Below are 230,686 nucleotides of genomic sequence, written 5' to 3'. Positions count from 1 at the left end.
GAAATAAAATATCAAAGAAAACTGGCAGAGATTTATTTAAAGCAAATTAGCGGCACGCTTAATCTACAATAATATTTATTGTACGGGCGAAATATTTTTCGCCCCAACAGCATACTATAAACCCTTCCGTAAGGGCGAAAAATATTTCGTCCTAACAAGAAAAAATATTCAACCTATACTTTTTAAAAAAAATTATTATCTTAGAAACATGATTTTAGTTGCAGATAGCGGATCATCTAAGACAGATTGGATGGCCTACAGCCCAGAACAAACACTTTCATTTAATACACAAGGCATTAACCCTTATTTTGCAAATGCGCAAGATGTTTTTAGAATTCTGTCTAAAAACAAGGAAATGGCAACAATTGCTGATGAAGTAAAGGAAGTTTATTTTTTTGGTGCTGGCTGTCTAAACCCAGATAAACACGAAATTGTTTCTAACGGACTTTCTTCATTTTTCAAGAACGCCTTTATCAGCGTAGATCATGACTTAATTGGCTCTGCCTACGCTACCTGCGGCGATAAAAAAGGCTTGGCCTGCATTTTAGGCACAGGCTCAAATATCGCTTACTACGATGGCGAAACCGTATTTAACGGCAACCATGGCTTAGGCTACATTTTGGGCGATGAAGGTTCTGGAACTTACTTCGGCAAAAAAATGCTGATCTCGTATTTACATAAAACCATGCCTGCAGATTTAAGAGATCTTTTTGCAGCTGCTTTTGAAGTTAATAAAGACATTGTTGTTGAGAACGTTTACCAAAAACCTTTTCCTAACTCTTATTTAGCCACTTTTAGCAGGTTTATGATTCATAATAAACAGCACCCTTTTATACAAAAAACATTAAAGGAAGGTTTTCAGGAGTTTATAGACACCAATGTAAAAGATTACAAAAACTATAAAACTTTAGAATGTAATTTTGTGGGCTCTATTAGCTATTACTACCAAGACGAATTGCGTGCCGTTTTTGCGGAGAACAACCTTAAAATTGGCAAAACACTACAAAAGCCTATTGAAGGAATTTTCGAGTATATCTTAAGAAGAGAAGGAATACTAGAGAAAGCAGGGTAGCCATTAAGCTACATCTGTTTCTTTATTTTGTTTGCGTTTATCGTAAGCTTTCTTTAAGCCATAGGCTACGCCTGCAGCAATTAAAACACTTGCACCTCCGTCAACAGGAACGTCATCTGGGTTTTCAGAACAGGGTTCATCTGGTTCACACGGTGTACCCTGCGCAGAAACGTCACAAACACTACATGAAATCATCAAAACGCTTAAAAAAGCAACTCTATAAACTATCTTAACTATATTGTATCTCACTGTAGCTTTATTATAATCTTTCTCGGTAAACGGAGTTCATTTACATTTTTCAACTAGACGTTACAATTATAGGTGTTTTTTTACCGATAAAAAAATTTTTCGATAAAAAAATAGATTTTACTTCGTTAAAAATCAGAATATTACATCAATAAAAAAACTGAAGAGCCCACGTTAATAGGCAGCTTTGTAATTAATTTGTATATCTAGTTTAATTTGGTTTTCTGGCATCACACTTATCGCATTAATCTTACCACCTCCATCAAAGTTATTTGCAAACAATTTTCCATCGGGCTCTACAGTAAACACAGAGTATTCGCCTACGGGAAGCTCGCACTCGTAAAAGCCGCTTGTGGTAGATTTGACCGTTTTAACGAGCCTGCCTTTTACTTTTGTAAATAGAGGTGCTTCGCCCTCCACATCTTTAAATGTAACTACTTCGTAAATCTGTAACTCTCGTGCAACCACTTTATGTCTTGTTGTTTTTGGCTCATCTGGCGAAGGCATCATATTTCCTTCTATCCAATTCAATGTTCCAAAAACTCCCTGCTTAATTTTGGGCGTTGCTTCTTTTTTTGTTACGCACCCCGTTAAAATAGCTAACAAGCACACAAACGCCATCTTTTTAGTAGAAGTCATACAATTATCTCTAATATTGTAATTAATTTAATCATTTATTTCGATTATCAAATGAGCCGCCTAAAAATAATAAATTGTATAGCTGTCTTTACACTATTTTACTCTATAAACAATGGTAAGCTATATGCGCAGGCAAATAAACAAAACCAAACTAATCCGGTTTTTCTAAAGCAGAACGCTATAGAACTTAGTACTATCGAAAACACCAAACGTTTGCGAGCTTTCTCTCTCGCAGCAGAAAAAGGTTGGGAAACTTTTGGCATTACCAAAAAAGGTAGCGTTTTTACATTATATGGGGTAGATGATTTTGGGATGCCCTTATATAAAATTACAGAAAACAATGCTATATCGGCAGCTACAATAAACACCAATAAATTATACTCGGGTGGCTCGCTCGGCTTAAATTTAAGTGGAAGCACTATCCCTAACAATAAGGTTGCCATTTGGGATGGAGGGGCTGTTTTAACCAGCCATGTAGAGTTTCAAACCAACAGAGTAGAAGTTAAAGATGGGGTTGTGGCCTCCTCCACTCATGCTACACACGTGGCGGGCACTATGATGGCCGAAGGGAAAAACCCGAATGCCAAGGGAATGGCTTATGGACTACCAAAACTCCTGTCTTTCGATTTTAACAACGACAATTCAGAAATGTCTACCAATGCGGCTTCGCTTTTGATCTCTAACCATTCTTATGGCACCATAGCAGGCTGGTACGAAAACACAAGCGCCAACAGGTGGGAATTTAGAGGCCAAGCAGGTGCCAACGAAGATTATAAATTTGGCTATTACGATAGTGATGCCAAAGAATGGGACAGGATTTGCTACAATGCGCCTTATTATTTACCGGTAAAATCTGGCGGAAACTATAGAAGCAGCAATGGCCCAGCTATTGGCGCTACCTACTATCGATACAACGCAAGTGGCAGCATGGTAAATGCAGGAGCCCGCCCAGCAGGCATTTCAAGTAATGATGGCTACGACATTTTGGGCACCTATGCTGTGGCTAAAAACATTTTAACGGTTGCCGCAGTAAACCCATTGCCCTATGGTACAGTTAACCCTAGCGATATTGTGATTTCTTCATTTAGCGCCTGGGGGCCAACCGATGATGGCCGTATTAAACCCGATATTGCCGCCGATGGCGTAAGCGTAACTTCTACCAGTGATGCTGCAGGCAACCAAAGCTACACCACCTTATCTGGAACATCTATGGCAGCGCCCAGTGTAAGCGGTTCGTTGGTGCTTTTGCAAGAATTGTACAACCAAAAAAACAATGCTTTTATGAGAGCCGCTACCCTAAAAGCACTTACCTTAGGCACTGCAAGCGAAGCAGGCGCCAACCCAGGTCCAGATTATATATTTGGCTGGGGATTAATGAATACCGAGAATGCTGCAAAAGCGATTTTAAATAACGGAACAAAAAGCTCGATAACCGAAAAAGTGCTTAACCAAGGTGCTACTGAAACCTTTACGGTTGTTGCTTCTGGAGATGGGCCTATCATAGCTACTATTGCTTGGACCGACCCAGAAATAGACATCATTCCCGTGGCCAGTGCACTAAACAATACTACATTAAGGTTGGTAAACGATTTAGACATGAGAGCTAGCGATGGGAGTACCACCGTTTTTCCGTGGATATTAAACCCCACACAACCAGCTTCGGCCGCTACCAGAGGAGATAATTTTAGGGATAATGTGGAACAAGTTTACATAGCAGATGCCGTACCTGGCAAAACTTACACTTTTACCATTTCGCACAAAGGCACCTTACAAAGAGGTTCGCAAGCTTATGCCGTGGTGGTTACAGGCATCGGTGGAAACCCATATTGTGTTTCAGGGCCTTCTTCTTCAAACGGCTCTAAAATTACAGGTTTTAACCTCGCCAACAGTAGTTATACGGCAGCTGCTGGCTGCACTGCCTACAGCAATTTTACCAACCAAACCATCGAACTGGAAAAAGCAAAAACTTACCCCTTAACGCTATCTTTAGGTACCTGTGGCATAAATTTCAATAAAATAGCAAAAGTTTTTATTGATTGGAATGGCGACGGCGATTTCAACGACAACAATGAATTGGTGGCTACAAGCAACGTAATAAATGGCAATGGGCTATTAACGGCAAATCTATCAGTTCCTGCAACGGTTAACATCAATAGTTTTTCGCTACTAAGAGTGGTGCTAACAGAAGCTAATGATGCTAATGCTGTACAAGCTTGTGGTATATATGCCAAAGGCGAAACCCAAGATTATAGGGTTAAATTTATAGGCACCAGCACCGATGTTGGAATTAGCAAAATTAAAGATCCAATTTCTAACTGTGCAAATACCCAACAAACGGTAAGTGTAGTGATACGTAACTACGGAACCCAAAGCATTTCGAACATCCCAGTTGGTGCTACCATTACAGACGGCGGCAATACCATTGCTACCTTAAATGGAACTTATACAGGCGAAATTAAGGCTTCGCAAGAGCAGGAATTTATGTTGCCCGGATCTTATTCTACAACGGCGGGCAAAACTTATCAAGTTGCTGCCCGAACTTTGTTAAGTACAGACATTATCCTTACCAACAATGAAATAAGCAAAACCGAACAGGTAAGCCTAGCCCCTAACATTGCTAATGCTTCGGCGTTGTTTTGCGACAACAGTAAACAATACCAACTAGCTACTAGCGGAGAGGGCATTAGCTATTGGTACGAAAGCGCTACCGCTACCCTTCCATTTGCTTACGGCAATAACATCAATGTACCATCTACATCGGGCAATCAAACTTATCATGTTGGATTAAATGAATATACCAGCACCCTCGGACCCAAAGATAAATACGAAGCAAGACTAGGCAGTGGTACGTATCTGCAAACTACTAGTAGCGTAAGTGTACGGGTTAATGCACCTGTTATACTTGAGAGTGCTCGCTTATATATTGGCAACTCAGGCACTATTAAATTTTACGTAGTAGATGCTTTTGGAGTAGAGGTTTCTAATACCACGTTACAGGTAAATGCCACTAGAAATACCCCAATGGCAGGCACAGCGCCTAACGATTTAACAGACCAAGGACAAGTCTATTTACTGAACCTTCAGTTTCCAGCAGCCGGAAATTATACCATACGCACCGTGTATGAAGACGGCGCCACTATTTTTAGAAACAATGGCTTAACTAGCGACATTTATCCTTTAAGCTCGGCACTGGAAGTTTTTAATATTACAGGTAACAATGCTACCCAACCCGCATCTTTCTACTATTATTTTTATGATGTAAAGGTTAAGGCATTGGGCTGTGTTGGCGCTACTAGATTAGCAGTGCCGGCAACCAACTTTCAAATCAGCAGAAATGGAGATGAACTAGTTACTAATTTAGCTGGAGTTACAGCTTGGTATGTTAATGGCGAAAAAATAGCAAATGCTACGGCCCCAACCTATAAACCAACTAAGGCTGGCAAATACCAAGCTTGGACAACAATTGGCAATTGCACTGCCATATCTAACGAAATTGCATTTCTAAATTCGAGCAATAACGATAACGAAATTAAGCTACAGGTGTTCCCTATACCAGTGGCTAAAGAGCTTACCGTAGCATTTGAAATTACAACTGAGCAAGCCGTAACAGTAAGTTTAACAAATGCGCTAGGCCAGCAAATATACCAGCAAAGTAAGCGGGCAATGGGCACTGTTATCGAGAATTTAGACGTTTCGAAATTAGCAAAAGGCACTTATGTATTAACCATCAAAACCAATGAAAAGGTTTACTCTAGAAAAATAGTAGTGATATAGGTTGAAGCTTTTATTTATTTGAAACTGTGGTTTCGATGATAGAGATAAGAGACTTGGCTTAAGCTTAATAAATTAACGAGTTATGCGATTAATCCCGTCATTTCGAACGAGGTACGAGGAGAAATCTCACAATTAGTAATTTGTAAAGTTTGAATAGTAATGACGTTAACAACTTGCTAGATTTCTCCTATCGTAGAAATGACGACCGCCTTGCAACTCTACACAACCTAAACTATTGATAAAAACATTCATCACTCATGTTAGGTTAAGACTTACGAAGTTTTTGAAACTTCGTAAGTCTGTATAAACTTAGTTGTAATTACAAATACAAGCAGTTTAACCTTACTGCTTAATTAACTTCATTTGACCCAAGCGTTGCGATCCATTTTCATAAACTTCAACAAAGTAAATTCCAGATGGATAAGCCGAAATGTTAATTTCGTGCCCTGCTGCCAGTTGCGATTTAGACACGCTTTGCGTTAACAGTACCTGGCCAGTAACATTTACAACTTTAACGGTTTGTTGGTTTGCTTTTAAAACACCGTTAAATCTAACTGTAAAATTACTCACTACCGGATTTGGAAATATGCTTACCAACTCGGTTGTATTATTTAGTGTACCAGTATAGTTAATCACTTGCGGTAACGATTCAGTAAATGTACCATCATTATTAAACTGCACTAGTTTATAGTAGTTATTACCTAACAACGGATTTTTATCGATAAATGAGTAGCTAGAGTTGCTGCCTTTTGCTAATTCAGTATGAATTTTCTCATACACTTTATCGTCAGCGGCACGCATTACCTCGAACCTGTTATTATCTGTTTCGGTAGCCGTGCTCCATTTAGCAAGCACACCTTGGTTAGTTTTTGCCGCTGTAAAAGGCGCTTGGTAGGCTACTGGCAATGTTGTTGGCGCCTCAAAAGCCACACTAAATCTATTTACTCCGTAGCTACCTGCTTGCGTTTTATCAATGGTAAATGAATGCAAATTACCATTTTGTACCGCTGTAGAAGTACCTAAAAATGCATCATTTAATTTTACAATATAACCAGAGGGAACGTTGCTAAAATTAAGCTCTAAAGTGTAATCGCCACTAGCGTTTGCCTCGTCTAGGTTAAAATTAACTTTTGATTGAGCATTTACGGGAGGCATATAATTAATTACCAACTTGTTATTATCATTAGATAAACTAGAAAAGTATATATCGCTACCTTTCATGTAAGGCGCATCCTCTCCTTGCAAATAATTACCCGCTTTACCCTCCTTAAACACTACTACGGTTTCTACGCTATAAGGAGTATTATCTTTTTGCAACCAAGCCCTAAGTTCTGTATGCGGAGCACTACTTTGTAAGGTATTCACTTGCGGGGCAACGGCAAGCTTACCTCCTATACTGCCAAGAACAATATTCTCGTTTACTGGCATAGACATTAAATGAACTGAAGGCATACCACCCACTTTGTCTTGCTCGGTAAAAGTGAAACTTCCACCTCCGGGTTTAACTTTTACAAAAAAGCCCTGCCCAGATGGAATGATATTGCTACCCTGATTTGCCCCAACTAAACCATCGTAGGTAGCATATTGTCTCGAAGCGGGATTAAAAATAGAAATTACATTATCAGCCAAGTCTGCCTTTTGCGCAGAAGTAATCTTATTCCAGTCGATACTTGAAGCATAAGGATTGCCAATAAGATTAAAGCCAGTAACCGTAGCAGAGTAAACTAACGGCACTGTAACAGCTTGTTGGTTTAACACACCTTCGAAATCCATTGCAAAACTTTCTGGATCTACATAAGGAGATGTTACTTTAGCGCTGATATTAGATCTATCTCCCCTGTAATATAAATAAGCTCCCCTACCAACAGCCAAACTTGTGTTAATGTTGGGTAATGGTATATATTTATTGGTAGCAGCAGCGTTAGGCTCATAAGTCCAAGCACTAGGCGCACTACTTAAGTTATCGAAACCATTGCTAGCACCTCCAGTACCAGAGATAATGATATCATCAAAAAACTGAGTTAAGTAGCTATAAGTTCTATTTCCAGAATTTCCATTGTCATAAACTGGCGACGAAAACATTCGATAGGTTCGGAACATATTCTTGTCGCCACCTCGTATAAATCGTTGCACATTTACATTCCCTGCAATTGATGCCCCTGAAGGAATTTCGGCTACACTTGCCGAACTAGTTTCAGCAGACAATAATGTTAAATTGCCGTTGGCATTTAGGGTTGCGGTACCCGCCATAGTTAATACTCCGGTAGTGGCTACAGCAAATGCGCCGCTGGTAAGCGTCTTGGTTCCGCTGTTAGAGAAGCTTACATTTTGGAATGTAATTGTGCTACCCGAGTTGCTTAAACTTTGGGTTGTTCCGTTAAAGTTTGTATTTACGGTACCATTACCTAGAGCAAAGGTTCCGCCGTTTACAGTAAAATTTCCGCCAAAGGCGATATTTTGTGTACCACTAGTTTTGTTTGCTCTTACGGTTCCTGCGGCTTGTAAGTAATTTCTTGTAATGGTGGTTGTTCCGCCAACAGATCCCAAATTCAGAGATCCTTGTCCAGTAGAAGTTATGGTTAAGTCTCTAGCGGTAAAGCCTGCTAATAGAGATGGGCTACCTGCCGCAGTTTGATTAGGAGCATTCCAAACGAAATTTGAAAACGTTTGGTTTGAGCCACCTATATCGCCCGCAAAAGAAGTATACCCAATTACCTCGCAAGTTGAACCAGTTGCCCAAACCGCGGCTGGGATAGTTCCAGAAGCTGATGTATAATTGTGCTGATATCTACCCTCATTTGAAATATACAACACTCCATTTCTAATAATAGGTACAGAACTACGGAAAATACCAGAAACAATAAAGTCATTTGCGGCCGCACCATCGTTGATGGTCAAAGTTCCACCAGTGTGGTTAACAACTCCTCCGCTTTCTATCGTTACATCATCAGCAGTTTGGTTAAGTATCACGTTAATAGTATGCCCGTTTCTAACTGATATACCACTAGCCGCTTGATTGGGCACAAGCGTAGACGGTTGCCAGCCAGAAGTACCATTTACCGAAGACTCCCAACTGGTTGAGTTGCTCCAATTACCAGTAACTACATTACTTCTAAAAAAGCTATTTGATGGACTTGGGCTGAGCACCATAATAGGCCCTGCGGTATAAGGAGATTTTGTTACATCTGCACTCGTGGCTGTAACGGTAGTAGAAATTTACTAGCCGAATTTAACCGCACCGAAAAATTGGTTTTAACGCCATTTACCAATGCCGCGTTGGCAGGTAAAACAGCCAAAGGATCATTAGAGGTAATACTTACAACATCCGTAACACTGGTAATGGTATTAAAAGCAATATCAACTGCCCTAACAGTTACATTAAACGCAACCCCTATACCTTGGTTACCTATAGGTTCTTCTTTACCCGTAGGCGAGCCAGCTTTGTAAACTTCGCCAGGCAATACTACAAGCAAACCAGCATAAGGACCAATATTAACAGCAAAAGCTGCACTTTGACTTGCCGTTTTAGTACCATCTGTAATGTCGGTTACGGTTAGTCTTCTATTTTTAGTAGTACTACCAATACGATAGGTAACCGAAGCATTTAACACTCCATTTACCAATGCCGTATTCGGTGGCAGTTGGGCGTAAATATCATTAGTAGCTGTAAATCCGACTACGTGATCTACCGTAGTAACAGTGTTTCCAAGTGCATCGGCTGCTTTAACTAAAATACTAAAAGTTTCTCCGGCTACCCTATCAGTAGGAGTGCCTGTTTTTCCAGTCCCGTTACCTTCTACTGCTGTTTCTCCTGGCATTACCAATACCAATTTGGTAAATGCTCCAGCAGCAACATTAATTAGATCTGTGGTATAATTTTTAGTGGCATCTGCAACACTTGTAGCCGTAATTGTATGGTTACCAGCAGTTCTAAATCTAAAACCAGAAAAAGCTGCCACTCCAGCAACCAAAGCCTGGTCAGCTGGCACAAGCGCATTCAAATCTGAGCTGCTTAGTTGAACCATATCTGTTACGGTACTTACCAAATTCCAATGTGCATCTACCGCCCTTACGGTTACCGTTGTGCTTGTATTTATAGCTCTGCTAGTTAAGGTGTTCCCTTTTCCGGTAGCCGTACCAGGCAAATACGTTTCTCCGGTTAAAGTAATTAGCAATTTAGCATAGGCACCTACTGTTACCTCAACATCTGGACTAGTATTGGCAGTTTTGGCAGGGTTAGTTACATCGCTTGCTACCAGCCTATGGTTAGTAGCAGCCCTATTTAAAGTAACTGTAAAGTTTCCTGTACCAGCAACCAAAGCGGCATTTGCGGGCAATAAGGACGTTGCCGCATCCGAAGCTAAACTATTCGTAATAGCTACCACATCGGTAACAGACGACACCACATTCCAGTTAGCATCTACCGCATTAACCGTTACATTAAAAGAAGCACCAGCAACTTGGGCTGTTGGCGCACCAGTTTTACCAGTAAGCGTACCGGGTGCGGCCACCTCTCCCGGAAGCAGCAGCTGTAACTTAACAAAAGCACCCGCCGTTACTGCTGGTAATATTTGTGTATAAGCAGTTTTAGTTCCATCGGTATTGTTTGTAGCGGTAACCGTAGGTATTTCTCCAATAGTTCCAAAAACAAGGTTAAATGTTCTGGTTCTAATATTAGGGCCAGAGATCAACAAGCTGGCCTGCGGCGGGGCAGCAAAATTGGTTACGCCACTAGCCGACATCTCTACATTTGTAGGGTCTGGAGCCGTAGCTTTATTCCAAAAATCGTCTACGGCATAAACTACCGAAGTATAATTTACACCGTAAATAGGTGCAGTTGGCGTACCAATTTTTCCATTTGGCGAACCTGGTGCATAGGTTTCTCCCGGAAATACCGTTAATAGCTTAGTAAAAGGTCCAGCGATAACCCTAATATTAGAGCTCGTGCCAGAAATGATAGCATTATCTGTATCGTTATTTGCCGTTAGTGTAAAGTAACTGGTTGTTAAAGTAGCGCTATAAGTATTTAAAACTACGTTAAAACTGGCCGTACCTGCAGAAAGCGTAACTGGCGCCGATATATTAGCGTAAGGATTGTTTGTTGTTACCGAAACCTGATGTGAAGGCGCAGCTGTGATGATGTTATAAGCATAATCTACCGCATTTACTGTTACTGCAAAACTACTACCTGCCAAAGGTGTTTGAACGTTACTATTTGATCTTCCCGAACCCGAACCTGGGGCATTGTCTTGGCCAGGCAATAATACCTGCAACCCCACGTAAGCACCGGCAACTTTAGAAAGCGTAGCCACGGCAGCACCATTTGGAAAACCACTTATGGTAGCGTTACGAGTAGTATTAGCTCTTAAGATATAATTAGGATATGCCACAGCCCTAGAAGTAGACTTTACCCTTAAGCCCGACAGTGTAATAGCGTTACTTGCTACCACAGTAGTATTGGCGTTATAACTAATAACGATATAAGTTGCAGTAGATTCAATAACTGTAGCACTTGTAACTCTAGCTCCAGTACGGGCAGCAGAGGCAGTGCCTACCTCAAATTGCCAGCCCGAGGGTGCGTTTAGTCTAATCCTCCGATCAGTACCCGATTGAAAATCTGTACCAATTTGGTCGGTAATCACAATATCTCCTATAGCAGTAAACTGCTCAGCAGGTCCTCCTACCGATCTCTCAGTAGAAATATTCTGTCCACCAGTTGGCTGTGTAATAATTACATCAGCAAAAGCAGACCGCAAATTAGCAAATACAAATAAAAAGAGTAATACAATTTTTGCTTTAGTAGAAATTTTCATAGGCATAACATTTCAGTTTCAATATTTTAAGTAAATGAAACACAGTATTAAGTAAACTAAATAATTTTGCTAAATTCGAAAAATTTAAACACTAAAACAATACCTAAAAACCATTATATTTCAATTACTTACTTAAATATTTACAAAACCTCTAAATCATCTATCATAGAGGCATTTTTTAAGAAGGCAAACATTTACAGTACTCTTATAAAGAATAACTACAAATTCAAGTCTAAGTAGTTTTTACACACTGTAACACTTATAGCTATAAACTAAAAAATACTACCACTTCTTTAAGTGGTAAATATTACACATAAAAACACCTTTGTAAATCAAGATTGCAACTGATAGGTAAGGATAGCAATTAATTAGAAACTGTTTATATTCTTTTGGATAACACGGTGTCATTATCATGTTAAGTGACTTAAGTTCGGCTTAAGCGCCACCCTTCAACATTGTCTAATTTAAAATAATGTCAGTCTCCGACAATCGGAGCAGGCTCTACGGACTTTAGATAGGTCAGCTAGCGAAAAGCGTATTCTTTATTCCCTTTTGGCTTTAGCCAAGGGATTAGCAAATAGGCATCAATGCTTTTTAGCCTCATTAACTGCAATTCGGCTAAAGCCTTTTTACATTTATGAAACGCCTGCTAAAGCAGACGGCAATAAACCAGCAGCTCAAATACTTGGCATCGAAACACCTCTAATTTTCAATCAAAAAAAAGCTTTGGTTAAAACCTTTATACAGATTTTAACCAAAGCCTTAGTAACTTACTAGCAACGAGCTATTTCTTTATAATTTTGGCTGTGCCAATTTTATTGCCGTTCACAGAATCAAAAACGGCTACAAAATAAGCACCTTTAGGTGCAACAGACAGATCTCCAGCAACACCATTGATCAGGTCATTTTTATCGACCCCTTTTTTATAAATCTCTTTTCCAGTTACATCCGAAACTCTTAAAAGATAGCTAGTGGCATTTGCACTTCCATTGTATTTAACTGTGAAAGTAGATTGTACTAAAGTTGGATAAACAGCAATATCGCCAGGCGTGTTTCCATTCAAATCATACTTAACTACAACCAAATCAGTAAATTCAGAAGATTTTCCATTTTTGTCTACCTGAGTTAGCTTGTAGTAATTGTTACCCTTCAATGGTGTTTTATCTAATAAAGAATAAGCACCTTTTTGGTTTGCAGGCACTGTGCCAATACTGGTATAAACCTGTTCTTCTCCCGCCCTAAACACCTCAAAATATTTGTTATCAGTTTCAGAAGAAGTAGACCAGCTAAGCCTAACACCTTCATTTACAGCACTACCTTTAAATTCTTTAAATACCACAGGCAGGCTCGTTGGTGGGGCAATCAATAGTTCGAACCTATTAGCACCAAAGCTAGTAGCTTTAGCCTTGTCTATAGTTAAGCTATAACTATTACCGTTAGCAACCAAACCTGTGAGGCTGCCTAAATATTTGTCTTTTAATTGCACACTGTAACCTAGCGGCAAGTCAGTTAACTCAATTTCTAGCAAATAGTTCCCATTACTTGACGCATTTACCGACAGGGGAATGCTAGAAACCGCAGAAATTTCAGGCATATAATTGATAGCCAATTCTTTCGCATCAGTAGACAAACTTGACAAGAATACCGTTTCGCCACCAGTTCTAGGCACGTCACTATCTGCATAGTCAGACTTCTCATTTTCTCTCAATACAATAAGTGTCTCATCTGCATTTTCTGCGTTTGGCTTTAAAAGCTTTACTCTAATTTTGGTAGAAGCTAGTTGCTTCACACCTCCATTAACCGCCATAACCGCATTGTTACTGCTTAACCTTTTTTCTCCAACATTCATTACTACATTATATACCGGCGTTTGTGGAGCCGATGCTACGGTCACTTTGGAATTTTCATTAAAAGTTACGTATGGCGAGGCATTATCTTTTGTGGTAACAAAAAACGCTTGCCCAGGACCAATATAGTTAGAACCGCCATTTACACCAAACTCACCATTGAACGTTGCATATTGCCTAAACGCAGGATTCCACATACGCATTACTTTATCTATGTTGGCACTTTTAGTAACAGCATTCCAATCTATTGTAGCAGCATAGGGATTGCCCAACATGCTAAAACCTGTACTGCCATGAACCAATGGCACTGTAACGCTTTGCTGGTTTAAAGTCCCCTTAAAAGTAATGATCATGGATTCTGCATCGATATAAGGTGCATTGATCTTTTGCTCGTAATTATTTCTGTTGCCACGATAATACAAATACGCTCCACGACCAATATTTATTGAGGTATTGATATTAGGGATAGCTATAAAACCATTGTTATATGTCCAAGCACTAGCATTATTGGTTAAGTTTACGTCAAATCCATTTGCTGCACCACCAGTTCCCGTGATAATTACATCATCAATAAACTGGGTAAAGTTGTAGGTTCTGTTGCTTACTGTATTTGCATTTGTAAAATTGGCTGTATTATCATATACTGGAGAAGACCACATGCGATAAGTCCTCCACATATCTTTAGAGCCACCTTGAACGTATTTCTCTACCGTAACTTGGCCACGTATTGATGAATTAGCAGGTATAACACCTACAGAAGCCGTTCCTGAGACGCCAGCTTTTAAAGTTAGTTTACCAGCAGCATCTAATATGGTGCTAGGCCCCATGGTAAGAAACTTGCCAATAGCCACTGCAAACTTGCCAGAGCCGCCCAATGTTTTAGTGCCACCACCAGAAAACTCAACGTTGCCAAACATCACACCATTTCCAGCATCAGAACCTTGGTCTGTTATGGCTTGTGCGTTTGACCCAGTGAATTTAACGGTAACGCTCTCTGTTGTTAAATCTATTTTACCGCCAGAGGTGGTCCAATTGCCTTGCACCGTTAAGCTACCCGAGCCCAATATGGCAGAAGCCGTTTGATTGGTAAACGAGCCAGAAACAGTTAATGTATTTGTTCCATTAATTTTAATACTAGGCAACGAAGCTGTAGTACCTGCAATAATCAAATTTCCTATTGTAGTGCTTGCATTAATAATTGGCTCTTTAGAAAACGTCTTATTTACACCAATTCTTACCAGATCATTTGGCCCCGGAGCCGTGCTTGGCTCAGTGTTATTTGGATAGCGCCAATTACTAGCAGCGCTCCAAACTGGCGTAGTGCCTACCCAGTCAAAAACTTTTACCGAAGTTGTTGGAGGAGTTGGATTAGCCCCAGTAACGACATCGCCTTGCGTAGTATAATTTAAGTTTGCAGAATTATCGCCGATATAATTAGGAGATTTGATAGTAAATGTTCCTCGAGTTGAGGCGTCGCCCTTAACATCAACTTTAAAAAATAAACTTCCTACCTCTATCAAAGACCCATCACTACTTCCAAGAGAAGCAAACGTTTGCGCTTTAAAATCACTAGCCTCTAAAACTCTATAACCAATGGTAGGCGTAAATGCACCTCCCCATTTAGATTGATTGATCAGCACATCATCTGCATCGCCAAAGTAATCATTTACCGACCTAAACAACCTTGCGTTTTCCAAGATATCAGCAAAACTGTAATAACCCGTTTGTTCTATTTCAAATGCAACTCTATAAACATCGGCAAAAAGACCACGGGTTTTAAATTTAAGCCCGTAAATTACAGCATCCTTTTGCCCATCGTACAGAGGACTAGATATACCGTTTTCAGTTCCATTCGCACCGATAATTTGTATTTTTCTAGCGTACATTTTAAGCTCATCAAATTTAAACCTACCTACACTATTTGACGCTAACTGTAAACCAGAGTAATTATAAGTGTTAAACATATTATTATCACCACTATTTAGCAACTCTGCTCTAAGGGTTGTTGCTTGTGTAGTTGCAGCATTGTAAGGATCCACAAACAACCTAAAGGTATAACCATTAACATTAATGCGCTGCACCCTAATAGCGTAAGTAGTATTGTTTCCACCAATATTGGTTAAATCATAAGATAATATTAACCTTGTATCGTTTCCATTAACCCTCATATAAATATTTAGAGACGAACCTACCTGAGACAAATAATAGCCTTGTAAATTCGTAACATCTGTATTATTGGCATACAACCAATATCTCCAAGCATTTTCATTGTTGTCAATGGTGGTTGGGTCACCTGTATTTCCACCATTGTTCCTGTAGATCATTGTCCACTCCCAACCATTGTTATTTGCTTGTGTGTTGTTTAAGCTCGTACCGCTAGGTATGAATGAAAATTTATAGGTTGCAGCATTGCCAAGACCTGTACTTGCCATAGAATGCGAGCCAACAAGTGGATTTACATTTGAAACCTGCAAAGACTCATCACCGGCGCTGGTTTTTATGATACCACTCCCTATTGAATTGTTATCAAAATTGTTGTAGTAGTAATTAGTACTTTGTGCTTTTGAAGACGACACACTGATAAGTGAAACCAGTGAAGATAGAGCTAATAGAAGTAGTAAAGATGTTTTCATTGTACACATGAAAACTCAAAACATAAGCCACAATGAGCAAACACGCCCTAACTACCTTAAAACCTATATTTGTATTCTAAATTAGAGTAAACCCATTTAAAACAATAGAGAATATTACCCAAAACGGGAAAAATATTTCACAACAAAAATAATGGTCATCAAAAAAATTGCCTTTTAAAAACAAAAATAACAGCGCAGCTTAATAGGTAAATTTAAAAATGCCTTAAAGGCTAAAAACAAGAAACTTCCCAACTTCTCTCCCAAGTTTCTTTGGCGGCAAGCCGTTGCATACCTTCTTTTTCTTCTAATTGCTGGTTGTGGCTAACCCCATCGGCTATGCCACACCAAGGCTCTAAGCAAACAAAATCTGCATCTATGGCAGCCCAAACACCAAAGCAAGGGAAACCCTCGAAATGAAAATTAAGCCCCTTATAATTTTTAGTATTTAGTAAACGGATATGGTTACTTTTTAGGTTTTTAAACGCCAAGGCATCCCCATAAAAAAGCTCGTGCTTTAAAGGCAAAATTTTATCATTTAATGCTATAGTGGTAGTTTCATCAGAAATCAGGTTATCCTCAATATGATTAAAGGTAAGTTCGTCATCGTTATTAAATTGCAGATAATAATCGGTATAAACACCCTCGTTATTTAAAGGCGCCGCAAATGCGGGATGCCCACCGATAGAGAATAGCATGGTTTGGCTACCGAGATTAACCACCTGATAGGTACATTGCAAACTAGCTCCCCGCAAACGATAGCGTAACGTTAATTCAAATTCGAAAGGATAGATTTTTAATGTTTCTTCGGTATGTTTGAGCTTGAATGCTATCGCTGTAGAACCACTAAATTCATGTTCAAACTCCATATCACGGGCAAATCCATGACGTGGCAATGTATATCTCTGCCCTTGATATTCGTAAGTATTTTCTTTAAGGGCACCAACAATTGGAAATAGTACCGGACTAAATTTGCCCCAGAATTGCGCATCGCCATGCCACATGTAATTAATGGAGCTATCTATGCCCACAATACTTCTTAGCTCAGCCCCTTTTGTAGAAAACTCTACCGCTAGATGCTCATTCCTTATAGAAACTATCATGAAATAAAAATAGAATTTTTATAGATAGCATTTCTAAATTTTAACAAATGCTAACATTTTAGGCACAGATGCACAGATATATGATAACATTAGATCATTTTTGCAGCTACGGCTAAATTTAGGCTCCATAAACTTCTGAATTAATTACCTGTGGCATACGTTTGCCTTGTAATGCTGCCACCATGTTTTCTGCAGCCATCATGGCCATTTTTTCTCTAGTTTCTTTAGTGGCAGAGCCGATATGCGGCAGTACACAAACGTTTTCCATGTTTAGCAACGGATTGTTTTTATCCATTGGTTCGGGATTGGTTACGTCCAAACCTGCGCCCCAAATGATACCATTCTGTAAAGCAGCCAGCAAATCTTCTTCGTTGTGTATTGCGCCTCTAGCGGTATTAATAAAAATCGCATTCGGCTTCATTTTTTTAAAAGTATTTTTATCAAAAAGCCCTTTAGTTTCTGCTGTTAAATTCACATGAACACTTAACACATCGCTTTGCTGCAAAAGCTCGTCGAACGACAGGTATTTAGCTCCAATCAATTGCTCTGCCTGCTCGTTTTTACTCCTATTATGGTAAATGATGTTCATCCCATAGGCGGCCTTTGCCTTTTTTGCCATTTCTAAACCAATACGTCCCAAGCCAAAAACACCCAAAGTTTTTCCATATAAATCTCGCCCCAAATTTTGCATCGGATCAAAAAAACCCCATTCTCCCCATTCAATAGTTTTGTGCATATAAAAAGCTTTCCTCGCTACCGATAGCATCAACAAGAAAGCGATATCCGCAGTAGCTTCGCTCAGCACGTCTGGCGTATTGCTAATCGGCATTCGGTGTTTATTTGCAGCCGCCAAGTCCACTTTGTCGAAACCAACACTCATTAAAGCAATAGCTTTTAATTGCGGGCATGCGCTTAAAAAACGCTCATCAATTTTATTAGGACCAACGCTTAATAAACCTACATGGCCCCTACACATTTTAATTAACTCGTCTTGAGATATGTTTTTAAGTTCGGTATAAACCGTTACTTCGTAACCAGAATTTTTTATCAATGCCAAAGCATCGTCACTAATTTGACGGGTAATTAATACTTTCTCCATAATTTTTGAAATGCTTATAAAACTAACGCTTTTTATTGGGTATTGTTTAGCAAAAACGGTCATTTTCAACATCCAATCTAAGTTTTTTACTTTATCCATTTAAACTTTATCCAAAATTTAAACTCTATAAAATCATGAAAACCAACCACACTTTAAAAGCTACATTTTGGACATTGCTAATGTTCATTTCATTTAGCAAAGCTTTAGCGCAAGATTTACCTAAAACTTTAGAATGGATGATTAATCGCGAGAACAGGAAAGCACTTATTTACATTCCAGCTACTGCTAAAACTAAGCCTACTCCAATCATTTTTGCCTTTCATGGGCATGGGGGCACTATGCTTAATATGTACAGAACAAGAGGTTTCGAAAAACTTTGGCCAGAAGCAATTTTCATTTGCCCACAGGGATTAAATACCAAAGGGATGCTAACCGACCCAGAGGGGAAAAAGAGTGGATGGGTAATGAACGACGTTACCGAAAACAACAGAGATCTTCAGTTTTTTGACGCCATGCTAAAAACACTTCGCAAAGACTACAAAATAGATGACAGCCGTATTTACGCTACCGGCCACTCTAACGGAGGTGGTTTTACCTACCTACTATGGGCTACCAGAGCCAATGAGTTTGCTGCCTTTGCGCCAACAGCTACCGCTGGTGGAAAACTCGTGCCAAAATTAAATACTCCTAAATCTGGTTTTCATTTGATGGGCGAAAACGATCCCTTGGTAAAACCTAATTGGCAGAAAATTACTTACAACAAAATTTTACGCATCAATGGATGCTCGCAAGAAGGCACAAAACTAGACAGCAATATTACAGCCTACACAGGCAAAAATGGCAACGACTTTCAATTATTTATTCATGCGGGTGGTCACGAATATCCGAGAAATGCTAACCAGCCTATTATCGATTTTTTTAAGAAGTATGTAAAAAAGTAGGATAACAAAAGCTTTAACAAACTAAATCTTAACTTTAGGGTTTAGTTATTATGGCAAAAAATATTCTTATTGCGGGCGCTACCGGCTTAGTTGGCCAACAACTTGTTTCAAAATTATTGGCTAACGGATATCAGGTTTCCATTTTGGCAAGAAAACCTAGCACTAGAAAAGATGTGAAGGTTTTTACTTGGGATGTTTACCAACAAACCATAGATTACAATGCCTTTAATGGAATTGATACCATCATTAATTTAACGGGAGAAGGCATAGCCGATAAACCTTGGACCCAAGAACGCAAACAGCAAATTATTGATAGCCGAGTAAAAGCAGCCGAGCTAATTTTTAAAGCCGTTGCAGCAACCAATGCTACTATAGAAAGCTACATATCGGCATCGGCTGTAGGTATTTATGGCGACCGAGCTGACGAAATTTTAAACGAAGAAAGCTTGCCCGGAATTGGCTTTATGGCCGATTGTTGTTTGGCTTGGGAAAAAGCCGCTGACCAAGGAATTGCACTAGGCATTAGAGTGGTAAAAATCAGAATTGGCATTGTACTGAGCGAAAAAGGCGGGGCGCTGCCTACGATGGAAAAACCAGTAAAACTTTTTGCCGGTACCGCTTTAGGCTCTGGCAAACAATGGATGCCTTGGATACATCTGGATGATTTGGTAAATATTTTCGTAAAAGCTGTGGAAGACCAAAATATGTTCGATGCCTATAACGCAGCGGCACCTTCGCCAGTAACTAACCAAACCTTTACCAAAACACTCGGCAAAGTGCTGCATCGCCCCATTTGGCCAATTAATGTGCCTAAATTTATGCTGAAAATAATTTTGGGCGAAATGAGCATACTACCTTTAATTAGCACCAACACTTCTTCACAAAAAATATTGAATACAGGTTTCCAATTTGCATATTTGAACCTTGAAGAAACGCTAAAAGCAATATATGAGCGAAAAAAATAATAAGCCTGCAATTAATATTTGCTGGTTGAGAAGAGATTTAAGACTAGACGATAATGCTGCATTTTATTATGCGTTAAAATCCAAAAACCCAGTCTTAGTGATTTTTATTTTTGATAAAAACATTTTAGATAAGCTCAAAAGTAAAGTTGATGCCAGGGTAGATTTTATTCATCAGCAACTCGCTAAAATAGATGAGCAGCTTAAAGAAAAAGGCTCTTCCTTATTGGTAAAATACGATCATCCAGAAAATGCTTGGAAAGAAATTGTTAAAGATTTTACTGTAGACGAAGTTTTCACTAACCACGATTATGAGCCTTATGCCAAAAAGCGAGATGAAGAAATTGAAGCTTTACTAAAGCAAAACAATATCGCATTTCATACTTTTAAAGACCAAGTAATTTTTGAAAAAGATGAGGTAAAAAAAGCCGATGGAACGCCTTACACGGTTTTTACACCTTACTATAAGCAGTGGCAGGCGAAACTGAATGAGTTTTATTTAAAATCGTATCCTACAGAGAAGTATTTCAAAAATCTTTATCAAGCAGCTTCTTTTCCATTCCCTTCCTTAAAGGATATTGGCTTTAAAAAAAGCGACGTTAAATTTCCTTCGATAAACTTTGCAGAAAAGCTAAAGGGCTATGACAAAGATAGAGATTTCCCCGCTAAAAATGCCACCACCCATTTGGGCCTACATTTACGTTTCGGAACCGTGAGTATTAGAAAAGTAGCTAGCGAGGCTTTAGCGCAAAAGGCTGATAAATGGGTTTCGGAATTGGCTTGGCGAGAGTTTTACATGATGATTTTATGGCATTTCCCACATACTGTAAAGGGTGCTTTTAAACCTGCTTACAATCAAATCAAATGGCGTAACAACGAGAAAGAATTTGAACTTTGGTGTAAAGGCGAAACCGGTTATCCTTTGGTAGATGCTGGAATGAGACAATTAAATGAAACGGGTTTTATGCACAATCGCGTGCGTATGGTAGTAGCAAGTTTCTTGTGTAAGCATCTGCTAATTGACTGGCGCTGGGGCGAAGCTTACTTTGCCGAAAAGCTGCTTGATTACGAGCAGGCAAGTAACGTTGGTGGTTGGCAGTGGGCCTGCGGAAGCGGCAACGATGCAGCTCCTTATTTCAGGGTATTTAACCCAGAGCTGCAACTCAAGAAATTCGATCCTAAAATGGAATATGTATTTAAATGGGTACCTGAATATAAAAAGGCAATTGCCCCAATGCCAATAGTAAACCACGAATTTGCGAGGAAGAGAGTATTAGAGGCCTACAAGAAAGCTTTAAAATAGAATTCATCACATTCACAACGTGGCGAAATGAGATAACTGATCTTTTCATTGCAATACCTGTAATATTTATTTATCTTACTAGAAATTAACTCAAAAAAATGAAAAAACAAATTCTAAAAATCGCCCTTTTAATGTCGGTATTTTTATCTTGTAAAAAAGACCAAGCTGAAACACAACTCACTAATGAGACAGAGAAACAAAGCGAAAGCTATTATCCAGTAGGAACCGAACTTGAATTAAATAGTTCTTCAATAGTTAGCGGTAAGACTTCTTACATAAATCAATCACCGTATCTTCCAGGCCTGCACCAAGAAGCCGCGTTAGGAACTTATAATAAAGGAACGCTTATAGCTAAATCTCTCAATTCAGTTTATTCACTTTACTATCAACTTGACGGAAATCTAGTACTAACTAATGGTTCAACTGTTTTATGGGCAGCAAACGAAAATTACTTTAGTAGTGCAACCGTTAAATTTCAGCATGATGGCAATATAGTATGTCATAGATGGGATGGTTCAATCTACTGGTCGGCTGGAGTTAACGGAGGAACCCAATCGATATGGGTAGTTCAAGATGATGGTAATCTTGTAGGATATGAGGCTTGGACTAGTGGTTATCCTAGTAAAGTAGTATCAACTGGCCCCCCATTTGCCTCTACAAATACAGCCGGCGGAAATGTGAGTAGTTATTTTGGACGTGTGAGAATATTATGAACTCAATAGAAATCTCAATTAAAAGAAAAGAATTAAACTTGAGCACATCTACTTTTCTTAAACATCAAAATGCAAAAACGACAATTCTTAAAATTAGGAATTGTCGTTTTAATTTAAAATATTTTGTTCTAAGGTTTAATTTGACAGCTTCTAATCAAAAAGAGTTACATTAACCAATTAATTACTTAATCGTTTGTTACGCTGGTAACTTCTATATCGAAATCTAATGGTCTACCTTGCCCTAAATGAGTAGGGAGTACCATCCTCATCTTTCCGCCAGAAGTAAGTTTCGGTATCATTATTGTCCAACCCTTATATAACCCTGGCATATCTAACCGAGTCGTATAACCTGTTGCCGCCTCCAACACAAGTCCATCTAAACTTCTAACCGTATAATTAACTACCACAGTAGATTTTTCTGTTATCACATCTGTACCAGTACCTTCCGCATTTATATTAAATTTAACCCCAGAAGGATCTGTAGCTAATGTTAGATTATTTCTAGCAATAAAGGTAGAAATTTCAAAACCATCAACTTCATGTCTTTTCTCATAAGTGTACAATCCTAGCTCCACCACAATAGTTTCGTTAGATCCGATACCAAAATTTGAAAGTCCATTTTTACCAAATGCCATTCTAGAAGGTAAAAGAAGTGTAGCCCTTCCCCCTCTTTTTAGTTTAGCTAACACCTCCCTTACTGGCTTAAACAAATAAGCTGTACTACCAATAGCAAACTGGTCTGTATAACCTAAAAAAGTTCCAGGAATCATTAAATCACTAGTTTGGTTATAAACCGCACCAGTTATAGACTTAAATGCATAAGAATAATAAACAGAATCTGAATTTAGTACATGTGCTCCACTTCCTTCTTCAGTAATGGCATAACTATACCCTGCAGTATCCGTAAACGACAAGCTACTATTTGCAGCTTTATATGTTTGGATATTTTTATCATCTAACTCCTCAACGGTTTCGTACTCCTTTTTACAAGAAGTAAAAATTGTTACTACACTAACAAGTGCTAGGATATAGGTGGTTATTTTACGCATTAAATTTTTATTGTGCATTATGTAAATCGATAGTAAAATCTAAAACAGCATTTTTGGGAATGCCCGCCCCGGGAGATTCGTTTCCGTAAGCCAATGTAGATGGGATAATTAACCTGATACGGCCACCAACTTTAATTAAGGGCACACCGATTGTCCAGCCAGGGATCACTCCACTTAATCGAAAGGAAACCGTATTTGTTGCCTGATCGAACTGAGTACCGTTCAACAACTTACCTGTGTAGACTACGCCCACTGTAGAAGCCGCAGTAACACTAGCCCCATCGCCAGGTGTAATGATTTGGTAGTATAAACCAGAACTGTGCTTAATTGCTGGGATATTGTTTTTGGCAATAAAGTCTACAATTAGCGCATCATCCACTGCCAATTGCTTTTCTGCATCATAATCATCTTTACTACAAGAACTTACTACAGCAACCACTGCAACAAGCATCAGTAAAAACTTCGTTTTCAACTTCATCCAGCAAAAATAAGCTTTTAAAGCCGATGCCGCAATTTTTAACCAAATTTAACAGTTTTTAGGGTTTAGGGTGGGATTTTCTCTAACAAAAAAGGTTTAAAGCCTGAAAATATAAATTATCCAGACCTTAAACCTTATGCCATTTAGCTCAGACCTAACTCCTAGTACCTAGCAACTAATCCCTAAAAAATATACTTATTCGCTTCTGTAATCTGCGTTGCTACATTTTGACGGGCTTGCTTCACATTAAAAGGTTCCATTTTGGTAAAACGACGCAAGCCAACCAACATCATTCGTAATTCGTCGCCTTCGCCAAAAGCCCAAAGCGCTTCTTTACCTGCCTTAGCTACGCCATCTACCGCTTCCACAAAATAAATACGCATTAGATCTAACTGGCCTTTACAAGCCTCTTCGCCTTTCATGCTCACTAATTTTTCTGTTCTCAGCATCGCTGATTCTGCCACGTAAACGTAACTTGCCATATCGGCGATGTTCATTAAAATCTCTTGCTCCTTACTCAAGCTCATCATCAGTTTTTGCACCGCAGCGCCAGCCACCATCAATGTTGCTTTCTTTAAATTTTGCAGTGTTTTCTTTTCTGCGGCAAATAGAGTATCGTCTTCCTCTCCAAAATCTGGAATAGACATCAATTCGTTGGCTACCGCTGTTGCAGGCCCCATCAAATCCAACTCGCCTTTCATGGCACGTTTCAACATCATGTCCACCGTTAATAAACGATTGATCTCATTCGTACCTTCGAAAATCCTGTTGATACGGGCATCACGGTACGCTCTGTCCATTGGTGCATCGGCACTGTAGCCCATACCACCGTAAATTTGCACACCTTCATCTACCACATAATCCAATGCTTCAGATCCCCAAACTTTCAAAATGGCACATTCTACGGCAAATTGCTCTACCGATTTCAGCTTTGCTTTGCCTGGTTCCATGCCATCGGCTACTAGCGCATCGTAGGTGTCATCTATGTTTTGTCCGGCACGGTAGTTTGCTGCATCTACTGCATAAACTTTGGCTGCCATTTCTGCGATTTTATAACGGATAGCACCGTATTTAGAAATCGACCTACCAAACTGTTGACGCTCATTCGCATAATTTACCGCAGTATTAATGGTAGCTTTTGAAGCGCCAATTGCGGCAGCCGAAAGTTTGATACGACCAATATTCAAAATGTTTACTGCTATCTTGAAACCATTTTGGCGGTCGCTCAGCATATTTTCTACTGGCACAGGGCAATCGTTAAAAAACACCTGACGGGTAGAGGAACCTTTGATCCCCATTTTATGTTCTTCTGGGTTCATGGTAATGCCGCCGAAATCACGTTCTACGATAAAAGCGGTCAAGTTTTCGTCGTCATCAATTTTGGCAAAAACGATAAAGATATCTGCAAATCCACCATTGGTAATCCACATTTTTTGTCCGTTGATGATGTAGTGTTTACCATCTTCGCTCAATTTTGCTTTTGTCTTGCCCGAGTTAGCATCAGAGCCCGAGTTTGGTTCGGTTAAGCAGTAGGCTGCTTTCCACTCGCCAGTTCCTAGTTTCGGAATGTATTTCGCTTTTTGCTCTTCGTTACCATAATACAAAATTGGCAAGGTACCAATTCCTGTATGTGCAGACAAAGCTACCGCAAAAGAATGCCCTGCCCCAACAACATCGGCCACCAACATGGAAGTATTGAAGTTTTTGCCAAAACCTCCATATTCTTCAGGTACCGAAACACCTAAAATCCCCAATTCTCCTGCTTTTGCCAAGAGGTTTGGCATTAGTTCTGGATCAGCATGGCTGTCTAATTTCTCCAGGTTAGGATAAACTTCTGCTGCTAAAAAATCGCGACAGGTTTGCGCAATCATTTGCTGCTCTTCATCAAACTCTTCTGGAATAAATACATCGTGATAAGAAGTTTCTTTAATTAAGAATTCTCCGCCTTTGATTGTTTTGCTCATTGTATTTTGGATTAAGGATTAAGGAGCAAGGAATAAAGACCAAGTGCCTTAACCGAAATTGTCATTTTAAAATATTTTCATTGCCGTCATTGCGAGGCACGAATCAATCCTAAAGCATTTTATTATTCGTTGTAAGATTGCTTCGTGCCTCGCAATGACGATGTTTCATCAAATCTTTGTTCTTTGCTCCTTGTTCTTTTATCCCTAGAACACTTCAAATATCCCCGCTGCACCTTGCCCTGTACCTACACACATTGTTACCATACCGTATTTAGCGTTTCTGCGCTTGGCTTCGTTAAATAACTGCACCGAAAGTTTAGCTCCTGTACAACCTAGCGGATGGCCAAGTGCAATTGCTCCACCGTTAACATTGATTTTGCTCTGATCTAGATCTAAAGTTCTGATAATCGCTAAAGATTGCGATGCAAAAGCTTCATTGAGCTCGATTAAGTCGATTTGGCTTTGTTCCATTCCAGCCATTTTTAAAGCCTTTGGAATAGCTTCAATTGGGCCAATACCCATAATTCTTGGCGGAACGCCAGCTACACCATAGCTTACCAAACGAGCAATTGGTTCAGCACCTAGCTCTTTCATTTTCTTTTCGGAAACGACCAATACAAAAGCGGCACCATCTGACGTTTGCGAAGAATTACCCGCAGTGATGCGACCATTGGCCGCAAACACGGGCTTTAACTTCGCTAATCGCTCAATGGTAGTATCTGCCCTTGGGCCCTCATCAGTATCTACCACGTAAGATTTAGTTTTCTTTTTTAGCTGATCATCTAAGTAAGTTTCGTTGACCGTAATTGGTGCGACGCCTGCTTTCAAATGCCCATTTTTAATCGCTTCAATAGCTTTCATGTGCGATTGAAAAGCAAACTCATCTTGGTCTTCCCTACTCACATTGTATTCTTTTGCTACCGCTTCTGCTGTTAAGCCCATACCCCAGTACCAATCTGGGTTGGTTTTAGCTACATCGGGGTTCGGCACTAATTTCCATCCACCAAATGGCATACCCGACATCACCTCTACCCCACCAGCAATGATACAATCAGCCATACCAGCTTTGATTTTAGCAACCGCCGTAGCAATAGTTTCTAAGCCCGAAGCACAATATCTATTTACGGTTACACCTGGCACTTTATCGGTATCCAAGCCCATCAAGCTAATCATACGGCCAATATTTAAACCTTGTTCTGCTTCTGGTGTAGCATTTCCTACAATCACATCATCAATTTGCTCCTTATCTAAATTCGGTACTGATGCCACCAATTGCTTAATTACATCGGCTGCCAAATCATCAGCTCTGGTGAAACGAAATACACCACGAGGCGCTTTGCCTACTGCTGTCCTTAGTCCTGCTATTATGTATGCTTCCATTCTTTTTGGATTAAGGATTAAGGAACAAGGAATAAAGACCAAGCGCCTTAACCAATATTATTAATTCAATGTTTTTTTAAAAGCCGATATTTTCTTTTGTAAATGAATTATACTTTCAATACTCGACCCTAATTGTTCCTTACTTATAATTTCAAGCTCGGTTGATAGTAAAAGTTGTGTTTCCAGCTCGAATAAAGAACCTAAAGCGATAGATAAAAAGTGTGAAAATTCTTTATTTGATGACCTTGATGAACCTTCGGCAATATTAGAAGGAACAGAAATGGCACATCTAGAAATTTGAGAAATTAGGCCAAACTTTTCTGAAGAAGGAAACTTTGCTAATAGCAAGTAAACCTGTTTGGTTACTTCCATTCCTTCTTTCCAAATTTGCAGTTGTCTAAAATTATGCATCCTGTCTTTATTCCTTACTCCTTGTTCTTTGTTTCTTATTCAAATCTAGTTCCTCAACGGCTTACCTTTCGTCACTATACTTTGTATGCGCTCTAAAGTTTTTCGTTCTCCGCAAAGCGATAAAAATGCTTCCCTTTCTAAATCCAGCAAATACTGCTCTGTTACTTCCGTTGGAGAAGACAAATCGCCACCGCACATTACCCAACCGAGCTTTTCTGAGATTTTCTTATCATGTTCTGAAATGTAATTACCCGAGTACATCGTATTTGCACCAGCGTAAACAATGCCTAAACCTTGCTTTCCTAACACCTTAATGTTTTTGCGCTGAACTGGTTTCGTATATCCTGCATCGGCCAGTTCTATTGCTTTAGCTTTGGCATCTGCAATTAAGCGACTACGGTTCATGCTGATCGAGTACTTTATCCTTCTGCAAGTAACCCAACTCAAAAGCCTCAACCGCGGAGGTAGAAACCTTCGCCATACCAATAGTTAAAAAGCGATTTTTCAACGCATTTTGCACAATTTGGTCGTCGGCAAATTCATCAGACGCTCTTAGAGCAAACTCTTTTGTTCCACCACCACCAGGAATTACGCCCACACCAAACTCTACCAAGCCCATGTAAGTTTCTGCACTTAGCTGCACGTGGTCGGCATGCAGACTGAACTCGCAACCGCCACCTAAAGTTAGATTATGTGGAGCTACCACTACCGGAACCGAAGAATAACGAATGCGCATCGAAGTATTTTGGAACATTTTCACGGCCATATTCAACTCATCCCACTCCTGCTCTACGGCCATCATGAAAATCATCCCCACGTTGGCCCCAGCAGAAAAATTAGCACCATCGTTTCCAATCACCACACCTCTGTAATCTTTCTCGGCCAGGTCAATCGCTTTGTTAATGGCCGTTAAAGTATCGCCACCAATGGTATTCATCTTCGAGTGGAATTCCACATTTAAGATACCATCGCCCAAATCAATAATAGATGCGCCTGCGTTTTTATACAACACTTTTCCGCTATCCTTTAAATTTTCAAGGATGATAAAATCGGCCGTGCCAGGAATTTCTTTGTAGCCTTTAGAAGGGATATCGTAATATTTCTTCACGCCATCTTCCACTTTATAAAAAGAAGTATGCCCGGCCGCCAGCATCTCAGTTAACCAAGCCGCTGGTTTGTTGCCATATTTTTGCATTCCTTCAATGGCATCAGCTACACCTACGGCATCCCAAACCTCAAACGGCCCCAACTCCCAGCCAAAACCAGCACGCATTGCATCGTCAATTTTGTAAAGCTCATCGGCAATTTCCGGAATACGGTCAGATACATATTCGAACAAACCGAAAAAGAAGTACGGAACAGTTCACCCGCTTTATCTTTTCCTGCAGCAAAAACCTTCATCCTATCCCCCACCTTGTCAATGCTTTTGGTCATTTCTAGCGTAGCTGATTTGATTTTCTGTTTAGGTTTGTATTCTAAAGTTTTCAGGTCGAGCGCTAAAATTTCACTCTTCCCATCCGCATTTTTAATTTTTTTATAGAAACCCTGTTTGGTTTTATCGCCCAACCAATTGTTTTCGGCCATCTTTTCTACGTAGGCAGGCAGTTTGAATAAGTCGTGAGCCTTATCATCGGGCACATTATCATACAAGCCTTTGGCAACCTTCATCATGGTATCTAGACCCACCACGTCCGATGTACGGAACGTAGCCGATTTTGGTCTACCCAAGGCTGGCCCAGTAAATTTATCTACTTCTTCTACCGTCAAATCCAGTTTTTCTACCGAATGTAAAAGCGCCATAATAGAATAAACACCTACCCTGTTGGCAATAAATGCTGGTGTATCTTTACAAAGCACGGTAGTTTTGCCTAAGAACTTATCGCCGTAGTGCATTAAAAAATCCACTACTTCTGGTTTAGTGTGCGGTGTAGGAATAATTTCCAACAATCTTAAATAGCGTGGCGGATTAAAAAAGTGCGTACCGCAGAAATTCGCTTTAAAATCATCGCTTCTACCTTCAGCCATTAAATGAATAGGAATACCAGAAGTATTAGAAGTAATTAAAGTGCCCGGCTTGCGGTGTTGCTCTACCTGCTCAAACACCTTTTGCTTGATGTCCAAATTCTCTACCACTACCTCAATTACCCAATCGCAACTGCTAATTTTAGGCATATCATCCTCAAAATTACCCGTACTGATTTTTTGTACTACCGATTTCGAATAAATAGGCGAAGGGTTACTTTTTACCGCAGCCTGCAAAGCCTCGTTTACAATTTTATTTTTGTCGTAATGATTTTGCTCAGCTCCTTCAGGTGCTTTTGCTGCAATATCTAACAATAGTATTTCAACCCCGATATTGGCAAAGTGACAGGCAATACGAGAACCCATAATACCCGACCCTAAAACTGCTACTTTCTTAATGCTTCTGTTCATACTATTTTTTTACTGGCGGATAAGCCAATGTTAATTGGTTAATTTTTTCTAGTGTGTTAATTAATTGCTCTCTTTCCTTAGCACTTAATTGCTCATTCAAGTATTCATTAAATGAAACTACCACATCACGAGCGAGCTTTCTTTTTTCTATGCCAAAAGGTGTTAAATAAACCTTTACCGATCGCTTGTCTCCTTCAGATGCCTCTCTATAAATCAACCCAGATTCTTCCATATTGTTTAGCATCCGCGATAAACTTGTGGCTTTTACGCCAAGTAGCGCAGCCAAAGCAGATACCGCAGTACCCTCGGCCTCGATATTGATTAGCATATAGCCAATAGCCTGCGTAATGCCAAAACCAGCAGCAACTTGGTTGTAAGTGTTCGACACATTTTGCCAAACTATCTTTAAAAAATAATCTACGGTCTCTTTCTGCTTCATTAAATTACTATGCTTGCATAACAAATTTATAGAATTGATTTTTATTATGCAAGCAGAATATTAATTTTTATTCCGGATTGCTCTAGAGGTTAAGTTTCCCACTGATAAACGCAGATTAAAGCCGCGGATTTTAGAAGATGCGAATTAGCGAAATCTGCGAGGGCATCTGTGAAAATATGTGGGATAGTTATTTTGAAAAACAATGCCCAATATTTCCCGCTGATGAGCGCAGATAAGAGCCGCAGATTTTAGCAGGTACGAATTAATGAAATCTGCGAGGGTATCTGTGAAAATCTGCGGGATAATTATTTTGAAAAGCAATTACCCAATATTTCCCGCTGATGAGCGCAGATAAGAGCCGCAGATTTTAGCAGGTACGAATTAACGAAATCTGCGAGGGTATCTGTGAAAATCTGCGGGATAATTATTTTGAAAAGCAATTGCAGTAGTACTATGTTCCGAAAGTCCGGCTGTTCGTTCTAAGTCCGCACTCGTTTCTCTCGCTTGCGGGCTTTACACCGCCATTCGGTTTATAACACGAACACCATCACTTAGTGGGTAAAGAGATAATAAAACGTAAAAATGATTGTAACTAAGAAATATGAATAGCTAACAACCTTACCTATCAAGTATCTTTTTTTAGAGAAACTTTCAACATCGGTTATTATTTTATCACGTCTCTTATAAAGAAAAAAATAAATAGGCACAAAAAATATTATCCCAACAAAAATCCCTATAAATACGGCTTGTTCTTTAGGCATATTGAAATAGCCTGAAGGAAAACTCATTTTCAATAGAATTATAATATTCCAAAAAAATGTAAACCCTAAGATTATCGCAGTAGCGCCTCCAGGATCTTCCTCTCTCCTGCTTTTTATCAATATTTTATATAGGAAGTAATACAATACTTTCATTTCTTAGTTCATTACTTTTCATAAGATCTTACTCCACCTCTCCAGCAAACTTCCACTTTGTGGTAAAATCTTCTGTTAATGCTTGATTAGTCAACAAAGCCCTTACCATTTCTACAGGCATACAATTTTCTTTTAAAATACGATCGTGGAAATCAATATTGTTCATTTTGCCTGTTTGCACTAACTCTTTTTGCAACGCCCTAAATTGCAGTCCGCCTAACATGTACCCAATCTGATATAGCGGACCATAATTTCCAGTGAAAGACCTACGCACTTCTGCCTCTGCATTTGCTCTTTCAAAACCCACACGCTCTACTAAAAAATCGATACATTGTTTTGGTGTCCACTTACCTAAATGGTATTTAGTAGAAAAGATGATACGGGCACAACGATGCATACGCCAAAAAAGCATGCCCAACTTATCTTCTGGAGATTTCGCAAAGTTATTGTCCCATAGCAACATTTCCCAATACAGCGACCAGCCTTCTGTCCAAAATGGTGTGCTAAAAGCTCTACGATAAGGCTTGTATCGGCTTTGCATGTAGTATTGTAAGTTATGTCCTGGTATCAATTCATGAAAAACTACAGCTCTCGAGAAATGTCGGTTATTACCCCTCAAGGTCATCATCTTGGCTTCTTCACTCATGCTCTCGTGAGGGTAAGCAATCAACACCGATTCGCCGCCTAAAAAGAAAGGAGCAAAACGTTGTTCTTCTGGCGTTAACATGCGCATACGCCAACCTTCTTTTGCCATGAATGGTACGGTAATTAGTTTATTTTTCTCCACAAAGTCGATAGCTTCATTCGCTAATTCAAATACTAACTCCGGCTGTTTACCTAAAGGCGGGTAAGCGGTTTTCACTTTTTCCAGCGCAGCCTTCCAATCATTACCAAAACCCATTTCACGTGCAGCTTTTGCTACTTCCGCATCGCACCAGGCAAACTCTCGTTGAGCAATAGCTGTCAATTGTTCAGGAGTATAGGCAATCATTTCATCTTGCAATCCATCAACTAAGGCTGCTCGTCCTATTGGATTACCAACAATTCCTGATCCATCATCCGAAGCACTAGCCTGCTTCTCCATCTTGGCCAGCACGTCATTGTACGCTTTAAAGGCCGCTAAAACTTCAGCATAAGCCACTTTAGTAGCTTTTGTAAACTGAGGATCGTAACCATCGTAGAATTTGTAGGCTTCGGTAAACGTTGCTGCATATTGCGCTAACGCTTGCTGTGCCCACTTGGCCTGCATTACATTTACGGTTATATCCTTTCTCTCTACCGCTGATTTTACCGTTGATAGCTGTAATTTCAGTTGGCCAAAAGTTGCGGCAGTCGTTGCACCGTCTTGTTGTTTGCCTACCCTACGTTTCTGTTCAAAATCAGTGATCAGCGCCGCAAAAGGCAGTAAAAAATTACTTTCCTTAAATTCAGCAAAAGCCGTTTGTAAATTACGAGCGTCAGCACCAATATCCCTCTTCAACAAAATATAGTCGACTTTTTCATTTTGAGAAAGTTTGGCAAAGGACAAGCTTTTTAACTGGCGCTGCCAATCCGCATAAAAAAGTTCCATCCTTAAATAATATTCTTCAGATTGCTTTAAGGCATATTTTCTATTGAGCATATTTTTATCAGCTTGGTACTGACTGATGTAAGGCTGTAAAACGCTGGCTTCGTTGTTTACAAGTAGCGTAGCAACTTGCGCATGAGCAACTGAAACACAAATTAGTAGCGCAAAAAAGAGAGTTTTTTTCATCATCGAGTATTAAGTAGTCCAATATAAGTAATGATTATCCTAATCCATATAAATTCATTTACTTTGTAACCGATGAAAAAATTAGCACTTACGGTTTTAATCTTTTGCTATGCGAACGTTGTTTTGGCACAACTGGGATTTATCAAACGTATTTTCTCTAACGAAAAAGACACTACCCGCAAGGCAAGCTTTATGCCTATCCCAGTATTTGGCTATGCACAAGAAACAGGCTTTGAATTCGGACTAGGCAGTATCTATTCATTTTACGTAGACAAACAAGACACTTTAAACAGGAGTTCTAATTTTTTCGGAGCAGCTTCATATTCTACTACTGGAACATATAATATTACACTAAGGGGCGATGCCTGGACTAAAAACAATGATCTGCATTTTTTAGGTGAACTAAAGTTTAAAGAAATGCCTTTCAATTTTTATGGCATCGGGAATTATACGTTAGAAGACGACCAAGATAGGTTGGTGCAGCAACTGGTAAAAATGCAGTTTGATGCTGAAAAAGCCATAGCAAAAAATGTTTATACCGGATTGTCTTTAGCCTTTGAGCAACAAAAATTTACGGATAAGCTTTCGGGAGGGATTTACGATAGTGAGCAAAAGGTGTACGACAAAGATGGCGGAAAAGTACTTTCCATAGGTTTATCTCAAAGTTATGACAGCAGAAACTCTAACAATTACCCAACCAAAGGATTTTTTGGTCGCATTAGCTACCAATATGCACCTCCAATATTTGGCAGAGAAAATTTCACAGGAAGCCAGTTAAGAGTCAACATCCGGAATTTTTGGCCGCTTGCAAAAAAAATAATCCTTGGTGTTCAAGGCTTTTATCAAACAGTACAAAGTGACCGCAACACACCATTTTATCTTTATCCACAGCTGGGTAACGACGAAATTATGAGAGGCTACTACGGCGGACGCTATAGAGATGAAAACTTACTGGCCGCACAGGCCGAAATACGTTATCGTTTTATGGAGCGATTGGGACTTGTGCTATTTGGTGGCACAGGAAAAGTTTTTGCCAATAATGAATCTGTTTTGAAAGACTTAAAGCCAAACTACGGCTTGGGAGGAAGGTACTTTTTTGATCCAGAAAAAGGCTTAAGTATACGCCTAGACTATGGTGTTGGCGAAAAAGACCAAACGAAAAACGCCAAAGTGGGTTTTACATTAGCTTTGCAGAGTCTTTTTAGAGATATTGTTGGCAACAGCTATACAAAGCTTGCTTCTGTATGTTGATATTCATAAACGCTTTAAAAAAAATGCACTCGAAAATTCGGTGTATTTGTAGCTATCTTGTTAAATAAATTAAGGCTGATGAAAAATTTACTATTTTCTCTATTACTTCTACCTCTTTTCGTTTTAGCACAAGAACCAAGTAGCAAAGAAATTGGCGATTGGGTAAAACAAGCACAACGCATAGAAATTATCAGGGATAAGTGGGGCATTGCACATATTTACGGTAAAACCGATGCCGACGCTGTATTTGGAATGCTATATGCACAATGCGAAGATGATTTCAAAAGAATTGAGCTCAACTACATTGAGAAACTAGGCAGGTTATCAGAGCTTGAAGGCGAAAAAATGCTGTACAACGATTTGCAAATTCGCTTGCTGATTGATAGTACCCAAGCCATTAACGATTACAAAAAAGCAGAACCTTGGATGAAGAAATTGCTAGAAGCTTATGCCGATGGCATTAATTTTTACCTCTATAAAAACCCACGAGTTAAACCCGCACTACTTACCAAATTTAAACCTTGGTATCCTTTCCTTTGGACAGATGGGAGCATTGGCGCCATTAGCACTGGCAATTTAACTGTAGCAGAACTGAAAAAATTCTACACCAATGACCCTTCGCCTACGGGCTACATTCCGCAAATACGCGATCAATTTAGTGGCTCTAACGGATTTGCATTTGCACCAAAAATGAGTAAAACAGGTAATGCGATGTTGTACATTAATCCGCATACTACTTTTTATTTTAGGCCAGAAATACATATACAAAGCCAAGAAGGATTAAACACCTATGGTGCTGTTACGTGGGGCCAGTTTTTCATTTACCAAGGCTTTAATGAGTTTTGCGGTTGGATGCACACTTCTAACAATGTAGATGTGGCCGATATGTATGCCGAGAAAATTACCAAGCTAAAAGACACTTACTACTATACTTTCGACAAGAGACTTTATCCCTTAGAGAAAAAAAACATCGAAATAAAATACCTAGAAAATGGTGTACTGAAAACTAAAAAGTTTGAAACCTACTTTACGCATAACGGCCCCATAATGGCCAGTAGAGATGGCAGGTGGATTAGCTTAAAACACAAAAACCAAAATCCGCAAAGCTTGGTGCAAAGTTGGGTACGTACTAAAGCTGAGAGTTTTGAAGATTATCAAAAAGCGATGGATTTAACCGCCAATGCTTCAAACAATACCGTTTATGCAGATGCCAAAGGAAATATCGCCTACTGGCACGGCAATTTTATACCCAAACGTGATACCGCTTACAATTGGAGCGAACCAGTAGATGCCACTACAACGGCAACCGCTTGGCAAGGCCTACACCCAGTCAGTGAGAGTGTGCATATTTACAACCCGAGCAACGGCTGGTTGCAAAACTGCAATTCTACGCCTTTTACGGCGGCAGGAAAAAACAGCCCGAAAAAAGCCAATTACCCAGCATACATGGCACCCGATGGCGAGAATTTTAGAGGAATAGCTGCTCTAAGATTATTGAAACAACCAAAACAATATGATTTGGATGGGATAATTGCTTTAGGCTACGATACTTATTTACCTGCATTTGAAGTTTTATTGCCCGCTCTAATTAAGGCTTACGATCAGCTTCCTGCAGAAAATGCAATGAAAGCAAGCTTAAAAGAACCTATTGCGGAACTAAAAAAATGGGATTATCATTCTTCAACCACCTCTATAGCTGCCACTTTAGCCATGGAATGGGCACCTCGTTTGAGTAGAGCCATTCAAAATGTGTATGTTAACCCAGGCGAGAAAGACCAAGTAGAAAAAACGATAGAATTTTCCAAAACTGCAAAAGCCGAAACTTTACTGCAGCCACTTAAAGCTACGGTTGATGATTTGAACAAACGTTTTGGCAAATGGCAAATGCCTTGGGGCGAAGTCAATCGTTTTCAGCGCATAACAGGAGCCGTAAACGAAAAATACGACGATGCTGCACCAAGTATTCCTGTAGCTTTTGGCTCTGCTTTATGGGGACAACTTCCCTCGTACCGAAGCAACCAGTTTGGCACTAATAAACGCTATGGCTACAGTGGCAATAGTTTTGTTTGTGCCGTAGAATTTGGCACCAAAATAAAGGCAAAATCTATTTTAGCAGGCGGCAACAGTGGCAATCCAAATTCGAAACATTTTAACGACCAAGCAGAAATGTACAGCAAAGGCGAGTTTAAAGAGGTGCTGTTTTACAAGGAAGATGTAATGAACAATATGGAAAGAACTTATAAGCTGGGGGAGTTGTAAAAGCCCTCCCAACCCTCCCCGTTGGGGAGGGCTTAGTCTAATTTTCGAAACCAAAGCAAGGATGTTACTTCGAGTAATTTTTAGTAAAATATCTATTGTTCTTTAAATCTATTTCTATTACCTCGGCTTCTATTTTTAAATTGTTTTCATCTTTTACGTAACCTAAATAAACAGTTACCATTTGGTTGGTATTATCTAAATGAATAACCCTACCTTTAGCTCTATATTTCTCCATGTCAAGTTCGGCTTTACCACTAAGCAGCATGCTTTCAAAAATTTTATTTACCCTAACCGAATCTGAAGCTTGATAGCGCATTTTAGCGATAGAAACATCTTTACTAAGCTCTAAATTACCCTCCTTACCTGGACCAGAAATTACCTTTGGAAGTTTACTATCGTTAGCAGCAGCATTCTCGTAACCACCAAATACCTTCTGTTTAGTATTATAAATTACAAGTCCGTATTTTTTCACTTTTCCATCTGGGAAATAAATAGTTGCATCACTTGCATTAATCCCACCTTCTTTAAGCAAAGTGATTTTTTTCGCTTCCAATTTGACATCATCAACCATAATTACCGCATCTTCTAAATTGGCGATACCTCTTTTAGAAAATGTTTCGGCTTTTGAAGCTGAAATGATTTTAACTATGGACTTCAGTTCGTCTACCGTGGGTTCAAAGGCTTTACCATCTGACTTCTGGAAACCTTCGCTGCTGTAAAACCTACTGTACAAAGTTGAATTGATCAACTGAAACTTTTTTTGGTTGACTATACATCGCAATTAGCTTACTAGAAGTGTAAGTATTTTTTGCTATTAGTTTTTCTCCAATAAATTTAACCAGCACTTCATCACCAACTTTAAAACTTTTAGCTTTTGTTTTTAACGAACCAATATCAAAAATAAGCGAAAATGTACCATCATTCAATTGGATTTTTGTAGCATAGCCGAACGAATTTCTTTCTATTTCATTAATCTTGCTCGTTGCATATCTAGCTTTATTGCCTTCATACAGAAAAGCATGTTTTTTTATTTTAGGTTTTACAATTAACGAATCACCATTGGCATTAAAAGCCTGATCCATGCTATAAACCGGAGTTTGGTAAACAACTTTCTTGTTTTCGTCTATTTTTGCACTCTCTTTTTTTGAACTGATTTTGATAGTTAACTCATCCCCTATATTTATTTTAATAAAAGACATATAGTTGATCAAATATATTTTGCCATTTGTTTTAAAATGAATCGTTTTAAAAAACTTTGATTCGGCAGTGATATCTTCTACAGTTCCTTTGATAGTTTTACCAATGATAGGATCTGTTTCCTCTTTGGCTTTTACCAGTTCTTTTGATACCGACACCTCTACCACCTCCACCGTAAACCCCCAGATTAAACCTAAAACTATAGGCACAACCAGCATATACATTAACTTTTTCATATTCTTTGATTTTGAGTTGAATAACATTTTGATACGCTCTTTGATAGGGCTTTTCACGAAATTGTGAATTAGTGGGGTATTGCTTTTGCTTACCGCTAACCTAAGTAGTAACGAAGCATATTCTTTTGAACCAAAATGCGCAGAAGTAGCTTCGTCTGCTTCATATTCGTGCAGCTGCTCCAAGGCCTTGTCCCATAGATACACTACTGGATTAAACCACATTACCGCCTTTGCTAACATCATGATGATTTTATCTATAGAATGATATTGTTGGGCATGTACCTGCTCGTGCCTTAAAAGCACAGCTAGTTCTTGTTCGGTTAGCCTCTCCTGATCTACAAAAACGTAGTTAAAGAACGAGCAGTTTGTAAAGCCAGATCTTTTAACTACCAATTTTAATCCACAGGTAGTTTTTTGATTGCTTCTGGCATGCCACAAAAGCGAAATCAACTGCCAAAAACCGATACCCACCAAGATAAGCACTATGCCCGCATAGAGGTATGGCAATAACGAGAACCAATCGAAACTTGGGGCTACAGGCGAGGTTTGTAATGCAGTAAATTCAGTTGGCATAGCCTCAGTTTGTGCTGTCTGGTCAAATGTTGCAACCTCTTCCGCAATTGACAATGCCTGCGCTACCTGCCGTTCCACAGTAATATTCAACGCTGGTATTAAAAAACTCAATATCAACGTTGCCAAGAGGTAAAACCTATTCAGCTTAAAGAAAGTAAGCTTTTTGAGCACCAACAAATAAAAGGCGAAAAACAGTACCGAACATGCACTGGCTTTTAATAGGTCGTTAAACAATTCCATATTAAGAATTTTTATTGATAAGCGATTTGAGTTCTTCGATATCTGCCTCGCTCAGTTTCTCTTGCTTTACCATAAAAGACAGCAAACTTTTAGGCGAATTATCGAAATAGCCAGCAAACAATTTTGAGAAGCTGGTTTTAGCATACTCTTCTTTACTAATGGCAGGAAAATACTCGTAGGTTTTTCCGTAGGCTTTGTAACTCACGTAACCTTTTTCTCCAATAATCGTACTATAGACGAAATGGTATTGTAAGGCGGTTTGGGTTCATCATCTATTTGCTCAATAATATCTTTCACAAATGCATGTTCTAATTTCCATAGAATTTGCATGATACGTTCTTCTGCTTTGGTTAACTCTTCCATAAACCAAATATATAACTGATTTTTAAGTTATACAACTAAAAAATCAGTTATCACAACAAAGCATTGGTTATCAGGTAAATAATTTTCAATTTATGATGTGAAATGATTAAAAGCCGGTATGACGTGTAATAGTGGCTAGATGGCAATTTGTCGAAAAAGCCATTTAATGGTTTACTTTGATTTTTCGTCTGTAAAAGTTGCTAGATTTCTCCTCGTGAAAAACTCGTTCGAAATGACGACCGTAGAATAAACAGCTTAAAACTTCAATTTAAAATGTTCTTTGGCTTGTCCTTTTTTAAAATACACCAAACCTATCCAAAATAAGTCTACGGTTACAGTTACATCGGGATGGTTTTTAATTTCTTGCCAAGCTTGTTTCATGCCTTCGCTCCAGTAGATATCGTCGAAAATGAGCAAACTGTTTTCTGTAATTTTTGGCAAACACCAGTTAAAATAATTAAGCGTAGCTTCTTTGGTGTGGTTACCATCTATGTAAACAAAATCTAGCTGTGTGCTTTCTTCGATGGCTTTTGGTAGCAAATCGTTGAAGTTACCTACCTGCAACTCTATGTTTTGTAAGTTGAGCTCTTTAAAATTTTGATGAGCCACCTCGGCCGTTTGCGAGCAACCTTCTATGGTTAGTACATCTGCATTTGGCTGTGCCTTTGATAAGTACGCAGAAGTTATACCCAGGCAAGTGCCCAACTCTATCATATTGCTTGGCCCGTGGTTGGCTGCCAAGCGATAAATGAGCTGTGCTAAGCGTGGAGATTTTAGCGCATTCTTAGCAATTTGCGAAATCTTTTTTGTGCGGTTTTTGTTGAGATGAGAGCCTGCACCTAAGTCGGTTACGGTAATTACACGTTGGTCATTCAAAAGTTTTTTTCGCTGTGCTTCGATTGCTTTGTATTCGTTTTTTACAGAAAAATCGTAAATTACCTCATCGGCAAGCTTGTAAACAAATGGCGAGTGTGTACCGTGACGGGTTTTAGCTGTAAATTGATGTTTAAGGTAATCGGCGAAAAATTGTAGGACCATAGGGCAAAAGTAAAGGAAAAAAGAACAAGGAGCAAGGAACAAAGATTTAGCTGAACGAAGGAGGTTTACCTGTTTGTGCAGCGTTTTGAGTTAAATAAACCCGATTGAAGTGAAATCCTTTTTGGTACATCATTTCGACGAAGCATGAGGAGAAATCTGTTGGTTAAAACCGCTAACTAGCGTTTTCTCACTAAAGTTCATAAATGACGGATAACGCTATACAAAAAGATTGAAACGAAAAAGCGGGACTAGATTTACAAATGAAATTCTAGCTTTGTTTTTCGAAAATTTAAAGAATAGAAAGGTAACATACCATGAATAATGTGGCAGAAATAGATGCTTTGGTGGAGTTATTGGATGACCCAGATGAGGAGGTGTTTTCGCATGTGCAGGAGAAACTATTGGAGTATGGCAACGAAGCCATTACGCATTTGGAAAGCGCTTGGGAAAAATCTTTAGATACCATGCTGCACGAGCGGATTGAGAATATTGTACACACCATACAGTTTACGAATGTAAAACAAGACCTAAATTTATGGTACCAGAGCGGTGCTTTCGATTTGCTGCAGGGAGCAATTATTATTAACCGCTACCAGTTTCCGGATTTGGATGAACAGGCCATTATTAACCAAATTGAAGATATTAAGAGGGAAATTTGGGTAGGTTTGCAATATGAGATGAGTTCTATCGAAAAAATTAAGCTGATTAACCATGTTTTTTACAACCAATATGGTTTTGGCGGTAATACTAAAAACCATCATGACCCGCAAAACTCGTACTTAAACCAAGTACTAGAAAGCAAAAAAGGCAACCAGATTTCGCTGGCCATTATTTACTCTACCATTGCGCAAAAACTGGATATACCGGTTTATGGCGTGAATTTACCGCAGCACTTTATTTTGGGTTATATTGATGAGGGCAACCCCGACCGCGAGCATGCGGTGCTTTTTTACATCAATGCTTTTAACAAAGGCGCCATTTTTGGCAAGCACGATGTAGACCAGTTTTTACGTCAGCTGAATTTAGAACCACAGCCTGGCTTTTATGCCCCTTGCAGCAATGCGGAGATTGTACGCAGGATCATTAGAAACTTGATTTCGGCTTACGAAAATTTGGGTGCAGCAGAAAAGGTTAGCGAGCTAAAGCAATTGCAGGAAATCTTATCAGAAAACAATTAATAGATGGGCGAAAGTTTTTCTAACTACAAAAAAGCAATTTGCTTTGGGGAAATTTTATGGGATAATTTACCATCTGGCAGATTGGCCGGTGGCGCACCAATGAATGTGGCCTATCATTTAAGAAAATTAGGTGTAGATGCATCATTGATTAGCAGAGTTGGCAACGACGAGGCTGGAAAGGAACTTGTAGATTTTGTTTCGTCTATTGGCATTCCGCCCGGCCATATACAAACCGACCATGAGCAAAGTACAAGTGAGGTTTTGGGAGAATTGAAAGCCAATAACGAAATGGTTTATACCATTACTTATCCTACTGCTTGGGATTTTATTACTTTACAAGATGGCTTAACCGAGCAAGTTGCCGCTGCCGATGTTTTTGTATTTGGCAGTTTGGCCACCCGAAACGAAGTAAGCAAAAATACTTTATTAGCATTGTTGGAACATGCTAAATTTTCTGTTTTTGATGTGAATTTAAGAGCGCCACATTATAGCAAAGAAACCGTTAGTACCTTTTTGAACAAAGCTGATTTTGCTAAATTAAACGAAAATGAAATTGTGATTTTGGGTGAGTGGTTTACTTTAGAAAAAGAGGAAAATGCTATTGTTAAAGCCTTAATGCAGCAGTTTAACCTATCAGAAATATTAATTACCAAAGGTGCCGAAGGCGGAACTTATTATGGTGTAAAAGAGACCATAAATTATAAGGCGCAAAAAGTTGAAGTAGTGGATACCGTTGGTAGTGGCGATAGTTTTTTAGCTGCTTTTTTAAGTAAAAAATTGGCGGGAGAAACAATAACGGATTGCCTTGATTTTGCATCAAAGCTTGCAGGTTTTGTAACCTCACAAAAAGGTGCCTGTCCTAATTATAATGTTAATGAACTTTGATTAAAATAAAGCCTGTACAGCAAACCAAATTTAGATTTTTCACATCTTCAAACTAAAAATAGCTTTACAAAACCCCATGAGCAAGCCATCCTATCAATCGTAATTCTAAAATCTAAATTCGTAAATTAAAATGAGAGCAGTTATACAACGAGTTACCGAAGCGAGTTGCACAGTAAACGGCCAAATTACCGGAGAAATTGCTAATGGTTTTTTGGTTTTATTAGGCATTGAAGATGCCGATACGCAAGAAGATTTGGAGTGGTTAGCTCAGAAAATTGCCAATATGCGAGTGTTTAGCGATGAAAATGGCTTGATGAACAAAGCCTTAGCTGATATTGACGGCAACATTTTATTGATTAGTCAGTTTACTTTATTTGCGGCAACCAAGAAAGGCAATAGGCCAGGCTTTACCAGAGCGGCAAGGCCAGATAAAGCCATCCCACTTTATGAGGAAATGAAAAAGCAGTTAAGCACATTGATTGGCAAAGAAGTGCAATGTGGCATTTTTGGTGCCGATATGAAAATTAGTTTGTTAAATGATGGGCCTGTTACGATTGTGATGGATACGAAGAATAAGGAATGAGGGGATTGACGATGGTAGATTTACGAATTACGATTTGAGTTATTTAATAATGCCAAACGCCTTGCCTAATAAATAGACAAGGCGTTTAAGCGTTAATTTAAGCCCATTTTAGGGGTTTTTCGTTAGTAAGCACCTAGATAGAAACTACCAGATTGGTTTTTCAACTTGGCTCCTTTAGTTACTGTTTTAGTTTTGTAATTGATAATGTATAAGTTCCCATCAGTACCATTAGGTGTCATTGGCACATAAAAGTTATCTCCTGCAACACCAATGTTTTGGAATTGACCGAAAGTTCCTGTGATTGCCGCAATTCCAGCTGTGACATTTGCAGAGCGACCAGAGAAACCAATATTTGCTTGATCTTCTGTAGTTAACTTTGTAGCAGTTTTCGCATTCAAATCTATCAATGCTAAGTAGCCACCATCTACCCCTGTTTGTGTATATAAAACAAGTCCAACACCATCTTTAATATATCTCCAAGCTCTAATTGCTACGTTATTTGCAGATCCCAATGCGGTTTTCAAATCAAACAAATAAGTGTTATCATAAGTATTTGTGTTTTTGTCTATTCGCAATATATGAGCCTGACCCACAGTATTTACTCCCGTTCCTTGATAAATGTGACCATCATCTCCAAGATGCTGAATCATGGTACGGTATCCATTATTTCCGAAGTTACTTTGAGTGGAGTAAATAAGTTGAGGATTTGCCAAAGATGGATAATCTACTACCAAAGTAGCGGTACCAAGCTGACTAGTTGCACTAGTCCATGTTTGAGCTCCAGAAGTATTAACTCCAGATGGAATAGCAACATTTGTTCTAGTCAAATTACAACCAATAAAAATCTTAGTTTTAGCTGCATTTAATATTGGCATGTCTATACGACCAATCTGGTAACCGTCTTTTGTTTGAGCTGCCGTAAAAGGAATAACAAATTCAGTTTGACGAGTAATTTGAGGATCATTTAAGTTAATCACTGCTATTTTTGCTGTACTAACCACATCTTCAAATGTTGCTCCCGCACCTTCTTTATTATCAATAGTTTTAGTTTTTGAAGAAGCAAATACACCTACACCAATACCTTCTGCAGCAACTACCCAGCGTGGCGACGTACCCAAAATTGGTTCTGTATTTACCTCTTCACGAGTATCTACAAAATTCTTTTGTCCTTCCACCTTGTACTTATTAAAAATACCGCCGTCTGTACCCGTATATTGAATGTTGTACAAGAAATTTCCGTTTATAGAACCTTGCACACGAGCAGTACGTTGAGACCTCAAACTATATCCATTAGCGAAAACATTAACTTCAAAATTAGGATCTGCAGCCTGGGCAGTTGTAATTGCATAAGCCATTGTCCCACCGTTTCCAGCCTCTCCAGCAGCATCTGGAAACGCAGCAGTTAACGTAATATATTTCCTCTCCCAAACATCTGGCCCAGAAACAGGAACACCGCCAGAATTGTCGCTTTTTTTACAGCTGGTTAAAGCACCAATAGCTAATGCAGAACCAAACAATGCTGTCTTAAAAATTTTAGTATTCATCTTTTTATTTATTAAAATTATTTATGGTATAGTTTAATTTGATGTAAAATGCCCTGCCAGGTTTCTGCACGCCGAAATTGTCATATATTTCGGCATTTAAAACGTTCTTAGCATCAAGACTTGCCACCAATTTTCCGCTAGGAAAACGATAACTTGCACCTAGATCATGAGCAAACTGAGTTGGTGTTGTAAACCATTCAGATTCCATCCATATTGTTCTAAATGGGGCTACGTAACCAGAGTTGTAATAAACGTTCAGATTAGCTTTTTTTTGAAAAGCATTATTAAAACGATATTGGATGTTAGCATTTACCGTAAAAAATGGCTCGTTAGGCACCTGCACATTATACAAGCTGTGTGGTCTTCCATTTTCATCTAACTGTACCTTAAATAGCGAATTAAACTTAGAGAAGTTGAGCATCGCATTTAATTTATCATTGTAGATATAGTTAATTTCCGCTTCGAAACCAACCGATTGTGTCTTTGATAAGTTAACAAACTGTGTAACTTGTATATCTTCTACTTGGTTTTCGCGACCTTCAATTACGGCATCGGTACGAGTTTGTTGAATAATTTTATCGTAACCATTTCTCCAAAAAGCATTCCCATATAATGATAAACGATGCTTTTTAGACTTTATAAAACCATAACGAGCACCCAGATTGTAATTAACTGCCAATTCGGGAAGTATATTAGCATTTGGAAGTAAATTATTTTCAGGCTCGCCGTAGATATGGCGGTCTGTTGGCATGATAAAAGACTTCTCCCCAGAGATGATTAAAAATCCATTATTTATAGGTTCGTAAGACAGCGTACCTCCAAATCCTTTATTATCTCTTTTAGTGTTGCTGTTGCTGTAAATCAAACCACCATTAACTTCGCTTATTGGTAAGCGTTGATCACTCTGATAAACAGCGTATTTGCCAAAAAAATTGGTCTTAATTTTGCCTTTTAGCAGTTCTGCTTCGTAATTTGCGGCAAAAATGTTTGTGGTTAATTCGTTCTGGGTAATCCACTTACTTCGCTCTGGGATCAGTAAATTTTGATCATTTCTATTCGACCTTTCAAATTTATGATTGATTGAAACACGATGACCTGATACAATTGTATAGGATAGGTTAGACCGAATATTCGAAATAGTTCTATCAATGCTACTCATTACCGCTTCGCCTTGCTGCCCCATACCTGGTGCATAGCCATAAGTCTCTGGAGGTCCTTCTGAATTTTTAACTAGCAAAGTGCCATCCCAATTGTATTTTAAACTTACGGTATCTTGTAAATACGTGCTTCTGTTGCTATGCACAGCATTTACATTAAGCGCAAGACCATCTATCAACAAATTGTTCTTGGTATAATTTAAACTAAAAACATGGGCTTTATATTCATTAAATCTTCCAAAGTATGGCTTGGTCATAGTTACGCCATGAGGAATTTCTTTATAAGAATCTGAAATATTGTAGCCTACAAAAAACTGATCTGCCCATTTTACGTTGGTAAAACCAACCTCAAAGCGCCCGCCCGCAGTTTCAAACTTGTCGTTAGGTCGTTTAACCCTGTAGTTTCTAACAATTCTTCCGCCAGGCAAGGTATACTTCGAAAACTTGCCCCACATCTCATAGTTGTTGTCAGAATGACTGTAAAAACCAGAGGCACGAGCAGTGAAACCGTTCTTGGGATTGCGATATAAACCACCAAGATCTGCTCTGTAGGTATTGAAAGAGCCATAAGAAACAGCAGCAGTAATGTTATTGGCAGAAGCATCTTTTTTCATGATTACGTTGATAGCACCCCCTATATAATTGCCACTTAAATGAGCCGGAAGCACTCCTTTGTATACCTCTATCCGTTCAATCATAGATGGGGGGATGTTATTTAGGTTAAAAGAAGAACCATAAGTTGAAATCTCTATACCATCCAAAAACATTCCTATTGTACTGCCAGACATCCCGTTTAGGTTATATTCAATGGGCGATCCCTCTCCTCCGTTTTGTCTTACCCTAACACCCACAGAACGATCTAGCAATTCATTGGTCGTTAAATTTCTCAGCGAAGCTTCTTTAGTTTCGATAACCGAAACCGCAAAACCACTCGTTTCCATTTTCTTCTTCTCGGTTTTGCCGGTAACAGCAACTTCGTTTAATACACTATTATCTATAGCTTTCGCAGATATATTAAATACATTTTCAGTTTTATTTACGCTGATCTGTTGCTTCTTGGTAACAATCTCCATCGAACCTATTTCCAAAGTGTAGCTTCCTAAAGGAATATGCTTGAAAGAGTAGCTACCTTTCTCGTCAGTTAAAGTCTGTTTATTTAAGGATTTGATATTGACCACAGCACCCACTACCGGCACTGCATTTTCCATCGTTACTTTACCAGAAATATTTCCAGATTGAGCATGTGTAATAGAAGTAAAAACGACCGCCAATAGTAGTAAAAGTAAAAACTGCTTCATTATCCTTAAAATATTTTACATTTTTTATTTAGAAGAAGTCTAAATAAACGTAACTTGCCGCAAATATAGCCGCAACACATTTTTTAGCAATGACCGCATCCGAAAATTTAGTAACGCAAAACGAAAAAGCAACCGAGCTCAATTTAATTTCGGCAAGCGCTTCACATGCCATTGATAATAAGCACGATTGCAAGAAAATCAAGTTCAACAAGTTTTTATTTGAAAAAATAGCGAGCAAAGAAATTGGAGGTAATTCCATCACTATCTCATCAGACGAAAACATCTTTTTAATTCAATTTTGTTTAACAGGAAGTAGCAGCGTCTATAGGTCGTCGCAAAAGAAACCTATTACCTTTAAACAGGCAGAATATAATATCCTATTGCTACCCAAAGAAGAAACCACCACCCTAATTAACACCGAAGATTGCGACTTGATACAAATCTATTTAGAGGAAAAATTCTTTCTTCAATACCTGTCTAGAGATTATGGAGTACCGTTGTATAACCTAATAGGTATTGGAAAATTATTTCATAACCATCTTTATTTAAACCCCAAGTTAAAAAGCATTTTAGCTGAGATAGAAAATTGCGACTTTGTGGGAAACCTAAAAAACCTTTATACCAAAGCAAAAATCATCGAATTGCTAAGCCTACAATTAGCGCAATACGAAGAAGAAAAAATTACCCCCACTAAGCTAAAGCCTTTAGAAGTAGAAAAAATGATTTTGGTAAAAGAAATAATAGAAGGCAACATTGGCGCTGCACATAGCATTTCTTCTCTGGCAAGAGCAGCTGGCACAAATGAACAGTACCTAAAAAAGCATTTCAAACTACTGTTTGGAACTACGGTTTTCGGTTATATTGTTTCTTGCAAAATGGAAAAAGCTAAAAAAATGCTGTTAACAGGCGAATATAGAATTACCGAGATTTCTGAAGTGGTGGGCTACAAACATGCCACTCATTTCACTAACGCTTTCAAAAAATTTTTCGGCTATTTGCCGCAATCGCTTAAAGCATCTAAAATTATCTTAGGCACCTTTTTCTCTATGGGTATTAAGCTAGAAGCTATGGAATTGATGATGATTTAGTGGTTCTTTGGTTTTTCGTTGTTTGGAAATTGATTATTGTTCATTGGTAATTAATTCAATCCTTATATTTGTTCATGACCATTACCGAAGCTCAAGAAACCATAGACCGTTGGATCAATACCACCGGCATTCGCTATTTTAACGAACTAACCAATACAGCCATTTTAATGGAAGAAGTGGGCGAAGTTGCCCGTATTATGGCTCGCAAATACGGCGAGCAGTCTTTTAAGAAAAGCGACGAAGAGGTAAACCTAGCCGACGAAATGGCCGATGTACTTTTTGTACTGATGTGCCTGGCCAATCAAACAGGCATCAATTTAGATGAAGCGCTGGTTAAAAACTTAGAGAAAAAATCCATCCGCGATGCCGAAAGGCACAAGAATAATGAAAAGTTGAAATAGGCAGAAAGTTGAGAAATCTAAAAGGTTGAGCTTTTGTAATTCAAATCATACGTTAAAACAAAACAAGTATTTTCTGTAAAACAGAATATAATTACATATTTCAGAACAAATTTTTATATTTGTCTAATCAATCAATATGAGAATAGTAACTTTCGCAAAAATCAGTGAATTTACAAGGGAGCATCATGATGCTGATATTGCTTTGAGAGATTGGTATAAAAAAACAGAAAAAAGTAATTGGACTTGCTTTGCAGATATAAAAAATACATTTGGAAGTGTGGACAGTGTTGGGAATAACAGGTTTGTTTTTAACATCAGGGGTAACGAATATAGATTAATTGCAATCATCATCTTTGCGTCTAAGAAAGTCTACATCCGGTTTATAGGAACGCACAAACAATACGACAAGATAAAAGACTGTTCAAAAATTTAACAGATGAAAAAGGGAATTCAAACAGAAAAACAATATACTGCAACTTGCGAAAGAATCGAGGAATTATTGATGTTGGTTGGCAACGAAACTTCTGAAGATGATAAAAATTTTATTGAATTAGACTTACTATCTGACTTAGTTTACGATTACGAACAAATACATTTTGAAGTGAAAAAGCCTACATTGCCAGAGGTCATCAACTTAAGGATGTTCGAAATGGGACTTACTCAAGAAAAATTATCTAAGCTTTTAAATACTAGTCCTTCAAGAATTAGCGAATACTTATCTGGCAAAAGCGAACCCACCTTAAAAAAAGCAAGAGAAATCAGCAAGAAACTAAATATAGATGCCGATATCGTGCTAGGCGTTTAGAAAATCCGCGATGCCGAAAGGCACAGAAATAATGAGAAGTTAAATCCCTAAAGGGGACTTATTCTATAGTCGCTATGTAAGGCATCTCCCCTTTAGGGGGCTAGGGGGTTAATTCCCTTTTTATCTTAGCCGCAACCTCTGCCAATTCCTCTTGGCTCAGTTTCAGTTTCGGGTTGGCAAAATTCATATCGTTCATAGTATTAATGGGTATCAAATGCACATGTGCGTGGGGCACTTCCAAACCAATTACAGCCACACCCACCCTATCACACGGATAAGCTTTTTTAATACCCGTAGAAACATGTTTAGCAAACAACATCAAGCCTTTATACAGATCATCCTCTAGGTCAAAAATATAATCAACCTCTTTTTTGGGTATAACCAAAACGTGTCCCAAAACCAGCGGACTAATATCTAAAAACGCTAAAAAATCATCCGTTTCGGCTACTTTATGCGCCGGAATATCGCCTGCTACTATTTTAGAGAAAATGCTACTCATTTTGGTTACAAGTTATGAGTTACCTGTTACGGGTTAAGCTGCTAAACTTGCAACATTTAACCCGTAACTCGTAACAATTATCATCTAGAGATTTCCAGAATTTCGAATTCAATTTTGCCTGCTGGCACTTGTATTTCGGTTTTATCACCTACAGATTTACCCAACAAACCTTGTGCAATAGGCGATTTTACCGAGATTTTTCCCGATTTCAAATCAGCTTCACTTTCGGCAACCAATTGGTAGGTCATGGTAGCGCCATTCTTTACGTTTTTAATCTTTACAATAGATAATGCCAATACTTTAGACAAGTCCAATTTCGATTCGTCTAACAACCTAGAGTTGGCCAACACCGTCTCCAATTTCGCAATTTTTGCTTCGTGCAAACCCTGTGCTTCCTTTGCCGCATCGTACTCTGCATTTTCCGATAAATCGCCTTTATCACGAGCCTCTGCAATTGCTTTTGCAATCGAAGCCCTTCCCTCAGTCTTTAACTGATGTAATTCTTCCTTTAATTTATCTAACCCTTCTTTGGTGTAATAGGTAATATCTGCCATAGCGCTATTTCTTTTCTTTAATCCTATAAAAAACAAACAAGACTACATGGGGTGTTAAACCTACATAGTCTTGCGCTGTTAAAAACGAAGATATAAGCCTTAAACCAAAAAAGCAAATAAATACGCTAAAAATTAGTTACAGTTGGTCTAGTTATAACCAAAATCATATTTCCATTTTTTTTGAAAAGCAAAGCCTGTAGTTCTTCGTTCACTACAGCCCTGCTTTACGCTTTACTTCGCTCGTTACACTTCGCTCCGTGTTCGCTGCAATCAGGTTTGTTTTACTTAAATCCTTGCTAAAAACAACTTGTAGCCTGCAGCACTACCCAATTAAAAGTTACAAGTAAAACACAATTACAAAAAAGAACTTTGCTAATTTTATCCCATGCAAAATTCTATACAGGTGCTCCACAACTTGCCTTCCGATATCGATACCATTTTTGAATTTTATGACTTGGCCATCGAACATCAAAAGAAAGTTTCGCCTAAACAATGGCAAGGGTTTAGCAGAGCGTTGGTACAGCAAGAAATTGCCGAAGGCCGCCAGTATAAAATATTGGCAGATGGAACTGTGGCAGCAATTTTCGCAGTAACCTACAGCGATCCGCAAATTTGGCCAGGCAAAGATGATGAAGCGGCAGTGTACATTCATCGTATTGTTACCCATCCAAACTTTAGAGGCTACGGTTTCGTGAAAGTAATTATCGATTGGGCAAAAACATACAGTAAAACCATGCCTTTAGATTATATCCGCATGGATACTTGGGCAGATAACCAGCGTTTACTGAAATACTACACAGGCTGTGGCTTTAACCACGTAGGAAATATCAAAATTGAACCTAATAGCGGCCTGCCTAAACATTATGAAGGCATTACTTTGAACTTGTTTGAGATAAAACTGGCAGGTTAACTGTTTGAATTGGTTAATTGGTTAATCGGTTAACTGAAAATTGCAAGCTGATAACTGACCACTGATACCTGACTACTGACCCCTAGCTCCTGATACCTAATCCCTGACCCCTGATTAAGCTCTCGTATCGTTACCAAAATAAATACTTTGGTAACTATCGTAACGCGAAGGTTCTATCTCTCCATCTTCTACAGCTTCAATTACAGCACAACCAGGCTCGTTAATATGCCTACAATTGTTAAACCTGCATTGGTTAAGCCTTTCCCTCATCTCTACAAAAAAGTGGCTCAATTCTTCTTTTTCAATATCCACAATGCCCAACTCTCTAATTCCTGGCGTATCTACCAAATAACCACCAAATGGCAATTGGTGCATCTCGGCAAAAGTGGTAGTATGCTGCCCTTTATCGCTCCATTCACTTACTTCTCCCGTCTTTAATTCAAAATCTGGTAAAATGGCATTAATTAAACTCGATTTACCCACGCCAGAATGACCCGAGAATAAAGTAGTCTTGTTTTTCAGTAAACCTTCTATCTGAGAAATATTGGTGCCTTCTAATGCAGAAACTTCATAGCATGGATAACCGATGTTTTCGTAAATAGATTTGTAGTCGGCCAGAATTGCTAAACCATCTTCGTTGTACAAATCCAGCTTGTTAAAAATCAACGAAGTTGGAATATCATAAGCTTCGGCAACTACCAAAAATCTGTCAATAAAACCTAAGGATGTGCGAGGCGAGGCAAGGGTTACAATCAAAAAAGCTTGGTCTAAATTGGCTGCAATAATTTGCGATTGCTTGCTCAAGTTAATCGACTTGCGAATAATGTAGTTCTTACGATCATGGAGTTGATGAATTACTCCCGTATCTGCATTAGGTTCTAGCTCAAAATCTACTTGGTCGCCAACAGCAATAGGGTTGGTGGTCTGTATCCCTTTAATCCTAAACTTGCCTTTAATTCGGCACGAGTAGGTATTACCGTCTTCGGCAAATACTTGGTACCAACTTCCTGTAGATTTTATAACTAATCCCTGCATATTTTATTGTAAAGGTAGCGTTGAAAGTTGAGAGTTGAAAGTGAAAAGTGTAAAGTAATCTGAGCTAATTGCTGCTTATACGCATAGTCGTCATCCCAAATTTAGTTTGGGATCTTAAAGCGTTGTATTTTTATCGCATTACGATTCCCGCCTACGCGGGAATGACGCCGTAAGTTGTGGAGCGTGCAAAATAAAAATGCCCCAACAATTTGTCGAGGCATCTTATATTATTTTAACAGTCCTTATTCCGCAAAATCGAAAGTTTCCATAAACTTAGTGGTAAAATTACCAGCTCTAAAGTTAGGGTCTTTCATTAATTTCAAGTGGAATGGAATGGTAGTTTTAATACCTTCAATTACGAACTCGCTTAAAGCACGCTCCATAGTACAAATGGCTTCTTCTCTAGTTTGTGCTACAGTAATCAGCTTTGCAATCATCGAATCGTAGTTAGGTGGAATTTGATAACCTGCATAAACGTGAGTGTCTACACGTACACCATGACCGCCTGGAGAATGGAAATTCGTGATTTTTCCTGGCGAAGGGCGGAAGTTGTTAAAAGGATCTTCTGCATTAATACGGCACTCGATGGCATGCATATCTGGCGTATAATTTTTACCAGAAATTGGAATACCTGCGGCTACTTTAATCTGCTCTTTAATCAAATCGAAGTTAATTACCTCTTCGGTAACTGGATGTTCTACTTGGATACGGGTATTCATCTCCATGAAGTAGAAATTACGATGTTTATCTACCAAAAACTCAACTGTTCCAGCACCTTCGTATTGTACCGCTAAAGCACCTTTAATTGCTGCCTCACCCATTTTCTGACGTAACTCATCAGTCATGAAAGGAGAAGGCGCTTCTTCTACTAATTTTTGGTGGCGACGTTGGATAGAACAATCTCTTTCTGATAAGTGACAAGCTTTGCCAAATTGATCACCAATGATTTGGATTTCGATGTGGCGAGGATCTTCGATGTATTTCTCTAAATACAAACCATCGTTACCAAAAGCAGCACCAGATTCCTGACGTGCACTGTCCCAAGCATTTTCAAATTCTTCATCTTTCCAAACTACACGCATACCACGACCACCGCCGCCTGCTGTAGCTTTTAAGATTACCGGATAACCTACTTCGTTAGCTAGTTTAATACCATCTTTAACGTTTTCTAGTAAGCCTTCAGAACCTGGAATAGTTGGTACACCAGCAATTTTCATGGTTTCTTTAGCAGAGGCTTTATCGCCCATACCATTGATTTGCTCTGGCGTAGCACCAATAAATTTAATTCCATAATCACGGCAAACCGAAGAAAACTTAGCATTTTCTGACAAGAAACCGTAACCAGGATGTATGGCGTCTGCATTGGTTAATTCTGCTGCAGATATAATGTTTGGGATACTTAAATAAGAGTCTTTGCTTGGCGGTGGGCCAATACAAACAGCCTCGTCGGCAAAACGAACGTGTAAGCTTTCTCTATCAGCTGTAGAGTAAACTGCTACCGTTTTAATGCCCATCTCCTTACAAGTACGGATAATACGCAAAGCGATTTCGCCCCTGTTGGCAATTAATATTTTTTTAAACATAATTCTAATTTAAAATGATTGCACTGATTTAATGATTACACCGATGTATTTAATCTTATCTGTGTGATCTAATAATCTGTGAAATCCCTTAGATAGGTTCAACTAAGAATAACGGTTGGTCATACTCTACCGGCGACGCATTGTCTACCAATATTTTAACGATACGGCCAGAAACTTCGCTCTCAATTTCGTTAAACAATTTCATTGCTTCGATGATACAAACCACTTTGCCAGTACCTATCTCGTCGCCAACGTTTACAAACGAAGGTTTCTCAGGACTTGCAGAACGGTAGAAAGTACCAATCATTGGAGATTTTATGGTAATGTATTTAGAGGTGTCTTCTGTAGCCGGAGCTGCTGCCGCTGCAGGTGCTGCTTGAGCAGGCGATGTAACTGGTGCAGGTGGCGTCATTACAACTTGTGTTGAAGCTGACGGTACTGCTGCATTTACATAAACAGGGGCTTGGTTAGTTTTAATGGTAATCTTGAAGTTTTCTTGCTCTAAAGAAACTTCATTTACTCCTGATCGAGAAACAAATTTTATAAGTTCCTGAATTTGTTTGATATCCATTCTCTTTTGGTTATGTTAAATAATTGTTATGTCTTGTTTGAATTAGCAAAGTTAAGGTTTTGTAATTAGTTTTTTAGGTGTTTGGTTTTTTAGTTTTTAGGGGTGTTGTTCTGTTCGATACAACTTACTAAACAACTAACCATCTAACCAACCAAAAAACTAACTATTATAAGCCCACTTTAGGTAAACTGAACCCCAAGTAAAACCACCACCAAATGCTGCTAAAATAATATTATCGCCTTTTTTAAGCTGGCTTTCCCACTCCCATAAACATAAAGGAATAGTACCATTTGTGGTGTTGCCGTAGCGTTCAATGTTAATCATTACTTTGTCAGAATCTACGCCCATTCTAGAGGCGGTAGCATCGATAATACGCTTGTTGGCTTGGTGCGGTACCAACCACGCTACATCATTAGCAGAAAGACTGTTTCTTTCCATAATTTCTGCAGCTACATCGGCCATATTGGTTACGGCAAACTTAAATACCGTTTGTCCTTCTTGGTGTGCAAAATGCTCTTTGGCATCAATTGTTTCGTGGCTTGCCGGCTTTACAGATCCGCCAGCTTTCATGCCTAAAAATTTACCGCCTGCACCATCGGTTCTTAAAATAGAATCCTGTAAGCCCAACCCTTCTTCGTTAGGTTCTAAAAGTGCGCAACCGCAACCATCGCCAAAAATGATACAAGTGGTTCGGTCTTCGTAGTTAATGATAGACGACATTTTATCGCCACCCACTACCAATACTTTTTTATGTTTTCCAGATTCTATGAATTGCGCTCCGGTGGTTAATCCAAAAAGGAAACCGGAACAGGCCGCCTGCAAATCATATCCCCAAGCATTTGTTGCTCCAATTTTATCGGCAAGTACATTGGCCGTAGCAGGGAAAGTAAAATCTGGCGTAGTAGTACAAAAGATGATTAAATCAATCTCTTTGGCATCAATGCCCCTCTTCTTTAAAAGACCATTTACCGCAGGCACAGCTAAATCTGAAGTACCTAAACCTTCGCCTTTTAATATTCTTCGCTCTTTAATACCCGTTCTCGATGTAATCCACTCGTCAGATGTATCTACAAGACTTTCTAGCTCTTGATTGGTTAACACATAATCTGGAACGTAACCGTGAACTGCGGTAATAGCAGCGTGAATTTTACTCATTTTTTATTCTGTATTTAATTATTTGAATGCGGCTTGTATTTTACCTACCAATCCAGTCGTAATCATATCCCTAGACTGGAAGATCATGTTCTTTACCGCTTCTGGGCTCGATATACCGTGTCCAATTAAAACTGGGGCATTTACCCCCAATACCGGGCTGCCACCATAATTTTCGTAGTTAAATCTATCGAAGAATTCGTCTTTCAATCCTTTTTTGATAGTAAGTACGTAGAAAGATTCTGCCAGTTTCAGCATAATATTTCCCGTAAAACCATCGCAAACAATCACATCGGCTTTGTCGTTAAACAAATCTCTGCCCTCTACATTGCCCACAAAATTAAAAGAAGCTTTTTCTTTCATCAAACGATGACTTGCCAAGGTAAGCATGTTACCTTTTTCGTCTTCTTCGCCAATGTTCATTAAAGCTACTTTTGGATTGTTGATTTGCATCACATATTCGGCATACAGACTTCCCAAAACACCAAATTCTAATAAGTTGTCTGGTTTGCAATCTGCATTGGCGCCAACATCTAATAGCAACCCTGCACCACCTTTTAATTTAGGCACAATGGTACACAAGCAAGGCCTAGAAATGCCCGCAATAGGTTTAACGCTAAAAACAGCGCCAACTAACATTGCACCAGAATTACCTGCGCTTGCAAACGAATCTATTTTGCCTTCCTTTAATAATTGGAAGCCTACAGAAATACTTGAATTGGGTTTTTGAAGGATTGCTTTTGTGGCGTGTTCGCCCATACCAATAACTTCTTCGGTATGTACGAATTCGAAATGATCGGGGTTGAATCCTTTTTCGGAAAGCAGTGGTTTAATCTGCTCAGTATCTCCAATTAGCACTAAATGCTCATTTGGAGAAAGAGATTGATGGGCTTCTATAGCTCCCAAAACAATAGCTTTGGGAGCATAGTCTCCACCCATAATATCTAGACCTATTTTCATAGTAAAAAATCTTTTGTGTTAAGCTAAACTGCTTTATTTCTATCAGACTAAGTTAAACTTAAACTAACGGAAAACACAAAAATTTTTCAGAAAATTAACCTATCGAAGTGTTTTCAATAACTAATTTACCGTTGTAGTAAAGGTTACCATCAACGTTATAAGCTGTGTGTGGTACGTGTACCGCACCAGTAGTTTGGCAAGTAGTTAATGAAGGCGCTTCAGCTTTGTAGTGCGTTCTTCTTTTATTTCTTCTTTGTTTAGAAATCTTACGTTTTGGATGTGCCATTACTTGATTTTTTTAATTACTATTTTAATTTTTTCAACGCTTCCCAACGCGGGTCGTCTGTTTGTTCTTCTTGCTCTTCGTTACCTGCTGCCAGCTTATCTAAAGTACTTAGCATTTGCTCGTCGCAGGCTTGCCCAGCTTGCTCACATTTGTTAATGAAAGGTACGGCTACGGTAATGAATTCATAAATCAATTCAGCAACGTCTATAGCTGTTTCTTTCCTAGGTAAAACAATGATTTCTAAATCTTCGATCTCATCTTCTTCTACCGCCTCAACAAATTTCACAATCTGTCTTTCCTCTAGTTCAATTGGCTGATCAAAATCAGACAGACAAGTATCACAATTAAGTTTTATAGTTCCAGCAATGCGAAAACTTAAAACCAACATGGTTTCTTGCCTATCTAGTTCAACTTCTGCCTTAAGCTTTCCATCTTTTACCAAAGAATGCTCAAATTCATCAAAAAAGCTTTTGTCAATTTCAAATTCGAAATTGTGTTTTCCCAATTTTAAACCTGTAAAGGGGATAGAAAATTGTTTCAACGCTTTCATGGTGTCAATTGTAACTAAATTTTAGCCTGCAAAGGTATGAAATATTTTCTGAAAAGAAAATGTTTTTAGAAAAATGAGGAGTAGAATTTTGTTGTTAAACATCTTTCTTCAAATGATTCGAAAAACTGCGTAGGTAAATCTTGGCAAAAGCAGCCCTTCTTTCCGCTTTACTACGTTAGCAAACACATATTTTAACTATCTCTGAAATTGTACCGACTCTATAATTTCTTCAATTTTTTGCTTTGCTTTTGTCTCTTCTCCACCAGAAAATTTGAGTATTCCATGTACACTAGCACTGTATTCGGTATTTACGACATCAAAGCTGTAGTAGTTCCATTCTGGACCATGATTTCTCACGATTAGCGCTTCTTTTTCCTTATCTTTTAGGACTGAACTTGTAAAATAGCTGTCTTTAAGTCCAAGGCGTTTTCTCCTTTTTTCTAAATCCGTTTTCAATGTCAAAAGGTAGTCCGGTTGATACGACTTACGATGATAAAATAACGAAAGGTACATCCCATCAACCACATAATCATTAGATGCGTCAGATAACTTTCCAATATCTCCATTGATCTGAAATTTAGATGCTAACTTTTCTTTATCTTGAACATCCTTTAACTTAACAGCTCCTTTTGGGATAGTCAGCATTGAACCTTGTTGGTTTACCTTAGTTTGCGCATTAATGTTTAAGGCAATCAACGATAGAAGTGTTATTACTGATATTTTTTTCATATTGTTATAAATTGTTTAATCTAGGCAATCGGTTTTATACACTGGATTGGTATTCATATAGATTGCCACCTATGAAAATTTAGAATCATATGCACCTTTCAAATATAGGTTAATTGCTGCTTTGGTTGGTGCTCAGGATCATTTCGTTCCCACTTCTAGACCACTCGCTCCAAGAACCTACATATAAATTAGGAATTGGCAGACCTGCATAGTCGAAAGCCAATAAGGTATGGCAGGCTGTTACGCCCGAGCCACAATGAACAATGATGTTTTTGCTATCAAGATTTTCAAATAAGCTTTCGTATTTCTCTCTTAATAAGATTGGATTTTTAAAGCCTCCAAATTCATCAAGGTTTTCCGTCAGCGGAACGTTAATTGCATTAGGAATGTGCCCAGCAACTAAGTCTAGTGGTTCTACAATGCCATCAAATCTCTCTTTTGCTCTTACATCTACAATAGGTCTAGTTCGTTTTTCGCTAGCTACCTTAACTTCATCCATTGAAACCAATGGGAGTTGCCATTCTGAAATTGAGGTGTCAATTTTTACAGGCCTCGGAGTTTTAATATCAGCATTGCTTGGAAAGCCAATATTTAAAGCCGCGTTAAAACCACCACTTAAAACCTGCACATTTTCGTAACCAATTGCTCGCAACATCTACCAAAATCTGGCAGCGGCATTGGCTCCATTTTTATCATCATAAATAACAACATGAGTTTTAGGCCCAATACCTAGTTTACTGATAGTTGCTGCAAATACCTTTGGATCAGGCAACGGATGTCTGCCCCCATTTGCAGGATTTGCCACCGCTACAGACAGATCGGCCTCTAGGTCTACAAAATAAGCACCCTCTAAATGCTTGGAAAGGTAACGTTGTTTTCCACCTCCATCGGCATCAATAAGAATAAAGTTTTCATCGCTTTGCTTTAAATGAAGTAGCTCTTCAGGCTGTATAATCGGAGAAATTTCACCCATCTTCTTTTATGATCTAATTCGCATCGTTATTCATATTGCTGGCGACTTATATAACTTTTACCATCGCTTCTTAATTAGCAAATTAACAAACCTCTTGCTATCTACTGCCTTTACAATATGGATAGCAACAAAAGGCTACTTTAAAAACGAAGATTTATATAGTCTTATTTAATAATCGTTAAACTTCCCGATAGTTTTTGCCGGCCATCTAAAACAATCAAATAATAGTATACCCCAACGGGGCAGACTTTACCTTTATAAAAGCCATCCCAAGGCTTTTTATAGCCCTTAGATGTAAAAACTTCACTCCCATTTTTTGCAAAAACCTTTACCGTACAATTTGGAAAAACCCTCAACTCATCTATATTCCACACATCGTTAATACCGTCTCCATTTGGTGTAAAAGCATTTGGTGGAATAACCTTTTCAATTTTAATAACGTTAACTGGCAACAAATTCGACAACACCTTGTTCGAGCTTACACAAGGTGTGTTTACAGTCATTTCGCAACTTATTTTATCTCCAGCCTTGAGGGTGTTCGTAGTAAAGTTCTTTCCACCTATGTAAACTATATTGCCGTTAATTTTCCAGACATAACTTGCATCATCTCCATCGTGCTGTGTTACCGCATTAAAGCTTACTGTTAAACCTTCATATATCTTTTTTTCATTAGTGGATATAGCTATTGTGGGCGTTAAAATTGGTTTAATTTTGACAGTTAACTCATTACTGACGGCAGTTGAATTGGCTTGGCAATACATGGCGCTACTCGTAACTACGCAAGCAACTACATCATTGTGATTAAGCACATTAGACTTGAAAACACGACTATTCTGCGCTCCAATAATTGGTAGCCCGTTAAGCAACCATTGGTAAGTTGGATTAGTTCCTGCATTTTGGGCCATTGCCTGGAAAGTTTGCAAAGAACCTTTACATACATCATCTTGATCTAGGCTAATCTGAACGTTAGGCTCCTCCAAAGGATCTTGAGGCACAAGGGTATTGCTCAGCACCACTGCATTGCTTACACATTGATCAAGATTGGTTAAAGTACAACTCACTACATCGCCTCCTTTTATACTCGCACTACTAAAAGTGGCGGCATTAGCATTAGGAATATCAGCACCATTTACCCTCCATTGGAGTTTTGGGGCAGAGCCACCATTCCTAATATTGGCCGTAAATAACAAAGGGAAGTTGGTGCAAGTAATAGCTCTATCTGCAGTAATATTAATTTGCGGTACAATCTTATCTACTATTGTAATAGGATTGGAAATGCTGGTGCACCCATTAGCGGTAGTAATTTTAGCGGTATAAACCCCAGATTGTAGTGTGGTATAGCTGCCAGTATAAATATTTGAGAACTTGATTACCCTAGCATTGTCGAAATCACTTACAAATAAACTATTGTGCTCATCCATAAAAATACCTACAGGCTTAATCTGATTAGGATTGCTACCAGGTCCATTTCCACCAGCAATTATTGTTCCCGAGGAAGCCCCTAAAGGCCATTTTAAAACGGCATATCCTGTGTAATCACATATATACATATTGTCGGTTTTATCAACAAGTATACCTAACGGATTTGTACTTAATGTAGCTACCGTCCTGCCAGAACTTTCGCCAAGCACCCACTTTTGAATCCTGGTGTTGTCGGTGTCGCAGATATAAAGGTTATTTCTATCGTCTACAAAAATCCCTGTAGGACTAGCAAGCTGGTTAGCACCTCTGCCGTTACCATTCCCTCCGGCAACAACCCTCGCAGCACCGGTAGCATTAGCGAACATCAAAATTCTATCATCACTTTGAGCAGAAACATATAAGTTTCCGTTGCCATCAAAACAAAGTCTAGTAGGCGATCCAATACCAGATGCCAAAGTTACACCGCTTGTGGCTCCTGGCGCCCATTTTTGCACCCTTCTATTGTTTTGGTCGGCTACATAGATATTACCATCTTTATCAACCGCCACTCCGGTTGGCCTGTTAAATTGATGCGCACCATTTCCAATTCCATTTCCACCAGCTACAGTTGTGCCAGTAACTGCGCCTGGAGCCCATTTCTGTATTCTGTTATTTGTCATGTCGGGAACAAACAAATTACCATCTTTGTCTATGAAAATTGCCGCTGGATTTTGGAACTGATTTTGTGCAACTCCCGCTCCGTTTCCACCTGCTACCACCACCCCATTGTTCTGCCTAGCTATATTTTGCTCTAATATGGAAACACCATTTAACATCCACATGATAGATTGAACAGGCTCGGAACTGTTTACAGTAAGCACCTCTCCAACACAGCTACCGCCGCTTAAGCTTACGCTACACGAATTTTGTTGATAAAAAGCATGCTGAGGTGTAACGCCTTGATAAAAGAACGTTAGCAGGTGGGTAATGATTAAAAAAGAGAGAGGGTTAATTAGTTTCATGACTTACTTATCAATTCGCATCATCCTTAATATCGCCAGCAGTCTCTATAATTTTACCACCAGTTCTTAATTGGTTGCGCAACAAACTTTCCTGCTCCCTACGGTTTTTCACGATGTGGATAGCCGTAAAAAGTGCTTCCATAAACGAAGTAGCATCTGCCTCGCCTTTGCCTGCAATTCCATAACCCGTACCATGATCTGGCGAAGTACGTACAAACTTTAAGCCTGCGGTATAGTTTACGCCAGTTTCAAAAGCAATAGTTTTAAAAGGAATTAAACCTTGATCGTGGTACATCGCTAAAACCGCATCAAATTGTTTGTAGGTGCCATTGCCAAAAAAGCCATCGGCAGGGTACGGACCAAAACAAATGATCCCTTTATCAAACGCTTCTTGAATAGCTGGCGAAATCACTTCTGCTTCTTCGCTGCCCAACAAACCATTATCGCTCGCATGCGGATTTAAACCAAGCACTGCAATCTTAGGTTTCTCTACCCAAAAATCTTTCTTCAAGCTTTCGTTAATGAGCTGTAGTTTTTTAACGATTTTCTCCTTAGTAATGCTTTTGGCTACCTCAGTTACCGGGATATGTCCCGTTACCACGCCAACACGTAAAGTATCGCTCACCAAAAACATCAATACATCATTGCTGCCGCCACGTTCTTGTAAATATTCGGTATGTCCCGGAAATTTAAAATCATCCGATTGGATGTTATTTTTATTAATTGGAGCAGTTACCAAAGCATCAATAGCACCACGCACCAAATCATCAGTTGCCTTTTGTAATGATAGGAAAGCATACTTGCCACCAGTTTCGTTAGCCGTGCCCAGCTCAATCTTCACATCTTCTTCCCAGCAGTTAATCATGTTGGCTTTGTGCGCCACAGCCGCTTCGGCATTTGGCACTACATTAAACATGAAATCGCTCAAGTGTAAAGCCTTTCTGTGAAAAGAAGCAACTTTAGTATGTCCATAAACTATTGGTGTACAATAATCTAAAATCTTGCTCTCGGCAAGTGTTTTTAAAATAACTTCTAAACCAATACCGTTAACGTCTCCTATACTTATGCCTATCTTAACTTTGTTGCTCATGCCTGATGTTTAAAATTTAGCGCAAAATAATCATTAGATATGAGATATGAGATATGAGATGTAAGATTTGCACCATATCGTCAGACTTCTAACATCCCACCTCGGACTAATTTCGTAACTTTGAACTTTAAATTTTAAAGCCCCTTTAGGGGTTGGGAGTTATATGAGTTTAGTTAAGGCAAAGAAACATTTAGGGCAGCATTTTTTAACCGATAAAAACATTGCGCAACGAATTGTGGATGGTTTAATCCATACCGACAAATACCATCAGGTGCTAGAAGTTGGTCCAGGCATGGGCATTTTATCAGATATCTTGCTGCAGCGTGAAAATTTGGAAACTTTTCTCATTGATATCGATGTAGAATCATTCCAGTTTTTGAGAGAAAAATATCCCCAACTGGGCGATAGACTAATTAACGGCGATTTCTTAAAACTCAACTTTGCAGATATCTTTCCCGGTAAGTTTGCTGTAATTGGTAATTTTCCTTACAACATCTCTTCGCAAATTTTATTTAAAATTTTAGAAAACCGCCATAACATTGTAGAAATGGTGGGTATGTTCCAAAAAGAAGTGGCCGAGCGGTGTGCCTCTAAACCTGGCACTAAAGAATATGGCATTTTAAGTGTGTTTATTCAGGCTTATTACGATATCGAATATTTGTTTACCGTAAAACCGGGAACTTTTAATCCGCCGCCAAAGGTAAATTCTGGTGTTATCCGTTTAAGCAGAAACAATGTGGAACATTTAGATTGCGACGAAAAATTGTTTTGGCGAGTAGTAAAAGCAGGCTTTAACCAACGTAGAAAAACCTTACGCAATGCTGTTTCTGCGGTAGTGCCTAAAGACAAACTTGGCGAACATCCATTTTATGAAAAACGAGCTGAAACTTTGAGCGTAGCCGATTTTGTTGAACTCACGAATTTTTTAGCCACCAGATAATGCAACTATAACGGTTTGATATGCGTCTTTTGGTTATGAAAAAACTGATTTACTTAGTACTGCTTTTCCTTACTTTTTTAAATGCCAAAGCACAACATAACCCAAACGTAGAAGATTTAAACGCTCTATTTACTGCCATACAGAAAACCCCTTCCTACAAAAAGCTACTAAAAGGCAACAAGGCCTATCAACAGTTGTACGATGAGGTAAAACTAAAAATTGAAAACGCAGATGAGAGAACAACATTTAAGCAGTTGGCGCTATTAGTTTCTGCAATTAATGATAATCATTTAGGATTTTATCGCACACCAGATACTACACTTAAACCTGTTTTCATTTCTTTGCCCTTAAACGTAGATTCCTTAAAAAAACAATTAATACCAAAAGATAAAAGCGACTTAGAAGGTATTTATTATGCCAGCAATCATGAATTTGGATTATTTGCCAGCGGCGATAAAAGCTATCAAATTGTAAGCTTAAAGAATGGCGTTTTAATGGGCGAACTTTTTCAGACCTTTATAACGGTTACGATTTGCTCTTATACTCAGGCAAGCCAGTACCTTACAATTTAATCAAAAATGCAAGGTTAGTTAATGGAACCCTGTTAGGGACACCATTTACAAAATATAAAGAGCATAAGTTTTCTATACTTGAGAAAAGCAACGATAATTTCGAATATAAAACCCTTAATGACAACGTTAGCTATTTAAGGCTGAGCAGCTTTAGCTCAAGCAATATCAACATTAAAAAATCGGAAGAGTTTTTCGCAACGATGGCAGACAAGTTAAGTACAGCAAACTTAATAGTAGATTTAAGGGGGAACACGGGAGGCGGATATAAAACTTCGGGTAAGTTTCTAACCCTATTAAAGAAATACAAAGGCCAAATTTTTATTTTACAGAACTCGGCCACAGTAAGCAATGCCGAACAATTTATTTTAGAGCTAAAACCCTTAAAAAACGTAACCACTTTAGGAGAACAAACCAAAGGCATGATTACCTTTGGCAGTAATTATGGCACCAAAATAGTGCTGCCAAGTGGTCGCTTTACGCTCTATCCTACAGACATGAAAGGGCTAGAGAGAGATTTGGCTTACGAAAGTAAAGGCCTCAATCCCGATGTTGCCTTAGATCTTTTTAAAAGCGATTGGATTGAACAAACCTTAGATTACATCAAAAAAAGACCTTAACATGAGTAAAAAGATATTAATTGTAGACGATTTACATCCCATTTTTAAAGAAAAAGCCGAAGCTTTAGGTTACCACGTTGATGACAGACCTGAAATTACCAGAGCCGAAACTTTGGCCGCAATTAAAGATTACGATGGCATTGCCGTACGCACCAAGTTTAGGATTGATAAAGAACTTTTTGATGCAGCTCCTCAGTTAAAATTTGTAGCTAGAGCAGGCGCTGGATTAGACAACATCGATATCGACATTGCTAAAGCGAAGGGCATTGCACTTTTGGCGGCCAACGAGGGCAATATGGATGCCGTGGGCGAACATGCTGTAGGCTTGCTCTTGTCGCTAATGAACAACTTTCGCAAAGCGGATTTGGAGATTAGAAAAGGGATTTGGGACAGAGAAGGCAACCGAGGTTACGAGTTGAAAGGTAAGACCGTTGGGATTATTGGTTACGGCTATATGGGCCAAAGCTTTGCCCGCAAACTTGCTGGCTTTGGGGTTAACGTTATGGCTTACGACAAGTACAAAACAGCCTTTAGCGATGAGTTTGCCAAAGAAGTAAGCATGGAAGAAATTGTAAAACACAGCGATGTGTTGAGCTTGCACATCCCTTTAACTCGCGAAACCAAACAAATGGTTAACGATGAATATTTCTTCCACTTCAAAAAACCAATTTTCTTCATCAATACTGCCCGTGGCGAAATTGTAAACACCAAAGCGGTGTTAAATAACATAACCAACGGCAAAATTTTAGGCGCTGGTTTAGATGTATTAGAGACTGAAAAATTTCCGACATTGGCCGAGCAGCAATGGTATGATGCGCTGAAAACCAATGAGAAAGTAATTTTAACACCGCACATTGCTGGCTGGACTTTCGATTTGTACCGCAAAATTTCTGAGGTTTTAGCCGAGAAATTGGCTAAAATCAGCGGATAATTTCATAAATTGCTGCTATAAACAAAACAATTTAAGGCAGAGGTGTGAGGAGAGGCTTAGTCTCAATTCTCATATCTCCATACTCATATCTAATTTATGGCAAAGCAACATATTTACGAAACCAATTTAATTTGGACAGGAAACAAAGGTTCTGGAACAATGGATTACCGTTCTTACGACAGAGATTTTACCGTAGAAATTGACGGCAAAGATGCCCTTTCTGGTTCTTCTGATTCTATCTTTCTGGGCGACAAGTCTAAATACAACCCCGAAGATCTGATGCTGACTGCTGTTTCTTCTTGTCACATGTTGTGGTATTTACACCTGTGCTCAAAAAACGGCATTGTAGTGATAGAATATAAAGACAGAGCAAAAGGCACCATGACCGAAATGCCCGATGGCAGCGGTAAGTTTACCGAAATACTGTTGCGCCCCGAGGTAGTCATCTCTAAACCCGAAGATATTTCTTGGGCAAACTCTTTACACGCAGAAGCCAATAACATGTGCTTTATTGCCAGTTCCTTAAACTTTCCAGTAAAACATAAGGCGGTTTGTACGGCAATTGGCGGGTAATTTAACATAATATCCTTAAAAAAAGAAAGTCAATCTAGGATTTAGATTGACTTTCTTTTTTAGCTCTATTAACGTGAGTTCGGGATAATAAAATTATGCTATCTGCTAGCGATAGCGCTTCAAATCTTCGTTCAGCTAATTTTCGGTCTCTTATTTTTCGGGCCGCACCAATAAGCTAAAGCACTTTCTTTGAAAGAAAAATAAGCAACCGAGAGTTTTTGTTACTTTTTGCGGTCAAAAAGTAAGAGCCCAGCGGCGGCGAGCTAAAAAAAATACGTTCAATGCGAATTTCTCAAGAATTGTAAAAATACTTAACCCGAACTCAGGTTATTAGCAAATAAATAACGTGAGTTTTGGGTCTTGACTCGTCATTTCGAAGGAGGAACGACTGAGAAAACTTTAGAGGGATAATTCCTGACAAATGACCCAAAGATTTAGCTCTTCTTTCTTTCAGTTCTCGACTACGCTCGAAATGACGACATCCCAAATACAACTAAAAACATAAGCCACTGATAAACAAAAACAAACACCCAAAACTCACGATAAATGCTACAGAGAGTATGAAATGGATGCTTATTTCTGTCTAAAAAAGATCTGAATAGGCACACCAGAAAAATCGAAATTTTCACGAAGTTTATTCTCCAAGAAACGTTTATAAGGATCTTTGATGTATTGTGGCAGGTTACAGAAGAACGCAAACATTGGCGCCACACCATTAATCTGTGTAATGTATTTGATTTTGATATATTTACCTTTTAATGCTGGCGGCGGATAAGCCTCAATAATTGGTAGCAGCACATCGTTAAGTTTAGATGTAGGTATTTTCTTGCTACGGTTTTTCTGCACTTCTAGCGCTTTCTCTATCGCTTGGAAAATCCTCTGCTTATTTAACACCGAGATAAAAATAATAGGCACATCAGTAAACGGTTGTAATTTCAGCTTAATCTGCTCCTCAAACTCTTTAATGGTTTTATTGTTTTTCTCAATTAAATCCCACTTGTTCACTAAAATTACAATACCTTTTTTGTTCTTTTCTGCCAAGTGAAAAATATTAATATCCTGCGATTCGATGCCTTCCTGCGCATCAAGCATCAGCATTACCACATCAGAGTCTTCTAAAGCCTTAATGGTACGCATTACCGAGTAAAACTCAATGTTTTCCTTTACCTTAGTTTTCTTACGTAAACCAGCAGTATCAATAAACATAAACTCATGACCAAACTGGTTGTAATGAATATGGATAGAATCTCTGGTAGTACCCGCAATTGGCGTTACAATATTCCTGTCTTTGCCAATTAACGCATTAATTAACGACGATTTACCTACGTTTGGCCTACCTACAATGGTAATTTTAGGCAAGTTGTTTTCTTCTTCCGGGATATCTTCGAAATGTTTGATAACCTCATCTAACAAATCTCCGGTGCCAGAACCCGTCATCGAAGAAATGGTATGAATTTCGCCCAAGCCAAAACTATAAAAAACCGAAGCTTCGTTCTCTAAAGCAGTATTATCAACCTTGTTTACCACTACAAAAACAGGTTTTTTGCCTTTGCGCAGTAAATTTGCAATATCGTCGTCTAAATCGGTAATGCCGGTAGTTACATCTACCATAAAAATAATAACCGTAGCTTCTTCAATAGCTATTACTACCTGTTCGCGTATAGCAACCTCAAACAAATCTTCAGAGTTGGCCACATAACCACCTGTATCAATTACGGTAAATTCTTTGTCTGTCCACTCTGCTTTGCCATAGTGCCTATCTCTAGTTACCCCGCTAAAGTCATCCACAATAGCCTTACGACTTTCGGTTAAACGGTTAAAAAGGGTTGATTTACCAACATTTGGTCTACCTACTATGGCGATGATATTACTCATTGTATTTACGATTTTAGAATGACGATTTTAGATTTAATAGACACCTGTCAATAAAATTAGAATCGTCGATTTTTACAAACCCAGGGTTTGAACTCGCAAAGGTACTGTTATTTTTTTAGTTATGGGTTATGAGTTACAACTTGTTGGATTTATTACCCATAAAGGTATTACTGGAGTATATCGAAAATACAACTCGCAACCGTTAACCCGCAACTCGTAACCAAATTAGCTATCGTAGCCGAAGTTCTTCAAATAATTCTTTTTGCTTCTCCAATCTGGAATAACTTTCACAAAAGTTTCTAAAAACACTTTGCTATCTAAAAACTTCTCGATGTCTTTTCTGGCTTCCATGCCTACTTTTTTAAGCATAGCGCCACCAGTACCAATGAGGATATTCTTTTGCGAGTCTCTTTCTACAATAATTTCTGAAGTGATACGGATCATTAGACCACTTTTGGTTTCCTCTTCTTTAAATGAAGTCACAATTACTTCGGTACTGTACGGAATTTCTTTTTTGTAGTTAAAGAATATCTTTTCGCGAATAATTTCTGAAACGAAGAAACGCTGACTGCGGTCGGTTAGCTCTTCTTTATCATAATAGGCCGGGTGTTCCGGGATATTCTCCAAAATCATCGGCAAAATGCCATCTAAATTGTATTGATGTAATGCCGAAATGGCATAAATGTGTTTCGGGTTTAATTTTTCTTGCCAATAGGCGAACTTCTCATCCACCTCTTCTTGCGTAGCGTTATCAATTTTATTCAACAATACCACCAAAGGGATAGTAGTGTTGGTAATTTTCTCTAAAACATCATTCTCATCATGTTTTTCGTGGATATCGGTAACGAATAAGATCAAGTCTGCATCGCTCAATGCACCACTTACGGCAGACATCATCGAATCTTGCAAACCATAAAGCGGCTTAATGATCCCCGGGGTATCAGAAAAAACGATTTGAAAGTCTTCTTCGTTCACAATGCCCAATATGCGGTGGCGAGTAGTTTGCGCCTTTGGTGTAATGATAGATAGCTTCTCGCCCACTAGTGCATTCATTAAGGTAGATTTACCTACGTTGGGCTTACCTATAATGCTAACAAAACCTGCCTTGTGTGCCATGATATTTTTGATAAGGGTATTAAATAAGCTGCAATAATACGCAAAATGCACGGCAACACGTTCATGCACCTGTCTTTTTTACATCTATCGCTAAGTTTAAAACGCTATATATAGTACCCTACGCTGTTTAACCGCAGTTTATTTAGGTTTTAAAAACTTATTTCATTTTTTTTTAAAAGATTTGCATTACAAAAAAACGTTCCTATCTTTGCATTCCAATTCGGAACAAGTGTTAAGGATTTAACAACAAAAAATTGAATTGTATAGAGTGCGGGGTGGAGCAGTTGGTAGCTCGTCGGGCTCATAACCCGAAGGTCGCACGTTCGAGTCGTGTCCCCGCTACCAAAGAAGAAGTTGAAATGACACTTCTTAATTTAATGGCCCGTTCGTCTAGGGGTGAGGACGCCAGATTTTCATTCTGGAAACAGGGGTTCGATTCCCCTACGGGCTACAGGTTAAAGCATCAATCTCATAAAGATTGGTGCTTTTTTTATGCCAAAAACACCAAACAAAGAGCGAATAATTGGCGCAACCCACCATTTCCATCAATAGCACAAACCGCCACATACACCAATCAACGAACAACGACGAGCGAACAACGAATTAACAAATCCACGCATTCTCGAATAACCCAACAACGATGAACGAGTAGCGAAAGACGAATAAACAAACAACGCCCCTTCACTTCTCCTCATACCACTTCCTAAAAGCACCTACTTTGCGTTGCGATACCGCCACATAATTCTTCTTCTTCCCCTTAATTTCAGTAAAAGGCAAGGCCTTATGATAAGCCGTGTTCAAATACAATAATAATCGATGAGAAGAAGCCTTCATCGGTTTTGTAATAGATTTTCGATGCACAATAAAGCCCGGCTGTACCCTAAAAAAATCAGATTTCGGCAACAAAGCCTCTAATTCATCCATCAATAGCCCCGCATCTTTCATTTCTCCAAGCCTATTTATCGCCCAATTTACACGGTTGCTATGGTAAAAATAAACCATCTTGTACAAGCCCGATAGCTCAACGCTAGGCTCGGGCAACGCCAATACCTCCTGCTCGTTCTCCCCTTCCGCTCCGCCCTCCTCCACATGTAAAAACTGCTCGCTAACAGGCTGATAATAGATTTTCAACAGCTCAAAAAAATATCGACATACATAAAATACATTCAGCAAAACAATTAAAATGGCACTAATGCCAAAATCAACCCTAATATACTCCACAAAGTCAAGCGGCTCGCCTCTTAAGCTAAAGTAGGTCCAAACCAATAGCGGCAGCAAGCACAACGGTAAAACAACACCAAATTGCACCTGCCTTAGCAACCGTACATAAAAGCTTACTCCATCCACGGCCAAACTAAATTTAAACAGCAGTCAATGCAACAAATCACAAAACACAGGCAAAAGGCAATCATAAAACTGCCCAACATCGCCGGATAATAGCTCCGCATCATCCACAGTTCCCAAAAATATTCAGCTTCCTGGTGCGAAACCAAGTAATGTCCGGCAAAAAGAGAGAATAAAACCAGCCAAAAAAAATCTTTTAAAGTAATTGAGCTAAGCGCTTGCCGCAAAAGTTTGGCATTAAAATTCATGCGAGAGAGGTTTTCGCCGTAATGGCACAGTGAGCAGATTAGCCTAAGTTATAAAAAATTATCTAAAGCCTAGCTCCGCCATATCCTTAACAGGGTTAACGTATTAAAATTTGTAGCCTAAGCTTTCTCACAAATCAGAAACCCCTGCATAAGTCCTCTATTTTTAGCCTCAGAAATTTGACCAGTTTCTTAAACCTAACGTGAATTATCGGTCTTCGATTTTATGTCAAGCCCTAGTATTGACCTTTAAATCAGCTCAAAATCGGCCTTGGCCTTTGCGGTACCGATTTATTTGCTCTAGCTCTTACTTTAAAGCAAAGGGCGCAGCCGACGACTTTTCCTCCATTTTGGTCGCTCAAACAGCGAAGCGATCTTGAGTACCGCCGAAAAAAATAAATAGAAAACGAAAAAATGTAGTGCCGATGCCCGGCATGAGGGCAGGAAAGACTGCGGGATGGGTTATAAAAGCGATTTTAGCTATATATAATGAAAATTAGATCCATAATTCACGTTAAACCTAACCTAAATTTTGCCGCTGTAGAAAGAGCTACAAAACAGTTGGCCCCAAAAGGCAGGCAAAGCTGTATACAGTAAGTTTAACCTTCGAAAATTCAAATCCCTAACCCGGCACGGTGCTTAATCACTTGTACAATAACTTTCATCGTTCATGTAACAAGGTGCCCCAAACCTTTCAGTTTGCAGTAAAACCGCTCTAATTTTGGTCTCAACAAATGCTAGTGCACAGCAAAATCACAATTTAATTTTCACAAGAACTATGAAACACCCCTTTACAACAGAAGGCGTAGCCGCATGGCAGCTCAGTCTTCAACCATTAAACAATCAGCAGCTACAAGAACTAGCCGCACAAATTACTGCCGATTTTAAAATCTGGCTTACCCAAACTTTCGAGCTCGCACCAAGTCAGGTTAGCTACCTCTACAACTTAAACGAATCCTTTCTACAGCTTGCCGCCGCACAAGTAGGTTTTGCAGTAGCAAACAGCTTGCCTGTAAAATTAACCAAGCCAGATGGCGCCCATGCACGGGGCACAAAACTCATCCGCGACAAAAGCAAAGCCGAAGGCGATGCAGACGGCGACGGAAACGTAGACGCCAGCGGCGAAGTAGAGTTCGAAATCACTTACTGATTAAAAAACAAGGCTAGCCGTGGCCGGTGCTGGTAACACGGCTGCCCTGTTTTGCCAACAATAACAAATGTTGAGCAACGCGAAACCCAAAAGGGCTAACGAAGTAATACCGACACTTCGGTAAACTACTGAACTAACTAACCCCTAACCCCTAGTAACTAACACCTAACGACTGATAACTAAAAAGCTTCCGCCAGCTCCATGAGCCAGCCGCAGCAGGTACCAGCCCACCAAAGAGGCCATCATAACTCACGTCATTGCGAGGAGGCACGACGTGGCAATCTCTACCCTATGGAAACAATAACCTAATCTTTAACCAAAACTTTTTCGTCTGCTTTTTCAAATGCAACAAAGCAGTCAACAAACATGAAAAAGAACAAAATTCTTTTTGGCCTTGCAGCGCTGGTAGTGGCGTTCGGCCTGGTATTTACAGCAAGTGCTTTCAAGAGCGACGCCAAAAACACTCAGAAAGCGGCAATGTACTGGTACGAGGTTTCTTATGATGATCCTCTAAATTATCCTGACGGTTATATCAAATCGGGTACGCCTATTTTTGACCATGCCGAACAAGATCAGGTAGAATCTCCTTGCGACGAAGGAAATGACTTAGACTGTTTAAGGGGATTTGATAGTCCAATTACTAGTTTTCCAGATGCTACGCTTACTGAAAACAGGATTCAAAAACCTGCTAATTAGCAATGTTAGGCAGCACAAATGTGCTGCCTATTTTATTACACAAATCCCAAGGCTAATTTCGATTTAAACGCTCATCTCTACGATACGCTTTCTTCAATACTACGTCTTTACCCTGCAAAATCTCTTCCAACTGCTTTCCATTAAATCCCGAAGTAAGGTAACGTACCACACCCTTTGGGTCTGCAATGATGATGTAGGGACTTGGTCCCAAATTAAACCGATGAAACATTAGCGAATCATAAGCAATGGATAAGTTCAGTTTTTCCTCTATCCTATTTCTTTCGTAAAGGCTACGTATTGCAGAATCATCACTACGCTTGGTATACCGCGAACCATTATAGCCTACCAAAATGATATTTAACTGATCTTTATAATTTTCCTGCAAGTGGCTCAACAAAGGCATCTTGCCTAAACAAAGCGAGCAATACCTATTCCAGCCGTATAATATCAACCACTTCCCTTTAAAATCGCTATTAGCCAAACTAGATTTTTCATGGTATTGCACTTCAGGAAAATGAACAGCCGGTAAGGGCTGCCCCACTACCGGATAATTTTGCTGGGCCATGGCGGTTTGGCAAAATTTAAAAACAAGTAGTATCATCACAATTTCTTTCTTCATGTTCTCATTAATTAAAATAGCCATCATTCTGTGTCAAAAAAACATTCTTCCTGATCTCGCTTAATGGGATTGGATAAAGCTTGGCGTAAGGCTGCCAATGAGGCTGCTTGACTAGGCCCAACACTGCATCTGCTTTGCCAGTTCTCTTTAAATCTAACCACCTTGTTCCCCATTCGCAGAACAGTTCTAACTGTCTTTCTTTGTACACCTTTTCTATTAAATCTGGTTTAGCAATGTTCGGATTTAGAGTTGCCTGCAATGTTATCCCCGCTCTGCTCCTTATTTTATCCAAATCTTTGATTGCCCCCTCCAAATCATTCAACTGTGCACTGGCCTCGGCCCTGATCAAATACAGCTCTGCCAAACGTTGCACTATATAATTTTCGGTAACGGCAGTACCAGTGCGTACTCTATATTTATAGGGATAAACATAGCTCTGGCCACTTACTACATTTGTTTTTGTCCATTCTATCCTGCGTTTATCATTAGCTTCAAATTCGTTGAGCAAGAAACTGGATAGCACATAGCTAGGCCTAACCGTTGCACTTGAAGGATTAAACGACGCCCCCTCGGCCGTATTGGCATTTGGTTTCATCAAAGAAAAAATAGTTTCTTTAGCACTGCTAAGAAATACTGTATTAGGCGCTTCTAGCTGGTAGCGGTTAGAGTCAATTACTAAACCAGCATAATTATAGGCCTGCTGCCAATTACCCTGATAAAGATAGACCCTTGCCAAAAGTGCATGGATGGCATCTATGCCTGGTCTATTTTTATTGGGTGTTATGTTGTTGGCATAAGGCCACTGTTCTTTGGCTTTTAAGAGATCGGCGATAACGGCGGTGATAATTTTTGTAGCATTTTCACGAGGTATTATGCGGTTGGTTTCATAATTGGTATTTTCTATCAAAGGCACATCGCCAAATAAGTTTACCATATAAAAGTAATGCAGTGCTCTTGCGTAGCGCATTTCTGCCATGAGCTGCCCAGCTATAGCTGCACTTAGGCTTGTGCTATTTTCAATCCCCTCTATAACCGCATTGATATGGAAGATATTCTTGTAAGGATTATTCCAGAAGGTAGCTAAAATGGTGGCATTATCGGCCAGTAAGGTATTATTTCTAAAGGCATCTACGGTAACACTGGCATTTACGTTCTGCAGTTCGTCTGATGAAAGCCCGGCGTATACCGTAATGCCTCCATTGCAAAACGTAAGACTTGATGCTACCATTTGTGCATACACGCCAGCAGCTGCCGACATGGCTGTTTGATCTGTTTCGAAAATACGGCTTAGCTCTGCCAAATTTTTAGGCGGAGGTACCGCTACATAATCTTTGCAAGCTGTAGCCACTATGGCTATACAGCAGGTAATCATAAGTTTAATTTTTTTCATGGCTTTACATATTGAGTTGGATACCAAATACCGTTGTACGTAATGGCGGTAGTTTATAAAAGTTCTGTGTTTCTGGATCGGCACCGAGGTAATTGGTAATGGTAAAAAGGTTTTGTGCCTGCACATAAATTTTTAGACCATCTAGCGGCGTTTTCCCTAAGCGTGAGCCTTTGAAGGCGTAAGAAAAATTCACGTTCCTTAATTTAATAAAAGAGGCATCGGTATAAGAAGCATCTGACTGACGCAGGTAACTTAATGCCCCTGCTACCGCACCACTTTGTGCAGTAAAACGCTGTACATTACTTATATCTCCGCTACGTTGCCAACGTTCCAGTACAATTTCTGGCTGGTTATAGATACGACCGGGTGCAGCCGAAGATAACTGATGGATATAGCTTAGCCCCAACTGCTTGGTAAACTGAAAAAAGAAGTTCAATTCAAAGCCTTTGTAACTGATATTTTGTTGCATACCACCTGTATATCTTGGCCCATTTTCGCCTATGTATCTATAGTCGGCAGTGTTTAGCAGGCCATCACCATTTACATCCTCAAATTTATAAACGCCAGTTTGAGGGTCTACCCCCAAATAGTGCAGGCCCTGTAAAAGATTAAGTGGCCTACCAACGATATAGGTGTTGCGATAGCTTGAACTTTCAATAGCCGGAAAGTCGATAAGCTTGTTACGGTTAAAGGAAATGTTAAAAGCGGTAGACCAGTTCAGCTTCTTGCCTCTTATCCAAGTACCGTTAAGCATCAGTTCCAAACCCCTATTCTCTACCAAAGCTGGTAGGTTCATTACCACTTGTGAAAACCCTGTTTGTGTGGGCAGGTTATAGTTCACCAACTGGTTGCTACTTCTATTTACATAATAAGCTGTACCCAATGTTAGCCTATCCCTGAAAAAGCCAAAGTCTAAGCCCAGCTCCCATTTACGGATACGCTCCCAATTGTAATTTGCATTAAAAACATTCCGAGGATATAGCGCAGGCAACCCATCATAAGTGTTGGTGGTGTTGCTCCATAGGTTAAGGTATTTGTACTCTCCGATTTGATCGTTGCCAGTTACGCCGAAACTAGCCCTTATCTTACCTGTGCTTAACCATGGAAAGGCACTTTGTATGAATGCTTCATTTGCAAATAGCCAAGCTATACCAATTGCAGAGAAGTTAGCCATTCGCTTGTTTGGACCAAATCTGCTAGAACCATCCCGTCTTCCTGTAAGATTGATGAGGTATTTATCTGCATAGTTATAGTTTAACCTCGAAAAAAGCGCAGTGTAACGGTATGTATTTTCTTCGTTGGAGGCATTGATGGTGCCCGCGGCCGCGATTGTTTCCAATAATAGGTCGGAACTGTAATTGGTACCATATTGATAATTTAATGCGGAGCCCTTGTGCTGCCAAACACCTCCCAGCAATACACTGACGCGATGGCGACCGCTGTTCCAATTATAATTGAGTTTTGGCTCTGCTATGTAGCTTTGTAGGTTGGTATTGGCAAAAGATGCCGAAGGCAGGATGCCAAATAGCGCTGTAAGGTTAGGATCTATGGCTGCAGTGGGCTTGCCCGCATATTCTGTAGTAAACAAGGTATTGTAGCCTAAATTTAAGCTCAGCTTTAAGTCTTTTATCAGCGAGTAGCCTAGCACCATATTGCCCGTTAAATTTTGGCTAAGCGCCCTAAATCTTTCTTCTCTTAGGGCAAAGGGATTTACGATATCACTGCCCAGTGTATTGTAAACTATCCCTTCATCTGCCCAAGCGTAGCTGCCATCGTCGTTATACATTCTGATGTTTGGCGGCAGTGCCAAATAACGGCTGGGATCGGTAGTAGGCAATTTATTGTTGTCGCTGGCATAGCTTCCCGAAAACTGCATTTCGAACTTTTGGTCTATACTTTTATGACCGATGGCAAAGTTGAGTGAGGCAATTTGGTTGGCGAAGTTGGTAGCGAAAACTGAAGTCTGCCTAAAATAACCTGCCCCTAACCTAAAATTGGTTTGTGTATTACCACCATTGATAGACAGTTGTAACCTATTGTCTGTTGCGGTATGTCCTATCAGCTCCTTTTTAAAATCAGTGTACCTGCTATTGTCCCAAAGGAGCATATCGGGCGCATTGCCTGTGGTCATGGTTAACCCGTCATTCGCAAAAGCTTCTTTTCTCATGGCTAAAAATGCTTCGGTATCTAACATGGCCATGGTTCTACCCGCCCTGCTATGCCCCGTGTAGGCCGTTAAGCTGTAATTGGTTCGCTGCCCATTCCCTTTCTTTGTGGTGATCAGTATTACCCCATTGGCACCCCTACTGCCATAGATAGCTGTGGCATCGGCATCTTTGAGTACTTCTATACTTGCAATCTCCTGTGGGTTGAGCATGTTTAGGGGACTTAGCCCACCACCTGCCGAACCTAAATTAGCTGCTGAAGTGAGCCTATTGGTAGCCTCGTTACCTTGTTCAAAGGGCACTCCGTCTATAATAAAAAGCGGGTTGTTTTTAGAAAGCCCCAAGTCTAAGGCACTTTGTCCACGTATCTGCACATTAAAAGTTGAACCTGCTACGCCACTGGTTTGGGTAATGACCATACCTGGCACACGTCCCTGTAATGCGGCCAAAGCATTGCTTACAGGTTGCCGCTCCAAATCTTTAGCGCTTATCTTCGTAATGTTTCCGGTAAGCAGTTTCTCTTTCACCGTGTAATAGCCTGCGTTGATTTCTACTTCTTGCAAATGGAACGTGGTATCTTGCAGCTTGGGCTTTGTATTTTTCTTTATGGTGTCTGCTGGTTGCGCCTTATTTTTTTGTGCAACGGCACAAAAATTAAGGCAAAGCATAGCCAGTACGATGAATATCGTTAGTTTTTTCATAAGGTTTGTAGGTTATGAAAACCTGCAAACCAGTTTGTTATTTGATTGGCCTGGCTTGCAGGCTTTTTTGTGATTAAATCATTTTAGGTTGAAATGTGGGAGGTGTAAATGGCGGCCTTTATTTTAATTATTAACCATTTACCTAAATCTGGCCGCCATTAATTTATGGAAGTTTATACAGGGTTTTTAGGTTTGAGCGCATAAATGCGGTCGAAGTTGTAATAGTTGTGGTTCATATTGTTTTGTTAGTTAAATTTCAGTTTTCGTCATTCCGTACTCGATACGGAATCGTCATGCTTCTCTGCTCCCTGTCATCCTCTGCCCCCAGCACGTCATATCGACGATCAGTAGGGAGGAGATATCTCCAAGTTCATCAGCACGACCCATCCCACTTACCGTCTCCCGAACTCGCTTCGGGACCTAATGCGGTAGTCGGTGTTTTACCCACTTTATGCCGTGGGGGCATCTTCTTTTTTCTTGATAAAAAAGAAGGAAAAAATCAAGGCTTCATTGCCTTCCTTGTACTAGCCTAGCGAAACTTTTAGGGCGAAATTAGAAGGTCTTCCCTCCCCTTTTTCCTCTCGCTCGACTGCCTAATTTCTTATCTCTACTGTATGCTCGTTCCTACACAAGTTTCACTGCCTATTACTGCGGAATCCAATAAGGCCGTCCGTCGTTCTTAGCAACGGTATTGCTCCTTTGCACTATCCAAGTCCCCCTTTCGCCCAGCACGTCATTGCGAGGCATTGGTATGAGCGAGCCGCGGCAATCTCTAGGTTCCATCGCACCATCCCATTTCCCATACTTCATCTCGATTGAAGTGCAACGAAACAGAGAACTGAAAGAAAGCGTAGCGGAGAGATCTTTGAACTCTGTTACCAGTGACATCCATCACTTTTTACCCTTGTTGAAAAAAAATTAGGCCATAGACCAGCCCTAGGGGCGTGTTTTACACGCCCTTACGGGAAACCGGATTTGCTTTTTGGAAAATAATACCTACCTTGGAATTGCGATACTAAAGTAGCTGTACTTGTTTGCCTGTAAGCAAATGGGGCTGGCACTTGGCTAAATATAACCCTCAACAGACCTATTTGTGCGCTCTCCTTCACAACAGGCCTTTTTTGTTGGCTTTCTATTTATCCTAGGCGTTTTCAGCAAACAGCTATGTAGGAGAACAGATTACGTTCTTTATGATAATGGAATGGGAAAAACCATACCTAGCCTCCTTGAGGTAATGGTAAATGACGGAGCTTAATTTTTTCGTTGGCATAACGCTTAATTTAAGTTATGTAACGATGATACCCGAAAAGCAAAGGAAGAAAACCGAATTGGTAAAAAACCAATAGAGCGAACTCCGCTACTTTTGAAACTGGTACCGTCAAGAACCTACTCAGATAAATCTGAGCCCCCCAAAAGACTGACGCGAAATTCGCTCCATTGAATAAGTATGCGAAGATACAAAATTCAATAGAAAGCGAACTCACGATCGGCTCATGGAGGAAATTGACGGTTTCGTTTCATGAGTGACATCGTAAAAAGTAAGGCTTATAACCCCACTCTATTTTGTCGCTATAATTAACTGATAGCAAATATAGTAAAATAAAATAACGCTCCAAATAATCGGAGCATTTTTATGGAAAAATATTCAACAATCATATCCGAGTTAGATTATAAGATAATTCTTAAAATCAAACAATTAAGGGAAGAAAAAGGCTTTTCCCAGAGAGATTTGAGCGAAGAAATGAAGCTTAGCAAAAGTTTTGTTGGAAAAGTTGAGGCATTAGGGCAACCAGATAAGTATAGCATAAGACATTTAAACTTAATAGCCAAAGCACTAAGGATAAAATCGGTCACCGAATTAATTCCGAAAGGCATTCAAGAACACGATATGATTGAAATCACTTATGAAAAAGTTCCTAAGCTTAATAAAGACGGTAGCGAGAGCAAGCAGTTTGAAGAAAGGATAACCGAGATTAGAGAGATAGAATAAAAACAAAGCCTAAATAATACTAATTCAACATTATGCAAATCACGTCAACTATCGAAGTAATAAACCAGCATGCCCCAACAAGAGCAGACACACTTCAAAAGGTAGTTACGTCATTACAGGTCAAGGTAGACAGCCTTGAGAAAGTTGTGGAAAAGACGGAGATAAGTACAGGCTTCTTTAGTGAAATAATTTCTCTTCAGCTTGGAGTTTTTGCATTATTTGTAGGAGCGGCAGGATTTTTTAGTTGGAAGTGGTTACAATATAAACTTGAAAAAATTGAGACTGATGGCAAAGCTCACACTGATGAAAAAATTAAGGCTGTAAAAGACGAATTAGTTAACGAGCAAAATTGGTTGAGTAATGAACTGATGTCCATTGCTTATGATGTTCAAAGATCAATGTATTTTCACACTAGGAATGATGATAATAAACCAGCTTCTTTTCAGTGGTCGTTATCAGCATTTTGCACATTATACGCTTATAATCCGGACGACAAGGAGAAGTTGCTTTTTTGGGCTCAAAATTCAGTCGAATTACTTTCAAAATTACAAATTGGCGATCTTGAACCTGTAAAAGAAACACCTCGATTGGAGGAATACTTAAATATTGTCTTTGGCATAGACGATAATGATTTAAAAAATATATTTAAAGATTTTAAGACTGATATTTATCATATACTTTATGCAAAACAACAACCCCCAGAAGACTTGATTCAAGATCATCTGGAAAATATAGAAGAAGCGTCGGTGGAAAATTAGATCGTTTTCCTGAAGATTTTATGTTTGAGCTAACGCAAGAAGAATATGGTTCTTTAAGATCACAAATTGTGATCTTAAAGAAAGAGGTGGATATATTTATATTAGGAGATAGATTACGGCAAATCAATCTTTCAGCAAATCTGATATTATTTTGCTGAAACCTTCAGATCGAATAGTAATTACTGTGACTTAAAGACTTTGATCTCCTTTTTATAATATGGGCAATTCTTCGATAAGAACTCTTTACTCTTTGCATCAGTATTACTTCTAACCTCAATATATTTCCCGTCAACCCATTTAAAAATAACAAATTTAAAACTTATCAGGTTGTGTTCTGGAATATTTAGAATAGCACAATATTGGAAGAATAAGCCATGCCTAGTATGTATTTTGTACATAACAAAGCTCATCTCTTTTTTCTTAAACAGTTTAATAGGAATGTCTATTTGTGTTTTTGGAGGCATTACAGTCGCACTTACGAACGGAACTGTCAAAGATTCTAATACTGCATCATCGAAATAATCAACACCGCCAACAGCAATCAATGGTTGTTTTACTAATTCGCTTAAATCAATTTGATCGATTTGAAGATCATATAGAGGATAATTAGATGTATTATGAGTGGATACTAGGTATTTATCGATCTTGCTACCACCGATCCAAACTTCTGGGACACCATCTCCTGTTACATGCTTAAAAGTCTCGTTCTGATCTTTAATAATTTTCTCAGCTTTAGAGATATTAAGCTTTTGCAGTTCTTGTATTTCAGCATTCTTAGCATTTAGTTGCTTCAAATATTCAACAGCCTCCGCTTGGCTTTTATCCGCTTTCAATTGATTTGCATCAGCTTTTCTATCAGCTTCATTTTTTTCAATAGCTTGCCAAATAGCTCCTCCTATTGTGGCTATGGCTGCTAATATTGCTAAAAATATAGGAAACATATGTTTTCTCATTTAGTTTACAGTTAACTTTTTGTCTTGAGGCTGTTTATTAACAGAGATTGTGCTTTGGAATCAATTGGAGCCCCCTTCTGGCGCCAGCATTTGCTGGTGACTATTACGTCTACATTGAATATTAACGGTTAGCATTTGCTCCCCCTTGCGGAAAAGCATCTTCCGCTTTATAATCAACAATAAGTTTACGCACATGTCCTTTATTGCTGAAATGCTTACTTACATTAATGGCTTTATCGTGAAAATCGCCGTTATAATGAAACAGCCTTATAGATTTGCAATTTTGGTGTTCTAAAATTTCCTTAAACATGGTACGATCTGATAAACCACAGGAGTGCCCCATTACAAAAACTTGGTAAAAACCGCTATTTAAAAACCTCAATAAATTACGATAATTGGGTGTGCGCAAATATTGATAAGATTTAATATGTTCAAAAAGCGCATTGTTACGGTGCTCTTCAAATTCTAAATATTGCGTATCATGTTCATCGCCAAAACCAAAAATGATGGGGTTATCAGTCTTATTTAATTGACCGTGAATGTAATTTACTTCAATTTTTGAAAAACCTGTTGGTCTAGTACCTAACTCATCATGATACTTTTGTATTACATCAGTATAGTTAAAGTTTAAAAAGTAAAGAAGATGTTTTACAACCGGCCCTACTCTCTTATGGCCTAAACTAATCCGTGTATTTTCGTATCCCATTAATGGCTCAAAATCTGCTATATCAAATTTAGAACCTATTGCACTTAAAAGTTCTGGAATAACCTTAACATAAGATTGTTCTTGTTGTATAGTTAAATATTCTTCTAGTTGTTGCTTCAGGTAAGCAAATTCGCTATTTAAAAGCCTTACCTTTTCTTCATCAAATTCATCTTTAATTTTACAGGCTTTAAGCTGATCGAAATACTCATTTTCTATGTCAACCCAGTTATTGTCTGTGCAACAAAAAATTAAGTGCTTAAAAAAATCAGATTTAAATTTCACTTCATGAGCGACGGCATTTAAAACCCCATAGTATATAGAATTTTGTTGTTGAGTTAAACGCTCTGCGCTTTCGTTCAGCTCAGTATCTAAATATCTATGTAAAATCCCTTTACTGTGTAAGAAGCTACAAAAACTCTGCTTGTTTAACATATTCGATAGATTTGTTAATCTGTAATGATCTGTCACTCTTATATAAACGAATTCGTTTTCAAAGGGTGTTGTTGGATAAATACCAGCTTTATCAAAACAATCATCCAAATACCAAAAAATAAAATCCTTATAGCTTGTTTTTAAACCATGGGCTAAATCAAAACCGTTACCAACTAATATTAATCTGTTCATGTGGATGCGTTAAGTATAAGATTTAATTTTTAAGACATACATTAAAAAATACCCAACAAATTTATTTTAAAACAATTTTTTATTGCAGACAAAACAACGAACGCTTAAATTTTGACTTACAAAATGATATATTAAAATAATCGATGCAATTACCCTCTATAGGAAGAAGCTCTAGATTCCTTAACATATACCATTTCACCTCCTCGTATGTATTTCTTAGCCAATATACTAACACTATATTTGCTTTTCTGAAAATCGTTTTGTGGTCCAACGATTATTTCCCCAATTGGAGAGTCTGTTAACAAACCTTCTAATTTTGGCAAATAATCTATTTCTATATAAGGTATTATATTATCAATACTCTTTCTAGCGTCAATTCTAAATTTTATATTGTCATAACATTTCTCAAAATAAGCACTTGGTTTTAAAGCAACTAAGCGCCATTCTGCCTCTTCAGAAAAGACCGGGTTTTTCATAGTTAATAAATCTATGATAATACTGTTGAGAAAATCCATATATGAATTATCATAAATTTCGTCAATATACTTTTTAACTTCATGTAAACTTTTCCCACCATCTCTTAAGACTATTAAGAAAAAATCGTGTAGATTCTTTTTAATTAACTCTTTTTGTGTAGCAGGATTATAGACGACCTTGCATATGAAATAATCACGTTCAGTCTCTGTCGGAGTTAGATCAATCAAATATGATTTAAATCCAATAGAAAAGCCACATCCATTGGCTCCATATCCTCGCCATTGACTAAGCAAGTCTCCATTTTCACTAAAACTTGTAACGAATACATCGTTTAGACCAGGATAATCACCAATTTGATATCCTAAAAAATCTATCAAATACCTCTGTGCTTCTTCATCAAAAATTTGTACTTCTTCTTTAATGCACTGCTTGGTTAAGTTTATAGCATAATATAGTTCAGATTTATCATTTAGATAATTTGCATGTGTAGCCCACAGTTTTTTACATTCTAGAACACCCATTAAGCCCTGGGAGCTAGTGTATTGATACAAATATTCTGGTAATCTTACTTTATTACCCATTAGCAATGGCGAATAACCATTTTGAACAGCTAGATTAACATCGTCTTCCTTTAAATGAATTAGCTTTTCACTATCTAACTTAACATTTGTCAAAAGCCCTAATTCTTCTTTATACAAATCTCCTTCAAAAATTATATCTGTATAATATTTCTGCTGGCCATCAGTGTAAAAGTTAACAAAACCATTGTAATAAGCCTTGGAGAGAAAATAGAATTTACTGAGCTGCGTTTCATCTATCGTTTTGTAAATCTTTTCTGCCATATTTAATGCTTTAAACTCCTTTATTATTACTGTGTTTACTTGAAAGTCCTTTAGCAGCTTTCTTCTGTGTTCTAGTGAGCTGTTTTATTAGACGTTTCATTTTTATATTAAATAAAATTGGAACTAAGAATTTATAATTTGGAACGACCGCAGTAAACATCCAATCGTGCTGATTAATAACGGCAGGATTTTCACTCGAATGCCCAATCCAAACACCTTTAATTTTCTTACTACTTAGAATTGTCAATTCAAATGAACCGAAATAGTCAAGTTTACTTTCGTAGCTACTCCAATGACCAATTATTTTTCTATCTATAATCTCTCCAAATAAATAATATCTTTCCAAACCCTCTTTAGCATAAAACTCGCCGTAGCAATAATTATTAAGTTGCTTTAAGGTCACTAAACTTTGACGTTGGCATACTTTCGGATACCTTTCATTCTTTCCAATGTGCCAATACTGTTTGTAGACACCTGAAACTTTTACGCTTGTTTTTCTAAAAATGCCTCTAAAAGAAATCCAAAAAAAGAATTTCACAAAACACTTTCCTAAATTCACGTCCAAAGCTATTTTCAAAAGCAACCCTAAGACAAAAGGAATCAGCGGCTTATAAATCTCAAAATTCATTAAATTATTCATTAGATATCCTATTTACCCCCATTTATATTCCAAATCTTTTACCGTATAGAATTTAGCATCTAAACACTCTAGTTTTTCATCATTAAATACTGCTAAATTATATCCATTGGCATGCATGGCACTTTTATACTCTACGGCATCAAAACCTAATGATTTAATCAGCTCACAAAGAAATTGCGTAGGCAGATAATCTAAATGTACATCTTGCTTGCGTACAGGTTTAGACAATTCGTGTTCTAAGCTTTGTAGATAAGGTCGGTACTGTATAAACTCTTCTAATGAAAAGCCCCTATCTAAAATCTCAAATGGCCCATAATCTGCTATGTTTTTTAAAGAGACTAAATTCAGCGGCTCTTTCGCAACAAACTTACCAATGGTTATACCTTCATGTAGTGCAATCCTCGTTTCGTAAAGGGTTGTTTTTTCACTTTCTGAAACGTATAGGTAGGGAATACCTACTGGGTTGGCCCTGCCAGGTGTAGTACTTTTTTGCGGCGGTTTACCGAGTTGGGCAATAGGAAGTGGTTCATCGGAAATACGTGCCCTATAAAATGTAGTATCTTTTGGATAAGTAACCGCTAAACGTTCAAAAATAGATTGCAACTCATCTGTATCTATTTTTTCACTGAGGAAAAACCTATTCTTTTCTTTGATTTCATCAGAAAAGGATTGCCATTTGAGCTGTAAATCCAAGGCAGGCATTAGTTCAGTCTCCATTAATACCTTGAGTTCTACGGGCTGTTCAAACAAAGCTTCTGAAAAGAAACCACCGCCTCTGCCAATTTGATTGATGAGATGCTTAATGTCTTTTGCTTTTAGCAACTTGGTATTAAAGAGTTTGCTCCAATACAATTGTAAATGCTCATCCAAAAGATACGTTCTATCGGGATTTAACGAATGACTATTTTCTGCATGGTTAACATAAAGCTCAAATAATGGATCGAAATGTACTGCTAAATCTTCACATCGCACAATGAATTCAGCTTCACTTTCGCAGAAATTACATTTACCAAAATCCCAATTCATTGCCTGAATTCTGCTTTTCAATCCTTGATCAGAAAAGCAATTTGCACAACAATTCATAGCAGAAACTAAGGAAGTAGACTTTGCACCAGTTCTATGTGGTGCATAATTGATAATTTCTTAATTACACCTAAACCAGGAAAAGCACCTCTTGCATGATAATCTCTAAAGTGCTGTACTGCTATGGTATTGATACCTTCCGCATCTACAAAGGCGATTAATTTTTCTAATGCTTCCCCAAATTTACCTGCGGTATCACTTGCGTCTAAATTGTTATCAGAAAGGAAATGTTTAATTCTAATATCTTCACTTCCCCTATCTTTATAGGTTAGGTGTATCACCACCGCATAAGGTAGCATACCGCCTTCTATAAATTCGGCGCCTATGGTTAAATAATCTGCAAATGCGGAAAAGCCCTCTTGTGTATAGTAGAAATAATCGTTGGAAAAAAACTCATCATCATAATGTTCATAGTCCGCATTTCGCTTCTGCCTAACAAAAGGGTCGGCTATAAAACCTAAGTTACCATTTGTAAAACCCCTTCGCATAGAAATTAGGTGGTTTACATGGATAAGGTTATACTTTAAGTTGGTACTATTAGCGAGCTGCTTCAGTTCAGTACTGCTATGTACTTGGTTAAGGTGCACCAAGGAATAACCACTGGTTACATAATCTTCGGCATTCGCAACTGCATTAAAGAGTTGAAAATCACGCTCGCCATTAATTAAAAAGGTTGGCGTGATGTTATCTACGCCCACGCCAATTAAACGATTAATGAGATCAACAACTGGTTGAAAAGTCCTTTTTAGATCGCCGTGTTCTGGACTAACAATTAGTTGCACGTTAACCTGCTGGCGGTGTAACGCCCTAATGGCAGTTTCAACACTTTTTAGTTCTTTTTTTAAGGGTTCAATAATGGGCGAAATTTTTGATGGGTCTATAGGTAGCGAAGAAAGCTCTCGCAGCGCTAAGAGTTCAAACTGTTTGCCCCTGAGATAGGGTAGATACATGGCATTAACTAGATTTGGTTATTTAATCTTTTTGTTAATGCAAGATAATCATTTTCAGTTAAATTAGCATGATAGCAAGCTAGTCTTATATAATCTGGCAAATTAGCCTTAGTAGTAACTAAATTTGTTTCATCATTTATGCGATACTTAATTACCTTCAAAAATTCAGCTTGTACTGTTTCTGCGTCAAAAGATTTGGCAATTTCAAGGCATTCGTTAAATAAACGGATAGGCTGGACAGTTGGCACGTAACCTATTAAATTTTTAATCACACTTAAATATTCGTCTTTACGCAAAGATCTCAGCATAGTGGCATAATCCAGTTTTGAATTATCTGGAGTTGCCCTATAAACTACTTCTATCTCATTTAATGGAGAAAATGCCATGATACCTACATGCGGATCTACTACCCCCATATATCTATCTACTAGAGAGTGATGAACCAACAAATAAACCTCTGAAAAACCTTTGTAATAGTCATCTAACTGGCTTTTTAATCTAGCTGGACTATCCAATTCCGTTTTAATTTCAAAAACTTTATTAGTACCATTAACTAAAATGGTATCAGCTTTAGAATTCCCAATTTTAAATTCGTTTAGCAATACGGTATCGGAAAGCGAATGATCTTTTAGAATGAATGTGTTTAGCAATGCGCTCTTATAAACATATTCATGTCTATAATTTGCCAACAGGTAATCGTAAGAAAACTGGATAAGGTCTTTAATACTACACTTATCTTTGATAGCAGCACCATTCTTACTAAGCAGGGATTTCATTTGCCTAGCATACTTCCTATGCTCATCATTTTGCATAAGACGTTTAAAGCCAGCATTAGAGATTAATTTGGCTAATGAATTGAGATTGGCGGAAGATTGCGTTGCTTTAGTAAGCATAGAGCAAAGGTAATAAACTTAAATTTAATAATAATTTAGCTCAGTTCAATAACGATTAAAAGTAGATTAAAGTTTACTGGACTTAGTAATTTACTAAGCTTAGACTTTCAATTCCTTTCGCCCAAAAGTTATAAAATCCTGATATAAAGTTATAGACCAATGCTATAATGGCCAACAATCCAACGGAGATCAGTTTACTCCAAACGGGGTCTTTCCATATTAATTTAATTACTTTAAACATCTGGATTTATCCTTTAAACACCTCACTCCTATGCCAAGCCAAAGCTTCCTGCGCTGGGTAGTGGTTTTGTTGTTGCGGCAATAGGATTGGTCGTCCCTTTAATGCACTAAGCGCATAAGGATGTTTTTTATCTTCCGTTAAATGTTCGGAAACTAAAATACGGTAGGTTTCATCTATGCTGAGCAAGCCACGGTCAAAAGCACGGTGCATATTAGGGCAAAGCGCAATGCCGTTGGTAACGCTATCGTTTTGGGTACGGCTAAAAGGTACAATGTGGCAGGCATCTATAAAACTATGCTTGTACATGCTACTTAAGCTCATACCTGTAAAGCTACACTGCTGCTGGTAAAGTTTGGGCACTAGGCGTTTAAACAGGCCATTGCGCACAAAAACATCCTCTTCTGTGTATTTGCTGATGTGTTTGTATTTTGCTTCGGGTTCTTCGAGCAGATCGGAAGTTTGGTCGTTCAAATAGCCTTGTCCCTGCTGTTTGGCATTGAGAAGGTTATTTTTGGTTGCTGCAAAATAGGTATCAAGCAATACCTGCCTTAAATAGCTTCGGCTTACCGCATCGTTTAACAAGAGCCATAAATCTGTTGCCAAGTAACCAAATTCGCAAACGCTAGCCAATACACTTACCGATTTGATATGGGCATTAATTTGGCAGCCCAGCATAGGCTGTAAAAACCAATAGCCTTGGCCTGCTATCTTTTCATTTTGTAGGTAATAGAAAGGTTGTGTAAAATCTTCTTGATGTGCGGTAGTTACCAGCAAGAGCCAGTTCTCTTTAAAGGTACCTACCAGTTGGGCATCTACCCCTACTCGGTTATCGGTTACGATGTCTTTTTCTATGAGTTCAATGATGCTTAACAGCAAGATAGGTTTATGCGGTGCCGCACCGTATTTGGTGCCACCTCGTTTGAGTTTGGCAAAGGCTTTGGCGTATTTTTGGAGCGTTGGGTTTTGCAAGTCACTATTAATTAGATAAGGCTAAGATAAATATTTTACGGAAAAACAACCATCCAACCTAATCCTAAAATATATCGATTAAGAACACTAACCTAAACCACTACCGTTCAAAATCCCAGCATTCGAGATTTTACAAAGAGCACTACAAGTATTGAATTTCAATTTATTCTAATCATTGTTCAAATAAATAATAATTAGAATTTTATCTTCGTAAATATGCCAAACAAGACTTATAATTTTTACTGTGATGAGAGCTGCCATTTGGAAAATGATTCTTTTCCATTTATGCTCATTTCTTACATCAGCTGCGCTTACAATCAAGTAAAATTACACAGCAATAATATCAGGGCAATTAAACTGAAGCATTTCATTAAGGGTGAAATTAAGTGGAGCAGTCTTTCAAAATCTCAATACCCCTTTTATAGTGAATTGATTGAATATTTTTTTGCTACTGATTTGCAATTCAGAGCTATTGTTATAGATAAATCAAAATTGAAGCATGCTGAATTTAATCAGAGCCATAATGATTTTTACGACAAAATGTATTATCAACTATTAAATAAGAAAATTTTTCCAGAGCATAGTTACAATATATATCTTGATATTAAGGATACGCAGAGTTACAAAAAAGCCGCCAGCCTAAAGAAATACTTAAACCTTAATTTTATTGCTGTAAGAAACTTACATACCATACAATCTCATGAAAGCGAATTAATGCAACTTACTGACGTAATTATGGGAGCTATTGGCTATCATTTGAGAGGGCACAACACCGTTATTGCAAAAAATAAGATCATCGAGAAGATTCAAGCGCATAGCAAATCTCCACTTACACATTCCACAACTAAAGATTCAACAAAATTTAATCTTTTTTTATTGATCTCAAATAATTCGGCATGCCCTTAAATCTTATCAAAGTATATCCTGCATTATTAGAAATTGTACAGCTAAACGAGAAACAGAGAACACTTTCACTGTTAGGTGTTTTTAAAAATAATATTGAGGAAAATACATCCTTTAAATTTAGAGCCAAACAAATTAGACCTTTAAAAAAGGAAGAAGGAGTTTCTGCTATGGAGTTACTTTTTAGGCACTTAACTACTGTTGATGACCTTGATAATAAAGGTAAAAAAACTGGTACAAGAAGTTTTGAATTGGCTCGTTCACAAAGACTACATTGGATCAAACATCATATTGATGAGAGAAAAGTGGGCAATATTGAAGTATTTAGCTACGAAGACAGGGTTAACGGCAAAAGCATCAATAGAACCTATATTTACGATGTAGAGCAAGAATATGTAATCATCCTAGAGCCACAACGTAGTGGCATGGATTATTATTTGCTTACGGCTTATCATTTAAACCAACCAGGGGGTAAAAAGCAAATTCTTAACAAGCTAAAGAAAAAACTAAGTAATGTACTTTAAACCGCAAAGCCCGGTACATTTCGTGATGTATCGGGCTTCGAAACTCCTTTCTCCGAGTATGGCAGAATGAGCAATGCAAATGTACGTACATTTTTTTATTAACAAAAATAATTTAAACTTATTACAAACCAATGCTTTACTGTTTTGCTATTGGAATATAACATCATTACCTTAACAAATCAACCTTCCTTTTGTTTAACAAACAGCTTTATTCAAGAAAAAGTACAACGTTTAATGATAGGATAGTTATCGGGATTTTGTCACTTTTGGCTCAAGCCAAACTGAGAAGCATTCTTAAACCGAAGCTGAAAAGCTGAGTTCTTGAAAACCATCGAAGATATCAATACAATTAAAAACGCCTACCTCTAATGAAAAAAGCAATGTAAAAAACAGGTACAGTTCATCACTCTACCCTTTGCCGTACACATTGTTAATCTAAAAATTATTTGAAAGTAAGCTTTACTTTATGAGCCACAGTTTTATCTACATCTACTGATGCATCAATACCAATTCCCCAAACTTCAAATTCTACGCCTCCCGAACCCGATTTCTTTAGGCTAAAAGATAACTCTACCGAGAATTCTTTTTTAGATAGACCTGTAACCCCAGTGCTAGCACCTGCCCATTGTTGCGAAGCAGCCACAACCGCATCCTTTAAATGAACTTCAAATGATAGTGTCAGCAACCCTTTATTATTATTTTTTTCATAACTAAAGGTCAATGTAGTTGATCTTTCTAATTGCCATTTTTTTGAAGCTTTAGCAATAATCTTAAAGCCGCCACCGCCAGTCTTATTGTAAATGGTGCTTAACGTAATCTCCGCAGATTGCAACTTTGGCTGCATGCTAACATCAAGTTCCTTTGAAGCTTTTTCTAAACTGTTGTTAATTAAAGATACAATCTCTTTCAATTCAAAAGTTTCAATATCATCTTTTTGTTGTTGAGCGTGGGAACCCCCTACAAGCATTCCTGATATCACAAGGAAAAATAAAATTCTTTTCATGATTTGAGTTTTAATGGTTCAAAACAAATTTACTGAGCTTTAAGTATTTGGTAAATACCAATAAACAGGTAAAAACAGATATCACTAATCACGATATCCATTCAAGGCATAGGTTTGCTCAAGAGATAACCCATACATTTCAGCTAACACTTAATAGGTCATATAGCGCACAACAGTGAAAAACCACTACCATTCCCAATCACTCCTCCCAGCCTTCGAGATTTTGGCTTGTGAATTTGCGACAAAATCTCAGCACCTGTACCTAGGGCAAAAGCATTAAAATCAAGTATTAGGTCTGGTTGTCACTCAAACAAAAGTACAACTTTAGCCAAGCACGGATTGGCCTAGTAGATATTTTGAGGGAAAATCGTTGAAACCACCTGTAGTTCCACTCAAACCGCATTACACAAAATAATTTTCAGTGTGTGGTGGCCAAAGTACAGGGTAAAACATTAAATTATTTTCGAGAGTGGTTCGACGAATTTTTACCAAAATAGATACAAGCCTTGATTTTTGTCAAACTTTGTATCAAGACAAAGTTTAAAGTCCCAACTAATAAAAAAGTAAAACAAAAATTAAGTATTAGGTCTGGTTGTCACTCAAACAATGGTACAACCTTAGCCAAGCACGGATTGGCCTAGTAGATATTTTGAGGAAAAATCGTTGAAACCACCTGTAGTTCCACTCAAATCGCATTACACAAAATAATTTTCAGTCGTGTGGTGGCCAAAGTACAGGGTAAAACCTTAAATTATTTTCGAGAGTGGTTCGACGAATTTTTACCAAAATAGATACAAGCCTTGATTTTTGTCAAACTTTGTATCAAGACAAAGTTTAAAGTCCCAACTAATAAAAAAGTAAAACAAAAATTAAGTATTAGGTCTGGTTGTCACTCAAACAATGGTACAACCTTAGCCAAGCACGGATTGGCCTAGTAGATATTTTGAGGGAAAATCGTTGAAACCACCTGTAGTTCCACTCAAATCGCATTACACAAAATAATTTTCAGTTGTGTGGTGGCCAAAGTACAGGGTAAAACCTTAAATTATTTTCGAGAGTGGTTCGACGAATTTTTACCAAAATAGATACAAGCCTTGATTTTTGTCAAACTTTTTATCAAGACAAAGTTTATACCTCCTATCAATTAAAAACAAAGTAAAAAAACAACACCTTTCAAAAACCACCTCCATTCCAAAGCACCTAATCCCGGCCTTCGAGATTTTGGATTAAAGACCAAGCGGGGCATCGCATTAACGCTAGAGGTTGCACCTACAAGCAAGAAAACAGAGCGATCTACCAACCCAGATACAGCACCAACGCTAACGCTCCTTTTTCTTGCGCATCAATAGCCCAGCTTGTGGATTTGCGACAAAATATCGGCAGCCTTGAACTTTTGTTACTTTTGGTTCAAGCCAAAAGTAAAGTAAAGTAAAACAAAAAAAACGGGTACCGTTCCTCACGATACCCGTTCAAATTACGACTTAGGCTTAAAAAACCGATGCCACAACCTACTCACTAAAAAACTGGCACTAGCGCCAACTGCGGCTAAAAAGACCGTCTCTAGCAACTTATCCCAAGGCAAAAGATGCAAGATGCTCAATGTAGCACCAGCAAGCGTTCCACTCCTAATACTATTCATCCTTTTGGTCTTTACTAGCCTCCACTAACCCCGCCAGTAAGGCAAGATATTGCGCAACACCCTTTACAGCCTTAGGCAATTTCAGCGGCGAAGCCACAACGATAGCCGCCACAGCGCCAACCTTTTTAACCACATTTTTAACTTTTGGCCACCAACCTTTCCCCGAAGGTGGTGAAACCATTTCAACATTTACTTTTTTCATAAATTACACTCCAGCACCACCATTCCCAAGAACGCCATCCCGGCCTCATCAAATCAACGTTAAGAAAGCGGAAACCTTAGCGTTAAGAATAAAAAGCTGTCTGAGCGCAGCGAGTTCTTTTTATTTAGCTAAAGGCTTCCAGCTTTTAGGAAGATTTTATGCAGCCTTGATGTTATTCATCAGTTGTAGTTGTTTTCAATGGTATTCATGCTTTCGCTAAAGCTCAAGATTGTTTCTTTTGTATCAAGACAAAAGTAAAAGAGACAACCCATTAGGCACCCCACTTCCCCGAAGGCGGTAAAACCATTTCAACATTTTCTTTTTTCATAAATAATTAAGGATAAATCCTACCCCCAACCCTTCCGATTACACCGGAATAAACTCTCCAGAGAGCCTGCTCCGATACATCGGAGGGGACATGGCTTGAGCAAAAACCACCACCATTCCCAAGAACACCATCCCGGCCTCATCAAATCAACGTTAAGAAAGCGGAAGCCTTAGCGTTAAGAATAAAAAGCTGTCTGAGCGTAGCGAGTTCTTTTTATTTAGCTAAAGGCTTCCAGCTTTTAGGAAGATTTTATGCAGCCTTGATGTTATTCATCAGTTGTAGTTGTTTTCAATGGTATTCATGCTTTCGCTAAAGCTCAAGATTGTTTCTTTTGTATCAAGACAAAAGTAAAAGAGACAACCCATTAGGCACCCCACTTCGCCGAAGGCGAGTAAAACCATGTCAACATTTACTTTTTTCATAAATAATTAAGGATAAATCCTCCCCCCAACCCTCCCGATTACATCGGAATAAACTCTCCAAAGAGCCTGCTCCGATACATCGGAGGGGACATGGCTTGTGCATAAAACCACCACCATTCCCAAGAACGCCCTCCCGGCCTCATCAAATCAACGTTAAGAAAGCGGAAGCCTTAGCGTTAAGAATAAAAAGCTGTCTGAGCGTAGCGAGTTCTTTTTATTTAGCTAAAGGCTTCCAGCTTTTAGGAAGATTTTATGCAGCCTTGATGTTATTCATCAGTTGTAGTTGTTTTCAATGGTATTCATGCTTTCGCTAAAGCTCAAGATTGTTTCTTTTGTATCAAGACAAAAGTAAAAGAGACAACCCATTAGGCACCCCACTTCCCCGAAGGCGGTAAAACCATGTCAATATTTACTTTTTTCATAAATAATTAAGGATAAATCCTCCCCCCAACCCTTCCGATTACACCGGAATAAACTCTCCAAAGAGCCTGCTTCGAATTAAGGAGATGTGCAGTTAGTTGTACGATCCTCCCCCAACCCCCTCCAAAGGGGGACATGGCTTGTGCATAAAACCACCACCACTCCCAAGAACACCATCCCGGCCTCATCAAATCAACGTTAAGAAAGCGGAAGCCTTAGCGTTAAGAATAAAAAGCTGTCTGAGCGTAGCGAGTTCTTTTTATTTAGCTAAAGGCTTCCAGCTTTTAGGAAGATTTTATGCAGCCTTGAACTTTTGGTACTTTTCTTTCAAGAGAAAAGGACTAGCCCCGCCGGCAATGAGGCTAAGAACCTTATCAAAAAGACTGCATCTCCTTCTCCAATTCTAACACTTCCGTTTTCCGAATAGTTGGTACAGGCAGCAATGACGGAAATGAATTAGTGCTTTCGCTACGATGAAACACTTGTCACCCTTAACCACACCTCCTCCCCATCATCCAAAACCGGATATACCACCCCCTGCAAGCGCTCCAGCGCAACCCTACTATAATCCCCTTTACCGGGGCCAGTACATTTAGTAACCGGAGCAATGCAACCTTGTAGCTCTCGCAGCGCAAAGTTGGCGGGGTGTATCAAGATCAGTTCCCTTTGCGGCACATTGGCCAACATCAAATGCTCGCCACGCTGGTGGTGATAGCGCTTTACCAACCTATACCTACCCTCTGGGATACAGCTAACACTGCGTTTATTATTGCGCCACGGCAGCTCAATTGTTTCACAGATTTGCGTACCATTTAAAAAGATCGCACCATTACAGCCCTCGGCGTAATACTGCCTTTTTAGCACCAGCTCCATTAAATACCAGCCACATTTAAGATGCACACACCATTATGGGCACCATTGTTTAAAGGATAATTTTTGCCATTTACCATTTGGTAAAACTCTACGCCAAACACCAAAAAGAGAGGATCGCTAGCATTGGCAGTTAAGTCACAATCCAAGCTCAATGCCGTGCTTATGGCATCTAGCGGTTGCAAAGCACCCATTTGCAAATTCAGCTCCTTGGCGCCAGTGCTAAAATTCAAGGCCAGGCCCATCGCCTTAAATTGAAAATGCGTAGCACCCTGTGGCGTCTTCACAAACACCCTTGGGTCAAATTCTGGGAGTTCTACCTTTAAGCTTCCCGTGGCACGGTCAATATTAGAGGTGATAGTAACCGAGAGCACCGAATTAATTTGCGCATTCGCATTAAACTCAAAGCCTTTCAGCATTTCCGTTTCCGCATCCAGCACCATACGCATACCACGGTCGTTAATGGCATCTGCCTGTACCACTTTCAGCATCAACTTAGTCAGCCGATTGCTCATGGCGCTATCCTTGCCATTGCTGATGATACTCGTTAAGCTATCCCTCAACAATTTAGCGGCGCTGCCAGCCCTGCCAAACTCCGCACCGTTTTCACGGGTACGTTGAAACCTAGGGTCATTGGCAATGCGGTTACCATCAATTCCGCCTTTTTCTCTAGCGAGGTAACCACTTTTGGTTTTGTAAAAAGTCAGATCCCCGATCCTTCCTTTTAATTTAATGAAACTGTCCTGATGTGCCATAATATTTGCATTTACATCGATACAAAATTCCATACTTCACAAAAAAGCCCCTTCGCAAAACAACACATCCTGCGCAAAAGCACACCAAACAGCCTAAAATGAACACATAAGAAATCATCAATACCCAATTTAGCCGTCATTCATATATCATGCTAGATCTCTCCTTCCTACGGATCGTCGAGATGACGGTTAAGGAGCAGATATTACACACCACCTCCATTCCCAAGAACGCCATCCCGGCCTAGCAGATTTTCGCAGGAGAAAGCGCTAAACACATTTGCACTAACTTACACATAGTACTTACAAGCAAGAAAGCAGCGTGAACAATAGCCATGCGGGAAGTAAACGCCTTTTTCTTGCGTTATAGATGTGTTGGCAGCTTAATTCAAGAAAAAGTGCAAGCCTTGATTTTTGTCAAACTTTGTATCAAGACAAAGTTTATTACTGCTAAAAAAAATAAAAAACGGTTACCATTCCTCCCCCAACCCTTCCGATTACATCGGAATAAACTCTCCAAAGAGCCTGCTCCGATACATCGGAGGGGACATGGCTTGTGCAAAAACCACCACCTTTCCCAAGCACGCCATCCCGGCCTCCGAAATTTTGGAAGGAAAGACCAAGCAGGGCATCGCATTAACGTTCAAGCTCACACCCACAAGCAAGAAAGCAGAGCGATCTACCAACTCAAAATACCACTCCAACATTCACGCTCCTTTTTCTTGCGCATCAATAGCCCAGCTTGTGGATTTGCAACAAAATATCGGAAGCCTTGAACTTTTGGTTCTTTTGGTTCAAGCCAAAAGAACACGATATCATGCCTTTTTAGTTTTTATTTTCACAGGAAGCCATGCTTTCGCTAGCGCTCAGGTTGGTTAACTTTTAGTTCAAACCAAAAGAACTAGGCCAGCCGCAAAACCTGTCCCGCATAAAATCGGGATGAGGCTAAAAAACATCAAAGACTTAAACTCTCCAAAGAGCAAATTCCGAAATTGAAGAGACATTCAGACATACAATCCTCCCCCAACCCCCTCCAAAGGGGGACATGGCTTGTGCAAACACCACCTCCATTCCCAAGAACGCCACCCCGGCCTCCGAAATTTTGGAAGGAAAGACCAAGCAGGGCATCGCATTAACGTTCAAGCTCACACCCACAAGCAAGAAAGCAGAGCGTTTTACCAACTCAAAATACCACTCCAACATTCACGCTCCTTTTTCTTGCGCATCAATAGCCCAGCTTGTGGATTTGCAACAAAATATCGGAAGCCTTGAACTTTTGGTTCTTTTGGTTCAAGCCAAAAGAACACAATATCATGCCTTTTTAGTTTTTATTTTCATAGGCAGCCAAGCTTTCGCTAGCGCTCAGGTTGGTTAACTTTTGGTTCAAGCCAAAAGAACAAGAAAAAACTAGTTCATCCTAAACCTCAAACTTCGCATTATTCGCAAAACACCCTATTCTGTTAAAAACTGCGCAAATGTGCACAAAATGACCTTGCACACAAGAAAAACCAACTCTATCTTAGAGTAACTATAATTAACCCCTTTTTTATACACCATGCTCAGGTAGGTTTAGTTTAGGTTAAAGCTAGGTTTCAAGTAGGGATAGAGTACAACGAGAGTACCATATTATGCTTGCATAACAATTAGCAACACCCATACTTTCCAGCACCACCTGCTGGGGCATAAAAAACATCAACTAGCATGAAAAGAGCATGTATTTATCCAAAAGACGTAAGTATCCTTACAGGCAAGAGCGTTCGCCATGCACAAAAACTCTTGCAAACCATTAAAGACGCCATGAACAAGCGAAAAGACCAGTACGTTACCCTTACCGAATTTTCTGAGTACACAGGCATAGATATCGAGTTAGTGCAAAAAACCTGTATATAAAATCGATAAAGCGTTCTGCAGTTTACAGAACGCTTTAACCAAATCAACTCATCAACAATGATCCAACAACCATACCCAACCAAGGCATGGCACCAGTATAGCACCCCCAAAAATCAACAATCAAAATATTCTAAAAATTGCTCTTGACAAAATAATATTAAACTCCTACTTTTGCAGACCATTAGGCCAAAAGCCACATAAAATGGCCCGTTCGTCTAGGGGGTGAGGACGCCAGATTTTCATTCTGGAAACAGGGGTTCGATTCCCCTACGGGCTACATTAAACATCAATCACTAAACAAGGTTGATGTTTTTTTATGGCCAAAAACACCAAACAAAGAGCAAATAATGGATCAAGCAAATAATCTGGGGGGGGCTAGAAAGATTACGCATATATTTTGGCTAATCTGTACATAAAGAATTCAACATTTCTGACTCCTCTGAATTGAGTTCTTAGTGCTTTGATTTTAGCATTGAACGATTCTGCAGAAGCATTTGTATGCCTGTTGTCAAAGTAGTTCAGGATGGTGTGGTAGTGGTTCTGTATGGTTCTTGCCACGGTTGAAAATGCTTTTATGGCTGATTTTTCAACCTCATCATACCATTTGGCGAGCCTGGTAAAACCGATGCCCTTCTCCTTTGTGTTTGAAAAGATATGAGACAGTTTCCTGCTCAGCCGATAGGCTTTCTCTAATAAGGGATACCTGGCAAACAGCAGCTCTGACCTGTGCTGTTGGGAAGCTGTCCAGTTTGTTTCATCTTTAAATAACAGGTGCCTGCTACGGGCCAGTAATTGCTTTAAACTATCTCCGTTTTCTAATATATCAGGCACATGGGGATGGTTTAGCTGTTTTGCCAGCTCCATTTCACTGTTTTCCTGATCGATAGCTTCCCATCGGTATTGAATGCGGATTTGTTGAACAGCATCTGCTGCAAGCTGCTGCACGTGAAAGCGGTCAGATACCAGTCTTGCCTTGGGGAAGGCACGCCTGGCAATACGCTCCATCGTTGGAGCCAGATCCAAAGTAACCTCCTTTACTTCTTTACGAAGACGATAGGGAATGCGTTCAAGTATAGCAATCACCTGATCGCTGATGGTTCCTTTTACCATAGCCAGTAAAGCACCCTTTTTCCCCTTTGCATCCTTATTGGTGAGTACCGTATAGAGTTCTCCCCGGGACAGGCATACTTCATCCAGGCTTAGGTATTCTCCAATATTTTGTTCGAATAGAACCCAGTGGCCTGCATGAGAACGTTGGTCCCAGTCCATGAAATCACTTAGGTAACGAATATATTGTTCCTGCAACCGCCTGCCATCAAGCCCATACAGCTGACCCAATAGTTTGCAGCTGATAGGATGGTTATCGATCAAATTCTTTTAAAAAAGCAGCGAACTCTGCGGTTAAACGCGTGCCCTCTGCCACCGTATTCCATGAACTGTAAACGGATTCGCCGGTATCATGGTCATGCCATTTGCGACGGCGAAGATGAAGGAAACAGGCTTTGCCACGCAAGGGAAAATCACGGATAATTGCCTGATCTAAAAATCCTTTGGATTCCAACTTGTGGCTGGCAAATTCCGCAGGTGGAATATTATGCTGGTCAAGAAATAAATGATAACCATCTTCCATCGGTTCGATGCGGATAAGGTCAAAATGTTCGATAAGTTCTGTCGGTAGAAGTAGTTTGAGTAGTTCCTGCTGTTCCAAAAAAATAAATCAAGAGTGAACAACAAAAATAAAAATCTAAATGAATCCCCCCAGATTATTTGCTTGATCCGTTTACAGTTCATGGAATACGGTGGCAGAGGGCACGCGTTTAACCGCAGAGTTCGCTGCTTTTTTAAAAGAATTTGATCGATAACCATCCTATCAGCTGCAAACTATTGGGTCAGCTGTATGGGCTTGATGGCAGGCGGTTGCAGGAACAATATATTCGTTACCTAAGTGATTTCATGGACTGGGACCAACGTTCTCATGCAGGCCACTGGGTTCTATTCGAACAAAATATTGGAGAATACCTAAGCCTGGATGAAGTATGCCTGTCCCGGGGAGAACTCTATACGGTACTCACCAATAAGGATGCAAAGGGGAAAAAGGGTGCTTTACTGGCTATGGTAAAAGGAACCATCAGCGATCAGGTGATTGCTATACTTGAACGCATTCCCTATCGTCTTCGTAAAGAAGTAAAGGAGGTTACTTTGGATCTGGCTCCAACGATGGAGCGTATTGCCAGGCGTGCCTTCCCCAAGGCAAGACTGGTATCTGACCGCTTTCACGTGCAGCAGCTTGCAGCAGATGCTGTTCAACAAATCCGCATTCAATACCGATGGGAAGCTATCGATCAGGAAAACAGTGAAATGGAGCTGGCAAAACAGCTAAACCATCCCCATGTGCCTGATATATTAGAAAACGGAGATAGTTTAAAGCAATTACTGGCCCGTAGCAGGCACCTGTTATTTAAAGATGAAACAAACTGGACAGCTTCCCAACAGCACAGGTCAGAGCTGCTGTTTGCCAGGTATCCCTTATTAGAGAAAGCCTATCGGCTGAGCAGGAAACTGTCTCATATCTTTTCAAACACAAAGGAGAAGGGCATCGGTTTTACCAGGCTCGCCAAATGGTATGATGAGGTTGAAAAATCAGCCATAAAAGCATTTTCAACCGTGGCAAGAACCATACAGAACCACTACCACACCATCCTGAACTACTTTGACAACAGGCATACAAATGCTTCTGCAGAATCGTTCAATGCTAAAATCAAAGCACTAAGAACTCAATTCAGAGGAGTCAGAAATGTTGAATTCTTTATGTACAGATTAGCCAAAATATATGCGTAATCTTTCTAGCCCCCCAGATTATTTGCTTGATCCTAAATAATTAACGCAACCCACCATTTCCATCAATAGCGCAAACTGCCACATACACAAATCAGCGAATTACCAAATAAAACAAATCAACGAATAATTGACGCAACCCACCATTTCCATCAATAGCGCAAACTGCCACATACACAAATCAACGAATTACCAGATAAAACAAATCACCACCCCACTCACAACTAAGTAAATCTTTTATTAGAATTTAACCGTAAATACCTATCAAACCAAATAGAATGGTATTTTTGTTTTTCAAATAGTAAAAATGAGCAGCAACAAAGCGAAAGATTTAATCGATTCAATAAAAAACAAAGGGAAAAACCTAGAGGCAGAAATGTCTTTTTTCGACCACCTAGACATACTTCGCAAACATTTGCTAAGGGCCTTAGCCGTAATTACCTTATTGGTAATAGTAGCCTTTTACTTTACCGATTTTATTTGGCACGATGTAATAATGGCACCCAAAAACGCTGATTTTTGGACCTACCGCATGATGTGTAAATTGGTAGAGGCTTTTCCCTCAATAGGAAACGAGTTCTGCATTACCGATATCAAAGCTAAAATCATCAACACCGAAATGTCTGGCCAATTTACCCTGCAAATGAACTCCTGCATTATGGCTGGTATCATATTGGGTGTGCCTTACTTACTTTTCGAAATCTGGTTGTTCATTAAACCTGCGCTTTTAGAGAACGAACGCAAATCGGCAAGTGGTTTTGTGGCATTTGCCTCGGTATTATTTGCATTAGGCTTATTGTTCGGTTATTATATCATTTGCCCCTTATCCATCAACTTTTTGGTTAATTATACAGTAGATACCAGTATCGAGAACACCTTTACCATCTCGTCTTATTTATCTACGGTTTTAACCCTGGCATTGGGCTCTGGCATCATCTTCCAATTGCCGGTAATCATCTACATCCTGTCTAAGTTGGGCATAATGACACCAAAGTTCATGCGCTCTACCAGAAGATATGCCGCAGTACTCATTCTTATTGTAGCCGCTGTAGTAACACCAACTGCCGATCCGTACACCATGCTTATTGTGGCCTTCCCGCTATTCTTATTATACGAATTGAGTATCATGATCTCTGCCCGTATCGAGAAGAAAAAACAAAAGGCAGAACTAGCATTTTACAAGAAATAGGTTCAAAGTCTTACATGATAGGCGGTACCGCGTTCAAACTTATTACCTAGAACTCATCACTTATAACGTATCACCTAGAACCTATTACTTATAACCTAAAAGGCAACAAAATATTTACCAATCATTAGCATAATTCTATATAAATTTGAATATGTCTTCAGCAAAATTAAAAATAGCCATCGGGGCCGATCATGCAGGTTTCGAGTATAAAGAGATCTTAAAAGAATTTCTGGCCGAGCATGAAGTAACCGATTTCGGCACACACTCATTAGACTCGGTAGACTATCCCGATTTTGCACACCCAGTAGCTAGCGCAGTAGAAAAAGGCGAAGCCGATTTTGGCGTGCTAGTATGTGGCAGTGCACAAGGCGTAGCCATTACCGCAAATAAACACCAAGGCATTAGAGCTGCCGTTGCTTGGCTTACCGACATCGCTAAATTATCAAGACAACACAACAATGCCAATGTAATTTGTATCCCGGCACGTTTTGTAGCGCCAGAATTGGCAAAAGAAATGGTGACTACTTTTTTAGCAACCCCTTTTGAAGGCGGCAGGCACGCCAACAGGGTAAACAAAATATCTTGCTAAGGTGTCAGCACTAACAACGCTAAGACAAAATCTTGATACTTCATACTTAATACCTACCAACTGATACCTAATACCTGATCCCTAACACCTGACACCTAATCCCTAACACCAACAACTAACAATAACATAAAAATGAATAAAAAATTTGTTTACACCTCACTAGCTTTGGCGCTTAGTTTTGGTGCAATGGCGCAAGATAAAAACGCCATCAAATTTAGTGCGCCCGTTAATAAAGAAAGGGCCTACCAGCACCTATCTATTTTAGCATCTGATGAGTACGAAGGCCGCGAAACTGGTAAAAAAGGCGCTTGGATGGCAGCCGAATACATCAAGAAACAATTCCAGAGCTTTGGTTTAACAGGCCCAGTTAAAGGCAGCAAAGACCCATACCTGCAACCTGTTGGTATTTCTTCAAAGCAATTAGCAGACGTTACGCTAAGCGTAGGAGCGCAAACTAAAGAAAACTTAAAAGATTATTACGTAATGGCTCAAACCACCCCCGCTGGTGGTTTTAACGTAAAAGCCAACGAAATCATTTTTGCTGGATATGGCCTAAATAAAGATGATTTTAACGAATATGCAGGCATAGACGTGGCTGGCAAAGTAGTGTTAATTTTCGCTACCGGCGATCCAACCGCAAAAGCTCCTGCACCAACACAGGGCAGAAGAGCACCAAGTAGTGTGGGCAGCCAACAAGCGAAAATCAAATATTTAACAGACCATAAAGCGGCTGGCGTTTTGGTAATTAACGAGAGAGTAGATAACCTTACTGATGCGGCCAAAGCATATTTAGCAGAAGGTGTAGCTGGCTTAAAAGGGAAGATGAAGCTAAAAATTCAAATACATTACCTGTAGTGGTTGTGGGTACTGCCGTAGCCAACCAAATTTTAGCAGAGGCCAATACTAATTTAGTTGATGTAAAGAAGAAAATTACTGAAACTTTGAAACCAGCAACGGTAACAATCAAAACTCCTGTTGCCTTTGCCGCTAAATTAGTAGAAGAAGACATCAAAGCAGATAACGTTTTAGGTTTCTTAGAAGGTGCTGATCCTAAGCTTAAAAATGAAGTATTGGTAGTAACTGGCCACTACGATCACATTGGTTTAGTACAAGATCCAAATGCAACCGACAAAGTAAACAACGGCGCTGATGATGATGGTTCTGGAACCACAGGCGTATTGATGTTGGCAGAAGCTTTTGCAAAGGCGAAGAAAGCGGGCAAAGGCCCTAAGCGCAGCATCTTGTTTATGACAGTGGTTGGCGAAGAAAAAGGGCTTTGGGGTTCTGAGTGGTATTCAGACCATCCGGTATTTCCTTTGGCAAACACCATTACCAACTTAAATATTGATATGATTGGTCGTGGCGATGATGACCGCCCAGGCGATAACAACTTTGTTTACATTATTGGTTCTAACATGCTTAGCGACGACTTGGATAGAATTGGTAAAAAAGCAAATACGGATTATGTAAACATTGTTTTAGACGAAAAGTACAACAACCGTACTGATCCTAATCGTTTTTATTATCGTTCAGATCATTACAACTTTGCTAAACATGGTATTCCAGTAATTTTTTACTTTAACGGCGTACACAAAGATTACCACCAACCAGGAGACGAAGTAAGTAAAATCGATTTCCCAATGTTGGCAAAAAGAGCACAGTTAGTTTATTATACCGCTTGGGAACTAGCCAATGGCGAGAAACGTCCGGTAGTAAATAAAAACGACGACGGAACACCGAAAGCTAATTAACGTGAGTCGGGATAAGGAGATTAATACTATCGCTAGCGATAGCGCTTCAAACCTTCGTTCAGCTAATTTTCGGTCTCTTATTTTTCGGGTTGCAGCAATAAGCCAAAGTAAACTTTCTTTGAAAGAAACCTGCGAAGCAAGCATGAAAACAATTGAAAACAAAATAATACTGAATAAATAAGCAACCGAGAGTTTTTGTTACTTTTTGCGGTCAAAAAGTAAGAGCCCAGCGGCAGCGAGCTAATAAAGGACATTTTTAATACTGTTTTAAAAGAGTTTCATTTTCAAGCTTAACCCGAACTCATTCTAATTACGAAAAATACGATCCCGTTAGGTTAACTAGCGGGATTTTTCGTTATATAGGGAAACCTAAATGCTTAAATGTACCTTTGCCCACAATGAAACCTATCTATAACTTAATTTTTTCAGCAACTGTCTTACTCTTTCTATCCAGTACTTTTACTCTTGCCCAGCAAGCAGCTGTTGATAGCAATCTGCTATCCGAGCAACCCAACTTCTTAAAGTCCCGCTTAAAAGCCACCGATACGCTTTTTGTAAAGGATATCAATGTCTTAAAAAAATTTGTAGAGCTAGATAGTTTGGACATCGAAATACTAAAGCCTCAAATTTTATATACCATTTTGAGCGATAGTAACGTAGACACCACAGTTACCTACAAAACTTTGGTTGCTGCAGTAAGATCATTTAAGCAAAATATTGGCTATGCAGAGTTTAGAAAAGGAATTTTGCTCTACAAACAAATGGCAAGTATTAAAGTAAACCCTCAAAATTGGCCAAATGACCAAGCCTTGTTTAGAAGATTAGGTTTTACCGAAGCCGATTTAGAAGATTTCTTATCCTTTATCTCTAAACCTGAACACAAAAACATGAACTACAAAGAGGCTTATCTGGCTTACATGAAAGAAATTGATAGCTTGCAGTAAAACACTAAAACCAGACTAAAAAGTGGCTGGTATACGAACACTACCAACACTTAAACAAGAAGAAATCTGCCAACCCCAAGATATTACGTTAAAACGACAGATTTCTTCTTAAACTACGTGAATTACCGGGGCTTCGGTTTTATGTCAAGCCCTAGCATCAACCTTTAAACAAGCTTAAATCGGCCTTGGCCTTTGCGGAAACGATGTATTTGCTCTAGCATTTCCTTTAAAGCAAAGGGCGCAGCCGACGACTTTTCCTCCATTTTGGTCGCTCAAAATGGAGTGCCAATGCCCGGCATGAGGGCAGAAAAGACCGACGGATTGGCTTTAAAGAGAGATCTAAGCTATACGCAATGGAAAACAAGACACAATCAATTATTTATCTCCAGCTCTTATACTGATTAATCAACCCGTTAGTAGACGAATCGTGCGACGTAACCTCTGAGTTGTCTTTCAATTCTGGTTGTATTTTTTGTGCCAACTGTTTACCAAGCTCCACGCCCCATTGGTCGAAACTGAAAATATTCCAGATGATTCCTTGTACAAAAATCTTGTGCTCATAAACAGCAATTAGGCTTCCCAAACTAAAAGGCGTAACCTTTTTCAATAAAATTGAGTTAGTTGGCCTGTTACCTTCAAAAACTTTAAACGGAGCCAATTGCTTAATCTGCTCGTGTGTTTTTCCAGCTTTTGTTAATTCGGCTATTACCTCTTCTTCATCCTTACCGTTCATTAAAGCTTCGGTTTGTGCAAAAAAGTTAGACAATAAAATGGGATGGTGCTCGCCAATTGGATTTAAGCTTTGCGCTGGTGCAATAAAATCCGAAGGAATTAATTTAGTACCTTGATGAATTAATTGGTAAAATGCATGCTGCCCGTTAGTTCCTGGCTCGCCCCAAATTACAGGCCCAGTTTCGTACATCACAATATCGCCATTACGGTCTACATACTTACCGTTGCTTTCCATATCGCCCTGCTGAAAATAAGCTGCAAAGCGATGCAAATATTGGTCGTAAGGTAAAATAGCCTGTGTTTCGGCACCAAAAAAGTTGATGTACCAAACACCCAACATCGCCAAAACAACAGGAACGTTTTGCTCAAAAGGAGTTGCAGCAAAATGCTGATCTGTGGCGTGGGCACCTGCCAATAGCTGTTTAAAGTTATCGAAACCAATACCTAAAGAAATAGACAAACCAATGGCGCTCCATAACGAATAACGGCCACCAACCCAATCCCAAAACTCGAACATATTTTCCGTGTCGATACCAAACGCGGCTACATCTTTAGCATTGGTAGATAAAGCAGCAAAATGTTTGGCAATATCAGCTTCGCTAGCGCCTTGTGCTAAAAACCAACTACGTGCCGTATTGGCATTGCTCATGGTCTCTTGGGTAGTAAACGTTTTAGAAGCTACTAAAAACAAGGTAGTTTCTGGGTTTACCGTTTTTAACGTTTCGGCAATATGCGTGCCATCTACATTAGATACAAAATGAAGGTTTAACCTTGTTTTGTAATGCTTTAAGGCTTCGGTAACCATTACCGGACCCAAATCCGAGCCACCAATACCAATGTTTACCACATCTGTAATTTCTTTGCCGGTGTAGCCTTTCCATTCGCCAGAAATAATTGCATTGCTAAACTTTTCCATTTTAGCCAAAACTGCATTAACCTCGGGCATTATATCTTTGCCCTCCACCAAAATTGGCGTATTACTTTGGTTACGCAGGGCGATATGCAACACTTCCCTACCTTCAGTTTCATTAATTTTCTCGCCACTATACATCGCCTTAATAGCTTCGTCCAACTTACATTCTTTGGCTAGCTGTACTAAAAGCGCCATGGTTTCATCGTTAATCCTATTCTTCGAATAATCGAAAAGAATATCCTCAAACAAAATAGAAAACTTGTCGAAACGCTCTGGATCTTCCGCAAAAAGCGATTTGATATCTGTTTGGTTAATGTTGATATAATGATCGGCTAAATATTGATAGGCCTTAGTAGTGGTAAAATTAATTTTTGGCAACATATAATGATATTTTATGAAGTGTAAAAATACAAATTAAAACGCCACAGATGCACAGATGTAGATTTTTTAAAGGAAATAACACATAGAAGAAATCAACTGTATATTTTTTGGCATAAATGAGCTATCTTGTAAATAAAAACAAAACCTATGTTAGAAAATTTAGAACAATTAGTAAGAGAAAATTCTCAAGAGCTGGTAATTAACAACGCCCAGATACCTAATGAGCAAAATGAAAATGTAATACAGGCGGCCTCTGGCTCTATTGTAGATGTTTTGAAAGAAAAAGTTGGCTCTGGCGGCATTGGAGACGTAATCAGTTCATTTACACAGGGCGGTAACGGCAGCGGGCTTGAACAAATAACAGCAAGCTTTACCGATAAATTAGGCGCCCTGGGTATCAACGCCGAAACGGCAAAAAGCATTGGCGCATCATTAATTCCAATGGTAATGTCTAAGTTTTTCAATAAAACCGCCGACCCTAATGATAGCTCATTTGACCTGCAAGAGATTTTAGGAAAACTTGGCGGTGCCGATGGCAAATTTGATTTTAACGATGTGAAAGACCTATTGGGCGGAGGTGGAAAAGACGGCGAAGAAGGTGGCGGTTTGCTAGACAGACTAAAGGGCCTATTTTAGCAGTGAAAACAGCTTTGTGGTTTGTTTTAAAGACAAATCACAAAGCTTAGTTAAGTTTTTTTGTGCTTTATAGAAATCATCCATACATCTGTACTTAAAATGAGCTATCTTGTGTACAAACCTAAACTACATGAAGAAATTTTTATGGTTAACTACGGCTTTACCCCTATTTGCCGCAGCCCAAAGTAACCTCAAAACAGATGCAGCCAAGCGTAGCGAGGCCATTACCCAAAAAGTAATTGATTGGCGTAGAGATTTCCACCAACACCCCGAATTAGGGAACCAAGAAACCCGCACCGCCGCAATTATTGCCAAACACCTACAATCTTTAGGCCTAGAAGTAAAAACTGGAGTGGCCAAAACCGGTGTGATTGCCATTTTAAAAGGAGCTAAACCTGGCCCTGTAGTGGCCTTACGTGCCGATATGGATGGTTTACCAGTAACCGAACGAGTAAACTTACCATTTGCATCTAAAGTACGTACCACTTACAACGGGCAAGAAGTGGGAACCATGCATGCCTGTGGCCACGATTCGCACGTGGCTATTTTAATGGGCGTAGCCGAAGTGCTTACCGGCATGAAAAAGGATTTGGCAGGCACCGTGAAATTTATTTTTCAGCCAGCCGAAGAAGGTGCACCCGTTGGCGAAGAAGGTGGCGCAGAGCTGATGGTAAAGGAAGGGGTTTTAGAAAACCCAAAAGTGGATGTGATTTTTGGCTTACACATTAACTCGCAAACACCTGTTGGCCAGCTAACCTATAAACCTGGCGGCACCATGGCAGCAGTAAACGACATGAAAATTACCATTACCGGCAGGCAAGCACACGGCGCCTACCCGTGGAGCAGCATAGACCCCATTGTGGTTTCGGCACAAATTATAAATAACCTGCAAACCATTGTGAGCAGAAACTTAAATGTAACTGAAAATCCGGGTGTGGTAACCATTGGCAGCATTCAAGGTGGCGTAAGGTCTAACATCATTCCAGAGAAAGTAGAAATGCTAGGAACGGTTAGAAATTTTACCAAAGATGATGAAACCATGTTCATTGAGCGTATTAAAACCATAGCCACCAAAACCGCAGAAGCCGCAGGCGCAAAAGCCGAAGTGCAAATTCCCTATAGTGCGCATTATCCCGTAACGTTTAACGACATCGCTTTAACAGAAAAAATGTTGCCTACTTTGCAATATGCCGCAGGAGCGGATAATGTGAAGCTAAAACCACCTGTTACCGGTGCCGAAGATTTTTCTTTCTACCAAGAGAAAGTACCAGGCTTGTTTTTCTTTTTAGGCGCAATGCCCAAAGGACAAGATCCGCTTAAAGCTCCTTCTCATCACACTCCAGATTTTTTTATTGACGAAAGCAGTTTTAACCTTGGTGTAAAATCTCTATGCAATTTAACTTTAGATTATATGGGGATGAAGAAAAAATAGCTCGGTTTTATTATTGCGATTGTATTTGTGCTGTTGGCTTATTGCCGTTTGCTTTAGGTTCATAAATCATAAAAAAGAGGCTTTAGCCAAATTGCTGTGGCTAAAGCCTTAATATATAGCCGCTAATCTGTTGGCTAAAGCCAAACGGGAATAACAATATGATTTTCGCTAGTTTGGATTACAAATTAAAGGTGTTCCGAACAAAGCTTTCTTAAGTCCGAAGAGCCTGCGCCGATTGTTGGAGACTAAAATCATTATAGAAATGTAGTTGAGATAAGTATTAAACCACGAAGTAGTGACATCATCTAATTTCGACTATACAGTAAATTAAGGTTTCGAACAACCCAATTAAAAATCATACGGTAGCACTTCGCGGATAAAGCAATAGCTAATTTACTGCCATTAACTCTCCCCCACTTTCATTCCCAGCTCTATCAACCGCAGTAACTTTAATTGCTTTCAACGGTGCAGTTGCCTTAGTTTTTGGATTTACTTCAGCTACTTTTGCCACCTGAAAGAAACTACTCTTCGCATTTAGTGTCCTGTACGTCCATTTATCACCATATTGTGCGTAAACCACGTACTTAAAAACATCGCTTGCATCTTCTGGTGTCCATTTAATGTAGATGTCAGCACCTCTATCTTCCTGGGTAACCGAAGGCACCTGCGGTGCTTTTTTATCTAGCCAAGGCGAAACTGGCACTAAAGCTTCTTCTTTGTACGGTCCTGCTAGCAAATCGTTCCTTAAACTTTCGTGCTTGGTTAAAGCGCCAATACTCCAATGTGCTACACCTGGCGATTTTGGTGTAATACCTCTCGAAATCATAATCTGGTTGATGATTTCGTCGCTATTTTTTTCGCCACCACCAATACCACTGTTTAAGCCTGGCCATAAGTGTCGTCCTTTCATATTTTCGCTCTGCCACCATCCCAACAAAACAGGAAAACTCAACGGAATATTATTGATTTGCCAGTATAACTGCGGCATAAAATAATCTATCCAACCTTTGTTTAGCCACAGTTTTGCATCTGCATAAAGTTTATCATATTGGTCCATTCCTCTAATAGACTCTGGGTAGCCTGGTCGCCAAATCCCAAAAGGACTGATACCAAATTTCACATGTTTTTTCTCTTTTTTAATCTCTTTGTAAACACGCTCAACAAACTTGTTCACAGCATCTCTACGAAAATCGCCCCTAGATAATTTACCACCTTTGCTTTGATAAGCGGCATAACTTTCATCATCAGGGAAATCGGCGCCACCATTGTATTCTGCGTAGGGATAAAAGTAGTCGTCAAAGTGTACACCATCAATATCGTAACGCTTAACGATATCTTTTACTACAGATGAAGCCAAATCTTGCGTTCCTTTTTTAGCTGGATCGAACCACCAATAACCTTGCTTTAATTTTACCACCAAATCGGGATATTTTTTCACTACAGAAAACTCGCTCACTTGGCCGCCAGCTGTATGGTGTGCTCTGTAAGGATTTAACCAAACATGCAACTCTAAGCCACGTTCGTGAGCCGCATTTACCCAAAACTCTAAAGGATCATAATACGGATTTGGCGCTTGCCCTTGTACACCCGTTAAATAATATGACCACGGCTCAATGCTGCTTTTATAAAAGGCATCTGCCTGAGGTCTAATCTGAAAAATTACTGCATTAAAGTTGTTCTTTTTCAGCATATCTAACAAAGCGATAGCCTCATCTTGCTGTTGCTGCGTAGTTAAGCCTGGGTTACTTGGCCAATTGATATTTGCAACGCTGGCCACCCAAGCTGCCCTAAATTCGCGTTGTATTTTTGGCCCATTATTAATCTGAGCTTTCAGTTGTGATGATACACAAACAAGAAAAACGAGAAGTAATTTTTTAAACATGATATTTGGATTTACATTCAGTAATAGCATTAAATTTTCTAAATACCGCAAACATCTGCAAAATACTTCATTTAGTCGCAAAAACATATATCTCCAAAAAAAATCCCGATTTTCATCGGGATTTCTATTTGCTATTTAACGTGAGTTCGGGATAAGAAAATTATGCTATTTGCTAGCGATAGAGCTTCAAATCTTCGTTCAGCTCATTTTCGGTCTCTTATTTTTCGGGACGCAGCAATAAGCCAAGGCACATTCTTTGAAAGAAAAATAAGCAACTGAGAGTTTATCAGCAAAGCTGATGAGCTCCGTAAACTCCGGTTTTGTTACTTTTTGCGGTCAAAAAGTAAAAGCCCAGCGGCGCCGAGCTAAAAAAAATACGTTCAATGCGAATTTCTAAAGAATTGTAAAGATACTTAACCCGTACTCACGCTATTTAGATTTTCTCAAAGTGCTGATTTCCTTTTTCAGCGCTTCTATTTGTTGTTGTTGTTCTTTAATACTGCCTACCAAAAGAGGAATAAGTGTTTCATAATCTACCATTGGCACGGTAGCCGTTTTGGTGCTATTTTTACCAGCGGTGTAGCTTTTTTGTTGGTTAACTACCAATTCTGGAGCAACTTTAGCAACTTCTTCTACCGCAAATCCGCTTTGTTTTTGCGTGCTTAATTTTAATTTGCTAGCCCAATCTTTATCGTAGCTAAAATTAACTGGAGTTAGCTTTAAAACCGTGTTTAACGAGTTGCTGATAGAAGTAATTTCGGTTTGTTTAACTGTTTGAGCGTTGGTGTTTAGGGCAAAGCCAACCATAGCAATAGCACCTAATAAAAGTGTTTTTTTCATCGTAAAATTTGTTCATAATTTGAAATGGAAGCAACGTGATGTTACCCACTAAAAGCTTCATTTCTGTACATTTATTATTAAGAAAATTGGTATTGATTTATTTTTCTGCTAAGAAATAACAAAATCTGGCGGAGGTGTGTTCAATTGAAGATAAGCTTCTGGTAGCTTTTTCGAAATATAGCCCGCTAAATTAACTATTGAAACCACCATTGGTTTCAAGTAATACAGTGATTTTTCAGCCAAGAAAAGATGATGAGAAGCTTCTTTTACATTTTCTTCGCCACTGTCTGTATTGTCGTCATTGGTATCTGTAAGTACAGCGTGCACGGCCGCCTTAGTTTGGGGCGCAAAAACATGAGCAATATAAACCACAGCCAACAAAAATAGTAGGCTAAGCATTAACAGGCTAATGAATTTTTGCTTTTTCATTGACGCAAATATAAGAGATTGTAAATAAGCACAAATCATTTATCTGTAATAACAACACACCGCTTTGCGAAAAAGTTCTTTTATCTCATTACTTTTACAAAAAACAACTAATCCACAACAATCTATTTAGAATTATTCTAAACAAAAGGAGGGAATTTTTATATTTGTCTCCAAGATTATGCATACCGAGCTTTGGGATAAAATTCGTAAAGGTGATACACTAGCCATGAAAACTTTGTATCAGTGCTGCTACCAGCAGCTATATGCCTATGGCTTTCGGTTAATTGCAGATAAGGAACAAACGCAAGATGGCATTCACGAACTTTTTTGCGAATTATGGGAAAAGCAAAACACCCTACCACAAGTAAGCCAAGTTTTGGCCTACCTAAAAATCTGTTTGCGAAACAAATTGCTAAAACAGCTAAAAAAAGGTTTGCTTACCCAAAGCATGGATGATCTTACGGAAACAGAAAGCCTCATCGAATTTTCTTACGAAGACTTGTTAATTGCAGCCCAACAAGATGAAGCTGGTAAACGCGAACTTAGGTTAGGCATAGCACAATTAACAGCTAGCCAAAGAGAAATTATTAAACTAAGGTTTTTTGAGGGATTAGACTATCAAGCCATTGCCCTAAAATTAAACCTTCAACCTCGCACTGTTTACAACCACGTACATACGGCAATTACCAAATTAAGAGATCTGCTAAAGTTTTAAGGTACTTTGGCAACAAATATCAAAAAACTGATTAAACACAAAGCATTTTTAAAAAATATATTACTGAAAATCAGTTTTTTAAAAAATTTACACCACTTTTTTTCATTTTTATCTGGTAAAAAAAAGATGTTTTTAGCTCTTAGTTGTGTAGGCCCTTAAAAGCCAAACCTAACTAAACTAAACATGAATTTTAACCTCTACTCTGCTGAAGATTTTGCAGCAAACGAAACTTTTATTGCCTATTATCTGCAAACAGATAGTGAGGCCATTACTTTTTGGCAAAATTGGATTAGCCTGCACCCAGAAAAACTAGATGAAATTTACAAGGCAGAACTTTTACTGGCTAAACTGCATCTACAGCTTAACGATACCGAATTGAATAGTGCATTTAAGAAATTCGACGATTTTATTGATGGTAAAAAAGCTGAACCAATAGCTAAACCTCGCTATGCTAAAAAATTATTTAATTATTCTCGAATTGCCATTGCCGTATCTTTACTCATCATCTGCTCGGCAACCCTCTATCTTTTTAACAAAACAACTTATAAAGAAGGTATCATTACTTATTATAACAGCTACGGAAAAACAGCGATCATCGTACTAGAAGATGGCACAAAAATATCATTAAACAGTAACAGTAGCCTAAAATATCCAAAACATTTTGGCAAACTAAAGCGAGAAGTTAGCCTAATAGGCGAAGGTTTTTTTGAAGTTGCAAAAGATAAAAACAGGCCCTTTACAGTAAAAACCAGTCAGCTAAAAACTACTGTTTTGGGCACAAAATTTAATGTATCGGCCTATAAAAACCTTAGGCAAGTTACTGTAGCTTTGGTAGAGGGCAGCGTGGCGGTACAGCCTACCAACAAAAAGCAAACAACTATTTTAAAGCCTAACCAAATGGCCTCGCTTAATGCCGCAAGTAACCAAATCGAAACCACTTCTTTCGACGCTAAAAAAATAACCGCTTGGCAAACCGGCACCCTCAATTTCGAAAATGCCTCTTTCGAAGACATAGCCATTAAGCTCTACAATGCTTACGGCGTAACAATTATCAATAAAACGGGCAACAGCGATTGGAAATATTCGGGAAATTTTACTAAAACCGATTACCTAAGCATCATCAAAAATATCTGCTTTGCTAAACGCATCAATTACGAAATCAACAACAAAACCATAACTCTAAAACCATAAAATGAAGAAAACTTACCTAAACAACTATTTACTGCTATTACTGCTGCTAAGCCTTAGCGCATTTACTGCACCGGCGCAAAGCAACAGTAAAACAATTACCGTTAATACCAGCCAAAAGCCTTTAATTTCGGTTATTAAAGATATTGAAGCCCAAACTGGACTAACATTTAATTACGACCGAAAAGAAGTAGACCTTTCGCAACTGGTTACCTTAAATATCAAAGACCAGCTACAAGATGTACTAGCACTATTAGCTACCAGAACCAATTTAGATTTTAGCATAGATGGTAACAATATTGCCATTAGAAAAGGGATTAAAAAAACTGCCCCGCAGGTTAAACTAATTACTGGCGTGGTTACTGGCCGACAAGATGGTTTGCCTATTGCAGGTGTAAATATCTTTAGAAAAGGTAGCCGACAAGGAACCATTACCAACGCCAACGGAGAATTTACCTTGCGCTTAATAGGCGATAATATGGAAAAGGCTGTGCTGGAATTTGTATTTATAGGCATGTTAACCAAAGAGCTGCCTATTGGTAAGCAAACGTTTTTTAAAGTAGAAATGGACAATGACATTTTTGGGATGGATGAAGTAGTGGTAACCAGCTCATATACTAAAGAAAAACGCAGAGAAGATGTAGTAGGTAGTATATCGCAACTTTCGAGCAAGCAATTACAAACCTACAGGCCTATAGAAAGTTTCGATAAATTGCTCGAAGGAATGATTGCGGGAGTTTACGTAGAAACTACTACCGAGCTTAATACTCCCGTAAAAATTAACATTAGAGGCCAGGGATCTTTACCCAATATTGGCGGAAGCCGAGGCACTTCTACCCAACCATTATATGTGATAGACGGCATACCTGCTTACGAGCAGCAACGCGGTAACGAAGCCTCGGTATTTAACGGCGAAGGTTACTTAAACCCACTTTCTAACGTTAACCCGGAGGACATTAAAAGTATTTCGGTACTTAAAGATGCCACGGCTTCTTCTTTATACGGTGCAGATGCTGCAAACGGTGTAATTATTATTACCACCAAAGCGGGCGAGGCCGGAAAAACTAGGCTCAATGTTGGATATGATACGGGTATTTCAAGGTTTATCAACGAGTTTAAATGGTTAAGTGGCCCACAGTATTATAGCTTACTGAGAGAAACTTACATTAACGGCGGTCGTTCGGTTACCGACGCTACACAACTTGCCGGGCGCAACGATATCAACACAGATTGGTTTGATTTAACCACCAGAACCCCAGTATATCAAAACCTAAACTTAGATGTTTCTGGAGGAACCGGAAAAACAACCTATCGAATTTCTGGAGGCTACAGAGACCAAAAGGCAAGTTCGTTAGGTAACGATTTACAAAAAGTATATCTCCGTTTAAGGGTAGACCAACAAGTAAACGACAAGCTTAAGATTGGCTTTAACTTGAGCCCTACGTATACACAATCTAGCACTTTATCTGCTTATGGAGGTGTTATTTTACCACCAAACATTGCGGCCGTTGCCGAAGATGGCACTTACCAAGATATACTTGGCGTACCAAATCCACTGGCTATTCTTACCCAAAACCAAAATAGCGACAAAGGCTTGCAATTAATGGGTAACTTAAATGGTAGTTACAAAATTACCGATGAAATTGCCATTTCGGCAACCTTAGGTGCAGATAATTACCAAAACAAACAAACCCAGTTTTTATCGGCACAAAATGCTACTGGAAGAAATGCCAACGGCAGGTTAACTATTTACGACCGTAATTACCTTAGCTATACTGGTTTTATACAGGCCACCTATGATAAAACCTTTAAAGAGGCACACACCCTAAATTTCTTGATAGGCACACAAGTTACCGATAAAAAAACCGACTTGCTAAGGGGTAGCGGTTCTGGTTTTAGCTTTGATAGATATAGGGTACTCAACATGGCTGCCATCCAAACTTCGGCCTCCTCTACCAACTCCGATGCTACCATTTCTTACTACTCGCAACTGGGTTACGATTTCAAGAAAAAATACTACGCCAATATTAACGGGCGTATAGACAAGTCATCCATTTTTGGGGGCGATAAACAAGTAGCTTTAAATGGTTCAATTGGTTTAGCTTGGGTAATTAGCAACGAAGATTTCCTTAAAGGCAACAAAGTAATTAACCACCTTAAATTAAGAACTACCTTTGGCTCTACCGGAAATTCGAGAATTGGCACTTATGCAGCCAGAGGCTTGTATAGTTTTGGTACGCAAAGCGGAAACGCTTATAATGGCAACGTATCGTCTTTTCCTGATGTAAGCAGCGCACCTAACCCAGATTTAGGTTGGGAGAAAAACTTCAAGTTTAACACCGCCCTAGATCTTACTTTATTTAACCAATTGCAAGTAACGGCAGAGTATTACAATAACACCATTGTAGATTTAATTTCTAGCGTTGCCGTGCCTTTAGAAACAGGTTTTGCCAATATTTCTGCCAACACAGGCAAAATGCGCAACCAAGGTTTCGAGTTAAGCATCAATACACCTGTAATTAGCAAAAAGAACTTTAACTGGTTTAGCTCATTTAATTTAGGTAGCAACAAAAACAAGATCACCTCATTTAACAATGGATTTGCCTCGTTGTATGCTACCGCTGTAGACGCCGCCGCCTTAAAAGTGGGTAATAGCACTTCGGCCGTTTATGGTTACCAATGGGCAGGCGTTAATCCAGATAACGGGGCAGAAATGTTTTATGATAACAATGGTACAATTAGAACTGCCGCAGAAATTAATGCTTTACCAATTGGCAATACTATAGTTTTAGGAGACCGACTACCCGATTTTCAAGGAGGTTTTATCAATACCTTTAATTTGTACGATTTTAACTTCTCGTTCAACATCCTATATACCTACGGTGCTGATGTATTTGTAAATTATGCAGATGAATCTGATGGCAGAAACCTACAGAATAGAAACCAAAGTGTAAACCTGATAGACCGTTGGCAAAAACCTGGGGATATTACCGACATTCCTAGGCTGCTCATTACCCGCAGCATTGTAGCTAACTCATCTCGCTACCTGTACGATGCCAGCCATTTAAAACTAGCCAACGTTACCTTGGGCTATACCCTACCTAAAAAGTTAGCTAGCAGATTAACCTTAGATAGAGCCTACCTTTTTGCCAATGCAACCAATCTTTTTTATGTGTATAAAGATGCGGGAACCAAGGGCAGAAACGGCATAGCCGAAAGAAGATTTAGATTTCCGGAAACCTCGGCATTTACTTTTGGCGTTAAAATTGGCTTATAATTATCATGATAAAATCAATCGCATTCAATAAATCAAATACGATGAAAAAATATTATATACTTCTTTTTGTAGCGCTAGTGGCACTTAGCTCTTGCGAAAAACTACTGGATAAAGAACCTACCGATAAATTATCTATAGAAGATCTTTTCTTAGATGTACAAGGTGCAAAATCTGCTTTGGCTGGCTCGTATAAAGCTTTGTTAGACGAAGAGCACTACAACAAAAACACCATGGTTTACCCAGAAATATTGGCGGGTAACATTAAGTTTAGCAAAAACACCAATATTAGGCTCGAAGATGTTTACGAAGCCACCGTAGATGCACAAGAATCGAGCCTTAATGCCACTTATTCGGCGTTATATAGCGAGCTAAACAACGTTAACAACGTAATTAAGTACACGCCATCTGCGGCTGGCTCCGCTACAGAAAAAATAAAGATTGTAGCCGAAGCTAAAGCCATTAGGGCACTCATACATTTTGATTTGGTAAGGATTTTCGCCCGACCATTTAACTTTACCGCAAACGGTTCGCATTTGGGCATTCCGCTAATTTTAAACCCGCAGCTGTACTCAGACCCTGCACCAAGCAGAGCTACCGTTGCACAAACCTACAATGCCATTGTTACCGATTTAACCGAAGCCATAGCCGCTTTTGACGACACCAATGTTGGTGTATTAAATGGTGGTACCAAGCAAAACTATTTTACCAAAGCATCGGCCACAGCCTTATTAGCAAAAGTATATTTGTACCAAAACAATTGGGATAAGGCCTTTGAACTGGCAGATGAGCTAATTAAAAGCAAACAGTACACACTACTTACCAATGCCAACTATGTTACCAGCTGGACTGGTCGTGTACCTTCAAGCGAATCGATTTTTGAATTGGCTATAGAAACTGTTTTTAGCGGCACTAGCTTAGGGGCTTATTACGAAAGCACCAACCTTTCATCGTACCGAATGTACGCCGCAACTTTAGATTTAACTGGCTTATACAGTGAAACCGATGTTAGAAATATCAGCACTATGTTTAACAGAGTTGATATTAGCGGGGTAAACTACGCCTTCACTAAAAAATATCAAGGTGGTGGCACTTTAGCTACACCTATAAAAATATTGCGTCTATCCGAACTGCATTTAATTAGAGCAGAAGCTGCCGTAGAAAAAACCTCACCAGATTTTACCGTAGCCAATGCCGATTTAAACCTAATTAGAAAACGAGCAGATGCCAGTGCAGCCACACTAAACTTAACTACTAAAGATGCCGTAATTGATGCTGTACTTTTAGAAAGAAGAAAAGAATTGGCATTTGAAGGCAATTTGTTATTCGACTTAATGCGCCGTAAAAAAGACATTAACAGAGCAGATGTTACACCAGTAGTTAAAAATTTGTTGACTAACGACGACAGGCTGATTATGCCATTTCCTGCCAATACCATTAACGCTAACCGAAACATGAAACAAAACCCTGGCTATTAACCCTAAACAACATGAAAAATATTTTCTCCATACTTATTAGTCTAATTATTTTGAGTGGCTGTAAGAAAGATGAACCTGCCGCCAAAGCAGATTTATATCCAGATCAACCTGTTGCCACTGCATCATCTTCGGCTATTGCAGTTTTTCATCAGTCAACAGCTTATTATCAAATGTATGTTTATAGGAAAGATCCTGCCACGGGTATTTGGGGCAGAAGAATTGGCTCACATTTTTCTACTATTTCTAGCAGCGACCCCAGTTTTATTGGTTTTACCAACCCTTACGTTGCAGATAGCGGCGTGCCTTTGTTTGATATGGTACAACTATATTCGGCCTACACAGGTACTACGGCCATTAAAACCGTGGGCATTAATGCAGACCAAGTTTTGCAGTTTTTCCCCGATTATGAAGGTGCCAAAACAGGTATCGTAAAAGTAAAAACTCAAGACGTCATCCTAAAAAAATCAACCGCCGGACAAACCATTACCATTGGTATCAGCGGTAGCGGTACTTATGATGAAACTTCTAAAGTAATTGACTTAAAAGTTACCTTTAACGAAACCGCCATTGGTGGCACCAGCAGAACTTTCCAATACAAATTAAGCCCTAACGCACTTACCTTATAATTCCCTAAAAATGAAAAGATTAATCATACTCGCCACCATTTTGGTTGTATTTGTAGGCAGCTCTGCTTTTTTGCAGGAAAAAGCCTACACTATAGCACAACTGAGAGCGCTTTACAGTGGCGACCCTACCAAGTGGCCCAAGCCAGAGTTACATGACGAAGCCAAACCTGGCTTTAAAGACATTGGCTACCTGGGCAGACCAACTTACCCTGCAAATAACCCGTTTAGTGAAGAGAAGCAAAAGTTGGGGAAAATCTTGTTTTTTGACCCACGATTATCTGTTTCTGGACAAATTGCCTGCGCCTCGTGCCACGACCCCGAACTGGGCTGGGGCGATGGCAGACGTGTAGCTTACGGGCACAGCAGGCAAACGGGCAAACGTAACGCTATGACCTTAATTAACGTTGCTTTTTATGAAAAGTTTTTTTGGGATGGGCGTGCAACAAGCCTAGAAGACCAAGCGAAATTTCCGGTACAAGACCACGTAGAAATGGCTACCGATTTAACCATTATGGTAAAAAATGTAGCAGCAGTTGCTGGCTACAGGCCTTTATTTGCACAAGCTTTTGGTAGTGAAGAAATTACTTTAGATAAGATACAGAAGGCCATCGCTACTTTTGAACGGAGCATTGTAAGCACCAACAGTCGTTTCGATTCTTTTGTAAAAGGCAACAGCAAAATATTGAAAGATGACGAAGTGATGGGCCTACATTTATTCCGCACCAAAGCGGGATGTATTAACTGCCATAACACACCATTGTTTAGCGATAATAAATTTCATAATGATGGCCAGGCCTTGTTAGGTAGCCGCATGGAAGACAGGGGAAAGTATAATCTTACCAAAAATTTAAAGGATATTGGCTCGTTTAAAACACCATCGTTACGCGAAACCAACATTACTGGCCCGTGGATGCACCATGGCAATTTCCCTTCGTTAAAAGATGTGATAGAGTTTTACAATTTAGGCAACCCTATCAGTTATCAAAGAGCACACGTCATTCCAGATTCGTTAAAAAATCCAAAATCGGCAATGTTAAAAAAATTAAACTTAACTTTAACCGAACAACAGCAACTAGAGGCTTTTTTAAAATCGATAAGCACACAAGTGCAAAAAATTATGCCTCCTAAATTGCCAGAATAAAAAACGCTTTAATATGGATCTTTTAATACCAGAAACAGGCTTACTCATTTGGAGTATACTATGCCTAGTCTTCATGAGCTTAACTTTTTACATCATGATACTTTTAATTAAGTTATTACGAAAAAAGCTAAGAGAATAATCTTCGAAACAAAAAAGCATAGATTTGAAATCTTGGCTGACGGAAGAGTAATATTCTAATTCCCGTTTGGCTCTAGCCAACGGAGTGAATACGATTTATTAAGGCTTTAGCCTTTAATGCGGCTAAAGCCTCTTTCTTTACATCCATTAACCATCTGCTAAAGCAGACGGCAATGAACCGCTAGTATAAATACTAAAGTTTCGAACATCCCTAATTTGTTACTTCGGATGGCGGAAGAACATATTTTATTCCCGTTTGGCTTTAGCCAAAGGTTTGGAAACAATGCGTTAGGGCTTTAGCTACAATTTTGGCTAAAGCCTTTATCTTTACATCTATGAACCGTCTGCTAAAGCAGACGGCAACAAACCAACAGCACAAATACTAAAGTTTCGAACATCACTAATTTGAAATCTTGGCTAAAGGGAGCGCATATTTTCATTCCCGTTTGGCTTTAGCCAACGGATTGTAGACTATTTGTTAAGAGGCTTTAGCCGCATCAACTGCAATTTTGGCTAACTAACCACTCGCAAACAAACACTTACGATCTAAAAAACTGCTTTAGCAATTTCTTTAGTTTGGTCTGGTTTGCCCATGGTATAAAAATGCAGTACAGGCGCACCAAATTCAATTAATTCTTTGCACTGTTTAATCATCGCCTGCGTACCAATTTCCTTGGCCTCTGCATTATTTTTAGCTGTAGATAACGCCTCGGTTAATTCATCAGGTAAATCTATATGGAAAATTTTAGGCAAAGCGTTTACTTGACCCAAAGTGCTAATAGGCTTTAACCCCGGAATAATGGGTACATTGATGCCGTTATCTCTACATTTCTGTACAAATTCGAAATACTTTTGGTTATCGAAAAACATCTGTGTCACGATAAATTCAGCGCCCAAGTCTACTTTTTGCTTCAAGTATTTGAAGTCTGTATTTAAGTTCGGCGCCTCGAAATGTTTCTCCGGATATCCGGCAACGCCAATGCAAAAATCACTTTTAAAAGTCTCTACATCTTCGTGCAAGAATTTACCTTCATTGTGGTTTTTGATGTGTGATATCAAATCTGTAGCATAAGCATGGCCGCCTGGTGTAGGCACAAAAGAGCTATCCGCTTTGCGTGCATCGCCTCTCAAAGCCAATACGTTATCAATACCTAAAAACTGTAAATCAATTAATGCATTCTCAGTTTCTTCTTTGGTAAAACCACCACAAATTAAGTGTGGTACGGCATCTATTTTATATTTATGGATAATAGCTGCACAAATGGCAATAGTACCAGGTCGTTTACGATAAGATACCTTTTGCAACAAGCCATTGGGATGCTCTTTGTAAATATAATCTTCCCTTAACGAAGTTACGTCTATAAATGGTGGTTCAAACTCTAATAGCGGCTCTATTCCATTGTATATCCAATCTATACCTTGCCCTTTAATTGGCGGCAAAAGCTCGAAAGAGAATAAGGTCTTACCCTTTGCATTTTTGATGTGTTCTGTAATCTTCATACCCCAAACCCCTAAAGGGGCTTTTTATTTATTATGTTTATGCCCTCCCCCTTTAGGGGGTCGGGGGGTTAATAAGCTAAGTTAGGTGCCAACCACCGTTCCGCTTCTTCCAAATTCATTCCCTTACGCTCTGCATATTCTTCCACTTGGTCCTTCCCTATTTTCCCCAACCCAAAATATCTAGACTCTGGATGCGAAAAATAGAAACCACTTACTGCGGCAGTTGGATACATCGCATAGCTTTCTGTTAAGCGCAAACCAATTTTTTGTTCCGCTTCTAGCAAGGCAAACAAAGTTCCTTTTTCGGTATGTTCTGGACAAGCAGGATAACCTGGTGCAGGACGAATACCTGCGTACTGTTCCTTAATCAATTCGTCGTTGCTTAACTGCTCATCTTTTGCATAACCCCAGTAATCTTTACGCACCAACTCATGTAATTTTTCGGCGAAAGCTTCGGCTAAACGATCTGCCAGGGCTTTAACCATGATACTATTGTAATCATCAAAGTTTTTCTCGTACTCGGCCACCAATTCATCACAACCGATACCCGCAGTTAAAGCAAAACCACCGAAATAATCTTGTTTACCGCTTCCTTGTGGTGCAATAAAATCAGCCAGTGCATAATACGGCTGACCATCAACTTTCTCTGCCTGTTGACGCAAGGTGTGTATTTTTACGAGTTTTGGGTTATGAGTTGTGAGTTGCGAGTCTGGCTTATCTCGTAACTCGTAACCCGAAACCTGCAACTCTATATCATCGCCTATGGCTTGCGCTGGCCAAAAACCGAACACCGCTTTTGCTTTTAATAACTTTTCATCAACAATACGTTTCAACAAAGTTTGTGCATCAGTGAATAATTTCTTTGCTTCGTCGCCAACATTCTTATCTTCAAAAATTCGAGGATAACTACCACGCAGTTCCCAGGTATGGAAAAATGGCGTCCAATCGATATAAGGAAGTAACTCTTTTAAAGGAAAATCTTCCAATACCTTTGTGCCTGTAAATTTTGGCGCAGGAGCAACTTGTGTTAAATCTATCTGAAACTTGTTAGCTCTCGCTTCTTCTAAAGTTTTGAAACGCTTATCCGAACGCTTGTTCAAATGTGCTTCACGGGCTTTATCATATTCAGCTTTAATTTGCGAGATATATCCGTCACGTAATTCGCCATTCATTAAGGTGCTACAAACTGTTACACTTCGCGAAGCGTCTAACACGTGAATTGCCGGACCAGAATAATTAGGTGCAATTTTCACGGCAGCATGTATTCTAGAAGTAGTTGCACCGCCCACAATTAAAGGAATGGTAAATCCTTCGCGTTCCATTTCTTTGGCAAAATGAACCATTTCATCCAGTGATGGCGTAATCAACCCACTCAAACCAATGATATCAGCATTAATTTCTTTGGCTTTTTTGATGATTTCCTGCGCAGGTACCATCACGCCCATGTCTACAATTTCGAAGTTATTACAAGCTAACACTACCCCTACAATGTTCTTTCCGATGTCGTGTACGTCGCCCTTCACAGTAGCGAGTAAGATTTTACCGGCCGACGAGCCTTGTGCGGCATCAGGGTTGGCTTTTTTCTCCTCCTCAATAAACGGCAACAAATAAGCCACCGCTTTTTTCATTACCCTAGCAGATTTTACCACCTGCGGCAAGAACATTTTTCCGGCGCCAAACAAATCTCCAACAATGTTCATTCCGTCCATCAACGGACCTTCAATTACCTGAATTGGTCGTGGATATTTCTGACGGGCTTCTTCAACATCATCATCCAAAAACTCAACTATACCTTTTACTAATGAATGAGATAAACGCTCTTCAACGGTTCCTTGTCGCCAAGCCTCGTCTTTAACAACAACTTTTCCTTTATTTTTTACTGTTTCTGCAAACTCAACCAAACGTTCAGTTGCATCATCTCTACGGTTTAACAATACATCTTCTACACGCTCTAAAAGTTCAGGTGCAATTTCTTGATAAACTTCTAGCATCCCCGCATTTACAATTCCCATGTCCAAACCAGCGTGGATAGCATGGTACAAAAATGCCGAGTGCATGGCTTCACGCACTACATTATTTCCTCTGAAAGAGAATGAAATATTGGAAACCCCGCCGCTTACTTTAGCGTGAGGTAAGTTTTGTTTAATCCAACGGGTAGCCTCAATAAAATCTACCGCATAATTATTGTGCTCTTCTAAACCCGTAGCTACGGTCAAGATGTTAGGATCAAAGATGATATCCTGTGGGGGAAATCCAATCTCGTTCACTAGGATATTATAACTACGACTACAGATTTCTACTCTACGTTCGTAATTATCAGCCTGACCTTGCTCATCAAAAGCCATTACCACTACCGCAGCCCCGTAACGCATAATTTTACGTGCATTGGTTTTAAAAATTTCTTCGCCTTCTTTTAAGGATATCGAGTTAACGATGCCTTTTCCCTGCAAACATTTTAAACCCGCTTCAATTACCGTCCATTTAGAACTATCGACCATGATAGGCAATTTGGCAATATCAGGTTCCGAAGCAATTAAATTCAGGAATTTGGTCATTGCCGCTTCACTGTCAATCATCCCCTCATCCATGTTTACATCGATGATTTGCGCACCGCCTTCTACTTGTTGCAAGGCAACAGCTAAAGCAGCTTCATAATCTCCGCCTAAAATTAATTTAGAGAATTTCGGCGAACCTGTGATGTTGGTACGCTCTCCCACATTCACAAAAATACTTTCCGGAGTAATGGTTACGGGCTCTAAACCACTTAAGCGTAAATACGGAGCAATGGTTGGAATTTTTCTTGGTTGTGCCGCCGCTGCTTTTTTGGCGATGCAGCCAATATGGTCTGGCGTAGTACCGCAGCAACCACCCACAATATTTACAAAACCAGAGGTGATAAAATCATCTACTAAATGCGCCGTTTCATGAGGCATTTCATCGTAAGCGCCGAACTCGTTAGGTAAACCCGCATTTGGATAAGCAGAAACGTAACAATTGGCTTTTGCCGCCAATTCCTCAATGTGCGGACGCATTTCTTTCGCTCCTAAAGCACAGTTAAAACCAATACTTAAGGGATTGGCGTGTGCTACAGAGTTTAAGAATGCTTCTGCCGTTTGACCAGATAAAGTTCTTCCCGAAGCATCAGTAATGGTTCCCGAAATCATGATTTCGAGCGGCCCCTCCCTAAATCCCTCCCCTAAGGGGCGGGACTTGAGTTCCTCCTCATATTGTTTAATGGCTGCAATGGCTACTTTTGCATTTAAAGTATCAAATATGGTTTCAATCAATAGCACATCCGAGCCACCATCTACCAAACCTCTAATCTGCTCATAGTAGGCATCAAAAAGTTCATCGTAAGAAATGGCTCTAAAACCCGGATCGTTTACATCTGGAGATAATGAAAGCGTACGGTTGGTTGGGCCAATGGCACCAGCCACAAAACATTTCCTATCGGGATGCTTTGCCATAAACTCCAAGGCTGCTTCTTTGGCAATTCTCGCCCCTTCGTAACTCAACTCATAGCTCAGCTCTTCCATTTGGTAATCTGCCATTGAAATACGTTGCGTACTGAAGGTATTGGTTTCGATGATATCGGCCCCTGCTGCTAAATATTCGGTATGAATAGCTTTGATAATATCAGGGCGGGTAATGTTCAACAAATCGTTGTTCCCCTTTACATCACAGGGATGATTAGCAAAACGCTCGCCTCTAAAATCTTCTTCGGTTAGGGTGTAACGCTGTATCATGGTACCCATGGCACCATCTATAATTAAAATACGTTTTTCTAGTTCTTCTCTAATGCTACTCATTCAGTATTGCGTATAGAGATTTGCGTATAGAGACATATCGCAATACGCAATACGCTTTACTCAAATCTATTAGCTTACTCTAAAAGTATTGGAATTGGCCTTCCCTTAAACTTATCTTCTCTCGCCACTGCTGAGATTAGAAATTAGCACCTTGTTGGCACAGGTTGCTAAGACTTCGTTGGGTCTATTCCCTCCATCTTTCTTAATAAGCAATGCAAAGGTGCAACATCCGCTTATCATTTCCAAAAATATCAGTGTCACAACCAAATAAAATTACAAAGGCCACGCAAAATTGCATGGCCTTCGATATAAAATTTTGTTTAAGCGGATTATCTTCTGTCTCCGAACACTCTCAATAAAGAAAGAAATAAATTGATAAATGTAATGTAAAGTGATAAAGCGCCCATCAAAGCTAGCTTTTTGCTATCAGCTAAGGCAATTTCGTTTCCATTCTCATCTAAACCTTCGCCTATTCTTTTAATTTCTTGTACTTTGTAAGCTGTTAAAGCAGTAAAAATGGCAATACCTACAAAGCCCAAAATATAGCCTAAAGTATCGCTACCAATAAACATATTGATAATGCTTACCACCACTAGACCAATTACACCAGCCATTAAGATAGGACCAAATTTACTTAAGTCTACATCAGTAGTGTAGCCCATAATTGCCATAACTGCAAAAATGATAGCTGCTGCAGCAAAACATATCGCAATAGAAGCTGCTGTGTAGATTAATAGAACAAAGCCCAACATCACGCCAGTTAAAATAGAGTAAAGCAAGAAAATACCTACTAACGCTGGGTAAGAAAGTCTTTGCATTGCTGCCCCCATTAGCATTACTAAGCCAAGTGGTGCAAATATGGCGATGTAACCAAGTACTGTAAAACCTCTCTCGCTTACCAATTGAGATAATATTCCTGGAGAATTTACTAATCCAAAAGCTGCAACACTTGATACGGCAAGAGCCACAAACATCCATAAGAAAACGTTAGCGAAGAATTTTTTAGCAACTGATTTCTCTTGTACAAAAACTGAATCGTTCTGATATTGATAATTTTGTTGTTCCATCATTAATTTAAATTGGTTAACGGATAAAAATACAATTTTAGTTTAACCTTTTGATCAAAAGTTCTTCAACTTTTTTGTAAAATTGAAGTGGCTTAAGCTTGCGCCAGTGCAAATCATCTAGTTCTCCACCAAAGTTGATGTAATAATCGATACTATTTTCACGGAACTCGCGGATTACATGCTCATTGAAATTGATGCCTGCAATCCAACCATCTTCTACATCCTGAAACCACTCTTCGTAATAGCTATCGTCTGAAGCATGGAAGTTTAAAACGTTCTCTCCAATTAGGATAAATTTATTCAGTCCTTCGTCAACCATCAACTCTAAAATCTCCCTTTTTAACATCATGATATCATTGTTGATGGTATCATTCCATTCGCCCATTAGCTCTATAATGGCATACTGCCTATCATAATCGGCGTAGAGCACTTTAATGTAAAGGGTGTTAGAGCCAAAGGTATCCCATTGGGGATGAATGAGATAGTTATAAAGCTGTTTATCGTAGTAAAATTCTGAATACTCTGTATTGTAAAACGGCGAACGCTCATCCTCAGCGGCAATGTAGTCGTCTCTCCACTGATAATATGGTTCTATTTCATGCATGATACAAATTTACGATTTTAGAATTACGATTTTAGATTTCTACACCCAATAATCGTAATTCTAAAATCGTAATTCGTAAATCTATTTGCTTGCTTCTACAGCCTTACGTACGCTTCCGTATTTGATTAGCAATTCTGCGGCTTGTTCTTGGCCAATGTTTAATTCTTCCATTACCATGTGGGTACCTCTATCTACCAATTTATGGTTAGTTAATTGCATATCCACCATTTTATTTCCTTTCACACGCCCTAACTGGATCATTACCGTGGTGCTCAACATATTTAACACCAATTTTTGCGCAGTTCCAGATTTCATACGTGTAGATCCCGTTAAAAACTCAGGGCCTACTACCACTTCTACTGGATAATCAGACTCGGCAACTATTGGGCCGCCTTGGTTACAAATGATACAACCTGTTAGCACGCCATGTTTACGGGCAGTATTTAAGCCCCCAACTACATAAGGCGTAGTACCCGATGCCGCCAAACCAATCAAGCTGTCTTTTTCGCTAATCTCGTACTCTTGCAAATCTTTCCAGGCCTGCTCGGCATCATCTTCGGCAAATTCTACTGCTTTACGAATGGCTGTATCGCCACCCGCTATGATACCCACCACCCAGTCAAAAGGTACACCAAAGGTTGGCGGACACTCAGAGGCATCTACCACACCTAAACGACCACTTGTGCCAGCACCAATATAAAACAACCTCCCGCCCGTCTTCATTCTTTCTGCTACTGCTGTAGCCAATTTTTCTATTTGAGGCAATGCTTTTTCTACAGCCAGAGGAACTAATTTATCCTCATTATTAATGCCTGTCAAAATCTCCATTACCGACATCTTATCGATATCCTTGTAGTTAGACTCTTGTTCGGTTACTCTTTTCATTTATATTTTTACTAGCGTGTTCGTCTCACAAATTTGCACATTACCGCAATTTCTTGCAAGAGTTTTCAAATATCGGCAATAATTATTAAAAAACTAAATTGTTGATTAGACGTTTTCCTAAATAAGACACATATTTTCATAACTTTGTTGCATCCAAAACTGATGAAAAAAAATACCCGTACCAACTTATTGATTGCGTTAGCTTATTGCGTAACGTTAATTGGTGGCATGTATTTGGGTTACAAACTCTTACAAAACCAAGGCTTCAAGGTACAAGATGATATGAGGTATGCCAATACCGAAGAAGCAAAGGTGGAAGACATCATCCATATCATTAAAAAAAAATATGTTGATGATATTAATGCCGACAGCTTAAAGCATTTGCCGATAGACAGTCTTTTACACCAGCTCGATCCGCACAGTGCCTATTTACCTCCCACCGAAGCTTTTGAACTATCTGAAACCTTAGAAGGCAATTTTGAAGGTGTAGGTGTAGAATATTACATCTTAAACGACACTTTGTTGGTTACCAATGTGGTTAAAGACGGGCCAGCTTTTTTAAGCGGCATTAAACAAGGTGATAAAATTTTGAAAGTAGACACCACCGTGGTAAGCGGCAGAATGCTACCTCGCTCTGCAATGATGGGTAGAATTAAGGGAAAAAAAGGCACTACAGTGCAATTAACGGTGCTTCATCCCGGCAATACAAACCCGGTTACACTAAATGTGAAACGTGGAAAAGTTGAAGTAAGCAGTATTGATGCCGCTTATATGCTTAACCAAGAAACAGCTTACATTAGAATTAGCAAGTTTGGCGCAACAACAGATACCGATTTTACTACTGCTGTTAAAAATCTTAAAGCAAAAGGTATGAAAAAAATGGTTTTAGATTTAAGAGATAACGGTGGCGGATATTTAACCGCCGCAACCTCTTTAGCTAACCAATTTTTGCCAGAGAATAAACTAATTGTTTACACCAAAGGCAAGCACGACCCACGTACAGATTATTTCACTACTGGCGGCGGAGAGTTTGAACAAGGCAAACTAGCTGTTCTAATTAATGAAAACTCTGCATCTGCTAGTGAGATTTTTGCGGGTGCTATACAAGATTTAAACAGAGGCGTTATTATTGGCCGCCGCTCTTTTGGTAAAGGTTTGGTACAAGAACAATTTGCTTTTGAAGATGGCTCGGCACTTAACCTAACCATTGCCCGTTACTACACCCCATTAGGCAGAAGTATTCAAAAATCTTATAAAAAAGGCTACAAAGCCTATCAGCGAGAAATTGAAGAAAGACTAAACACCGGCGAACTTACCGCAGAATCCAACAAGGCTGATAGCCTAATGAACAACATGCCTTATATTACCAAAGATGGAAAAAAAGTTTTTGCTGGCGGCGGCATACAGCCAGATATCTATGTAAAACTAGACACACTTGGCTACAACAAATTTTACGCTAGCTTATTACAAAAAAATATTTTTGTAGATTTTGTTTTTGAAACTTTAGCCGATAGATATACCCAAGAATATTTGAACAGAGCAGTTGCTGTTTTCAATATTTCGGATAAAGATTATGTTGACTTTTTGAAGTACGCGGAAAGTAAAAAAATTGTTATCGATACCAAGCAGCTTATTCAAGCTAAACCATTGATCTACAAAAACCTGAAACTAATGCTTTACAAATACTACTTGGGCGACAATGGTTACTACAAAGCACATAACCAAAGCGACCCAATGATTAAGCAGGCTTTAGGCTACCTGGCAGCTTCCAATTAGTTGATTTTATTAGCCTTTAGCCAATTTTTTAAACGCTCAAACCAATCGTCTGCGGTAGTTTTATTGTTAAGGCCAAAGCCATGCCCACCTGCTTGGTAAACATGCAACTCGGCAGCCACGTTATTTTTTACCAAAGCCTCATTGTATCTTAAACTATTTTGAACTGGCACAGATTTATCGTTGTTAGCGTGTACTAAAAAAGCCGGAGGTGTTTGTGCAGTTACCTGTCGTTCCGAAGAAAAATATTTCCTTTGTTCTTCTGTAGGTGCCTCGCCAAGTAAATTCTTTACAGAGCCACCATGCGTATACTGACCAAAGGTAATTACCGGATAAATCAAGATAGAAAAGCTAGGGCGTAAGCTGATATTTTCTTGGTTTTCGATTTTCATATCGGCAAAGTGGGTACTGGCGGTAGAAGCCAAATGGCCACCCGCAGAAAAGCCCATAATGCCTACCCTGTTTACATCTATCCCCCAAACTGAGGCATTTTTTCTAACTAAGTAAATCGCTTGCAAAGCATCTTGCAGCGGGCCAGTGCTTTTATCTTTCATAATTAAATCGCTAGGCAAACGATATTTTAATACAAAAGCGGTTACGCCAATTTCCTGAAATTTCTTAGCAACATCATGTCCTTCTTTATCTATGGCCAAAATGCCATAACCACCGCCTGGGCAAATAATTACCGCAGCGCCACTTGGTTTTGCTGGCTGATATACGTACAATTGGGGTTTAGCAACCATACTTACCCTTACCACTTTATCTTCGCGAGTGGTGGTTTCTTCCACATAATCTATCGGTGTAGGCTTGGCTCCCGGAATAACGCCTCCATATAAAGAAATTGCCTGTTGAGCATTAGCACTCATAATTGCAAATAAAAGAAAAGTTAATAGTCTTAAAGCTTTATATTGTTTCATTGCTCAATTCTTGTATTGTTGTTGCCAAATCCTAAAAATCAGTATTTTATTGCTATTATCAAACTATTTCTAAAAACTAACACCTAATTCCTAATGCCTAGTACCTAACCACAATCTTAAAACTCCATCAAATACGCCTTTAAAAACTCGTTGATATCGCCGTTTAGCACCGCATCAGGGTTAGAGGTTTGGTAATTGGTTCTATGATCTTTTACACGCCTATCATCTAGCACATAACTTCTAATTTGCGAGCCCCATTCAATCTTCATCTTACTACCTTCAATGGCCGCCGTAGCTTCCATGCGTTTGCGCATTTCAATTTCATACAATTGCGATTTCAATAAACGAATAGCATTTTCTTTATTCTGCAACTGCGATCGCGACTCTTGGTTTTTAATGATAATACCTGATGGCTTGTGATACAAACGCACCGCCGTTTCTACTTTATTTACGTTCTGGCCACCAGCACCGCCAGCCCTAAAAGTTTCAAATTCTATATCAGCAGGGTTAACATCTATCGTAATAGTATCATCTACCAACGGATAAACATACACCGAAGCAAAAGAAGTATGACGACGGGCATTCGAATCGAATGGAGAAATACGCACCAAACGGTGTACACCATTTTCGCCTTTCAGGTAACCGTAAGCAAATTCGCCAGTAATCTCCAAAGTAACGGTTTTTACCCCAGCAACCTCCCCTTCCTGATAATCTTGCTCGCTAACTTTGTAGCCATTCTTTTCTGCCCACATCAAATACATTCGCATGAGCATACTTGCCCAGTCGCAGCTTTCGGTACCACCGGCACCAGCAGTAATTTGCAAAACCGCATTCAGTTGGTCTTCCTTGCTGCTCAACATATTTTTCAGTTCCAGCTCTTCTACCAGCTTTAATGCCAATGTAAACTGTTCCTCTACTTCCTCTTCTGTAGCATCGCCACTTTGTTGAAAATCATAGAGCACTGCCGTATCTTCATAAGCCGCATTAGCCTGTGCAAAACCTTCTGTCCATTTCTTTTTACTACTAATTTGAGCCAAAACTTGTTCGGCTTTTTTCGGATTATCCCAAAAGTTAGGGTCGAGTGTAATTTTTTCTTCCTCGCCTATTTGGTATAAAAGCTCATCAACGTCAAAGATACCCCCTCAGAGAAACTAATCTATCTCTTAAATCTTGCAACTGTTCTTTAGTCATAAAGGCAAATATACGTTAATAAGGCATAAGCGAAAAGGGTTAAGGAGTTAGTAGCGGCAAACAGCCTTGTTTATTTAGATGATAAAAACAAAAGTCTATATTCGATCATCGTAAGCATGCCAAACAACCTAATTAAACTAGCTTATAAACTTTTATGGATTTTGTTCGTTCTTATCATCATAGCATTAAATTGATAAAACAATAGAGAGATGAATAGCTTAAAAATATTATACACCGCAGTATTGGCTTTAATTTCAATTCAGGCTGTTGCCCAAACCGATAAAGCTACTACAGCTAAAATTGTGGAAGCTAAAACCTACACTTTTGTAGCCAGAAGTGCCACACCTTTAAATGTGCAAGATATCAGCGCTGTAATGAGCCGTATGCCTGGAGCTATGCAAGGCGGCACCATTAACCTCAACGAAACTTATTACGAAGTAAAAGTTACACCCGATAGTGTAATTGCATTTTTACCCTATTACGGCAGGTCTTTTACGGCACCAATTGGCCAAAATGAGGGTGGCGTAAAGTTCACTTCAAAGAAATTTGAGTACAAGAGTAAAAAGGGCAAAAAACGTGGTTGGGATATCCTTATCCAAACTATTGATGCCAAAGAAAACTATCGTTTGGCTTTAAATATTGGCGATGAAGGCTATGCCACTTTATCGTTAAACAGCAATGCAAAGCAATCTATTACCTACCAAGGCTACTTAAAAGAAAATGAAGTAAAAAAAGATTAGTTGCCCCAACAACAAGTTTAGCTAAGCAGCTTACTTTTTACTGGCTTTTTCTTTTTTAGAAGAGCCACATTTTTCCTTCTTGGCAATTTCAGTCCCGCTTTCTCTTCAAGTCCGCACTCGTTTTACTCGCTTGCGGGCTTTACGTTCAATCGGGTCTAATTAACGAAAGCCTATGCTAAAGCTTTGTCAATCTTATCAGCATATCTCATATTAAGATTGACAAAGTTAATTAGGGCAGTCCGCTGTTCCCCTCTTCGGAGTGTGCAACTCCGAAGTCTTATCGTCGGGTCTGTGGCCCGAGCATACATCAAATCATAAAACGGATTAAAAATCCGATGATACGGGTTCGACATTTGTAATGTCTAACAGCAAAAATGTAAAAAAGAGACTTTAGCCAAAATGCAGTTGATGTGGCTAAAGCCTTAATACATTGTTCCTAATCCGTTGGCTAAAGCCAAACGGGAATAAAAATATACCCTTCTGTTAGCTAAGATTAAAATTATTCGAAAGCTAAATTACTTCTCGCTCAATTTAATCTCGAACAAATTAGGCCATTTTTTTCCCGTTACGAACAAACGCTTTCCTGCGGCATCGTAAGCAATGCCATTTAACACATTGTTACTGATCTCGTAATCGTCCTTAAAAAAGTTTTTAGGCACTAATTTACCCAAATCTACCTCTGCTTCCACAGCGCCGGTTTTAAGATCAATCACTACAATTCTGTTGGCACCATACACATTGGCGTATAATTTCCCATCAATATATTCCAATTCATTCAGTTGCTCAACAGCACCTTTGTTGTCGTACACTTCAATAAAACCTTCTTCCTTAAAAGTGGTTGCATTCATGAGCCAGATTTTGTTGCTGCCATCGCTACGTAGCAATTGTTTACCATTGTAGGTTAAGCCCCAGCCTTCTCTGCTACTTTGATACGAAAAAGTTGTTTTTTCTTCTAAAGTGGTTGCATCGTAAACCAAGCCTACATTTTCTTGCCAAGTAAGCACCACAATCTGGTTGCCCACTTTTACCGAGCCTTCGCCAAAATACTCAGGTTTTAATGAAACAGATTTTATCGCCTTGCCAGTTTTAAGGTCTACATATTTTAATTGCGATTGCCCCTTTCTACCAGTGCTCTCCAATAGTTTTCCATCTACAAAACTCAAACCCTGGGTGTAAGAAGAAGTGTCATGCGGAAAAGTATTGATCAAAGTGTATTTCAACTTCAAAGGTTTCTTATCTGTTGTAAGGATAATGTTATTGGTAATGGTATCTGTTTGACTTCCGCTTTTTACAATTGCGGTAAGCATTCTGTAACCCAAAGGGAGGTTTTGCGTATCTAAGGTTACAAAATCTCTACTCGTTTTTTCGGCAAACTGCTTTCCATCTATTAAATAACTGATATTTTGTATCTCAATTTTCTCTGGAATATCTAATTCTATTTTTACAGGTTTACCGCTGTTAAAGCTTTGGCCCTGCAAAGGATCTTTAAATGTAATGTAGCTACCAACCTTGTTATTACAAGCAAACTGAAATAAAGTGGCAGACAATAAAATGTAAGCAATAATTTTACGCATAAGGCCAAAAAGCATCCTCTATATGAGTGATTTTAAATTGTTTATCTTTAGTAACTAACACTGCCACAATATCAAACCTAATTTCTCCGTGGTAATCCATAATCTCGATGTAGGCTCTTGCCGCCAGTTCCAATTGACGTTGTTTTGCGGCACTTACAAAGTCTTGGGGCATACCAAAAGCTACCGAGCTGCGTGTTTTAACTTCGATAAAGATAAGGGTATTTGATTTAAGCGCAACTATATCAACTTCAGATTTACCATAAGTCCAATTTTCATCTAAAATTTCGTAGCCTTGTTGCTCCAAGAAGCGAACCGCTGCCTTTTCACCAGCTTTGCCTGTATCGTTGTGAATAGCCATACTTTGAAATGATTGAATGAGAAAATTTTGAATGATAGAATAAGCAAAAAAGCAAATTAAATCTAATCTAGCTATTTAATCATTTACTCATTCAAAATTCAATCATTATTTCACAATTACCGAACCTAAAAATTTAGAGATGGTACGCTCCACGTTTTTAACCTGCGCATAACGTCCCATTAAAATATCTTGATTGGTTGCGTCTGTTTCTTCTTTAATCTGATTCATTAAATCGGTAAGCATCCTGTCTACCTTTCGCTTTTTAAGATGATAAAGTCCGCCAATGCTGCTCCTTTTATATTTTGGCTTTCGTCTTTTACGTAAATCTGGTGCTTGTTTAACCAATTTTCGCTTAAACTATATGGCGAAGTGCTTAAAGTAATAGCCAAGGTTGCAATTTCGCCATCCTCACTCATCAAAAACTGATTAATAGTTGGCAACTGTCCGTTTTCAACTTCCGCAGTATAATAGTCAACTATACGCTTGCATAAAGCGTTTTCAAAAGTCACGTCGCCTAAATTTTGAATAATAAATGAACCCACGTGCATTTCACCAACCTGCTCAAAAGTTACTAGCTCGTGCCCGAAAGTTAGTAGCAACCGCACAATTTCCTGCTCTTGCAAAATATCTGTACTTATTTGTTGGGTAGCTACTTCTGTCGCTTCGGCTGGTCCATCTTCAGCAAACAAATCATCAGGTGGCATATCTGGATGACTAGGACTACTGCTTGCTCTTTGCGGAGCTGCGGCTTTTTTGCTCTTGGCTACTTTTATGGCATTCAGCTCGGTAAGCAGCACTCGCTCTTCAATTTCTAGCAAGTGGCTACATTCTTTAATAAATACCGAAGCCTTGATGTTATCCGGAATTTTAGCGATGCTTTCTACAATATCCCTAATGATCCCCGCTTTTTTGATAGGATCTTTCCCGGCATCGGCCAGTAAAATATTGGCTTTGTAGAGGATAAAATCTTGACGCTGCTCTTCGATGTAGGTTTTAAAGGCGCCCGCACCCACTTTGTGCATATAAGAATCGGGGTCGTCTCCGTCTGGAAAAGAAACTACTTTTACGTTCAGTCCCTCTTCCAAAATCATATCCAAACCACGCAAAGAGGCTTTGATACCCGCCGCATCGCCATCATATAAAATGGTTACGTTTTGCGTAAAACGAGCAATGAGCTTAATTTGCTCTATAGTTAAGGATGTTCCAGAAGAAGCAACAACGTTCTCGATATAAGCCTGATGTACCGCTAAAACATCGACATAGCCTTCTACCAAATAACAGTTATCTTGGTCGCGAATGGCCTTTTTTGCATGGAACAAGCCATACAGCACATTAGATTTGTGGTAAATATCACTCTCTGGCGAGTTAACGTATTTAGGTATGTTCTTGTCGGTTTTTAAAGTTCTACCACCAAAACCAATTACCCTGCCCGTAAAGTTGTGGATGGGAAACATGACCCTACCACGGAACCTATCATATAACTTTCCTTTATCATTTCTGATAGAAAGGCCAGTTTTTTCTAGGTATTCTACCGCGTGACCGTTTTTTTCGGCCTCCAACGTCAAAGCATCCCAAACATCTGGCGAATAGCCTAGATTAAATTTTTTGATGATATCTTCCCTAAAACCGCGTTCTTTAAAATAGCTTAAACCAATGGCTTTACCATCGGCACTGTTCCAAAGTTGGTCTTCGAAAAAATTAGCGGCAAACTGCGAAACAATGTAAAGACTTTCACGAGCACTGTTCAGCTCTATGTTTTCCTTACTTTCAACCGTTTCTTCAACTTCAATATTGTACTTGTTGGCCAAAAATTTCAGCGCTTCTGGATACGAGTATTTCTCGTGCTCCATTACAAAACGCACCGAATCACCAGCTACACCGCAGCCAAAGCACTTGTAAATGCCTTTGTTTACCGAAACGTGAAAAGAAGGTGTTTTTTCGCCGTGAAAAGGGCAATTACCAATTAAGCTCGAACCTCGTTTTTTAAGGTGTACAAAATCGCCAACAACCTCTTCAATTCGGGCTGTTTCCTTAATTTTCTCAATGGTTTCCGCTGTAATCATTTGCTGCTAATCTCGTTCTAAATGGGACTTCAAATTTAGCAAATTATTTTACCACCTTAGACATTTAAGAAACCTTAGCATATTTACTTCAAAAAATACAGACACTTTTTCGGTGTATTTAATTTAGCTTGATCTTGTTTGTCTAAAGTTTGGGCAACTCATCTCATGTGAACTAAGGTGTCTTAGGTGGTTAGCACACCATTACTTAATAAAAGGCAACATCTGATCTGCCACAAACTGGTTTCCCTTATCGTTCAAATGCACCCTATCTCTGGTTAAAATATCTTTCTCCAAATCTTGCGGATTATTTTGTTCCTCGTAAGCTTTAAAAGCCCTTCTTAAATCGCATAGCGGAAGATTATTTTTAGCGGCCAACTCCCTTATGCCCTCCGCATACTTATCTAAATCGGCATCTAGTTCGTTAGCTCCATTTTTTTTCTCGCCAACTACCGAAGGTGTGCATAAAACTACTGCACTACCGCGTGCTTTAATTTTGTTAATTAATGCCTGATAGAATTTGAGATATTTGGGATAATCTGTCCCTGTTTTTGAAGTTTGTTTATGCCAAACATCGTTGATACCTACATAAATAAAAACCAGGTCGGGTTTTTTAGCCAATACATCATCTTCTAAGCGCAAGTATAGGTCGTATACTTTATTGCCACCAATGCCAGCACCAAACAATTCAAACTTAGTACTATCTACCTGCTTTTTAAGTAAATTGATATAGCCGTTTCCCTGCACACCCGCTTGGGTAATCGAGTCGCCAAAGAATATTACTTTTTTTGTTTTAGGTTTCATAGCAGATAGCAGAATTAGGGCACACGCCACAACTGATAGTTTTAAAATGTTTTTCATCCTTGTATTTTTATGCAGCTAATTTAATTGTTTACTCTTAAATATCAACATGGTTAATTATTTTCTATCTTTGATACAAATTATCGAACAACACTAATGAAATTACTCGCTAAATCTTCATTTACCATCATCCTATTGCTTTTTATTGTCAATATCAGCTATGCTCAAGAGAAAAAAAGAGCACCTTACACCGCTTTATTGATTACAGATGCAAAACAAAAGGTACATGGCAAAATTATAGCGATTAATGATACCGCCTTGGTTTTGGTTGACAAGAAAGAATTGACAAGGACCATTGCCTACCAAAAAATAAAGAAAATTAAGATTTTGAAACGCCATAGTGATGTGGGTTACGCCATAATTACCGGTGGGCTAGTAGGTGGCGCTATTGTAGCGGCGCAATCTGTAGATGATGGTGCAGTAGCCGTATTGGTTGGCGCTGGTGGCACCGCCGCCGTAGCTGGACTAAGTATTGCCTTACACAATGTGATACATGGCGCCGAGCTTAAAATTGATGCCAGCAAAGAGAAGATCGACTACCAAAATATGTCGCAAAAGCTGAGCAAATACATTGTCAATGATATTGCGCTAAAGCCGTAATTATTTGCCTTTTCCCAAACGATAATCTTTGTGCAAGACCAAAAAACTTGCCCGTTCTTCTTTCTTTAGTGGATAATCCCAATTCCCTTGGTAGGTAATTTTTGTAGGCAGTTTAACTTCATCGAAATAGCTCATTTCAATATTCATCTGCACATCAAAATCAAAAAGCATGTTGCTGTATTTCATGTCTACGTAGCGTCCTAAAATCTCGAAATTACGTTTATCAAAAATAGTAACCAGCTCCTTAATCATAATGCCGTCTTTGGTCCATTTAGAAAGATCTGGCTTTACCGATACTTTAAAACGATAGACCGGAATGGAATCTAAATACGTACCGCTGTAGAACGTGTAATCGTAATATTGGCGCATATTGGCCGTAAATATTTCGGTTTTACTACCAATAAACGGAATGCCTTTAATTGGTCGCCCCGGATTAAAGATTAAAGTTTTAAGTTTATCTTTATAACCTTCGTTTCCACCTTTTTTACCTGTACTTGGTGCCGAAGCAGGCGCAAAATCAGTATTGTAGGCATTCATAAAAATGTAGTCGAACATCTCTACGGTGTACAACTGGTATTTGCCGTTCTTTTTATAAACCTTGCCATCATCTTCTTTTACCAGATACTCCATTTTATAAGGCCCGTCGTTGTTGTGCCTTATCTTGCGATAAATTTTTCCATCAACTTTGTTCTTTTTATCGTAAGTAAAAACTCGATTTTCGGCGATGAAAGTGTACTTTTTCATGTTCCGAAAAGCTTCGTAAAAACTGGTATCGTTAATAATGGCATCAATAAATGTTTCGATATTTAAACGTTTAGCTTTAATATTAACTACCGAATCTAACGTAATGGTTTTTAACGTATCTGGATTAAAACGAGGAATTTGCTGAGCGTTAGCGCCAACAACAAACAACAAAAGTATGATAAAGCAAAGTTTTTTCATTTATTCCAATTTTTGAACCATAAAGACATGATTCAGTTTACAGTTGGCAATTTACAGTAGCAATAGTGGTTCAAGGAACTAGCTATTATTAACCAACAATACTGCAATTCAACAATAAAACAATTCTTTACCATAGAAGTTATAAGTTTTACGTTGGCAGCACCAAAAAAAAACGACAAACCAACTAAACAACCAATTTAATTACCTAATTGTTTTAGGGCGATATAGGCCATTAAACCTGTAGAAGTTTTTAAGGCATCTTCATCAATATCAAAATTTGGCGTGTGTACCGAGTGGCAAGTATCTTTAGCGGCATTACCCGTACCTAAACGATAGAAACAAGCATCAGTTACTTGAGAATAGTAAGCAAAATCTTCGGCAGCCATCCAAATATCTAAATCAACTACGTTTTCTTCGCCTAAATACTCTTGTGCCAATACTTTTGTGCTGTTGGTTAATTTTTCTTCATTAATTAAAAAAGGATAACCTCTGTGGATATCGAAATGACAACTTCCACCCATACTTTCTGCAATTCCTTCTGCCATTTTTTTCATCAAGCGATGTGCTTCGTTGCGCCACTCTTCGTTCAAGGTTCTAAAAGTACCTTCCAATTTTACCTCGTTAGGAATTACATTGGTTGCTCCGTTGGCAATTACTTTACCGAAAGAAAGTACCGAAGGCAAACGCGGATCGGCATTACGACTTACAATTTGCTGCAAGGCAACAATAATATGCGAAGTAATTAAAACAGGATCGATATTTTGGTGTGGTTGCGCACCGTGGCCACCTTTGCCCGTTACGGTTACGTAAATTTCATCGGTAGAAGCCATGTAAATACCCGAACGGAAACCAACTTTACCTGCATCAATTAACGGCATTACGTGCTGACCAACAATAGCTTGTGGCTTAGGATTTTCTAAAACCCCTTCTTTAATCATGATACTGGCACCGCCCGGCAAAATTTCTTCGGCAGGTTGAAAAATCAGTTTTACGGTACCTGCAAATTCTTCTTTTAATTGGTTAAGGATATATGCCGTACCCAACAACGAAGAAGTGTGTACATCGTGGCCACAAGCATGCATAACACCCGGATTTTTAGAAGCATAAGGTTTATCATTCGCTTCTGTAATTGGCAGCGCATCCATATCTCCACGCAAAGCGATGACCTGATCTGATGGCAAAGCGCCAGTAATTAAGCCTACCACACCTGTGTTAGCCATTTCTGTAAACGGAATGCCCCAATTGCTTAGCTTTTCCTTTACAAATGCAGAAGTTTGGTACTCTTTGAAAGATAATTCTGGATTGGCGTGTAAATGTTGACGAAAAGCTACTACTTCGTTAAAAATTTGAGTGGCTAATTCTTGTATTTTTTGTTTCATTGTTTCGGTTAGTTTTTTGGATGGTTAGTTGTTTCGTTTTTTAGTCGCTATTCTCGACAACTGCGAATTGAGAACTGTTAACTATTTATCTACTGTTCTAAAATTGGTGCGTTTATCTTCTCCCTAAAAATAAATAGGGTTGGATAATCTGGCCGCAATTGGTTAAGAAATTGCTGCGCCTCTAGCTTGGTACGATAGTCGCCCACTCTTAAATAATAATTTGGTTCTTTATAAGTGATATAGGTATTGAGCTTAGGATAGCTTGATTTAAACTGTGCCTGTTGTGAAAAAACTTCTCGCCTATCGGAACCGTAGTAAATTTGTACTCGGTAGCCCATAGACGAAACGATAACACCACTACTCGGATTGGTAACAGTAGGCTTTACTTTATTAAGCTCAATTCGTTTTGCTATTAAACTATCAATTAAGGGATCTTTCGCGACAATTACTTCGCCCTTTTGGGCAAAAGCTTCAGCGCCTAGTAATACAGAAATTAAGACCAAAAATATTTTCATTTTGCTTTAAGATTGCTTCGTTCCTCGCAATGACGAGGTGCATAAAGATTTGCAAAAATCGGGATTATTGCTGGGCTATGCAAATGTTTAATGTCACATAAAAAAGCCCCGATAAAATCGGGGCTATAATTATTTTGACAACTTACGAAGTTTTAACTTTTACTTGTTATTGCTTTTTCAACGGTAAAGTTGAGGGCTTCGCCTTTTAAAAGCTTACGGAGTTTTTAGACTAGGCAACTGTTAATTATTCTTTCTATAGCCCTCCTACTTTACCAATTTAATTATTTTATAATAAAATCTTTCTATTAACTTCATATCTTTTGTAACTATTTCAGCATTAGCAATCATGCCATCTTTATAATGTAAATCTTTATTGTATGTGATTGATAGTTTATTCATGAATTTAACTTTTGACAAATATCCGCTATCAGTACCTATTTTTGAAATAAAATCAATATGGCCTTCTACGATACCATATTCTTGGTAAGGATAAGATGGGAATTTAAATAATACTTTCTGACCCAGCTTAACTTTTCCAAAATTAGACTGAGGGATATACATCTCTGCATAAAATTTACTATCCTGCGGATTTATGTAGCATAATATTTGATTAGTCTGTACTTGCTGATTTACCTGCAAGAAGTTATTATAATTGACTGTTCCATTTATTGGTGCAATTAATACATATTTTTTTATCCAATCTTCTACTTGACTATTAAATATACTTAACTCTTCCTTGAAATGAAGCCTTTGTCTAAATATATTGTTCTCAAGTTCCAAAATTTCCTTTTTTTATCACTCTTTATACTCTCTGTGTTTAGCATACTGGCATCTATCTGAGGTATTGAAATCAGTTTGTTAATCAACTTGCTTTTTTCTGTCCTATACTCTAGATCCGAAATAATTTTTTTTTGTTTTAAACTTTCATTAGCTTCAAATGTCGATTTAGACAATGAAGCATCTTGCATAATCAGAGCTTTTTGTTTCTCCAAATTATCTTTTGTTTTCGAGAGATTATTTAAATCGGCTAAAAGCATCTTCTTCTTTTTCTTCATAAAGCGCTCCTGGCATATAGTTCTTATATGTCAGATAAGCTTGGAAAAATGCTTGGAAAGATTGCTGTAGTTCCCCTAATTCATTATGAGCAATTTCAAAAAGCCTTGTGTCTAAATCTTTTTGGTTGTTGTTGACGAAATCATTATTCATGACCTTAAGTTCATTATATAACGCAAGGACTTGTTCATGATTAGCAACGCTTTCTAAAAAGCCAATTAAATCGCCTTTTCTAACTGGTGTATCTTCTTTAAAATTTATCTGGACAAGCTTTCCAGATACCCTTGAAACAACAGCCTTTGGGGCATTAATAGATACTATTTTTGCATTAGTATAAGTAACTTCTGGATACTTAATTATAAAGGAAATAATAACTATACTTACAAAGAAAATTAGGATTAAAGTGTTTCCCCATTGCACTATCCATGAAGGAACTCTACCAAGTATTTCTTTTATCGGCTCATCTGTATTGTCAAGCTCATCTATTTTGCCTCTTTTTTTCATACTGATATTATTGACCTAACTCCAACTGATTTTTAATAAGCGTGTAATAAGCACCTTTTAGCTTCGTGAGTTCGAGATGACTTCCTTGTTCTATAATCCTCCCTTTCTCTAAAACAATAATTTGATCAGCATTGATAACAGTATTTAACCGATGAGCTACAATTACAACAGTCTTATTTTCGTAGTATTGTTCCAATCGCTTCATAATTATTTTTTCGTTATTGGCATCCAACGAGCTGGTTGCTTCATCAAATAATAAATAAGGTGCATCTTTATAAATAGCTCTTGCAATAAATATTCGTTGGCGCTGACCACCACTTATACCCATTCCGCTAGATCCAATTCTTGTTTTATAACCTTTGGGCAATTCCTCTATAAACTCATCAAGATTTGCGATTTGTACCGCTCTTTCTAATTTAATCTTGTTCAAAATTCCGTCAGAGTCAGACTCCGTTATATTACGAGCTACAGAATCGGCAAACAAATAGCCATCCTGCATTACAACTCCAACATTTTTTCTCCAAAAATCACTATTGTAGTTAGCAATGCTATGTTTTCCGACTTCAATGCTTCCATCGGTTGGATCGTAAAATTTTAAAATCAATTTGAGAAGAGTTGTTTTCCCACTTCCACTAGCACCTACAATAGCTGTTACCTTACCTTCTGGAATTGTAAAATTTAAATCTTCAAGAACTAGAGGACTAGCTTGTGAACCATACCTAAAATTCACATTTTTGATATATATATCCTTAGATAAAGGCAATGTCTCAATTTCACTTTCACTAACTCCTGTCTCATTATCTTTATCATGTATCTCACTAAGTCGTTCTATACTTATTTTGGCATCTTGATACGATTGTATAAATCCAGTAAAACTCGTTATTGGTGCATTTAATTGACCTATGATATATTGTATAGACAGCATAGCACCTAGTGTAAAATTACCTGCGATTACATCTTTTGCTGCAAGGTATGTCACTAAAAAGCCCATTAGCTGAATGATAAAACTACCACCTATGTCCTGCATTTGGTTTAAAGTAAGACTTTTAATAGAAAGTTTGAAAAGCCTGACTTGTATAAGTTCCCATTCCCATCTTCGTCTTTTTTCGGAACCGTTCAACTTAATCTCTTGCATACCATTTAGTAACTGCATAAATACTACTCTGGTTTCCAGCTGCTTGGTCAAATCTTTTATAATCCAGGATAGCTCGCTTTTTTAGAAAAGCATACACCCAGAAGAAATTAGCAAATGTGCAGCACAAAAAAACAATAAAAATAGACGAACTATAATAAAATAAAACCCCCGCAAAAACTAGAATGTTTAGAGCAGAGAACAATATGTTTAGAGTAGCAGTTGATAAAAAATTCTGTATTCTGGTATTATCCTGAATACGCTGCAATAAATCTCCGGTTGATTTTGTATCAAAAAATGCAATTGGTAACTTCATCAGTTTGATTAAGAAGTTACCTAGCATCGAAATATTTATACGGCTAGTGATATGTAGTAACAGCCAGCTTCGTACGGCGGTAGTTGTTGTTTGTGCTAAAAACAAGACTAATTGACCGATTAATACTAGATTGATAAAGTTGAGATTGTTTTGACTTATACCAACATCGACTATTGACTGAGTTAGAAAGGGAAGGATTAGCTGGATTAAACTTCCAATGAACAAGCCTATTATTAGTTGAACGATCAGTTTTCTGTATGGTCTGATGAATGGCTTCAAAAAAGCGATGTTACTATTTTTTGATATTTCGTCCTCGTCATCCAAGAATTCTTGCGTAGGCTCCAGAGCTAGAAGTATGCCTTCTGTATCATCTTTGACAATTAAAGAAGAACTTAGCCATCCCTTTTTAAATTCTTCTATTGTATATTTTATTAGACCGAAGGCAGGATCTGCAACATATACAAAGTTCTTACTAATTTTATAGACAACAATGAAATGTCTTTCTCTCCAATGTGCTATGCATGGTAGTGGAACCTCTTCAGATATCATCTTATAAGTAGAATGGATTACCAAACTTTGAAGTCCCACCATTTCGGCAGCTTGGGATATACCAGCCATACTAACGCCCAATCTAGTAAGCGATGCCCTTTCCCTCAAAACATCTCCAGAAATAGTTTTTCCATAATGAGCCGCAACCATTCTCAAGCAAGTAGGACCACAGTCCATCTCGTCTAATTGTTTATAAAAAGGAAATTTCTTATTCATTTCTCTTTCCCTCTAATTTCTCTTTATAGTACTTCAAAATATATTTATTTATTTGGTAAGGGTACACCTCATACATTGTGTTGGTCTCTGGTATTGTATAACCTGTTTCACAATCAAGTTCGGCTTCTCTAATTAATAATAGGGCCTCTTCTCGTCTCCCAAAGTTTTCTAAACATATTGCTTTGTAGTACTTTTGCATCAGTAAAGTTTCTATATCGCTTCAGGCACTCATCGAAACTTATCATTGCCTGCTTATAATTATCCATTTCAAAAAAACAAATTCCTTGATAAAAGAGAGCCGAGCAGTTTATCCATTTCTCACCGAGTTTTTTTCTGTCTTCATTAATATTTTTAGAAAACAATTTTTCAGCTTTGTTAAATTCATTAAGCTGCAAAAAGCATAGTCCTTTATAAAACTCATAAGTATGATCCATCACATAAGAGTTGCCTTTTATTTTTTGAATAGCATCAAAATCCCTAATTGCCGCTATATAGTTTTTTTGGAATATACATTTTATGAATGCCCTATATTCTAGATAGTGGTTTGTTTGGTCGTATTTTACCGCACTATCTAGGTATTGCATCCCAACTTCATATTTTTTTTGCTTGAAAAGCGGCATTGCCTTCTGCTGCCAGGCATAAGCATTAGAAGGTAGAATTAATAAAAAACTATCAAGATATTTTTGCCTCTTTGTAGAAAATAATGGTAAAACATCTATTTGCTCTATATATTTTTTTAATTTAACAGAGTCTTGCCTACTTACTTTTATTTTTCCTATTTCCTTTGTCTCCGCTTTTTTATTGACGCAAGAATTAATTGAAATACAAAGTGATAAGAGAATAAAACAACTATATTTTTTCATTAAGAGGATTAGATTTTAGGAAAGTAGAATAATTGAAGTTGTAAGGCTGGTCTTTTAGATTAAATCCTTTAACTATCGGGCCGTATTTTTTTATCATTAAGGAAAATTTTTCTTTAATCGAGTTGTAAATTATTAACCCCTCATCCGTGAATAAATTAGTTGCAATATTATTCTTGTCCCTTGGATTTTCAATGAGATTTAAGTCATGATAACATTTCCCTAAGTAAAATGCGACACGACCTAACGCCTCATGCTCTTTATGATTTTCGAAAACAGATGCAGTTAAACATGCGTCCAGACATATGAAGGTTGTATAGTAAGTATATAGTGCGTGAAATATTACGTGTATATCTCTCGTGTCAAGTGACTGATCTGGTAAAGGTATCTTTTCCAAAATTAAATCACTCTCGGCTTTTACAAAATAATTAAAGTTATAAATTAATGCATTAAATATTAAGTGTCCTGTTTGATGCGCTATATCATCTATAAAAAACACTTCATTATAATTTTCTTGACAGGCATTAAAAAAAGCTATGCCCTGCGCTCTCATTGTCGCAAAAGAATTTCTCAAATGCGTATCAACATTAAAAACTACGATTTTACGTGTTACAGATTCTATCAGTTCATAGTGCTCTGGAATAAATTTTTTAATCAGATCAAATGCAAGATATAAGTGATTTCTGTGCTTTTTGGTAATTTCTTCAATTTCCACATTAACCAAATTTCCAAAGGAATCGTAATAACACTGATAAAGTAGTTCGATGGGATATTTTAATAATTCTATTTGAGAGTTCGGCATATACTCAATTGGTTCAAAAATTAAATTTATATTTTCTCCAGATTTTAAGTCAACAGCTATTCTTTCTTCTAATTTTAGAAGTAGCTGTGTCTTTGATTGTGTAGTTATTAGCCAGCCATAATTGGGTAAATAAATTCGTCCTTCTTTATTCGTATAAACAGCTAATTCTCCTCTGACATTATCTTTGTAGCCTTTAAGTATTATATTTAATTCGTGAAAATCTAAGTTTGATGCATTAAAAAAAGCGAATAGGAGTGGCTCAGTATATATGAGATCATTTTCATAATCTAAGACTTCGAAAATATTAGAATTTTGTTTATACAATAAAAGCTGTATATTCTCTATTAGAAGCTGTCGACCTTTATTTATTTGGTTTTTTTGAAAATTATAAAAGTTTTCCATTATCTATATTTAATAAGTAGTAAGACTGCATTGAAAGCTATGTGCAGTAAGACCGCGTAAAAAAAACTGAATCTAATCCTTATGTACCCGATCAGCAGTCCTCCGACGATATAATTTATCAGAACTATTGGGCTTAATAATAATAGATTTAATGTTATTTTATAATTATATAGATGAAGATAGCCAAAAGCTACTCCAGACATTGTTGCTAAAATCCTTATATTGGCAGATATAAAGCTCGAAACCTCTAATGATTTTTTTACTAAAAATTGAGTTGAATAGAAAATAACTATCCCAACACTTAATAGAACAAATGCATTTAGTGGAGCATCAATAAGTCTATGATAATCAGCACTCATTAAAATTTTAAAAATAAGCACCACTACCAATGTCGAGACGGCAATAGATATATTAAAATCACTGTACACCAGCCAAACTCGGCTAATTATTTCTTCTACTAAAGGAGCTATGAGAACTCCAAAAACTAATGCTTGTTCTATTAGTGTAAACGACTTTTTTGTAACAGTTGGATCGATTAACAACCCAAACTCAATTAAAAGTGTATTGATTAAAACCCCCGAAAAAATCAAAAACAAAAAATTAAAAACTAATAAGCTGCCAGTTCCTTTTAACTTATCATAAAAAGTGTATTCTCTTACTACCTCTTTTCCTGGATTTAAATAAAAAAAAATAAAATTTTTAATGGTATTCATGTAAATATTAAAAAAACAAATGGGAGATGACCCCCATTTGCGTGCTAGTAAAAATTAAAATAACCAGTCAAAAACTTTATCAACTTGTTGATAAAATCTTTTTTCAATCTGTCCTGCTTTTCCGTGACAATCAGCCCAATCTCCACCTTGGATTTTCTCCATTACTTCATTTTTTTCTACTGTAGTAGCTTTTTCTTTTAACTCTGCAAGAGTTAATTTTTTAACTCTTTCCATTTTTTAAAAAGATTTACATGATCCTTCCCTATCTTAGCGCCATGGGATGGTTGTTCAGCGTTTGCTCTCTATGCCTTTACTTTGTATTTATACTACTTTTTAAGACAGATAGTTTAGAGAAAGTTAAACATGCAAAACCATAACTACAAATACTTAAAACCTATTGTGCTAAAGATTTTTATTTTATGGCGTAACAGACTAAAGAACAACAAAAAAGCCCCGAAGAAAATTCGAGGCTTGAAAACTATATTTTAAACTCATAAAGTCTCCCCTTAGGGGAGATTTAGAGGAGCTGTTATGCATTCACACCATGGCAATTTTTAAACTTCTTGCCACTTCCGCATGGGCAAGGCTCGTTTCTACCTACCGTTGCTTCTTTTCTAATCGGTTGCAAAGGTTGCGGTTCACGAGTATCGCCTACTAAATCTAAATCAGACTCATCGCCGTATTCTTTTTTAGTTGCATTTAGCTTTGGCTGAGGTTTTGGAGCAACTGCTTCTCTAACCTGCTCTGGCTCTTGCTGCATAGGAATACCGCCTTTAAACAAGAAGCTTACTACCTCTTTGTTCACGATGTTTAACATGCCTTTGAACAAATTAAAGGCCTCCATTTTATAGATAATTAATGGATCTTTTTGCTCGTAAACTGCGTTTTGTACCGATTGTTTCAACTCGTCCATTTCACGCAAATGCTCTTTCCAGCTATCGTCTATTAAAGCCAAAATGATGGTTTTCTCAAAAGCTTTGGTGATTTCTCTTCCGTTGTTCTCAATAGCTTTTTTCAATTCTACTGGAACTTGAATTTGGCGGATACCATCAGTAAAAGGAACTACAATTTGCTCAATCATATCGCCTCTATCTGCAAAAACCTGATTTAAAACTGGCATAGCTTGGCTAACGATGCCTTCCGATTTGCGATGATAAAAAGCCGTAACTTCTTCAAACAATTTCTCAGAAAGATCTGGAATTTTCTTGCTGTTAAATTCTTGTTCAGAAATCTCGGTATCTACAGAGAAGTTTTTAATTACTTCTAACTTGAAACCTTCGTAGTTGCTACTCTCTTTGTATTCTGTAATTACATCTTCCACAACATCAAAAATCATGTTGCTCATGTCTACATCTAAACGGTCGCCAAACAAAGCGTTTCTACGTTTTGCGTAAATTACCGTACGTTGCGAGTTCATCACGTCATCGTACTCTAACAAACGCTTACGTACACCAAAGTTGTTTTCTTCTACTTTTTTCTGCGCTCTTTCTATAGAGTTGGTAATCATTGAGTGTTGAATAACCTCACCATCTTCGATACCCATACGCACCATGATGTTAGAGATACGCTCTGATCCGAATAAACGCATCAAATTATCTTCTAACGATACAAAAAACTGCGAAGTTCCAGGATCTCCCTGACGACCGGCACGACCACGCAACTGCCTGTCTACACGACGAGACTCGTGACGTTCGGTACCAATAATGGCCAAACCGCCAGCATCTTTTACGCCTGGGCCTAACTTAATATCGGTACCACGACCAGCCATGTTGGTGGCAATAGTTACCTGACCAGCCTGACCAGCTTCTGCCACAATATCAGCCTCTCTTTGGTGCATTTTCGCATTTAACACGTTGTGCTTAATACCACGCAACTTCAACATACGGCTTAGCAATTCCGAAATCTCTACCGAAGTGGTACCTACCAATACTGGGCGGCCGGCTTCGGTTAATTTTACGATTTCTTCCGCTACGGCATTGTATTTTTCTCTTACTGTACGATAAACGTAATCTTGCTCATCTTTTCTAGAAATCACTCTGTTGGTAGGAATTTCCACTACGTCTAATTTGTAGATAGACCAAAACTCGCCAGCTTCTGTAGTTGCTGTACCCGTCATACCGCAAAGTTTGTGGTACATACGGAAATAGTTTTGCAAGGTTACTGTAGCGTAAGTTTGCGAAGCATCTTCTACTTTCACGTTTTCTTTTGCCTCAATGGCTTGGTGCAAACCATCAGAGTAACGGCGGCCTTCCATGATACGGCCAGTTTGCTCATCTACAATCTTAATCTTACCTTCATCAACAATATACTCTACATCGTTTTCGAACAAAGTATAGGCTTTTAACAATTGATTAATTGAGTGGATACGCTCTGCTTTAACAGCATAATCACGCATCAAGGCGTCTTTTTGAGCAATTTTATCTTCGTTGCTCAAGCTAGATTTTTCGATTTCAGCAATTTCAGTACCTACATCTGGCAATACAAAAAAGCTTGGATCTTCACCGGTTTGGGTAATCATTTCGATACCTTTTTCGGTTAATTCTACTTGGTTATTTTTTTCATCGATATGGAAAAACAACTCTGCATCTACTTTAGGCATGTTCTTAGACTGATCTGCCATATAGTAGTTTTCTGTTTTTAACAAAGTCTGCTTGTTGTTGCCTTCGCTTAAAAACTTAATTAAGGCTTTGTTTTTAGGCAAACCGCGATGAGCACGCAGCAATGCCAAACCGCCTTCGCCTTCTTCTGTACCAACATTACCGCTGTTAATTAAAGTTTTAGCTTGGTTTAATGCTGATTGTACGTAAGCTTTTTGAGCATTCACCAAACGTTCAATTCGTGGTTTCAATTCGTGAAACTCGTGCTGATCGCCAAAAGGCACTGGACCAGAAATGATCAATGGTGTACGGGCATCATCAATTAAAACCGAATCGACCTCATCTACCATGGCAAAATGCAACTTGCGTTGTACCAATTGCTCTGGCGTTTGCGACATATTGTCACGCAGGTAATCGAAACCAAACTCGTTGTTAGTTCCGTAAGTGATATCTGCTAAGTAAGCTTTTCTGCGTTCTTCGGAGTTAGGTTGGTGTTTATCGATACAATCTACACTTAACCCGTGGAACTCGAACAACGGGCCATTCCACTCGCTATCACGACGAGCAAGGTAATCGTTTACCGTTACAATATGTACTCCTTGACCAGCCAAAGCATTCAAATAAGCAGGCAAAGTACTTACTAAGGTTTTACCTTCACCAGTAGCCATCTCGGCGATTTTGCCGCTGTTTAGCACCATACCACCAATCAACTGCACATCGTAATGTACCATGTTCCATACTACCTCAGTGCCCGAAGCATCCCAACGGTTAGCCCATAAAGCCTTATCGCCAACAATTTTTACATTGCTTTTTCTGGTGGCAATTTCTCTATCAAATGGGGTTGCTGTAACTTCCAATTGCTCGTTTTCGCTTAACCTACGAGAGGTTTCTTTGACCACAGCAAATGCCTGAGGCAAAATTTGTTGCAACACTTTCTCTAACTCTACATTGCGCTCTTTACCTAAAGCATCAACCTCATCGTAAAGATTTGTTTTTTCGTTTAACGAAAGCTCTGGACTTTCTGCTTGTGCTTTTAAGTCTGCAATTTTACCATCTATGGTAGCCAAAGCCGAAGCAATGGTTGCTTTAAATTCGATGGTTTTATTTCTAAGTTCATCATTAGTTAATGATGATAATTTTGCGTATTCCTCGTTGATTTGTGCAACGATTGGCTGTAAGGCCTTGATATCTCTTTCTGATTTGCTTCCAAATATCTTGGCTAAAAATCCTAACATTTTTATATTGTTTTATTGATTAATTGTCCGAAGTCGGATGCCCGAAGTCGGATGATAATATATAGTTTTATAATGCAATGGTTATTATTGCTTCTTGTTTTCAAACACAGCCCAATAGACGTTCAACTTTACACAACAACCAGGCCATTAAATTGTGTTATGACAACTTGACTTTGTAGTGTTTTAAAGTTAAACTCTCGGCCTTCCGACATCGGACATCGGAACTTTTGAACTAGGGACTATTGTTTCGGGGATTTTCTAATTCAGCATCATACAACAAAGGCGAATTAGCCACGCCATACTTTTTACAGTTTTTGTTAGAAATTACGCCAATGGCGCTTAGCTGATTGTTAGATAGGATAAAGTGAGGTAGATCTTGTAAATCTTGAACCGACCGCACGGCAGATTGCTCTGCGGTAGTTTGTGTTTTAGCACAATATCTTTCCGTTAAATAGCGTAGTCCGTCTATACGCTCGGCCTTGGCCAAGTGCGAAAGACTAAAAAACACTAAAGATATGGTTACGAGATGCCTCATTATGGTGGCAAATCTAGTTTTATTCTTTTACAAACCGAAATCGGATTTACCTTAAAGCGTTTTACGATGGTTTCATCTATACAAAACCAATACCTATCGATACTTTTAATATTAATTAACTTTTGTTAGCTTGCTTTACGTATGCTAACAAAAATAAAACTACAATTGGCCATAGAGGCCATTGCGGTTATCTTCTTACTCTCTTTTCCGCTGTTGTTTTTATATGGCCAAAATCAACAACAAGTTTTAAATGTACAGATGCTGGGCAATTATGCTTTTTTTGCTTGATATTTTGTACTGTTTATTTTCTCCACTCTTACTTTCTATTTCCTAAATTATATCTGCAAAAAAGACTATTTGCCTATATTGTTTGCTTGGTGGTTATTTTAGCAGCAATTGTGATTGTACGTCCATTTGATCAATTGCTAGCCAAGCCACACCTGCCGCCAATAAATCTGCCGCCACAACATCATTCTATGCCGTTGCCCCCAAAAGTGGGCAGACCATTGGTAGATATTGTAAGTATTTTCATTTTGCTCATTATCATTAGTATTGATATCAGTAAATCAATAAACAAACAATTACAGCTTACTACAGAGCGTGCGCTAAAGGCCGAAGCGGAAAAAGCCCAAGCAGAACTTTCATTTTTAAAGGCACAGGTTAATCCACATTTTTTATTTAACATTTTAAACAACATTTATACCCTCGCTGTAATTAAAGACGAAAACACAGCTCCTTCCATTATGAAACTATCTAGCATGATGCGATACTTAACAGACAAAGCAGGGCATGATGAAGTTGATTTGGAAGAGGAAATAACCTGTATGAGCGACTACATAGATTTACAAAAATTAAGGCTTACACAAAAAACTACACTTAGTTACGAAATAATTGGCGATAGCTCGCAGAAAAAAATTGCACCCCTAATTTTACTGGCTTTTGTAGAAAACGTTTTTAAATACGGAATTAGCAACCACAAAAACAATCAACTAACCATCAGGTTGTTAATAGAAAAAAACCTTATCAACCTCTATTGCGAAAACACTATTAACCACAAGCTTAAAAATGAAAAACGAACCGGAATAGGCTTAGAAAACACCATAAAAAGGCTGCACTACCTCTATCCAAACAAGCACATTTTGGAGATAGAGAACAACCAGAAAGTATTTAAAGTTAATTTAACCATTCATACCAACTAATGGAAAAATTGAAATGTATAGCCATAGACGACGAGCCTTTGGCCCTTGCCTTAATTAAAACTTATGTGGATGCCATAGCTCAGCTTCAGCTTATAAATACTTTTGAAGATGCTATTGCTGCTGCAGAATACCTAAATCAATTTCCTGTAGATCTGCTTTTTCTAGACATCAATATGCCAGACATTACCGGAATAGATTTGTTCAAATCTTTGACCGTAAAGCCAATGGTAATTTTTACTACTGCTTATAAAAATTTCGCTTTTGAGGGCTTTGAGCTTAATGCCATAGATTATCTACTAAAACCAATTGACTATATCCGTTTTAAAAAAGCCGCTCAAAAGGCAATAGACTATCATCAGTATCAAAAGCAAAAAGAAACGGAAAATATTATTGAATGCTTATTTGTGTATACAGAATATAAGCTCGTTAAAATTGAAACCAAAGACATCGCATATTTGGAGAGTTTAGAAGATTATGTTAAAATACATTTAACTAACGGGAAAATGATTATCACTTTAACCACACTGAAAAAGCTGATAGACAAGCTTCCTATAGCTAAATTTAGAAGAATACACCGCAGTTTTGTGGTTGCAATTAAAGAGGTACAGGCCATAACAAATAGAAAAGCACAGCTAAGCAATGGACTTAAACTACCCATTAGCGATACGTATGTATCTTTTATTGAAGAGTGGAAAAACAGCTAGCATTTAACAAAAATTAACATTGCGCCAGCGTACCGACACAAAACAAACATTAGCCGACACATTTTTGCCAACGTAGCAAAGTCTCTTCATATTCGGATTGTATTTCAATCAAAAACATGCTGATATGGAAAGAAAAAACTTTTTAAGGAGCTTACTAATTGGAGCAGTTAGTACACCTGTAATTATTGATGCTTGCAAGAAATCATCAGAAACACCTACTACCACTACTGCAACGGGAGGTTCGTCGAACTCGAATTGCGTAGTTGCCCCAACAGAAACAGAAGGCCCATTCCCTACCAAAGCTCCCGCGTCTTACGTTAGAAGTGACATTACCGAAGGTAAAAGTGGGTACAAGCTAACTGCCAAAATTACTATTGGCAACAGCAACAATAATTGTAGCGCACTTGCAGGCGCCATAGTAGATATTTGGCACTGCGATGCAGAAGGTAACTATTCTGAATATGGTGGTACAGGCATGCAATCTACCAATTACCAATCTGTACATTTTTTACGTGGCAGGCAAACTACCGATACCAATGGCCTAGTTACCTTTACGTCTATTTTTCCGGGATGGTATAGCGGCCGTGCCACACACATACATGTACACATATACAATGCGGCAGGAAACTCGTTAAAAGTTACTCAAATTGCATTTCCAGAAGGCAGTGGTACAGCTGTTGCCTTGGTAAACGGCTACTCAAAAGGCATGTCGGGATATACTTACAACAAAAACGACAATGTTTTTAGTGACGATACTTCGGGTATAGAAATTGCCACCGTAACGGGGAGTTTATCGGCAGGGTTTGAATTAAAAATGCAAATCAGTGTACCGGCTTAACCCCCATCAATAATGAGAAGAAAAATAACACTCTGTTACAGAAAAATAATTAATGCAGAAAGTACCGGCAGCTGGGAAAAACTGGTTTTTACTGATACTTTTAACGAGTTCAAAATGCAATCTCAATATTACAATCAAGATGGGAAGCACCATACTTTTGGAGAGCTGCTACGTGAAGTTCCAAATGCGGAGAAGTTACATTTTTTAGTTAGCGGTGCTGTAATCAACTATGTTAAGCAACTAAACCAAACAATTCCAGATATTACCAATAATGTAGGTTTACATTTTTTGAAGTTTAACCAGTTTAGGTTCGAAATCGTTAATTCTGATTTACGCAATAGCAATAAACATGTAGTGGCAATTAATTTTTACAGTGAAGAATTGTTTCATATAGACCAAATTGGAGATCATTTGCTAACGTGTAAAACATCAAATATGGAAAACAAACCGTTGCTAACCGATATGTTTACCATCACTCCTTATCTTACCATTTATAGCATACAAGAATGAAAACTATTTCTCAAGGCAAAATATTTGTTTCAGACCAAAGAGGGACTATCCAAAACAAGCATTTAACAAGGCACAGCACTTTCTCCAATTCTGAGCACTTTTTTAACCCTGTAAAAGAACCCATTGGCAACCTCTATGCCCTACACGACGATATGCTGGCACCAATGTCCTCTTATAATTTTTACACACAAGAAAAGGGCTACATTATACTATTACCCGTTACCGGTACACTAAATTATTTAGACGACCAAGAAAACGAGACCGAAATAGAGATAGGGCAAAGCTTGACGATTTTTCTAGAGAAAAACACTTTTGTAAAATTAACCAACCCTTTTGAAAGCCACACAATTAACTACGTAGTTATTGGTATTAAAGCACAAGAAAGCGCACCCACAACTCCTATGTTTAGCGAAGTTGACCTATCAAAATTAAATCATTTACACTGTGCTACTCCCAATTTTTTACCTTTTAAAATAAGCTTAGGCCAGTTTAATGGCCGCGGAAGTACCGAATACTTTTTAAACAGTACTGCTATATTTTATGCGTTTGTGCTTTCTGGCGCCTTTGAAATTGATGGGCGTTTACTACACGACCGAGATGGAATTGCACTATGGGAAACAGAAACGATAGAGATGGAGGCCCTGAGTAATTATGCCACTTTAATTGCAATAGAACTTTGCTTGTAGCTTATTTAAGATTTTATGCCCCCAATAAGCATAAACCCATATCTTTGTGGCATGAATATCTTACTAATAGGTTCTGGCGGAAGAGAATGTGCTTTTGCCTGGAAATTAAGCCAATCGGAGCAATGTACTAATCTTTTTATAGCTCCTGGCAATGCTGGCACTGCCAATTATGGCAAAAATGTAAACATCAATCCAAATGATTTTGAAGCCGTAAAAGCGCTGGCTTTGAAAGAAAAAATAGAGCTATTGGTAGTTGGCCCCGAAGAACCTTTGGTGTTAGGTATTCACGATTTTTTTGTTAACGACGAAGAATTAAAACACATTCCCGTTATCGGACCTAAAAAAGAAGGTGCCATTTTAGAAGGAAGCAAAGATTTCTCTAAGCAGTTTATGGAGCGCCACAACATCCCTACAGCGAAATCTAAATCTTTTACCAATGAGAATTTAGCCGAAGGCCTGCAATACCTTTCTACTCATGCTACCCCAATAGTTTTAAAAGCTGATGGTTTAGCAGCAGGAAAAGGGGTTTTAATTTTAGATAACATTGCAGAAGCACAAGAAGAATTAAAACTGATGCTGGGCGGCAAGTTTGGAAATGCTGGTTCTACTGTAGTAATCGAAGAATTTTTAACAGGTATTGAACTTTCTGTTTTTGTATTAACTGATGGCAAAAACTATGTGATTTTGCCAGAAGCGAAAGATTACAAGCGAATTGGCCAAGGCGATACTGGTTTGAACACTGGAGGCATGGGTTCTGTTTCTCCAGTTCCGTTTGCTAACGCTGAGTTTTTAAATAAAATTGAAGAACGCATTATTAAACCAACGGTAAATGGTTTAGCAAGCGAAGGCATTGATTATACTGGTTTCATTTTCTTCGGACTGATTAAAGTTGGCGAAGAGCCTTATGTGATTGAGTACAACGCTCGTATGGGCGACCCAGAAACAGAAAGTGTGATCCCAAGAATTGAAAATGATTTGGTGGAACTTTTCTTAGCAAGTGCAAACAAAGAATTAGGTAGTTACGAAATCAAAATTAGCCCCAAAAATGCGGCAACCGTTGTAATTGTTGCTGGCGGATATCCTGGCGAATACGAAAAAGGTAAAGCTATTTCTGGGCTAGACAATGTGAGAGATTCGTATGTGTTTCATGCTGGTACCGCTTTAGAAGGAGGCGTAGTAAAAACCAATGGCGGCAGAGTTTTAGCCATTAGTAGCGTTAAAGACACTCAATTTGAAGCTCTGCAGTGTGCTACAGCAGATGCAGCAAGAATATATTTTGATGGAAAATATTTCCGCGAAGACATAGGATTTGATTTGATGTAACCTCAAACCGAGGCAAAGTTTTCTCATTTATCAGCATTTATTTGTAAACTTGTATTTACGAGATGCAATTACCCACATCCCGTCTAGGCCTAAAACAAGGTACTAGTCGGGATTTTTACCATCACAGCTACCTCTAGTGGTTAATTGGCATATTTTTAATTGTTAGCATTAACTCAACAATTGCAGCTTGATCAGTAACTTAAATAAGTCGGTTTTTAATGTAATCCTTTTTTGGGGGTTAATGCTACTGCCTGCACTAGGTTTTTCGCAACAAGAACAACCAAAAAGAGTAAGCGTAGTAATTACCGCCAAAGCAATTGTTACCGAAAAAGAAATTGTACAAATACCAGCAGATAATACGCCCATTGTTACATCGCCTATAAATACAGTGCCCAAAGGCAAAGCTGCACCAGCTAACAAACCTGGGTCAATTAACGCTACAACCGCCCTTCAAAAACAGCAAGCTAAATCTTTAAATACAAAAGCTCAAATCCCAAAGCCTGTTGTTGCAAGCGCTAGCAAAAAAGCGCAAATCGAAACAAAACAAAAAGCGGTAGAGCAAACCCCTCACACAAATACGGCAAGTAATGTTAGAACTGCCATTACAGATACAACTTTGGCCAAGCCAAACCAAACATCCAATCAACTTAACCGTAAAGACAGTAGCCTAGCTAAATCCGAAAGTATCCAACGCCAAAATGCGGCAGTTACAAACGGCACTAAAGCCAGCTCTTTTAGCTACATCTGGATTGGATCTTTCTTAATTATTGCGGGCTTAGTTTTAGGCCTGCTGTTTGGCAAACCTGCATTTCTAATCTCTTTTGTAGGGGTGGTTTTTGTAGTTTTAGGAATATTGATTTAGTAAGCGCTTCATCATTTAATTTCAACCTCAAGCTTGTAATAAAAAACATTCCTCTGGAGACTGTATCAAAATAGAAACAGCATAATTTTAAAAGAATTAATTTGGAATCTTCGTCATTTCCGCGTGAGCGGGGCTTACTGCTTATAACTTCCCGCTGATTAGGCAGATTTTTACCGCAGATATTCACTGATTTTGCTTTTTTTTTTGCAGAGCGATGATGTGCAAGCGCAGGGAGTAGAGAAGCAGATGAAGGAGAATTTCTATAAACTCCAATAGTTCGTCCGCAAAAGCGGGAATCGTAAAGTGGTTTAAATTAAAATAAATTTTGCCTTACAACGCCAAGTAGAGCTGGTCGTGGTAACTTTCAAAATATGATTTCGCTAGCAAATTCATATCATCATTTTCTATATCAAATACTTTTTCGTTGTTAGTGATAACACCATCAACAGGTTAAATGCAACCAAACAAGAATGCCTTCCCAATTTCTCGGAAAGGCCTTCATCAAATCTACTTAAAATCTTACTTTGTTTTTTGTCTAACACTTCGGCAAGCTTGTTATGTAAGGCATTACCTCTTAAATCTTTTGCTACAATTTTACCGCTAGGATCTATTAAAAAGTTAGCAGGAATGCTTCTAATTCCCCAAGCAGAAGAAACTGCATTGCTCCAACCTTGCAAATCAGAAACATGAGTCCAAGTTAACTTATCATCTTCAACGGCTTTTAACCATTGCTCTTTTGTTGTTCTGGTACTACCTCCGTCTAAAGAAATGCCCAACACCGTGAAGTTTTTATCTTTAAATTTTTGGAACGCCTCTACCACATTAGGGTTTTCTTGTCTGCAAGGCCCGCACCATGCTGCCCAAAAGTCTACCAACACATATTTACCTTTAAAATCAGATAGTTTTACTGGCTTTCCATCTGGATCGTTTTGCGTAAAATCCATTGCCATTACACCCACAGCTGTTTTTTTAGTCGCATCTATAGTAGCCGGAATAGATTGTCCTACTTTGGTTGCTTTTAGCTCTGGCGAAAGTGTTGCGTACAATTTCTCTACCTCGCCCACTACTTTATCATTACTAGCTAAAGCGCTTAGCTGCATTAAGCTAATGTACGATTTTGGATTTTCTTTAACGAACTTCAAATAAACTGGAGTTTTTTGAGCTTTAATGGCATCGAACTTAGCAATTAGTACATCCATTACCTTACTATCTTCTTTTTGCTCTTTTGTATACGATGCGTATTCGTCGTTAAGTGCTTTTTCCTGATCAGCAAAAGACTTTAATGAGGCAGCTAACTTGGCATTATCAATATTAGCCTGTGTACCACCCGCAACAGCAGATTTTAAGCTATCGGCGCTATTTAATGTGATGTTTCCTGGCTCAATGTACAAAGCCGTGTAATCCATATTTTTGGTGTTTGCACCTTTTTTGTAAGGGTTAACATTATTGAAAACGTTACCCATTACTGGGTTGGTAACCTTTCCTTTAAACTCAAAAGCACCATTGTTAACTATAGCCGAATCGGTTAATCTTTGTCCGTTTTCTGCGTAAACCAAATATACTTTATTGCCATTAGCCACCGTTTTTGTAGCACCTTTTAAAGTAAAATCTGATTGAGCCATTAATGCTATTGGAGATAGCAGCATGGCCGAAAGAATTATTTTTTTCATTTCCTTGTTGAGTGTTTTAGGTTATAGGGCCGCTTTAAACAACCCTTTTTAGTAATAATAAGTTGTAGCTCAAATATACGAATATCTCATACTAATATTGTAAAATTAGGCTAGTTTTTGATAAGTGCGCCACCAAAGGTCTGGCATTTCTCCTTTAACGGCGGTATTGTAATCATCGTACCTACAAGGCACCAGATGAAAACGTTCGTTTTTAGAGCCATTGGCCGGATAAGGCACCTGCATCCACCATCGGTCAGATTTTTTGCTCTTCACAAAATTTACTTCGGTAGCTCCATCGTTTACGCTTGCTCGGTAAATGATATATTGAGATTTTGGCGTTAGTGGAAAATCCTTTTTGCGGCTGTAATAGCCATCTACAAAATACCACACCATTTGCGACAGTAACATGGCCGTTTGCCCGCCCTTATCGAAAGCTGGATTAAACTCATAGAAACCAATGGAAGTAAGCTTATCGCTCATCCCAGCATAGCGTGAAATACGGCAAGCATCTTCGCCGTAAAAACCATTAGGCACCATATTAGCATTACCACAGGCATCGCTAGAGCGAATGGAGCCCATATCGAAACTTACCATATTTGCATTGCGGATTACAGGCTCAGAAACTGATAAATCGGAGACAAATTCGCCCAAACGGTGCACATCAAAATATAGCTTATCCATCACTCTCAAACTATCTTGGTTAACAAAATAAGTTTGGTAGCCCATGTTACTAAAGTTGAACAAGTAGTTAGGTTGATGCAAGAAAATCTTAGTTAAATAGCTCTGGGAGGTAGTAACAACATCCTCATTTTCATCTTGCTCTAAATCAAAGCGATTATCAACTACCAACAAATCTACTTTCTGCTCCAAACTTTCGTAGCCCATGTATTGCGCATAGGTTAAGTCTTGTCCACCACCAATAATAATGGGCACAATATCCAATTTAACCAATTCGGCAACTACAGTTTTAAGCGCAAAATAGGTGTCAGACACTTGCTGGCCAGCTATGATGTTTCCTAAGTCGATAATTTTAGTTGGCGACTGGCCTTCGTTCAACAAATAAAATTGCTCCCTAAAATAATCTGGAGCCAAAGAACAACCATTATTGTTTACCGCTCCCCTATCATCTTTTACGCCAATAATGGCCAAATCATACTTCTCTTCTTCCAAATCCGGAAAGATATCTGTATAAAATTCTACCTTCATGCCCAGTTGGCTAGTTAAGAAACCATGTTTAGGTGTAAATTTTTCGGTATCAATAGGAGAAAAAAAATCGGATAAAGTCATAAAGCCACTAAATGTTTGCCCTCAAATATCTATTTTTGAAAGCACATATTAAGCGCATTTTTAAATTTTGTGCTTAAACTGGTAATCTATAAACAGATGAAATGATACTTGTTACAGGGGCTACAGGTTTTTTAGGGGCAGAATTGGTAAAGCAGCTTACAGACCAAAACATACTGGTTCGTGCCATTAGGCGAAGCAGCTCTAAAATTCCGGCTTTACTACAAAACAACACCTTAGTTACTTGGCATATTGCAGACATTAACGAACCAGAAAATTTGGCTGATGCTTTTGAAGGCATTACCAAAGTTTACCACTGTGCCGCTACTGTATCATTTGATCCGAAAGACAAAGCCGTACTTCTAAAAATCAATATTGAAGGTACTGCCAACATTGTAAATCTTTGCTTAGAGAACAATGTTCGTTTGCTACATGTAAGTTCTATCGCAGCCTTAGGTTATCCTAAAAAAGATGAACTAATATCTGAAAAACATTTTTGGGATTACGACCCAAAAGCACACAACTACGCCATTTCTAAGTATCAAGGCGAAATGGAAGTATGGCGTGGCATTGCCGAGGGATTAGATGCCATAATTGTAAATCCGGCAGTAATTATTGGGAAAAACGCAGGCTTTAGTGGCAGTGGAGCTATTTTTAAATTAGTAAAAGATGGATTAAAATTCTATACCGATGGTGCAACTGGCATTGTAGATGTAGAAGACGTGGCCAAATGCATGATTTTACTGATGGAAAGCAACATTAGCGAAGAACGATATACCTTAAGTGCCGAAAATCTGCATTACAAAGATTTTTTCGCACAAATTGCACAAGGTTTTGGTGTTAAACCACCGAGCAAAGAAGCTAAACCTTGGATGTTGGGCATTGCTTGGCGAGCGGCAAAATTGGTTTCGCTAATTACCAGAAAACCTGCCGCCTTAACTAAAGATGCCGCCCGTAGCAGTTTTAACCTAAGTTATTATACCAACCAAAAAATAACAGACACCCTAAATTTTAAATTTAAACCCGTAAACCAGAGCATCGCTGAAGTTTGCAATGCACTTAAATAAATGATTAGCCCGCTGATTAAGGGAAAATCAAAATGAAACCCCCAAAACAAATAATGAAACAACAGAACTTTTACATCATCGATTTTGATAGCACCTTTACCCAAGTAGAAGCCTTAGACGAGTTAGCTCGAATTTCTTTGGCGAAACATCCAGATCGCGAAGCCATTTATCAGAAGATAGAAGACTATACCAATTTAGCGATGGAGGGCAAACTGTCGTTTTCGGAGAGCTTAGCGCAAAGGGTAAAGTTGTTAGATGCAAATGAAGAGCATCTGCAAAAACTCATCAAACATTTAAAGAAAAAAGTGTCTAAATCTTTTTCACGCAATGCAGAATTTTTTAAAAAACATGCCGATGAAGTTTTAATTGTTTCTGGTGGATTTAAAGAGTTCATTACCCCGGTGGTTAGTCAGTACCACATCAAAAAAGAGAATATTTACGCCAATACTTTTGTAACCACAGGCGATGGAAAAATCATTGATTACGACCATGCCAATCCGTTAAGTGAAGAAGGTGGAAAAGTAAAACTGATGCACCAGTTGCAATTGCAAGGCGATTTATATGGCATTGGAGATGGTTACTCTGATTACCAGTTACGTGAAAGCGGTTTGATTAAAAAATTCTATGCTTTTACCGAGAATATTGCCCGCGAAAGCATCGTAACCAAAGCCGACCACGTTACACCAAGCTTCGACGAATTTTTGTATGTAAATAATTTACCTCAGTCAATCTCTTATCCCAAAAACAGAATTTTGTGTTTGGTAATTGGCAATGTTCCGGAAGAAACCATTGCTTTTCTTAAAAAGGATGGATTTTCTATTCGACATAAAACAGAGTTTGAAGAAAAATATGTTGGCGATGTGGGCATGATGCTTTTAGCTGATGGCGAAAAAATTGAAGAGGATAAATTGAAGCGAGCCGTAAAACTGAAAACGATTGGTTACTTAGGCAACGCAAAAAATAAATTCTCTCTACAAGTTTGTAACGAAATGGGTATTGTGGTTTTCGATGATCCGAAAGGCAATCCTAGAAACTCTTTATTTATACCAAAACGTGTGGCAGATTTCATGAATAAAGGAACTACTTATTTGAGTAGCAACTTCCCTAACTTACAGTTGCCAGCTATAGCTAAATCGCACCGATTGATCCACATCCACAAGAATGTACCCGGCATTATGGCGCAAATCAATACCATTTTTGCCAAGCACAACATCAACATTGTAGGTCAGTTTTTAATGACCAACAGCACCATCGGCTATGCCATTACAGACATCAATACAGAGTATGATAAGCAATTGTTCAAATCGTTAAAAAAGATTGAGCATACAATTAAATTTAGGGTATTGTATTAGATTGTCTTCGTCTTACAACTTTGACAATCTTTAAAAGATTGTCAAAGTTAAAACGTAACTTTAAGTAAAGTTAAATTAACCTAAAGCCAACTACCTATGGCTAAAGAAGAACATTATTACACCAAGTTTGAGAGTGGAAGGTTCTACCATATCTATAACCGAACCATCGACAAAAAGAAAATGTTTGTTAACGATGGAAACTATATCTTCTTTCTAAAAAGGTTTTCGTATTATCTAAACGAATTGATAGAAGTTTACGCTTATTGCCTACTCGACAATCATTTTCATTTTTTAATTAGAATAAAGGAAAATGAAGCAATTAATTTGCATAATGTTGTAAGCAAACAGTTTCGTTTACTATTTCAAAGCTATGCATTAGCATTCAATAAACAACAAAACAGAATTGGAACTTTATTTCAAACACCTTTTAAAAGAGCATTAGTAAAAGAACAATCTCATTTTTCCCATCTTATTTATTACATCCATCATAACCCTAAAAAACACCAACTTACAAACGATTTCAAAATTTGGAAATGGAGTTCTTATTTAAGCTTTTTAAATGAAAAACCTACGTTACTAAAACGCAAGGAAGTTATCGGCTTTTTCGGAAGCCGGGAACAATTTCAAAATTTCCATGATAGAGAAATAGATGACAATTTTGTAATTGATGATTTTTAATTAAATAACTTTGACAATCTTTGAAAGATTGTCAAAGTACAACAACATATGCTTCAATCATCGTGGATCCAGATTTTCAATTTTACGCTTATCATAGATAGGCCTAGCTAGTTATTATCTTTCTAACAGATGCTGAAATAAAATTCAGCATGACGAAAATAGTACGTCACCCTGAATTTATTTCAGGGTCGGTTTAAATATAAACAAACACGACCAAACCGTGTTAAAGACAAAACAAAATGGAACTCACTCCACAAATCAAAGAAAAATTAACCCTGCTTCAAGAGAAATATGAAGCGATGGGACAAGATATGGTCTCTTACTTAGATGGCCTTTTATACGCAGATTTCCTTACCTATTGGGATTATATACATTTAGACACGCTACTGAGTCTGCAAAGTCCGAAAACACCATTCCCCGACGAGGAAATCTTCATCATGTATCATCAAATTACAGAGCTTTATTTTAAGCTTTCGTTACATGAGTGCAGGCAAATTGCAGAGCATGAAAACCTTACCTTAAAATTCTTTACCGAACGTGTAAAAAGAATCAACGCTTATTTCAATGCTTTAACTACCTCATTCGAAGTAATGGTAAATGGCATGGAAAAGGAACAGTTTTTAAAATTCCGTATGTCGCTGTTGCCTGCAAGTGGTTTCCAAAGCGGGCAATACAGAATGATTGAGATTTCCGCAACTCATTTTACTCAACTGGTTGATAAAAGTAAAAGAGAAGAATTAGCGAATGCTAGCATCGAAGAAAAATTCGAACATATTTATTGGAAGGCTGGCGCTACTGAACTAGCTAGCGGCAAACAAACTTTAACCTTAAAACAGTTCATCAGTAAATACGCAGCACAGTTTTTAGCCTTAGCAAAAGAGCGTGAGCATAGCAACTTTGCATCGCTTTACAAACAATTAGAAGCCAAAGGCGAAGATGTAAGCGGATTGGCAGAAGAATTACGCAAGCTAGATTTATATGTAAATGTAGAGTGGCCTTTATCGCACTACAAGTCTGCGGTGCGTTATTTAGAGAAAGACTCTGTAGACATTGCCGCAACCGGCGGAACCAATTGGCAGAAATACCTGCCTCCGCGTTTTCAAAAAAGAATTTTTTACCCTTTTTTATGGACCGAAGAACAGATGGAAGAGTGGGGAAAAGGATGGGTACTTAGTGTGCTACAGACACTCAAAAACAAACATTAATTCTTAGCAAAACCTCAAAAAACGTTTGATTTTTAGTACTTTTGCAGCAAAATAAAAAAAGGCGTTTACGTCAAAAGCGTAAGCGTTCTTGCTAAAATTCTATAAAATGACCGAAACATTAGACATCAAAGTAACCAAGGTTGAGCAAACTCGCCTTACAGTTACTGATTTTTCAGAGTTACCATTCGGTAAAGTGTTTACCGACCACATGTTTTTGTGTGACTATGAGGATGGTGTATGGAAAAACCCAAGAGTAGTTCCTTATGGCCCAATCCCGATGAGCCCAGCAATTTCTGCGCTGCATTACGGACAAGCTATTTTCGAAGGCATTAAGGCCTACAGGCTACCTGACGGTAAAATCAGCATCTTCAGGGCTGACAAAAACTTCCTGCGTTTTAATAAATCGGCAAGAAGAATGGCAATGGCCGAAGTTCCTGAAGAAATTTTTATGCAAGGTATGGCTGCCCTAATCAACGTTGATGAGAAATGGGTGCCTAACCAAGAAGACTACGCATTATATATAAGACCAGTAATGTACGCTACTGACCCTTATTTAGGCGTTAGACCATCAGACAGTTATACTTTCGCAGTTTTAACTACCCCAACTGGCAAATATTATAACAAAGCTTTAAGAGTAAAAGTAGAAACTGAATTCACAAGAGCTGATGATGGCGGTGTAGGTTATGCTAAAACAGCTGGCAACTATGCTCGTTCGTTATATCCATTTGAAGTAGCTAGAAAAGAAGGTTTCGACCAATTGATTTGGACAGATGCACAAACGCACGAGTTCATCGAAGAAGCTGGAACTGCCAACTTAATGTTCGTAATTGATGGCAAATTAGTTACCCCAGCGATTAGAACTACCGTTTTAGATGGCGTAACTAGAGATACGATCATTCAATTAGCTAAAGCTGATGGTGTTGAAGTAGAAGAAAGAAGATTATCTGTTAAAGAAATCATTGAAGGTATTGAGAATGGCAAGCTAACCGAAGCATTTGCTGCTGGTACTGCTGCTACAGTTACCCACATTGGCGAGATTGGTTACGAAGGTAAAACTTACACGTTGACTGATGTAGCTTCAAGAAATATTTCAAACGGTATCGCTAAGAAGTTAAACGATATTAAATATGGTTTAGCTCCAGATACTTTTGGATGGAACTGGGTAATTTCTTAATCAAATTCCGCATAAAAACATCAAGCCTCGGATTTTTTAATTCGGGGCTTTTTTGTTAACGATTTCTTTCTCGCTCAAACCTGCGCATCTCCCTCCTCATTCTCCTTTTTTCACGCTCGCTTTTCATACTTTCGAACTTAGACACATAGCGCTTAATTTCGGCTTCTTTTTGTGGTGTAAAACCAATACTATATTTCACTCCCTGAAACAAGGTTTTCCAAATAAAATTAAAGAAAGAAGCCGTAGGTTTACGCTTGTAATCAACAGTAGCTATGGTAAATTTCCCATCAACCGAGGGGTTGTCTGAGTAAATAACCATCGCATTTGCCAGTAGCGATAAAATCCCCAAGCGCTTTAAACGTTCGCCACCTTCGTGCCGTTTCATTAAACCTAAAGACAAATCGTTATACGCAAACGCTACTTTTCCTTTTGCAACTTCATCATTTGCTTTAATATCAAAGGCCAAACTGCGCACTAAACAGCTTTTAATTTGCAACATCGCCAAAGGTCTGGTTACATAATTCAACTGCTTTGCATCCATATTTAACAATTGCCCTCGGTAAGAAAAATCTGCTTTGCGAGCCATTACATTAAACTTAAAACCCACGTTAAGCCTACCCTGTTCCATTAAATAACTTTGCAAATTGGCTTCTATTATTGGATTTCTCTTTTTGTGTTTAAGTTGATTAGTTACATTGGTAATTGTACCAGAGGTATTGTTAAAGGTAATTCTTCCTCGCTGCCTACTTTCTTTGTCAAACTCAGCATAACTGATATCTAATTCATTGAGGTTAATTTTTTTGATGTTAACTGGAATACCTATTTTTTGAAGAAGCTGGTGCGGAAACCTTCCTGTTTTGTCTTTTAGCAGTTTAGGGTACGAGTTGTCGTTAAAAACAGATAGTGTACCGTTCGCAATCTTCATTTCATCAGCCATCACTTCTCTATTTTTAATATATGTGAACAAATTTATACCCTCAAAGTCAATATTATTGAGTTGTAAAGAATATCGATCTCTAGCATAGCCATTTACCTTGGCAAAATCTTGTTCCGAGTACCGCGGCGCTAGCGCAAATTCTTTAATACTTAACTTCTTTGCAGAGGCACTAAACTCAAACTCGCTAGCCTTAATGTAATACATGCTATCTGGCGTAGCGTAAGTATAATTGTTCAGGTAAACGTAAGCGTCTTTAAGTAAGTAAAACCTACTTTTATCGTTAGCCGATGTAGAATCAATGAGCCAATCTTTTAATGAAATAGTGATGTTAGAAATGGTATCGATATCGGGCTTTGCCCCGTTATTATTCACATACTTGAAACTGGCATTTTTAAAATCTATCGTTTTAACGTGTAGTGTACTGAAAATACTTTTGATATAGTCGTAAGGGGCAATTTCGGGTTGTGGCGTTTTGTTCTCGTTAAAAAACAACGATTTATTAACCATTGTAATACTTGGTTGATCAAACAGAAGCAAATCAATCTCTAGTTTCTTATCGAAATAGATTTTAAACGGATGAAATTTCTTGATGCTTAACTTTTGAAGTTGAACGATATACAAATTGTTAGGCGCTTTTTTTTGCGCAACCAATTTTCGATACATATTGGTATCGGGTATTAAACTTACTTTTGTTAACGAGGCATTGCCCGTAAGCGGATTTACATTTACTTTATCGAAACGGATGTTGTAAAGCCCATTTGTTGCCTTATTTACAATTACACCTAATTCTTGTTGTACAATTGGCTTTATTTTACCAGAAACATACCAAGACACGCTAACAACAACTAAAATCACAAATAGCAACACACCTAAAATCCACTTTAATCTTTTTTTGCTTTTGGATGTTGCTTTAGGCATTGGCAAGTTAGCATTAGTTATTTAATTACAAGATACAGATTTTAGTGTGAAAACAATTGCTGTATTGTTATAAACCTCAGTTCGATTATTATTTGCTTATTTTACGTTATTATATAAAGTTATTGGGTTAGCTGACCCTGAAATAAATTCAGGGTGACGGAAAATCGGCGGTTCGTCATGCTGAATTTAGTTCAGCATCAGTTTTAAAGTCTAATTATCAATAGGTTAAAAATAGAACTCAGGTTATAAGCAAAATTATTGTTTGATTGTCATATTGTTGCTGACCAAGCAATGCAACAATTTAACAATGCAACACTCCAAACCACCTCCTACTTCTTCGGCTTTTCTCCGTTCTTCATCGGCACAATGCCAATACCTACAATTTCTCTCATCCCTTTAAAAACAGATTTCCACATGATGTTAAAGAAAGAAGCCTGCGGAGCACGTTCGTGGGTAATGTTGGCAAACCTTCCCTTTTCGCCTGGAATATTATCGTCCTTAATTAAAATAGTATTTGCCAAAAAAGATAACAGACCTTTTTTCTTCTCTTTTCCGTCGGCATCTTCGCCAAGCATTTTAATTTTTAAATCTTTGTAGTAAAAATACACTACACCTTTAGAGCCAGCGGCATTAGCAGAAACATCAAAACTTGCCGAGGTAACCTGCCCGCTTTCCAATTCAATTTGCCCTAAAGGTTTCGAAATCGCATTAAGCGCTTTCAAATCAAAGCCGTTAACTTTTCCTTTATAATTAAACGCACCATTATTTGAAGTTAAGTTAAAGTCTATCTTAACGTTCAATTTAGCTTTGCCCATTACGTAAGTAGTTAAATCTGCATAAGCATGGCTTTGCTTTGCAAGTCGGCTGCTGTCATTAGTTATATTACTAATCGTACCGTTTAGGCCATCTAATTTAACTGTTCCAATTTCTTTGGTTTTAGGGTTGTACTCGCCATAAGCCACGTTTACTTTTGCAATTTTTAACTGCTGTATAATGGTTGGAATGGGCAAACGTTTCAGCGCCATGTGCGGAAAGTTTCCAGATTTATTGAGGCTCGACGGTGGTAATTCCCTATTCATAAACACATTTACCTGGGCTGGACCAAGATTAACCTGTTTAACCAAAAGTTCGCCATTGTTATTTAAGCCTACATAATCTATCCCAGATAAACTAATTTTCTTAAAATCTAAATCGTATCGGTCTTTCTGCACATCGTATTTTCTACTGAACTCTATTTTTGGGTATTTAGGAATCATCTTAAAACCTCGAATTTCTAAATCCTTACCCGTAATCGACCCTCTTAAAGTATCTAGCTTTAAGGTGTACAGTTTATCTTTAGTTTCTGACTGGTACCCTAAAAGTTCGAAACCAATGTTTTTACTATGAAAAACCCTAGTGGTATCAAACTGAGCGGCAGAATCAATCAAAACATCTTTTACGTTAACCGAAAGGTGCTTAACCTGATTGAGCCTGCGTTTGCCATTGTAATAATCAAAATCAGCATCTACTATTTTGATTTGCCCAACGGCAATTGATTTTAATGATTTAGAAATTTGTTGATACAAGGTTCTTTCATCCTTTACGGTATCAGTTCGCCTCGGTACTTTGTGATAAACCATGTCAATTGATGGATGATCTAAAACAATTGCACTTAAATCTATTTTCTTTTTAAAATACGCCTTTAAAATCCCTACTCTTGATATTTTTAAATGCGCCAATTTGATACGGAACAAATGCGTTGGAGCTTGCTTTTGATCCTTTAGCTGATTAAAAACATTGGTATCGGGCATTAAGCTGATACTATCTAAAACCGCAGTTCCGGTTAGTAAATTAAGATGAATATCTTTAAAATTGATTTGGTACAAGCCGTTAGAAGCATTACTTACACCTTCTTTAATTTTTGTAGTTAAGGCTGGTTTCCACTTGGCGCTTAAAATTAAAGCAGCGATACCTAGAATTAAGATAAGGGCACCTAAAATACCGCCAAACCAGTACCAGAATTTACGCTTGCGATAGAAAGTATGTTTGCTCATAAAGTTGCTGTTTATTCGAGTAAAGACAAAAAAGAAGACCTTATTGTTTTTATAATCATAAACCGATTGTAAAATTACTGCCATTCTGTCATTTATCATTTAATTTTTGTACTTTTGAAACCCAATTAAAATTGGGTTAAATGTGGCGAGCTACGGGTTACCAGCCTAAGCTCAAAACTGATAACTGATAACCCGCAACTCAAATATGATTGATTTTAAGCTTCAAGATAAAACACACGACGAAACCCGCCAAGGAGAAGCACTGGTGTTAGATAAAAAAGGCGATGGCAAAAAACTTTACATAGAAAGTTATGGTTGCCAAATGAACTTTGCAGATAGCGAAATTGTTGCCTCTATTCTTTCTGAAACTGGTTTTGAAACCACTAGCGATTACCAAAATGCTGATGTAATTTTCATTAACACTTGTTCTATCAGAGAAAATGCAGAACAACGTGTGCGCAATAAGTTATCACAATTTCGGGTGGAGAAACGTAGAAACCCGAAATTGGTAGTGGGCGTATTAGGTTGTATGGCCGAGCGCTTGAAAGCAAAATTTTTAGAAGAGGAAAAATTGGTAGATGTGGTGGTTGGCCCAGATGCTTACCGTGATTTACCGAAGTTGATTAACCAAGTTGAGGATGGCCACAAAGCGGTTAACGTAATTTTATCTCGTGAAGAAACCTATGCAGATGTTAGTCCGGTGCGTTTAAACACCAACGGCATTACCGCTTTTGTAACCATTATGCGTGGTTGCGATAACATGTGTTCGTTCTGCGTGGTTCCATTTACCAGAGGAAGAGAACGCAGCAGAGACCCGTTTTCTATCATTAAAGAAGCAAAAGAGCTGTTTGAAAATGGTTATCGTGAAGTTACCCTTTTGGGGCAGAATGTGGATTCTTACTTGTGGAGTCCAGAAAAAGCACCAAAAAAAGTTACTGCCGATGCTGCCGATGACATGAACACCTTAACTGGCGACGCTCTGTTAGAGGCATTAAGCAATAAAACTGATTTACCTTCTGCTTTAATCAAAGAACATGCTGAAGGTTCGGTAAACTTTGCACAATTGTTAGCAATGGTGGCAGAAATTCATCCAGATTTAAGGGTTCGTTTCTCTACTTCACACCCTAAAGACATTACCGACGAGGTGCTTTACACCATTGCAAAATACGATAACATTTGCAACTACATACACTTACCTGTTCAGTCGGGCAACAGCAGAATTTTGGCCTTAATGAACAGAACTTACACCAGAGAATGGTACATGAATAGAATTGATGCAATTCGTCGTATTATTCCGGGTTGTGCAATTTCGTCTGATATTATTGCTGGTTTTTGCACAGAAACGGAAGAAGAACATCAAGATACCTTGAGTATTATGGACTATGCTAAATACAATTTTGCCTACACCTTTTCTTACTCTGAAAGACCGGGAACGCTAGCCGCACGTAAGTACAAAGACGATGTACCAGAAGAGGTAAAAGCTCGCCGATTGGCAGAAATTTTCAAAAAGCAACAAGAAGACTCTTTGGCTTGTTTAGAAGAGTTTGTGGGTAAAACAGTTAAAGTTTTGATAGAAGGTTTCTCGAAAAAATCTGACAAAGAATACAGAGGTCGTAATGATGAAAATGCCATGGTAGTTTTCCCTGTTACCGATTCGGTAAAACCAGGAGAATACGCAAACGTTTATATTGAGCGTTGTACATCGGCTACGCTGATAGGTAAAGTGGTTGGTTAGTTTGTTGGTTTTTGGTTGTTTGGAACACTGAGTTTTGTGAACTAAACCCGATAGCAGTGGGCACGAGCGTAGCGAAGTAAAACGGATAGCGGGACTATCTGAAACGATGGAAAACTGAAACTGCTTTTCTTAATAAAATAATACATTTCAAGTCTTAATACTTGATACTAAGTACTAGATACTAAAAATGGATACACAAAGTATAAAACAACGCTTCGGCATTATTGGCAATTCGCCTTTATTGAACCGAGCGATAGACACGGCTAGTCAGGTGGCGCCTACTGATATGTCGGTTTTAATTACTGGAGAAAGTGGTAGTGGTAAAGAAGTTTTTTCGCACATTATCCACCAATTAAGTGCTCGTAAACACGGCGCTTTTATTGCCGTAAACTGTGGTGCTATTCCAGAAGGAACTATAGATTCTGAGTTATTTGGTCACGAGAAAGGATCTTTTACTGGTGCTCATGAAGCTCGTAAAGGCTATTTTGAGGTAGCTAACGGAGGTACTATTTTCTTAGATGAAGTTGCCGAACTTCCTTTGGGAACCCAAGCTCGTCTGCTACGTATTTTAGAAAGTGGCGAGTACCTGCGTGTAGGTTCTTCGAAAGTTCAAAAAACAGATGTAAGGATTATTGCTGCAACCAATGTTGATGTTTACGACAGCGTAAAAAAAGGTAAATTCCGTGAAGATTTATACTATCGTTTAAACACCGTTCCATTGCGTATTCCGCCTTTAAGGGAGCGCAAAGATGATGTGTATTTGTTGTTTAGAAAGTTTGTTTCTGATTTCAGCAACAAGTACCGATCGCCAGGCATACAGTTAGAAAATGATGCCGTTCAAATGCTGAGCAATTACAGTTGGCCGGGCAATGTGCGTCAGTTAAAAAATATTGCCGAGCAGGTTTGCGTGCTAGAAAAAGAACGTAATGTTACCGCCCAAGCTTTGTTAAACTATATCCCCAACGAACAGAACAGCAACTTGCCAATGGCAGTAAATACTTCTAGTAAAGAAGATTTTTCTGAAAGAGATATCCTTTACAAAGTATTGTTCGACATGAAAAAGGACATGGTAGAACTGAAAAAGTTAGTAGCAGAGATTATTCAAAATGGCGGTGGCAATATGGCGCATGTAATAGCCGATAATCCGCAGTTCATCAATCAGCTTTATCAAGATGTTGATTTGAACAATCATTCCTCAGAACCTACGTTAACAATCAAACATCCTTCGCAAAACACGCCTAACGATTTCAACTATGCCCACGATGCCGAAGAAGTTGAAGAATCTTTATCATTGATAGATAAAGAATCTGATTTGATTAAAAAAGCATTGAAAAAACATAAAGGCAAACGTAAATTTGCAGCGCAAGAGCTAGGTATATCTGAACGTACACTCTACAGGAAAATAAAGGAATTAAATCTGTAATCAGCATGAAGAAAATATTTTTGTTTTTAGCAGTTGTCCTCGTTGCTGCTAGCTGTAGTTATAACTTTAAAGGGGCTTCTATTCCGCCAACAATGAAAACCATTAACGTAAGGTTTTTCGAAAACAATGCGCCTTTGGTAGTGCCTACGTTAGCACAAACTTTTACCGAAGCTTTAAAAGAGCGTATTCGTACACAAAGTAGCCTAAGCATTACACAAAACGAGGCAGACGCTACCATGGAAGGACGAATTACGGCGTATTCAATTACACCAATTGCTTTTGGGGATAATACACAGCCCACCGCAGGAGGTAACAGGCTTAGCATTACCGTTCAGGTAAAGTACGTAAACAACCTAGATACCGGAAAAGTTAAAACCAGTTTCGACGAAAGTTTTACTGCCTTTCAGGATTTTAAGTTAACAGGCAACCTACAAAGCCAAGAACAAGCCCTAATAAGGGAAGTAAATATGAAGCTTACCGAAAACATTTTTAACCGTGCTTTTGCACAATGGTAGGTATTTATCTATTTCAATTATTAACTTAGCACGATGGAGTTGAATATAGAGATGAAGCAACAATTGGAACAACTACTTGCCAAACCAAATTCGGCTACGCAAGAGCATATCCCTTTTTTGCAACAGCTCATCAAAACTTTTCCATACTACCAACCTTTGCATTTACTACTGGCAAAGGCCAGCAGCGAAACTGAAAATAAACAAATTGCTTTTACTAAAGCTGCACTATATACTAACGGAAATATCCTACATCGTGTAATTCACGAACCGCAAGAACTTAACGTTGTTGAAGATCTCAATATCATTACCTACCAGCCTTTTACCAATAGCTACAAAATTGAAATTGTTAAGGATGAAGCAAGCATTACCGAGCCTGCGGCACCTGAACTATTAGACAGTAATGAAATTGAGATCCCAGAAATTATAGAAACAGCCCCAGCTACGCTAACCAGCGATTTTGTAGTTCCAGAAATTGAGAATTTGGAACCTTTACAGCCTGAAATCATCAAAGTCTGTGAGCCTCAAGACGTAATAGAAATCGCCCCAGAAGCAGACCAACAGGAAGTTTTCGAAGAAATCAATGAATTTGTTATTCCAGCTGAAGGTTTTGTTAATGAAGAAACCCTGCCCGATAATAAGGAAGAGCTTATTGAGGAAACCATTTTTGAAAACCAAACTGAAAAAGCAGAAGAAGAACTTATTCCAGAATCGGTTGCTGCTATAGATTTCTTTGCTTTTGATGGTAATTTTAGTTCTGAAAATGCTGTTGAAGAAGAACCAGCAACTGATGAAGCTCCAGAAATTAAAGAGGAGCCTGTTGTTAGAACCGATTTCGCACAAGAAAACGTGGTTAGTAAATACGACGATGATAAATTGCCTTATACTTTTTTATGGTGGTTAGCAAAAACTCGTAAAGATCACGAACAGATTTTTAGACCTTTTGCATCGCCAGCAAAAGCAAGCTCGCAACCGCTGCAACAGCAATATGTAGAAAATATCTTTCACATTCAGTCTCCTTTAGAACCTTTAAAAGAAGACCAAACCACCAATTTGCCAAGCACCAAAGAAAGCTCGATCATTGATAACTTTATCAAGAACGATCCGCAAATTAAGGCGCTTAAACCAGAACAGATCAATACTGAAAACAAAGCTAAAAAAAGTGCAGAAGATCCTAATGATTTGGTTTCCGAAACATTGGCGCAAATTTACATCGAGCAAATGCTTTATCACAAGGCGATAGATACTTATCAAAAATTAAGTTTGAAATTTCCAGAAAAAAGTGGTTACTTTGCCGACCTTATACAATCCTTAGAAAAGAAAATTTAAAATTATTATATCAAATGGCTACTACCCTACTTATTGTTTTATTGGTAATTGCATGTATTGCCTTAGCTCTATTCATTTTAATCCAAAACCCTAAGGGTGGTGGTTTAGCTACTGGCGGCGCTAGCAGCAACATGTTTGGCGTACAACGCACTGGCGATGTTTTAGAAAAAGGAACTTGGGTTTTATTGGCCTTAATCGTAGTGTTTTCATTAGCAATTACGGCAATGAGCAAATCTAGTTCTGCTACAGGTGCAACAGGTTCTAAAATCGATGAGTTGATCAACAAAACAGCTGCTCCTTCTCCAATTGGAAGTGGCTTGCCTACAAAATCTACAGCTCCTGCTGCTACACCAGCAAAAGCTGATACCACAAAGAAATAAGCTTTAATTAAAGCAAATATAAATGTGAACTCCTTGGTTAAGCGCCAAGGAGTTTTTTGTTTTTTACAATTTGTTTTTATAAGGGCAAATAGCTAGCTTAGGTTACATTTAACTAAAAACCTATGTATAAACATTTTACCCCCCTATTTTTAGCACATTAAAAGCGCTTGCTTATGTTGCTTTTGGTATACTTTTAATTATTACCGCCTGTAAAAAAAACTATAGCGAAGATGTTGGACTAACCAGCGAACAAAACAACAAACTAGCCGAGTGGTATAAAGCCAATCTAAAAATTTCAGATGAAAACCCATTTAGTAAACTAGTACCAAATTGGGAAAAGGTGTATATCGGTAAAGAGGACAATAAAATTGTGTACGAAGTAGAGCTCGCCAACCCAGAAAACCTAATGGTACTTGGGCAAAAGGCAAACCGAAGTAACTTGGAACAAGAAGTCAAAAAACATACGATAAAACTATTGTTATTTGAAGACGAAAAGACAAAAAAAATACTTTACGCCTCCTATATGTCATTAGAAAAACACAGCAAAGGCGAATTTGATAAACTGCACTACAAAAACCTTGGCAATTTTACAGGTACGGTTTTATACTACCATTTTACGGGACAATTAGCAAACGGATGGAACTATACAAACGGCAGGATTGCCGAAAAGATAGCTGTTATCACAGAAAAGCAGTTTGATCAATTGCAGACACAAACGCAGGGAGACATTCGCACAGAAGCCATAATATGTCAATCTGGTTTTGCAGACAAGTATCAGTGGACTTGCGTTGGCGTACCAGGCTACGAAAATTGCGGATTTACCTATATAGGCCAAGAATATGTGACCTACTGCAGCTATGAGGAAGAGGATAAAGACTATCTAGGAAATGAAAATGAGAGCGGCGGAGGATATTTTCCCCCGGAATATACGGATTGTGCCGGAGTAGCCGGAGGAACCGCTATCTGGAATAATGAATGTAACACCTGCATTGGTGGTACTACAGGGTTGACGGCTTGCCCACCAAGAGAAATTATTGATAGTCTTCAAGGTTTTCCTTGTGCTCAATCTATCTTATCCGAACTTCCAAAACTTAATGATACAATTGCAAAGATCATTCAATCAACGTTTGGAGGAACTGCGCATAAATTGATAATAAAACCTAAAAGTGCATCAGGATCGATGACAGATGGGTGGCACACACCGAAATTAACATTAAACAATGGTTATAATTTTAGTGCGGGATATTCAGTAACTTCAACAATCGAGATAAATGAAGATGTATTAAACTATGCAACGAAGGATTATATTCTGGTAACGATTTACCATGAGGCTCTCCATGCATTTCTTAATGTAGAAAAGAATAGACTGGGCGCAAACTTTTCTAATGTTTACCCTGATGTAAATCCATTATATATAAATGGGCCATCTGGACAGATTGATCTCACAAAAGCAATATTTGTTTCGAACCACTCAGTTATGGCAGTGAATTTTCTAGATAAATTAGAAAAAGCGTTAATGCAATATAACACAAATCTTTCAACATCAGATCCAGATGTTATAAAAGCAATCTGCTCCGCTGGTATATTAAATCAAAGTAATGCGCAAAGACTCTTGAATAGCGCAGAAAGAGACACTAGGCAGAATAATTTTAAAGGTAAAAAATGTTAAACATGAAAAAAATTGTCCTTTTATTCTTATTGCTATCCACTAGCTCATTTAAGCTAAGTGCCAATTCAAATCTGTCGCAAAAATATTTTATATTGGATGAAAATTCAAATTCTTACCAATTTCATACCATTAAATTAAGTAATAAAGGAAAGCAAATAGAATTATATAACTTATTGTATGATCAATCAAATTTGATACTATTTTCGGTACTCCCTGTAAAAGGGGATATGATGTGGAGTGAAATTGAAGTTTCTAAAATCAAAGGGCAAATTATAGATTTTCCAGTTCTAAAACAGATTTTTTCTGAAGCATTCAACAGTTATCAGAAATCGAACTTCTATGACTGCGATTTCATTAAACGACAGGATATCTCCCTGGTCATCAATAAAAATGGAAAGTTTTTTGTTAGTAGCTTTTGCTTATCAGAGTATTTCAGTATAGTTACACAAAGCCTTGTTTTTCCTAATTTGATGGCTAACGCTATAATTAACATTAGCTCCCCTACAATAGCTGTAAAAGACTTTGAGAGCAAGTATTATAACGCTTATGGGCATTATTCTCCTAATGCAATTACAGAACGGAGTTCTACAGGAACTACAAACTTACTGAGACCTTTAGAAAAGCCACTACTTTTTAGATCTGAAGAGATTGAAATTTTCGGCTTCAAAGCCTATAAATTTTGGCAATTTACAGATTGGCACATCAACCACGGAATTAACTATTATCGAGGTATTGACAGGTTTTTATTTGTGCCAAATATCGGTATAGTGGCTGGCTCATTTGACGCTTTTCTCTCAAAAAACTCAGCAGATACAATGAAAGCCTATCTCGAAGAAATACTCATATTACCATCGGATAAAGATAAAATCAAATCCAAAGTTGAATAATTCTTTTTGGATAGTATTATTACGCATGTGGCTAGTTTAAGTGCTCGCTATTTCAGCAGGCACCCTGCTAGCACACGCCTGTGGCACCCTGCTAGCGCACCCCCAATGTCATTAAGTTAAGGAAATTAACACTGGTTAACAACTTATTTTAGCAATTTAGAACATGTTTTATTCGGTTTGCGAAAAAAGACATGACAAGAAAACCACCGTTTCATTTTGTTGAGCTTAGCCACCAATTTATATCTTCGCAGATCAATATTGAAAAATACAGAACCTGTCGAAAAGATTTTACCAGAAACCGAAAATTTGGCTTTAGAGAGTTATCTTTATTCATGTTGAGGACATTGAAACAAAACATACAGGTCGAATTGCAAAAGTTTCTTGATGATATTAAGAGCTGTGTTTACAGCTTTACCACCAGTGCTTTTGTACAGGGGCGTAAAAAGATAAAGCCCGATATGTTCCTTGATCTCAACGCTGCCATCGCCTCTGATTTTTATCGGGACAATGACGATTCGGTACAGCTTTACAAGGGACACAGGCTGCTAGCTATAGACGGTTCAACCATCAACCTTCCAATAAGCCCAAGTACGATAGCGGAATACGGCTTCTGCAATAATCAGAAAAAGACCGATGATGTGGTTATGGCCAGGGTTTCCATCCTCTATGACGTGCTCAACGAAATCGCTATCGATGGCCGCCTTTCACGTTTTAGTGTAGGCGAGGTCGCCCTTGCCCGCCAACAGCTTCTGCTTGCACAAAGCGGCGATATTGTCATCATGGACAGGGCATACACCAGTTTTGGTGCGATGCACCAGATGGACGGAGATGGGATCCATTTTATATGCAGGTGTAAGATAGCCTATTCCAATGCAACCAGGGATTTTGCGCTTTCGGGGAAGGATGACGATATTCTGGTCTTGTCCCCCAAGCAGAACAGGTCGTTTAATGGTCTGCAATATGATAAAAACGCATCTCTTACAGTCAGGATGCTTCGGGTACCGTTGAGCACTGGAGAGTATGAAATCCTGATTACCTCGCTATTGGACGCTAGGGCTTATCCCTACGCAGATTTTAAGGAGCTCTACTTCAAAAGATGGGCGATAGAAACCTATTATAACAGGTTTAAGAATATTATAGGCGTAGAACATTTTTCTGGGACAAGCTGTCAGTTTATACTACAGGAATTTTATTGTGCGCTGTACATGAGCAATATGCAGGCCATATTGACCATGGATGCACAACAACAGGCTCGGAAAAAATACGAACACCGTACCTATGAATACAGGATAAATGCATCTTTGTCGCTTTGTTTCATCCGCAACAGGCTGATAGAACTCTTTAGCAGCAAAACGGGCAAAGAAGCTATGGACGAACTGGAACAGCTCTTTGTCAAAAACGTTGTACCACTTAGGCCTAACAGGAATTTTGACAGAAAAACCGATAAATACAGGCAGAGAACAAAGCCAAAGCAGTTCAAAAATCGAAGAATTAACCTGTGAAACCCTTAACTTAATGACATTGGGCGTGCGCTAGCGCTGATATCATGGAGTATATGGCTAGCGCTTGATTTAAATATGTTTTGATGAGCCAAGATAAACCTAGGTTTCTACAAATTTATCTCGCCCTCAAAAACCTTTTCTGCCGGGCCACATAAAAACACATCGGTAAATTTCTCGCCATCGTAGCTAAAATTGATCTCTAAATTGCCACCAAGTACAGTTACCGGAGTTACCACTTGGCCAATTTGATGTTGCCTTTTAGCCATGGCCATCGCAACCGCAGTTACGCCCGTACCGCAAGCATAAGTTTCATCTTCTACGCCACGCTCAAAAGTTCTAACAAATAAATGATCAGGTTTTTTCTCTACAAAATTTACGTTGATGCCGTCGGTTTTGTAGGTTTCGTTATTGCGAATGTTGTAACCTTCGGTATAAACATCCATATTTTCTAGCCCTGTAACTTCTTTCACATAGTGCGGCGAACCTGTGTTCAATACAAAAGCGTCTTTATCCAAATTTATAGCAGCTACATCTATCATCTGTAACTCTACCCAATTGCCTTCTGCTGAAATTTTGGCATAATGAGGGCCATCAACTGCCAAAAAATTAGTCTCTGTGTCAAAAATTCCTAGATGCTTAGCAAAGGCCACAATGCATCTGCCGCCGTTACCACACATGCTACCAACCTTACCATCTGCATTGTGGTAAATCATTTCAAAATCGTAGTCTTTACTATTGGTTAAAAACATTAAGCCATCGGCACCAATGCCAAACCTACGGTCACAAAGTTGCGCTACGGCCTTTGTATCGATATTTTTTATAGGATTTTCTCTACCATCAATCAATACAAAATCATTTCCGGCACCTTGGTATTTATAGAATTTAATATTCATTTTTTATAGTAGCTAAGCTTGTAACAATTATACAATAAAAAACATCAATAAGCTGTAAGGTTGGCTTTTAACATTTTTTAACACGTATTTAGACGTTATTCTGATACAAATATCGTTGATATGGTATTAAATTTGGATAATTCATTAGTAAAAAAAGTAAACGTAAAACACAACATACAATGGAAATGCAACCGTCAACGAATTTTAATTCTTGGCAGCTTCATTACCTTTTAAAAAACAAATAATTATGGAAATGAAAAAAATAGGATTAATTGTACTTGCTGCCTCATTTATTGGTGGAGCTGCTGCAATTGGCGCCTATAAGTTGATAGAGCGCCCCAACGACAACTTTACGTTAGCAGATAGACAAAAGACCATGTTTGCAAGTAACGTAAGTGGTGTATCTTCTGCCGGAGCACCTGATTTTGTACAGGCTGCAGCTGCGGTTTCGCCAGCAGTGGTTCACATTAAAACTACCTACCAAGGTAAATCTAGCCGAGGCGGCGGCGGTATGGAAGACATGTTTGAGCAATTCTTTGGTTTTGGTGGCGGCGGCCGTGTACAACGCCAACCACAGGCAGCTTCGGGTTCTGGCGTAATTTTAACGTCAGATGGTTATATTGTAACCAATAACCACGTAGTAGACAAAGCAGATAAAATTGAAGTGATTTTGGCTAACAGACGTAAAGCAACTGCAACAGTAATTGGCAAAGACCCAAACACAGATTTGGCTTTAATTAAGGTTGATGTAGATGGCCTACCTTTTGTGAAAATGGGTAACTCAGACAATGTACAAGTTGGAGAGTGGGTATTGGCAGTAGGTTTCCCGCTAGATTTACAGACTACAGTTACTGCAGGTATTGTAAGTGCCAAGGCTCGTAACATTGGTATTTTAAACCGCGATAATGGCATGATGACCGAAGAAGAATATGATGAGTTCAGAAGAACTGGCAAACAGCCTTCAAGAGCCAACAATTCTATCGAATCTTTCATCCAAACAGATGCAGCAATTAACCCTGGTAACAGTGGTGGTGCATTGGTTAATGCTGCTGGCGAGTTGGTGGGTATCAATGCGGCTATTGCTTCACAAAGTGGTAGAAACGAAGGTTACGGTTTCGCTATTCCGGTAAATTTAGCTAAAAAGATTTTAGAAGACTTTAAAAAATATGGTTCGGTTAAACGCGGTTATATTGGCGTAACCTTTACCGCATTAGATGCCGATGTTGCCGAACAATTAAAAATCAAAGATAATTCTGGTTTATACGTTAGAGAGGTATTGCCAGGCGGAGCGGCAGCCGCAGCTGGTATCAAAGAAGGCGATATCATTAAAAAAGTAGAAGGCGTTGCCATTTACGATTCGCCTGATTTGCAGGAGCGCATTGGCCGTATGAGCCCTGGCGATAAAGTGGCTTTAACTGTGTTAAAAGCAGATGGTTCTACTAAAAACATCAGCGTAACGTTAAAAGGCGAGAGTTCTGTAGCGTTAGCTAAAAAAGAAAGCGAAAAAGCTACTGGGGTAAGTTTGAATAAGTTGGGCGCAACTTTTGCACCTGCTTCGGCAACTCAAAAAGAGAAGTTAGGTATTAAATCTGGCTTGGTGGTAACCAATGTAGTTCCTGGCGAAGAATTTGATTATTATGGCATTGGCAAAGGCTCTATCGTTTACAAAATAAATGGAAAAGAGGTTAACAGTGCTGCAGAATTAGAGAAAGCCTTGGCTACCTCGCGAGATGGCAGAACTACCATTTCGGGTTTTAATCCAAACGGAGGAACATTTGTTATTCAGTTTTAAGAAATAGTTCGATCAAAAAATAATGGGATGCTCATTCGAGTGTCCCTTTTTTATTTTTTAAGAAGCGCAGTTGCAATGCTATCATTTACCTTCAGTCCCACTTTTGGCTTTAGTTCTCGGTTGCTTCGCTAACGCTCTCGCTGCCCTGCGGGCTACCGCCTGCAATCGGGGCTATATTACAAATTCTGTGCAACCCAAAACAGAAGGTTGACAAAGTTTAGCGGCACAATGATCGCGTTTGTTATTCCAATAAAAATTTGGCTTTGCGTTCTTTGCTAATTCTTTGCGTTAAAATTTAGCCGTAAAGCAGAGGTGCGCAAAGAACGCAAAGACTGAAAACTAAGTCAATCGAAATGAGCATGAACGGGACTAACGTTAATAGTAGCAGTGTATTGGCTTTTCTAATGTTAAACGAAAAAAGCACCCAAATTTTGGATGCTTTTCTTTTGATATAGTAAACCTATTTATGCTGTGCCTGCCCTCCGCGGATAGCCCACTCACAGGACTTTTTTATCTTCTTGTTTTGTGATAACAAGCTAGCAAAAAATTGGTTTGGTTACTTTAAATTTTTATTAACAAATCAACAATTTTGTGGATTATTTTTTGGTATCGGCATAGCCGAAAACTTTTTGTAGCAAACTGGTAGAACGTGCGCCAATGTTATCTCTAATTTTTAGCTCCTCTTGTGCTACCTGTACAAACATACCATCAATTGCTTTTTCTGCAACGTATTGCGTTAAGTTGGTGTTTACAGGTTTTACCAAAGGGATCTTATTGTAAGCTGCTGCGGCATCTGTCCAATATTTGGTAGCGCCAACTTTGCTTAGGCTATTGTTAATTACTGGCGAAAATTTTTCCATCAGCTGTGATGTAGTTACACGTTTAAAGTAAGTAGTTGCCGCATCTTTATTTCCTAAAAGGATGTTAGTTGCATCGGCAATGGTCATTTGCTTAATTGCATTTATAAAAATCGGTTTGGCTTCTTTCGCAGCATCTTCTGCAGCACGGTTTAAGCTCAATATCACATTATCGGCCAATGAATTTAAACCCACGCTACGCAAAGTTTTTTCTACTTTTTGAGCCTCTGTTGGGAACAAAATCTTAACAGCCATGTTACCAAAAAATCCATCTTTGGCAGAAAGCCTATCTGCACCAGCCGAAGTACCTATTTCTAATGCCTGTTTTAAAGCATTGCCAATTTCTAAGCTTGATGGTGTTCCAGTAGCTCCAGTAGCCACTTGTCCTAAAATATTGCCAATTTTGCTTTGACTTTGTGCATCGCAACTGCTAAAACATAAAGCTGAGGCTGCTAATAAGAATAATCCTGTTCTCTTCATAAAGTATGTAATTAAGCTAAGGCAGTATTATTTCTCTCTGCCAGTAGTAGCAAAATTACGTAAATCTTTCGCCAATAGCTGTGCCGATTTAGCTATTTTAACATATTCGGCACGGTAGCCTTCCTTATCTACACCTTTTGCACCCTCTGCTAATGCAATGGCTTGCTCAAAAGTGCTTTCTTGTACAAATTCTGATTGGCGTAGCAACATGCCAAACATAGCCACCGAAGCAGAGAACTTAAAATTATCGCTAGTTTTGGTCAGCTTGTCTTGATAGTGGTCTACTACGGGTTGTTCTAGTAACTTACTTCGGTTGCCATCTGGTTGTTTGTAGCGCATTTTTACGGTTAAAAGTTCGTTAGTGTTGCTAAAAGATGATGAGGTATTCTTTTTAGTTTTTTGATATTTGAGCGCATCAACACTTTTTACAAACTTGCTTTCTACGCCAACCGGAATAATCTCATACAGTGCAGTAACGGTATGGCCGGCACCCATTTCGCCCGCATCTTTTTGGTCGTCGTTAAAATCTTCGTTGTTTAGCAATCTATTTTCGTAGCCAATTAAACGATAGGCCTGCACTTTAGCCGGATTAAATTCTATCTGTAGTTTTACATCTTTAGCAACGGTAAACAAAGTGCCCCCAAACTCGTTAATTAGTACTTTTCTAGCTTCGTTAATGTCATCAATATAGGCGTAGTTGCCATTGCCTTTGTTGGCCAGTAATCTTCCATTTTGCTGTCTTTGTAATTGCCCATGCCAAAGCCTAAAACAGTAAGGAACACACCGCTTTTACGTTTTTCTTCAATCAGTGTTTGCATATCGGCATCGCTATTAGCACCAACATTAAAATCGCCATCGGTTGCCAAAATAATACGGTTATTGCCACCTTTAATGAAATTATCTGTAGCCACTTTGTAAGCCAATTTAATACCTGCACCACCAGCGGTAGAACCACCAGCACTCAGTTTGTTCAAAGCATCTTTAATCGCTTGTTTGTTATCGCCAGAGGTAGCAGGTAAAACCAAACCAGAATTACCGGCGTAAACCACAATAGCAACTTTATCTTGGTCGCGTAAATTATCAGTAAGTAAACGTAGGGAGCTAACCAATAAAGGTAATTTGTTGTAAGAGTTCATTGAACCAGAAACGTCGATTAAGAAAACCAGGTTAGATGGTGGCAATTTTTCTGTAGGGATATTTTTTGCTTTTAGGCCGATATGTACTAAGCGGTGTTGGTTATTCCAAGGCGCAGTGCCTATTTCGGTTACAATATTTACAGGGTCATTACCTCTTGGTTGTTCGTAATTGTAGTCGAAGTAGTTGATCATTTCTTCGATACGTACTGCATCTTTTGGAGGTAGGTTGCCGCCGTTAATAAACCTACGCATGTTGCTATAAGAGGCCGCATCTACATCAATAGAAAAAGTAGAAAGCGGGTTGTCGGTTGCTTTTTTGAACCCATTCTCTGTGATATGGGCATAGCTTTCGCTGTTCTGGATAGGGCTACTCATTATTCTCCCACCACTATGTACTCCAGAAATGCTGCCTTGTAGGGCGTAATTGGCTGGCGGAGCCATATTCTTTGCAGAAGCTATAAGTTCTTTTCTTTGCTGAACACCATAAGCTATAATTGCCACTTCGTTGAGGGCTTTCACGTCTTCGGCTAAGCTGATGTTAATAACGTTCGACTTGCTAATAGTTACTTTTTTGGTTTGAAAACCTAAGAAGCTCACTTGTAAATGGGTATCGGTATTGGGCGCTTTGATAAGGTATTTTCCATTAGCATCGGTTTTGGTAGTGGTTTTACTAGGCAAACTTTTAATGAATACGCCAGGTAAAGTTAAGCCATCGGCGGCACTGGTAATGGTGCCAGAAATTTCTCTAGTGGGCGTAGTTTTGTATCCTAATAATAGGAATAATGCCAAAATGGGTGTGAGTAAAATTTTCATATCAATATTTTTTTGAAGTATTAAAGTCCATCTTTCGGAATAGCTTCAAGATTTCCCGACTTTCTAAAGGGTAGATGTAGGTATCATAGATTTTCCACACTCGTCTCGAAAAATATTTTTATACTTGAAGAAATTTTAGGCATTCCGAAAAGATTTGAAGTTTATAAAGCATACATCTGGCAATAGAGAGACAGACGACCTTTCTTTGGTTGCGGCTTATCAAGAAAGCGGCGATTTAGAAGTGTTGGGTCAACTTTATAACCGATATATGCACTTGGTTTACGGGGTTTGTTTTAACTACTTTAAAGATGAGGAGCAAAGTAAAGATGCCGTAATGCAAATTTTTGAAGAGTTGGTTAAGAAATTGCGTATCCATCAGGTACAGAATTTTAAAAGTTGGCTGCATGTACTTACCCGTAACCATTGTTTAATGGCGCTACGTAAATCTTCAAAAAATCCAATGGTAACGCTCGAAGAAAATTTTGTGGAAAATGATGACTTTGTGCATCTTGATATCGACGACACAAAAGAAACTCAGTTAACCATTATGGAAAAGTGCATGGAAACCCTTTCGGAAGAACAACGAAAAAGCGTAGATTTATTCTATCTACAAGAAAAATGCTATAAAGAAGTTGCCGATATTACGGGGTACGATATGCTTAAAGTGAAAAGCTATATCCAAAATGGAAAACGCAATTTGAAAATTTGTATTGAAAAGAACAGTGGGCAATAACGAATGGTTAGATATTGATGTGCTAGACGACTACCTAGAAGGGAAGTTAGATTCTGGTATGATGCATAAGGTAGAGCGAATTTCGCTCGAAGACCCTTTTATTGCCCAAGCTTTGGAGGGCTTATCTGCCGCTAAAAAACGTACCCAAACTTTTTCTCTGTTACAAAAGCAATTGCAAGAACGTGTGGCGCAAAAGCCAGTTGAGCGTAAAATGTGGCGAATTACTTCGCATAGGTTAAGCATTGCCGCAACCGCTGCCGTGCTTTTTATTACTGCTGGCGTGTTGTTTTGGATGCGTGAAAGTAACCGCCGCCAACAGCTAGAAATTGCCAATAATCGGCCTAAGCAAATTGAAGTAAATATCAAGCCAGAAGTAGCGGCTGTAGCACCTGCAGATACTTTGAGTTCGGCAAAACCAGCAACACTGGCCGACCCGCAGAAAGTGGAGCAAGTGCTAAGTAGTATTTTTTAGCTAAAGGAAACCAAGCCATTGCGAAGAATAGTATACCAAGAGAAACCATTATCGAAAGTGCGTCTTTAGAAAATAAAGAGGCAGTAAAAGCCCGCCTAACTAAAGAAAACAGAGAAAATCAAGCAAAAATGGTTGGCGCACGAATAGCAGCACCAGTTGCACCCGTACAAGCTTTAGAAAGCAGGGTAGAAGGTATTCAGATAAAGACTGATCCTTATGCAAAATCGGTTAAAGGGACAGTGTATGATGTTTATGGTAGGCCTTTGTCTGGTGCCGATGTAAAAATGGTAGGCGATGATATCAGGGCGATAACCAATAAAAGTGGTGAGTTTACGCTGCCTGTAGATAAAGAGAAAGTAACTTTAGAGGTAACTTCATTAGGCTTTGCAAGCAAAAATATTGAAGCTAAGGCAAATCAAGATGTGAATGTACGCTTGGATGAAAGTAATTCGGGTTTAAGTGAAGTTGTAGCAGTTGGTTATGGTAAAGCAAAGAAAAAAGCTACAACTACCGCTAAAGAAGCTGCTGAGGAAGTAAATGTTGGCGTTCCAGAGATGGGGTGGAAAGCTTATAATGAATATCTCACTAAAAATAATAAGTTATTGGCAGATGGGTCAAAAGCTGTTATTTTAAGTTTTAAGCTTTCAGCAGATGCCATGCCAAATGATGTTAAAGTTGTAAAATCTGAGGGTAAAGCAATGGATGAAGAGGCCAATAGGTTGCTTAAGAATGGTGGTAAATGGAAATTTCCGACAGGGAAAAGTAATACACTATCTATCAGTATTAAGTTTTAACAAGTGTATAAAGTCTCTAATTTTCTCGAAAAAGATATTGATAAGTTAATTGCTTTCATCGAAGCTCATCCGTTTGCGGTACTAATTGGCGCAAATCAAAATATACCTTCTGCAACTCAAATTCCTTTACAGGTAAAAAAAGAGGGCGAAACAGTAAAGTTGGTTGGTCATGTAATGAGAAAAACCGACCATTATGAAGCTTTTGTTGCCAATGAAAATGTATTGGCTTTGTTTCATGGAGCGCATGCTTATGTGAGTGCATCGGTTTACGAAAATCCAGCTTCGGCTTCTACATGGAATTATAGTTCGGTACAAGCCAAGGGTAAAGTTAGGCTGTTGGGGAATGATGAAACGAGAAAAGTTATTGAAGATTTAACCAACCAGTACGAAAAAGAACACAGTCCAGCTGCTTTCCATCAAATGTCTGATGAGTATATTGAAAAACATTTGAAGGCTATTGCAGGTATTGAAATTACAGTTACTAGCTTAGAAGGTGTTTTTAAGTTGAGCCAAAATCATTCGCAGGCTAATAAAGAAAATATTGTTGATTATTTGTTGCAGAGCGATGATGCGCAGGGGCAGCAGGTGGCGAAGCAGATGAAGGATTTGAATAGTTAAATTGTTTTATTGTTGGATTGTCCTTATTCCCCGCTGATTGCGCAGATTTTTACCGCAGATCTTCGCTGATTTTGTCTGTTGCGGAGCGATGATGTGCAGGGGCAGCAGGTGGCGAAGCAGATGAAGGATTTGAATAGTTAAATTGTTTTATTGCTAGATTGTCCTTATTCCCCGCTGATTGCGCAGATTTTTACCGCAGATCTTCGCTGATTTAGTTATGCGTTTTACATTCCTCCCCTTTGGGGAGGTTAGGAGGTGCTTTTTAACATTCTGGCAAGCTAATAGGGATATTTGTAGCCAAACCACCATCAGAAGTTTCTTTGTATTTAGAGTTCATATCCAAAGCGGTTTCCCACATGGTATTCACCACGGCATCTAAGCTTACTTTTGCCTTATCAGGATTACTTTGTAGCGCCAATTGACTAGCCGTGATGGCTTTAATAGCACCCATAGTGTTACGCTCTATACAAGGGATTTGGACCAAGCCACCTATAGGATCGCAGGTTAAGCCCAAATGATGTTCCATGGCTATTTCTGCTGCCATTAACACTTGGCGTTGTGAACCACCTAGACATTCGGTTAGCGCCGCTGCGGCCATTGCAGAAGATACCCCAATTTCTGCCTGACAACCGCCCATTGCTGCGGAAATGGTAGCTCCTTTCTTGAAAATACTACCAATCTCGCTTGCACAAGCGATGAACTGAATGATTTTATCTTCTGTATAACCATCGCAAAACGTAATGAAGTATTGTAATACTGCCGGAATTACCCCAGCTGCACCGTTAGTTGGTGCAGTTACTACACGGCCAAATGCTGCATTTTCTTCGTTTACGGCCAAAGCAAAACAGCTTACCCAATCTAAAATATAGTTAAATCCCATCCCACCATTGCGGATGGCGGTAATCCAGCTGTCATAATCGCTATAAGTTTGGTTCCCAATTAAGCGTTGGTTCAACTTGGCCGCTCTACGGGCAACATCCAACCCGCCAGGTAAAAACCCCGAAGTATGGCAACCTCTGTAAATACATTCTTTAATTACTTGGTAATGTTGTAAAATGCCTTTCTTGGTTTCGGTTTCTGTGCGCCAAGCAGCTTCATTTTCCATTACCACTTCGCTTACTTTTAAACCAGTGGTTAAACACCAATGCAAAAGTTCACTGGCTTTTTCAACCGGAAACGGTAAATCTACCTGTTCTTTTTCTGAACTATCTTGACCTTCTTTTACCACAAAGCCACCACCTATGCTGTAATAAGTTTCTGAAATTGCCTTGCCCGTAGATAGCAATGCTTGGAAAGTAACCGCATTTGGATGGAATGGTAGGCTTTCGGCAAACAGGAAAATCAAATCCTCATCATAAGCAAAGCTGATGTTTTGTTGGCCTGCCAAATTAAGCCGTCGAGTTTTCTTGATTTCAGCAACTGTACTATCGATAGCGTTTACGTCGAAAGTAACTGGGTCGCCGCCTGCTAAACCTAACAAAATGGCAACATCAGTGCCGTGGCCTTTGCCCGTTTTGGCTAAAGAACCATACAGTAAGATTTTCACTTGCTCTACATCTGCAAGCACACCTTGTGCCGCCAAGCTATTGGTAAATTGCTGCGCAGCCCGCCAAGGGCCAAGCGTATGCGAACTGGATGGCCCAATTCCTATCTTAAATATATCGAAAACTGAAATTTGTTCATTTGGCATAAACGCAAAGCTACGATTGTTTTGGGATTTAATAGCTAGGAATATATCAGCAATTTATTATCTTCATACTCAATAAAATAAACGCTTAATTAATTAACGCTATGCAACAAACACACGTTCACGAAGAGTTAGATTACAGTAGGGCAAGTACAGGAAAGAGATTTGCTAATTATTTGATAGATGCTTTGGTATTTTACGTTGTAGCATTTTTATTGGGTATTGTAGTCGGATTTTTTAAGCCAGAGCTATTACCAGATGAAGATAGTGGTATTTTAAGTCGAATTGTTTCCTTAATCTGTTACGGGATGTTAATGTTCGTTATTGAAGCTGCATGTGGTGGCAAAACTTTAGGGAAAGTAATTACGGGTACCAAAGCAATCAATTCGGATGGTAGTGAGATGAGCTTTCAAAAAGCATTTATTCGTAATATCATTCGTTGCATTCCATTTAATGCGCTTAGTGCGTTTGGCACGCCTTGTAATCCGTGGCACGACGCATGGTCTAATACGATGGTAATTGATGAGAAAAAATTAGATCTACAGCTTCGAAAAGACGTTTTCTTTTCTGAGCTTAGCAATCAAAATGGAGCAGCAGACATGGCTTCGCAATGAGCCTATTAAAAATCAAACTCTAAAATACCATCATCTTGCAACATGGCTTCTACAAATTCGTGGTGCTTTTGTGGGCTGCCAATGGCGTCCCAAGTGCCGGTAATGATGCCGTTAGCCAATTGATGTTTACCACGGCTAGCTTTAAGCTTGTACTTTTTGAAGATCAATTCGTAATTGTCTAAATCTTTGTTCTGGTATTTTTTTACAATTCGATAAGTACGTCTAGTAAAGCGACGATCGGCGATGTTTTCTACATAAGGAAAAACCAATAACGATAACAATACTACTGCGGTTACGCCAATGGCCTGTATAAAATAGCCAGAACCCACAGCCATACCAATAGCGGCTACAATCCAGATTACGCAGGCGGTGGTTAAGCCTTTTACGCGGTTTTCTTCTTTAAAAATAACGCCAGCACCTAAAAAACCTATCCCCGTTACAATGTTAGAGGCAATACGGTCATGACTAACATCGCCAATTTTTACCGAAAGCACGGTAAACAAGGCAGAGCCTAAACCAATCATGATCATGGTTTTTAAGCCAGCAGATTTACTGCGGTATTCGCGTTCGGCGCCAATTAAACCGCATAAAAAAATGGCCAGCAAAAACTTGTTTACTTCTGCAATGGTAAGGAATTGATTTCTATCGCCAAGGATTTCCCACATGGGTTAAATGTAGAAAGTAAAAAGGTAAAAGCGAAAAGTTTTTGCAAGTCAGTTTGTGGTGTAGTCGGGAAGTCGGAAAATTAAAGCAGAATCAGCAAGAAGGTTGAGCGTAACGAAATCCAGATACTTCGGGCAGCAAAGGAACCAAGAATTGAGTGTAGGTGCATTGGCATTGTGAAATAGCCCGGATTGAAGCGGAAATACTTTTTTGTACGTCATTTCGAAAGGAGGAACGACTGAGAAATCTGTGAGTTGAGTAATTCTATCGAACAGATTTCTCACATACGTTCGAAATGACGACAGACGGATTGCAAAAAAGATTGCAGCGAAAAGTGGGACTGGCGGAAAATAGCAGCAGAGAAATTGCGCTTCAAATTATGAAGTTAGATTTCTCCACTCGCTGTGGTCTAAATAGCGTGGTGCCAATAAAACATAAAAAATCCCTCAAAACGTGCGCTTTGAGGGATTTTTTATGTTTTAAGTTGAAAGTAAAAAGTTTAAATAGCATTAAGCTACTTTTAACTTTTTACTTCTCACTTTTAACTTTTTATTACATCATGCCGCCCATGCCGCCACCCATTGGTGGGTGCGAGTGGCCTGCGTCTGCTGCTTCTGGCTCATCTGCCAAAACAACTTCTGTAGTTAACAACATTGCCGCAATTGAAGCTGCGTTTTCTAAAGCTACACGAGATACTTTTGTTGGGTCGATAACACCAGCACCAATTAAGTTCTCATAAACATCAGTACGAGCATTGTAACCGAAATCTGCAGTGCCTTCTTTTACTTTTTGTACCACAATAGAACCTTCGATACCTGCATTTTCGCAGATTTGACGTAATGGCTCTTCGATAGCACGTTTTACTATAGCAATACCAGTAGTTTCGTCATCGTTATCGCCTTTTAGGTTAGCTAAAGCCTCAACCGCACGGATGAAAGCCACACCACCACCAGCAACAATACCTTCTTCTACAGCAGCACGAGTTGCGTGTAAAGCATCATCAACACGGTCTTTTTTCTCTTTCATTTCAACTTCCGAAGCAGCACCTACGTAAAGTACGGCAACACCGCCAGAAAGTTTAGCTAAACGCTCTTGTAATTTTTCTTTATCGTAATCTGAAGTTGTAGTTTCAATTTGAGCTTTGATTTGACCAACACGAGCTTTGATATCTTCAGTTTTACCAGCACCGTTAATTACTGTAGTATTGTCTTTATCTACTACTACTTTCTCTGCAGTACCTAAGTAAGAAAGATCAGCATTTTCTAATTTGTAACCTCTTTCTTCAGAAATTACAGTACCGCCAGTTAAGATAGCTATGTCTTCTAACATTGCTTTTCTTCTATCACCAAAACCTGGAGCTTTAACTGCAGCTACTTTCAGCGAGCCACGGATTTTGTTAACCACCAAAGTAGCTAATGCTTCACCGTCTAAATCTTCAGCGATTATTAAAAGCGGTTTACCAGTTTGTACCGTTTTTTCCAATACTGGCAACAATTCTTTCATATTGCTGATTTTTTTGTCGTAGATCAAGATGAAAGGCGAGTCTAAATCAGCTTCCATTTTATCCGCGTTAGTTACGAAGTACGGAGAAAGGTAACCTCTGTCGAATTGCATACCTTCTACAGTTTTTACTTCTGTTTCAGTACCTTTTGCTTCTTCTACAGTAATTACACCATCTTTACCTACTTTTTGCATTGCCTCAGCAATTAACGAACCGATTACCTCGTCATTGTTTGCAGAAATTGAAGCCACTTGTTTGATTTTGTTGTTGTCTTCGCCTACAGTTTGAGATTGAGTTTTTAAGTTCTCAACTACAGCAGTAACTGCTTTATCGATACCACGTTTCAAATCCATCGGATTTGCACCAGCAGCTACGTTTTTAATACCCGCAGTAACAATTGCTTGCGCTAATACAGTAGCAGTAGTAGTTCCGTCACCTGCAATATCAGCAGTTTTAGAAGCTACTTCTTTTACCATTTGCGCACCCATGTTTTCAATTGGGTCTTTCAAATCAATTTCTTTAGCTACAGAAACACCATCTTTAGTGATTGCTGGTAGCCAAATTTTTTATCGATAATTACGTTACGTCCTTTTGGACCTAAAGTTACTTTTACTGCATTTGCTAAAGTGTCTACACCTTTTTTCAGTGCGTCGCGAGCTTCAACGTTATATCTTACTTGTTTTGCCATGTTTATTTAAAATTTTGAATGATTAAATGAGAAATTTATTAAATGTTCTCACTGCCATATTTTTCGCTGAACTTTACGATTTACTCATTTAAAATTCAGTCATTTACTCATTTTCTCTTATCCAATTACCGCGTAAATATCAGCTTCACGCATAATTAAATACTCTTTTCCTTCGTGAGATACTTCTGTACCAGCAAATTTGCCATAAAGTACTGCATCACCAACTTTTACAGTCATTGGTTCATCTTTTTTACCAGCGCCAACAGCAACTACAGTTCCTTGTTGAGGTTTTTCTTTTGCAGTATCAGGGATATAGATACCAGAAGCTGTTTTTTCTTCAGCAGGTGCAGCTTCTACCACAATCCTGTCTCCAATTGGTTTTAAATTTAAAGCCATAACTCTAATAATATTATTTTGATTTAAAATTTTTAGTTTAACAGTTAATCCTTTATCAGTTATTATGCCAATAGGTTTTGGCTTGACAAATTTTCACAGCTTTGTCAGTTGGCTCAAAAAGCTGTTGTTTTTTGGTGTCAGAGTGACAGGGTAATGGTATCGAGTAGCTGTAGGAATTTCAGATTTTTAGGAGCACAACGGTTGTCGCATTTATTTACCGATAGTCCCGCCATACATTACAAGTCCGCAGCTGCGCTATGCTGGCCTGCGTGCTTTTCATTACTGTCGGGGCTATTTTACAGCGGCTCAATGCAATACAGTTAAAACCAGTGTAGTATACAAAACAAACCTTGTTAGCGCAGGACTTTGGCCTGTGAATATACTCAATGATATCGTTTTATTAATTAAAACACACGCCACAGGCGTGCCCTTTCTGGCGCCAGCATTTGCTGAGATTATTTCCAACAAAAGCACAAGCACCGCTGCGCTAATGCTTGCGCCCAATGTCATTAAGTTAAGGAAATTAACACTGGTTAACAACTTATTTTAGCAATTTAGAACATGTTTTATTCGGTTTGCGAAAAAAGACATGGCAAGAAAACCACCGTTTCATTTTGTTGAGCTTAGCCACCAATTTATTTCTTCGCAGATCAATATTGAAAAATACAGAACCTGTCGAAAAGATTTTACCAGAAACCGAAAATTTGGCTTTAGAGAGTTATCTTTATCCATGTTGAGGACATTGAAACAAAACATACAGGTCGAATTGCAAAAGTTTCTTGATGATATTAAGAGCTGTGTTTACAGCTTTACCACCAGTGCTTTTGTACAGGGGCGTAAAAAGATAAAGCCCGATATGTTCCTTGATCTCAACGCTGCCATCGCCTCTGATTTTTATCGGGACAATGACGATTCGGTACAGCTTTACAAGGGACACAGGCTGCTAGCTATAGACGGTTCAACCATCAACCTTCCAATAAGCCCAAGTACGATAGCGGAATACGGCTTCTGCAATAATCAGAAAAAGACCGATGATGTGGTTATGGCCAGGGTTTCCATCCTCTATGACGTGCTCAACGAAATTGCTATCGATGGCCGCCTTTCACGTTTTAGTGTAGGCGAGGTCGCCCTTGCCCGCCAACAGCTTCAGCTTGCACAATGCGGCGATATTGTCATCATGGACAGGGCATACACCAGTTTTGGTGCGATGCGCCAGATGGGTGGAGATGGGATCCATTTTATATGCAGGTGTAAGATAGCCTATTCCAATGCAACCAGGGATTTTGCGCTTTCGGGGAAGGATGACGATATTCTGGTCTTGTCCCCCAAGCAGAACAGGTCGTTTAATGGCCTGCCATACGATAAAAATACATCTATTACAGTTAGGATGCTTAGGATACCCTTGAGCACTGGAGAGGATGAAATCCTGATTACCTCGCTATTGGACGCTAGGGCTTATCCCTACGCAGATTTTAAGGAGCTCTACTTCAAAAGATGGGCGATAGAAACCTATTATAACAGGTTTAAGAATATTATAGGCGTAGAACATTTTTCTGGGACAAGCTGTCAGTTTATACTACAGGAATTTTATTGTGCGCTGTACATGAGCAATATGCAGGCCATATTGACCATGGATGCACAACAACAGGCTCGGAAAAAATACGAACACCGTACCTATGAATACAGGATAAATGCATCTTTGTCGCTTTGTTTCATCCGCAACAGGCTGATAGAACTCTTTAGCAGCAAAACGGGCAAAGAAGCTATGGACGAACTGGAACAGCTCTTCGTTAAAAACGTTGTACCACTTAGGCCTAACAGGAATTTTGACAGAAAAACCGATAAATACAGGCAGAGAACAAAGCCAAAGCAGTTCAAAAATCGAAGAATTAACCTGTGAAACCCTTAACTTAATGACATTAGGCGTGCGCCAAGCAGGGAACTAATCTAGATAGTGTAACATTTACACGACAAAAATTAATCAAACGATTAAATGAGATTTCTCTGACTTTGAAAATCAAACTTGAAACTACTTTTGCTGTTTAACAAAATTGTTAAACATTAAAGTTAATTAAGCTTGAACAAGGAAGAACTCATTAAACAAACAGCCAAAGAGCTATTCTTTAGCAAAGGTTATTTGCACGCTACAACCCAAGAAATTGCGGATGCAGCTGGCGTTAACCGTTCGCTCATTAACTATTATTTCCGATCTAGAGATTTACTTTTTCAAACTGTGTATCGCGAAGCAGTTGACAGCTTAAAATCTCAATTGGACGAAGTGATTTATGGGAAGACGCCTTTTAAGGAAAAACTAAGCCTTTTTATCGATGTTCACATGAAAGAACTGCTTAAATATCCTTACAGAGAGTCTTTTTTAATTACGGAAATATGTAGTAAGAACTTTGCGCTAAAGGAGAAGAAAAAAAGTGAGGCCTTAAACTATTTCTTAAAAGAAGTTGCATTAGAAATGGATAAAGGCACAATCAAAAAGTACGATCCCATTCAGTTTGTTTTTAACCTAACCTCGTTAATTTCTTTTCCGGTTATTATGACACCGCTATACCAGAAGCTATTAGACATTTCTAAAGAGCAATATAGCCAACTCATCGCCGAAAGAAAACAGATCATTTTAGACCAACTATTAAACTAGAACCTTCAACACAATACATACATATAATGAACCCATCAAGAGTTACCTTCATAAAAAGTATTTTAAAAACTCTTGATAGCTTCATTACCATTAAAAATGCAAATGAATACTTCAATGAAACATTCCTCAATTTATTTATCGCTAACGGGTATCGCGGCCCTATTTATAGCGTCATGCAGTTCGGGCGGCAAAGATCCAAAAGCTGGTGGCCCTCCCGCTGGTCCTCAAAACTATCCTGTGGTACAAATAGATGCTTTTAATACCACATTAGAAAGCGATTATCCAGCTACGCTAGAAGGTCAGCAAAATGTAGACATCAGACCAAAAATTGATGGTTTTATCGAGAAAATTTACGTAGACGAAGGCGCAACCGTAAAACAAGGCCAACCGTTATTTGCTATCAATGCACCTCAATATCAGCAAGAAGTTAGAACGGCAGAAGCTGCAATTAGAAGTGCAGAGGCTGAGGTAAGTGCGGCACAATTACAGTACAACAAAACCAAGCCACTGGTAGATAAAGACATCATCAGCAAATTCGATCTAGAAAATGCAGCACTAACACTTACCAGCAAGAAAGCAAACTTAGCGCAGGCTAAAGCGGCTTTAGCAAATGCAAAAGTGAACTTAGGTTACACGGTAGTTACTAGCCCAGTTAATGGCGTAATTGGCACCATACCTTACAAAGTAGGTGCTTTGGTTAGCAGCACTAGCCAGCAACCCTTAACTACGGTTTCTAGCATTAGTAAAGTTTACGCTTATTTCTCCTTAAATGAAAAACAGTTGTTAGAAATTGCGAGAAACACTAAAGGCCGCACGCTAGAAGATAAAATCAAGCAAATTCCTAATGTAACGTTAGTTTTGGCAGATGGATCTATCTATCCTGAAAAAGGCAAAATCGAAACCATTAGCGGACAAATTAATGCGCAAACAGGGGCTTCTAGTTTAAGGGCTACGTTTCCAAACCCGAATGGTTTATTGCGCTCTGGTTCTAGTGCTTCTATCCGCATCCCGCAAAATGTAGAAAACGCTTTGTTGGTTCCTCAAAAATCTACTACCGATATTCAAGGGAAGAAATTTGTTTACTTGGTAAATGACACCGCCGGTGTAAAAAGCACAAATATCGAAATTATGGAACTAACTAAAGGAAACTACTATGTAGTAACTAAAGGTTTAAAAAACGGCGATAAAATTGTACTAGAGGGTTTTGCCTCATTAAAAGATGGCGACAAAATTAAGCCCCAAATAAAATCTGCTGATTCGGTATTTGCTGAAGCTAAGAATAAAACCCCAAACCCCTAAAGGGGCTTAAAAAGACTAAGCGTTAATCAATCTCATTCCCCCTTTAGGGGGTTAGGGCGTAATTTTAAAATCGAAAATCGATTCTCATGTTTAAAAAATTTATCGACAGGCCGGTACTTTCTACGGTAATCTCCATCATCATTTTGATTTTAGGGGTCCTAGGTATCATTACCTTGCCTGTTTCGCAATATCCAGAAATTGCACCACCAACGGTGCAGGTTTCTGCCTCTTACCAAGGTGCCAATGCCGATGTGGTAATGAGTAGCGTTGTTGTTCCGCTCGAAGAACAAATTAACGGCGTAGAAGACATGACCTACATGACTTCCTCTGCCGGAAACGATGGTTCTGCAACCATTACCGTTAACTTTAAGTTAGGTACAAACCCCGATTTAGCTGCGGTAAACGTACAAAACCGTGTGGCTCGTGCTACCAGTTTATTACCTGCCGAAGTTACTCGTGCGGGTGTAATTACCGCTAAAAGACAGTCGAGTAACGTGCTTATTTTCGCACTAAATAGCGAAGACCCGGCCTACGATCAAAAATTCTTACAAAACTATGCCGAAATCAATATCATCCCACAAATTAAAAGGGTTACCGGCGTAGGCGATGTAAATGCGTTTGGCCAATCTATATACACCATGCGTTTGTGGCTAAAACCAGATGTGATGGCGGCTTACGGACTGATACCAAGCGATGTGAGTGCTGCTTTGGCTGATCAAAACATTGAAGCCGCACCTGGCCAATTGGGCGAACAAGGACAACAATCTTTCCAATATACTTTAAAATATACCGGAAGATTGAAAGACGAAACGCAGTTTGGCGACATGATTATCCGAACTGCGGAAAACGGTCAGGTTTTGAAGCTGAAAGACATTGCCCGTATTGAATTGGGAGCGCAAAGTTATGCCTCTTCTGTTCAACTAAACGGAAAAGCGGCCTTAGGTTTTGCTGTAAACCAAACTGCGGGTTCGAATGCGAAAGAAGTAATTGATGGTGCGCTAAAGGCCTTGGAAACAGCAAAAGCGGATTTCCCTAGTGGGATTAAATATGAGGTGTTGACCAACGTAAACGATTTCTTAGATGCATCAATCGAAAAAGTATTACACACTTTGGTTGAAGCCTTCATCTTGGTATTCGTAGTGGTATTCTTGTTTCTTCAAGATTTTAAATCTACGTTAATACCCGCCATTTCGGTACCCGTTGCCATTGTAGGTACGTTTTTCTTTTTAAGTTTATTTGGCTTTACCATTAATTTATTAACGCTATTTGCATTGGTACTTGCCATCGGTATTGTGGTAGATGACGCCATTGTGGTTGTAGAGGCGGTACATGCCAAGCTCGACAAAGGTTATAAATCTGCCAAAAAAGCTACGCAAGACGCTATGGAAGAAATTACCGGAGCGATCATTTCCATCACTCTGGTAATGGCTGCGGTATTTGTTCCGGTAAGTTTTATCAGCGGTTCGTCGGGTGTATTTTATAAGCAATTTGGATTAACACTCGCCATCGCCATCATTTTATCGGCAATTAACGCATTAACGTTAAGTCCTGCCCTTTGTGCACTTTTATTAAAGCCACACAAAGACGACCATGAAGAGAAAAAAGGATTTATGAAACGCTTTTATGCTGCTTTCAATACCTCTTTCGAAACCATGACCCGTAAGTATAAAGGCTCTGTTTATTTTTTGGCGAAGAAAAAATGGATAGCGGGTTTAGGTCTTTTGGCTTTTGTTGCTGCTTTTGTATGGGCGTTTAATACTACACCAAAAGGATTTGTACCCAATGAAGATTTAGGAGCCATCATGTCTGATATTTCTTTACCACCGGGAACATCGCAAGAAAGAACAGACGAAATTGTAACCAAAATAGACGAAATTGTAAGAACTATACCAGAAGTGAGGTTAACCTTAAGAGTGGTTGGTAGAGCCATGATTAGTGGTTCTGGAAGTTCTTACGGTATGGTAATTGCCCGTTTAAAACCTTGGGACGAACGTAAACGTGATGTAAAAACTATTATTGGCGAGCTTTTTGCAAAAACGGCGAACATCAAAGAAGCAAAAATCATTTTCTTTGCCCCGCCAACCATTCAAGGTTTTGGTACTGGTGGTGGTTTCGAATTTCAATTGCAGGACAAAACTGGCGGAACCATCAACGCGTTTAACGAGGTAGCTACCAAATTTTTGGCGGCTTTAAACCAACGTCCAGAAATTCAGTATGCGGCAACGTCATTTAACCCTAATTTCCCTCAATATTTAATTACGGCCAACGTGGCTAAGATTAAACAAGCTGGTTTAAATGTAAATGATGTAATGAGCGTAATGCAAGGCTACTATGGTGGCGTATATGCATCAAACTTTAACAAATTTGGTAAGCAATATAGAGTGGTTTATCAAGCAGACCCACAATATAGAGCCAATTTAGAAAGTTTAAATGGTGTGTATGTTCGTACCCCAAGTGGCGAAATGGCTCCTATTACAGGTTTCATATCTACTGAGAGAGTTTATGGTCCACAGGCCATTTCAAGGTTTAACCTTTATACATCCATCGCTATTACCGGAAACCCTAACCCTGGTTTTAGTTCTGGAGATGCCCTTAAAGCCGTTGAAGAAGAAGCTGCTAAATTATTGCCGCAAGGATATGGTTACGAATACTCTGGCTTATCTAGAGAAGAGCAAGCAAGTGGCAACCAAACTATATTTATCTTCATGCTGTGCTTGGTGTTTGTTTACTTCCTACTTTGTGCACAGTATGAGAGTTATGTGTTGCCATTGGCAGTAATTCTTTCACTTCCGGTAGGTTTAGCAGGTGTATTTATCTTCGATAAGATTTTTGGTATCGATAATAACATCTACACCCAAATTACACTCATCATGTTAATTGGTTTATTAGCGAAAAATGCCATCTTAATTGTAGAGTTTGCCGCAGAGCGAAGAAGAAAAGGAATGACCATTTTGCAAGCTGCACTAGAAGGCGCAACGGCTAGGTTAAGACCAATTTTGATGACCTCATTCGCCTTTATCTTAGGACTTTTACCTCTAATGCTTTCTACAGGTGTAGGTGCTGCGGGTAACACGTCTATCGGTACAGGTGCAGTTGGCGGTATGTTAATCGGAACCATATTTGGGGTGTTCATTATCCCTGTATTGTTTATCGTTTTCCAAACCTTACAAGAAAAGGTAAGTAGTAAATCTCCGTATGACGAAAGTGTAATGGAAAGACAAACGCACTTAAACTTCGACAAAATAGACACTCCTGAAGCATAATTTCAGCATAGCAAAATGACAAGAAATCAGAAAATATCCATATTCATTACAGGTTCCCTACTTTTAAGTTTGGGGGCCTGTGTAACCCAAAAATATAAAACACCCGAAGAATTAAAAGCGGATGGTTTGTACAGAGATGTAGCACAAACAGACTCGGCAACTATTGCAGATTTGCCTACATCAACTTTATTTAGCGACCCACAATTACAAGCTTTAATTAAAGAAGGAATTGAGAACAATTTAGATTTAAAGGCATCCATAGAAAGAATGAAAAGTGCAGAAGCGAACTTACGCCTAAGCAAAACAGCTTTTTTACCAAGCTTAAATCTAGATGTATCAGCAACCGACAACAAACAATCTAGAGCAGCTTTAAACTTGCCTCCTAGCATTAACATCCCACTAGAAACACAATTGTATAGAGCACAATTAAGCACAGCTTGGGAAATTGATGTTTGGGGTAAATTGGGAAGTGCCAAACGTTCGGCGTTGGCTTCGTACCTACAAACAGATGCGGCTAAACGTGCGGTACAAACTCAACTAATTAGTTCTATTGCTACCAATTACTATACATTGTTGGCTTTAGATTTACAATTGAAAATTACCGAGCAAACCTTAGCTAGCCGTATTAAAAACGTAGAAGCAATTAAGGAATTGAAAGAAGCAGGCATTGTAAATGGCGCTGCAGTAGTGCAAAGCGAAGCGAACAGGTATGCTGCCGAAGTAAGCATTCCAGATTTGAAAAGAAGCATTAGAGAAACAGAAAATGCACTAAACCTTTTGTTAGGAAAAGGAGCAGGTTCGGTAACGAGGAACACCTTAGAAGCACAGCAAGATTACAAAGATTTGAAGGTAGGCTTGTCTTCTCAACTGCTGAAAAACAGGCCCGATGTACAACAAGCCGAGTTAGCCTTTAGGGTTGCTTTTGAGAACACCAACTTGGCAAAGACTTATTTCTACCCGCAGTTAACCTTAACAGCTAACGGCGGTTTATCTTCGCTAAAGCTAGAGAACTTCTTTAACAATTCTATTTTCTACAGCTTTGTTGCTGGCTTAACACAGCCTATTTTTAATAAAGGGCAAAATAAAGCCAGATTAACTTCTGCCAAAGCAGCTCAACAAGAATCGTATTTTGCTTTCCAAAAAGCGGTGTTAACTGCAGGTTCCGAAGTATCAAATGCTTTATATGCCTATCAAGCAGCAGTAGAAAAAGAAAATTCGAGAGAAAAGCAAATTGCTTCTTTAGAAAAAGCAGTAGATTACACTAAAGAATTGTTAAAATTCAGCTCTGCTACGAACTATACCGATGTATTGACATCTGAACAAAGTTTGCTAACTGCCCAATTGAGTGCCGTAAGTGATAAGTTACAGAAATTACAATCTATAGTGAATTTGTACCGTGCTTTAGGCGGTGGCTGGAAAGAATAGCGCAAATACACCCTTTTATAATTTGAGGCTCCGAGCGTTTGCTTGGAGCTTTTTTTATTGGCACCACGTCGTTTCGAAGGAAGTATGACTGAGAAATCTAAAGAGTTATTCATCATCATGCTAGATTTAACTTCGTTGTTTTTCAATTCTCCTATCGCCAGAAATTGACGGTATGTTATCTGTAGCGCTCTGCAACTCCTCCCCTTTGGCGGGAGGTTGGGTAGGTTTATTCCGAATAATTTCGGAAAGCTTTACTCCCCTTCGGCGATATACGCAGCAATGGCGATACGTATTTCTCCAAAATCATAAGCCTTGCCCACATGATCTCTAACTTCGTTTAGCTTTATACTTTTAAGCTCCCGAATAGCGCCCAAAAGAACATCTAATTTATGTTTGGCAATCACTTTATCGGCACTAATTTCTTGCTTGGCAATGTAATGCGCCAAGTGCCCTTCTATGGTTCCTTTGGTCATTTTTCTTTCTGCGGCAATTTCAGTTGGCGTTTTACCTTCGTTAAATAAAGCTAGCGTTACCTCTTTGGTGTCTATTTTTGGCGTCTTTTCTTTTGCTTCTTTTTTCTTAAACCGAGGTTTAGTATCACCACCTACCCGCTCTAGCTCTTCTTTGTTAGGTAGGCTGTAGGCTTTCTTCATTTGCTCCTCACGTTTAGATAACCCGTAAAGCTCATTCAGGTCTTCTTTGCCTATTTCTACACCATTAGCCTTTGCGCTCAACATTGCCTTAGCACGAACAATTTTTTTAAACTGTTCGTAAAACATGGCTTCCAGGTCAATCAATTCGTGAAGGTACTCTTTGGTTTGCTTTTGTTCTTTTACCGCTTCAATTTGCTCAAAAATTGTTTTGCTAAGTGCCTCTAAAATTGGAATAAAGTAATTCCTAGCCGCCTGTGTACGAGTAATCAACAAATCCATATCCACCGCTTGTCCTAAAACTAAAAGCCGATCTATTTGCTTTAAGAACTTGTCTGCATGAACTTTTGCTGCCATTAACTCTTGTTGCAATTTTACCGCCCAAGGCAAATGGGTTTGCTTTACCGAACGTTTTTCGTCTTTACTGTAGCTAAACACATGTTCGTAAACAAAATTATCCAATAAAGTAAAGTTAAAAGCTTGTAGTAAAGATTGTTTTAAGAAGGCATCGGCTTCTCTCGTTATCTGCGTTAGCAAACTTTCTTGCTCATCTTTTGTTCGCGAATAATAGGCCACATTTTGATCGGCTTTCATGCCCCTGTTGTTTAAGTGCGAAGTCAATATCAACCCATCTATAGATCGCAATCGCGATAGCGCTACATAAATTTGGCCCGGTGCAAAAGCATCGCCAATATCTACAATTGCTCTATCAAATGTTAAACCCTGACTTTTATGTACCGTAATGGCCCAGGCCAATTTAATGGGGTACTGGGTAAAGGTACCTATCTCTTCCTCTTCAATTTCGTTGGTATGTTTGTTGGTGGTGTACCTAATATTTTTCCAAACGTACTGCTCTAAACTAATCGGATATTTATTCCCCTCTGGCAACACCTCAATAAAATCGCTTTTTAAATCGGTAACCACAGCTAACTTTCCATTAAAAAATCGTTGCTCGCCTTTAGGGTCATTTTTGATGAACATTACCTGCGCACCAATTTTAAGTTCTAAAGTTTTCTCTATCGGATAAGCGCTTTCGGCAAATTCTTTTTCGATAACCGCATTGTAGAAATAAGATTTCCCTTTTAACTCGGCTAAGCTGCTACGGTTTAGTGCATCAGCTTTGCTGTTATGGGTAGTTAAAGTAATGTAGTTGTCGTTTAAATTGGGTTTGTAGTTTTCTTGGTAGTGGCTTTTAAGCAGAGCGATGTCTTGCTCGGTGGCCATATTATTACGCAGGTTGTTCAGTAAGTCAACAAAAGTTTGATCAGACTGGCGGTAAATTTTATCTAGTTCAATGTAAATCGGTGGATTGGTTTTTAGGCAAAGTGCATCAAAAAAGAAAGCACTTTGATAGAACATGCTGAGCAACGCTTGCTCTTGGTTTCTCACTACTGGCGGCAGTTGGTATAAATCGCCAATGAAAAGCACTTGCACGCCACCAAAATTTTCGTTATTTCGCCTCACGTAGCGTAGTACAAAGTCAATTGCGTCTAGCAAATCTGCCCGGAGCATACTTACCTCGTCAATAACCAGAAGTTCCATATCTAGCAAAATCCTGCGTTTAACGGCATTCATGCTTAGGTGCCTCACTAAACTCTTTGGTGTATTGTAAGGCACGCCCGAAGGCAACTTTTGATCTGGTGTAATGCGGGGAACAAACGTACCAAAAGGCAATTGAAACAACGAATGGATGGTAACACCCGCAGCGTTAATGGCTGCAATACCCGTAGGTGCAACAATTACGGCTCTTTTGTGAGTTTTGGTAATGATATTGCGCAAGAACGTAGTTTTCCCCGTTCCCGCTTTTCCGGTTAAGAAAATATGCCTTGAGGTTTGGTTAACAAATTTCGCAGCAAGCTCGGCAGGTTGTAGATGTTCGTTTTCTTCCAAATCGATTTTAATTTTGCTTGAGTTTAATAACCCTATCGTCAATTTACAAATTTAGCTTTATTATTTACGAATCTGTATTTGTATGAATAGCTGATTTTTTATTTTTCGGCTATTTCGTTACTAAAGCTGCCTTTAGCTTAAACGTCCAATTTTTTTAAAGCAGTTGTGCAACAAATACTAACAATCAGCAACTTATATCTATAACAATATTGTTAACAAAGGTTAAAATTGTTAAAACATTTCATAACTAAAATTTTAGTTATTATTTTAGCCGTTAATCAAACTATAAACATGAAGAAAACGTTACTCGCCGTGTTAACGATTTTGCTGTTTTCTTATTCAGCATTTTCGCAAACAAATTCTGCAAAAGGCACCATTGCCGACCTATCTGCCAACGCTAAACTGCACAATGCCACAATTAGTGTGTTAAACGCAAAAGACTCTACACTTTACAAGTTTACCAGAGCTACCCCAGATGGAAACTTCTCTTTTGGGCAAATGAAAAATGGAAGTTTCATCCTCTTGGTAACCTACCCTGAGTATGCCGATTTTGTAAACAAATTCACTTTAGATTCTGCCAATAAATCTATCGATTTTAAAGTGATAGACATGAAAACCAAAGCCAAGTTACTAAACGAGGTAATTATTAAGGGACAGGCAGCGGCTATTAAAATTAAAGGCGACACCACAGAATTTAATGCTGCTGCGTACAAAATACAGCCAAATGATCGTGTAGAAGATTTGCTAAAGAAATTTCCGGGTGTAACGGTTGATGCCCAAGGCAAAATTACCGCACAAGGTAAAACGGTAGAAAAAGTTTTGGTAGATGGAGAGGAGTTTTTTGGCGACGACCCAACCTTGGTAACCAAAAACCTAAGGGCCGATATGGTTGACAAAGTGCAATTATTTGAAAAAGCCAGCGACCAAGCGGCTTTTACCGGTGTTGATGATGGCGAAAAAAAGCAAACCTTAAATATCGTACTGAAAGACGATAAAAAACAAGGCTACTTTGGCAAAGTAGATGCGGGTTATGGCACTGATGATTTTTATCAGATCCAGGCCATGATCAATAAGTTTAAGAATAAAGAAAAAATTGCGGCTTATTTTACCTCTAGTAATACAGGAAAAACGGGTTTAGATTGGAATGATGCTGACAGATTTGGTGCCTCTAGTAACATGGAAATGACTGATGACGGAATGATATTCTTTACCACCGGCGGCGACGAACTTGATGGTGGTGGCAGATATTGGGGAGAAGGTATTCCAACTGCTCATAACGGAGGTATACACTACGAAAACAAGTGGAAAAACGATAAGCATTCTTTAAATACGAACTATAAAGCTGGTTCACTCAATGTGAAAACAGATAAAAACACCATTAATCAGAATAACTTAATTGGTGGGCTCATTGTAACCACTAGTGATGATAACCGCGAAAGCGACCTGTTTAGACAAAAATTGGATGCTACCTACAACGTAAAACTAGATACCAGCGCTAATTTAAAAGTTGTGATAGACGGCACGCTTAAAAACACCGAACTAGAAAGTACATTTGGCTCTGAGAGTAGACGTGGCGATCAAAGTTTAATCAATACGTCCGAAAGAACCACCGCTAACAAAGGAAGACAACAGCTGTTCAACTGGAGTGCACTTTACACCAAAAAACTGAAAAAAGTTGGAAGAAACTTCTCTATCAACTTGTCTCAAAACTATAGCAAAAACAATACCGACGGCAATTTATATTCTAATAACAACTTTTATGACGATGCGGGTTCTTTTGTAAGAAAAGAAGAGATTGATCAGCTAAACGACAATGATGTGGTGTTGAACAAGTTGGCTGCCAACCTAACCTATACCGAGCCGCTTAGCAAATTTTTGAGCTTAGTAGCTAGTTATGGCATCAGTTTAAGTAGTAACGATGCGCATAGGAAAACTTATGATAGGGGTTTATCTGGCAATTACGATCAACTAAACACCACCTTTAGCAACAATTTCCAATCAGACCAGCTAATTAACCAAGTTGGTGCCATTTTCAATTATAAAAAAGGGAAAACCGTAATAAACTTTGGTACAAAAACGAGTTTCGTAAACTTCGATCAAGTAGAGCAATACAGCAACCAAACATTTAACCGCAATTTTATCAATTGGTTGCCACAGGCAATGTATCAATACAAGTTCTCCGCACAAAAATCGTTTACTTTTAGATACAACGGCTCTACTACGCAACCAACCGTAAACCAATTGCAGCCAGTAAGAACCAACGACGACCCACTAAACCTACCCGAAGGTAACCCATTATTGAAACCCGCTTACAACAACCGCTTTAATATACGCTACAACACCTATAAGGTAATTAGCAGCCAAAATTTCTACATCAGCGCTAATGGTGGTTTCGTTAACAATGCTATTGTAAGCAGCAACGTTACAGATTTAGAAGGCCGCACCATTTACAAGTCTGTAAACTTAGAAGATGCAACACCTGCCAACTACAGCACTTATATAGGGTTTTCTAGAAAGCTGAAATTTTTATTTGATATCAATGCCGGAGTTGAGCTAAGTTCTAACGGGTCTACCAATTACAACTACGTTTTCGATAACACGACAAACCTAACACAGTTGAATAAAACCAACAGCATTAACTTTGGCCCTTCACTTAACTTAAGCAAATACGGAGAAAACAATAATTTCTATCTCTCGTTTGGCCCTAGGTACCAATCTCAAGTAGCTTCTTTACAAAAAAACCTAAGCAACCAAGGTTGGGGATATAGCGGCTATTTCGATGCACAATTAAAGCTACCTAAAAAAATTAGGTTCTCTTTAAACTCCGAATACACGTATCAACCTAGTACACAATCGTTCGATAATAATTTTGAAAGGCTAATCATTAACGCCACTTTAACCAAAGCATTCTTTAAACAAGAAACTTTAAAATTCTCAATTAGTGCCAACGATATGTTAGATGAGAATAAAGGTTTCAACCGTTATGCATCAGGAAGCTCGATTATCCAAACTACCTACAATAACATCGGGCAATATTTCATGTTCTCGCTCATCTGGGATTTCAACAAAATGGGCGTTGGGGCGCCAAAAACAAACTGAATCTAATTCTCTAAAAAAATGAAAAAATTAACATATATCATAAGCGCATATCTATTGCTCGTAGCGTTTCACTCAAATGCTCAACATGCCCGTTTTGTAACCCAGGGGACTATAGCATACGAAAAACGCATCAATGCTTACACCTTAATTAAAGATCAAATTAAAATCTGGGGCGGAGGCGATGACAGTTTTTATAAAGCAGCATTAGAAAACTATCAAAAGAACAACCCACAGTTTAAGATTTCGAAAAGCACACTTTATTTCGGTAAAGAAACTACCGCCTTTATACCTACAGAGGAAGCCATTGCAAGCACTGGTGGTTGGTTTGGGGATATGATAGAGTTTAAACAGGCAAATAGTATTTTAACAAACGTTAAAGCTGGAACCAGCAAAACCCAAAAAAAAGTTTACGATGAAACTTACATGGTAAGCGATAGTACCCGAAAAATAAATTGGAAAATTACCGATGAGTTTAGGGAAATTGCGGGCTACAATTGCCGTAGAGCAAATGCTTTGGTAATGGATTCTGTTTATGTAGTTGCCTTTTATACCGAAGAAATTGCGGTTAGTGGCGGCCCAGAATCTTTTGGTGGTTTACCCGGAATGATTTTGGGATTGGCCCTACCACACGAGCATGTAACTTGGTTTGCAACTTCGGTAAGCGATGCCCCAGTTAGCGAGGATAAACTAAAAATACCAACCAAAGGAAAACCGGTAAACAACAAACAGCTATACGATATTTTAAAATCAGCCCTAAAAAGCTGGGGAAAATCGGCGCACCAAACGTTTAAATGGGCGATGATGTAGTTAGGTTAACTGTTTAAACTGAAAAATCGGTTAACCGCTAGCCAAAGCAGTTAACCGATTTTATTTTTTTACGTTTCCAAGATTAAACGATTAACCAAATACACAATTAACCGATTAACCCAACGCTTAATTCACTACCAATTTATATCCTTTGCCGTGAACATTGATGATTTCTACTTTTGGATCTTCTCTCAAATATTTACGCAACTTACTTAAAAACACATCCATGCTACGGCCATTAAAGTAATTATCATCATGCCAAATATGTATTAATGCTTCTTCTCTAGTAAGCACACTATTTTTCTTTAAGCATAGCAAACGCAATAACTCTGCTTCTTTGGTAGATAGTTTTTGTTGCGCCCCTTTAAAATGAATTAATTGCGTGGTATAATCAAAAGTATAATTGCCTATTTCAAATTGCTTTGGTTCTTCTTCTTGCACCGTTTGTACCGTAGAAACCCTTTTTAATAAAGCGTTGATACGAAGCAAAAGCTCCTCAATTCTAAATGGCTTGGTAATGTAATCATCGCCGCCCAAATCGTAAGCCGAAGCTTTATCTTCCATCATAGATTTTGCAGTGGCAAAAATAATGGGCACGTTCGGGTCAGACTTTCTGATTTCTTTGCCCAATGTAAAACCATCTTTTTTGGGCATCATCACATCTAAAATACAAATATCAAAAGCTTGTTTGCCAAAGGCTTTTAAGCCTTCTTCGCCGTCGGCACATAACACCACTTCAAAATTACCTTTAATCTGTAAGTAGTCTTGCAGCAGCAATCCTAAATTCGGATCATCCTCAACCAACAGTATTTTCTTCATATCGTTTGCTTAATTTAATGGTAAATGTATTACAAATGTGGTTCCTTTATCTTTCTCGCTTTGCACCTTAATGGTACCGTTCATCTGTTTAATAATGTCGTTTACATAGCTTAAACCTAGGCCAAAACCTTTCACGTCGTGTAAATTTCCTGTAGGTACCCTGTAAAACTGATCAAATATTCTTTTGCTCTGCTCCTTACTCATTCCAATTCCTTCATCGCTCACTTCTATACAAATCTCTCTGCCCAAGGTTTTGGTTTTTATGGTTATTTTAGGGTTTTCTGGACTGTATTTATTTGCGTTATCAATCAAATTGTAAATCATATTCGAAAGATGCAGTTCATCGCCAATAACCACATCCGGATTAGCATCTAATGCTAAAATCAATGCGGTATCTTTCTTTTGTAGTTGTAGGCTCATGCTATCTACCACTAACGCAATCAAATCATTAATGGCTACTGGGTTGCGCTCTAGCTTAAGTTCTTTGTTATCTAGTTTGGCCACGTTCAACACCCTTTCAATGTGATTACCTAAACGCACATTCTCATCGTAAATAATGCCGGCCAAACGGTTAACCCTTGCCTTATCTGGTGTTAAATCAGGATCTTTTAGGGCTTCGCTAGCAATCATGATGGTAGCTACAGGAGTTTTAAACTCATGCGTCATGTTGTTGATAAAATCTGTTTTCATCTCCGAAAGTTTTTTCTGGCGGATGATGGCATAAATGGTATAAGCAAAAATAGAGATGAGTACCAATAACAAGCCTACAGAAGACGCCAAGGTTACAAACATGTTATTAAATATCAACGAATTTTTGTTGGGGAAACTCACATACAGCATTCCCGGATCTTTGGTAAGCAAATCGTTGCCAAAAATAACTTTGCTAAAGGTGTTTTTAGGCATTACATCGCCTGTTGGCAAAGATGCGTTCTGGTAAATAACCTTGCCCGTATTTCTTGATGGCGTTACCCAATAATTATAATCTAAATCAATATTCTTACTCAGCAGTTCTGCCTTAATTAATGTATCTACAATTTCTTGACTAGGCATCCTATCTTCAAGGGGCACGTTTTTATTAGCCATCTCTTTGGCCACATCCCGCAAAAGCATCACATTTCTGCCGTTAGCGAATAAATTAACGGTATCTGCGTACAATCGCTCAAGCTCAATTTTGTACTTATGCTCCGCCTTGGCATCCTCCATTTTAAATCTCACTTTCAAATCTGCGTCTACAGATGGCAATGTGATAAATTGAGGCCTAAGATCTGTAGGGCTAAATGCCAAATATATAATGGTATCTGGCAATTGGTTTAGCCTAATTACTGGGCGCTTACGGGAATAATTAGAGGATAGCCTCCGACTTACCACCTTACCATCTGGCGTTCTTAACTCGTTAATGTTAAATGTGAGTGTGCTTTCATTAGGTTTGGGGTTGGATAAGATGGCATAATCTTCTTCGCTAATAATTTGAGGCTGAAGATAATTGGCATTAATAATACTATCTTGGAAATTTAAATAAGCTAAAATCTGCTGCTGCTGCTTTAGCTTTCGTTGAATTTCGTTTTCTTTGAACTTTACCTTGAATGATACAATACTGTCTGTTTTACTTCGTATGTTGCTAACCTCTAATTCCTTGAACTCATTGTCTTTTTGGTTAATACGATGAATAACATTCTGTTTCTGTATTTTATTAACAACGGCAACTAGCGCTTGGTTTACATTCTGTTCGAACAACTGAGATTTTAGGTTGTACGACTCCCTAATGTAATACATCTGCATCACAAAAACCCCCAACAACGCAAAGGTCATTAAGGCGGTAATTATCCAAAGGCTCTTCTTTTTCATCGCAACTATTTCAAAAATAGCGAAGATAAACCCGAAAGCAGCTATGCTTTAACAATTTTTAACAGTAACTAAACGCAAAAAAGCCCCGATTTTAAATCGAGGCTCATCAAATTATAAAGTGTTTTCTTAAAAAGCGATGTTAGAGAGCTTATTAAAACGGCAAATCGTCATCTTCGCCAGCGGCGGTGCTTACATCTGCAGGTGCTGCATATTGCGGTGCAGCTGCTGGTGCTGCTCCTGCTGCATTAGCCAAAGCAGTAACACGCCATACCACCAAACTGTTAAAATATGAGGTTACCCCTTCCTTATTTGTCCACGGGCGACCACGCAAGTTAAACGAAACCTCAATCTCGTCGCCAGCCTTTAAGCTATCCAACAAAGCGGTTTTATCTTGTAACGCCTCAAACCTAATGTATTCTGGATAGGTTGGGTTTTCTGCATATTCTACTATCAAATCACGTTTTTTGAACGTTTCACTCACTTGTTGTACTGCACCAATTTCGTGCACCTTACCTTTAATTTCCATAGCTGTACTATAATATTTCTCTTCCACCCAAATCTCTATATTTTTATTGATAACTTCGCAAATGATATGACACAAGTTTTCCACACCAAGAGTAAGGTAATCATTACCTGTAATAAAAGGCTATCAACCTACCTACAAGCAGAAGTAGAAGAACTAGGCTATACCATAATAAGAAGTTTCTCTACCGGGGTTGAGCTAAACATTACCCTTAACGAGTGTATCAAGCTTAACCTAAACTTGCGTTGTGCAAGTCAAATTTTATATAGCTTAAAAAGCTTTACTGCTAAAAATCCAGAAGAGCTTTACACAGCCTTAGTAGCCATGGAGTGGGAAGAATTACTAGATTTCTCTGGTTATTTCTCCGTTACCTCTAATGTAGATAATGCATTTATCACTACCCCCTTATTTGCTAATTTAAAGGTTAAAGATGCCATTGTAGATAGAATTAAAGATAAAAAAGGCATTCGCCCAAATACTGGCTCCGACGCCAATAAGGCCGTAGTACATTTATATTGGAAAGATAGCGATGCTGATGTTTTCATAGATACTAGCGGCGAAACATTGAGCAAACACGGGTACAGAAAAATACCTGGCAAAGCGCCAATGCTAGAAGCCTTAGCTGCAAGCACAGTTTTAGCTACCAAATGGGACCAAAAATCTCCATTTGTAAACCCAATGTGCGGCTCTGGAACCTTGGCCATAGAAGCAGCTTTACTTGCAACCAACCGTAGGCCAGGCTTATACCGCATGAATTACGGCTTTATGCACATTATAGGCTATGATGAAGAAGTTTTTTTTGCCGAACGCAGGATTTTAAAAGATCAGGTAATTAAAAACATAGACTTACAGATTATAGCTACCGATATTTCTGAAGATGCAGTTGAGGTTAGTAGAAAAAATGCTAAAACCGCAGGGGTTGACCAACTCATACAATTTGAGGTTTGCGACTTTGCAGATACGCATGTGCCCGAAGGTGGGAAAGGCGTTGTGGTATTTAATCCCGAATATGGGGAAAGATTGGGTACACACAGCAAACTAGAATTGACCTACAAGCGCATGGGCGATTTTATGAAAACCAAATGTAAGGGCTATTATGGATATATTTTTACCGGAAACCCCGATTTAGCAAAGAAAATAGGGCTTAAAGCCGATAAAAAGATAGAATTTTACAACGGGAAACTCGATTGCAGAATGTTAGAATATGAGCTATATGATGGCAGTAGAAGACCAGAAAATGAACGTCCAAACAAACAATAGCTAAAAAAGTTGTAAGAAATATATCGTAATCTTAAAAGTTTTACTCACACGTGTTGTGGTTGGCAAAATATTTGTATAGCTTCAAATACACTTAACTACCTACATGATGAACGAAACTTACAGAAAAGAGATGCAACGCATCGCCTTAAGAATTAGAAAAGTACGCGAATTCAAAAATTTTTCGCAAGAGTATCTAGCTACCAAAATTGGCATTTCTCAAAATGCTTACAGCAAAATTGAGTTAGGCTATAGTAAAATTACGCTAGACAGGCTTTTCCACATCGCTAAGCTACTTGATGTAGACACCTATGAACTACTGGCTTCAAAAAGAAACTAGCAACAACAAGTAAGCATAGCACACCAAGCCCGACCAGACCGTCGGGCTTTTTTATTTTGCGCAAACGCCACAATTACTTTAATTGCCGCAATTTACGTTATACCTTTGCTCCATGCAAAACATCATTGATCAAACCATAACCTTTGTTAAAACCGTTCTAAAAAATGCAGAAGCAGGACATGATTGGTTCCATATAGAAAGAGTGTATAAAACTGCACAACACATTAACGAAACTGAAAAAGCAGATGCGTTAGTTGTAGCCTTAGCTGCATTGCTGCATGATATTGCAGATAGTAAATTTAACGGTGGAGACGAAGAAATTGGACCACAAAAAGCTGGAGATTTTTTAGAGAATATAGGCGTGCAACCACAAATAATTAACGAAGTAAAACTGATTATTAAAAACCTATCGTTTAAGGCAAGTTTTGGCCAAATCAATTACACTTCAAAAGAATTGGATGTAGTACAAGACGCTGATAGGCTAGATGCCATTGGCGCTATTGGCATTGCCAGAGCATTTACCTACGGAGGTTTCAAGAATAGGGTTTTGTATGACCCAGCTATCAAACCTAATTTAAAAATGACCAAAGAAGAGTATAAAAATACCACCGCTCCTACCATTAACCATTTTTACGAAAAGCTATTGTTGCTAAAAGATTTGATGAAAACCGAAACTGGGAAAAACATGGCCAAACAGCGGCATGATTTTATGCTTTCGTATCTCGATCAGTTTTACGCAGAATGGGAAGGTAAAAAATAAACTAAAAATATTAGCTATTTTACTATATTTGTTAGTAAAATAGTTTGATATGTCTGAAAGATTAAGAGAAAAGTTAAACATATTGGCCGATGCGGCAAAGTATGATGTTTCGTGCTCATCGAGCGGTAGCGACAGAAAAAACACTAACAAAGGTGTAGGAAATGGGCACAAATCTGGTATTTGCCATACTTATACAGAAGACGGAAGGTGTGTTTCTTTACTTAAAATTCTTCTTACCAATCATTGTATCTTTGATTGTGCTTATTGTGTTTCTCGCAGAAGCAATGACATAGAACGTGCCGCTTTTACTGTAGATGAAGTGGTAGAGCTAACCATGAATTTCTACCGTAGAAACTATATAGAAGGGCTTTTTTTAAGCTCGGGCATCTTCAAAAATGCCGATTTTACCATGGAAAGATTACTTCGTGTGGTAAAAAAATTGAGGCTCGAAGAAAACTACAATGGATACATTCACTTAAAAACCATTCCTGGTGCAAGCGACGAGCTGATTACCGAAGCCGGGCTATACGCAGACAGGATGAGCATCAACTTAGAGATGCCAACGGAAACTGGCTTGAAACTTTTAGCTCCAGAAAAAAGCCACGAAGATGTGATTAAACCATTAGGTTTTGTAAAAAATCAAATCATCCAATTTAAAGAAGAAAAAAAACTGATTAAAAGTGTACCCAAGTTTGTTCCTGCTGGCCAGAGCACGCAAATGGTTATTGGCGCCACGCCCGAAACCGATAAAGAAATTATGTACACCGCTGCAAATTTCTACCGTAGCTTTTCGCTAAAGCGAGTTTATTATTCGGGCTACATTCCTATTAGTAACGATAGTAGAATGCCAGTTTTGGGCACACAACCGCCACTGTTGCGAGAAAACCGGCTTTACCAAACCGATTGGTTAATGCGCTTTTATGGCTTTGATGTTCGCGAATTACTGAATGATGCCAATCCTCATTTAGATACCGATATTGACCCAAAATTGAGCTGGGCGTTAAGAAACATGCACCTCTTTCCTATCGATATTAACACGGCAGACTACCAAATGATTTTACGTGTACCGGGTATTGGCGTAGGTTCCGCACAAAAAATTGTACAGGCTCGCAAATTCGGCAAACTCTACATTCATCAGCTAAAAAAAATTGGGATTGCTTACAATAGAGCGAAACATTTTATTACGTGCGCAGATACGCCATACCAGTTAAAGGATTTTCAGAGCCACCAAATTAAAGGATTTATTTTAGCAGAAAGCCAGAGCAAATACCTGAAAACACCTAACAATCAAATGTTGTTGTTTTAGACCTGCCCACTGTAGAGACGCACAATTGTGCGTCTCTACATAGACGAATAAATCATGATTTACATTTTCGATGGAAGTTTAGAAGGTTTACTAACCGCAGTTTTCGAATGGTTTGAAAGGAAACCGGGAATAGTTAGCGTTATGCCGAAAAGCAGGTATCAGCCAGATGCGTTTACGACCGCTTTTGAGGTTTTAACAGATAGAACCAAGGCTGACAGGGTGTGGAATGGCTTGGCAAAGCGACTAGATAGAGACTGGATGAGGAAGATATATTGTACTTACCTCTCAGAAATAGACCAAATGCACCAAGAAATTTTTGGTTTCTGCTGTTACATCTTTCAGCATCAGGCGGGTGCCGAAAAAAATTACGGCAATGCACAGGTATTAAATATTACGCAAACAGCCAGAAAGGTAGAACGCGAAAAACATAGAATGGAAGCATTCATCCGCTTTCAAAAAACGGCCGAGGGAATGTTTTATTCCGGCATCGATCCAGATTTCAATGTTATCCCGCTACTGGTTAACCATTTTAAAAATCGTTATGCCGACCAAACATGGATCATCTATGACATTAAAAGGCATTACGGTATCTATTACGACCTGCAAACAGTAGAAGAAATTAAAATGGATATAGACCTAAATTTATTAAAAAAAGCTAACCAACACCTGTTAGATGAGCAAGAAGCTTTATACGCCGATTTATGGAAAGACTATTTTAAAAGTACCAATATTGTAGCCCGTAAAAACACTAAACTACATACCCAACATGTACCTAAACGCTATTGGAAATACTTAACCGAAAAATTATAGGCAAGCAATTAACATTATCTTAACCTAATAGATGTAATTTAGCAATATGAAATTTAGCGTATTGGTTTTATTTACGGCTTTGGCTGTTGGGCTTTCTATTGGCTTGGTAAACTACCACTTTCAGGGCAGTTGGTATTATTTATTGATATCTTTCGGAATTTCATTTGGCACCAGTTTCTTGGTATTTTATTATTTACTAGAAAAATACATCTATAGCAAAATTAAGCTCATTTATAAGCAAATACACAACCTAAAACTCGGCAAAGATTTAAAGGAAGCACTTGGCGAATATGTAAGTGCAGACCCCATTAACGACGTACAACAAGAAGTAGAAGAATGGGCCGGCGCTAAGAAAAAAGAAATTGAACTGTTAAAAAAACAAGAACAGTTTAGGAGAGAATTTCTTTCGAACGTATCTCACGAATTTAAAACACCTCTTTTCGCCATACAAGGATATATTGAAACCCTACAAGATTGCTTGCTAGACGACCCAGAAATGGCGGTTAAATTCTTAAAAAAAGCAGAAAACAATATCGAACGTTTAAGTTACCTCATTACTGATTTAGATTCGATTTCGAAATTAGAAACTGGCGAAATACCCATTAACTACATAAGATTTGATATTGTACCCTTAATTAAAGAGGTGCTCGATATATTGGAAGATAAGGCCTTAACTACACAAACAAAACTGATTTTTAAGGAAAAATATACGGCGCCAACAATAGTGTACGCAGATAGGGAAAAAATTAGACAAGTGCTGATGAACCTCATTCAAAACTCTATCAAATATGGTAAAGAAAACGGTTCTACCTCGGTTAAAATATTTGAGCTGCACGACCAATACCTTATCGAAGTTACTGATGATGGCATGGGCATTGAAGAAAAACATTTACCTCGTTTATTTGAGCGATTTTACAGAATGAACTCGCATCGCTCTAGAAAAGAAGGCGGAACAGGCTTGGGCCTAGCTATTGTAAAACACATTTTAGAAGCGCACCAACAAACCATTTCTGTACGTAGCACACCAAATATTGGAACTACATTTGCCTTCACGCTTCAAAAAAACCACGAACCTTTGTTAAACTACGGTAAAAAATAAAGACTAAACTTAGCCCTTTTAGCGCAATAGAGTGCATTTCATTTCGCTAACATAGCTAAACCGTTAACAATCAAATAAAATTGTGGCAAAAGTTAACATTAACTTAACATTGCGACTTTACTTTTGCATCATATTTAAATACGAGTATGAGCAATATATTTAGCTTCTTTACACCTAAAGACAAAAAATTTCAACCACTGTTTGAGCAAGCAGGAAGTAACGTTAGGAAAATTGCAGAGGCACTTTTAATAGTAGTAACTACTGACGATATCGAAAAAAGAAAAGAAGCCATTAAAGAGGTAGAACGCCTTGAACACGTTGGCGATGACATTACTCACACCATCTTTATCGAATTAAGCAAAAACTTTATCACTCCATTTGATAGGGAAGACATCCACTCGCTAGCTAGCGCTATTGATGATATTGCGGATTATATCCATGCATCGGCAGGAAACATTGAGCTTTACAATGTAACCAATATTGGCGAGCCAATGGTAAAATTAGCAGAGCTACTTGTAGAAATGTGTACCGACCTTGAAAAAGCAATTAAAGAACTAAGAAGCTTTAAAAACATTAGAGTAATTGCTGATGCTTGCGTGAGAATTAACAGCGCAGAAAACCAAGCGGACTACACTTGTAACTTGGCTATTGCCCGTTTGTTCGAATTTGAAACTAACGCAATAGAATTAATTAAGCAAAAAGAGGTGTTACAAACGCTAGAAATTGCAACTGATAAATGTGAAGATGCAGCAAATGTGCTAGAATCTATCTTGGTTAAAAACGCATAAGATCATTATGACCATACTCTTAATCATCATTGTTTTAGCGCTGATCTTTGATTACATCAACGGTTTTCATGATGCAGCTAACGCAATTGCAACCATTGTGGCCACAAAGGTACTTACACCTTTCCAAGCTGTGGTATGGGCTGCATTTTTTAACTTTTTAGCCTATTGGGTGTTTGGTTTCGGCGTTGCCGATACTGTTGCCAAAACAGCAAACACCATGGAAATTAACCTTACAGTTATTTTAGCGGGCGTAATAGCGGCTATTATATGGAACTTATTAACCTGGTGGTTCGGTATCCCTTCCAGTTCTTCGCATACCTTAATTGGTGGTTTTGCAGGGGCAGCAATAGCACATGCAGGCTTAGATGTGGTAAACTGGTACAAAGAAGGGAAAGCTGGCGAAATGCCAACAGGTGTTTTGGTAATTGTTGGCTTTATTGTACTTGCACCGCTTATTGGAGCAATTGTATCCTATTTTATTTCTATTTGGTTGCTACACTCTGCAAAGAAGAGCATTTGGCCAAAGGTATTTACGCTTTCGCTGATGATTGCTACTATTGTTTTTGTGTACTATCAAATGATTCCTTATGATAAAATTCTAAAGCCTCGTTTCGAGTCGGAGTTTTGGAGCGTCGTTTTCGAATCGCACAACATCAAATGGTTCTTAGTTGCTTTTATCGTATTAACTATCAGCTCTTTTTGCTTGATTTTTAGTTTCTTAAGCCATCATCAATCTACCAAATGGCTTAGAAAAATGCAGCTATTATCTTCTGCTGCATTCAGTTTAGGCCACGGCGGTAACGACTCGCAAAAAGTAATGGGAATTATTGCTGCTGCAGTTTTAGTTTATGTACACCAAAGTGGGGTTACTATGGATAGTATGCCAGAATGGCTACACGTAGTACTGCCCGGAAAAGATGCTAACGGTAACGAAATAGCGGCCCACATGCCACCTTGGATCCCATTGGCTTGTTATACCGCAATATCTGTTGGAACTTTAAGTGGTGGTTGGAAAATTGTTAAAACAATGGGTTCAAAAATTACAAAAGTAACCCCATTTGAAGGCGTAACCGCAGAAACAGCGGGTGCTCTAACACTTTACTTTACCGAACACCTAAAAATTCCGGTAAGTACAACGCACACCATCACAGGATCTATTATTGGCTCGGGCTTAACAAAAGGAACTTCTGCCGTAAAATGGGGAGTAACCGTTAAATTGATATGGGCTTGGGTTTTAACCATTCCTGTTTCGGCAGCTTTGGCAGCGATATTATATTACATTTTAGCTTTCTTTATTTAAAGAAGATTTAATAAAACAGAAAAAGGCAGTTCATTTTTGGGCTGCCTTTTTTGTATGCAATATAACGTGAATTATGAGTTATTTTAAGTTTTATCCCTATCATCAAATGCCCCTTCATTAAAAATTAGTGGCAACTAAATATCAACACTATCAACTTCGAAATGCTGAAGACCACTAACCAGCACTTAATAACTTGAAATTTCGATTAATATTTATCGCCCTACAACACCCCGGTCTTCGACCACCCCTCTGAAAGAGGGGAATTGCGGCCTACATTCCCCTCCTTTGGAGAGGCGCCTAAAAGGAGGGGTGGTTAAAAATCGTAATACACCGTTTAAATAACAGCCAATCACATTTTAATTATCGAACTCAGTTAACAAAAAATCATCGATTACTTCTACTGCATTTTTAAACCGCTCTTCCCCTATCCCAGCAACTACTTTATAATTTGCACCAAGCGCTTTAAGTTCTTTGTGCCACACTTCCATAAAATGCTCGCGTTGGTTGGGAAAATCTCTCAAAGGATCATCCTGCCAAGGCAGATCGATATCCAATAACACATAAAAATCATAGGAGTTTATTTGTAGCGCATCTAACACAATTTGCGGTGTTTCTCCAAAAAAAGCATCACTCCAAATTTTTACAGTTAGAAAAGTAGTATCACAGATAATAAAATCTGTTTCGGCCATTGCCAATACAGACTGTTCTAAAGCATATTGCCCGTGAAACATATTAACCTCATCTTGCAAAGTACAGGGTTCGGTTAACTTCTCACAATAGTACCTGGCATACTCGGGCACCCATGGCACTTGGTAATATTTAGCCAAAGCTGTAGCCATGGTAGACTTTCCTGTGCTCTCTGGACCAACGATAGCTATTTTTTTAATAATGCGCTTGTTCACGATAAGTTTTTTTCCAATCCAAATGTCCTTTTAGAGCAATGATAACTAAAATTGTATATAGCATCGCATAAACATTTAAGTTCTTGTATATTAACAATGGCACATAGCAGATGTCTACGATAATCCATAAAATCCAATTTTCTAATATTTTTCTAGTTAGCATAATTTGCGCCACCAAACTTACGGCGGTACAAAAACCATCTTCGTAGGGTACATTGGTTGGCGTATACTGATCTAGCAAATAACCCAAAACTCCGGTAAACACTAAAACAGCTGCCATAATTGTTAGCCAATGTATTGCTTTTATACTTACAATAGGCTTTGCCACTTCCTTTTTCTTTTTTATCCAAAACCACCAACCATAAAATGCAGTAAAAAGAAAGTAAAACTGCAATGCGAAATCTCCAAACAAATGGCTTTGAAAATATAAGACCGCACTAATTACAATACTTATGATAGATATTGGCCAGTTTAGGATATTTTCTTTTGCAGCTAAATAAATACATGCGATGGTACTCACAAAGCCCAACCATTCTAACCAAGAAGTTTGCTGAAGTTGTTGGATAAATTGCTGCCAAATGTCGGCTTCGAGTATAAACATTAATCAAATATAAACCGTCTGATTATTTTTTAGCCACAGATGCACAGATTTAATTTTTCAAAATTATCAAAAGTTATAAAATATCACTGATTATATCATGTTCTTATCCTTTACGCTTTGATGTTGTTAAAATTAAGATATATATCTAGCACAAACCTCTGGCACGTGTAGCTAACCAAAAGGCCTATAAAAAAGAATTCCGGTAGGGAACAACCCCTACCGGAAAATAAACCAAACAAACTATTTATGAAGAATACCCTCTTGCGAGGATGCTTTAGATCAATTTAATCGTTGTATCAATCATCCAATCTGTAACAACAACATCTAATTAACTTCAATTGTTTTGCTTTATTACAACATTGCTGCCAATAATTTCGAAACACCTTTTTCATGACGAAAACATGACCTTTGTCGCTATAATATCAAGCTTAATGTTACAAAGCGTATTGCTTTTTTTCGCCATTATTCAAGTGTGTCATTTTAAGTGTGTAAAAATGACACTTAGCGAGCCTTTGTAAAAGCCCTATAAAACAGACAGTGTACAAAAAAGCAGACAACACTAAAGCAACTTAAAATCAAACAGTTATATTTTATTTACTTGTAAAAACACGCCAAATCACGCCACTTACATCATCTGCCACTAGCAAAGCACCATCATTGGCTACAGCTACTCCTACAGGTCGGCCATAAACTTCACTTTTTGAAGCATCGGCAACAAAGCCTGTTAAAAAATCTTGCATTGTGCCTGTTGGCCTACCATCTTTAAAAGAAACAAATGCAACTTTATATCCAGCCAATTGCGATCTATTCCATGAGCCGTGTTGACCAATAAAAGCTCCGCCCTGGTATTTAGCTGGGAATTTATTGTCGGTGTAGAATGCCAAGCCAAGTGAAGCCGTGTGAGCGCCGAGCGCTACGTCTGGCACTAAAGTCTTCTTTACCAATTCTGGATTTACACCCTTTAATCTCGGATCTTTGTGTTGACCAAAATAGGCATAAGGCCAACCATAAAAACCGCCATCTTTAACGCTAGTGATATAGTCTGGCACTAAATCATCGCCTAAACCATCACGTTCGTTTACGGCAGTCCATAACATATTGGTTGTTGGCGCCCAATCCATGCCAACCGGGTTACGCAAACCACTGGCAAATATTTTTTCTCCAGTGCCATCTGGATTTACCTCCAAAATTGCTGCTCTTCTCACTTCGTGCTCCATACCATTTTCGCCAACATTACTGCCCGAACCTACAGAAATGTAAATTTTATCTTTCGCTTTGCTTACTAGTAAGTTTCTAGTCCAGTGATTATTGTAGCCACCTGTAGCAAGCTTACAATCTTCTTGCCTTCTCCAGTAATTTTTGTATCTCCTGTTTTGTAAGGGAACATCCACAAACCATCGGTATTAGCTACATAAAATGAATTACCAATAAAAGCCATTCCGTAAGGCTGGTTTAAATCAGATAAAAAAGTAGTAAGCTCTGGCTTACCATCTTTATTGCTATCTCTAAATAACATAATGGTGTTCACACTCTTTCCTCCAACTTCAGATTTTGCTTTACCAGAAATAGCGTTGGCAATCTTTTCCTTCGTGCTACGCTCCGAATTAGAAAGCGCTACCAATATATCTCCATTTGGCGCAATGACGATATTTCGTGGGCTTTTCATTCCATCAGCAAATTTGCTGACCACGAAACCTTCTGGTGCTACTGGCATTTTATTCGCCGGCCAATCGATCACCTTACTGAAGTTATTTTTAGATGCGGTGGTATCTGGCGATGGTAGATTTAAAGTGTCTACATCTGTTGTGGCATGAACGGTATCAGCGGTTTTATCCGATTTGTTAGCACTATTACACGCTGCGAAAAGCGAAGCAGCCACGCCCAGCAATCCTAAGTATTTTGTTTTCATCATTATTCTTTATTTAGTAAATACTGCTTATTTAAACAGTTACAACGACAAGTTGTTTCGAGCCTAATATTGCATCTAAATTCTTTCCGTATTTGCCAAAATAATCGTTACTCAAAAACCCTCAATATTTTTTAAAATAATAGCCCGAAAATTGAGTAGCAAATTGTATCTTTGCATCCCGACAGAGCAGTTGGGAATTTCATTTTATAGCAAGAGGAACTCTCCCAGCTATCGGTCAGTTAGACTATCACTTTAGACTTTTTTAAAAACCCACAATGCCTAAAGACACTTCCATCAATTCAGTATTGATCATCGGATCTGGACCTATTATTATTGGACAAGCCTGCGAATTTGACTACTCTGGTTCTCAAGCCGCACTTTCTTTAAAAGAAGAAGGAGTTAAGGTTTCGATCATCAACTCCAATCCGGCTACCATTATGACCGACAAGGTTATTGGTGACCATGTTTATTTAAAACCTCTAACACTCGAATCGATTGAAGAAATTTTAGTTGAACACAAAAACAACCCCAACTTACCTACTATTGATGCGGTTTTACCTACCATGGGTGGCCAAACAGCACTTAACCTTTGTGTTGATGCTGATGAAAGAGGTTTGTGGAAAAAACACAACGTTAGAATTATCGGTGTTGATGTTGCTGCGATTGACAAAACTGAAAACAGAGAATCTTTCCGCCAGTTAATGGTTGATATAGGCGTTGGTGTAGCTACATCTAAAATTGCCAACTCTTTCCTAGAAGGTAAAGAAGCAGCGCAAGAAATTGGCTTCCCGTTGGTAATTCGCCCATCTTACACCTTAGGTGGTTACGGTGGTGGCTTTGTACACAAAAAAGAAGATTTTGACGCAGCACTTAAACGCGGTTTAGAAGCTTCGCCAACCCACGAGGTTTTGGTAGAGCAAGCAGTTTTAGGCTGGAAAGAATATGAATTAGAGCTATTGAGAGATAGCAACGACAACGTAATCATCATCTGTTCTATCGAGAACTTTGATCCAATGGGTATCCATACCGGAGACTCGATTACAGTTGCCCCTGCAATGACTTTATCAGACCGTTGCTACCAAGAAATGCGTAACCAAGCCATCAAAATGATGCGTGCTATTGGTAATTTCGCAGGTGGTTGTAACGTACAGTTTTCGGTAAATCCTGATAATGATGAAATTATCGCTATCGAGATTAACCCACGTGTATCTCGTTCATCGGCCTTGGCAAGTAAGGCAACTGGCTACCCAATTGCTAAAATTGCAGCTAAATTGGCTATCGGCTACAACTTAGATGAAATTGAAAATCAAATTACAAAAACTACTTCGGCCTACTTTGAGCCTACTTTAGATTACGTAATTGTAAAAATTCCTCGTTTTAACTTCGATAAATTTAAAGGCGCTAACATGGAGCTTGGTTTACAGATGAAAGCTGTAGGCGAGGTAATGGCCATTGGTCGTAATTTTATCGAGGCATTGCAAAAGGCTTGTCAGAGTTTAGAGATTGGACGTGCCGGCATTGGTGCCGATGGTCGCCAAAAACGTGACATCGAAGAAATTATGCATGGCTTACAGCACCCAAGCTGGAACCGTTTGTTCTTAATCAAAGATGCCATGAGCATGGGTGTACCACTAGAATCTATCCGTAAGGTAACTAGAATTGATAAGTGGTTCTTAAACCAAATACAAGATTTAGTAGCGCTAGAAACAGAGTTGAAACGCTATTCACTAAATAATATTCCTAGAGATTTCTTCTTCAACTTAAAACAAAAAGGTTTCTCAGATATACAAATTGCCTACGTTTTAGGTAATGTAACCGAAGACGAAGTTTATAATCGCCGTAAAGAGCTAAACATTAGAAGAGTTTATAAAATGGTAGATACTTGTGCTGCCGAATTTGCCGCACAAACGCCTTACTTCTACTCTACTTTTGAAGAAGCACCGCAACAGATTTCTTTGGTAACAGGAGAAGTTTTATCTGATGGAGATGAATTAGGCACTAACGAATCGATTGTTTCTGACAAGAAAAAAGTGATTGTATTAGGTTCAGGTCCTAACCGTATTGGTCAAGGTATCGAATTCGATTACTCTTGCGTACACGGTTTGTTAGCAGCCAAAGAAAATGGTTTCGAAGCCATCATGATTAACTGTAATCCAGAAACGGTAAGTACAGACTTTAACATGGCCAACAAGTTATACTTCGAGCCTGTATTTTGGGAGCACGTTCGCGAAATAATTGACTTAGAAAACCCTTATGGCGTAATTGTACAATTGGGTGGTCAAACTGCTTTAAAGATGGCCGAAAAACTTCACGAAAACAATATCCGCATCATAGGTACTTCTTATGAGGACATGGATATTGCCGAAGATCGTGGTAGCTTCTCGGATTTATTGAAAGAACTAGATATTCCTTATCCGAAATATGGCGTAGCAGAAAATGCGGAAGAAGCCATTAAAGTAGCTAACGAAGTAGGTTATCCGGTATTGGTTCGCCCTAGTTATGTACTAGGTGGCCAAGGTATGAGCATTGTAATTAACGACGAAGACCTAGAAACTGCTGTAGTTAAATTATTAGGTGACCTACCAGGTAATCGTGTACTAATTGACCACTTCTTAGACAGAGCAGAAGAAACCGAATCTGACTCTATTTGCGATGGAACCGATGTACACATTGTTGGTTTAATGGAGCACATTGAGCCTGCAGGTATTCACTCTGGAGATTCAAGTGCGGTTTTACCTCCGTTCAGCTTATCTGACAAGGTAATTGCCGACATGGAAAACTACTCGAAAAAAATTGCGAAAGCTTTAAATGTAATTGGTTTGTTAAACATTCAATTTGCAGTTAAAGATGAGAAGGTATATGTAATTGAAGCTAACCCACGTGCTTCGCGTACAGTGCCATTTATCGCTAAAGCTTACGATGTGCCTTACATTAACATTGCGGCAAGGGTAATGCTGGGCGTAAATAAATTGAAAGATTTTAACATCGAGCGTAAGCTTAAAGGATTTGCAATTAAAGAACCTGTTTTCTCTCATAATAAGTTCCCAGAGATCACTAAAGAATTAGGCCCAGAAATGAAATCTACAGGCGAAGCCATCCGTTTCATCAAAGATTTGGAAGATCCTTACTTCTTGAAATTAGTGAAAGATAAATCAATGTATTTGTCGAAATAGAACAAGGATAAAAGAGCAAAGAATAAAGTTCAAGTCCCTTAGCGTAATGTTAAGGGACTTTTTATTTTTTTGAAGAGCAAATGCAGTAGCACTATTTATTGGTAGTCCTGCTTTACGCTTTACTTGCCATTATATGGCTGCATGTTCGCTCCAATCAGGTCTATTTAACGAAAAACTATGCTAAAACTTTGTCAATCTTACCTGCATATCGCCTATTAAGATTGACAAAGTTACGAACTGAAGGCAACTACTGCTTCGTCCAAATCCTAGTGTTCAAATCTAATTCTTCTACCACATGGCGCATTAAACGCAGCATATTCAAATCCCTTTCTAAAACATCTGCATTTAGCAACGATTTAAAAATCGGCGCTTCAAAATAATTATGGTTTAAAGGAAAAGCAATGTAAACGTTAGACCAAATAAACGAAATTGAAATAGTAGAGTTGGCATATTGGTTTAGATCCAATAGCTTCTCCATTAACGACGGTGTTAAAATGTAACGAGCCTCAACTTGGTCGCCACTTTCGGTAATAAACATCTTATCGAAATCTACATTTTCCAGTTCTACAATGTTCTTGTTGCCAAATACATTTTGAGAAAACCATTTACCGAATGCGCCTCCGAAACCTTTAGGCTTTACTACCGTAATGCTATTGAAATGCTTATTGAAATCGGCACAAAAAATAATGCCTTTAAAGATGTCATGCCAATGCGTTTGTTTTCCCATTCTTGGTCTGGGTTTCTGTTTTGTATTCGGCATGCACTTCAGCAAAATGGATTTGCGTTTTATCAATTTTTCCATGCACTAAGTCTTCCGTTTTATAGCGGTCGGGCGTTTGCGAGAATAAGCGACTGTCCATAAAATCTCGCTCACTTATCCCAGATTGAGGATTGATCTGCAAGTCTCCCAAATTTTTAAGCGCAGCACCAATTACCCTGTACTTAAAATCAAGTTTGTAGGCACTGGTTTTACTTCCTACTAAAGCAAGCATGATAAAACCAGTAATGAGGCCAATAAAAACCAACACTACGCCTACTTCAACGAGACCAAACAAAAAGCCTGCAAGCAAACACGCTGCACCAATGCCCATGCTCCAATAAGCTCGCGAATGTTTCTTGGCAATCTCCAGTCGTAAAGCCTCCAGTTCATTAAAAACTGGAACCATTTCTGGCTGACGATGTAACTGCATTAGCTATTGAATAATTCTTTTGCGCTAATGTTTTTACGTTCTTCGGCTGGGGTTTCTAGCACTGGCATAGTTTGGTAGCGCAACATACCAGCGAAAATACTACTTGGAAACATCATCACAGCATTGTTGTACGTAGTTACTGCAGAGTTGTAAGTTCTACGAGCTGCCGCAATTTGCTCTTCGCTTTCAGTCCAAGTGCTTTGCAGGTTTAGGAAGTTGGTGTTTGCTTTTAAATCTGGGTAGTTTTCTACGTTAACCATTACCCCTCTTACAGCAGTATTAAGTTGTTGGTCTAGCTGTATTTTTTCTGCATCGGTTAAGCTACCAGTGTTTCTCTGTGTACGCATTTGTGTAATTTTTGTTAGCGTTTCACTTTCGTAGGTCATATACTGCTTAATGGTTTCCACCAAATTGGGGATAAGATCGTAACGCTTTTTTAGCATCACATCGATAGCAGAGAAGGCGTTGGTTACTTGGTTCTTTTTTCCGATAAGAGAGTTGTAAATACCGATACCTATTAGCAATACAACAATGGCGATAATTCCTAAAATAATCATAGTGAGTTGGTTTTTAAACTCTAATATACGAGATTGGTTGATATTTTTTGAACGTTAGCGTCAGTAATTTGATATAACCACAAAGTCGCTAAAAACACAAAGTTAGGTTTTAAGCACTCCTAGCTTTCTTGTTGGCGTTCCCGCCAACGAGTGGCAACAGACTTACTAAATTGTGAACTATTAAAGTCCTTTACGGAACTTTGCGAAGACTTATGAAACCCTGCAGTTAATTAGCCGCAAAGAAATAAAGAGCTACGCTAAGAAAGCAAAGACTTCTCTTAACTGTTAATCTTAATGTGCGACGTAAGGGGTAAAATTGCCTGAGTTTACAGCACAGCAGATTGTTAATTAAACCCGATTGAAGGAAAATACTTTTTGTTTAAAGCTGTTATCCTGAACGCTAGTGAAGGATCTAAGGTTAAGCAATTCAGATACAGATGCCTTGTTCCTCGGAATGACAGCAGAAGCGATACAAAAAGATTGGACTGAAAGCGGGACTTTCGAAACCGAAGAACTACAGCTATTGCTTTTCAAAGTCATTCGGCGTCACAAAAATTAGAATTATTCAGGTTCCCACACTTAAATTCTAAAATCGTAAATCTAAAATCGTAAATGTATTGTATCTTTGCGGCATGAAACATCAATCAGCTATTTTATTCGTTTTAAGGTTTTTATAACCTGAGCTGAAAATACTTCCGTTTCAAAAAATCCGATATTGTATGCTACATCCAGAAATAGAGAAAAGAAAAACCTTTGCCATTATTAGCCACCCCGATGCGGGAAAAACCACGCTTACCGAGAAATTTTTGCTTTTTGGTGGTGCAATTAATACTGCAGGTGCCGTAAAACGTAACAAAGCCAACCAAAGCAATACTTCCGATTTCATGGAAATTGAGCGTCAACGTGGAATCTCTGTAGCAACTTCGGTAATGGGTTTCGAGTACAGCGGCAAACGCATCAACATTTTGGATACGCCTGGCCACAAAGATTTTGCTGAAGATACTTACCGTACGCTTTCGGCGGTAGACAGTGTAGTTTTAGTGGTAGATTGTGTAAAAGGTGTGGAGGAACAAACGGAAAAAATTAATGTCGGTTTGTAGGATGCGTAACACTCCTGTGATTATTTTCATCAACAAAATGGACCGCGAAGGTAAAGAAGCGTTTGATTTACTAGATGAAATTGAGGAAAAACTAAACATCAGCTTATGCCCACAATCTTGGCCTATCGGACAGGGCCACACCTTTAAAGGTGTTTACAGTATTTATCATAATCAGTTAAACCTTTTCCACTCAGATAAAACAAAAGTTACGGATTCTGTGGTGAAAGTTAACGATTTAAATGATGCTGCACTACTTGATTACCTACAGGAAAAAGAGGTTGGCAACCTAAAAGATGAAACTGAATTAGTAAACGGTGTATATGGCGATTTAGACATTTCTTTATACAAAGAAGGCTTACTGGCGCCCGTATTTTTCGGTTCAGCTATTAACAACTTTGGGATTAAAGAACTACTGGATACTTTCATTGAAATTGCCCCTAGTCCGCGACACCGCGAAGCAGAAGAACGTGATGTACTGGTAGAAGAGAAAAACTTTAGCGGCTTTGTATTTAAAATACATGCGAACTTAGACCCAAAACACCGCGATAGAATTGCCTTTTTGCGTATCTGCTCGGGCAAGTTTGAGCGCAATAAATTCTATTACCACACCCGTCAGGATAAGAAAATGAAGTTCGCCAACCCAATGGATTTTATGGCCAACGAGAAAAGTTTAGTAGAAGAAGCTTGGCCAGGAGATGTGGTTGGTTTATATGATAGTGGAAACTTTAAGATTGGTGACACCTTAACCGAAGGCGAAAAACTGCAGTTCAAGGGCATCCCGAGTTTTTCTCCAGCTATTTTTAAAGAGGTAGAAAACATGGATCCTATGCGTACCAAACAATTGGAAAAAGGTATTGAGCAATTAACCGACGAAGGTGTAGCGCAACTTTTTGTGATGCAGCCCGGTAACCGTAAGGTAATTGGTGCCGTGGGCGAGTTACAGTTTGAGGTAATTAATTTCCGTTTAGAGCATGAGTATGGTGCTAAATGTCGTTTTCGTACGCTAACTTATAGTCGTTCGCGTTGGGTAACATCTGATGATAGAAAGACTTTAGATGAGTTTGTAAAACGCAAGCAACAGCATATTGGTACCGATAAAGAAGGTAATCCGGTGTATTTAT

At 38.7% G+C, this 230,686-nt stretch carries 199 protein-coding genes, 3 tRNA genes, 4 pseudogenes and 1 riboswitch (2 of these 207 running past the window's edge); of the genes and pseudogenes, 96 read left to right on the top strand and 110 right to left on the bottom strand.

Translation table 11 applies throughout. From position 1 onward, the window contains the following. Positions 1 to 72: the 3' portion of a TolC family protein gene (locus tag OVA16_RS08135; RefSeq protein WP_324288575.1), read on the top strand. It extends 933 nt beyond the left edge of the window; only the last 72 of its 1,005 coding nucleotides appear in the window; the start codon falls outside the window, past its left edge; it ends in the stop codon at positions 70 to 72. 136 nt (positions 73 to 208) lie between these two features. Beyond that, positions 209 to 1,072 (top strand): N-acetylglucosamine kinase, encoded by an 864-nt coding sequence (locus tag OVA16_RS08130; protein WP_267764766.1) that lies wholly within the window; start codon positions 209 to 211, stop codon positions 1,070 to 1,072. Between the two features lie 3 nt (positions 1,073 to 1,075). Here OVA16_RS08130 and OVA16_RS08125 read toward each other — a convergent pair whose 3' ends face one another. Together OVA16_RS08125 and OVA16_RS08120 are read right to left on the bottom strand one after the other, a co-directional pair. Next, positions 1,076 to 1,321: a PID-CTERM protein-sorting domain-containing protein gene (locus OVA16_RS08125; RefSeq protein ID WP_267764765.1), complete on the bottom strand. Its 246-nt coding sequence runs from the start codon at positions 1,319 to 1,321 to the stop codon at positions 1,076 to 1,078. A 171-nt stretch (positions 1,322 to 1,492) separates the two neighbouring features. Continuing rightward, positions 1,493 to 1,939, bottom strand: a complete 447-nt coding sequence (locus OVA16_RS08120; RefSeq protein WP_267764764.1) for a hypothetical protein — start codon at positions 1,937 to 1,939, stop codon at positions 1,493 to 1,495. A 69-nt stretch (positions 1,940 to 2,008) separates the two neighbouring features. On the opposite strand from OVA16_RS08120, the gene OVA16_RS08115 reads away from it, so the two are divergent. Beyond that, positions 2,009 to 5,731, top strand: coding sequence for a S8 family serine peptidase (locus OVA16_RS08115; RefSeq protein WP_267764763.1), 3,723 nt, complete (start codon positions 2,009 to 2,011; stop codon positions 5,729 to 5,731). A 342-nt stretch (positions 5,732 to 6,073) separates the two neighbouring features. On the opposite strand, the gene OVA16_RS08110 is transcribed toward OVA16_RS08115, so the two are convergent. From OVA16_RS08110 to OVA16_RS08090, 5 genes are all read right to left on the bottom strand, one after another. Then, positions 6,074 to 8,881, bottom strand: coding sequence for a T9SS type A sorting domain-containing protein (locus OVA16_RS08110; RefSeq protein ID WP_267764762.1), 2,808 nt, complete (start codon positions 8,879 to 8,881; stop codon positions 6,074 to 6,076). 29 nt (positions 8,882 to 8,910) lie between these two features. Beyond that, positions 8,911 to 11,544 carry a hypothetical protein gene (locus OVA16_RS08105; protein ID WP_267764761.1) on the bottom strand — a complete coding sequence of 878 codons (2,634 nt, stop codon included), beginning with the start codon at positions 11,542 to 11,544 and terminating at the stop codon, positions 8,911 to 8,913. A gap of 784 nt (positions 11,545 to 12,328) precedes the next feature. After that, the gene (locus OVA16_RS08100; RefSeq protein WP_267764760.1) at positions 12,329 to 16,024 is read right to left on the bottom strand and encodes a hypothetical protein; all 3,696 of its coding nucleotides are present in this window, start codon (positions 16,022 to 16,024) and stop codon (positions 12,329 to 12,331) included. A gap of 230 nt (positions 16,025 to 16,254) precedes the next feature. Continuing rightward, positions 16,255 to 17,124, bottom strand: a complete 870-nt coding sequence (locus tag OVA16_RS08095; protein WP_267764759.1) for an aldose 1-epimerase family protein — start codon at positions 17,122 to 17,124, stop codon at positions 16,255 to 16,257. Positions 17,125 to 17,242: 118 nt separating this feature from the next. After that, a complete protein-coding gene (locus OVA16_RS08090) occupies positions 17,243 to 18,322 on the bottom strand; it encodes a 2-hydroxyacid dehydrogenase (RefSeq protein WP_267764758.1) in 1,080 nt (359 codons plus the stop codon). Positions 18,323 to 18,357: 35 nt separating this feature from the next. Here OVA16_RS08090 and OVA16_RS08085 point away from each other — a divergent pair, with 35 nt between their 5' ends. The 4 genes from OVA16_RS08085 to OVA16_RS08070 all read left to right on the top strand — a co-directional run bounded on the left by OVA16_RS08085 (position 18,358) and on the right by OVA16_RS08070 (position 22,142). Next, positions 18,358 to 19,164, top strand: a complete 807-nt coding sequence (locus tag OVA16_RS08085; RefSeq protein WP_267764757.1) for an alpha/beta hydrolase family esterase — start codon at positions 18,358 to 18,360, stop codon at positions 19,162 to 19,164. Positions 19,165 to 19,214: 50 nt separating this feature from the next. Continuing rightward, entirely contained in the window at positions 19,215 to 20,129 is a 915-nt protein-coding gene (locus OVA16_RS08080; protein ID WP_267764755.1) for a TIGR01777 family oxidoreductase, read from the top strand. Then, positions 20,113 to 21,429, top strand: a complete 1,317-nt coding sequence (locus OVA16_RS08075) for a cryptochrome/photolyase family protein (protein WP_267764754.1) — start codon at positions 20,113 to 20,115, stop codon at positions 21,427 to 21,429. Before OVA16_RS08080 ends, OVA16_RS08075 begins: the two co-directional genes overlap by 17 nt. A gap of 98 nt (positions 21,430 to 21,527) precedes the next feature. Next, entirely contained in the window at positions 21,528 to 22,142 is a 615-nt protein-coding gene (locus tag OVA16_RS08070) for a hypothetical protein (RefSeq protein ID WP_267764753.1), read from the top strand. Between the two features lie 185 nt (positions 22,143 to 22,327). On the opposite strand, the gene OVA16_RS08065 is transcribed toward OVA16_RS08070, so the two are convergent. From OVA16_RS08065 to OVA16_RS08025, 9 genes and pseudogenes are all read right to left on the bottom strand, one after another. Continuing rightward, entirely contained in the window at positions 22,328 to 23,209 is an 882-nt protein-coding gene (locus tag OVA16_RS08065; protein ID WP_267764751.1) for an FKBP-type peptidyl-prolyl cis-trans isomerase, read from the bottom strand. Continuing rightward, positions 23,199 to 23,669: an FKBP-type peptidyl-prolyl cis-trans isomerase gene (locus OVA16_RS08060; protein WP_267764750.1), complete on the bottom strand. Its 471-nt coding sequence runs from the start codon at positions 23,667 to 23,669 to the stop codon at positions 23,199 to 23,201. Before OVA16_RS08060 ends, OVA16_RS08065 begins: the two co-directional genes overlap by 11 nt. A 182-nt stretch (positions 23,670 to 23,851) precedes the next feature. Then, on the bottom strand, positions 23,852 to 25,633 hold the full coding sequence (locus tag OVA16_RS08055) for an acyl-CoA dehydrogenase family protein (protein WP_267764748.1): 1,782 nt from the start codon (positions 25,631 to 25,633) through the stop codon (positions 23,852 to 23,854). 204 nt (positions 25,634 to 25,837) lie between these two features. Then, the gene (locus OVA16_RS08050; protein ID WP_267764747.1) at positions 25,838 to 27,013 is read right to left on the bottom strand and encodes an acetyl-CoA C-acyltransferase; all 1,176 of its coding nucleotides are present in this window, start codon (positions 27,011 to 27,013) and stop codon (positions 25,838 to 25,840) included. Positions 27,014 to 27,073: 60 nt separating this feature from the next. Beyond that, the gene (locus tag OVA16_RS08045) at positions 27,074 to 27,424 is read right to left on the bottom strand and encodes a four helix bundle protein (protein WP_267764746.1); all 351 of its coding nucleotides are present in this window, start codon (positions 27,422 to 27,424) and stop codon (positions 27,074 to 27,076) included. Positions 27,425 to 27,469: 45 nt separating this feature from the next. Beyond that, positions 27,470 to 29,857 (bottom strand): annotated as a pseudogene (locus OVA16_RS08040) (3-hydroxyacyl-CoA dehydrogenase NAD-binding domain-containing protein). Between the two features lies 1 nt (position 29,858). Then, positions 29,859 to 30,296, bottom strand: a complete 438-nt coding sequence (locus tag OVA16_RS08035) for a MarR family winged helix-turn-helix transcriptional regulator (protein ID WP_267764745.1) — start codon at positions 30,294 to 30,296, stop codon at positions 29,859 to 29,861. 551 nt (positions 30,297 to 30,847) lie between these two features. Further along, positions 30,848 to 31,210, bottom strand: a complete 363-nt coding sequence (locus tag OVA16_RS08030; protein WP_267764743.1) for a hypothetical protein — start codon at positions 31,208 to 31,210, stop codon at positions 30,848 to 30,850. Positions 31,211 to 31,238: 28 nt separating this feature from the next. Further along, positions 31,239 to 32,966, bottom strand: a complete 1,728-nt coding sequence (locus tag OVA16_RS08025; RefSeq protein WP_267764741.1) for a DUF885 family protein — start codon at positions 32,964 to 32,966, stop codon at positions 31,239 to 31,241. Positions 32,967 to 33,035: 69 nt separating this feature from the next. On the opposite strand from OVA16_RS08025, the gene OVA16_RS08020 reads away from it, so the two are divergent. After that, the gene (locus OVA16_RS08020; protein WP_267764740.1) at positions 33,036 to 34,214 is read left to right on the top strand and encodes a BamA/TamA family outer membrane protein; all 1,179 of its coding nucleotides are present in this window, start codon (positions 33,036 to 33,038) and stop codon (positions 34,212 to 34,214) included. A 78-nt stretch (positions 34,215 to 34,292) separates the two neighbouring features. Next, positions 34,293 to 36,473, top strand: coding sequence for a penicillin acylase family protein (locus tag OVA16_RS08015; protein ID WP_267764738.1), 2,181 nt, complete (start codon positions 34,293 to 34,295; stop codon positions 36,471 to 36,473). A gap of 64 nt (positions 36,474 to 36,537) precedes the next feature. Here the strand turns inward: OVA16_RS08015 and OVA16_RS08010 are convergent, their stop codons facing one another. From OVA16_RS08010 to OVA16_RS07995, 4 genes and pseudogenes are all read right to left on the bottom strand, one after another. Further along, positions 36,538 to 37,221, bottom strand: coding sequence for a hypothetical protein (locus OVA16_RS08010; protein WP_267764737.1), 684 nt, complete (start codon positions 37,219 to 37,221; stop codon positions 36,538 to 36,540). Continuing rightward, positions 37,196 to 38,719: a M56 family metallopeptidase gene (locus OVA16_RS08005; protein ID WP_267764736.1), complete on the bottom strand. Its 1,524-nt coding sequence runs from the start codon at positions 38,717 to 38,719 to the stop codon at positions 37,196 to 37,198. Before OVA16_RS08005 ends, OVA16_RS08010 begins: the two co-directional genes overlap by 26 nt. A gap of 1 nt (position 38,720) precedes the next feature. Beyond that, positions 38,721 to 39,049 (bottom strand): annotated as a pseudogene (locus OVA16_RS08000) (BlaI/MecI/CopY family transcriptional regulator). A gap of 288 nt (positions 39,050 to 39,337) precedes the next feature. Then, positions 39,338 to 40,120: an O-methyltransferase gene (locus tag OVA16_RS07995; protein ID WP_267764735.1), complete on the bottom strand. Its 783-nt coding sequence runs from the start codon at positions 40,118 to 40,120 to the stop codon at positions 39,338 to 39,340. Between the two features lie 314 nt (positions 40,121 to 40,434). Here OVA16_RS07995 and OVA16_RS07990 point away from each other — a divergent pair, with 314 nt between their 5' ends. The 3 genes from OVA16_RS07990 (at position 40,435) to dtd (ending at position 42,766) form a co-directional block, all read left to right on the top strand. Further along, a complete protein-coding gene (locus tag OVA16_RS07990) occupies positions 40,435 to 41,298 on the top strand; it encodes a transglutaminase-like domain-containing protein (protein WP_267764734.1) in 864 nt (287 codons plus the stop codon). A 3-nt stretch (positions 41,299 to 41,301) separates the two neighbouring features. Then, the gene (locus OVA16_RS07985) at positions 41,302 to 42,183 is read left to right on the top strand and encodes a carbohydrate kinase family protein (RefSeq protein ID WP_267764733.1); all 882 of its coding nucleotides are present in this window, start codon (positions 41,302 to 41,304) and stop codon (positions 42,181 to 42,183) included. Positions 42,184 to 42,313: 130 nt separating this feature from the next. Further along, positions 42,314 to 42,766, top strand: a complete 453-nt coding sequence (gene dtd / locus OVA16_RS07980; protein ID WP_267764732.1) for a D-aminoacyl-tRNA deacylase — start codon at positions 42,314 to 42,316, stop codon at positions 42,764 to 42,766. 122 nt (positions 42,767 to 42,888) lie between these two features. Here dtd and OVA16_RS07975 read toward each other — a convergent pair whose 3' ends face one another. Further along, on the bottom strand, positions 42,889 to 44,310 hold the full coding sequence (locus tag OVA16_RS07975; protein ID WP_267764730.1) for a hypothetical protein: 1,422 nt from the start codon (positions 44,308 to 44,310) through the stop codon (positions 42,889 to 42,891). 4 nt (positions 44,311 to 44,314) lie between these two features. After that, complete coding sequence (locus OVA16_RS07970) at positions 44,315 to 46,765, bottom strand: TonB-dependent receptor (protein WP_267764728.1); 2,451 nt, start codon at positions 46,763 to 46,765, stop codon at positions 44,315 to 44,317. 89 nt (positions 46,766 to 46,854) lie between these two features. On the opposite strand from OVA16_RS07970, the gene OVA16_RS07965 reads away from it, so the two are divergent. The 4 genes from OVA16_RS07965 to OVA16_RS07950 all read left to right on the top strand — a co-directional run bounded on the left by OVA16_RS07965 (position 46,855) and on the right by OVA16_RS07950 (position 49,059). Beyond that, positions 46,855 to 47,853, top strand: a complete 999-nt coding sequence (locus OVA16_RS07965) for a helix-turn-helix domain-containing protein (protein ID WP_267764727.1) — start codon at positions 46,855 to 46,857, stop codon at positions 47,851 to 47,853. 74 nt (positions 47,854 to 47,927) lie between these two features. Further along, positions 47,928 to 48,254: a nucleotide pyrophosphohydrolase gene (locus OVA16_RS07960; protein ID WP_267764726.1), complete on the top strand. Its 327-nt coding sequence runs from the start codon at positions 47,928 to 47,930 to the stop codon at positions 48,252 to 48,254. Between the two features lie 136 nt (positions 48,255 to 48,390). Beyond that, complete coding sequence (locus OVA16_RS07955) at positions 48,391 to 48,687, top strand: type II toxin-antitoxin system HigB family toxin (RefSeq protein ID WP_267764725.1); 297 nt, start codon at positions 48,391 to 48,393, stop codon at positions 48,685 to 48,687. A 3-nt stretch (positions 48,688 to 48,690) separates the two neighbouring features. Then, positions 48,691 to 49,059 (top strand): helix-turn-helix domain-containing protein, encoded by a 369-nt coding sequence (locus OVA16_RS07950; protein WP_267764723.1) that lies wholly within the window; start codon positions 48,691 to 48,693, stop codon positions 49,057 to 49,059. 100 nt (positions 49,060 to 49,159) lie between these two features. Here OVA16_RS07950 and OVA16_RS07945 read toward each other — a convergent pair whose 3' ends face one another. Next, positions 49,160 to 49,558 carry an HIT family protein gene (locus OVA16_RS07945; protein WP_267764721.1) on the bottom strand — a complete coding sequence of 133 codons (399 nt, stop codon included), beginning with the start codon at positions 49,556 to 49,558 and terminating at the stop codon, positions 49,160 to 49,162. Positions 49,559 to 49,638: 80 nt separating this feature from the next. Continuing rightward, positions 49,639 to 50,112 carry a transcription elongation factor GreA gene (gene greA, locus OVA16_RS07940; RefSeq protein ID WP_138728572.1) on the bottom strand — a complete coding sequence of 158 codons (474 nt, stop codon included), beginning with the start codon at positions 50,110 to 50,112 and terminating at the stop codon, positions 49,639 to 49,641. A 385-nt stretch (positions 50,113 to 50,497) separates the two neighbouring features. On the opposite strand from greA, the gene OVA16_RS07935 reads away from it, so the two are divergent. Continuing rightward, on the top strand, positions 50,498 to 51,022 hold the full coding sequence (locus OVA16_RS07935) for a GNAT family N-acetyltransferase (protein ID WP_267764718.1): 525 nt from the start codon (positions 50,498 to 50,500) through the stop codon (positions 51,020 to 51,022). 114 nt (positions 51,023 to 51,136) lie between these two features. Here the strand turns inward: OVA16_RS07935 and rsgA are convergent, their stop codons facing one another. From rsgA to pdxA, 12 genes are all read right to left on the bottom strand, one after another. After that, positions 51,137 to 52,057, bottom strand: a complete 921-nt coding sequence (gene rsgA / locus OVA16_RS07930; protein ID WP_267764717.1) for a ribosome small subunit-dependent GTPase A — start codon at positions 52,055 to 52,057, stop codon at positions 51,137 to 51,139. 242 nt (positions 52,058 to 52,299) lie between these two features. Then, positions 52,300 to 53,640 carry an acetyl-CoA carboxylase biotin carboxylase subunit gene (gene accC, locus OVA16_RS07925; RefSeq protein ID WP_267764715.1) on the bottom strand — a complete coding sequence of 447 codons (1,341 nt, stop codon included), beginning with the start codon at positions 53,638 to 53,640 and terminating at the stop codon, positions 52,300 to 52,302. An 88-nt stretch (positions 53,641 to 53,728) separates the two neighbouring features. Next, positions 53,729 to 54,211, bottom strand: coding sequence for an acetyl-CoA carboxylase biotin carboxyl carrier protein (gene accB, locus OVA16_RS07920; protein ID WP_267764714.1), 483 nt, complete (start codon positions 54,209 to 54,211; stop codon positions 53,729 to 53,731). Between the two features lie 159 nt (positions 54,212 to 54,370). Then, positions 54,371 to 55,366 (bottom strand): beta-ketoacyl-ACP synthase III, encoded by a 996-nt coding sequence (locus OVA16_RS07915; protein ID WP_267764712.1) that lies wholly within the window; start codon positions 55,364 to 55,366, stop codon positions 54,371 to 54,373. Positions 55,367 to 55,384: 18 nt separating this feature from the next. Beyond that, positions 55,385 to 56,323, bottom strand: coding sequence for a phosphate acyltransferase PlsX (gene plsX, locus OVA16_RS07910; protein WP_267764711.1), 939 nt, complete (start codon positions 56,321 to 56,323; stop codon positions 55,385 to 55,387). A 94-nt stretch (positions 56,324 to 56,417) separates the two neighbouring features. After that, positions 56,418 to 56,609: a 50S ribosomal protein L32 gene (rpmF, locus tag OVA16_RS07905; protein ID WP_138722481.1), complete on the bottom strand. Its 192-nt coding sequence runs from the start codon at positions 56,607 to 56,609 to the stop codon at positions 56,418 to 56,420. A 19-nt stretch (positions 56,610 to 56,628) separates the two neighbouring features. After that, a complete protein-coding gene (locus OVA16_RS07900; protein ID WP_267764708.1) occupies positions 56,629 to 57,159 on the bottom strand; it encodes a YceD family protein in 531 nt (176 codons plus the stop codon). Between the two features lie 195 nt (positions 57,160 to 57,354). Continuing rightward, entirely contained in the window at positions 57,355 to 57,888 is a 534-nt protein-coding gene (locus OVA16_RS07895; protein ID WP_267764707.1) for a hypothetical protein, read from the bottom strand. A gap of 109 nt (positions 57,889 to 57,997) precedes the next feature. Continuing rightward, positions 57,998 to 58,543 (bottom strand): sulfurtransferase, encoded by a 546-nt coding sequence (locus tag OVA16_RS07890; RefSeq protein ID WP_267764706.1) that lies wholly within the window; start codon positions 58,541 to 58,543, stop codon positions 57,998 to 58,000. Next, entirely contained in the window at positions 58,544 to 58,861 is a 318-nt protein-coding gene (locus OVA16_RS07885; protein ID WP_267764705.1) for a sulfurtransferase, read from the bottom strand. It abuts the gene before it with no gap. 164 nt (positions 58,862 to 59,025) lie between these two features. Beyond that, positions 59,026 to 61,284, bottom strand: coding sequence for a gliding motility-associated C-terminal domain-containing protein (locus OVA16_RS07880; RefSeq protein WP_267764704.1), 2,259 nt, complete (start codon positions 61,282 to 61,284; stop codon positions 59,026 to 59,028). A 10-nt stretch (positions 61,285 to 61,294) separates the two neighbouring features. Beyond that, entirely contained in the window at positions 61,295 to 62,374 is a 1,080-nt protein-coding gene (gene pdxA, locus OVA16_RS07875; protein WP_267764703.1) for a 4-hydroxythreonine-4-phosphate dehydrogenase PdxA, read from the bottom strand. A 163-nt stretch (positions 62,375 to 62,537) separates the two neighbouring features. Here pdxA and rsmA point away from each other — a divergent pair, with 163 nt between their 5' ends. The 5 genes from rsmA (at position 62,538) to OVA16_RS07850 (ending at position 66,007) form a co-directional block, all read left to right on the top strand. Next, positions 62,538 to 63,314 (top strand): 16S rRNA (adenine(1518)-N(6)/adenine(1519)-N(6))-dimethyltransferase RsmA, encoded by a 777-nt coding sequence (gene rsmA, locus OVA16_RS07870; RefSeq protein ID WP_267764701.1) that lies wholly within the window; start codon positions 62,538 to 62,540, stop codon positions 63,312 to 63,314. A 35-nt stretch (positions 63,315 to 63,349) separates the two neighbouring features. Then, positions 63,350 to 63,886 carry a hypothetical protein gene (locus OVA16_RS07865; RefSeq protein WP_267764700.1) on the top strand — a complete coding sequence of 179 codons (537 nt, stop codon included), beginning with the start codon at positions 63,350 to 63,352 and terminating at the stop codon, positions 63,884 to 63,886. After that, the gene (locus tag OVA16_RS07860; protein ID WP_267764699.1) at positions 63,847 to 64,503 is read left to right on the top strand and encodes a S41 family peptidase; all 657 of its coding nucleotides are present in this window, start codon (positions 63,847 to 63,849) and stop codon (positions 64,501 to 64,503) included. Before OVA16_RS07865 ends, OVA16_RS07860 begins: the two co-directional genes overlap by 40 nt. Position 64,504: 1 nt before the next feature. Then, entirely contained in the window at positions 64,505 to 65,434 is a 930-nt protein-coding gene (locus OVA16_RS07855) for a 2-hydroxyacid dehydrogenase (RefSeq protein ID WP_267764698.1), read from the top strand. A 96-nt stretch (positions 65,435 to 65,530) separates the two neighbouring features. Continuing rightward, positions 65,531 to 66,007 carry an OsmC family protein gene (locus OVA16_RS07850; protein ID WP_267764696.1) on the top strand — a complete coding sequence of 159 codons (477 nt, stop codon included), beginning with the start codon at positions 65,531 to 65,533 and terminating at the stop codon, positions 66,005 to 66,007. 573 nt (positions 66,008 to 66,580) lie between these two features. Here the strand turns inward: OVA16_RS07850 and der are convergent. Together der and era are read right to left on the bottom strand one after the other, a co-directional pair. Then, complete coding sequence (gene der, locus OVA16_RS07845) at positions 66,581 to 67,882, bottom strand: ribosome biogenesis GTPase Der (RefSeq protein ID WP_267764695.1); 1,302 nt, start codon at positions 67,880 to 67,882, stop codon at positions 66,581 to 66,583. 225 nt (positions 67,883 to 68,107) lie between these two features. Then, positions 68,108 to 68,998 carry a GTPase Era gene (gene era / locus OVA16_RS07840; RefSeq protein ID WP_267764693.1) on the bottom strand — a complete coding sequence of 297 codons (891 nt, stop codon included), beginning with the start codon at positions 68,996 to 68,998 and terminating at the stop codon, positions 68,108 to 68,110. Positions 68,999 to 69,267: 269 nt separating this feature from the next. On the opposite strand from era, the gene OVA16_RS07835 reads away from it, so the two are divergent. After that, a tRNA-Met gene (locus OVA16_RS07835) sits at positions 69,268 to 69,343 on the top strand. Positions 69,344 to 69,377: 34 nt separating this feature from the next. Further along, a tRNA-Glu gene (locus tag OVA16_RS07830) sits at positions 69,378 to 69,449 on the top strand. A 230-nt stretch (positions 69,450 to 69,679) separates the two neighbouring features. Here OVA16_RS07830 and OVA16_RS07825 read toward each other — a convergent pair. Both OVA16_RS07825 and OVA16_RS07820 read right to left on the bottom strand, forming a co-directional pair. Further along, positions 69,680 to 70,345, bottom strand: coding sequence for a hypothetical protein (locus OVA16_RS07825; protein WP_267764691.1), 666 nt, complete (start codon positions 70,343 to 70,345; stop codon positions 69,680 to 69,682). Beyond that, positions 70,333 to 70,590, bottom strand: a complete 258-nt coding sequence (locus OVA16_RS07820) for a hypothetical protein (RefSeq protein WP_267764690.1) — start codon at positions 70,588 to 70,590, stop codon at positions 70,333 to 70,335. The genes OVA16_RS07825 and OVA16_RS07820 overlap by 13 nt, the downstream gene beginning before the upstream one ends. Positions 70,591 to 71,365: 775 nt before the next feature. On the opposite strand from OVA16_RS07820, the gene OVA16_RS07815 reads away from it, so the two are divergent. Next, positions 71,366 to 71,737, top strand: coding sequence for a hypothetical protein (locus OVA16_RS07815; protein WP_267764688.1), 372 nt, complete (start codon positions 71,366 to 71,368; stop codon positions 71,735 to 71,737). 366 nt (positions 71,738 to 72,103) lie between these two features. Continuing rightward, a complete protein-coding gene (locus OVA16_RS07810) occupies positions 72,104 to 72,433 on the top strand; it encodes a DUF6520 family protein (protein WP_267764684.1) in 330 nt (109 codons plus the stop codon). A gap of 52 nt (positions 72,434 to 72,485) precedes the next feature. Here OVA16_RS07810 and OVA16_RS07805 read toward each other — a convergent pair whose 3' ends face one another. From OVA16_RS07805 to OVA16_RS07795, 3 genes are read right to left on the bottom strand one after another with little or no spacing between them, the layout of a single operon-like run. Beyond that, on the bottom strand, positions 72,486 to 73,052 hold the full coding sequence (locus tag OVA16_RS07805) for a TlpA family protein disulfide reductase (protein WP_267764682.1): 567 nt from the start codon (positions 73,050 to 73,052) through the stop codon (positions 72,486 to 72,488). A gap of 7 nt (positions 73,053 to 73,059) precedes the next feature. After that, on the bottom strand, positions 73,060 to 74,442 hold the full coding sequence (locus OVA16_RS07800) for a RagB/SusD family nutrient uptake outer membrane protein (RefSeq protein ID WP_267764681.1): 1,383 nt from the start codon (positions 74,440 to 74,442) through the stop codon (positions 73,060 to 73,062). A 4-nt stretch (positions 74,443 to 74,446) separates the two neighbouring features. Then, the gene (locus tag OVA16_RS07795; protein ID WP_267764680.1) at positions 74,447 to 77,308 is read right to left on the bottom strand and encodes a SusC/RagA family TonB-linked outer membrane protein; all 2,862 of its coding nucleotides are present in this window, start codon (positions 77,306 to 77,308) and stop codon (positions 74,447 to 74,449) included. Between the two features lie 1,633 nt (positions 77,309 to 78,941). Here OVA16_RS07795 and OVA16_RS07790 point away from each other — a divergent pair. From OVA16_RS07790 to OVA16_RS20235, 3 genes are read left to right on the top strand one after another with little or no spacing between them, the layout of a single operon-like run. Next, the gene (locus OVA16_RS07790; protein WP_267764678.1) at positions 78,942 to 79,298 is read left to right on the top strand and encodes a helix-turn-helix domain-containing protein; all 357 of its coding nucleotides are present in this window, start codon (positions 78,942 to 78,944) and stop codon (positions 79,296 to 79,298) included. Between the two features lie 32 nt (positions 79,299 to 79,330). Continuing rightward, a complete protein-coding gene (locus tag OVA16_RS07785; RefSeq protein ID WP_267764676.1) occupies positions 79,331 to 80,056 on the top strand; it encodes a hypothetical protein in 726 nt (241 codons plus the stop codon). 20 nt (positions 80,057 to 80,076) lie between these two features. Continuing rightward, a complete protein-coding gene (locus OVA16_RS20235) occupies positions 80,077 to 80,214 on the top strand; it encodes a hypothetical protein (RefSeq protein WP_420712339.1) in 138 nt (45 codons plus the stop codon). Positions 80,215 to 80,235: 21 nt separating this feature from the next. Here OVA16_RS20235 and OVA16_RS07780 read toward each other — a convergent pair whose 3' ends face one another. From OVA16_RS07780 to OVA16_RS07745, 8 genes are all read right to left on the bottom strand, one after another. Next, positions 80,236 to 81,009: a hypothetical protein gene (locus OVA16_RS07780; protein ID WP_267764675.1), complete on the bottom strand. Its 774-nt coding sequence runs from the start codon at positions 81,007 to 81,009 to the stop codon at positions 80,236 to 80,238. A gap of 121 nt (positions 81,010 to 81,130) precedes the next feature. Then, positions 81,131 to 82,339, bottom strand: coding sequence for an AbiH family protein (locus OVA16_RS07775; protein WP_267764673.1), 1,209 nt, complete (start codon positions 82,337 to 82,339; stop codon positions 81,131 to 81,133). Between the two features lie 149 nt (positions 82,340 to 82,488). Further along, the gene (locus OVA16_RS07770; protein ID WP_267764672.1) at positions 82,489 to 83,658 is read right to left on the bottom strand and encodes a DUF2971 domain-containing protein; all 1,170 of its coding nucleotides are present in this window, start codon (positions 83,656 to 83,658) and stop codon (positions 82,489 to 82,491) included. Between the two features lie 10 nt (positions 83,659 to 83,668). After that, entirely contained in the window at positions 83,669 to 84,298 is a 630-nt protein-coding gene (locus tag OVA16_RS07765; RefSeq protein WP_267764671.1) for a hypothetical protein, read from the bottom strand. 12 nt (positions 84,299 to 84,310) lie between these two features. Beyond that, the gene (locus tag OVA16_RS07760; protein WP_267764670.1) at positions 84,311 to 85,345 is read right to left on the bottom strand and encodes an RES family NAD+ phosphorylase; all 1,035 of its coding nucleotides are present in this window, start codon (positions 85,343 to 85,345) and stop codon (positions 84,311 to 84,313) included. Between the two features lie 44 nt (positions 85,346 to 85,389). Next, a complete protein-coding gene (locus OVA16_RS07755) occupies positions 85,390 to 86,331 on the bottom strand; it encodes a sce7725 family protein (RefSeq protein ID WP_267764668.1) in 942 nt (313 codons plus the stop codon). Positions 86,332 to 86,339: 8 nt separating this feature from the next. After that, positions 86,340 to 87,224, bottom strand: a complete 885-nt coding sequence (locus OVA16_RS07750) for a sce7726 family protein (protein WP_267764666.1) — start codon at positions 87,222 to 87,224, stop codon at positions 86,340 to 86,342. Between the two features lie 247 nt (positions 87,225 to 87,471). Then, a complete protein-coding gene (locus tag OVA16_RS07745) occupies positions 87,472 to 88,434 on the bottom strand; it encodes an HNH endonuclease (RefSeq protein ID WP_267764664.1) in 963 nt (320 codons plus the stop codon). A 216-nt stretch (positions 88,435 to 88,650) separates the two neighbouring features. On the opposite strand from OVA16_RS07745, the gene OVA16_RS07740 reads away from it, so the two are divergent. Together OVA16_RS07740 and OVA16_RS07735 are read left to right on the top strand one after the other, a co-directional pair. After that, a complete protein-coding gene (locus OVA16_RS07740; RefSeq protein ID WP_267764662.1) occupies positions 88,651 to 89,340 on the top strand; it encodes a DUF3800 domain-containing protein in 690 nt (229 codons plus the stop codon). Further along, entirely contained in the window at positions 89,331 to 89,861 is a 531-nt protein-coding gene (locus OVA16_RS07735) for a hypothetical protein (RefSeq protein ID WP_267764660.1), read from the top strand. The genes OVA16_RS07740 and OVA16_RS07735 overlap by 10 nt, the downstream gene beginning before the upstream one ends. 442 nt (positions 89,862 to 90,303) lie before the next feature. Here OVA16_RS07735 and OVA16_RS07730 read toward each other — a convergent pair whose 3' ends face one another. From OVA16_RS07730 to OVA16_RS07710, 5 genes are all read right to left on the bottom strand, one after another. Then, entirely contained in the window at positions 90,304 to 90,864 is a 561-nt protein-coding gene (locus tag OVA16_RS07730) for a trypco2 family protein (RefSeq protein WP_267764659.1), read from the bottom strand. Between the two features lie 1,474 nt (positions 90,865 to 92,338). Continuing rightward, positions 92,339 to 92,503, bottom strand: a complete 165-nt coding sequence (locus tag OVA16_RS07725) for a hypothetical protein (protein WP_267764657.1) — start codon at positions 92,501 to 92,503, stop codon at positions 92,339 to 92,341. Continuing rightward, positions 92,496 to 92,705, bottom strand: a complete 210-nt coding sequence (locus OVA16_RS07720) for a hypothetical protein (protein WP_267764656.1) — start codon at positions 92,703 to 92,705, stop codon at positions 92,496 to 92,498. Before OVA16_RS07720 ends, OVA16_RS07725 begins: the two co-directional genes overlap by 8 nt. Positions 92,706 to 94,343: 1,638 nt before the next feature. Then, positions 94,344 to 94,775, bottom strand: a complete 432-nt coding sequence (locus OVA16_RS07715) for a DUF5675 family protein (protein ID WP_267764654.1) — start codon at positions 94,773 to 94,775, stop codon at positions 94,344 to 94,346. Beyond that, on the bottom strand, positions 94,748 to 95,533 hold the full coding sequence (locus OVA16_RS07710; RefSeq protein WP_267764652.1) for a hypothetical protein: 786 nt from the start codon (positions 95,531 to 95,533) through the stop codon (positions 94,748 to 94,750). Before OVA16_RS07710 ends, OVA16_RS07715 begins: the two co-directional genes overlap by 28 nt. Before the next feature lie 513 nt (positions 95,534 to 96,046). Between OVA16_RS07710 and OVA16_RS07705 the strand changes: the two genes are divergently transcribed. The 4 genes from OVA16_RS07705 to OVA16_RS07690 all read left to right on the top strand — a co-directional run bounded on the left by OVA16_RS07705 (position 96,047) and on the right by OVA16_RS07690 (position 97,664). Beyond that, positions 96,047 to 96,376: a hypothetical protein gene (locus OVA16_RS07705; protein WP_267764650.1), complete on the top strand. Its 330-nt coding sequence runs from the start codon at positions 96,047 to 96,049 to the stop codon at positions 96,374 to 96,376. 166 nt (positions 96,377 to 96,542) lie between these two features. Next, entirely contained in the window at positions 96,543 to 96,872 is a 330-nt protein-coding gene (locus tag OVA16_RS07700) for a hypothetical protein (RefSeq protein WP_267764648.1), read from the top strand. A 326-nt stretch (positions 96,873 to 97,198) separates the two neighbouring features. Further along, positions 97,199 to 97,387, top strand: a complete 189-nt coding sequence (locus OVA16_RS07695; protein WP_267764646.1) for a hypothetical protein — start codon at positions 97,199 to 97,201, stop codon at positions 97,385 to 97,387. A 204-nt stretch (positions 97,388 to 97,591) separates the two neighbouring features. Next, positions 97,592 to 97,664: transfer RNA gene (locus OVA16_RS07690), tRNA-Glu, on the top strand. 107 nt (positions 97,665 to 97,771) lie between these two features. On the opposite strand, the gene OVA16_RS07685 is transcribed toward OVA16_RS07690, so the two are convergent. Next, the gene (locus OVA16_RS07685) at positions 97,772 to 98,725 is read right to left on the bottom strand and encodes a transposase (RefSeq protein WP_267758925.1); all 954 of its coding nucleotides are present in this window, start codon (positions 98,723 to 98,725) and stop codon (positions 97,772 to 97,774) included. Positions 98,726 to 98,747: 22 nt separating this feature from the next. Beyond that, positions 98,748 to 99,095 (bottom strand): transposase, encoded by a 348-nt coding sequence (locus OVA16_RS07680; RefSeq protein ID WP_267761642.1) that lies wholly within the window; start codon positions 99,093 to 99,095, stop codon positions 98,748 to 98,750. A 176-nt stretch (positions 99,096 to 99,271) separates the two neighbouring features. Here OVA16_RS07680 and OVA16_RS07675 point away from each other — a divergent pair, with 176 nt between their 5' ends. The 6 genes from OVA16_RS07675 to OVA16_RS07650 all read left to right on the top strand — a co-directional run bounded on the left by OVA16_RS07675 (position 99,272) and on the right by OVA16_RS07650 (position 104,695). Next, on the top strand, positions 99,272 to 100,225 hold the full coding sequence (locus OVA16_RS07675) for a transposase (RefSeq protein ID WP_267758925.1): 954 nt from the start codon (positions 99,272 to 99,274) through the stop codon (positions 100,223 to 100,225). 304 nt (positions 100,226 to 100,529) lie between these two features. After that, positions 100,530 to 101,411 carry a twin-arginine translocase subunit TatC gene (gene tatC, locus OVA16_RS07670; protein ID WP_267764645.1) on the top strand — a complete coding sequence of 294 codons (882 nt, stop codon included), beginning with the start codon at positions 100,530 to 100,532 and terminating at the stop codon, positions 101,409 to 101,411. A 151-nt stretch (positions 101,412 to 101,562) separates the two neighbouring features. Further along, positions 101,563 to 102,000 carry a ribose 5-phosphate isomerase B gene (gene rpiB, locus OVA16_RS07665; protein ID WP_267764643.1) on the top strand — a complete coding sequence of 146 codons (438 nt, stop codon included), beginning with the start codon at positions 101,563 to 101,565 and terminating at the stop codon, positions 101,998 to 102,000. A 132-nt stretch (positions 102,001 to 102,132) separates the two neighbouring features. After that, entirely contained in the window at positions 102,133 to 102,855 is a 723-nt protein-coding gene (locus OVA16_RS07660; protein ID WP_267764642.1) for a hypothetical protein, read from the top strand. After that, positions 102,855 to 103,751 carry a M28 family peptidase gene (locus OVA16_RS07655; protein ID WP_267764640.1) on the top strand — a complete coding sequence of 299 codons (897 nt, stop codon included), beginning with the start codon at positions 102,855 to 102,857 and terminating at the stop codon, positions 103,749 to 103,751. The genes OVA16_RS07660 and OVA16_RS07655 overlap by 1 nt, the downstream gene beginning before the upstream one ends. A 398-nt stretch (positions 103,752 to 104,149) precedes the next feature. Further along, positions 104,150 to 104,695, top strand: coding sequence for a hypothetical protein (locus OVA16_RS07650; protein ID WP_267764638.1), 546 nt, complete (start codon positions 104,150 to 104,152; stop codon positions 104,693 to 104,695). 379 nt (positions 104,696 to 105,074) lie between these two features. Here the strand turns inward: OVA16_RS07650 and pgi are convergent, their stop codons facing one another. Then, a complete protein-coding gene (pgi, locus tag OVA16_RS07645; protein WP_267764636.1) occupies positions 105,075 to 106,721 on the bottom strand; it encodes a glucose-6-phosphate isomerase in 1,647 nt (548 codons plus the stop codon). A gap of 147 nt (positions 106,722 to 106,868) precedes the next feature. On the opposite strand from pgi, the gene OVA16_RS07640 reads away from it, so the two are divergent. Together OVA16_RS07640 and OVA16_RS07635 are read left to right on the top strand one after the other, a co-directional pair. Then, the gene (locus tag OVA16_RS07640; protein ID WP_267764634.1) at positions 106,869 to 107,357 is read left to right on the top strand and encodes a hypothetical protein; all 489 of its coding nucleotides are present in this window, start codon (positions 106,869 to 106,871) and stop codon (positions 107,355 to 107,357) included. Between the two features lie 130 nt (positions 107,358 to 107,487). Continuing rightward, entirely contained in the window at positions 107,488 to 108,789 is a 1,302-nt protein-coding gene (locus OVA16_RS07635) for an amidohydrolase (protein ID WP_267764633.1), read from the top strand. A 388-nt stretch (positions 108,790 to 109,177) separates the two neighbouring features. Here the strand turns inward: OVA16_RS07635 and OVA16_RS07630 are convergent, their stop codons facing one another. From OVA16_RS07630 to OVA16_RS07620, 3 genes are all read right to left on the bottom strand, one after another. Continuing rightward, on the bottom strand, positions 109,178 to 110,701 hold the full coding sequence (locus OVA16_RS07630; protein WP_267764632.1) for a glycoside hydrolase family 10 protein: 1,524 nt from the start codon (positions 110,699 to 110,701) through the stop codon (positions 109,178 to 109,180). Between the two features lie 399 nt (positions 110,702 to 111,100). Next, on the bottom strand, positions 111,101 to 111,511 hold the full coding sequence (locus OVA16_RS07625; RefSeq protein WP_267764630.1) for a tail fiber domain-containing protein: 411 nt from the start codon (positions 111,509 to 111,511) through the stop codon (positions 111,101 to 111,103). Positions 111,512 to 111,619: 108 nt separating this feature from the next. Beyond that, the gene (locus OVA16_RS07620) at positions 111,620 to 111,940 is read right to left on the bottom strand and encodes a hypothetical protein (protein WP_267764629.1); all 321 of its coding nucleotides are present in this window, start codon (positions 111,938 to 111,940) and stop codon (positions 111,620 to 111,622) included. A 226-nt stretch (positions 111,941 to 112,166) separates the two neighbouring features. Here OVA16_RS07620 and OVA16_RS07615 point away from each other — a divergent pair, with 226 nt between their 5' ends. From OVA16_RS07615 to OVA16_RS07590, 6 genes are all read left to right on the top strand, one after another. Next, the gene (locus tag OVA16_RS07615) at positions 112,167 to 112,655 is read left to right on the top strand and encodes an RNA polymerase sigma factor (protein WP_267764628.1); all 489 of its coding nucleotides are present in this window, start codon (positions 112,167 to 112,169) and stop codon (positions 112,653 to 112,655) included. 183 nt (positions 112,656 to 112,838) lie between these two features. Next, the gene (locus OVA16_RS07610) at positions 112,839 to 113,846 is read left to right on the top strand and encodes a FecR family protein (RefSeq protein WP_267764627.1); all 1,008 of its coding nucleotides are present in this window, start codon (positions 112,839 to 112,841) and stop codon (positions 113,844 to 113,846) included. 1 nt (position 113,847) lies between these two features. After that, positions 113,848 to 117,120, top strand: coding sequence for a SusC/RagA family TonB-linked outer membrane protein (locus OVA16_RS07605; RefSeq protein WP_267764625.1), 3,273 nt, complete (start codon positions 113,848 to 113,850; stop codon positions 117,118 to 117,120). Between the two features lie 41 nt (positions 117,121 to 117,161). Continuing rightward, positions 117,162 to 118,595, top strand: a complete 1,434-nt coding sequence (locus OVA16_RS07600; RefSeq protein WP_267764624.1) for a RagB/SusD family nutrient uptake outer membrane protein — start codon at positions 117,162 to 117,164, stop codon at positions 118,593 to 118,595. Positions 118,596 to 118,606: 11 nt separating this feature from the next. Beyond that, complete coding sequence (locus tag OVA16_RS07595; RefSeq protein WP_267764621.1) at positions 118,607 to 119,221, top strand: hypothetical protein; 615 nt, start codon at positions 118,607 to 118,609, stop codon at positions 119,219 to 119,221. Positions 119,222 to 119,231: 10 nt separating this feature from the next. Continuing rightward, positions 119,232 to 120,362 (top strand): cytochrome-c peroxidase, encoded by a 1,131-nt coding sequence (locus OVA16_RS07590; protein WP_267764620.1) that lies wholly within the window; start codon positions 119,232 to 119,234, stop codon positions 120,360 to 120,362. Between the two features lie 684 nt (positions 120,363 to 121,046). Here the strand turns inward: OVA16_RS07590 and OVA16_RS07585 are convergent. The 5 genes from OVA16_RS07585 to murQ form a co-directional block, all read right to left on the bottom strand. Further along, entirely contained in the window at positions 121,047 to 122,000 is a 954-nt protein-coding gene (locus OVA16_RS07585) for a methylenetetrahydrofolate reductase (protein WP_267764619.1), read from the bottom strand. Positions 122,001 to 122,068: 68 nt separating this feature from the next. After that, positions 122,069 to 125,809, bottom strand: a complete 3,741-nt coding sequence (gene metH, locus OVA16_RS07580) for a methionine synthase (RefSeq protein ID WP_267764618.1) — start codon at positions 125,807 to 125,809, stop codon at positions 122,069 to 122,071. Between the two features lie 108 nt (positions 125,810 to 125,917). Continuing rightward, positions 125,918 to 126,021, bottom strand: a riboswitch (SAM riboswitch). A gap of 117 nt (positions 126,022 to 126,138) precedes the next feature. Then, positions 126,139 to 126,879, bottom strand: coding sequence for a Bax inhibitor-1 family protein (locus tag OVA16_RS07575; RefSeq protein ID WP_267764617.1), 741 nt, complete (start codon positions 126,877 to 126,879; stop codon positions 126,139 to 126,141). Positions 126,880 to 126,913: 34 nt separating this feature from the next. Then, entirely contained in the window at positions 126,914 to 127,480 is a 567-nt protein-coding gene (locus OVA16_RS07570; RefSeq protein ID WP_267764616.1) for a hypothetical protein, read from the bottom strand. Between the two features lie 81 nt (positions 127,481 to 127,561). Continuing rightward, entirely contained in the window at positions 127,562 to 128,365 is an 804-nt protein-coding gene (murQ, locus tag OVA16_RS07565) for an N-acetylmuramic acid 6-phosphate etherase (protein ID WP_267764615.1), read from the bottom strand. Positions 128,366 to 128,527: 162 nt separating this feature from the next. Between murQ and OVA16_RS07560 the strand changes: the two genes are divergently transcribed. Further along, complete coding sequence (locus OVA16_RS07560; RefSeq protein ID WP_267764614.1) at positions 128,528 to 130,141, top strand: S41 family peptidase; 1,614 nt, start codon at positions 128,528 to 128,530, stop codon at positions 130,139 to 130,141. On the opposite strand, the gene OVA16_RS07555 is transcribed toward OVA16_RS07560, so the two are convergent. Both OVA16_RS07555 and prfB read right to left on the bottom strand, forming a co-directional pair. Beyond that, complete coding sequence (locus OVA16_RS07555) at positions 130,138 to 131,055, bottom strand: alpha/beta hydrolase (RefSeq protein ID WP_267764612.1); 918 nt, start codon at positions 131,053 to 131,055, stop codon at positions 130,138 to 130,140. The genes OVA16_RS07560 and OVA16_RS07555 overlap by 4 nt on opposite strands. Before the next feature lie 116 nt (positions 131,056 to 131,171). Continuing rightward, a protein-coding gene (prfB, locus tag OVA16_RS07550) for a peptide chain release factor 2 (RefSeq protein ID WP_267764610.1) occupies positions 131,172 to 132,246 on the bottom strand; the annotation gives its coding sequence in 2 pieces (ribosomal slippage) (positions 131,172 to 132,185 and positions 132,187 to 132,246; 1,074 coding nt in all). 209 nt (positions 132,247 to 132,455) lie between these two features. Here prfB and OVA16_RS07545 point away from each other — a divergent pair. After that, positions 132,456 to 132,986: a DUF4251 domain-containing protein gene (locus OVA16_RS07545; RefSeq protein WP_267764608.1), complete on the top strand. Its 531-nt coding sequence runs from the start codon at positions 132,456 to 132,458 to the stop codon at positions 132,984 to 132,986. A gap of 515 nt (positions 132,987 to 133,501) precedes the next feature. Here OVA16_RS07545 and OVA16_RS07540 read toward each other — a convergent pair. The 5 genes from OVA16_RS07540 to OVA16_RS07525 all read right to left on the bottom strand — a co-directional run bounded on the left by OVA16_RS07540 (position 133,502) and on the right by OVA16_RS07525 (position 137,839). After that, a complete protein-coding gene (locus OVA16_RS07540; protein WP_267764607.1) occupies positions 133,502 to 134,560 on the bottom strand; it encodes a glutaminyl-peptide cyclotransferase in 1,059 nt (352 codons plus the stop codon). After that, complete coding sequence (locus OVA16_RS07535; RefSeq protein WP_267764606.1) at positions 134,553 to 134,918, bottom strand: YraN family protein; 366 nt, start codon at positions 134,916 to 134,918, stop codon at positions 134,553 to 134,555. Before OVA16_RS07535 ends, OVA16_RS07540 begins: the two co-directional genes overlap by 8 nt. Positions 134,919 to 135,023: 105 nt before the next feature. Beyond that, the gene (locus OVA16_RS20045; RefSeq protein ID WP_324288571.1) at positions 135,024 to 135,146 is read right to left on the bottom strand and encodes a hypothetical protein; all 123 of its coding nucleotides are present in this window, start codon (positions 135,144 to 135,146) and stop codon (positions 135,024 to 135,026) included. Positions 135,147 to 135,166: 20 nt separating this feature from the next. Next, on the bottom strand, positions 135,167 to 136,981 hold the full coding sequence (gene dnaG, locus OVA16_RS07530) for a DNA primase (protein WP_324288570.1): 1,815 nt from the start codon (positions 136,979 to 136,981) through the stop codon (positions 135,167 to 135,169). 201 nt (positions 136,982 to 137,182) lie between these two features. Next, positions 137,183 to 137,839 (bottom strand): SGNH/GDSL hydrolase family protein, encoded by a 657-nt coding sequence (locus OVA16_RS07525; RefSeq protein ID WP_267764605.1) that lies wholly within the window; start codon positions 137,837 to 137,839, stop codon positions 137,183 to 137,185. Positions 137,840 to 137,935: 96 nt separating this feature from the next. Here OVA16_RS07525 and OVA16_RS07520 point away from each other — a divergent pair, with 96 nt between their 5' ends. Next, positions 137,936 to 138,439 (top strand): hypothetical protein, encoded by a 504-nt coding sequence (locus tag OVA16_RS07520; protein WP_267764604.1) that lies wholly within the window; start codon positions 137,936 to 137,938, stop codon positions 138,437 to 138,439. Here OVA16_RS07520 and OVA16_RS07515 read toward each other — a convergent pair whose 3' ends face one another. The 13 genes from OVA16_RS07515 to OVA16_RS07455 form a co-directional block, all read right to left on the bottom strand. Continuing rightward, complete coding sequence (locus OVA16_RS07515) at positions 138,440 to 139,381, bottom strand: hypothetical protein (RefSeq protein ID WP_267764602.1); 942 nt, start codon at positions 139,379 to 139,381, stop codon at positions 138,440 to 138,442. A 197-nt stretch (positions 139,382 to 139,578) separates the two neighbouring features. After that, positions 139,579 to 140,760: a M20 metallopeptidase family protein gene (locus tag OVA16_RS07510; RefSeq protein WP_267764601.1), complete on the bottom strand. Its 1,182-nt coding sequence runs from the start codon at positions 140,758 to 140,760 to the stop codon at positions 139,579 to 139,581. An 89-nt stretch (positions 140,761 to 140,849) separates the two neighbouring features. Next, entirely contained in the window at positions 140,850 to 141,275 is a 426-nt protein-coding gene (locus OVA16_RS07505; protein WP_267764599.1) for an SPOR domain-containing protein, read from the bottom strand. A gap of 264 nt (positions 141,276 to 141,539) precedes the next feature. Beyond that, on the bottom strand, positions 141,540 to 142,055 hold the full coding sequence (locus OVA16_RS07500; protein ID WP_267764597.1) for an HlyD family efflux transporter periplasmic adaptor subunit: 516 nt from the start codon (positions 142,053 to 142,055) through the stop codon (positions 141,540 to 141,542). A gap of 234 nt (positions 142,056 to 142,289) precedes the next feature. Beyond that, complete coding sequence (locus OVA16_RS07495; protein ID WP_267764595.1) at positions 142,290 to 142,832, bottom strand: biotin/lipoyl-binding protein; 543 nt, start codon at positions 142,830 to 142,832, stop codon at positions 142,290 to 142,292. 7 nt (positions 142,833 to 142,839) lie between these two features. Then, positions 142,840 to 144,018 carry a peptidase domain-containing ABC transporter gene (locus tag OVA16_RS07490; RefSeq protein WP_267764594.1) on the bottom strand — a complete coding sequence of 393 codons (1,179 nt, stop codon included), beginning with the start codon at positions 144,016 to 144,018 and terminating at the stop codon, positions 142,840 to 142,842. Next, entirely contained in the window at positions 143,954 to 145,045 is a 1,092-nt protein-coding gene (locus OVA16_RS07485; RefSeq protein ID WP_267764593.1) for a cysteine peptidase family C39 domain-containing protein, read from the bottom strand. Before OVA16_RS07485 ends, OVA16_RS07490 begins: the two co-directional genes overlap by 65 nt. A 128-nt stretch (positions 145,046 to 145,173) precedes the next feature. After that, positions 145,174 to 145,908 (bottom strand): tetratricopeptide repeat protein, encoded by a 735-nt coding sequence (locus OVA16_RS07480; RefSeq protein WP_267764590.1) that lies wholly within the window; start codon positions 145,906 to 145,908, stop codon positions 145,174 to 145,176. Then, positions 145,895 to 147,109, bottom strand: a complete 1,215-nt coding sequence (locus OVA16_RS07475) for a hypothetical protein (protein ID WP_267764589.1) — start codon at positions 147,107 to 147,109, stop codon at positions 145,895 to 145,897. Before OVA16_RS07475 ends, OVA16_RS07480 begins: the two co-directional genes overlap by 14 nt. After that, a complete protein-coding gene (locus OVA16_RS07470) occupies positions 147,109 to 147,822 on the bottom strand; it encodes a type II CAAX prenyl endopeptidase Rce1 family protein (protein ID WP_267764588.1) in 714 nt (237 codons plus the stop codon). Before OVA16_RS07470 ends, OVA16_RS07475 begins: the two co-directional genes overlap by 1 nt. Before the next feature lie 54 nt (positions 147,823 to 147,876). Next, positions 147,877 to 148,056, bottom strand: a complete 180-nt coding sequence (locus tag OVA16_RS07465) for a hypothetical protein (RefSeq protein ID WP_267764587.1) — start codon at positions 148,054 to 148,056, stop codon at positions 147,877 to 147,879. Positions 148,057 to 148,351: 295 nt separating this feature from the next. Further along, positions 148,352 to 151,654, bottom strand: a complete 3,303-nt coding sequence (gene secA, locus OVA16_RS07460) for a preprotein translocase subunit SecA (RefSeq protein WP_267764585.1) — start codon at positions 151,652 to 151,654, stop codon at positions 148,352 to 148,354. Between the two features lie 232 nt (positions 151,655 to 151,886). After that, positions 151,887 to 152,189, bottom strand: coding sequence for a hypothetical protein (locus tag OVA16_RS07455; RefSeq protein WP_267764583.1), 303 nt, complete (start codon positions 152,187 to 152,189; stop codon positions 151,887 to 151,889). Between the two features lie 141 nt (positions 152,190 to 152,330). On the opposite strand from OVA16_RS07455, the gene OVA16_RS07450 reads away from it, so the two are divergent. From OVA16_RS07450 to OVA16_RS07415, 8 genes are all read left to right on the top strand, one after another. After that, a complete protein-coding gene (locus OVA16_RS07450; RefSeq protein ID WP_267764580.1) occupies positions 152,331 to 152,477 on the top strand; it encodes a hypothetical protein in 147 nt (48 codons plus the stop codon). Positions 152,478 to 152,566: 89 nt separating this feature from the next. Further along, a complete protein-coding gene (locus tag OVA16_RS07445) occupies positions 152,567 to 153,388 on the top strand; it encodes a sensor histidine kinase (protein ID WP_267764579.1) in 822 nt (273 codons plus the stop codon). Beyond that, positions 153,388 to 154,092 carry a LytR/AlgR family response regulator transcription factor gene (locus tag OVA16_RS07440; RefSeq protein ID WP_267764577.1) on the top strand — a complete coding sequence of 235 codons (705 nt, stop codon included), beginning with the start codon at positions 153,388 to 153,390 and terminating at the stop codon, positions 154,090 to 154,092. Before OVA16_RS07445 ends, OVA16_RS07440 begins: the two co-directional genes overlap by 1 nt. Before the next feature lie 124 nt (positions 154,093 to 154,216). After that, complete coding sequence (locus OVA16_RS07435) at positions 154,217 to 154,930, top strand: intradiol ring-cleavage dioxygenase (protein ID WP_267764574.1); 714 nt, start codon at positions 154,217 to 154,219, stop codon at positions 154,928 to 154,930. A gap of 12 nt (positions 154,931 to 154,942) precedes the next feature. Then, positions 154,943 to 155,440: a hypothetical protein gene (locus OVA16_RS07430; RefSeq protein WP_267764573.1), complete on the top strand. Its 498-nt coding sequence runs from the start codon at positions 154,943 to 154,945 to the stop codon at positions 155,438 to 155,440. Continuing rightward, positions 155,437 to 156,126 carry a hypothetical protein gene (locus OVA16_RS07425; RefSeq protein WP_267764572.1) on the top strand — a complete coding sequence of 230 codons (690 nt, stop codon included), beginning with the start codon at positions 155,437 to 155,439 and terminating at the stop codon, positions 156,124 to 156,126. The genes OVA16_RS07430 and OVA16_RS07425 overlap by 4 nt, the downstream gene beginning before the upstream one ends. 51 nt (positions 156,127 to 156,177) lie before the next feature. Continuing rightward, the gene (gene purD, locus OVA16_RS07420; protein ID WP_267764571.1) at positions 156,178 to 157,449 is read left to right on the top strand and encodes a phosphoribosylamine--glycine ligase; all 1,272 of its coding nucleotides are present in this window, start codon (positions 156,178 to 156,180) and stop codon (positions 157,447 to 157,449) included. Positions 157,450 to 157,690: 241 nt separating this feature from the next. Next, on the top strand, positions 157,691 to 158,311 hold the full coding sequence (locus tag OVA16_RS07415) for a hypothetical protein (protein ID WP_267764570.1): 621 nt from the start codon (positions 157,691 to 157,693) through the stop codon (positions 158,309 to 158,311). Between the two features lie 404 nt (positions 158,312 to 158,715). Here OVA16_RS07415 and OVA16_RS07410 read toward each other — a convergent pair whose 3' ends face one another. After that, a complete protein-coding gene (locus OVA16_RS07410; protein WP_267764568.1) occupies positions 158,716 to 159,981 on the bottom strand; it encodes a redoxin domain-containing protein in 1,266 nt (421 codons plus the stop codon). A gap of 105 nt (positions 159,982 to 160,086) precedes the next feature. Beyond that, positions 160,087 to 161,268, bottom strand: coding sequence for a formimidoylglutamase (locus tag OVA16_RS07405; protein WP_267764567.1), 1,182 nt, complete (start codon positions 161,266 to 161,268; stop codon positions 160,087 to 160,089). A gap of 101 nt (positions 161,269 to 161,369) precedes the next feature. Here OVA16_RS07405 and OVA16_RS07400 point away from each other — a divergent pair, with 101 nt between their 5' ends. The 5 genes from OVA16_RS07400 to OVA16_RS07380 all read left to right on the top strand — a co-directional run bounded on the left by OVA16_RS07400 (position 161,370) and on the right by OVA16_RS07380 (position 166,741). Beyond that, entirely contained in the window at positions 161,370 to 162,332 is a 963-nt protein-coding gene (locus OVA16_RS07400; RefSeq protein ID WP_267764565.1) for an NAD-dependent epimerase/dehydratase family protein, read from the top strand. Positions 162,333 to 162,385: 53 nt separating this feature from the next. After that, positions 162,386 to 163,684: an HAD-IB family phosphatase gene (locus OVA16_RS07395; RefSeq protein WP_267764562.1), complete on the top strand. Its 1,299-nt coding sequence runs from the start codon at positions 162,386 to 162,388 to the stop codon at positions 163,682 to 163,684. A 96-nt stretch (positions 163,685 to 163,780) separates the two neighbouring features. Next, positions 163,781 to 164,362, top strand: coding sequence for a hypothetical protein (locus OVA16_RS07390; protein ID WP_267764560.1), 582 nt, complete (start codon positions 163,781 to 163,783; stop codon positions 164,360 to 164,362). 239 nt (positions 164,363 to 164,601) lie between these two features. Beyond that, positions 164,602 to 165,567 (top strand): tryptophan 2,3-dioxygenase family protein, encoded by a 966-nt coding sequence (locus tag OVA16_RS07385; protein WP_267764559.1) that lies wholly within the window; start codon positions 164,602 to 164,604, stop codon positions 165,565 to 165,567. Positions 165,568 to 165,673: 106 nt separating this feature from the next. After that, complete coding sequence (locus OVA16_RS07380) at positions 165,674 to 166,741, top strand: branched-chain amino acid aminotransferase (RefSeq protein ID WP_267764557.1); 1,068 nt, start codon at positions 165,674 to 165,676, stop codon at positions 166,739 to 166,741. Positions 166,742 to 166,796: 55 nt separating this feature from the next. On the opposite strand, the gene OVA16_RS07375 is transcribed toward OVA16_RS07380, so the two are convergent. Together OVA16_RS07375 and OVA16_RS07370 are read right to left on the bottom strand one after the other, a co-directional pair. Next, the gene (locus OVA16_RS07375; RefSeq protein ID WP_267764556.1) at positions 166,797 to 168,596 is read right to left on the bottom strand and encodes a hypothetical protein; all 1,800 of its coding nucleotides are present in this window, start codon (positions 168,594 to 168,596) and stop codon (positions 166,797 to 166,799) included. Positions 168,597 to 168,925: 329 nt separating this feature from the next. After that, a complete protein-coding gene (locus OVA16_RS07370; protein WP_267764555.1) occupies positions 168,926 to 170,629 on the bottom strand; it encodes a DUF748 domain-containing protein in 1,704 nt (567 codons plus the stop codon). A 205-nt stretch (positions 170,630 to 170,834) separates the two neighbouring features. Here OVA16_RS07370 and OVA16_RS07365 point away from each other — a divergent pair, with 205 nt between their 5' ends. The 8 genes from OVA16_RS07365 to OVA16_RS07330 all read left to right on the top strand — a co-directional run bounded on the left by OVA16_RS07365 (position 170,835) and on the right by OVA16_RS07330 (position 180,066). Further along, positions 170,835 to 172,364, top strand: coding sequence for a MiaB/RimO family radical SAM methylthiotransferase (locus OVA16_RS07365; protein ID WP_267764554.1), 1,530 nt, complete (start codon positions 170,835 to 170,837; stop codon positions 172,362 to 172,364). Between the two features lie 187 nt (positions 172,365 to 172,551). Further along, the gene (locus tag OVA16_RS07360; protein ID WP_267764553.1) at positions 172,552 to 173,787 is read left to right on the top strand and encodes a sigma-54 interaction domain-containing protein; all 1,236 of its coding nucleotides are present in this window, start codon (positions 172,552 to 172,554) and stop codon (positions 173,785 to 173,787) included. A gap of 5 nt (positions 173,788 to 173,792) precedes the next feature. After that, entirely contained in the window at positions 173,793 to 174,302 is a 510-nt protein-coding gene (locus OVA16_RS07355) for an LptE family protein (RefSeq protein ID WP_267764552.1), read from the top strand. A gap of 33 nt (positions 174,303 to 174,335) precedes the next feature. Further along, positions 174,336 to 175,628 carry a hypothetical protein gene (locus OVA16_RS07350; protein WP_267764550.1) on the top strand — a complete coding sequence of 431 codons (1,293 nt, stop codon included), beginning with the start codon at positions 174,336 to 174,338 and terminating at the stop codon, positions 175,626 to 175,628. Positions 175,629 to 175,642: 14 nt separating this feature from the next. Next, entirely contained in the window at positions 175,643 to 176,008 is a 366-nt protein-coding gene (gene secG, locus OVA16_RS07345; RefSeq protein ID WP_267764547.1) for a preprotein translocase subunit SecG, read from the top strand. A gap of 340 nt (positions 176,009 to 176,348) precedes the next feature. Next, positions 176,349 to 177,677, top strand: coding sequence for a hypothetical protein (locus OVA16_RS07340; protein WP_267764545.1), 1,329 nt, complete (start codon positions 176,349 to 176,351; stop codon positions 177,675 to 177,677). Between the two features lie 2 nt (positions 177,678 to 177,679). After that, positions 177,680 to 178,564, top strand: coding sequence for a hypothetical protein (locus OVA16_RS07335; RefSeq protein WP_267763280.1), 885 nt, complete (start codon positions 177,680 to 177,682; stop codon positions 178,562 to 178,564). A 191-nt stretch (positions 178,565 to 178,755) separates the two neighbouring features. Continuing rightward, positions 178,756 to 180,066 carry an IS4 family transposase gene (locus OVA16_RS07330; RefSeq protein ID WP_267760614.1) on the top strand — a complete coding sequence of 437 codons (1,311 nt, stop codon included), beginning with the start codon at positions 178,756 to 178,758 and terminating at the stop codon, positions 180,064 to 180,066. Between the two features lie 107 nt (positions 180,067 to 180,173). Here OVA16_RS07330 and dapF read toward each other — a convergent pair whose 3' ends face one another. Then, positions 180,174 to 180,959, bottom strand: coding sequence for a diaminopimelate epimerase (dapF, locus tag OVA16_RS07325; RefSeq protein WP_267764544.1), 786 nt, complete (start codon positions 180,957 to 180,959; stop codon positions 180,174 to 180,176). A gap of 253 nt (positions 180,960 to 181,212) precedes the next feature. On the opposite strand from dapF, the gene OVA16_RS07320 reads away from it, so the two are divergent. Continuing rightward, positions 181,213 to 182,751: a trypsin-like peptidase domain-containing protein gene (locus OVA16_RS07320; protein WP_267764543.1), complete on the top strand. Its 1,539-nt coding sequence runs from the start codon at positions 181,213 to 181,215 to the stop codon at positions 182,749 to 182,751. Between the two features lie 596 nt (positions 182,752 to 183,347). On the opposite strand, the gene OVA16_RS07315 is transcribed toward OVA16_RS07320, so the two are convergent. From OVA16_RS07315 to OVA16_RS07305, 3 genes are read right to left on the bottom strand one after another with little or no spacing between them, the layout of a single operon-like run. After that, positions 183,348 to 184,088 carry a DUF4197 domain-containing protein gene (locus tag OVA16_RS07315; RefSeq protein WP_267764540.1) on the bottom strand — a complete coding sequence of 247 codons (741 nt, stop codon included), beginning with the start codon at positions 184,086 to 184,088 and terminating at the stop codon, positions 183,348 to 183,350. 27 nt (positions 184,089 to 184,115) lie between these two features. After that, the gene (locus tag OVA16_RS07310; RefSeq protein ID WP_267764538.1) at positions 184,116 to 184,721 is read right to left on the bottom strand and encodes a YfbK domain-containing protein; all 606 of its coding nucleotides are present in this window, start codon (positions 184,719 to 184,721) and stop codon (positions 184,116 to 184,118) included. A 20-nt stretch (positions 184,722 to 184,741) separates the two neighbouring features. Next, complete coding sequence (locus tag OVA16_RS07305; protein ID WP_267764537.1) at positions 184,742 to 186,037, bottom strand: VWA domain-containing protein; 1,296 nt, start codon at positions 186,035 to 186,037, stop codon at positions 184,742 to 184,744. Positions 186,038 to 186,191: 154 nt separating this feature from the next. Between OVA16_RS07305 and OVA16_RS07300 the strand changes: the two genes are divergently transcribed. The 4 genes from OVA16_RS07300 (at position 186,192) to OVA16_RS07285 (ending at position 188,654) form a co-directional block, all read left to right on the top strand. Beyond that, on the top strand, positions 186,192 to 186,770 hold the full coding sequence (locus tag OVA16_RS07300; protein ID WP_267764536.1) for an RNA polymerase sigma factor: 579 nt from the start codon (positions 186,192 to 186,194) through the stop codon (positions 186,768 to 186,770). Beyond that, positions 186,748 to 187,242, top strand: coding sequence for a hypothetical protein (locus OVA16_RS07295; protein WP_267764535.1), 495 nt, complete (start codon positions 186,748 to 186,750; stop codon positions 187,240 to 187,242). The genes OVA16_RS07300 and OVA16_RS07295 overlap by 23 nt, the downstream gene beginning before the upstream one ends. Before the next feature lie 128 nt (positions 187,243 to 187,370). Further along, complete coding sequence (locus OVA16_RS07290; RefSeq protein WP_267764534.1) at positions 187,371 to 188,036, top strand: carboxypeptidase-like regulatory domain-containing protein; 666 nt, start codon at positions 187,371 to 187,373, stop codon at positions 188,034 to 188,036. A 3-nt stretch (positions 188,037 to 188,039) separates the two neighbouring features. After that, positions 188,040 to 188,654, top strand: coding sequence for an FMN-binding negative transcriptional regulator (locus tag OVA16_RS07285; protein WP_267764532.1), 615 nt, complete (start codon positions 188,040 to 188,042; stop codon positions 188,652 to 188,654). A 262-nt stretch (positions 188,655 to 188,916) separates the two neighbouring features. Here the strand turns inward: OVA16_RS07285 and OVA16_RS07280 are convergent, their stop codons facing one another. Beyond that, positions 188,917 to 190,344 carry an L-serine ammonia-lyase gene (locus OVA16_RS07280; RefSeq protein ID WP_267764530.1) on the bottom strand — a complete coding sequence of 476 codons (1,428 nt, stop codon included), beginning with the start codon at positions 190,342 to 190,344 and terminating at the stop codon, positions 188,917 to 188,919. A 101-nt stretch (positions 190,345 to 190,445) separates the two neighbouring features. On the opposite strand from OVA16_RS07280, the gene OVA16_RS07275 reads away from it, so the two are divergent. Further along, complete coding sequence (locus OVA16_RS07275; protein ID WP_267764528.1) at positions 190,446 to 190,955, top strand: RDD family protein; 510 nt, start codon at positions 190,446 to 190,448, stop codon at positions 190,953 to 190,955. A 5-nt stretch (positions 190,956 to 190,960) separates the two neighbouring features. On the opposite strand, the gene OVA16_RS07270 is transcribed toward OVA16_RS07275, so the two are convergent. The 3 genes and pseudogenes from OVA16_RS07270 to OVA16_RS07260 form a co-directional block, all read right to left on the bottom strand. Further along, positions 190,961 to 191,620, bottom strand: coding sequence for an MgtC/SapB family protein (locus OVA16_RS07270; RefSeq protein ID WP_138728654.1), 660 nt, complete (start codon positions 191,618 to 191,620; stop codon positions 190,961 to 190,963). Positions 191,621 to 192,170: 550 nt separating this feature from the next. Further along, positions 192,171 to 193,807: pseudogene (groL, locus tag OVA16_RS07265) on the bottom strand (chaperonin GroEL). 117 nt (positions 193,808 to 193,924) lie between these two features. Beyond that, entirely contained in the window at positions 193,925 to 194,203 is a 279-nt protein-coding gene (locus tag OVA16_RS07260; protein WP_267764527.1) for a co-chaperone GroES, read from the bottom strand. A 589-nt stretch (positions 194,204 to 194,792) separates the two neighbouring features. Here OVA16_RS07260 and OVA16_RS07255 point away from each other — a divergent pair. The 5 genes from OVA16_RS07255 (at position 194,793) to OVA16_RS07235 (ending at position 202,840) form a co-directional block, all read left to right on the top strand. Beyond that, positions 194,793 to 196,103 (top strand): IS4 family transposase, encoded by a 1,311-nt coding sequence (locus OVA16_RS07255; RefSeq protein WP_267764525.1) that lies wholly within the window; start codon positions 194,793 to 194,795, stop codon positions 196,101 to 196,103. Between the two features lie 177 nt (positions 196,104 to 196,280). Beyond that, the gene (locus tag OVA16_RS07250) at positions 196,281 to 196,853 is read left to right on the top strand and encodes a TetR/AcrR family transcriptional regulator (RefSeq protein ID WP_267764523.1); all 573 of its coding nucleotides are present in this window, start codon (positions 196,281 to 196,283) and stop codon (positions 196,851 to 196,853) included. Positions 196,854 to 196,967: 114 nt separating this feature from the next. After that, on the top strand, positions 196,968 to 198,152 hold the full coding sequence (locus OVA16_RS07245) for an efflux RND transporter periplasmic adaptor subunit (RefSeq protein WP_267764521.1): 1,185 nt from the start codon (positions 196,968 to 196,970) through the stop codon (positions 198,150 to 198,152). 86 nt (positions 198,153 to 198,238) lie between these two features. Next, the gene (locus OVA16_RS07240; protein ID WP_267764520.1) at positions 198,239 to 201,415 is read left to right on the top strand and encodes an efflux RND transporter permease subunit; all 3,177 of its coding nucleotides are present in this window, start codon (positions 198,239 to 198,241) and stop codon (positions 201,413 to 201,415) included. A gap of 15 nt (positions 201,416 to 201,430) precedes the next feature. Next, complete coding sequence (locus OVA16_RS07235; RefSeq protein ID WP_267764518.1) at positions 201,431 to 202,840, top strand: efflux transporter outer membrane subunit; 1,410 nt, start codon at positions 201,431 to 201,433, stop codon at positions 202,838 to 202,840. A gap of 251 nt (positions 202,841 to 203,091) precedes the next feature. On the opposite strand, the gene OVA16_RS07230 is transcribed toward OVA16_RS07235, so the two are convergent. Then, complete coding sequence (locus OVA16_RS07230) at positions 203,092 to 205,380, bottom strand: helix-turn-helix domain-containing protein (protein ID WP_267764517.1); 2,289 nt, start codon at positions 205,378 to 205,380, stop codon at positions 203,092 to 203,094. 291 nt (positions 205,381 to 205,671) lie between these two features. Here OVA16_RS07230 and OVA16_RS07225 point away from each other — a divergent pair, with 291 nt between their 5' ends. Together OVA16_RS07225 and OVA16_RS07220 are read left to right on the top strand one after the other, a co-directional pair. Next, positions 205,672 to 208,479, top strand: a complete 2,808-nt coding sequence (locus OVA16_RS07225; protein ID WP_267764515.1) for an outer membrane beta-barrel family protein — start codon at positions 205,672 to 205,674, stop codon at positions 208,477 to 208,479. An 18-nt stretch (positions 208,480 to 208,497) separates the two neighbouring features. Next, positions 208,498 to 209,286 carry a GLPGLI family protein gene (locus tag OVA16_RS07220; RefSeq protein WP_267764514.1) on the top strand — a complete coding sequence of 263 codons (789 nt, stop codon included), beginning with the start codon at positions 208,498 to 208,500 and terminating at the stop codon, positions 209,284 to 209,286. Between the two features lie 126 nt (positions 209,287 to 209,412). Here OVA16_RS07220 and OVA16_RS07215 read toward each other — a convergent pair whose 3' ends face one another. The 3 genes from OVA16_RS07215 to OVA16_RS07205 all read right to left on the bottom strand — a co-directional run bounded on the left by OVA16_RS07215 (position 209,413) and on the right by OVA16_RS07205 (position 212,476). Continuing rightward, positions 209,413 to 210,105 carry a response regulator transcription factor gene (locus OVA16_RS07215; protein WP_267764512.1) on the bottom strand — a complete coding sequence of 231 codons (693 nt, stop codon included), beginning with the start codon at positions 210,103 to 210,105 and terminating at the stop codon, positions 209,413 to 209,415. 9 nt (positions 210,106 to 210,114) lie between these two features. Beyond that, complete coding sequence (locus OVA16_RS07210; RefSeq protein ID WP_267764510.1) at positions 210,115 to 211,950, bottom strand: sensor histidine kinase; 1,836 nt, start codon at positions 211,948 to 211,950, stop codon at positions 210,115 to 210,117. Between the two features lie 151 nt (positions 211,951 to 212,101). Continuing rightward, complete coding sequence (locus OVA16_RS07205) at positions 212,102 to 212,476, bottom strand: DUF3127 domain-containing protein (protein WP_267765361.1); 375 nt, start codon at positions 212,474 to 212,476, stop codon at positions 212,102 to 212,104. Between the two features lie 66 nt (positions 212,477 to 212,542). Between OVA16_RS07205 and OVA16_RS07200 the strand changes: the two genes are divergently transcribed. The 8 genes from OVA16_RS07200 (at position 212,543) to OVA16_RS07165 (ending at position 220,133) form a co-directional block, all read left to right on the top strand. Then, entirely contained in the window at positions 212,543 to 213,733 is a 1,191-nt protein-coding gene (locus OVA16_RS07200; protein ID WP_267764509.1) for a THUMP domain-containing class I SAM-dependent RNA methyltransferase, read from the top strand. Positions 213,734 to 213,836: 103 nt separating this feature from the next. Then, entirely contained in the window at positions 213,837 to 214,070 is a 234-nt protein-coding gene (locus OVA16_RS07195) for a helix-turn-helix domain-containing protein (protein WP_246073487.1), read from the top strand. A gap of 112 nt (positions 214,071 to 214,182) precedes the next feature. After that, positions 214,183 to 214,830, top strand: coding sequence for an HD domain-containing protein (locus tag OVA16_RS07190; RefSeq protein WP_267764507.1), 648 nt, complete (start codon positions 214,183 to 214,185; stop codon positions 214,828 to 214,830). 49 nt (positions 214,831 to 214,879) lie between these two features. Continuing rightward, on the top strand, positions 214,880 to 216,136 hold the full coding sequence (locus tag OVA16_RS07185; RefSeq protein ID WP_267764506.1) for a putative DNA modification/repair radical SAM protein: 1,257 nt from the start codon (positions 214,880 to 214,882) through the stop codon (positions 216,134 to 216,136). A gap of 54 nt (positions 216,137 to 216,190) precedes the next feature. After that, positions 216,191 to 216,946 carry a TIGR03915 family putative DNA repair protein gene (locus OVA16_RS07180; protein WP_267764505.1) on the top strand — a complete coding sequence of 252 codons (756 nt, stop codon included), beginning with the start codon at positions 216,191 to 216,193 and terminating at the stop codon, positions 216,944 to 216,946. 46 nt (positions 216,947 to 216,992) lie between these two features. After that, positions 216,993 to 218,045: a sensor histidine kinase gene (locus OVA16_RS07175; protein ID WP_267764503.1), complete on the top strand. Its 1,053-nt coding sequence runs from the start codon at positions 216,993 to 216,995 to the stop codon at positions 218,043 to 218,045. A gap of 146 nt (positions 218,046 to 218,191) precedes the next feature. Continuing rightward, on the top strand, positions 218,192 to 218,833 hold the full coding sequence (locus OVA16_RS07170) for a DUF47 domain-containing protein (protein WP_267764501.1): 642 nt from the start codon (positions 218,192 to 218,194) through the stop codon (positions 218,831 to 218,833). Between the two features lie 7 nt (positions 218,834 to 218,840). Beyond that, positions 218,841 to 220,133 (top strand): inorganic phosphate transporter, encoded by a 1,293-nt coding sequence (locus OVA16_RS07165; protein WP_267764500.1) that lies wholly within the window; start codon positions 218,841 to 218,843, stop codon positions 220,131 to 220,133. Positions 220,134 to 220,489: 356 nt separating this feature from the next. On the opposite strand, the gene OVA16_RS07160 is transcribed toward OVA16_RS07165, so the two are convergent. From OVA16_RS07160 to OVA16_RS07145, 4 genes are all read right to left on the bottom strand, one after another. After that, positions 220,490 to 221,035 carry an ATP-binding protein gene (locus tag OVA16_RS07160; protein WP_267764499.1) on the bottom strand — a complete coding sequence of 182 codons (546 nt, stop codon included), beginning with the start codon at positions 221,033 to 221,035 and terminating at the stop codon, positions 220,490 to 220,492. Beyond that, on the bottom strand, positions 221,016 to 221,636 hold the full coding sequence (gene pnuC, locus OVA16_RS07155; RefSeq protein WP_267764498.1) for a nicotinamide riboside transporter PnuC: 621 nt from the start codon (positions 221,634 to 221,636) through the stop codon (positions 221,016 to 221,018). Before pnuC ends, OVA16_RS07160 begins: the two co-directional genes overlap by 20 nt. 590 nt (positions 221,637 to 222,226) lie before the next feature. Next, the gene (locus OVA16_RS07150; RefSeq protein ID WP_267764497.1) at positions 222,227 to 223,027 is read right to left on the bottom strand and encodes a PQQ-dependent sugar dehydrogenase; all 801 of its coding nucleotides are present in this window, start codon (positions 223,025 to 223,027) and stop codon (positions 222,227 to 222,229) included. Continuing rightward, a complete protein-coding gene (locus tag OVA16_RS07145) occupies positions 222,919 to 223,548 on the bottom strand; it encodes a hypothetical protein (RefSeq protein WP_267764496.1) in 630 nt (209 codons plus the stop codon). Before OVA16_RS07145 ends, OVA16_RS07150 begins: the two co-directional genes overlap by 109 nt. A gap of 272 nt (positions 223,549 to 223,820) precedes the next feature. Here OVA16_RS07145 and carB point away from each other — a divergent pair, with 272 nt between their 5' ends. Continuing rightward, the gene (carB, locus tag OVA16_RS07140) at positions 223,821 to 226,718 is read left to right on the top strand and encodes a carbamoyl-phosphate synthase large subunit (RefSeq protein ID WP_267764495.1); all 2,898 of its coding nucleotides are present in this window, start codon (positions 223,821 to 223,823) and stop codon (positions 226,716 to 226,718) included. A gap of 247 nt (positions 226,719 to 226,965) precedes the next feature. On the opposite strand, the gene OVA16_RS07135 is transcribed toward carB, so the two are convergent. The 3 genes from OVA16_RS07135 to OVA16_RS07125 are packed head-to-tail and all read right to left on the bottom strand — an operon-like array spanning position 226,966 to position 228,465. Next, positions 226,966 to 227,445, bottom strand: a complete 480-nt coding sequence (locus OVA16_RS07135; protein ID WP_267764494.1) for a DUF3137 domain-containing protein — start codon at positions 227,443 to 227,445, stop codon at positions 226,966 to 226,968. Next, a complete protein-coding gene (locus OVA16_RS07130) occupies positions 227,420 to 227,908 on the bottom strand; it encodes a hypothetical protein (protein ID WP_267764492.1) in 489 nt (162 codons plus the stop codon). The genes OVA16_RS07135 and OVA16_RS07130 overlap by 26 nt, the downstream gene beginning before the upstream one ends. Next, positions 227,908 to 228,465: a LemA family protein gene (locus tag OVA16_RS07125; RefSeq protein ID WP_267764490.1), complete on the bottom strand. Its 558-nt coding sequence runs from the start codon at positions 228,463 to 228,465 to the stop codon at positions 227,908 to 227,910. The genes OVA16_RS07130 and OVA16_RS07125 overlap by 1 nt, the downstream gene beginning before the upstream one ends. A gap of 719 nt (positions 228,466 to 229,184) precedes the next feature. On the opposite strand from OVA16_RS07125, the pseudogene OVA16_RS07120 reads away from it, so the two are divergent. After that, positions 229,185 to 230,686: pseudogene (locus OVA16_RS07120) on the top strand (peptide chain release factor 3) (it continues 80 nt past the right edge of the window).

The sequence above is a fragment of the Pedobacter sp. SL55 genome, assembly GCF_026625705.1.
Lineage (GTDB): Bacteria > Bacteroidota > Bacteroidia > Sphingobacteriales > Sphingobacteriaceae > Pedobacter.
Note: the sequence above shows the minus strand (reverse complement) of the source record. Positions and strands in the feature narration are given on the sequence as shown.

What these genes read in the sequence shown, in the direction of transcription:
- OVA16_RS08130 (WP_267764766.1), top strand. Translation starts at nt 209, where the DNA reads ATGATTTTAGTTGCAGATAGCGGATCATCTAAGACAGATTGGATGGCC.
- OVA16_RS08120 (WP_267764764.1), bottom strand. Translation starts at nt 1,939, where the DNA reads ATGGCGTTTGTGTGCTTGTTAGCTATTTTAACGGGGTGCGTAACAAAA.
- OVA16_RS08115 (WP_267764763.1), top strand. Translation starts at nt 2,009, where the DNA reads ATGAGCCGCCTAAAAATAATAAATTGTATAGCTGTCTTTACACTATTT.
- OVA16_RS08110 (WP_267764762.1), bottom strand. Translation starts at nt 8,881, where the DNA reads ATGGTGCTCAGCCCAAGTCCATCAAATAGCTTTTTTAGAAGTAATGTA.
- OVA16_RS08105 (WP_267764761.1), bottom strand. Translation starts at nt 11,544, where the DNA reads ATGAAAATTTCTACTAAAGCAAAAATTGTATTACTCTTTTTATTTGTA.
- OVA16_RS08100 (WP_267764760.1), bottom strand. Translation starts at nt 16,024, where the DNA reads ATGAAAACATCTTTACTACTTCTATTAGCTCTATCTTCACTGGTTTCA.
- OVA16_RS08095 (WP_267764759.1), bottom strand. Translation starts at nt 17,124, where the DNA reads ATGATAGTTTCTATAAGGAATGAGCATCTAGCGGTAGAGTTTTCTACA.
- OVA16_RS08090 (WP_267764758.1), bottom strand. Translation starts at nt 18,322, where the DNA reads ATGGATAAAGTAAAAAACTTAGATTGGATGTTGAAAATGACCGTTTTT.
- OVA16_RS08085 (WP_267764757.1), top strand. Translation starts at nt 18,358, where the DNA reads ATGAAAACCAACCACACTTTAAAAGCTACATTTTGGACATTGCTAATG.
- OVA16_RS08080 (WP_267764755.1), top strand. Translation starts at nt 19,215, where the DNA reads ATGGCAAAAAATATTCTTATTGCGGGCGCTACCGGCTTAGTTGGCCAA.
- OVA16_RS08075 (WP_267764754.1), top strand. Translation starts at nt 20,113, where the DNA reads ATGAGCGAAAAAAATAATAAGCCTGCAATTAATATTTGCTGGTTGAGA.
- OVA16_RS08070 (WP_267764753.1), top strand. Translation starts at nt 21,528, where the DNA reads ATGAAAAAACAAATTCTAAAAATCGCCCTTTTAATGTCGGTATTTTTA.
- OVA16_RS08065 (WP_267764751.1), bottom strand. Translation starts at nt 23,209, where the DNA reads ATGCACAATAAAAATTTAATGCGTAAAATAACCACCTATATCCTAGCA.
- OVA16_RS08060 (WP_267764750.1), bottom strand. Translation starts at nt 23,669, where the DNA reads ATGAAGTTGAAAACGAAGTTTTTACTGATGCTTGTTGCAGTGGTTGCT.
- OVA16_RS08055 (WP_267764748.1), bottom strand. Translation starts at nt 25,633, where the DNA reads ATGAGCAAAACAATCAAAGGCGGAGAATTCTTAATTAAAGAAACTTCT.
- OVA16_RS08050 (WP_267764747.1), bottom strand. Translation starts at nt 27,013, where the DNA reads ATGGAAGCATACATAATAGCAGGACTAAGGACAGCAGTAGGCAAAGCG.
- OVA16_RS08045 (WP_267764746.1), bottom strand. Translation starts at nt 27,424, where the DNA reads ATGCATAATTTTAGACAACTGCAAATTTGGAAAGAAGGAATGGAAGTA.
- OVA16_RS08035 (WP_267764745.1), bottom strand. Translation starts at nt 30,296, where the DNA reads ATGAAGCAGAAAGAGACCGTAGATTATTTTTTAAAGATAGTTTGGCAA.
- OVA16_RS08030 (WP_267764743.1), bottom strand. Translation starts at nt 31,210, where the DNA reads ATGAAAGTATTGTATTACTTCCTATATAAAATATTGATAAAAAGCAGG.
- OVA16_RS08025 (WP_267764741.1), bottom strand. Translation starts at nt 32,966, where the DNA reads ATGATGAAAAAAACTCTCTTTTTTGCGCTACTAATTTGTGTTTCAGTT.
- OVA16_RS08020 (WP_267764740.1), top strand. Translation starts at nt 33,036, where the DNA reads ATGAAAAAATTAGCACTTACGGTTTTAATCTTTTGCTATGCGAACGTT.
- OVA16_RS08015 (WP_267764738.1), top strand. Translation starts at nt 34,293, where the DNA reads ATGAAAAATTTACTATTTTCTCTATTACTTCTACCTCTTTTCGTTTTA.
- OVA16_RS08005 (WP_267764736.1), bottom strand. Translation starts at nt 38,719, where the DNA reads ATGGAATTGTTTAACGACCTATTAAAAGCCAGTGCATGTTCGGTACTG.
- OVA16_RS07995 (WP_267764735.1), bottom strand. Translation starts at nt 40,120, where the DNA reads ATGGTCCTACAATTTTTCGCCGATTACCTTAAACATCAATTTACAGCT.
- OVA16_RS07990 (WP_267764734.1), top strand. Translation starts at nt 40,435, where the DNA reads ATGAATAATGTGGCAGAAATAGATGCTTTGGTGGAGTTATTGGATGAC.
- OVA16_RS07985 (WP_267764733.1), top strand. Translation starts at nt 41,302, where the DNA reads ATGGGCGAAAGTTTTTCTAACTACAAAAAAGCAATTTGCTTTGGGGAA.
- dtd (WP_267764732.1), top strand. Translation starts at nt 42,314, where the DNA reads ATGAGAGCAGTTATACAACGAGTTACCGAAGCGAGTTGCACAGTAAAC.
- OVA16_RS07975 (WP_267764730.1), bottom strand. Translation starts at nt 44,310, where the DNA reads ATGAATACTAAAATTTTTAAGACAGCATTGTTTGGTTCTGCATTAGCT.
- OVA16_RS07970 (WP_267764728.1), bottom strand. Translation starts at nt 46,765, where the DNA reads ATGAAGCAGTTTTTACTTTTACTACTATTGGCGGTCGTTTTTACTTCT.
- OVA16_RS07965 (WP_267764727.1), top strand. Translation starts at nt 46,855, where the DNA reads ATGACCGCATCCGAAAATTTAGTAACGCAAAACGAAAAAGCAACCGAG.
- OVA16_RS07960 (WP_267764726.1), top strand. Translation starts at nt 47,928, where the DNA reads ATGACCATTACCGAAGCTCAAGAAACCATAGACCGTTGGATCAATACC.
- OVA16_RS07955 (WP_267764725.1), top strand. Translation starts at nt 48,391, where the DNA reads ATGAGAATAGTAACTTTCGCAAAAATCAGTGAATTTACAAGGGAGCAT.
- OVA16_RS07950 (WP_267764723.1), top strand. Translation starts at nt 48,691, where the DNA reads ATGAAAAAGGGAATTCAAACAGAAAAACAATATACTGCAACTTGCGAA.
- OVA16_RS07945 (WP_267764721.1), bottom strand. Translation starts at nt 49,558, where the DNA reads ATGAGTAGCATTTTCTCTAAAATAGTAGCAGGCGATATTCCGGCGCAT.
- greA (WP_138728572.1), bottom strand. Translation starts at nt 50,112, where the DNA reads ATGGCAGATATTACCTATTACACCAAAGAAGGGTTAGATAAATTAAAG.
- OVA16_RS07935 (WP_267764718.1), top strand. Translation starts at nt 50,498, where the DNA reads ATGCAAAATTCTATACAGGTGCTCCACAACTTGCCTTCCGATATCGAT.
- rsgA (WP_267764717.1), bottom strand. Translation starts at nt 52,057, where the DNA reads ATGCAGGGATTAGTTATAAAATCTACAGGAAGTTGGTACCAAGTATTT.
- accC (WP_267764715.1), bottom strand. Translation starts at nt 53,640, where the DNA reads ATGTTTAAAAAAATATTAATTGCCAACAGGGGCGAAATCGCTTTGCGT.
- accB (WP_267764714.1), bottom strand. Translation starts at nt 54,211, where the DNA reads ATGGATATCAAACAAATTCAGGAACTTATAAAATTTGTTTCTCGATCA.
- OVA16_RS07915 (WP_267764712.1), bottom strand. Translation starts at nt 55,366, where the DNA reads ATGAGTAAAATTCACGCTGCTATTACCGCAGTTCACGGTTACGTTCCA.
- plsX (WP_267764711.1), bottom strand. Translation starts at nt 56,323, where the DNA reads ATGAAAATAGGTCTAGATATTATGGGTGGAGACTATGCTCCCAAAGCT.
- rpmF (WP_138722481.1), bottom strand. Translation starts at nt 56,609, where the DNA reads ATGGCACATCCAAAACGTAAGATTTCTAAACAAAGAAGAAATAAAAGA.
- OVA16_RS07900 (WP_267764708.1), bottom strand. Translation starts at nt 57,159, where the DNA reads ATGAAAGCGTTGAAACAATTTTCTATCCCCTTTACAGGTTTAAAATTG.
- OVA16_RS07895 (WP_267764707.1), bottom strand. Translation starts at nt 57,888, where the DNA reads ATGAAAAAAATATCAGTAATAACACTTCTATCGTTGATTGCCTTAAAC.
- OVA16_RS07890 (WP_267764706.1), bottom strand. Translation starts at nt 58,543, where the DNA reads ATGTTGCGAGCAATTGGTTACGAAAATGTGCAGGTTTTAAGTGGTGGT.
- OVA16_RS07885 (WP_267764705.1), bottom strand. Translation starts at nt 58,861, where the DNA reads ATGGGTGAAATTTCTCCGATTATACAGCCTGAAGAGCTACTTCATTTA.
- OVA16_RS07880 (WP_267764704.1), bottom strand. Translation starts at nt 61,284, where the DNA reads ATGAAACTAATTAACCCTCTCTCTTTTTTAATCATTACCCACCTGCTA.
- pdxA (WP_267764703.1), bottom strand. Translation starts at nt 62,374, where the DNA reads ATGAGCAACAAAGTTAAGATAGGCATAAGTATAGGAGACGTTAACGGT.
- rsmA (WP_267764701.1), top strand. Translation starts at nt 62,538, where the DNA reads ATGAGTTTAGTTAAGGCAAAGAAACATTTAGGGCAGCATTTTTTAACC.
- OVA16_RS07865 (WP_267764700.1), top strand. Translation starts at nt 63,350, where the DNA reads ATGAAAAAACTGATTTACTTAGTACTGCTTTTCCTTACTTTTTTAAAT.
- OVA16_RS07855 (WP_267764698.1), top strand. Translation starts at nt 64,505, where the DNA reads ATGAGTAAAAAGATATTAATTGTAGACGATTTACATCCCATTTTTAAA.
- OVA16_RS07850 (WP_267764696.1), top strand. Translation starts at nt 65,531, where the DNA reads ATGGCAAAGCAACATATTTACGAAACCAATTTAATTTGGACAGGAAAC.
- der (WP_267764695.1), bottom strand. Translation starts at nt 67,882, where the DNA reads ATGAGTAATATCATCGCCATAGTAGGTAGACCAAATGTTGGTAAATCA.
- era (WP_267764693.1), bottom strand. Translation starts at nt 68,998, where the DNA reads ATGGCACACAAGGCAGGTTTTGTTAGCATTATAGGTAAGCCCAACGTA.
- OVA16_RS07820 (WP_267764690.1), bottom strand. Translation starts at nt 70,590, where the DNA reads ATGAATTTTAATGCCAAACTTTTGCGGCAAGCGCTTAGCTCAATTACT.
- OVA16_RS07815 (WP_267764688.1), top strand. Translation starts at nt 71,366, where the DNA reads ATGAAACACCCCTTTACAACAGAAGGCGTAGCCGCATGGCAGCTCAGT.
- OVA16_RS07810 (WP_267764684.1), top strand. Translation starts at nt 72,104, where the DNA reads ATGAAAAAGAACAAAATTCTTTTTGGCCTTGCAGCGCTGGTAGTGGCG.
- OVA16_RS07805 (WP_267764682.1), bottom strand. Translation starts at nt 73,052, where the DNA reads ATGAAGAAAGAAATTGTGATGATACTACTTGTTTTTAAATTTTGCCAA.
- OVA16_RS07800 (WP_267764681.1), bottom strand. Translation starts at nt 74,442, where the DNA reads ATGAAAAAAATTAAACTTATGATTACCTGCTGTATAGCCATAGTGGCT.
- OVA16_RS07795 (WP_267764680.1), bottom strand. Translation starts at nt 77,308, where the DNA reads ATGAAAAAACTAACGATATTCATCGTACTGGCTATGCTTTGCCTTAAT.
- OVA16_RS07790 (WP_267764678.1), top strand. Translation starts at nt 78,942, where the DNA reads ATGGAAAAATATTCAACAATCATATCCGAGTTAGATTATAAGATAATT.
- OVA16_RS07785 (WP_267764676.1), top strand. Translation starts at nt 79,331, where the DNA reads ATGCAAATCACGTCAACTATCGAAGTAATAAACCAGCATGCCCCAACA.
- OVA16_RS20235 (WP_420712339.1), top strand. Translation starts at nt 80,077, where the DNA reads ATGTTTGAGCTAACGCAAGAAGAATATGGTTCTTTAAGATCACAAATT.
- OVA16_RS07780 (WP_267764675.1), bottom strand. Translation starts at nt 81,009, where the DNA reads ATGAGAAAACATATGTTTCCTATATTTTTAGCAATATTAGCAGCCATA.
- OVA16_RS07775 (WP_267764673.1), bottom strand. Translation starts at nt 82,339, where the DNA reads ATGAACAGATTAATATTAGTTGGTAACGGTTTTGATTTAGCCCATGGT.
- OVA16_RS07770 (WP_267764672.1), bottom strand. Translation starts at nt 83,658, where the DNA reads ATGGCAGAAAAGATTTACAAAACGATAGATGAAACGCAGCTCAGTAAA.
- OVA16_RS07765 (WP_267764671.1), bottom strand. Translation starts at nt 84,298, where the DNA reads ATGAATAATTTAATGAATTTTGAGATTTATAAGCCGCTGATTCCTTTT.
- OVA16_RS07755 (WP_267764668.1), bottom strand. Translation starts at nt 86,331, where the DNA reads ATGTATCTACCCTATCTCAGGGGCAAACAGTTTGAACTCTTAGCGCTG.
- OVA16_RS07750 (WP_267764666.1), bottom strand. Translation starts at nt 87,224, where the DNA reads ATGCTTACTAAAGCAACGCAATCTTCCGCCAATCTCAATTCATTAGCC.
- OVA16_RS07740 (WP_267764662.1), top strand. Translation starts at nt 88,651, where the DNA reads ATGCCAAACAAGACTTATAATTTTTACTGTGATGAGAGCTGCCATTTG.
- OVA16_RS07735 (WP_267764660.1), top strand. Translation starts at nt 89,331, where the DNA reads ATGCCCTTAAATCTTATCAAAGTATATCCTGCATTATTAGAAATTGTA.
- OVA16_RS07730 (WP_267764659.1), bottom strand. Translation starts at nt 90,864, where the DNA reads ATGAAAAGAATTTTATTTTTCCTTGTGATATCAGGAATGCTTGTAGGG.
- OVA16_RS07725 (WP_267764657.1), bottom strand. Translation starts at nt 92,503, where the DNA reads ATGAATAGTATTAGGAGTGGAACGCTTGCTGGTGCTACATTGAGCATC.
- OVA16_RS07720 (WP_267764656.1), bottom strand. Translation starts at nt 92,705, where the DNA reads ATGAAAAAAGTAAATGTTGAAATGGTTTCACCACCTTCGGGGAAAGGT.
- OVA16_RS07710 (WP_267764652.1), bottom strand. Translation starts at nt 95,533, where the DNA reads ATGGAATTTTGTATCGATGTAAATGCAAATATTATGGCACATCAGGAC.
- OVA16_RS07705 (WP_267764650.1), top strand. Translation starts at nt 96,047, where the DNA reads ATGGCTTGTGCAAAAACCACCACCTTTCCCAAGCACGCCATCCCGGCC.
- OVA16_RS07700 (WP_267764648.1), top strand. Translation starts at nt 96,543, where the DNA reads ATGGCTTGTGCAAACACCACCTCCATTCCCAAGAACGCCACCCCGGCC.
- OVA16_RS07695 (WP_267764646.1), top strand. Translation starts at nt 97,199, where the DNA reads ATGAAAAGAGCATGTATTTATCCAAAAGACGTAAGTATCCTTACAGGC.
- tatC (WP_267764645.1), top strand. Translation starts at nt 100,530, where the DNA reads ATGAGCAGCAACAAAGCGAAAGATTTAATCGATTCAATAAAAAACAAA.
- rpiB (WP_267764643.1), top strand. Translation starts at nt 101,563, where the DNA reads ATGTCTTCAGCAAAATTAAAAATAGCCATCGGGGCCGATCATGCAGGT.
- OVA16_RS07660 (WP_267764642.1), top strand. Translation starts at nt 102,133, where the DNA reads ATGAATAAAAAATTTGTTTACACCTCACTAGCTTTGGCGCTTAGTTTT.
- OVA16_RS07650 (WP_267764638.1), top strand. Translation starts at nt 104,150, where the DNA reads ATGAAACCTATCTATAACTTAATTTTTTCAGCAACTGTCTTACTCTTT.
- pgi (WP_267764636.1), bottom strand. Translation starts at nt 106,721, where the DNA reads ATGTTGCCAAAAATTAATTTTACCACTACTAAGGCCTATCAATATTTA.
- OVA16_RS07640 (WP_267764634.1), top strand. Translation starts at nt 106,869, where the DNA reads ATGTTAGAAAATTTAGAACAATTAGTAAGAGAAAATTCTCAAGAGCTG.
- OVA16_RS07635 (WP_267764633.1), top strand. Translation starts at nt 107,488, where the DNA reads ATGAAGAAATTTTTATGGTTAACTACGGCTTTACCCCTATTTGCCGCA.
- OVA16_RS07630 (WP_267764632.1), bottom strand. Translation starts at nt 110,701, where the DNA reads ATGCTATTACTGAATGTAAATCCAAATATCATGTTTAAAAAATTACTT.
- OVA16_RS07625 (WP_267764630.1), bottom strand. Translation starts at nt 111,511, where the DNA reads ATGAAAAAAACACTTTTATTAGGTGCTATTGCTATGGTTGGCTTTGCC.
- OVA16_RS07620 (WP_267764629.1), bottom strand. Translation starts at nt 111,940, where the DNA reads ATGAAAAAGCAAAAATTCATTAGCCTGTTAATGCTTAGCCTACTATTT.
- OVA16_RS07615 (WP_267764628.1), top strand. Translation starts at nt 112,167, where the DNA reads ATGAAAACTTTGTATCAGTGCTGCTACCAGCAGCTATATGCCTATGGC.
- OVA16_RS07610 (WP_267764627.1), top strand. Translation starts at nt 112,839, where the DNA reads ATGAATTTTAACCTCTACTCTGCTGAAGATTTTGCAGCAAACGAAACT.
- OVA16_RS07605 (WP_267764625.1), top strand. Translation starts at nt 113,848, where the DNA reads ATGAAGAAAACTTACCTAAACAACTATTTACTGCTATTACTGCTGCTA.
- OVA16_RS07600 (WP_267764624.1), top strand. Translation starts at nt 117,162, where the DNA reads ATGAAAAAATATTATATACTTCTTTTTGTAGCGCTAGTGGCACTTAGC.
- OVA16_RS07595 (WP_267764621.1), top strand. Translation starts at nt 118,607, where the DNA reads ATGAAAAATATTTTCTCCATACTTATTAGTCTAATTATTTTGAGTGGC.
- OVA16_RS07590 (WP_267764620.1), top strand. Translation starts at nt 119,232, where the DNA reads ATGAAAAGATTAATCATACTCGCCACCATTTTGGTTGTATTTGTAGGC.
- OVA16_RS07585 (WP_267764619.1), bottom strand. Translation starts at nt 122,000, where the DNA reads ATGAAGATTACAGAACACATCAAAAATGCAAAGGGTAAGACCTTATTC.
- metH (WP_267764618.1), bottom strand. Translation starts at nt 125,809, where the DNA reads ATGAGTAGCATTAGAGAAGAACTAGAAAAACGTATTTTAATTATAGAT.
- OVA16_RS07575 (WP_267764617.1), bottom strand. Translation starts at nt 126,879, where the DNA reads ATGATGGAACAACAAAATTATCAATATCAGAACGATTCAGTTTTTGTA.
- OVA16_RS07570 (WP_267764616.1), bottom strand. Translation starts at nt 127,480, where the DNA reads ATGCATGAAATAGAACCATATTATCAGTGGAGAGACGACTACATTGCC.
- murQ (WP_267764615.1), bottom strand. Translation starts at nt 128,365, where the DNA reads ATGAAAAGAGTAACCGAACAAGAGTCTAACTACAAGGATATCGATAAG.
- OVA16_RS07560 (WP_267764614.1), top strand. Translation starts at nt 128,528, where the DNA reads ATGAAAAAAAATACCCGTACCAACTTATTGATTGCGTTAGCTTATTGC.
- OVA16_RS07555 (WP_267764612.1), bottom strand. Translation starts at nt 131,055, where the DNA reads ATGAAACAATATAAAGCTTTAAGACTATTAACTTTTCTTTTATTTGCA.
- OVA16_RS07545 (WP_267764608.1), top strand. Translation starts at nt 132,456, where the DNA reads ATGAATAGCTTAAAAATATTATACACCGCAGTATTGGCTTTAATTTCA.
- OVA16_RS07540 (WP_267764607.1), bottom strand. Translation starts at nt 134,560, where the DNA reads ATGCGTAAAATTATTGCTTACATTTTATTGTCTGCCACTTTATTTCAG.
- OVA16_RS07535 (WP_267764606.1), bottom strand. Translation starts at nt 134,918, where the DNA reads ATGGCTATTCACAACGATACAGGCAAAGCTGGTGAAAAGGCAGCGGTT.
- OVA16_RS20045 (WP_324288571.1), bottom strand. Translation starts at nt 135,146, where the DNA reads ATGAATCAGATTAAAGAAGAAACAGACGCAACCAATCAAGATATTTTA.
- dnaG (WP_324288570.1), bottom strand. Translation starts at nt 136,981, where the DNA reads ATGATTACAGCGGAAACCATTGAGAAAATTAAGGAAACAGCCCGAATT.
- OVA16_RS07525 (WP_267764605.1), bottom strand. Translation starts at nt 137,839, where the DNA reads ATGAAAAACATTTTAAAACTATCAGTTGTGGCGTGTGCCCTAATTCTG.
- OVA16_RS07520 (WP_267764604.1), top strand. Translation starts at nt 137,936, where the DNA reads ATGAAATTACTCGCTAAATCTTCATTTACCATCATCCTATTGCTTTTT.
- OVA16_RS07515 (WP_267764602.1), bottom strand. Translation starts at nt 139,381, where the DNA reads ATGAAAAAACTTTGCTTTATCATACTTTTGTTGTTTGTTGTTGGCGCT.
- OVA16_RS07510 (WP_267764601.1), bottom strand. Translation starts at nt 140,760, where the DNA reads ATGAAACAAAAAATACAAGAATTAGCCACTCAAATTTTTAACGAAGTA.
- OVA16_RS07505 (WP_267764599.1), bottom strand. Translation starts at nt 141,275, where the DNA reads ATGAAAATATTTTTGGTCTTAATTTCTGTATTACTAGGCGCTGAAGCT.
- OVA16_RS07495 (WP_267764595.1), bottom strand. Translation starts at nt 142,832, where the DNA reads ATGAAAAAAAGAGGCAAAATAGATGAGCTTGACAATACAGATGAGCCG.
- OVA16_RS07485 (WP_267764593.1), bottom strand. Translation starts at nt 145,045, where the DNA reads ATGAATAAGAAATTTCCTTTTTATAAACAATTAGACGAGATGGACTGT.
- OVA16_RS07480 (WP_267764590.1), bottom strand. Translation starts at nt 145,908, where the DNA reads ATGAAAAAATATAGTTGTTTTATTCTCTTATCACTTTGTATTTCAATT.
- OVA16_RS07475 (WP_267764589.1), bottom strand. Translation starts at nt 147,109, where the DNA reads ATGGAAAACTTTTATAATTTTCAAAAAAACCAAATAAATAAAGGTCGA.
- OVA16_RS07470 (WP_267764588.1), bottom strand. Translation starts at nt 147,822, where the DNA reads ATGAATACCATTAAAAATTTTATTTTTTTTTATTTAAATCCAGGAAAA.
- OVA16_RS07465 (WP_267764587.1), bottom strand. Translation starts at nt 148,056, where the DNA reads ATGGAAAGAGTTAAAAAATTAACTCTTGCAGAGTTAAAAGAAAAAGCT.
- secA (WP_267764585.1), bottom strand. Translation starts at nt 151,654, where the DNA reads ATGTTAGGATTTTTAGCCAAGATATTTGGAAGCAAATCAGAAAGAGAT.
- OVA16_RS07455 (WP_267764583.1), bottom strand. Translation starts at nt 152,189, where the DNA reads ATGAGGCATCTCGTAACCATATCTTTAGTGTTTTTTAGTCTTTCGCAC.
- OVA16_RS07450 (WP_267764580.1), top strand. Translation starts at nt 152,331, where the DNA reads ATGCTAACAAAAATAAAACTACAATTGGCCATAGAGGCCATTGCGGTT.
- OVA16_RS07440 (WP_267764577.1), top strand. Translation starts at nt 153,388, where the DNA reads ATGGAAAAATTGAAATGTATAGCCATAGACGACGAGCCTTTGGCCCTT.
- OVA16_RS07435 (WP_267764574.1), top strand. Translation starts at nt 154,217, where the DNA reads ATGGAAAGAAAAAACTTTTTAAGGAGCTTACTAATTGGAGCAGTTAGT.
- OVA16_RS07430 (WP_267764573.1), top strand. Translation starts at nt 154,943, where the DNA reads ATGAGAAGAAAAATAACACTCTGTTACAGAAAAATAATTAATGCAGAA.
- OVA16_RS07425 (WP_267764572.1), top strand. Translation starts at nt 155,437, where the DNA reads ATGAAAACTATTTCTCAAGGCAAAATATTTGTTTCAGACCAAAGAGGG.
- purD (WP_267764571.1), top strand. Translation starts at nt 156,178, where the DNA reads ATGAATATCTTACTAATAGGTTCTGGCGGAAGAGAATGTGCTTTTGCC.
- OVA16_RS07415 (WP_267764570.1), top strand. Translation starts at nt 157,691, where the DNA reads ATGCTACTGCCTGCACTAGGTTTTTCGCAACAAGAACAACCAAAAAGA.
- OVA16_RS07410 (WP_267764568.1), bottom strand. Translation starts at nt 159,981, where the DNA reads ATGAAAAAAATAATTCTTTCGGCCATGCTGCTATCTCCAATAGCATTA.
- OVA16_RS07405 (WP_267764567.1), bottom strand. Translation starts at nt 161,268, where the DNA reads ATGACTTTATCCGATTTTTTTTCTCCTATTGATACCGAAAAATTTACA.
- OVA16_RS07400 (WP_267764565.1), top strand. Translation starts at nt 161,370, where the DNA reads ATGATACTTGTTACAGGGGCTACAGGTTTTTTAGGGGCAGAATTGGTA.
- OVA16_RS07395 (WP_267764562.1), top strand. Translation starts at nt 162,386, where the DNA reads ATGAAACAACAGAACTTTTACATCATCGATTTTGATAGCACCTTTACC.
- OVA16_RS07390 (WP_267764560.1), top strand. Translation starts at nt 163,781, where the DNA reads ATGGCTAAAGAAGAACATTATTACACCAAGTTTGAGAGTGGAAGGTTC.
- OVA16_RS07385 (WP_267764559.1), top strand. Translation starts at nt 164,602, where the DNA reads ATGGAACTCACTCCACAAATCAAAGAAAAATTAACCCTGCTTCAAGAG.
- OVA16_RS07380 (WP_267764557.1), top strand. Translation starts at nt 165,674, where the DNA reads ATGACCGAAACATTAGACATCAAAGTAACCAAGGTTGAGCAAACTCGC.
- OVA16_RS07375 (WP_267764556.1), bottom strand. Translation starts at nt 168,596, where the DNA reads ATGCCTAAAGCAACATCCAAAAGCAAAAAAAGATTAAAGTGGATTTTA.
- OVA16_RS07370 (WP_267764555.1), bottom strand. Translation starts at nt 170,629, where the DNA reads ATGAGCAAACATACTTTCTATCGCAAGCGTAAATTCTGGTACTGGTTT.
- OVA16_RS07365 (WP_267764554.1), top strand. Translation starts at nt 170,835, where the DNA reads ATGATTGATTTTAAGCTTCAAGATAAAACACACGACGAAACCCGCCAA.
- OVA16_RS07360 (WP_267764553.1), top strand. Translation starts at nt 172,552, where the DNA reads ATGGATACACAAAGTATAAAACAACGCTTCGGCATTATTGGCAATTCG.
- OVA16_RS07355 (WP_267764552.1), top strand. Translation starts at nt 173,793, where the DNA reads ATGAAGAAAATATTTTTGTTTTTAGCAGTTGTCCTCGTTGCTGCTAGC.
- OVA16_RS07350 (WP_267764550.1), top strand. Translation starts at nt 174,336, where the DNA reads ATGGAGTTGAATATAGAGATGAAGCAACAATTGGAACAACTACTTGCC.
- secG (WP_267764547.1), top strand. Translation starts at nt 175,643, where the DNA reads ATGGCTACTACCCTACTTATTGTTTTATTGGTAATTGCATGTATTGCC.
- OVA16_RS07335 (WP_267763280.1), top strand. Translation starts at nt 177,680, where the DNA reads ATGAAAAAAATTGTCCTTTTATTCTTATTGCTATCCACTAGCTCATTT.
- OVA16_RS07330 (WP_267760614.1), top strand. Translation starts at nt 178,756, where the DNA reads ATGACAAGAAAACCACCGTTTCATTTTGTTGAGCTTAGCCACCAATTT.
- dapF (WP_267764544.1), bottom strand. Translation starts at nt 180,959, where the DNA reads ATGAATATTAAATTCTATAAATACCAAGGTGCCGGAAATGATTTTGTA.
- OVA16_RS07320 (WP_267764543.1), top strand. Translation starts at nt 181,213, where the DNA reads ATGAAAAAAATAGGATTAATTGTACTTGCTGCCTCATTTATTGGTGGA.
- OVA16_RS07315 (WP_267764540.1), bottom strand. Translation starts at nt 184,088, where the DNA reads ATGAAGAGAACAGGATTATTCTTATTAGCAGCCTCAGCTTTATGTTTT.
- OVA16_RS07305 (WP_267764537.1), bottom strand. Translation starts at nt 186,037, where the DNA reads ATGAAAATTTTACTCACACCCATTTTGGCATTATTCCTATTATTAGGA.
- OVA16_RS07290 (WP_267764534.1), top strand. Translation starts at nt 187,371, where the DNA reads ATGGTTGGCGCACGAATAGCAGCACCAGTTGCACCCGTACAAGCTTTA.
- OVA16_RS07280 (WP_267764530.1), bottom strand. Translation starts at nt 190,344, where the DNA reads ATGCCAAATGAACAAATTTCAGTTTTCGATATATTTAAGATAGGAATT.
- OVA16_RS07275 (WP_267764528.1), top strand. Translation starts at nt 190,446, where the DNA reads ATGCAACAAACACACGTTCACGAAGAGTTAGATTACAGTAGGGCAAGT.
- OVA16_RS07270 (WP_138728654.1), bottom strand. Translation starts at nt 191,620, where the DNA reads ATGTGGGAAATCCTTGGCGATAGAAATCAATTCCTTACCATTGCAGAA.
- OVA16_RS07260 (WP_267764527.1), bottom strand. Translation starts at nt 194,203, where the DNA reads ATGGCTTTAAATTTAAAACCAATTGGAGACAGGATTGTGGTAGAAGCT.
- OVA16_RS07255 (WP_267764525.1), top strand. Translation starts at nt 194,793, where the DNA reads ATGGCAAGAAAACCACCGTTTCATTTTGTTGAGCTTAGCCACCAATTT.
- OVA16_RS07245 (WP_267764521.1), top strand. Translation starts at nt 196,968, where the DNA reads ATGAAACATTCCTCAATTTATTTATCGCTAACGGGTATCGCGGCCCTA.
- OVA16_RS07240 (WP_267764520.1), top strand. Translation starts at nt 198,239, where the DNA reads ATGTTTAAAAAATTTATCGACAGGCCGGTACTTTCTACGGTAATCTCC.
- OVA16_RS07235 (WP_267764518.1), top strand. Translation starts at nt 201,431, where the DNA reads ATGACAAGAAATCAGAAAATATCCATATTCATTACAGGTTCCCTACTT.
- OVA16_RS07225 (WP_267764515.1), top strand. Translation starts at nt 205,672, where the DNA reads ATGAAGAAAACGTTACTCGCCGTGTTAACGATTTTGCTGTTTTCTTAT.
- OVA16_RS07220 (WP_267764514.1), top strand. Translation starts at nt 208,498, where the DNA reads ATGAAAAAATTAACATATATCATAAGCGCATATCTATTGCTCGTAGCG.
- OVA16_RS07215 (WP_267764512.1), bottom strand. Translation starts at nt 210,105, where the DNA reads ATGAAGAAAATACTGTTGGTTGAGGATGATCCGAATTTAGGATTGCTG.
- OVA16_RS07210 (WP_267764510.1), bottom strand. Translation starts at nt 211,950, where the DNA reads ATGAAAAAGAAGAGCCTTTGGATAATTACCGCCTTAATGACCTTTGCG.
- OVA16_RS07205 (WP_267765361.1), bottom strand. Translation starts at nt 212,476, where the DNA reads ATGGAAATTAAAGGTAAGGTGCACGAAATTGGTGCAGTACAACAAGTG.
- OVA16_RS07200 (WP_267764509.1), top strand. Translation starts at nt 212,543, where the DNA reads ATGACACAAGTTTTCCACACCAAGAGTAAGGTAATCATTACCTGTAAT.
- OVA16_RS07195 (WP_246073487.1), top strand. Translation starts at nt 213,837, where the DNA reads ATGATGAACGAAACTTACAGAAAAGAGATGCAACGCATCGCCTTAAGA.
- OVA16_RS07190 (WP_267764507.1), top strand. Translation starts at nt 214,183, where the DNA reads ATGCAAAACATCATTGATCAAACCATAACCTTTGTTAAAACCGTTCTA.
- OVA16_RS07185 (WP_267764506.1), top strand. Translation starts at nt 214,880, where the DNA reads ATGTCTGAAAGATTAAGAGAAAAGTTAAACATATTGGCCGATGCGGCA.
- OVA16_RS07180 (WP_267764505.1), top strand. Translation starts at nt 216,191, where the DNA reads ATGATTTACATTTTCGATGGAAGTTTAGAAGGTTTACTAACCGCAGTT.
- OVA16_RS07175 (WP_267764503.1), top strand. Translation starts at nt 216,993, where the DNA reads ATGAAATTTAGCGTATTGGTTTTATTTACGGCTTTGGCTGTTGGGCTT.
- OVA16_RS07170 (WP_267764501.1), top strand. Translation starts at nt 218,192, where the DNA reads ATGAGCAATATATTTAGCTTCTTTACACCTAAAGACAAAAAATTTCAA.
- OVA16_RS07165 (WP_267764500.1), top strand. Translation starts at nt 218,841, where the DNA reads ATGACCATACTCTTAATCATCATTGTTTTAGCGCTGATCTTTGATTAC.
- pnuC (WP_267764498.1), bottom strand. Translation starts at nt 221,636, where the DNA reads ATGTTTATACTCGAAGCCGACATTTGGCAGCAATTTATCCAACAACTT.
- OVA16_RS07145 (WP_267764496.1), bottom strand. Translation starts at nt 223,548, where the DNA reads ATGATGAAAACAAAATACTTAGGATTGCTGGGCGTGGCTGCTTCGCTT.
- carB (WP_267764495.1), top strand. Translation starts at nt 223,821, where the DNA reads ATGCCTAAAGACACTTCCATCAATTCAGTATTGATCATCGGATCTGGA.
- OVA16_RS07135 (WP_267764494.1), bottom strand. Translation starts at nt 227,445, where the DNA reads ATGGGAAAACAAACGCATTGGCATGACATCTTTAAAGGCATTATTTTT.
- OVA16_RS07130 (WP_267764492.1), bottom strand. Translation starts at nt 227,908, where the DNA reads ATGCAGTTACATCGTCAGCCAGAAATGGTTCCAGTTTTTAATGAACTG.
- OVA16_RS07125 (WP_267764490.1), bottom strand. Translation starts at nt 228,465, where the DNA reads ATGATTATTTTAGGAATTATCGCCATTGTTGTATTGCTAATAGGTATC.